We start from the raw sequence: 227,462 nt of genomic DNA, 5'->3' as shown, positions 1-227,462 counted from the left end.
GCCGTTGGTGATCTGGACTTTCCAGCCGGATTGGCCGTGGATGACCATGTGGTGGTAGCGGCAGAGTAGGCAGAGGTTGTTCAGGTCGGTGTCGCCGAGTTGTCCCCACGGGAGTATGTGGTGGGCTTCGCAGTGTTTGGGTCTTCGTCGGCAGCCGGGGAACGCGCATCCGTGGTCGCGCAGGTTCAAGGCCCGGCGTTGAGCGGGAGTGACGCTGCGGGCGGCGCGTCCGATGTCGAGGGGTTCGCTCTCGCTGCCGAGAAGCGCGGGGATGATTTTGGCGTCGCAGGCCAGCATCCGGGCGTGCCGGGCGGTGATCTGCGCGACCCCGTCGACGCAGGCCGCGCCGAGCCCGGAGGTCAGGGTTTCGAGCGGGATGGTGACGACGACGGTGGTGCGGTCTCCGGAGAGGGTGGGGGCTTTGTCGTTGGTCATCGCGTAGTGGATGGCGTCGAAGAGTGCGTCGCCGTTGCGTTCGCCTGGGGTGCGGGGGTCGCGGTTGCCGTTCTCGTCGACGGGTCTTCGTTGTCCCCAGGTTTCGAACAGGGCGTTGGCGCGGGCCCCGAATTCCGGGTCGAGGAGGCCGTTGAGCCGCCACCATCCATCGTCACGCTTCCGTAAATGCACCTCGCGCGACGGGGGTTTCAAATCTTCGTCCTTGGGTTCGTTCCCGTCAGGGTCGAGATGGGCCAAGAGGTCGGCGCCGACGTTGGTGATCTCCTGCGGTCCGGCGTGCCGGGCCAGGGTGACCAGGATCTGTTCGGCGCCGGTGCGGTCGTCGGCTGAGACCTCGGCCGGGATTTTCTTCAGCACCGCGAGGATCGGATCGAGGTGCTGATGTCCGAGGTCGCCTTCCGCGGCGGCGGCGCCGGCGATGGGGGCGAACGCCGGGGCGGGAGTGCCGTCGAGGTTGCGGCTCTCGTTCACAGCCAGAGCGCGGGTCACGGTGTCACGGGCCTCGTTCGGGCTGATCCGCGCGGTCTCGGCGAACCAACCGGCGGTCGAACCGTGCCCGAACAACTCCATCGGACCGCGGGATTCGATCTCGACCAGGAACTGCCCGACCTCCGCCAACGCCTGCCGCGCCACCGACAACCGCTCCACCACGCCATGCGCGAGCTCCCGTGCACCGGCACGCCACAACTCCTGCGGCGGTTCGAGGATACGTTGTCCGGACACCCCACGAGAATACCGCACATCGAACACATGTGCGAATATGAAATAGATTCTCGAAAATCGTTGTAATTTGTGAGAGATAATTGGCGCGGTCATTGCCGCTAGGGCGCTCAACCATCGAGACGCCCGTCGCCCCTGCGAGCGCTTCAGTGCAGCTCGCGGGCCGCGCCGCAAGATGTGGCCCCAGCGGCCATCGACGACGTTCACCTGGTCACCTGGCACCTGTTGCCACAATTAGAAGTCTCTCGCGGATATTGTCGAGGTCGGTGCCGCTGACACCGCCGGCGAGGAGATATCGCTCGACGTCAAAGCCCTCGAGAGTGCTCAGGATGGCCGCTCGGGTCGTGGTGCCGCGGTCGGTGAGGACGGACTGGATGATCGGTCCTTGGTCCTCGACGCCCATCATGGCGAAGAGGGGCTTCACGGCCTCGGTGGAGAGGTCGTAGTCCGTTGCGATGGCCTCCGGTCGGACGTCGGCCAGCGCCAGCAGCAGGAGGGCGATCAGGCCGGTACGGTCTCGGCCCGCGCCACAATGGAACAGGACACCGCCGGGGCCGCACCGCGCGAGCGCGGTGATGACGGCCGCGCACCGGCTGGCTTTCCGTTCGAGGAAGAGGCGGTAGTAGAGCGGGCTGCCGTTGAGTCGTTCCTTGTTGATGTGCTGCCAGAACTCGGTGTCCTCGATGTCGTCGAGGGGTACTTCGATGCGGTCGAAGCCGTTCGGTGTGGTCACACCTGCGGCGGCGAACTGCGCGGAGCCCGCCAGCGCTGTCGGGGACTTTGTCGTCGCCGGCCGGATCTCGTCGGCGTTGCGCAGATCGACGATGGTCCGGACACCGGATTGTCGTGCCTGTGACCAGCCTTTGTCGGTTACAAAACGAAGATCGGCCGCCCTGAAGAAGGCGCCGTAACGAGTCGCATGGCCCGACCTGGTCGGCAAGCCGCCGAGATCCCTGGTGTTGTAGAAGCCTTCCCAGGTCACTGCTCTGCTCGTGTTCATGGCTTGAGAGTGGATCACAATTCCCGCAACAGATACCGCTGAAGCTTCCCGCTCGCATTACGCGGCAATTCCTCGATGAACCGCACGCGCCGCGGATACTTGTACGGCGCCGCGGTCGCCTTAGCATGGTCTTGCAGGGCCCGGACCAGATCGACACCCGGCTCGATACCGGGCCGCGGGACGACGAACGCCGTGACGACCGAACCGCGATCCGGATCCGGTGTGCCGATCACGGCGCATTCGTCCACGTCCGGATGGGTCAGCAGGACCTCTTCGACCTCCGGGGCGGCGATGTTGTAGCCCGACGAGATGATCATGTCGTCGCTGCGCGCGACGAACCGGAAGTAACCCTCGGCGTCGCGCACGTAGGTGTCGCCGGTGAAGTTCCAGCCGTCGCGGACGTAGTCCCGCTGGCGCGGGTCTTCGAGGTAGCGGCAGCCGGTGGGGCCGCGCACCGCCAGGAATCCGGGCGTGCCGTCCGGTACGGGCGAACCGTCGATGTCGAGAACGGCCGCCTGGTAGCCGGGTACGACCTTGCCGGTTGCACCGGGACGCGCGTCGTCGTCGGCGGCGGAGATGAACACGTGCAGCATTTCCGTGCTGCCGAGCCCGTCGATGAGCGGCCGCCCGACGATCTCCCGGTACTGCTCGGCCACGGGAGCGGGAAGGGATTCGCCCGCGGAGACGGCTCGCCGCACTCCGGTCAGCAGCCGGCCGTCGCCGGCGTTCAGGATCGCGCGGTACGCGGTCGGAGCGGTGAAGAGGACCGTGACCCTCTTCTCGGCGACGATGGCGGCGAGTTCCGCCGGAGTGGCGCGTTCGACGAGTAACGTCGCCGCCCCGGCGCGCAAGGGAAAGACCAGCAGGCCGCCGAGACCGAAGGTGAACGCCAACGGTGGTGTGCCACAGAAGAGATCGTCGGACGTCGGGCGTACGACGTGCCGCGAGAACGTGTCGGCGATCGCGAGCAGATCGCGATGGAAATGCATCGTCGCCTTCGGGGAGCCCGTCGTGCCGGAGGTGAAGGCCAGCAGGGCGACGTCGTCGGCCGCGGTCGGGACGTCGGCGAACGTCGCCGGATGCGGTTCCGCGCGGGCGGCGAGTTCCGTTCCGTACGCCACGACGGGCAGGTCGGGCGGGAGTTCGTCCAAGAGGCGTTCGTCGCAGACGGCGAGCGCGGGCTTCGCGCGGGCGACGATCTTGTCGAGTTCGGTCCGCCGCAGCATCGGCATGGTCGTGACGGCCACCGCGCCCGCCTTGAGCACGGCGAGCCACACCGTCGCGAGCCACGGCGTGTTGGTACCCCGCAGCAGTACGCGATCCCCGGGGACCACACCGAATTCGGAGACCAGGACGTGGGCGACACGGTTGGCGCGGGCCAGGACTTCGCCGTACGTCCACGTTTCAGCGGGGGAGAGCAGACAGGGCCGGCCCGGGCCGAGCCGCGCGACGGTGTCGTCGAGCAGTGCGGTCGCGGCGTTCAGCCGGTCGGGATAACGGAGTTCCGGCAGGGCGAAGACGAACTCCGGCCACTGATCGGCGGGAGGCAGCCGGTCGCGGCAGAACGGGTCGACATGCGCGCTGGGAGAAAGCCTCATCGTCGCCGCTCCTCGGTCCGGCCGTGCCCCCTCCCGCGAAGGTAGCACTTGTTACGACCGTCGAGAAGACGCGATGAAGCTCAGTCCACGACGTCGGCCACGGCCCGCGCCAGGGTGGCCCGCACGGTCTCGGGGTCGTCGAGGTTTCCGCCGTGGAGCGCGCCGTCACGGAGGAGGACGAGGGTGCGGGCGGCGTGGTCGGGGTCGGCATGACCCGCGTCGCGCGCCAGGTCGCGAAGCACGCCGAAGAACCAGTTCCGGTGGTCGTCGATGACCTGCCGCACCTGGTGTGCCGGATCGGGGTATTCGGCGGCGGCGTTGAGGAACTGGCAACCGCGGAAGTCGTCGTCGAGCGTCCGGTCGCCGACGATGCCCAGTGCGGCGAGCAGTGCTTCGCGGGCGGGCTTCCCTCGCGTCGCCGCGCCGACACCCGTGCGGATCCGTTCGCTCGTGGTGCTCAGGTAGGCGGCGACGAGGTCGTCCTTGGTGGGGTAGTGGCGGTAGAACGTCGCCCTGGTCACGGCCGCTTCGGAGACCAGGCGCTCCACGCCGACGGCATGGATGCCCTCGGCGTAGAAGAGCCGCGAGGCTGTCTCGAGCAGCCGGATCTTCGGGTGTACGTCCCGGTCGACAGTCGGCATCTTTCAACTCTAGAGAAAGAACGGTCATTCCACCAGGTCGTCTTCGTCACGTTGCGGAAGGCATCCCGAGGCAGCATGGTTGAGGCAGAAAGACCGATCATTCTCCCTGGCTCTGAAGGAGCAGCAATGAGCAACCAGAAGCCCACCATCGTCCTGGTCCACGGTGCTTTCGCCGACTCGTCCAGCTGGAACGGCGTCGTCCCGAAGCTGCGTGAGCAGGGCTATCGCGTGCTGGCGGCGGCGAACCCGCTGCGCGGGATCGAGTCCGACGCGGCCTATGTCGCCGACGTCGTCAACGGTGTGGACGGCCCCGTGGTCCTGGCCGGGCACTCCTACGGCGGCGTGGTGATCAGCCGCGCGGCCACCACCGCGCCGAACGTCAAGGCGCTCGTCTACATCGCCGCCTTCCAGCCGGAGGCGGGGGAGAGCGTGTTCGAGCTGTCCGGCCGGTTCGAGGGCGGCAAGCTCGGCCCGGACACCACGAACGTCCTGGCCGCCCAGGGTGAGCTGTCGATCAAGCCCGAGAACTTCTCGGACGTGTTCGCGGCCGACGTCCCCGCGGAGACCGCCGACGTCATGGCGGTCACCCAGCGTCCGGTCACCGAGCGCGCGCTCGGCACCCCGTTCGACGGCGAGCCGGCGTGGAAGAACCTGCCGTCGTGGGCCCTGATCGCGGAGCAGGACCACGCGATCCCCGCCGCCGCGCAGGAGTTCATGTCCGACCGTGCCGGTTCGGAGGTCAGCAGGGTCGACGCTTCGCACGCCGTCTCGGTCTCGCGGCCGGACGTCGTCGCGGAGGTCATCCTCGCGGCGGCCGCCAAGGTCGCTTGACAGGTGAAACCCTCCCCGGAGAGACTGCAAAAGCGTTTTTGCAATCTCTCCGGGGAGAACCACGTGAAGGTCTTGGTGCTCGATTCGAGCCCGCGTCGTGAAGGCAACTCCTGGGCGCTGGCGCAGGCTTTGCGCAAAGGAGCGGAGGAAGCCGGGCATTCGGTCGACTTCGCCCGGCTCTCCGATTTCGTCGATTCGCCGCTGGGGGACTGCCGCGACTGCCGGTTGAGCGACCGGTCCTGCGGCATCGGGGACGGCTACGAGCGCCTGCTGTTCGATCGCGTGCTCCCGGCGGACGCGATCGTCTACGCGACCCCGCTGCACTGGTACGGCATGACCGGGCGGCTCAAATCCTTCTTCGACCGGCTTTTCTGTTACACCTCCGGCAGTTCGCCGCATACCGCCGACGTCGTGCCGGGGTTGATGGGCAAACGCGCCGCGGTGCTGATCTCCTGCGAGGAGAGCTACCGCGGCGCGACCCTCGGGCTGGAGGCCCAGTTCCAGGAACTCACCCGGTACCTGCGCCAGGATCTCGCCGGGATCGTGGTCGGTGTCGGCAACAGCCGGGGCGAGGTGGAGCGCGATCCCGCCCGGCCGTTGGCGGCGGCGGAGGACCTCGGCCGTAGGCTGGGCGACGCCCACGTCACCGACTATCGGCTGGACACCGACCGGCCGAACCGCGTCTGGGGACCGCCCGTGGAGGCCTGAGTGTCGCCGACCATCCGTGACGTCGCCGCCGCCGCGGGGGTCTCGATCACCACCGTGTCCCACGTGCTCAGCGGGCAGGGGCGGATCTCCGAGCAGACCCGGCAGCGCGTCGCGCGGGCGGCGGCCGACCTCGGCTACCAGGCGAGTGTGCACGCGCAGCAGCTGGTCACCCGGCGCAGCCGCACCCTGGCGATCCAGCTCGCGAACTCGGTCGACGCGAGCAGTGCCTGCGCGCTCGTGCCCAATTCGGATTACTTCCTCGAAGTGCTCAACGGGGCGGCCGAAGCCGCGTCGAAACGGTCGTACGGCTTGCTTTTGGCCCCGACGGACGCCGACCTCGACCGGCTGAACGCCTTCGCCGTCGACGGCGCGATCCTGGTGGACCCCCGTGGGGACGAGCCCTTCTTCGCGTCCGGCTGGTGCCGTGACCGGCCCCTGGTAACCGTCGGACGGCCGATGGCGGCGCCGTGCCCGGTGCCGGTCGTCGTCGACAACGACCTGGTCGCGGCCGCCCGGCTGATGCTGGATCACTTGGCGGACAACGGTTACGAGCGGCCGGCGATGATCACCACCGACACCCGCCGGTCTTACGCGGCGGATCTGGTGGCGGGCTACACCGGCTGGATGCGGGACCGGGAGCGCGAGCCGGTCGTGGTCGAAATCGACGAGCCGCCGACCACCGAAGGCACGGCGGAGGCGCTGGGCAGGTTGCTCGACCGGCGGATCTGCCCGGACGCCGTCTTCACGACGTCGGAGAACCTCGCCCTCGGAGTGCTGCACGAGGCCCGCCGCCGACGGCTCGCGGTCCCCGGCGAGCTCGGGATCTGCAGCGCGGTCGACAGCGGTTCGCTCCGGCTCGTTTCGCCACGGGTGACCGGGATGTTCGTGCATCCGCGCGAGGTGGGCGGCCGCGCGGCCACGGCGTTGATGGACCTCGTCGAGGGCGCGGCCCCGGACGGCGAGCCGCACCGGATCGAAGTTCCCGTGCGCCTGAACGCGCGGGAATCCACCACCCGCTAGCATGCATTTAGTCCTCTGAATGCGGTCCTTGCACGGGCAACTACCGCATTCAGAGGACTAAACGCATGCTCAGGAACTCCGGCACACCGCGACCGGCGCCTCCCCGCCGTCGTCCTCGGTGGTCGCGATGAAGCCGAACGTGGTCGTCCCGCCGGCGGGCAGTACCGCGTTCCAGTCCACTTCGGACACTCGCACGCGGTCGCCGTCCTGTGCCAGGGAACCGTTCCACAGATTGGCGATGCGCGTGCCGGGCGGCAGGGTCCAGCTGACCTCCCAGCCGGTGAGCCGGGTGTCCTGGGCGTTGCGCACCGACACGCGGATCTCCGAACCGCCGGGCCAGCGGTTGGCGATCTCGTAACGCGCTTCGCACACCGGTTTCGCGGCCGGCGGAGACGGCGCCGCCACTGGGGCGACGGCGTCGGGTGCGTCGCCGTCGAACAGCAGGATCCCCGCCAGGACACCACCCGCCACCACGACACCGCCCGCGACGGCGAGCGGCAAACGTGACCGGCGGGTGGGCGCGGGAAGCCGTTTGGTGCCTGCGAGGATCGCCGGACGGCCGTCGGCGACGGCGGTGAGCATCCGTTCGGCCTCGGCCATGTCCGGCCGCTCCGCGGGATCGCGCCGGAGCATGCGCAGCAGCACGTCCGTGAGCGGGCCGGTGGTACGCGGGGCGACGATCTCGCCGCGGGCGACCCGTTTGAGGAGCGCGATCTGGTTGGCGTCGGTGCCGAACGGCGGCGCGCCCTCCAGCACGGTGTAGAGCGTCGAGCCGAGTGAGAACACATCCGACGGATAGCCGGGCTCTTCACCGTCGGCGACTTCGGGGGAGAGGAACGCGGGAGTGCCGACGACGAGCCCGCCGCCGGTCATGGTCCCTTCGCCGGTGGCGTGGGACAGGCCGAAATCGGCGATCTTCGCCTGCCCGTCGCCGGTGATCAGGATGTTGTTGGGCGTGACGTCGCGGTGCAGGATCCCGTCCTCGTGCGCGGCGGCCAGCGCCGAGGCGATCCGCGCGCCGAGTTCCGCCACCCGGCCGGCGGGGAGCGGGCCGTCGTCCGCGAGGAGGTCCGTCAGCGGCCGCGACGGCAGATATTCCATGACCAGGAAGGGGGTTCCGTCCTGTTCGACGACGTCGTACACGGTGACGGCGTGCGGATGCTTGAGCCGCGCGGCGACCCTGGCCTCCCGCATCGCGCGCACGATCGACCGGAACGGCGCGCCGTCCGGCGAGGAGTCCGGCAGCATCTGCTTGAGCGCCACCGTGCGGTCGAGCCGCTCGTCCCGCGCCCGCCACACCACGCCCATCGAGCCCCGGCCGACCTCGCGTTCCAGCCGGTAACGTCCGGCAATGACGGCATCCCGGTTCACGGACGCAACTGTATCCGCTAGGGGAGCTGTGCCTCCTGGACCGGCGCCCCGGCCGCCGCGAGCCAGGCTTCGGCGAGCAGACGATGTCCCAGCGGGCTGGGGTGGACGCCGTCCGGGGCCAGCGTCGCCGCCCCGTGTTCGGCGGCCGCCCGCGGCATGAACAGGTCCGCGCGGATCAGCCGCGCGCCGAATTCGGTCGCCACGTCGATCGCGGTTTCGATGCGAGGCGCGAGATCGGCGACCCACTCCTGCTGTTCCGGCTCCACCGGCAGCAGGAACGGTGTGATCACGTACAACTCGGCCGGGAGGTGCTGCCGCGCGCCGGCCAGCAGCCGGGAGTAGGCGGCGCGGAACTTCTCGATCGGGCTCGGCAGGCCGCGGTCGAACGTCCGCCAGGTGTCGTTGATGCCGATCTTCACCGTCAGCACCGTGGGACGCGCGGCGAGGACGTCGGTGGTCCACCGGGCTTCGAGATCGTAGATCCGGTTGCCGTTGATCCCGCGGTTGAGTACTTCCGGCCCCTCGCCGAGGAGGTCCGCGATCTGCCGAACATAGCCCTTGCCGAGCGACGCCGGATCGGTGCGGTCGCGACTGGAATCGGTGATGGAGTCGCCGGCGAACAGCAGGCGGTCGGCCTCGGTGAACCTCACGCGCCCGCCTCGATCAGCTTCCGCAGCGAGTCGGCCTCGCCGGGGATCAGGTCCGGATCGTTGTCCGGGACGAATTCCAGCAGTGCGTCGAGCGGGCGCCCCGCCTTGGCGAGCAGGCCGAACGCCCGTGTCCAGAGCTCCGTCCGGAAGGTCAGCGGATGCCGCTCGTTGCTGGGCCACCACGAGAACACGTGCACCGCGCGGACCTGGTCGAGCACCAGTTCCAGCCCCGCCAGCGCCTGCTCGTCCGGCAGATCCTGCGGCGGTTGCCAGTAGGTGCCGAGATTGTCGCGGCCCACCTCTTCGAGCAGCCGCACGGTGGATTCGGCGGTGTCGGTCAGTGTCCCGCCGTGGAACTCCAGCGCGACTTCGAGACCGTGCTCGTTCGCGACGTCGGCGGCCTCGCGGAGACCGGCGACGATCTGCTCGCGCTCGTAGGAGTCGACGTCCTCGGAGCCCGCTTTCCCGGCCCACACCCGGATCCGCGAGGCACCGAGCCGGACCGCGGTGGCGGCGATCTCGCCGAACTTCCCGGCCTCCATCGGGGTCGCGCGGAAGTAGGAACCGTAGGAGTCGCAGGTCAGCCCGTGCCGTGCCATGGCCTCGAACGCGCGCTCGGCCGCCCAGTCGTCACCGGGGCGCACATGGACGTCGGCACCCCATTCGATCACCTGGAGCCCCGCCTTCTCGGCGCGACGGGCGACCTCGTCGGCGTCCAGCCGTCGCAGCGTCACCGAACACAGTCCCGGGCGGATCATTTTCCCTCCAACGGTTGAGTGCTTTCCCGCAGCACGACCTCGCCGGTGATCGGCTTGACGCGGGGACCGTCCGCGCGGTGGTCGAGGATGAAGTCGAGGGCCTGCTCGCCCATACGCTCGATCGGCACGCGCACAGTGGACAGCGACGGCCTTATGTCCCGCAACGTAATAATGTCGTCGAATCCGGCGATCGCGATCTGTGCGGGCACCTGCAGCCCGCGGTCGCGGCAGGCGGCCATCGCGCCGACGGCCATCACGTCGTTGACCGCGAACACGCAGCCGCGGAAGCCGTTCTCGATCGCCCGCACCATCGCCGCGTAGCCGCCGTCGCGGGTGAATTCCGCGCGCAGCACGTGGTTCTCGGGCAAGGGGACGCCCTGCCGGGCGAGGCCGTCACGGAAACCCAGCACCCGGTCCCGCGAGGTCAGCAGGCCGGACGGACCGGCGAGGACGAGGAAGTCGCGGTGCCCGAGCAGGGCGAGTCGTTCGGCCAGATCCGCCGCTCCCGCGCGATTCTCCAGCATGACGGTGTCGAAGGGGAGCTTCCGCTGCCCGATCACCACGACCTGGCCGTCGGCGGCCTCGAACGCCTTGAGCTCCTTGGTCAGATTCCGTTGCAGGGCACTGTCTTCGTTGCGCGACCCGGCGAGGATGACCGCCCGCGCCCGCTGCCCGCGCAGCGTCGTGACGTACTCGAGTTCCTTCTCCGGATGGTTCTCCGTGCTCGCGATGGTGACCGTCAGCCCGTGCCGGGCGGCCACGCGCATCACGCCGGACGCGATCGAGGAGAAGTACGGGTCGACGATGTCGTGCACCAGCAGTCCGACGACGTTACCGCGGCCGCGGGCCATCGCCTGCGCGGGCACGTTCGCCGTGTACTGCAGGCGTTCCGCGGCCCGCAGCACCGATTCGCGCAGGGTGCCGCTGACCTGTCTGGTCCCGCCGTTGAGCGCCCTCGACGCCGTCGCGAGCGACACTCCGGCCTCGCGGGCGACGTCGGCCAGGGTGGCCGAACCCGCGGCACGCTGCGCCATGGTTCCTCCTCGGTCGTGCGGTGGTGCGGTGGGGCTCACGCCGGCGTGGGCTGACGCCGGCGTGAGCCCGGCTCTGGTGGCGACCGCCTCGCTACGGGGCGCCGGGGCCGACGTCCGCGGTGGTGAGCGGCCGGTTGGCGATGGCGGCCGTCGAGTACTCGTCGGCGCCGACGTCACGCAGGCTGCCGCGGGCCTGACCGTCGATGTCCAGCGTGACCGGCGCGGTCGAGAGGGTCGCCGCGTCGATCGCCGGGCTGCCCGCGGCGAGCCGCGAGACGCCGTCGGTGCCCTGCACGAGCTTCGGGTCGACCCGGCGGAAGGTGCCGGCCGGGATGTTGCCGTCCCCGCCCGAACCCCACAGGATGTTGCCGGACCAGGTGAAGTTGCCCGTGGTGCTCATCGCGACCAGGTCGCCGTTGCCGCCGACGAAGAGGTTGTCGGAGATCGTGCAGTCGCGCGGTTCGATCGTCCGCTTGGTCTCGCCGGAAAGCGTGCTGCTGTTGTTCAGCAGCGTGTTGTGCGCGATGAGCACGCGGTCCGCCGCGTCGTTGCCGCGCCGCGATTCCTTGGACTCGCCCGGGAAGTGGTCCCGGACGGAGCCACTGCCGACGACCAGCGCGTTGCTGGACAGTCCGGCGATGTAGTTGTTGACGATCTTGTGGTCGTTGCCGTAGATCCGGATGCCTTCCTTGCCGCCGAGGATGAAGTTGGATTCGACGACGGTCTTGTTCCCGTGGCGCAGCACGATGCCACCCAGGCTGTTCCGGATGGTGTTGTTGCGGATGAAGTTGCCCGACGACTTGACCGAGATGGCCTCCGGGTCGCCGTTCGCGCGTTCGAACAGGTTGTACTCCACCGTGGCGCCGGCGGTGCTCAGCGCGCGCGGGCTGAGGCCGAGCCGGATCGGCTCGCCGCCGTTGTCGCCGGCGAAGGTGTGGTCGGAGAAGTAGTTCCGCAGGACGTGGACGCCCACCGCCATCTTGTCGTCGTCCGCGCCCTCGATGCAGAGCATGACGCCGAGCGTCGTCTTGTGGTGGAAGTGGTTGCGGTCGACCTTGCTGTAGTCGGCGCGGATCATCACCCAGTCCAGGCCCGTGATGTCGGCCAGCTGGAAGTCGTTGCGGGTCAGGCGGATCCGCGAACAGTTCGCCGGGACCTCCAGCGTGGTGCTCTGCCGGAAGTTGAACCCGCTGATCGTGACGCCGGTGGAGTCGTCGAAGACGAAGCTCTGCTCGCCGTTCAGCGTCACCCCGCCGCCGGTCTGGGCGACGATGGTGATCGGCTGGTCCTTGGTGCCGCGCCTGCCCTTGATGCTGATCGGCTGGCCGGTGGGCACGGTGTAGGTGCCGTTGTTCACGGTGATGACGGCACCGGGGCCCGCCTGGTTGATCGCCTTCTGCAGTTCGGTCAGCGAACTGACGTTCAGGGCGCACAGCCCCTTCGGTTTGGCCGACGCCGTGCCCGCGGTGACCCAGGGGACGGTGATCAGCGCGGCGCCGAGGGTGGCGCCGCTGAGGAACCTTCTGCGATCCATGATGCCTCCGTGCTCAATCGGTGGGGAGGGTTTCGGCGACGGGGCTTTCCGTGTTCAGGAACAGTTCGATCACCGGGACCGGGGTGTCCGGTTTCCGGATGGGGAGTTTCAGGGTGAGCGTGCCTTCCGGCTGCCCGCCCATCTGGGTGTTCTGCGCGGTCTGCCCGGGATCCGTGTGCACCTGCCGGATTTCCGAGGCGTCGTCGAGCAACTGGGCGTAACGCACCCGCCCGGCGAGCCCGGGCAGGTGGACGTGGTTCATCGGCCAGCTGAACAGGTGCAGGTACAGCCGGTCGCCGCGCTGGGTGTAGCGGCCGTCGGCGGGCGCGGTGAACTCCGAGGGGCCGCAGCCGCGGATGGAGCGTTCGTGCCGGTCCATCCAGCGGCCGATCTCGGCGAGCACCTCGTGCGCGCGGGGGTCGATCTCGCCCCGGCCGTTCGGCCCGACGTTGAGCAGCAGGTTGCCGTCCTTGGACACGCCGTCGACCAGCATCCGGATGAGCAGTTCGGGGCTCTTGTAGTCGAGGTTGTCGCGGTCGTAACCCCAGCTGCCGTTCAGCGTCTGGCACGCCTCCCACACCACGGGGACACCGTCGCGGGTCATCGGCCCGGACGGCTGGTACTGCTCCGGGGTGATGAAGTCGCCGGGGATCCCGGTGCGGTCGTTGACCAGGATGCCGGGCTGCAGTTCGCGGACCAGCGCGAGCAGGCCGGGGGAGTCCCAGTCGTCCGGTCCCTTGCCGCCCCACCATTCCTTGCGGCCCTTGTAGGAGAAGTCGAAGAACAGGTAGTCGATCGTGCCGAAGCGGGTGAGCAGTTCGCGTACCTGACCGTGGAGATAGAGCTGGTACTCGGCGATGTCGGCGTACTGGTGCGCCGCGATGTACTCCGCGTCGTCACGGCGGGGATGGGTGCCGTCGACGGGGAAAGCCGGGTGGTGCCAGTCGATCAGCGAGTGGTAGAAGCCGACCTTCAGGCCTTCCTCGCGGCACGCGTCGACGAACGGGCCGAGCAGATCCTTGCCGTACGGCGTGTTCGTCACCTTGAAGTCGGTGAGGTCGCTGTCCCACAGGCAGAAACCGTCGTGGTGCTTGGTGGTCAGCACGACGTAGGTCATGCCCGCGGCCTTCGCGGCCCGCGCCCAGGACCGCGGGTCGTACTTGTCCGGCTCGAAGTGGTCGAAGTAGACCCGGTACTGCTCGTCGGTCAGCTTCTCGTGGTTCTGCACCCATTCGTGCCGGGCGGCCAGCGAATACAGTCCCCAGTGGACGAACATCCCGAACCGGTCGTGGGTGAACCAGGCGGTGGAACTCACTTCAGGATCGCTCCTTGCAGATGGTGGGTCAGCCCTTGAGCGCGCCCGAGGCGAGGCCGCGGACGAACGAACGCTGGAAGAACAGGAACGCGGCGACCGACGGGAGCAGCGCCAGCAGCGATGCCGCCATGATCACGCCGGGGGTGACGGTCGGGTCGATCCGCAGTGTCCGCAGAGCCAGCGGAAGGGTGTAGGTCGAAGCGTCGGTCGACACCAGCAACGGCAGCAGGTACTGGTCCCAGATCATGGTGAAGCCGAAGACGCCGATCACGCCGAGCGCGGGCTTGCACATCGGAAGGATGATCTGCGCGAAGATCCGCAGATCACCGGCCCCGTCGATCCGCGCGGCCTCTTCGAGTTCGCGGGGGACGTCCTTCATGAACTCGGTCATCACCAGGATGGAGAACGCCCACGCGCCCAGCGGCACGATCATGCCGGCGAGGCTGCCGATCAGATTGAGGTGCACCACGGGCAGATCCGACAGGATCAGCGAGAGCGGGATCGCGAGGATCTCCTCCGGCAGCATCAGCGTCGCCAGGATCGCGACCAGCACGAAGGTCATGAACCGGAACTTCTTGCGCGCCAACGCGTAACCGGCCAGCACCGAGATGACGACCTGCAGCAGGAGGCCGAAGCCGACCACCAGGAACGAGTTGAGCAGGTACATCCCGACGCCCTGGTCGAACGCGATGCCGAAGTTCTCCAGCGTGGGGCTCGACGGGATGACACTCAGCGCCGTCGGGTCGGAGACGTCGTTGAACGCGCTGACCAGCAGCGCCAGCAGCGGCCCGGCGAACACCAGGAGCAGCAGGGCGTACAGGACGAACTTCAGGATCCGTCCGCCCGGCGATTTGACGGCGTCGAGGCCGAGCGCCGAATCGTTGGCCGCGGTCATGCGTCTCGCCTCCGTCGGAGCACCTGGACGAACAGGGTGAGCACGAGCGTCGCGAGGAACAGCAGGACCGCGCCCGCCGCACCGACGCCCAGCCGGTTCTGTTCCAGGCCGAGTTTGTAGATCAGGGTCATCGCCACCTCGGTCGAGCCGTTCGGCCCGCCGTTGGTCAGCAGGAACACCTCGGTGAACACCCGCAGGCCGCGGATCGCCGCGAGGACGAACAGGATCGAGAACACCGACCGCAGGCCCGGCAGCGTCACGTGGACGATCTTGCGCCAGCGCGAGGCACCGTCCACAGTGGCCGCTTCGTAGAGGCCGCGGTCGATACCCGCCAAACCGGCGAGGAAGATCATCATGTCGTACGGGGCGCCGCGCCAGATCCCGGTGATGATCACCGAGATCATCGACGAATCGGGATCGTTGATGAATCCCGACGGGCCCAGGCCGACCAGACCGAGGATGGAGTTCAGCATCCCGTCCTCGGTCGGGTGGTACATGATCCGCCAGAGCTCGGCGACCACCGCGATCGGCACGACCACCGGGAGGAAGGCCGCCGACCGCAGGAACTTCAGCCGTTTGCTCTGGCCCTCCATCAGCAGGGCGAGCGCGAGGCCGATGATCATCGACCCCGCGGTCTGCCCGACCGCGATCACGACGGTGTGCCAGATCGCGGAGTGGAACGCCTCGTCACCGAGGACGGTGCTGTAGTTCTGCCCGCCGACCCACTGGTTGCCCAGGTACGGCTGGACGTCCTGGAAGGACATCGTCACCGCGGTGATCATCGGGATGAACTTGAAGTACACGAACAGGATGAGGGCGGGCGCCAGGAACAGCCACGGCGTCCACCACTTCCCGTCGCGGTCGCTGCGCCTGCGGGCCTTCGGCGCGGGCGCCCGCTTCACGGCGGGACGGTCCGCGCCGACGGCCGCCGGCTTGGCGTGATCTACGGTCATGAGGCGCTGATCCCCTGTTGCTGCAAGGTCGCGGTGAGCTTGGTGTCGAGTTTGGACAGTTCCGCCTTGAGATCGAGCTTGCAGTCGGCGACGAGCGCGCTGATCGTGTCGGCGGTGTCCTGGCGGACCGGCGTCCAGTTCGGGATGGACGGCGCGTAGTGGCCGGACTTCGCGTAGATCTCGGCGTAGGTCTTCCACCGCGGGTCGGAGCGGACCTGGGTGATGTCGACGTTCTTGTTCACCGGGAGCTGCACGATGAAGGCCGATTCGCCTTCCATGCCGATCTTCTGGCCGTCGGCCGAGATGGCGAAGTCACCGAACGCGTCCTGGCCGGCCTGGTTCGGCGAACCGGCCATCATGAAGATCGACAGACCCTCGGCGAGGACGTCGGCGTTCTTGGCGCCCTTCGGCATCGGGACGACCTCGTACTTGTCCTTCCCGAGCGACTTGTCGAAGCGCGGCAACAGGTACGGGCCGACGACGTACATCCCGGCCTTGCCCGCTTCGAAGGTCTCGTTGGTCGCCGGGGTCGGCATGGTGACCGAACCGGGCTGGATCACGTTGTCCTTGCAGCCGAGGTCGCGGAACCACTGCACCGCGGCCACGGATTCGGGCGTGCTCATCGCCGGCTTGTACTTGCCACCACCGGTTTCGGTGATGAAGTCGCCGCCCGCGGCCCACAGGAAGTTCGAGAAGTACCAGGAGGCGTAACCCCGCTTGGTCGACAGCGTCGCGTTCAGGCCCGCGGTGTCGTTCTTCCCGTTGCCGTCGGGGTCGCCGGTGGTGAAGGCCTTGGCGAGGTCCGCCAGCTCGGCCCAGCTCTGCGGGACGCCCTTGCCGAGCTTCTCGCGCCAGTCCTTGCGGATCAGCAGCGCCGAAGCCTGCGCGCTGTAGGGGAGGCCGTACAGCTTGCCGTCTGGGGTCTGGTTGGACTTCAGCGCCTGCTCGGTGAGCTCCGACGCGTGCTTGATCTTGCCCTGTTCGATCTCACGCACGAGACCCTGGCTCTTGAGCGTGCCGACCTGGGTGACGTCGTTCATCACGATGTCCGGCAGGTCGCGCTGCGCGGCGCGCTGGGCGAGCTTCGTCTCGAAGTCGTCGAAGATCGCGGTGACCTGCACCTTGAATCCCGTGGCCTTCTCGAAGGCCTCGGCGAGCCGCTTGGTGGCCTGTTCACCGGGGCCGCCGGGGGTCGTCCGGGTCCACAGTTCCAACGGCGCCTTGGTGTCCTGCGCGACGTTCGTTCCGGCGGGGCCTGCCGAGCAGCCCGAAAGGACCAGCGCTGAGACAGTGAGTCCCACGCCGATCCACCGCGATTTCCGCATCGCTTCTCCTGTTCACTGTGGACCACGCTGTCTACCTCGGAGGGGACGGTAAGCGCTTTCCCGGTCTCCGGTCAATGGTCCGATCATTACGAATTTCAATCGCCCGTGTTTGCCTCTGCGCGGGACTCGCCGTGCGTGGACCGGCTCAGGCATCCGATGTATGGTCGCCGCCGGAGGTAGGGATGACCGAGCAGCAACACCGGCCGGCGGCACTTCTCGTGATGGAGGAACGCCGCCGCGGCGACGTATACCCCGAGGCCGTGCTGAAGGAGATCGAAACGCTGGTGGACCTGCGTGAGCCGCTCACCAGAGAGCGGCTGGCGGAGGACCCGTCGGCGCTGGAAGGCGTCGAGATCCTGCTGTCCGGCTGGGGCGCCCCGGTCCTGGACTCCGTCCTTTTGGGACACGCGCGGGACCTGCGGGCCGTGCTCGTCGCCGCCGGCTCGGTCCGGCCGCTGACCACGCCCGAGTTCTGGGCGCGCGAGCTGCCGATCGTGTCCGCCGCGGCCGCGAACGCCGTCCCGGTCGCCGAGTTCACGCTGGCCCAGGTCCTCTTAGGACTCAAGCAGGTGCACCGCATCTCCCGCGAGATCCGGGAGCGGCGCGCCTATCCGCCGGATCCGCGGGTCGCGGGCGCCTACCGGTCCCGCGTCGGCCTGCTCGGCCTCGGCGAGATCGGTGCTCTCGTCGCGTCGCATTTGCGCGGTTTCGACGTGGAAGTGCTCGCCAGCGACCCCGTCGTCGACCCGGCGACCGCCGAAGGCCTCGGCGTGCGGCTGGTGGGCCTGGAGGAACTGTTCGCCACGTGTCCCGTGGTGAGCCTGCACGCGCCGCTGCTCCCGGAGACCGAAGGGCTGGTCGACGGTGAGCTGGTGGCCAGGATGGGTATCGGCGCGACCCTGATCAACACCGCCCGCGGCGCCGTCGTCGACGAGCCGTCGGTCGTCCCGGTGCTTGCCGAGCGTCCCGATCTCACGGCGATCCTCGACGTCACCTGGCCCGAACCGCCGGAGCCGGACTCGCCGCTGTACACGTTGCCGAACGTGGTGCTCACCCCGCATCTGGCCGGCGCGCTGGGCGCCGAGCGTGCCCGGATGGGCGAACTCGTGGCCGGTGAGCTGCGGCGGTTCGTCCTCGGGGAGCCGCTGCGGCATGCCGTCGCGCCGGACCGGGCGCACCTGCGGGCCTGATGCTCGCCTTCCGGGAGACCGGCCCGTCCGGTGGGGTGCCCGTCGTCCTGCTGCACGCCCTGGGCAGCAAAGCGGGCACTTGGGACGATTTCGCCGGCCGCCTGGCTCGTCGTGTCCTGGCTGTCGACCTGCCGGGGCACGGCGACAGCGCCCACGTCGAGAACTACTCGCTCGACGCGATGGCCGACGGCGTCGCCGAGCTCCTCGGGGACGAAGCTGACCTGGTCGGCCATTCGATGGGCGGCCGGGTCGCCGTGCTGCTCGCCCAGAGGCTGCCCAGGCGAGTGCGGCGGCTGGTCGTCGAGGACACCCCGCCGCCTCCGCTCGAGGCTCTGGAGCCGTTGGCGCCCGCACAGGAGCCGTCCGAGCCGTTGTCGTTCGACTGGCGGCTGATCGATCCGATCATGGCCGAACTCCGCACGCCCGACCCCGCGTGGTGGGAGCGGCTCGGCGCGATCACGGCGCCGACTCTGCTGATCAGCGGTGGACCGTCCAGCCACGTCGGCCGTGAGCCGCTGGAACGGATGTGCGGGCTGATCCCGGACTGCCGCCTGGCGATCATCGAGGACGCGGGGCATCGGGTGCACGGCAGCAGGCCGGAGGAGTTCGCGGCGGTGGCGGGGGAGTTCCTCGGCCTGGGCTAGCGGTCCCGTTTTGTATAACGACCTATACCGCTTGCCGCACGGCCGCGAGGCCCTCCTGCAGATCCTTGACGAAGTACCCGGGAACCTCCAGTGACGGGAAATGCCCGCCGGCTTCGGGCGACCTCCAGCGGACGATCCGCCGGTACCGTTCCTGTGCCCAGGGGCGCGGGTACTTCTCGATGTCGCGGGGGTAGACGGTGATCGCCGCCGGGACGTCGACGCGGAGTTCGGGATCGAGCGAGTTGTGGCTTTCGTAGTAGATGCGGGCCGCTGACGCGCCGGTCCGGGTCAGCCAGTACAGGGTGACGTCGTCGAGGACGCGGTCCCGGGAGATCGTCTCGAACGGGCTGTCCTCGGTGTCCGACCATTCGGCGAACTTGTCGAGGATCCAGGCGAGCAGGCCCACCGGTGAATCGACGAGCGAGTAGCCGATGGTCTGCGGGCGGGTCGCCTGCTGCTTGGCGTAGGCGGCGCGGTGATGCCAGAAGTGGCGGGTTTCTTCGGTCCACTCGCGCTCGGCCGGGGTCAGCCCCTCCGTCGTCAGCCCGGGCGGTCCCTCCGCGAACGTCGTGTGGATGCCGAGAACGTGGTCCGGGAACCTGCCGCCGAGGACCGTGGTGATGTTGCCGCCCCAGTCGCCGCCGTGGGCCGCGAACCTGTCGTAGCCGAGCCTGCCCATCAGTTCGACCCAGGCGGCCGCGATCTTTTCGGTACCCCAGCCGGTGGTGGCCGGTTTGTCGCTGTAGCCGAAGCCCGGCAGCGACGGGACCACGACGTGGAACGCCGGTGCGTCCGGGTCCGCCGGGTCCGCCAGTTCGTCCACCACATCGACGAACTCGGCGATGCTGCCCGGCCAGCCGTGCGTCAGGACCAGGGGAGTGGCGTCCGCGCGGGTGGACCGGCGGTGCAGGAAGTGGATCCCCAGGCCGTCGATGGTCGTGCGGAACTGGCCGATCCGGTCGAGGCGCTTTTCGAACCAGCGCCAGTCGTACTCGGTGCGCCAGTAGTCCACGACCTCGATCAGATCGGCGAGCGGAACGCCCTGCCCCCAGCGGGGGACCGTCTCGGCTTCCGGTAGCCGCGCCTCGGCCAGTCGCGCACGCAGATCGTCGAGGTCGGCGTCGGTCGCGCGGGCTTCGAAGGCTTGCACTTCGCTGGTCATGGGACCTCCTCGTTGGAACCGGCTAAGACGGTTCTAACAGTTCGCCTCATCCGGACGCAACCGGCTAAGGTGGTTCCATGCGTTCCGGCTTCCCTGACTTCCGCCTCGGCAGCGTGCTGGCGACCAGCTTCACGGCGACTCTGACGGAGCGTCGTGGTGAGGCCGTGGAGCGCATTCCCACTCCGCAGCGGCTGATGGACTGGCTGGCCGTGAGCGGCCTGGCCGTGGAGTCCTGCTCCGCGGCCCAGCTCGACCTCGCCCGGGAGCTGAGGGAAGCGATTCACGCCGCCGCGACCGCGACCGCGACTCGGGAAGCCCTGCCCGCCGCCGCTGTCCAGGTCATCAACGACCGCAGTGTCCAGGGGCGGGCCGCGGCCGTCCTGACGCCCGACGGGGAACGGCGATGGCGGGTCGCGGACGTGGAGGACGCACTGAGTGTGATCGCCGCCGATGCGATCAGCATCATCTCGGGCGAACGGGACGGGAAGATGGCCTTGTGTGCGTCGCCGACTTGTCTGGCCGCGTTCTTCGACACCAGTCAGAGCCGCACGCGTCGGTGGTGCGACATGAACACGTGCGGGAATCGGCAGAAGAAGGCGCGGTTTCAGGCTAATCAGCGGAAGAAATCTGGGGGCTCTTGAGTGGGCCCTGGTTGCCGGAAAGCGGCGACGGATCCTGGCGATGTTCTCCAAGGGGTGGTCCGTGACACGGCCGGCCGGTGCTTTGCCGGAAAACGGCAACAGCTCGGCGGCGGTCGTGCATGGCCGGCCCCGCTCAGCCCGTCGCCGGAAAACGGCCACGGACTCATCGCATGACGCCAAGCCCGTAGCCGCAAACCGGCAACGCCTCACCAGTTCCGCACCCCAGGCGCGTACCCCACCGGCTTGTCCCCGACCTTCACCCCAGGCGACACCACCCAATTCTGGTACTCGGCCGTGAACATCCGATACACCGACTCCGGCGGAACGGCACTCGCCTCGTCGAGGAGCGCCCGCAGATCCGGCGGCAGTTCGAAGTCCAGCGCCGCCATGCTCTTGCCCAGCTGCTCCGCACTGCTCGCCCCGACGATCGCGGCCGCGACGCCCGGCTGGGTCGCGACCCAGTTGATCGCGACCTGCGCCATCGTGACACCGAGTTCGTCCGCGACCTTCTCCAGCGGCTTCAGCAACGCCCAGTCCCGGTCCGTCCACGACTTCCCGGCGTTTCCCGGATCGCTCAGCCTGCCTTCGCCGGAAGGCGTCTCGCCGGTCGGCCGGTACTTGCCGGTGAGGAATCCGCCCGCCAGCGGGCTCCACGCGGTGACGCCGAGTCCGAGATGCCGCCCCATCGGCACGTGTTCCGTCTCGATGGTCCGTTCCACGAGCGAGTAGGGCAGCTGGAGGTTGACGACCGGGGTCAGGGCGTTCGCTTCGGCGAAGCTCTGCGCTCGGGCGGCGTACCAAGCGGGCACGTCGGAAAGCCCGGCGTAGCGGATCTTTCCGGCGCGCACCAGGTCGTCGAAAGTGCGCATCACCTCTTCGACCGGAGTGACGCGGTCCCAGGTGTGCAGCAGGAACAGGTCGACGTGGTCGGTGCCCAGCCGTCGCAACGACGCTTCGAGTGCCCGGATCAGATGTTTGCGGCCGTTGCCGCCGGCGTTCGGGTCGCCGGGGTCGACACTGTTGGTGTACTTGGTGGTGAGCACGACCCGGTCGCGCACCTTCGCCTCGGCGATGAGGCGGCCGAGGATGGTCTCGCTTTCGCCCGCGGCGTAGAAATCCGCGGTGTCGACGAAGTTCCCGCCCGCGTCGAGATACCTGCGGAAGATCGGGCGGACCTCGTCCTCGGTTTTTCCGTATGCGGCATGGAAACCGCCGGTGCCGAAGTTCATCGTGCCGAGCGCGATCCGGCTGACGCGCAGTCCGGAGCGGCCGAGCAGGTAGTACTGATCCAGTGCCATGGGGAACTCCAGGATTTCAGAGGTGGGTGAAGACGGACATCAATGGTGTCCACTGTGGACGGGAACGACGAAGTTCACCGTCTTCTCGTCGAGGATCTTGTGCGTCGGATCGGCGAGACCGATCCACACCTTGTGCGGTCCCGCCGGCAGTGACTGGATGATCAGCGGTTCTCCGCTGCCGTCCGCCCAGTGCCAAGCGGCGTCGTCGACGGTCACGTGGATATGGCCGATCCGCGGCGAAACGTCCAGCGCGGCCGGGCCGTAGACCGGGACGATCCGGAGGTTTTCCGCCCGGTACCGCAGCACGACCAGCCCCATCGCCAGCTGTTCGGGCAAGGGCGCGTCCACGACCAGCGAAGGCGGCGGTTGCGACGGCAGCGGCACGACGGGAGCGGGCGACCAGCCGGCGGCCGCGCCAGGAGGTGCGGGTGGCGGCGGGGGAGCGCCGCATGCGGCGGTGAGCAGAACGGCGGCGGCGAGGGCGAGTTTCCCCAAGGCGGGCATGAACTCAAGCTAGGACCGGCCTGGGGGTCGCGGCGCCCGTCGGACGACGTCATCGGTGTACGTCACCCGTGACACTTTCCGGTGATCGGCAGGTGAACCGGCCGGATCCGGGGAATACGCGGGACATCGACCCGCCAGGGGAAGAAAAGGAGAGAACGATGAAGTCTCGAATCGCCGCTGTGGCGGCCGCGGTCACGTTCTCGGCCGCCGTCATCGCCTCGCCCGCCGCCGCGGACCCGGTGCCCGGCAGCCCGAACCAGTTCTACGCGTCGTGCGCGGTCGACCTGCTGGGCGTACCCGTGGGGTGCCTGGAAACCGACGAAGCGCATGCGACGCACATCTGCCAGTACGTGCTCACGACGTTCGGGCTCGGCCTGGACTGCATCCAGCGCTAGGTCCCGAGCCAGCCGGGATTGGCCGCGGCCCACTCGGGAAGGCGGTGCCGGATCGCGGCCAGCTCGGTGATCGCGTGCACCAGTCCACTTCGGACAGCCGGGACGTCGACCGGTGAACCGTCGCGCCACAGCAGGATATGCCGCGTCCTCAGCGGCACACCCCGCAGTGCCACCACCGGGCCGGGCATCGTGGCGCCGGAATCGAGGGATTGGGCGGGCGCCACCGCGCGGGGATCACGCCGGAGGGCCTGCCGCAGCACCGTCGGTTCCAGCTTCCGCACGGTGATCGCGCCGAGCCCGGCCCGGGCGCACTGATCGGTCAGGTGATCGTGGAACTCGTCGTCCCCGCCCGCCGCGGTGAGCCAGGCCGAGCCGTCGAGTTCCGCCAACGACACCTCGCCGCGGCCGGCGACGGGATGGTCCGGCGACACGATCAGGAACACCGGCTCCGTCCCGACGGGAAGCATGTGGACGCCTTCGGGCGGGACGATCTCTTGCCCGGGGTGGTCCACGTACAGCGCCAGTTCCACGGTGCCGTCGAGAAGGGCGGAGAACAACGCGGTCCGGCCGGTCATCGTGAGCAACTCGACCGGACGGCCGGGTGCGGCCGCGGCGACCACACCGCTCAACGTCTCGGCGAAGACCGTCGGGAGCGCGCCGATCCGGAGCAGCCCTTCCGACGGCGCGGTGTGGAACCGGCGGATCGCGAGTTCGAGGTCGTCCGCCGCGGCCAGCACGCGCCGCGCGTGGTTCAGCAGCACCTCGCCCAGCGCGGTGGGCCGCACGCCGTGCCGGTCGCGTTCGAACACCGTCCGTTCCAGCGCCCTCTCGACCCGGTGCAACTGCGCGCTCAGCGCGGGCTGGGAGAGCCCGAGCGCGGTCGCGGCCTTCGCGATGCTGCCCGCCGATGCGATCGCGTCGAGGAGGCGCAGATGCCGGACATCGACTTCCACCGGCCAGGTATGGCCGTCCCCGGGACCGATGAGGGGGCTGATCACAGGTCGTCCTCGCTGATGATCGTGCGGAGTTTGTGCAGGGCGCGATGCTGGTTGACCCGGACCAGACCGGGGCTCACCCGAAGCACCGCCCCCGTTTCGGGCGACGTCATCCCGACCGTGATCCGCAACCGGAGGATCTCCTGCTGGATACCGGGCAGGGTGCTCATCAGCCGCCTCAACCGGTCGTGGCCGTCGGCGGCGATGGCCAGCCGCTCGGGTTCGTCGGTCTCGGGTGTCGCGCGTTCGGGCGGATCGGGTGTGGGTTCCGATCGGTCCCGGGCGCGCCGCCGGAAGGCAGCGGCGACCTTCCGGGCGGCGATCCCGAGCACGGCGGCGAGGAAGGAGCCGCCGGTCGTCTTCGCGGTGGGCAGCGCGGTGAGCACGGCGAGGCAGGTCTCCTGCGCGACGTCCTCCGCGGCGATCTCCCGCGCGTCCGTTCCGTCCATCCTGCTCCGGCAGTAGTCCGCGACCACCGGCTGGACGATGCTCATGAGCTCGTTCGTCGCCGCGGGGTCACCGCGGCGGGCGCGGGGGACGAGGGATTCGAGATCCGCCGCCCGCGCGTCGTCGTCAAGGGGAGGAGCCGCCCCCGGCGAGGTCGGGTCGCCGGGGGCGGTCCAGGTCAGGCGAGTTCCCAAAGCGCGGGCACGTTCGGCGGTTCCCAGCCGGGCATGGAGGTGTGCGGCTGGATGACCCGGTAGTTGCTGCCGCCGTAGCTGGCGGTCGCGCCGGAGCCGTAGTACGTGTACGGCGCCCAGGTGCCGCCCGGCGGGTTCGACGTCGTCGGGCTGGTCGGGGTGGTGGGCGTGGTGGTGGTGCTGGACGGCGGGTTGCCGGTGACCATCAGCCGCAGGTTGTAGACGCTCAGGATCTCCGAGATCGGCTGGAAGTAGATGGTGCCGCCGGAGGTGCAGTTGCCGGAGCCACCGGAGGTGACGCCCTGCGCCTGGTCGCCGGTGATCCACGAACCGCCGGAGTCGCCGGGCTCGGCGCAGACGTTGGTCCGGGTCAGACCGGTGATGGTGCCCTCGGGGTAGGTGACCGAGGTGTTCTTCTGCAGGATGGTGCCGCAGTGCCAGCCCGTGGTGGAGCCGGAACGGCAGACGGAGGAGTTGACCGCGGCCTCGGTCGAACCCGCCACCGGCACGGTGCCCGGGTAGCGGTTCACCAGTGCGCGCGGGGTGTTGCCGGCGTCGGCGCGGACCCAGGCGTAGTCGTTGCCGGGGAAGCTGGAGCCGGCGACGGTCCCGCTCGGGTTCGAGGTGCGGGTGCCGGTGGTGCCACAGTGCCCGGCGGTGACGAAGCCGCCCTCGACCGGGAAGCCGATGGAGCAGCGGCCCGAGCCGAAGGTGTAGGCGTTGCCGCCGATGATGTCGATCAGTGCGCGCGGCTTCTCGGCGCTGGCCTCGATCCTGACCACATCGGACGGAACACCGGACTCGGCGGCCCACGACTTCGCGGCGGCCTCGCCACCGGCGTTGGCGAGTACGACGATCGAGTTGGTGGTGACGTCGGTGTACCAGCCGGGCACGGTCTTCGGTGCCTTGGTGGACTTCGCGTCCAGCCGCAGTTTCGCGGCGTCGAGGTCGGCGGCGCTGCGAGCGACCGTCTTCGGCGTCGCGCCCGCGGCGCGCACCAGGTCGGCCTGGGCGGCGTCGGTGACGGCCACGGTGAGCGTGGTCCCGGTGGAGTCCAGCCACGATCCGGCGTACGACGTGCCGAGCTGCTTCTTCAGCGTGTTGTCGGCGACCGCGGCACGCTGCTCGCTCGCGAGCCGGAGCTTGGCCTGCTCGGGGCTGATCTTCAGGTCGCGGGACATCGCGGCGAGCATTTCGGACTGGGCCTGGTCGCCGGCGGTGGCTTGTTGACCGGCGCTCGCGCTGGGGGTCAGGGCGATGGCGGTGACCAAGCCTGCCCCGGTTATGGCCGCGGCGGTCGCGGCTAAGATCTTTCTGTTCATTTCAACGCTTTCCTCGAAACGGGCGGGGGAGGGGGATTCGTCCCCGACCGTACGAGGCGTATCACTCGACTGGTACATACCATTTGGGTCATATCGCCCGGCCGTGACGTGGGGCGATATGGCGAGATTCCGTGCCGATCGGGCTGACGATTTCGTTGCGGTGCAACGGTTTCGCCGTCTTCGGAAGAAGTGGTGCACAGCCGCGGGCGATGCGCCGTCGCGGTGTCCACTGTCGTCAATACCGTACTTTTGAGGGGTAAGGCAAAGAGTTCTCACAGAGTGAGGAAGTGCCCGTCGTGCCGGAGGGGGCGCCGGCACGACGGGCACGGGTCTGGCGGACCTCAGCGGACGGCGCAGCGGTAGCTCGACGCCACCGCGGGATCACCGTGGCCGCGGTACCGCGAAACCTGCGGATACGGGCAGAGATCGCGGGTCTTGCCGCCGTTCGCCGCGGGCAGGGTCGCCGGTGCCTTGCCGTGTTCGACCCAGTCGACGAGCGCGCCCAGCGCGTTCGTCGGCGTGGCGCCCGCGCCGCCGCCGCAATGCGCCACACCCGGCGCGAGGAACAGCCGGTAGAAGTCGTTCACCCGCTTCGAACCGCCCAGTTCTCGCTCCACCTCGTGGCGGTACCGCAGCGTGCCACCCGGCGGGATGAGCTGGTCGTCGGTCCCGACGAAGGTGATCAGCTTGCCGCCGGCCCGGCGGAAGTCCGATAGATCCGGATCGGAGGTCCCGATGACGTCGTCGTATTCCCGCACCGACTGGCGGAACAGGTCGGCGAACTGGCGATAGGTGAGCTTCTCGGTGTCGAACCCGGGCTGCTTCTTGAGGAATGTCTGTACCCAGCCCACCGCGACCGGGAAGCCCGGAGCCGTCGTCACCGGGCCGAAATCGGCTCCCTTGGGCAGACCTGCCCAGAGCCGTCGTCCGTGCTCGTCGGTCGGCCCGGCCCAGATCTTGCGGACGACCTCGGCGTCCGCCGCGGTGACGGTGACCTCCTTGTCGCCGCAGAGCACCTTCGTGCCGATGAGGGATCGAGGATCGTAGCCGCATTCGTCCGGCCGGTCGACGATGCCGTTCGTGACGCCGTCCCGGCCGTCACAGGACTTGATCGCGGCCTGCTGGAAGGCGGTGAAGACGCAGGTCGCGGGGTAGGTCTTCTCCTGGTTCTGCACGACTCGCGGCCAGAGCGTCGCGACCGCGAACTCGGCCCAGTGCACGGCGGGCGCGTTGGCCAGGACACCGTCGAAGTCGCCCGGATACCGCTGCGCTTCGGAATAGCCCTGACGACCGCCGGTCGAGCAGCCGTTCCAGTACGAGTAGGCGACTTCCCGCTGGTAGAACTTCTGCGTCACGTCCTTCCCGACGAGGGCGGCTTCGTGCACGGACCGGGTCGCGAAGTTCGTCACCAGAGGCTTGTCGATCTCGCCGCGGGAGGTGAGCGCCCAGGACGTGTCGAGGAAGGTCAGGGGGACGCCGGCGTCCGTCGTCACGCCGCTGAAGCCGTCCTTGACCGCTTGGACGAGCGGGGCGCCGAAGTCACCGGCGGTGTACGCGCTGCCGCCGACCGCCTGAAGCCTGCCGGTCCACCCGGTCTGGGGCAGCGTGACGGCGACCTTGACGTGGTCACCCGCCGTGCCGTGGGTCAGGGTGACGGTGATTTCGCAGTACGCGGGCACATCGGTGATCGTGGCGGGCGCCGTGAACGGGGTCGGCGGGAACGTGACGGTCCCGCCGGGCTTCGGCACCGCCTGGACGGACTCGATCCGCGCCCCGTCCGGCGCCGCGACGGGAACCGCCGCGCACGACGTCGCCGCCGCCTGGGCGGGCGCCGTCTGGGTGACCGAGGTCAGCACCAGCGGCAGCAGGGCGGCCAGTGGTGCCGCCGCCAGGAACAACTTCTTGCGTCTCATCACTTTCCCGAAGCTAGGCCGATCGTGTTGACACGCCGTCTACATCCTGTGGACGCCGCCGGTCCTAACCGGACCGTTTGGGTATCGTCGGACGGGCGGCCGCCCATGGCCGACGGGAGGAATGCCGCACCATGCCGCTTTTCGGACGGGAAGCCGAGCTGAAGGACCTGACCGAACTCGTCGACGGTCCCGCCGCGGGCTGCGGCGGCGTGCTCATCCAGGGCGAACCGGGCGTCGGGAAGTCCGCTCTCGTCGCGGAGGCCGTGGCCACGGCGACGCTCGGGGGCCTGCGTGTTCTGCGCGCGACCGGCGTCGAGGCCGAACGGAACTTCGCGTACGCCGCGCTGCATCAGCTGCTCCATCCGGTCCGGGCGGGCGCCGACCTGCTGCCCGCGCCGCAGCGTTCCGCGCTGTGGGCGGCACTCGGGCTGGCCGAAGGGGCGGAGCCGAACGCGTACCTGGTCGGGCTCGCCGCGCTGACGCTGCTTTCGGAGGAGGCGGCGGCCAAACCGCTGCTGATCGTCGCCGAAGACGTCCACTGGATGGACCGCGAGAGCGCCGACGTGCTCGCGTTCGTGGCCAGGCGGATCGAGACGGAACCGATCGTCCTGATCGCGACCCTCCGGGACGGGGAGCCGTCGCCGCTGCGCGACGCGGGACTGTCCTCAATGGACTTGGCTCGCCTCCCCGAAGAGGTGGCGGCCGAACTGCTCGACTCCGTCGCTCCCGGGATCACCTCGCCGGTCCGCTCCCGGATCCTCGCCGAAGCCGACGGCAATCCGCTGGCCCTGACCGAGCTGCCGTCGGCCGTCACCGACACCTCGGATCCCGTGCTGCCCCTGACCGAGCGGCTCGAGCGCACGGCCGGGGGCCGGTTCACCGCCCTGCCGGAACCGGCCCGCACGACCTTGCTGGTCGCCGCGCTCAACGAAACCGGCTCGCTCACCGACACCCTCGCGGCGGCGTCGACGCTGCTGGGTGAGGACGTCGAACCGTCGGCGCTGGAAGCGGCCGCGGAAGCCCGGCTGATCGACCTCGAAGCCAGGACGGTGTCTTTCCGGCATCCGCTGATGCGTTCGGCCATTCCCGCTTCGGTGCCGGTCGAGGAACGGCGGCGCGCGCACTTGAGTCTCGCCGAGATCTTCCGCGGACAGCCGGATCGCGCCGCATGGCACCGGGCGGCGGCCGCGACCGGCGCCGACGAGAACGTGGCACGGGAACTGGAGAACGCCGCCGAGCGCGCGCGGCATCGCGGTGGTGTGACGGGCGCCGTCGCCGCGTTGGAGCAGGCGGCGTCGCTGAGCCTCGATCCGGAACGCCGGGCCGACCGGTTGCTGCGCGCGGCCGAACTGGCCGTCGAATCCGGCGGTCGGGAGACGGCGGAACGGCTCGTCCGGGACGCACGCGCGGGAGAGCTGACGGCACGGCAACGGGCGACGGCGAGCTGGCTGCTCAGCGGGTTCGAGGACGGCGCCCGCGAGGACCTCTCGCGGATCGCGGAGCTGGCGCGGCTGGCCGAGTCGGTCGCGGAGGACGGCCATCCGGATCCGGCGATGCGCGTGCTGTGGGGTGCCGCGATGCGGTGTTTCTGGACCGAACCCGGTGCGGACACGCGGCGGACGCTGCTGGCCGTCGCGGACCGTCTCCCGGTGGAGAACTCGGATCCGAGGCTGGTCGCCGTCGCCGCGTACGTGGCGCCGTTCGACCGGGCCGAAGCCGTGCTCGGCGAGCTGCGCGGACTCGCCGCCGCCACCGGTGCCGATCCCGAGGTCGACCGCTTTCTCGGCAGCGCGTCGTTGCAGGTCGGCGCGGTCGATCTGGCCGCGCGGTTCTCCGCGGCCGCGGCTCCGGGGCTGCGGGCACAAGGCAGGCTCGGGCTGCTGCCGCGTGCCTTGGCCGTCCAGGCGTGGAGCCTGGTCCGGCTCGGCGACCTCGCCGGGGCGGTGCCCGCCGCGGCGGAGGCGGCCAAATTCGCCAAGGAGACCGGGCAGCCGTTCATGTTCGGGTTCGCCACCGCGGTCCAGGCCGAGATCGCCGCGCTGCGGGGTGAGCACAAACAGGCCAAGACGCTGGCCGACGAGGCCGAACGGACCGCGCTCGCCGCCGGTGCCCGGCCGGTACTGGCGACCGTGCGACTCGCCAAAGGGATCGCCGCGTCGAGCGAAGGCCGCTTCGACGACGCGTTCGCCGACCTGCGGCGTCTCTTCGACCCCGCCGATCCCGCGTTCCAGCTGGCGCTGCGCGTCTATTTCGTCGCGGAACTCGCCGAGGTCGCGGTCCGGGCGGGGCAGGTCGAGACGCTGCGGGAGATCGTCGCGGAGATGGAGCGGCTCGCCGTGACGACTCCCGCGCCCGCTTTGCACATCGGCCTGCGGTACGCCCGCGCCGTGCTCGAACCGAGTGACGAACTGTTCGAGACCGCGCTGGGGGCGGAGCTCGACGGCTGGCCTGCCGAACGCGGGCGGCTGCATCTGGCGTACGGCGAATGGCTGCGGCGGCAACGGCGCGCGGTGGACTCGCGGGCGCATCTGCGCACCGCGCGGGAGACGTTCGACGCGCTCGGCATGACCGCGTGGGCCGAGCGGGCGCGTCGTGAACTGCGGAGCGCGGGGGAGTCGAGCCCCAACCGCGGCCCCGACGCGCGGGAGAAGCTGACCCCGCACGAGCTGAGCATCGTGCAACTGGCCGCCGAAGGCCTGACGAACCGGGAGATCGGGCAGCGGCTCTACCTGTCGCACCGGACGGTCGGCACGCATCTGCACCGGATCTTCCCGAAGCTGGGGGTGAGTTCGCGGGCGGAGCTCAAGGGCGTCGTGTCATGAAAGGGCCGTTCAGGACGAAAAACGTCCTGAACGGCCCTTTCATGACATCCGGGGACCGCGGCTCACGCGACGGTGGCGTCCAGCGTGACCTCGACGTTCCCGCGCGTCGCCTTGGAGTACGGGCACACCTGGTGCGCGCCCCGGACCAGTTCGTCGGCGGTGGCCTGGTCGATACCGGTGGCCTCCAGGTGCAGCGCGGCGCTCAGGTGGAACTCGCCCGCGTCGGTGTCGTGGTGCAGCGTCACCTCGGCGACGACCGCGAGGTCTTCCAGCTTCACCTTCTTGACGCCCGCGACACGGCGGACGGCGCCGACGAAGCAGGACGCCCAGCCCGCGGCGAACAGCTGCTCGGGGTTCGTGCCGTCGCCGGAGCCGCCGAAGGCCTTCGGGACGGCGAGGCCGACGTCGAGCACGCCGTCGTCGGAGGTCGCGCGGCCGCCGTTGCGGCCTTCCGCGGTCGAAGTGGCGACGGCGGTGTACGTGGTTTCAGACATGCCGCAACCGTAGGAATCCGGCCCTGACCTCGGCGACCGTCGGATGACGTCATTCCTGTACGTCATGGGTGGACGACGTACGCCGGTGACGTCGTCCGACGGTCGCCGCCGCGGTCGGGACCCGCCTACCTTTCCGCTCATGTCCCCTCTGCCGCAGGAAGTCCGGTACCGCTTCACCGTGCTCGGCCCGCCGGGATTCACCAGCGGCGGCACCCGGCTGGACCTCGGCTCGCCCCAGCAGCAGGCGGTGCTGACGCTGCTGCTGGCCAACGCGGGCAGTTTCGTCCGGACCGGTGAGCTGATCGACGGGCTCTGGGGCGAGCGGGCGCCCGCGACCGGCGAGGCCGTCATCCGGACCTACATCTCCCGGCTCCGGCGGCTGCTCTCCTTGCAGGGACTGGGTTCGGCGATCGTCTCGCGATCCGGCGGCTACCGGCTGGATCCGGATCGCTTCGAGGTGGACGCGGTCGAGTTCGCCGGGCTGATCGAGAGCGCGCGTCAGGCGCACACCGCGGAGACGGCGGCGAAACTGCTGGAACGGGCGCTCGGGCTGTGGACCGGAACGGCGCTGGCCGGTGTCCCCGGCGAAGCGGCGGAACACGAGCGTTCGCGCCTGGAACGGCTGAAGCTGACGGCCACTCAGGAGCTGCTTCGGCTGCGCCTCGAACTCGGGGAACACGACGAGGTGATGGCCGAAGTGCCCGCCCTGATCGAGCGCAATCGGCTCGAAGAACCGCTGTACGAGATCTATCTCCTGGCCCTCCACCGGGGCGGCCGCCGCGCCGAGGCGCTGGAGCTCTATCGGGCGGTCCATGACCTGTTCGACGCGGAACTCGGGGTCCGTCCGGGACCGAAACTCCGGGCACTGCACGAGAAAGTGCTTCGCGCGGAGGACGAGCAGACGCCCGCACTCCGTGAACCGGACCCGCTGTTCGTCGGACGTGCACGCGAACGCGCGGAATTCCGGCGGCTGCTCGCGAGAGGTGGGGTGCTGTTCCTCACCGGTGCCCCCGGAATCGGGAAATCGACCCTGCTTCGGAAGTTCGCCGAAGACGCGGCGGCCATGGGCAGACCCGTGCGGCTGTTCGACGGGCTCGACGATCCGGCGGCGGTCCTGCGACGCCTGCCCGGAGACGTCACGGTCGTGATCGCGGGCCGGACGGGCCCGGACGCCACCCTGCTGGTCGATCCGGCGTGGTCGGGACGGATCACGATCCGGCGGCTCGAACCCTTGAGCGACCACGAGCCCACGGCGCTGCTCGAAGCACGCGGCGTCGAGCCGGAGCTTCGTACGTCCATTGTGGACTTCGCCGCGGGCAACCCGTTCGCACTTTCTCTGGCCGCCGAAGTAAGCAGGTCACCCCGATCGGACGCGGCACGCTATGTGGTGGACACCGTGTACGCCCATCTGGCCGGTGATCCGCCGACGGAGGCGCATCGCTGGGCGTTGTACGTGTGCGCGCAAGCGGAGTACACCACCGAAGACCTCCTCCGGTCGGTGCTGCCGGGAGGACGGTCTTCGGAGCTGTTCGATTGGCTTCGCGACCACCCCTGCGTCGAGACCGCCACCCACGGCCTCGTCCTCGGCGGTGTGCTCCGCGAGGTGCTCGACAGGCACCTCCGGTGGCGTGACCCGGCCGGCCGCGCACGGATACGCGGCCGGATCAGCCGGGTCACGACCGGCCGGTGATCAGGTGAGCAGCCACACCGCCGTGTCCGTCGGGAGTTCTCCGTCGACCGGGCCACTGACCAGGAGCACGTCGCGATGCGGCGGCAGTGGCACGGGCTTGTCCGAGAAGTTCAGCACGAAGGTGAAGCCCGGCTCCCGGGTGAACGCGAGCACGCCGTCGCCCAGCTCCAGCCATTCCAGTCCACCGGGGCCGAGCGCGGGAAGTTCGTCCCGAAGACGCAGACCGGAGCGGTAGAGCCGGAGCATCGACGCCGGTTCGGCCGCCTGAGCCTCCGCCGTGCTGGAACGCCATTCCTCAGGCTGGGGCAGCCACGTCCCACCGCTGCCGAAACCGAACGGCGGCGCGTCACCGGACCAGGGGAGCGGGACGCGGCAACCGTCACGGCCGGGATCGGCGCCGTTCGTCCGGGCGAACACCGGATCCTGCCGGAGTTCGCCCGGAATGTCCTCGATCTCCCACAGGCCGAGCTCTTCCCCTTGGTAGACATAGAGACCACCGGGTAGCGCCATGGTCAGCAACGCCGCCGCCCGTGCCCGGCGGGCCCCGAGATCGCGGTCCACCGGGGTGCCGTGCAGCCGGTCCGCGAACGCGAAACCGGTGTCGCCCGCGCGGCCGTACCGGGTCACGTGCCGGGTGACGTCGTGGTTCGACAGCACCCACGCGGCCGGCGCGCCGACCTCCTCGTGCGCCGCCAGCGTCCGCCCGATGACATCCCTGAACCGGGCGAAATCCCAGGGGCACACCAGGAAATCGAAGTTGAACGCCGCGTGCAGTTCATCGCGGCGCAGATATCGCGCGGCCCGGGACATATCCGGCAGCCACATCTCGCCGACCAGGACCCGGTCACCCGGGTAGCTGTCGGCGATCTTGCGCCACGATCGGTAGATCTCGTGCAGCCCCTCCTGATCGGAGAACGGCGTCTCGTCGCCCGGGTCGACGTCGGGCAGCCGTGGGTCCTTCACCAGCCCGTCGGCGACGTCGATGCGGAACCCGTCGACCCCGCGGTCGAACCAGAACCGCAGCACGTCCTCGAAATCGGCGCGGATCTCCTGGTTGTCCCAGTTGAAATCGGGCTGGCGGGAGCTGTACAGATGCAGATACCACTCGCCGTCGGGGACCCGTGTCCAGGCGGAGCCGCCGAAGCGCGACTTCCAGTTGTTCGGCGGCTCCGAGCCGTCCGGTCCGCGGCCCGGCCGGAACCAGAACCGTTGCCGCTCCGGCGATCCCGGCTCGGCGGCGAGTGCTTCGGCGAACCAGCGGTGCTCGTCGGAACAGTGGTTCGGCACGATGTCGATGATCACGCGGATCCCCTTGGCGTGGGCCGCGGCGATGAGGTCCTCCGCTTCGGCGAGCGTGCCGAAAAGCGGGTCGATCTCCCGGAAGTCGGCGACGTCGTAGCCGCCGTCGTCCATCGGCGACGGATACCACGGGGTGAACCAGATCGCGTCGATCCCCAGTTCGGCCAGGTAGTCCAGCCGCGCGCGGACACCGGCGAGATCGCCGACGCCGTCACCGTTCCCGTCCGCGAAACTGCGGAGGTAGACCTGGTAGATCGCCGCGCTCCGCCACCATCCGGCGGACTGCCCTGATGCGGTCACGAAATACCCTCCCAATCGTTGGTGGAAACCCCGAATGCGGCGAGAGTCAGCCTTTGAGACTGCCGGCGGTGAGCCCGGCGAGGATATGCCGCTGGAACGCCAGGAACAGCGCCACCATCGGCAGGCTGGCCAGGACCATGCCCGCGACGAGCACGTTCAGCGGCATGTCGATGGCCACGCGCTGCAGCATCACCGACAGCGTCTGCTTTTCGGTGTCCGGGAACACCAGCAGTGGCCAGATGAAATCCTTCCACGCGGCCACCACCGCGAGGATCGAGACCACGGCCAGGATCGGCCGGGAGATCGGCAGGATGATGCGCCACAGGGTGCGCACCGGTCCGGCGCCGTCGAGGCGCGCGGCCTCGATCAGCTCGTCGGGGATCTGGTCGAAGAACCGTTTCAGCAGATAGATGTTGAACGCGTTCGCGGCGGCGGGCAGCCAGACCGCCGCCGGTGAGTTGATCAGGTTGAGGTCCAGCAGCGGCAGGTCGGTGATCGTCACGTAGGTCGGCACGAGCAGGGCCGCGGCGGGGAGCATCAACGTCGCGAGCATCAGCCCGAGCACGACGTTGCCGAATTTCGGCCGCAGTTTCGACAGCGCGAACGCCGCGGGGACGTCGATGGCCAGCTGGGCCAGCCAGGCGCCGCCGGCGACGATCACGGTGTTGAGGAAGTACTTGCCGAGGCTCAGCTGGTCCCACGCGTCGGCGAAGGTCTCCGGATGCCACTCGTTCGGGATGAACGTCGCCGGGGTCTGCGCCAGTTCCTGCGGTGACTTCATCGCGCCGGTCACCGCCCAGTACAGCGGGAACAGGAACGCGATGACGAACAGGAGCAGCGTGCAGGCGAAGATCACGGCGTACCCGATCTTGCCGCCGGGGCTGCGAAGCGTGCTGGGGGAGACGAGCGTCCTCATGACTCATCCGCCTTCCGGGTCAGGCGCACGTACAACGCGGAGAACACCCCGAGCGCGACGAACAACAGCAAACTCAACGCGCTGGCCGAGCCGAAGTCGTTGTAGACGAAGGCATAGCGGTACAACAGCAGGAGCACGGTGACGGTGGAGTCGTCCGGTCCGCCGCCGGTCATCACGTACGGCTCGGTGAACACCTGCATGGTCGCGACCACCTGCAGCAACAGGAGCACCAGCAAGACGAACCTCGTCTGTGGCAGGGTGACGTGGATCAGGCGTTTCCACAGGCCCGCGCCGTCCAGTTCCGCGGCTTCGTAGAGTTCGCCGGGGATGGTGCCGAGCGCGGCGAGATAGATCAGCGTGGTGCTGCCCATGTTCGCCCATGTCGACACGAACACCAGCGACAGCATCGACGTGTCGCTCGAGTCCAGCCATTGGCCGCCGGGCAGGCCGACGGCGCCGAGCGCGGAGTTGAACAGGCCGGCGCCCGGGTCGTAGAACCACTTCCACATCAGGGCGGTGACCACCGGCGGCAGCATCACCGGCAGGTAGACCGCGAGCCGGAAGAACGCCTTGGCGTGCCGCAGTTCGTTGAGCAGCACGGCGGTCAGGAACGGCACCACGAATCCGAAGACCAGCGCGAGCCCGGTGAACAACAGCGTGTTGCGCCAGGCGATGCCGAACAGCGGGTCTTCGAACAGGCGGGTGAAGTTGTCGAAGCCGACCCACGTCGGCGGGTTGACGAAGTCGACCTGCTGGAAGCTCAGCAGCACCCCGCGCACGATCGGATACCACGAGAACAGGGCGAACACCACGAGCGCGGCGCACAGCAGGCCGTACGCGGTGACGTTCTCCTTGAGCTTGCGGCGCATCCGGTTCCGGCGGCGTTCGGCCGCCGGGGCGACCGGCCGACCGGCCCGCGACGACGTTGTCGCGGGCCAGTCGAGGACGCTACTTGACCTGGGCGAGGACACTGTTGACCTTCGACTCCGCGGACGACAGCTGCTGAGCGACATCCGCGTTCCGATCGGTGAGCACCGCCTGCATCACGCTGTCGAGGATGGCGTAGACCTGCTGCGCGTTCGGTGGTTCGATACTGCCCTTGATCCGTGAACTCGCGTCCACATAGGACTGGTAGTTCTCGGCGGGAACATTGGCGTGCTTGGCCTTCACCGCGAGCTGCTGATCACGCACGGCGCCCTGCCAGACGTCCGGCGTCGGCTCGGCGGGCAGCCCGACCGGCTGCTTGCCGTCGACGTACTGCTGGACGTGCTTCTCGAACCGCTCCGGGTTGAGGTACTTCCAGCGGACCCATTCCAGGCCGGCCTTGATCTTCTCCGGCGAGGCCTTGGGGTTGATCATGTAGCCCTCGCCGCCGAGCAGCGTGCCCTGTCCGCCCGGCATGCCCGCGACGCCGTAGTCCTCGTACTTGCCGTTGAACTGCTTGACCAGCACCGGGACGTTGTCCGGGGCGGCCATGTACATGCCGAGCTGGCCGGCGCCCATCATGCGCTGGACGTCCTGCGCTTCGAGCAACTGCTTGCTGCCCATGGTGTCGTCTTCCCAGCGCATGGCGCGCAACTGGTTCAGGGCGGCCTTGGCCTTCTCGTTGTTGAAGGCGGCGACCCATTTGTCGCCGTCCTTGCGGGCGACCTCGCTGCCCATGGAGTAGAGCCAGCCGGTCAGATGCCAGCCGCCCTGGTTGTTCTTGCTGTAGTCGGCGTATCCGACGGTGCCGTTGCCCAGCGCGGCGATCTTCTTCGCGGCCGCGCGGACCTCGTCCCAGGTCTGCGGTGGTTTGTTCGGGTCGAGCCCGGCCTTCTGGAACAGCGGGCGGCTGTAGAGCAGGCCCATGCTGTAGTTCATCGTCGGGAGGCCGTAGAGCTTGCCGTCGGCATCCCGGAAGTTGTCCAATAATTCCGGTTTGATGTCGCCGAAGTTCTTCAGACCCTTGGCCGCTTCGGTGATGTCGGCCGCCTGGCGGCGCGCGATGATCTGCGCCGGGTCGGTGAAGTAGACGTAGTAGACGTCTTCGAGTTGCCCGCCGGCGAGTTTGGCGGAGAACGTCTTCGGGTCCATGAACCCTTCGTGCGGCTCGATGTCGATGTCCGGGTGGCTCGCCTCGAACTCCTTGACGTCGGCGTCGAACACGCCGCGTTCGAACGGCTGGCTGGTCGGGGGCTGCCCGGTCACGGTGATCTTGACCTTGCCCCCGGTGCTTTCCCCGGAGCCGGAACCGCAGGCGGCCGCCCCCAGGGTGAGTCCGCCCGCAAGGAGCAGGCAGAACATCCGGCGGCGCACGGCAGGGGACCAAGTGCTGCTCATCTTCAAGCCTCATCTCGGGATCGCGACGGCTGTCACGTGATTGCGGTCACTCTAAAGTGAAGCCCCGGATCAACGCAATAATTGGATGAGAACTTGCAACTTTGCGACAGACGCGGTCGCAGGGTGCCCCAAGTACATGAAGGCCCCCTTCACTGCGCTAGGCGCAAGGAAGGGGGCCTTCACGTACTTGGGGCGCGACGCCCCGCAGTTAGTCGGCTAAACGCGGCGCGCGGTGGAGCCCCGGACGACGAGTTCGGGCGCGAACAGCAGTTCCTCGGCCGCGACCTCTCCGCCGTTTATGCGTTTGACCAGCAGTTCCACCACGGCGCGGCCCATCGCCTCGATCGGCTGCCGGGTGGTGGTGAGCGGCGGATCGGTGCAGTTCATCAGGGCGGAATCGTCGTAGCCGACCACCGAGACGTCCTCGGGCACGGACAGTCCCTGCCGCCGGGCCGCGCGGATCGCGCCCAGTGCCAGGAGGTCGCTCGCGCACAGGACGGCGGTCGCGCCGCGCGGGTACAGCCGGGCCGCGGCCGCGTGCCCGCCTTCGATGGAGAACATGCCGTGTTCGACGAGTTCGTCCAGCACCGGGAGTCCGAGTTTCGCCGCGTAGGCGCGGAAGGCCTCGAGTTTGCGCTGGGACGGGACGTGGTCGTTCGGACCGAGGACGAGGCCGATCTTCTCGTGGCCGAGCGAGCTCAGATGCCCGACGACCTGTTCGACGGCGACCGCGTCGTCGCACGAGATCTGCGGCAGCCCGAGGTGGTCGACGGCGGCGTTGATCAGCACCGTCGGCAGGCGGCGCTCGGCGAGATGGTGGTAGTGGGAATGCACCGCGTCGGCCTGGGCGTAGAGCCCTCCGGCGAACACGACCCCGGACACCTGCTGCTGCAACAGCAGTTCGACGTACTCCGCTTCGGAGACGCCGCCCGCGGTTCGGGTGCACAGCACCGGGGTGAAACCCTGCTGGGCCAGCGCGTTGCCCATGATCTCGGCGAGCGCGGGGAAGATGGGGTTCTGCAGTTCGGGAAGGACCAGCCCGACCAGGCGGGCGCGATCCCCGCGCAGCTGGGTCGGCCGTTCGTAGCCCATCACGTCCAGTGCGGTGAGGACGGCGGCCCGGGTGCTCGCGGAGACCCCGGACCGGCCGTTGAGCACCCGGCTGACCGTGGCTTCACTGACCCCGACCTTGCGGGCGACTTCGGCAAGACGACGCGTCATGGCTGAAACATTACCGCAAGCGAGCGCAAGAACTAGACACTCTTGATCGGTGCGGTTGCCCGGAAGTCACGCGAGGAGGGAACGAGGGCGGCGGCCGCCGGAGCGGCGAAGCAGACGACCGCGCACGCCGCCAGCACCGGCGCCGCCCCGAACCGGTCGATCGCGGGCGCGATGAACGCGAGCCCGGCGGGCGCGAGGCCGTAGGAGAACAGGAAGTCCAAAGAGGACACCCGGGCGAGCTTCCCCGGTTCGACCTCCCGCTGGGTCGCGGTGAACCAGGGGACGTTGAACAGTTCGATGCCCAGACCCGCGACGGCGTAGGCGGCGACGACGAAGGCCGGATGCACCGGGAACAGCAGGCTCAGCGGCGCGAAACCGTAGCAGCCGAGCCCCGCCAGCGCCGTCCAGCCTTGCCGCTTCGGACGCCAGCGCGCGATGACGACGGCGCCCGCGAGCGCGCCCAGCGTGTACGCGGTGAGCCCGGCGGCCAGCACCGTTTCGCTGTCGTAGCGGTCACGGCTGACCAGCGGCAGCACCACACCCGTGGCGGAATAGCCGGTCGCGACGACGGCGGTCAGCGCGCCGAGCCCGGCCAGGAACCACGGATGGCGGCGGGCTTCACGGAGTCCGTCGGCGAACTCGCCGAAGAAGCGGGTCCCGGCGGCGGCCGGAGCGGGCGTGAACGTGCCGCGCGGCGGGATCAGTGCCGCGCCCAGCCACAGCACTCCGGTCCCGATCACCAGGGCCGAGGTCGAGGCGAACTGGGCGAGCAGGGCGGTGAGCCCCGGCGCGACCAAGGTCGTGACCCGGACGGCGAGGGTCATCGCGGCGTTGGCCTGCTGACGCCGGTCTTCGGCGATCACCTCGGCCGTCAGCGCCTGGAACGCCGGGCGGCACGCGCCCTGTCCGACGCCGACGACGGCCGCCGCGGTGGCCATCAGCAGAACCGACCGGCCCATCCCGGTGGCGATCAGCGGAGTGGCGAGACCGGCGATCAGACCCGCCCAGAGCGCGACCCCGCGACGGGAATGCCGGTCGGCCAAAACGCCCGCCACCGGGACCGCCACGAGGAATCCCGCCGTCCGCGCGGCGAGCACGATGCCGAGGTCCACAGCCGAAAGCGACCGTTCCAGCACCGCCAGTCCGAGGATGAACGGCAGGGCCCAGGTCGCCAGCCCGGAGGCGGTGTTCCCGGTCCAGAGCCGGAGGAACGACAGGCTGCGGAGCACCGGGCCGACGATATCAAGGAGAGACAACGGGCCTGTTCGCGCTCTACTCTGCCTCCCGTGCGCACGCCGACCCCGACCCGCGGCCCGGCCAGGCGCCTCCGCGGCGGGGCCGTGGGGGTCCTGACCGGCACTTTGGCGACCGGTGCCCACGTCGGGACCAGCGGCCGCGTCCCGGATCTCGGCGTCGTCGTGCTGCTCGTCGCCCTGCTGAGCTGGGTGGCGTACGCGTTCGCCGGACGTCGCCGCGGTCCGCTCGCGATCCTCGGCCTGGTGGCCGGCGGGCAGCTGGCGATGCACGCCTGCCTGACCTTCCTGACCTGGCAGTCGCACGCCCACCACGCCGAAGCCCCGGGCAACGGCCTGTCGATGGCGGCCGGGCACGCCGCCGCGACCCTCGTGGTCGCGATGGTGCTCGCGGGCGCCGAGCACGTCGTGTACGCGCTCACGACGCTCATCGCTTCGGTTCTTCCCCGGCGGTTGACCCCGCGGCCGGCGACGGCGCCGCTGCGGATCCACGTCCCGCTCGCGGTGGAGTTCCCCGCGACCGAGGCACTCCTGCGAGACGTGCTCTCGCGGCGCGGCCCGCCGGTGACGTCCGCCTGATCCCCGAAACCCTGCCGAGACCCGTGTCGCGGCAGGGATCAGCACGCACGCCGTGAGCATCCCGGCGCGCGGCGCAGGCGCACGCCTCCCCATCGACGCCTCAGGAGTTCCCCCATGGCAACGCGAATCGAATCGACCACGAGCCCGCCGCGCGCGACCGGCTGGCGCGGGCTGTTCCTCCGCTTCCACTTCTACGCCGGCGTTCTCGTCGGACCGTTCATCCTCATCGCCGCGCTCAGCGGCGTTCTCTACGCGGCGACGCCGCAAATGGAGTCCTGGATCTACTCCGACCAGCTCCGCGCTCCCGTCGGGCTGAGCCAGGTTTCGCTCGCCGACCAGGTCAAGGCGGCTCAGGCGGCCCACCCCGGCGGCGACCTGGTCGCCGTCCGGCCCGCTCCCGAGCCGGGCGACACGACTCGGGTCCTGTTCGCCGAGGAAGGGCTCGGCGAATCCGAACGGCGCGCGGTGTTCGTCGACCCGGCCACCGCGCAGGTGCGCGGGGACCTCGTCGCGTACGGCTCGAGCGGCGCCTTGCCGTTCCGGACCACGCTCGACCAGTTGCACCGCAACCTGCTGCTCGGCGAGCCGGGGCGGCTCTACAGCGAACTCGCCGCGTCCTGGCTGTGGGCGGTCGCGCTCGGCGGTCTCGTGCTGTGGATGAGCCGCCGCCGTGCCCGCCGGGCCGAGAAGGCGGAGTCCGCGCGCGGGAAGTCGGTGCGCCGTCACGGATCCGTCGGTCTGTGGGTGCTGCTCGGCGCGTTGTTCCTCTCCGCGACAGGGCTGACATGGTCGGCATACGCGGGGGAGAACGTCTCCGCGCTGCGTGAATCCCTCGGCTGGGAGACCCCGGCGTTGAAGGTGACCGGCGGCGACGAGCACGCCGGACACGCAGGTCACGGCGAAGCCCCCGCCGCACCGGCACCCGCGAAGCCCGAGAGCGTGGACGCGATGCTGGCCTCCGCCCGCGCCGCCGGGATCGACGCCGCCTCGGTGGAGATCGGGCTGCCTGCGAAACCCGGCGCTCCTTGGCAGGTGGCGGAAATCGAGCGCGGCTGGCCGACGCAGGTCGACGCCGTCGCGGTCGACGGGACCACCGGGCAGATCCTGGGCGAGGTGCGCTTCGCCGACTACCCGCTGATGGCGAAACTCGCCCGCTGGGGGATCGACGCGCATATGGGCGTGCTGTTCGGCTGGCCCAACCAGATCGTGCTGCTCCTGCTCGGCGCCGGCCTCGTCACGCTGGTCGTGCTCGGCTACCGGATGTGGTGGCAGCGCAGGCCGACCCGGGCCACCGGACTGACCTTCGGACGGCCCATCCCGCGTGGTCAATGGCGCAAGGCGCCGCCCTGGCTGCCGGTGGGTCTCCTCGTCCTGGCCGCCGCGATCGGCTGGTTCGTGCCGCTGCTCGGCATCAGCCTGCTCGCGTTCCTGGTGATAGACCTGCTGCTGGGCCTGCGATCCCGCGGCAAGTCCACACCGGACTCGACCGACGTCACGGTGTGAGTTCCGCGCTCGCCGCCCACAACCGGGCGGCGAGCGCGGTGTCGGCGAGCTTCCCGCGGACCGGCTCCCGCCTCGGCTCACCACGCAGGCCGAACACGCGGGGGCCGAACATCTCGCCGCCACGCACGGCGGGATCGAGTACCGCGCGTACCGCGGGCCAGGCACCGGCTTCCTTGCCCTGCAACAGAAGCGCGGCCGGGAACTTCCGCCCGTCGGCCTCGGGGTGCACCGGCCTCGGCGGCGTGAGGGAATCGAGCGCGCCGCCGGGATGGTCGACTACGCTCAGGACCGTGCTCCCGGCCGCGCGCAGCCGCCTGTCGAGCTCGAAGGCGAACAGCATCTGCGCCAGCTTCGAGCGCGCATAAGTGCGTTTGGGCTGGTAATCCCGCTTGCTCTGGAGGTCGTCCAGGTCGAGTTCCGCGGACTTGCCCACGAAGCTGCCCGTGGTGACGACGCGGCCGGCCTCCGCCGCTTCGAGCAGGGGCATCAACCGGTGTACCAGCACGAAATGCCCGAGATGGTTGGTGGCGAAGGTCAGTTCGAGGCCGTCGGACGTCTCCCGCCTCGGCTGGTTCTCCAGGAGCACGCCCGCGTTGCAGACGACGGCGTCGAGCCGGTCGATCCCCAGAGTGTCCACTGAGGACTTGAGGGACGAGAGGTCGGAGAGATCCAGACGCAGGTGCCCGAGACTCGCGTCCGGCACCAGGGAACGGATCGACGTCATCGCCGCTTCCGCCTTGGCGGTGTCGCGGCTGCCGAGGAGCACGGTGGCGCCGGTTCCGGCGAGCTGTTCGGCGACGAAATAGCCGATCCCCGCGTTGCCGCCGGTGACCAGGAAGGTCTTGCCGTCGGCACGCGGCAGGTGGTGGACGTCCCAGTGGCTCACGGCGCTCTCCTCAAAGTCGAAGTCACTCCGAACATACACTCGCTCCGAACTCGGAGTGACTTCGATGTATGGTGAGGGCATGGGAGTGACCGAGCCGGGCAGACGCGAACGCAAGAAGGCGGCGACACGCCAGGCCTTGTCGAGGGCCGCGCGAGACCTGTTCCTGGAACGGGGTTTCGACAACGTCACCGTCGCGGAGATCGCCGACGCCGCGGACACGGCGGTGTCCACGCTGTTCGCGCACTTCCCGGGCGGCAAGGAGGCGCTGGTCCTCGGCCACGGCCACGAACGAGAAGCGGCCTTGGCCGCCGCGGTGCGTGACCGGGCCGAGGGCACGTCGATCCTTCAGGCGCTACAGGACTTCCTCGCGACGCGTGGCCCGTTCGATCCGGATCCCGATCCACTGGCGCGGCGGGTGGCGGATCTGGTGGTGGCGACCCCGGCGTTGCGCGCCTACGCCAGGGCGCTGTGGACGGGCTGCGAGGACGCGCTCGCGAAGGTCATCGCCGAAGCGTCGGGGCAGGACGATTTCTCCGTGCGGCTGCTGGCGCGCTATGTCCTGGAGGTCCCGGACCTGGCCGGGGTCGAGGCGGATCCCGCCGCCGCGCTGGACGCCGCGTTCGTGTTCTTGCGGCGGGGCTGGCCGGGGTTCTGACCGTCCACGCCGAGCCGGTCGTCCTTCCCCGAGCCGATCGCGGCCCTGGCCGGTGTTGAATGAGGTGGTGACCAGCGATTTCGCCCCGCCCGCCGAGCTCGCCCGCCGCGTCGGCCGGATATGGCGGCGCAGCGGGGAATTGCCGCCCGCGTTGCCGCAGCCGTACGTGGACCTGCTGGTGTTCGCGGACGGTTCGCTGTGGTTGACCGGCCCGGAAACGGAGGCCAGGACCGGGAGCCTGGCCGAGCCATTGACGGGCGTGCGGTTACGGCCGGGCACATGTGCCTCGGTGCTGGGGATCGCCGCGGACGAGGTGCCCTTGGCCGGGATGCCGCTCCCCGGTTCCGGTCTCGAGGCCGCGTTCCGGGCCTTGCGGGCACCGGCCCGCCCGGCCGACCGGGCGGTCGCCCAGGTGCTGCAAGCCGTACACGAGAAGCCCGGGGCGCCGGTGTCCGACCACGCGGCCGCGGCCGGGCTGTCCGAGCGACAGCTGCGGCGGCGGTTTTCGGTGGCGGTGGGGCTGAGCCCCAAGACGTACGCGCGGGTGGTGCGGTTGCACCGGGCGATGGCGCTGGCGCGGTCGTCACCGGCGCCGGACTGGGCGGCTATCGCCGTCCGCAGCGGGTTCTACGACCAGCCGCACATGCTCGCGGAGTTCCGGCGAGCGGTCGGGGCGTCGTGTGTCCGTTTCTTCCAAGCGGCGCCGGCGGACGGATAGCACTCTCCGGGGTTATGTCCGTCGAGGAGATCTTCGCTTTCCACGCCCAAGAGGTGGGTCCGGTGCGGTACGCCGAGTCGTTCGGCGCCTGGGTGGTGACCCGGTATTCCGAAGTGGACAGAGTGCTCACCGACCACACGGTGTTCTCATCCGACGAGCTGCGCCACAGCACCGGGCCGGTCCCGCACGGCTCGAATCCGTTGCTGCGCGGTCTCCAGGCGATGGATCCGCCCCGCCATCACGCGCTGCGCCGGATCGTCAGCCAGGTCTTCACACCCCGGGCCGTGGCGTCACTGGAACCGGGGATCACGGCGCGGGTCGACGCGCTGCTCGCCTCGGCCGGGGCGGATTTCGACCTGGTCGGGGAGCTGGCCTATCCGTTGTCGGTGCACACGATCGCGGGCCTGCTCGGCGTGCGACCGTCACGGTGGCCGGATTTCGTCCGCTGGACCGAAGCGATCACGTCGTTCTTCGGCACCTTCACCGCGGACGAGTCGCGTCAGGCCGCCTTCTACGGGGCGATCTCCGAACTGGGCGACTACTTCCGCGAAGAGTTCGCGCGTCCGACCGGGATCATCGCGATCCTGCTGGCGTCGGATCTCACCGAGGACGAGCTGATCGATTTCTGTGCGTTGCTGCTGATCAACGGCCACGAAACGATCAAGACCCTGCTCGTGAACGCCGTTCTTTGCCTCGCGTCCCGGCCGAAGCCCGCCGACCTGCGGCCTGCCGTCGAGGAGGTCCTTCGCTACCTGCCGCCCACGGGTGGGACGGATCGGTTCGTCACCCGGCCGACCGTCCTCGGCGGCCGGGAACTCCGTCCGGGCCAGAGGGTCGTCGCGATGATCTCGGCGGCTAACCGCGATCCCGCGGTCTTCGCGGACCCGCACACGTTCGACCCGGGCCGGACGCCCAACCCCCACTTGTCCTTCGGCCACGGTGTCCACTTCTGCCTGGGTGCCCATCTCGCCAGGATGCAGGTCCGGATCGCCCTCGCGGCCCTGCTGGACCGTCCCTGGTCGATCACGGACCTGGACACCCGCCGCACCCCGGTCGGCATCGACGTCCTGGAGGTCTCTCTGGCGTCAGCGGCCGAGGCGGATCGCCGAGACGAGGAAGAAGATCCCGCCGAGCACGGCGTACCCGGCCAGGTTGACCAATGAGGCGTCCGGCTGCGCGGCTTGCAGGACGAAGGCGGTGCCGGCGAGGGTGGAGATGGCGCCGCTGGCGATCATCGCCCACTGGCCGCCCAGTTCGCGGCGGCCGAGGCCGACGGCGAGCTGGACGAGGCCCGACACGATCGCCCAGGCACCCCAGACGCGCAGCACCGCCGGGATGCCGGACGCGGCGGCGAACGCGAGGCCGATCCCGGCGAGCGCGCTGATCGCGATGTTCACGTACAGCCCTGGCGCGTCCTTCGACGAGCGAAGGTCGATGACGGCGGCGGCTACGTCGAACAGCGGGTACAGCACGAGCAGCGCGACACTGAGCGGGCCGAGCTTCGACGCGCTCGTGAACAGCAGGCCCGCCCACACGAGGGCGAAGCCGAAACGAACGAAGTACAAGCGCCGGAGGGCGGCGGTTTGGCTGCTCACGAGAGCTCCCTGAAATAGGTGAGGAGAACGTTCGGTCTACCTGGACTGTGTCAGTGGTGTGCGGTGCGGTCAAGACCGAACGTTCTATCCCGTAAGATGGCCGTAATGGTTAAAGGTCAAGCGTCCGAAGCGCGCACAAGGCTGCTCACCACGGCGACGAGGCTCTTCTACACGGAGGGCATCCACTCCGTGGGCATCGACCGGATCGTGGCCGAAGCGAAGGTGACCCGCGCGACCCTGTACCGGCATTTCCCGGGCAAGGACGATCTGATCGTCTACTACCTGCGGGAAGCCGACCAGGCGATCCGTGGGCAGATCGAGGCCATCGTCGCCCAGGGGGCTGCGGCGCCGGACACGCTGCGGGCGATCGCCGCCGACATCACGGAGGGCATCCGGTCACCCGGCTTCCGCGGCTGCGCCTTCCTCAACGCCGCGTCGGAGTATCCGGACCCGGCCCATCCCGTGCACAAGGCCGTCCTCGCCCACCGGCACTGGTTCGCGGGGGTGATCACCGGCGTGCTGGCCCACTTGGGAAGCGCGCGGGCCGAGGTCGCGGCCCGGCGCTTCGTCCTGCTGCGGGACGGCGCGATGGCCACCGGCTGCTTGACCGACCCCGGGCCGATCTGCGAAACCTTCCTCGAGGGAGTCGAAGACCTGCTGCGGCTTCATGTCACCTCGTGAGTGGCATCGACGGCGCGGGTGAGTGAAGGCTCAGCTCGGCGGCTGCTGCTCTGTCGGCGGCTGCTGTGCTTGAGGGTTGGGCTGCGGCTGCGGGGCATAACCCGGCTGCGCCACCGGGTAGCCCGGCTGGGGCGCCATCGGATAGTTGGCCGGCGGCGCGAAGCCCTGCTGCTGCCGGGAATGGCGGCCGCTCTTGACGACCGCGATCGCGACCAGCAGCCAGGAGAGCAGCGAGGCGGTGTCGAACACGATGGCGACCGCCAGGTAGATCGTGCGGATGCCGTTGACGGACAGGCCGCCGGACTCGACCCAGTCCGACACGCTCAACGACAGGAACTGCCACACGATGGCCAACACCGTCGTGACGAGCATGACCGCGAAAGCGGCCACCATCAGACCGGAGACTCCCCGGGCGCGTCCTTTGACGGAGACGATCAGGCCGAGTAGGCCGACCGCGAGTTGCAGTACCAGGGGGATGGTCTCGATACTCGCGAACGTAAAGGGTGACATGCCTGCCTTCCACAGCTCTCCGCCGGAGATCGGGACGTCCGGCCACGCCGGGGAGATCCTATGCGGTGGCAACGCCTCGTGTGGTCAGAATCCGATGGGCAGTCCCGCGTAGTTCTCCGCCAGCCCGGCGCGGCCCGCTTCGCTCCGTGCCAGCCACTGCAACTGCGAAAGCTGCAACTGCCCGTCGAACGGGTCGTCCGAACGGTGCAGCATCGTCGTCATCCACCACGAGAAATGCGTACACCGCCAGACGCGGCGCAACGCGGTGTCGGAGTAGGCGTCGGCGAGCGTGAAGTCCTTGTCCCGCACCAAAGCGGCCAGCGCGGGGGCGAGAAGGGCGACGTCGGCGACGGCGAGGTTGAGGCCCTTGGCGCCGGTCGGCGGCACGATGTGGGCGGCGTCGCCGGCGAGGAAGAGACGGCCGTGCCGCATCGGCTGCTGCACGAAACTCCGCATGGGCAGCACACTTTTGTCGGTGATCGGGCCCGGCGTGAGGCTCCAGCCGTGCTGTCCGTGGCCGAGCCGGGTGGCGAGCGCCGCCCAGATCCGCTCGTCGGACCAGTCGCCCATGTCGGTGCCGTTGGGCACCTGCAGGTACAGCCTGCTGACGGTGGCCGAGCGCATCGAGTGCATGGCGAAACCGTCGGGATGCCACGCGTAGATGAGCTCGTCGGTCGACGGTGCGACGTCGGCGAGGACGCCGAGCCACGAGTAGGGATAGGTGCGCTCCCAAGTCTGCTTCGCGGCGTCGGGGATCGCGGCGCGGCAAGGCCCGAACGAGCCGTCGCAGCCGACGACGACGTCGGCGTCGAGCCGCTGCTGTACGCCGTCCGCGTCGGTGAAGGTGACATACGGCCGGTCGGTTTCGATGTCGTGCACGGCGGTGCCGGTGACCTCGTAGTGGAGCTGTTGCCCGGCCGCCTCACGCGCCTTGCCGAGGTCCTTCGTCACCTCGGTCTGGCCGTACACGGTGACGCTTCGCCCGACCAGGTCCACGAAATCGAGATGGTGCCGTTCCTCCGGCCACTGCAGGTAGATCCCGCGGTGCTCGTCGCCCTCCCGGTCCAGCCGGTCGCCGAGACCGGTCTCGCGGAGGAGGTCCACAGTGGACTGTTCGAGGATGCCGGCCCGGATCCGCGCCTCGACGTACTCGCGCGAGCGGGTCTCCACGAGTACCGATTCGACCCCCGCCAGATCGAGCAGATGCGACAGGAGGAGTCCGGCCGGGCCGGCGCCGACGATGGCGACTGGGGTACGCATGACCGGAGTCTGGTCGCGTGGCGGCCGAAGTCCTAGCGTTCGCTTCCACTCAGTGAAACCCGCAGGCTCCGGCCGATCCCGGCGGCCGCGACCTGGAGGGCGGCGATCAGCCGTGCCCGGCCGCGGCTCAGATCCGGCACGACCAGGCCGAGCGCGGCGACGACCTCGCCACCGGAGGGCCGGATCGGGACGGCGACCGAGCAGGCGCCCCGGCTCATCTCCTCGACGGTTTGCGCGTAACCCTCCCGGCGGACGCGTCGCAACTGTTCGCGCAGGCGGCCGGGTTGAGTGACGGTGTACGGCGTGACGCGGGTCAGCGAGGCGAGCACCTGACGCTGGACGTCCTCCGGCGCCCAGGCCAGCAGGACCTTCCCGACCCCGGTGGCGTGCAAGGGGAGCCGTCCGCCGATCCGGCTGACGACCGGTACGGACGCGTTCCCGGACAACCGGTCGAGGTAGAGCACCTGGTCGCCGTCCCGCTCGCCGAGGTGCACGGTGGCACCGGTCGCGCCGTAGAGATCCTGGAGGAACGGAGCGGCGACCTGTCGCAGTTCGTACTGCACGGGCGCGAGCAGCCCGAGGTCCCACAGCCGCCTGCCGACGGCGTACCGATCTTCGCGTCGCTCCAGTGCGCCCAAGCCCACGAGGTCGCGCGCGAGCCGGTGCGCGGTGGGCAGCGGCAGACCGGCGCGGTTCGCGAGCTCGGTCAGCGACAGCTCGCGATGGTCGACGTCGAAGGCGCCGAGCAGCGCGAACGCCCGCGAGACGACACCGGCGCCGGGCGTGGACAGATTGCCGGGCATTCACTCATGTTCTCACTGAGTGGAAGTCAAGGCGAGGCCGAGCCACAGACCGGCGACGGCGAGCACGATGGACGCCGGAACGGTCAGCAGCCCGAGGTGCGTGAACTCGCCCAGATCGGGCCGGGTGTCGTGCCGGTGCAGGATCCTCCGCCACAACAACGTCGCCAGCGAGCCGACGTAGGTGAGGTTCGGGCCGAGGTTGACGCCGATCAGCACGGCCAGCACCACCGGTGTCCCGCCCGCGGTGGCCAGTGGCAGCAGCACGAGCACCGCGGGCAGGTTGTTGATCAGGTTAGCCAGTACGGCCGCCACCGCGGCCGCGCCGAGCAGGGCGAGGAACGAGGTCGACGTCGGCACCAGGTGGCCGAGTGCCTCGTCCAGTCCGTTGTCGACCACGGCGCGGACCACGATCGCCAAGGCCAGCACGAAAGCGACGAAGGGGATGCTCGCCGAGCGGACGATCGCGGCGGGGGAGGTCCGCCGCTGCGCGAGCGCGCGGCAGGCCAGGACGGCGGCTCCGGCGAACGCGGCCCACGCGGGGCTGACGTCCATCAGGGACGTGACCACGAAACCTGCCAGCGTCAGCCCGAGCACGACCAGGACGAACGTCGGGACCTTCCCGGCCGCGACCACTTTTCCGCCGCGGGGCCGGGCCGCCAGGTCTGCGGCGAAGAACCGGCGGAACACCAGGTACTCGGTGAGGACCGCCGCGAGCCAGGGCAAGGTCATCAGCGCGGTGAACCGCAGGAACGAGATCCCGGTCGCGGCGACGGCGAGCAGATTGGTCAGGTTGGACACCGGCAGCAGCAACGAGGCCGAGTTCGCCAGATGCGTGCAGGCGTAGGCGTGCGGTTTGGCCCGTGCGCCCATCCGCGCGGCGGTGGCGAACACGACGGGGGTCAGCAGGACGACGGTGGCGTCCAGGCTCAGCACCACGGTGACCGCCGCCGCGACCGCGAACACCGCGGGCAGCAGCCGTCGCGGTTTCCCCCGGCTGAACCGCGCCATGAGCGTTCCCGCCGCTTGGAACAGCCCTTCGTCGTCGCACAGTTTGGCCAGGACGAGCACCGCGGCGAGGAAGCCGACGACCGGCGCGAGCCTGGTGACCTCGTCGAGCGCGTCGGGGACCGAGATCGCGCCCGCCACCAGCACGATCCCGGCTGCGGGGACGGCGGCGACCGCCTCCGGGAGGCCGCGTGGCCGGATCACCGCGAAGGCCAGGACGATCAGCAGGAGCGCGATGGACAACACCTCGCCGGGAATGCCGGTCAGCGTGAACCTCCTCGGTGTCGAGCCGACCTCGGCAATCTAGGCTGGGACTGGTGGGCGAGACGAACTGGGCGGGTAATCGGACCTTCACCGCGGAGCGGATCGTTCGCCCGCGCGATCTCGACGAGGTTCGGGACACGGTCGCCCGGGCGGTCGCGGTCAAGGCTCTCGGCAGTCGGCACTGTTTCAACGACATCGCGGATTGTCCGGGCGGTGTCCTGCTCGACTTGTCCGCGCTCGGCACGGACGTCGTCCTGGACCCGGAATCGGCGACGGTCACGGTGCCCGCGGCGGCCCGCTACGGCGACGTCGCCGTCCAGGTGCACGCGGCCGGTTTCGCACTGGCGAACCTCGCTTCGCTGCCGCATTGCACCGTGGCGGGCACTGTCGCGACGGCGACCCACGGTTCCGGGCGGCGTAACCAGAGCCTGGCGTCCGCCGTGTCCGGGTTGGAGCTCGTCACCGCCGACGGCGAGGTGAAGACGTACTCCCGGCACGACGGGGTCGTGGTCGCGCTCGGCGCGCTGGGTGTGGTGACGCGGCTAACCCTCGACCTGGTGCCGTCCTTCGATCTCCGTCAGGACGTCTTCGACGGCCTGCCCTGGGAATCGGTGTACGAGCACTTCGACGAGATCCAGGATGCGGGTTACAGCGTCAGCCTGTTCACGAACTGGGCCCGCGACGAGGTCGACCAGGTCTGGGTCAAGGGACCCGGGCAGCCGGGCGCGGACTTCTTCGGGGCGAAGGCGGCGGACGGGCCGCGGCATCCGGCGCACGCGGCGGGCATCCCGGCGGACAACTGCACGCGGCAGCTCGGGGTACCGGGTCCGTGGCACGAACGGATCCCGCATTTCCGCCTGGATTTCACGCCCAGCATCGGGAACGAACTCCAGACCGAGTACTTCGTGCCCGTCCGGCACGCCGTCGCGGCGATGGAGGCGATGCGCGCCCTCGGCGACCGCCTGGCACCCGTGCTGCTCACCTCGGAGATCCGCACGGTCGCGGGAGACGAGCTGTGGCTCAGCCCGTTCCACGGCGGCGACCGGGTGGCGCTGCATTTCACCTGGCTGCCGGACGAGGACGCGGTCCGGGCGCTGTTGCCCGTCATGGAGGACCGGCTGGCGCCGTTCGACGTCCGGCCGCATTGGGGGAAGCTGTTCCACCGGGCGGCCGATTACCCGAAGCTGGGCGATTTCCGGGCGCTGGCCGGCGAACTGGACCCGGACGGCAAGTTCCGGAGCCCGTTCGTCCGGCGGCACGTGTTCGGGGAGGGCTAGTCCGACTGCGACCAGGCCGCGACGGGCAGCGCGAGATACACGCCGACGTCGTCGATGCCGGTCGCGGACTCGATGCTGGTGCGCAGCAGGTCCACCCGCTCCTGGCGGTTGTCCGCCCGGCTCGGGAACCACTTGGAGCGGACCTCGACGAGGAGGTCGAGTCCGAAGCGGTCGAACGGTCCCGGGGTGCGGAAGCGCAGTTCCACGTCGCCTGGCTGAAGGTCTCCGTCGTAGGGCTCCTCGGGGCATTCCACCGCGACGGACACGAGATGCGGCAGGACCGAGCCGAGTTCGCGCAGTTTGGCTTCGGGAAGGTGGGGCGCGTAGGTGATTTCCACGAGTGGCACGAACAACAGCCTAGGGCAGGCGAAACTGCTATCGTGGCGGTAGTTGCCTGCTCGCACGGGAAGATCCCCGGCTGCTGCACTGGGGTCGCACGTTTCTCCCGAGGAGCTTCCATGTCTCTTCCCCTCGCCCGTCGTATGGACGGCGTCACCAGTTCTCCCGTGCGCGACCTGCTCGCGCTCACCGCCCGTCCGGGCGTGATCTCGTTCGCCGGCGGCGTGCCCGCGCCGGAACTGTTCGATGTGGACGGCCTGCGTGCCGCCTTCGACCGGGCGCTCGCGGACGGGCCCGCCCAGCGCGCCCTGCAGTATTCGCCCACCGAAGGGAATCCGCGGCTGCGTGAGCTGCTCGCGGAGCGGCTGTCCGGTCGCGGAGTTCCGACCACTGTGGACGATCTCCTGATCACCACGGGTTCGCAGCAGGGCCTGCAACTGCTGAGCACCGCGTTGCTCGACCCCGGCGCCACCGTGCTGGTGGAAGAGCCGGTGTACCTCTCGGCGCTGCAATGCTTCCAGCTCGCCGAGGCGCGGATCGTGCCCGTCCCCGGTGACGAGGAAGGGATCGACCCGGTCGCGCTGGACGAGATCGCTGCCAGGGAACGGCCTTCGCTGCTGTATCTCGTCCCGACGTTCTCGAATCCGTCCGGGCGCACGGTCAGCCCCCAGCGGCGGCGTGCGCTCGCGGAAGTGATCGCGCGCCACGGGTTCTGGCTCGTCGAGGACGACCCGTATCACGAACTCCGGTATCGCGGCGAACGCGAGGAACCGCTGTCGGCCCGCCCGGAACTCGCCGGGCGCACGATCTACCTCGGCACCTTCTCGAAGGTGATCTCCCCGGGAATGCGTCTGGGCTGGTTCCGGGCACCGAGCGACCTCCTGCGACGCGTCACGATCCTCAAGCAGGCGACCGATCTGCACACGTCGACCATCGATCAGGCGGCCGCGGCCGAGTATCTGGCCGCCGCGGACCTCGACGCGCACGTGCGGCGGCTGTGCGCGACCTACCGCGTGCGCCGGGACGCCATGATGGCGGAACTGCCCGCGATCACCCCGCCCGGAACGACCTGGACCGACCCGGACGGCGGGATGTTCGTCTGGGTCACCCTTTCCCGTGGTGCGGACACGGACCGGCTGCTGCCCGAGGCGTTGCGTCACGACGTCGCTTACGTGCCGGGCTCGGCGTTCCAGGTGGGGGAGCCGGACCGGTCGGCGTTGCGGCTGTCGTTCGCCTCGCACGGGCCGGAGACGATCGCCGAAGGGTTGCGGCGGTTGGGCAAGGTCCTGTCGCCTTGATCGCCGGGTCCCGGTGGTCGTGAGTGGCGGTCCGGGTTCTACCGCGGATGGACGACACGCGTGATCAGCGGGACGACACGCGTGTCCAGAGGGACGACACGCCGTGTCGTCCAACCAGTCACGTGAGTCGTCCATCGGCTCACGCGTGTCGTCCAACCAGGCACGTGTAACCGCCAGTCCGCACAGGGGTGTCGTGCCCTAGTCGGCTTGCGGATCCCAGGTCAGCAGGCGGACCTTGCTGACGGTCTGGACGTGCTGCCGCATCGCGTTCGCGGCCGCCTTCGGGGCGCCTGCCCGGATCGCCTCGGCGATCTTGTGGTGCTGGCTCAGCGAACGCCATGGCCTGCCGGGCTGCCGCAGCGACTCGTTCCGGCTTTCCGCGATCTGCGTGTCGATCGAACGCATGAACTCGGCGAGGAGGGCGTTGTTCGCGGCCGCGGTGATCGCTTCGTGGAACCGGCGGTCGCCTTCGGCGCCGTGCCCGCCGTCCTCTATCTCGGACTTCATGAACTCCAGTGCCGCGTCGATGGCGGCGAGATCCTCGTCGGATCGCCGCAGCGCGGCCAGTTCCGCCAGCTTGGTCTCCATCGCTTCGCGGGCTTCGAGCACTTCCGGAAGCCGGCTGCGACGGGCGACGAGTTCGTCGACCGGTTCGACGTCGAGGTGATCGTTGCGCAGGTAGGTGCCCCCGCCGTGGCGTGACTCCAGCAGCCCCTGCACTTCGAGCACGACGATCGCCTGCTTGATCGACGCACGGCTGACCCCGAGCCGCTCGGCGAGGTCGCGTTCGCTGGGGAGCTTGTCTCCCGCGTGCAGGCCGGACTCTTCGACGTGCGCCTTGATCCGCTCGACGACCTGCTCGTAGAGCTTCGCCCGGTTCAACCGGCTCAACGCCTGCGGCACTCGGTCCCCTCCCTTGACTGGACAAGTGGCTCAGCCAATTTACCACTCATCCCTTGACAGGGTGAGCCACTCGCAGGGAAAGTGGCTCAGCCACTAGTCCACTCGGCCACTCGCCAGGGGGCTCCCGCCGTCAAGGAGGACGGTCATGTCCGCCCAGCTGATCTCGATCCTCGTCCTCGTGGTGATCTTCGCGCTCGCCACGACCCGCTCGATCAACATGGGAGCGCTGGCCTTCGCCGGCGCGTTCCTCGTCGGCACCCTCGCCGGTGGACTGGACACCGACGGCATCTTCGCCGGTTTCCCCGGCGACATCTTCGTGGTGCTGGTGGGGGTCACCTACCTGTTCGCCATCGCCAGGGCCAACGGCACCACCGACTGGCTGGTGGCCGCGGCGGTCCAGCTGGTCGGCGGGCGGATCGCGCTCATCCCGTGGGTGATGTTCGTGGTCACCGGCGCGCTGACCGCGATCGGCGCGGTGAGCCCGGCAGCGTGCGCGATCGTCGCGCCGATCGCACTCGGTTTCGCCGCCCGCTACAAGATCAGCCCGCTGCTCATGGGCGCGATGGTGGTGCACGGCGCGCAGGGCGGCGGATTCTCGCCGATCAGCGTCTACGGCTCGATCGTCAACGGGATCGTCGAACGCAACCACCTCGCCGGCAGCCCCGTGGTCCTGTTCTTCGCGAGCCTGGGCATGAACCTCGCCATCGCGGGCGTCCTCTTCGTCGTCCTCGGCGGGACCAAACTGCGGCGCCGCCAGCTCGTCCCGGCGGGCGCGGGCGGAGCCGGGACCGACGAGGAGCCGCTGCCGCACGAACAGCGCATTCCCTTGGACGGCCCCAAGATCGTGACGCTGACCGGGTTGATCGCGCTCGTGGTCGGCACCCTGGTGTTCGATCTCGACCCCGGGCTGACCGCCATCACCGTCGCCGTCCTGCTCAGCGTCGCGTGGCCCAAGACCAGCCGTTCCGCGGTCTCGGAGATCACCTGGCCGACCGTGCTGCTGATCTGCGGAGTGCTGACCTACGTGGCGGTGCTGAAAGAGATCGGCACCATCGACTACGTCGGCAACGCGGTCACCACCGTGGGGATCCCGCTGCTCGCGGCGCTCCTGCTGTGCTACATCGGCGGTGTCGTCTCGGCCTTCGCGTCTTCGGTCGGGTTGATGGGCGCGCTGATCCCGCTCGCCGTCCCGTTCCTGGCGCAGGGCACGATCGGGCCGGTCGGCATGATCGCCGCCCTCGCGGTCTCGGCGACGATGGTGGACGTCAGTCCCTTCTCCACCAACGGCGCGCTCGTCCTCGCCAACGCGAAGGACGTCGACCGCGACAAGTTCTTCAAACAACTTCTGGTCTACGGGGCGCTCGTGGTGGCCGTCGTGCCGCTGATCGCCTGGCTCGTGTTCGTCGTGCCCAACTGGGGCTGAGGAGGAGATCCATGCTGTCCGGACTGACCGCCGGGAACGACCGCGTCGCCCTGCGCTTCGGTGACGAATCCCTGACCTACGGCGAACTCGCGTCCGTCGCGGGTCCGATCGCCGCCGGGCTCGCCGGTCGCACGCGGGTCGCGGTGTGGGCGACACCGACGCTGCGGACCTGTGTCGCGATCGTCGCCGCGCTGACCGCCGGAGTCCCGGTGGTGCCGATCAACCCGAAGGCCGGATCACGCGAACTGGCGCACATCATCGCCGACAGCGCGCCGGATCTCGTGCTGGCCGAGCCGGATGTCGCGCTGCCGCCGGAACTCGGGGCGCTGCAACGTGTTCCGGTCGAGCTTAACGTCGCGGGCACGCCGTGGCGAGGCGACGAACCGGATCCGGAGGCTCCGGCCTTCGTCATCTACACGTCGGGCACCACCGGCCCACCGAAGGGCGTCCTGCTCCCGCGTCGCGCGGTGGCGTCGAATCTCGACGCGCTCGCCGAGATCTGGGACTGGACCGAAGCCGACGTCCTCGTGCACGCCCTCCCGCTCTTCCACGTGCACGGCCTGATCCTGGGCGTGGTCGGCCCGCTGCGGCGGGGCGGCTCGCTGCACCACCTCGGGCGGTTCTCGAGCGAAGCCGCCGCGAAGGAACTCGCCGGGCAAGGCACGATGCTCTTCGGTGTCCCGACGATGTATCACCGGCTGGCGGCCGACTGCGAGGCCGATCCCGCGCTGGCCGCCGGGGTGGGCTCGGCGCGGCTGCTCGTGTCGGGTTCGGCGGCCCTGCCCGCGACCGACCACGAGCGGATCACCGCCGCGACCGGGCAGCGCGTCGTCGAACGCTATGGCATGACCGAGACACTGATGAACTGCGGTGTCCGCGCCACGGGGGACCGGCGGCCCGGTGCGGTCGGCCCGCCGGTTCCCGGTGTCGAACTGAGGTTGGTCGACGACGCCGGTGAACCGCTCGACGGTGACACTGTCGGCGAGATCGAGGTCCGCGGCCCGAACCTGTTCCTCGGCTACCTGAACCGGCCGGACGCCACGGAAGCCGCGCTGCACGACGGCTGGTTCAAAACCGGCGACATGGCGATCCGCGATCCGGACGGCTACGTGCGCATCGTCGGCCGCCGCGCCACCGACCTGATCAAGAGCGGCGGCTACAAGATCGGCGCGGGCGAGATCGAGAACGCGCTCCTGGAACATCCGGGAGTCGCCGAAGCGGCCGTCACCGGGGAGCCGGACGACGACCTCGGCGAGCGCATCGTGGCCTGGATCGTCCCCGCCGCGGACAAACCGACGTCTGCCGAACTCGCCGACCACGTCGCGGGACTGCTGTCGCCGCACAAACGGCCGCGGGTGGTGCGTTACCTGGAAGCGTTGCCCCGCAACGAGATGGGCAAGGTCCTCAAGCGGGCGCTCCATGACTGACCCGCTGGGCTGGGACGGTTACGCCGATTCCCTGGCGCGTGCCAGAGAACGCACGGGCACGGACGAGTCGGTCGTCTGGGAGCGCGCGAAGTTCGGCGGCCACGAGGCCGTGACGATCCGCTTCGAGTTCGGCTTCCTCGGCGGCTCGGTGGGCACCGGGACCGGCGCGCTGCTCGAAGAAGCGCTCGATCAGGCCTGCGCACACCGGCTGCCCGTCGTTTCGCTGCTGTCCACAGGCGGCACGCGGATGCAGGAAGGCGTTCCCGCGCTCCGGCAACTGCAACGGATCGTCCGCGGTCTGGCGCGGTTGCGGCAAGAAGGCCTGCCGCACATCACTGTCGCGCGACATCCCACCACCGGCGGCGTGTGGGCGTCTCTCGGCGCCGACGCCGATGTCGTGCTCGCCGTGCCCGGCGCCCAGGTGGGCTTCGCCGGACGCCGGGTCCGGCCGACGCGGTATGCCGACGATCCCGCTTATACGGCGGAAAGCCAGTACGCGGCCGGCCATGTCGACGAACTGGTGGCTGAGGACGCGATCGCCGAGCGGCTGGAGGTCTGGCTCGGTCTGCTGACCGGTGGTGCCCGCAACCGTCCGGCTGATCTGCCCCGCGCGCTCGGCGCCCTGGATCCCGCGCCGGACGGCTGGCACGCCGTCCAGCGCGCCCGGTCGGCGGACCGGCCCCGCGCGGCCGCTTACCTCGACGATTACTTCGACACCCGCGTCACCCTCCGGGGCGGCATCGACGACGGCGCCGTGTGCGGAATCGGCAGTCGGGGCGGACGGGCGATTGCCTTCGCAGCGCAGACCGGGACGGCGACCACCCCCGGCGGTTTCCGGTCGGCGACCCGGCTGATCCGCCTCGCCGACCGGCTGAGGCTGCCGGTGCTGACGCTCGTCGACACCCCGGGCGCCGCCGCCGATCCGGCCGCGGAGACCGGCGGCGCCGGGAACGCGATCGCCGAGCTGTTCGGCACGATCGCGGCGGCCCAGATGCCGATCACCACCCTGGTGATCGGTGAGGGAGGGTCGGGCGGCGCGCTCGCCTTCTGTTCGGCGGGCCGGCTCTGGCTCACCCCGGACGCCTGTTTCTCCGTCATCGCCCCGGAACTGGCGGCCGGGATCCTCAAGCGGGGCCACGAAGACGTCCCCGCCCTCGCCGACGCGCTGAAGCCACGCCCCGAAGATCTGCTCGCCCTCGGTGCCATCGACGGCATCGCGGGATCGGAACCGGTCACCTTTACGAGATAAGGGGTTCGACATGTTCAAGCGGATATCCGCCGCGGTGCTCGCCGCGGCCTCGGTCGCCCTTCTGGCCACCCCGCCCGCGCAGGCGGACGCGCCTGCCCGCTACGTCGCCATGGGCAGCTCCTTCGCGGCGGGGCCGGGAATCCCGCCGCAGCAACCAGGAACCCCGGCGGCGTGCGGACGTTCGACGAAGAACTACGCGAGTCTCGTCGCCGGGCGACGCGGTCTGGCCCTCACCGATGTCACCTGCAGCGGCGCGACGACGGCGAACATCCTCACCGCCGGGCAGGCCGGGCAGCCGCCGCAGATCGAGGCCGTCACCCGGGACACCCGGCTCGTGACGATCACCATCGGCGGCAACGACGTCGGCTACGTCGGGAGCCTGTTCACCTACGGCTGCCAGAACACCGGCGGCGCGAACTGCGGCCAGGTCGACCGGAACGCCGTCCGCACGGCGCTCACCACGGTGCACGAGAAGATCGGCGCCGTCGTCGCGGCGGTCCATCGGCGCGCGCCGCGGGCACGGGTGCTGGTCGTCGACTACCTGACGATCGTTCCGGGCGACAGGCCGGCGTGCGACGGCGTTCCGCTGACGCCGGAGCAGCTCGCCTTCGAACGCGAGGTCGCGGACCGGCTGGCGGCGGCGACCCGGCGGGCGGCGCGCGACGAGCGGGCATCCCTGATCCCGGCGGCCGCGGCCAGCGCAGAGCATGACGCCTGCGCCGCCGTTCCGTGGATGGAGCGCTACACGACCGCGCCGGGCCGTGTGCCGTACCACCCGAACGAGGCAGGGATGGCGGCCGTCGCGGACCTGATCACGGCGCGGCTGCGCTAGTGGCCGCACTGGCGGCAGCGGGGACGGGTCCGGCGACCGTAGCCGAGGGCGGCGAATCCGAGGGCTGCGCCCCACAGCCAGTACACGGGCACGGACACCCAATAGAACGCGTCCGGCAGTCCCTTGCCGAAGCCGAGGTCGTTCGCGCCGCTCAGCAGGATTCCGACCATGTTGGCGAGGATCATCCCGAAGTACACGATCATCGCGATCGAGATGCCGGCGGCCGGGCCCAGCACCAGCCAGCGCGGCACCCGACGACCGGCGAGGCCCGGCACCCAGCGGGGAAAGATCCTGCCCCAGTCGTGGACCAGCGCCCACGGCAGCAACGTGCCCGAGAGAACGAACCCGATTTCGAACAACACCAGAGAGACGCCGACTCCCAGTCCTCCGCTGTCGAACCCCACCACGAGTTGAGCGACGATCCGTACGGCGCAGCCCGCGGTGGCGAGATAGGCCGCCACACTCGCCCACGCCGGTGTGCGCTCCATCCGGGGAGTCGCGCCGAGGCGCCCGCAGGCCCCGCAAGCGCCGCGCAGCCGCCTCGTGTGTGTCACGGCCACCATGGCCATCAGTGCTGCTCCGACCAGACATGCGGTGCGGCTGAGGAAGCCGAGTGGAAAGAACTGCACGCCGATACCGGGCAGTAGTCCGCCCACCACGTCCAGCAGGAAAAGAGCGGCGGCCACGACCAGAATCCCGCTCACCGCCCAGGACGCGATCACCAGGACCCGCTGCACAGCGGCCCGCTGCCCACCTCGCCCCAGGGCGAAGGTGATCGCCACCCCGGCGAGGCAGAGCACGATCGCCTTCCAGCCGGAGAACGCGATCAGGTCGACGCCCACCGGCGACATCCGGGGTGGACTGGCGACGAACGTCCAGTACGCCTGGAGCGCGCTGTACAGCAAGGACCATGCCAGCAGGGCACGCGGCGTCCATGAACTCCAGGTAGTCGGCTTCTTCGCGGCGGCGGGCGGGGCATGCTCTTCGTCATGCCGGGAGGGCCTTTTCGGGACGGTGCGGATCATGCCCTCAAGCCTCGCCGGATGATCGTCGGCCGGGCTCCCTCCGAGGTCCTGGCTCGGCCCCTCGGGGGAGGGAAACTGTCCGAGATCGATCATCTAGCCGCGCGGAAGGTGCGGCGGTAGCTGTCCGGCGGCACACCGACCGTCCGGTTGAAATGCCGCCGCAACGTGGCGGCGGTGCCCATCCCGGTGGCCTCCGCGATCAGGTCGACGCTGTCGTCGGTCCGCTCCAAAAGTTCCTGCGCGCGGCGGATGCGCTGAGTCAGCAGCCAGCGCAGCGGCGTCGTCCCGGTCGCCGACCGGAAATGCCGGGCCAGGTTGCGGGAACTCATGTTGGCCTGCCGGGCGAGGTCCTCGACGGTCAACGGAAGGTCCAGCCGTTCGGTGATCCAGGGGAGCAGCCCGCCGAGCGGATGGTCGTCCTGGTCGGGCACCGGGGTGGTGACGAACTGGGCCTGCCCGCCCGCGCGGTGCGGCGGGACGACCAGACGGCGGGCGACGGTGTTCGCGACCGCCGAACCGTGGTCGCGCCGGACCAGGTGCAGGCACAGGTCCATCGCGGCGGCCTTGCCCGCCGAGGTCAGCACGCTGCCGTTGTCGACGTAGAGGACGTCGGGATCGACCTCGACCGAGGGATACCGGGCGGCGAGGACGTCGGTGTGCGCCCAATGCGTGGTCGCGCGGCGGCCGTCGAGCAGGCCGGCGGCCGCCAGGACGAACGCGCCCGTGCAGAGGGAGGCGACCCGCGCGCCCGCTTCGTGGGCGGCGCGGACGGCCTCGACCAGGTCCGCGGGCGGATCGACGTCGATGTCGGCCCAGCCGGGGACGATGACGGTGCCGGCGCGGGCGAGGCGATCGAGCCCGTGATCCGGTTCGAGCAGGAAACGCCCGATCTGCACCGGCTCCGAGCCGTAGACCCCGAATTCGTACAGACCCGTGTCGAAGACCTCGTGGGCGATGGACAGCTCGAACTGCAGCATGCCGTCCGTGGCGGCGAGGGCGACCGTGTTCATGTCCGAAAGTGTACGCATGATGGCGTTCCGGACACTGTCGATCGGCGGGCTCCGCCGACAGGATGGTCCACAGTGGATCGACCGAGGGCAGGAGAAACCATGGGTACGTACGACGTCGCGGTGTTCGGGGCCTACGGGCACACCGGGCGGTTCGTGGTGGCGGAATTGCGCGAGCGCGGCTTCGGTGTGCTCGCGGTCGGGCGCGACGAGGCCAAACTGCGCGGCCTGCCTTGGTCCGACGTCGAGATCCGCCAGGCCTCGGTCGAGGACCCGGCTTCGCTCGACCGCGCGTTCGCGGGCGCGGACGCGGTGATCAACGCGGCCGGGCCGTTCGCCGACACCGCCGCACCGGTGATCGAAGCGGCGCTGCGGGCCGGCGTCCCGTACCTGGACGTGGCCGCGGAACTCGAAGCGAACATGGACACCTTCGCGGACTTCGGTGAGCGTGCCGGGGGAGCGACGGTGGTCCCGGCGATGGCGTTCTTCGGCGGGCTCGGCGATCTGATGGTCACCGCCGCGATGGGTGAGTGGACTTCCGCGGACGAAGCACATGTCGCGTACGCGCTGAGCAGCTGGCATCCGACGGAGGGGACCCGCGCGGCGGGCAAGGTCTCGCGGGAACGGCGTGACGGCAAGCTGATCCGGTTCTCCGGCGGCCGCATCGAACGCCGCGAGGACGCGCTGCCGGAGCTGGACTGGGACTTCCCCGCGCCGTTCGGGACCCGTGCCGTGCTCGGCGAATTCACGATGGCCGACGTCGTCACCGTCCCGAGTCATCTCGACATCCCCGAGGTGACCACGTACATGACCGTGAACGCGGCCCGCGAGGTGGTGGCGCCCCAGACGCCGACACGCGCCGCGGATGGCCCGTCCGCTGAGGAGTTCGTGGTCGACGTCGTCGTGCGATCCGGCGGCGAGGAACGGCGGATCGCCGCGCGGGGCCAGGACATCTACGCGATCACGGCACCGCTGGTGGTGGAGGCCGCGCAGCGGGTGCTCGACGGGCGGGTCAAGGCGACCGGGGTCGTGTCGGCGGGCGAGATCTTCGACGCGCCGGACTTCCTGGCGGCGCTGGCGCCACGGATCACCGTCACCGGCTGACACCGGCCTGCCAGCCCGGATGCGGCAACCGCGCGGGCGGAGCCTCGCCGGGCCGGTACTCGAAATGCCACCATTCGTTGTCGTAGATCCGGTAGAGGGCGAAGCGGGCGCCGTGGTCTTCCAGCCACTGCGCGCCCTCGCGCGGCCGGACGTCCAGTGCGGTGCCGCGGACGTGCGCGGAATCCTTCGGTGGCAGGACGCGCTTTCGCCCGGCCTCGGCGAGGAACAGCCGATGCTGCTCGGCGGCGTCGCGATGTCCCGAGGTGACGCCGAGGAGCGTGCGATGACGCCAGAACGCCTCGGTCCTGGCGTCGGTGAACGCGGCGAGCGTTCCGGGGGTGAGCCCGGCGAGGTTCTCGGCGGGGAAGCGCAGTGACAGCGCCCATCCGCAGGCGAGACGGCGGGCCTGGCCGGGGGAGGCCAGCCACGCGGGGATCAGCAGCAGTACCGCGAGGACGCGGGTGATCGCCGCGAGCACGAGTTCTTTCATGCCGTCAACGGTCGCCGCCGCCTGTCCGAACCCGATCGCGGCGACGTGCGCGGACGCCGACGGAAATGTCACCGTTCCGCACGGATCACGTCGTGACGTGACGATGACATTCCGTGGACGTTCCGCGGAAACGGGACGGGCATCATGGCGTGTCATGGACGAGCGGATTCCGTCCGGCGCTGCGATAGTCGTCGGCATGCCCAGGGTGCTGCTCATCGAGGACGACCAAGCCGTGCGTGACGGGCTCAGCATGGCGCTGGGCGGCCGCGGCCACGCGGTCGACGCGGTGGCCACCGGCGAGGAGGGCCTCGCCCGGCTCGCGTCACGGCCGCCGGACATCGTCGTGCTGGACCTCATGCTGCCCGGACTCGACGGCTTCGAGGTCTGCCGCCGCATCCGCGCGGCGGGGGATCTGCCGATCATCATGCTCACCGCGCGCAACGAGGACATCGACGTGGTGGCCGGGCTCGCCGCCGGCGCGGACGACTACGTGGTCAAACCCGCCAGGGCCCAGGTGCTGGAGGCCAGGATCCGCGCGGTGCTGCGCCGCACCGGGCAACCGGCGCCCGCGGTGCCCGCGCCCGTCGAGATCGAGCGTCACGGCGCTCTCGGCATCGACCGTGCCGGGCTGACGGTGACCAAGGCGGACAAGCCGCTCGCCCTCGCCCCGACCGAACTGCGGCTGCTGCTCGAACTCACCCAGGTCCCCGGCCGGGTGCTCAGCCGCCAGTACCTGCTGGAAAGCGTGTGGGAGCACGGCTATTTCGGCGATTCCCGGGTCGTCGACGCCTGCGTGCAGCGGCTGCGCGCGAAGATCGAGGACGACTCGTCCGCGCCGGTGTACGTGCAGACGGTCCGCGGGTTCGGCTACCGGTTCGGGCCGCTGTGAAGCTTGGGGGTCTGCGCACCCGGCTGCTCCTGGCGTTCAGCCTGCTGGTCGTGATCACCGCGGCGACGGTCGCCGGAGGCGGCTACGTCCAGTCCCGGACCTTGATCCTCCAGCAGGCTCAGGACGCCACCGCCCGCGTGCTGGTCGACAAGGCCACCGCGCTGTTCCCGCTCGGCCCGCTGCCGCCGGGGGACGGGACGCTGAGCCGGATCAGCGGCGAACTGTCCGATCGTCAGCTGAGCTCCCTGGTCCTGTTCGAGGACAGGGCGAGCGGGAACCAGCAGATGCGGTCGCTGATCTCGCCGGAGCTTCGCGAGCGGGTCCGGGCCGGAAACGTCGCCTGGCAACGGGTCGACGCCGGCGGCACGCCGATGCTGGTGGTGGGCACGAGGTTCACGGTGCTGCTTCCCGGTGGGCAGCAACGGGATTCGGGTATCGAGGCCTACATCGCGCGCAGCATGGTGCCGGAGGCGACGAGTATCGACGAACTCGCCACCCGGGCCTGGCTGATCGGCGGGCTGGCGCTCGTGTTCGCCGTCGGGCTGGCGCTGCTGGCCGCCCGCGGGGTCCTGCGGCCGGTGCGGGAACTGGGTGAGGCGGCCAAGCGGCTGGGCGAGGGCGACCTGCGGGCCCGGGTCGGCGTTCGCGGCTCGGACGAACTGGCCGGGGTGGCGCGGACGTTCAACGAGACGGCCGAATCGCTGGAACGCCACGTCGGTGAGCTGGAACGGATGGAAGCGGACGCGCGGCGGTTCGTCGCCGACGTCTCGCACGAACTGCGCACCCCGCTGGCCGCGATGACCGCGGTCGCGGACGTGCTGGAGCAGGAGGCGTCGAGTCTGCCGGGGGACGCCGGGCGCGCGGCGAAGATGAGCATCGAGGAGACGCACAACCTGACCCGGCTGGTGAACGACCTCATCGAGGTCTCCCGCTTCGACGCCGGGGCCGCCGCGCTGGCACTGGAGGAGGTCGACGTCGCCGAGGTGATCACGGCGAGCCTGCGCATCCGGGGCTGGACGGGCGAGGTGGAGGGAGAGCTGCCCTCCGGGATCTTCGCCGAGTGGGATCCCCGGCGGGTGGACGTCATCGTGGCGAATCTGGTCGGGAACGCGTTGCGGCACGGGGAAAAGCCGGTCTCGCTTCGGCTTTCCGAAGCGGGGGAGCAGATCACGCTGGAGGTCTCGGATCGCGGTCCCGGGCTGGCGCCCGAGGTGCTGCCGCACGTGTTCGACCGGTTCTACAAGGCGGATTCGGCGAGGGCGCGGTCCGGCGGCAGCGGACTCGGGCTGGCGATCGCCTGGGAGAACGCCCGTCTGCACGGCGGGATGTTGAGCGCGGCCAACGGTGCCGACGGCGGCGCGGTGTTCACCCTGCGCTTGCCCCGGCGGGGAGGGACGGCATGAGGAAGACCTGGCTCGCGGCGCTTCTGCTCGTCACGGTGGTCGCGGGCTGCGGCGTCCGGCCCAGCGCCGTGATCGCCGGCGCGCCCGCACCGGTGGGGCCGGCCAACGCCGCGGTGCTCTACTTCCTGTCCGGTGGCCAACCGACCCGGGTGCTGCGCCCGCTCGCCGAGGAGTTGCCCCCGGCGAGCCCCGTCGACCTGCTCGCCGCCGGACCGGACGAGAGCGAGCGGGAACGGCAGTACACCACGGAAGTCCCGGCCGGCACGGCGGTGCTGGACCAGACACCCGCGCCGAACGGGGTCACGGTGACGCTGTCGGTCGGCGTCGCCGGCTTGTCGTCGAAGGCGGTCGATCAGATCGTGTGCACCGCCAGGGATTCCTTCGGGGGAAGCGCGCAGATCACGTTGCAGGGTGGGGGATCCGTACGTGGTCCGCTGTCTTGTCCCTTGCCTGGCTAGGGGTCGTGTTCGTCGGCGGTGGGCTGAAGGCTCCCTTCGCCGCGTCTGATGCGACGAAAGGAGCCTTCGGCTCAATGAGGGGCACGGCCAGGCCGGTGATTTGGGCGCCCCTGAGGACACGCGAGGTCCGGCGGCCGCGAGGGTGGTGAAGGCCTCCTTCCCTACCTTCAGGGTAGTGAAGGAGGCCTTCACGGAACGCGGCCACGCACACACGGACCGCGCGCACGACGGCAATTTTGCCGTCCAGGGCTGGAGAAGGAGTGGCCCGAATCACCGGTGTCGGTCCCTCGCTTTGTCCGGTTCGGCCCGCTAGCTTAGGCAAGGCTAAGCAAACGGGACGTGGGGTGGTTGTGGCGTGGAAGGGATCGAGGGCAAGGTCGCGCTCGTCACCGGAGGCGCGCGCGGGATCGGGGCGGCCGTCGTGGACGGGCTCGCCGAGGCCGGCGCGATCGTGGCGGCGGTGGACCTGGCCGAAAGCGCTTCCCGGGACGGGGTGACCTCGTTCGTCGCGGACGTCGGGGATCCCGCCGCCGTCGCGCGGGTGGTCGGCGAGGTCGAAAACGAACTCGGGCCGATCGGGATCGGGGCGTCCGTCGCGGGTGTGCTGAAGCCCGGGTCCGTCTGCGACACGAGCGACGAGGACTGGGCGGCGACCTTCGCGGTCAACTCCACCGGAGTCTTCACCGTGCTCCGCGAGATTTCCCGCCGGATGTTGCCCCGTCGGAGCGGTGTGCTGGTGACGGTCGGGTCGAACGCGGCGGGAGTCCCACGCAGCGGGATGGCCGCGTACGCCGCTTCGAAGGCCGCGGCAACCATGCTGACCCGCTGCCTCGGGCTCGAACTCGCCGGTTCCGGCATCCGCTGCAACATCGTCTCGCCCGGCTCGACCGACACCGAGATGCAACGTCTACTGTGGACGGACGAAAGCGGCGCGGACCGTGTCATCGCGGGAAATCCGGAGCAATACCGGGTCGGCATACCGCTGGGCCGGATGGCGGAACCCGCCGATATCGCCGACGCCGTCCTGTTTTTGGCCTCCGATCGTGCGCGGCACATCACGATGCAGAACCTCTATGTCGACGGCGGCGCGACGCTCCGCGCGTGATCTCGATGACGCAACGAAGACTTTTCGGGTCCGTACGATTAGGTTAGGCTAACCGAAAAGTCGGCGCTTTTGTACTGGGTTGTCACGGGCGCCTGTTCGGTCAGTAGCATTCGCGAAAGGGAATCCAGTCGTGTCCTCACCTGCACCGGCCCGACCAAGGCCGGTCCACCAGGCGGCCGATCTGCTGGCGGCGTACCTGCCCGGATCGTTCTACTACTCGTCCGCTCGAGGATCGCTGCTCGCCGACGGCGTGTACGCGCCGGTCCACGCGGCGCCCGGCAAGCGTGCCCGCGCGGCCGCCGAAGTCCTCGACGCCGCTCTCGTGGCGGGAGTGACCGAACCCGTCGTCGCCGGAGCGATCGGATTCCGGCCCGACGCGCCGAGCAGCCTGGTGGTGCCCGCCCTGGTACGCAAGGCAGGACCACCGAAGGCGAGTGGTCCGGTCGCCCCGCTGGGCGGGAGCTGGACGGTGTCGCCGCGGCCCGCGCCGGAGGTCTACACCACCGCCGTGGCGAGGGCGCTGGACGAGATCCGCGACGGCGACCTCCGCAAGATCGTGCTGGCCCGCTGCCTCGACGTCACCGGTGGCGACCCCGTCGCCGTGCCGCGGCTGCTGGCGCGCCTCGTCCACGCGGACCCGGCCGCGCACGCCTTCGCCGTCGACGTCAGCGCGCCGGGGGATCCCGCGCCGCGCACCCTGATCGGCGCGAGCCCGGAGCTCCTGGTCTCCCGCCGCGGTCGCGTCGTCACGGCCAACCCGCTGGCGGGATCGCGGCCGCGGGTGGCCGACGACGCCGAGAACTCCCGGCGCGTCAAGGATCTGCTGGCGTCCGAAAAGGACCGTGACGAACACGCGCACGTCGCCGCCCAGGTGGCCGAAGTCCTGGGCAGGTTCTGTGCCGACCTCGACGTCCCCGCCGAACCCGAAGTGATCGGCACGCCCACGATGTGGCACCTCTCGACCAAGATCAGCGGACGCCTCGCCGACGCGAGCGACGCCGGTTCGTCCGCGCTCGGACTGGCCGAGGCACTGCATCCGACACCGGCGGTCTGCGGCGTTCCGACCGCGCTCGCCCGCGACACCATCGCCGCGCTCGAACCCGAGGATCGCGGCTATTACGCGGGTCTCGTCGGCTGGACCGACCAGGACGGTGACGGCGAATGGGTCGTCACCATCCGCTGCGCCGAAGTCCGGGACCGGACCGTCCGGTTGTTCGCCGGTGCGGGAGTGGTGGCGGGTTCCGATCCGGCGGCCGAGCTCGCCGAGACCGGCGCGAAATTCGGCACCATGCTGCGGGCCCTCGGGCTGGAGGGAGTGGAATGACCGCCGACCACGTGCCCTGGCCGCCGGAAACCGCGGCGCGCTACCGGGCTTCGGGCTACTGGCGCGGCCAGACCTTCGGCAAGCTGCTGACCAGCCTCGCCGAGGCCTACGCCGAACGTCTCGCCGTGATCGGCGAGAACGCCCGCTGGACGTTCGCCGAACTCGACGAGCGCGCGCACCGGCTCGCCGCCGGATTCGCCGGCGCCGGGATCCAGGCCGGTGACCGGGTCGTCGTGCAACTGCCGAACGTGCCGGAGTTCGCGTCCGTCGTGTTCGGACTGTGGCGGGCGGGTGCGCTGCCGGTGTTCGCGCTGCCCGCGCACCGCGCGAGCGAACTACGGCATTTCGCCGAGCAGAGCGAGGCCGCGGCGATCCTCACCGTCGGCGAACACGAACGGTTCGACCACGCGGCCATGGCCCGCGCGGTCGCCGCCGAGATCCCCTCGGTGCGTAACGTCTTCGTCGTCGGCACGGAGGAATTCGCCGTCCTCGAAGCGGCGACTCCGCGCGCCCTGCCGGATCCCGATCCCGCCGGAGTCGCGTTCCTCCAGTTGTCGGGTGGAAGCACCGGATTGCCCAAGCTGATCCCGCGCACGCACGACGACTATCTGTACAGCGTCCGGGAAAGCGCCCGGATCTGCGGCCTGCGCCCGGAAAGCGTGTACCTGGCCGCGTTGCCGGTCGCGCACAACTTCCCGCTCAGTTCGCCCGGTCTGCTCGGGGCGCTGCACGCGGGCGCGGCGACGGTGTTCGCGCCGCGTCCGGACGCCGACACCGCGTTCCGGCTCATCGAAGCCGAAGGCGTGACGATCACCGGGCTCGTGCCGCCGCTGGCCGCCGCGTGGGCGCAGGCGGCCGCGCGGACCACCCGCGATCTGTCCTCTTTGGACGTCCTGCTGGTCGGCGGCGCGAAATGCGCCCGTGAACTGGCCGAGAGGATCGGGCCCGCGCTGGGGTGCCGTCTGCAGCAGGTGTTCGGCATGGCCGAGGGGCTGGTCTGCTACACCCGGCTCGACGACCCCGACGAGTACGTCCTGGCGACACAGGGAAGGCCGATCTCGCCGGACGACGAGATCCGCGTGGTGAACCCGGACGATCCACTGTCCACTTCGGACGATGTGGTCGCGCCGGGGGAGATCGGTGCCCTGCTGACCCGGGGGCCGTACACGATCCGCGGCTACTACCGCGCCGAGGAGCACAACAAGACCGCGTTCACCGAGGACGGTTTCTACCGCACCGGTGACCTCGTGCGGCGGCATCCGTCGGGACATCTGGAAGTGGTCGGCCGGGCCAAGGAACAGATCAACCGCGGTGGCGAGAAGGTGGCCGCGGAAGAGGTCGAGAACCACCTGATGGCCCACCCCGGCGTGCTCGACGCCGCGGTCGTCGCGGTGCCGGACCCGTACCTGGGCGAGCGCACCTGTGCCTACGTCGTCCCTGCGGCCGGCGCCGAGCCCGCCGCGGCGGAGCTGCGCCGGTTCGTCCGCGAGCGCGGGGTCGCGGCGTTCAAGGTGCCCGATCTGGTCCAGGTGGTGCCGGAGTTCCCGGTGACCGGCGTCGGCAAGACCAGCAAACGCGAGCTGCGGGCGGCGCTGGCCGCCCTGGCGAAGGAGAAGTGAACGTGTCACTGCCCAAGATCGAGCCCTACGCCCTCCCGACGGAGGCCGAGCTGCCCGCCGGACGGGTCGGCTGGAAACCCGACGCCGCCCGTGCCGCGCTGCTGGTCCACGACGCGCAGCGGTACTTCCTCGCGCCGTACGCGGGATCCCCGGTCCCGGAGATGATCGCGAACATCGCCGCGCTGGCCGACGCCGCCCGCGCCGCGGGGGTCCCGGTGTTCTACACCGCGCAGCCCGGCCACCAGGCCGCCGAGGACCGCGGCCTGCTGACCGAGTTCTGGGGTGACGGCATCGGCGCGGTCATCGACGACGATCCGGCCGCGGCCGACGTGGTGGCCGAGCTCGCCCCGCAGCCGGGGGACAAGGTCCTGACGAAGTGGCGCTACAGCGCGTTCCAGCGCAGCACGTTCACCGAGCAGCTCGCCGAAGCGGGCCGCGACCAGTTGCTGATCACCGGCGTCTACGCGCATATCGGCTGCCAGGCCACCGCCGTCGAGGCGTTCATGCGCGACATCCAGCCGTTCCTGGTCGGCGACGCGGTCGCGGACTTCTCCCGCGAACGCCACGACCAGGCCTGCGAGTACGTCGCCCAGCGCTGCGGCGCACTGACCACCACGGCCGCCGCGCTCGCCGCGCTGGCCCCCATCCACGCGGGAGCACAGGGATGAGCTTGACCGTCCAGAAGATCCACGCCGACGTCGCCGAGCTGCTCGGCTGCGACCCGGCCGAGCTGGAGCCGGAGACCGACCTCACCGATCTCGGCCTCGACTCGATGCGGATCATGGGCCTGGTCGAGCAGTGGCGCGCCGAGGGCGCCGACACGCTCGAATTCGCCGACCTCGCCGAGCAGCCGACCCTCGGCCACTGGACGCGGGTGCTCACCGGGAGCGCGACGTGAGCCGCGCCGACCATCGCCACCGGCACCTGGAGCGCATCGCCGAGGTCCGTGCGGGACGGCACGCGGAGAAGGTGCCGTATCCGATCCGGATCCGGCGGGCGGAGGTCGTGCGTACCGAGATGATCGGTTCCGGGCTGCTTCGGGTCACGCTCGGCGGGCCGGGAACGGCGGGTTTCGAGGCGCATTCGCCCGACGAACACGTGAAGATCCTCTTCCCCGAACTGGACCCCGAGCCGCGGCTCCCGGTGCAGGACGGCGACATGCTGCGCTGGCCGAAGCCGTCGCCGACGTCGCGCGAGTACACGGTCCGCCGGTACGACTCCGTCTCCGGGGAACTCGACCTCGACGTCGCGCTGCACGAAGGCGGGCTCGGCTCCGGTTGGGCCGAGAAGGTCACGCCCGGCACGCCGGTGCACGTCGCCGGTCCGCCCGGCGGGCTGATCGTGCCGCACACCTACGACCGCTACCTGCTCGCCGGTGACGTCACCGCGTTGCCCGCGATCGCGCGCTGGCTCGAAGAACTGCCGCGTACCGCCGCGGGCTGGGCGTTCATCGAGGTCACCGACGCGAGCGAGGAGATCGAGCTCTCCGCGCCCGAAGACGTCGAGGTGCACTGGCTGCATCGAGGCGACGTGGCGCCCGGCGCGTCCGACGTTCTCGCCCGTGCGGTCCAGACGATCGAGGTCCCCGCCGGGGAACGGCTCTACGCCTGGGTCGCCGGTGAAGCGGGGCAGATCAAACCGCTGCGCCGCTGGCTCAAGAACGACCTCGGGCTCGGCAAGGACGACCACGACGTGACCGGCTACTGGAAACGCGGCGTCGCGGACTTCGACGACGAGCACGACCACTGATCCCCACCAAGAAACCGAGGAAATCCATGCGCACCACTAGAACCCGACGCCTCGCCGGAGCGATCGCGCTCGCTTTGACGGTCGTGACCGCGGCCACCGCCTGCGGCGCGGGCGAAGACGGCAAGGCCGCCGACGGCGGTCAGACCCGGGTGTTCGCCGCCGACAACGGCCAGATCACCATCCCGGTCTCGCCGAAGCGGGTCATCGCCACCGGCTACGCCGTGCCCGCCCTGCTCGAAGCGGGCGCGCCGCTGGTCGGGGTGTCCAGCTGGAAGCGCGGGATCCCGCTGTTCAACGAGCAGGAGCGCAAGAAGTACGACGAGCTGGCGAAGGTCGCGGGCGAGTCGGCGTCGGAGACGAACTACGAGGCGATCGCGCAGGCCGATCCGGATCTCATCGTGATCGGCGTGCCGAAGCCGGTGCTCGCCGACATCGACATCAAGCGGCTCGAAGCGATCGCGCCGGTCGTGGCGATCGGCCCGTCGGTTCCGTCGATGTGGCGTGAGCTGTCGCGCAAGCAGGCCGACGCCGCCGGTGCGGCCGCCGGGTTCGACGCGCTGAAGACCGCGTACGACACCAAGGCCAAGGCGCTGGCCGAGAAGTACAAGGCCGTGGTGCCGCAGCTGAAGCTGGGCCACGTCGGTGCCTACGGCGAGGTCGCCAAGGGCAACTTCCAGCGTGAGTTCAACGGTTCCTGGGGCACCAACATCGCGCAGGACATCGGTGCCACGTACTACGGCCAGGTCAAGGTCAAGGGCGGCGGCTCGAAGGACGTCAGCGAGTACCCGTCGATCGAGGAACTGCCGACCGCGTTCGCCCAGGCCGACGCGATCACCTACTCGGTCGCCGCCGACGGCTCCGTGCCCGCGCCGGTCAAGTACGTCCTCGACTCGCCGCTGTGGAAGGAGCTCCCCGCGGTGAAGGCGGGCAAGGTCTACCCGTTCCGCTTCACCGAGGCCGCCACCTACCGGGCCGCGACGTCCACTTTGGACGCCGTCGACCAGGCGTTCGCGCCGCTGCTGAAGAAGTGACCACCACCGGGCGGTCCGCGCTGCTCGGCGCCGCACTGCTCGGGCTCGTCGTGGTCGCCGTGCTGAGCGTCGGCATCGGCGCGCACGCCATCGCCCCCGGCGAGGTCGTGCGCGCCCTGCTGGGCGAGGGGAATCCGAGTGACCGGGCGGTGGTCCTGGACATCCGGATGCCGAGGGCGGTGCTGGCGATCGGGGTCGGCGCGGCGCTCGCCGTCGGCGGCGTGCTCGTGCAAGCCTTGTCGCGCAACGCTTTGGCCGAACCCGGCGTGCTCGGCGTGACCGCCGGGGCCGGGTTCGCCATCGCGGTGGGGTCTTCGTTCGGTCTGGCCGCGTCGGCGCCCGCCGAACTGGGGCTCGCTGTCTTGGGCGCGGTCGGCGCGTCGGCGCTGGTGTACGCGGTCGGCAGCAAGTCGCCGTTGCGGCTCGTGCTCGCCGGGACAGCGCTGAGCGCCGTGCTGCTGGGGCTCACCCTCGGTCTCCGGCTGCTGTTCCCGGACACCTTCGACGTCTACCGGTTCTGGTCGGTGGGTTCGCTGGCCGGTCGCGAACAGGCGCCGACCACGGTCCCGCTGATCGTCATCGGCCTGTCCCTGCTGGGCGCGTTCGCGGTGAGCCGTCAGCTGAACGCCATCGCGCTCGGCGAGACGGTCGCGCATACGCTCGGCGCGAACGTCGCGCGCGTCCGGACGGTCACCCTCCTGCTGATCACGCTGATGGCGGGCGCGGCGACCGCGCTGGCCGGGCCGATCCTGTTCGTCGGGCTGATCGTGCCGCATCTGGCGCGGCGGGTGGCCGGCGCGTCGATCCCGTGGCTGATCGCGTTCGCCGCGCTGCTCGGCCCGGTCCTGATGCTGGCCGCGGACGTCGGCTCCCGGGTCCTGTTGCCGACCGGTGAGGTGCCGGTGGCGATCGTGACCGCGTTCCTCGGCGGCCCGGTGCTGATCTGGGCCGTCCGCAAATACGGGGCGGCGCCGCTGTGAGCACACTCGTCCTGCGGCGCGGGCGGTTCTCCGCCCGGATGGAACGCCGCACCCTCGTCTTCCTCGTGGCGATGCTGGTGGTCATCGCCGGCCTGACGCTGCTCGGGCTCTGCTACGGCGCGGCGTGGGCGAGCCCCGCCCGCGTATTCGCCGCGCTCACCGGATCCGGTGGCGGGCCGGGCGTGGTCATCCGCGAATGGCGGCTGCCCCGGGTACTGGCCGGGCTGGTGTTCGGTGCCGCGCTCGGCCTGGCGGGCGCGATCTTCCAGAACGTCACCCGCAACCCGCTCGGCAGCCCGGACGTGATCGGTCTCGACGCCGGCGCGTACACCGGCGCGCTGTTCGCGATCACCGTGCTCTCGGGGACGTCCACGCAGCTGACCATCGGTTCGGTGCTCGGCGGCGTGATCACGGCGGCCATCGTCTACGCGTTGTCGCTCGGTGGCGGGTTGTCCGGGCTGCGGTTGATCGTCATCGGGATCGCGATCAACGCGATGCTGACCGCGTTCAACTCGTGGATCGTGCTGCGCGCGGAACTCGAGATCGCGATCGCGGCCGTCGGCTGGAACGCCGGTTCCCTCAACGGGGTCGGCTGGGACGACGTCGCCATCCCGTTCGGAGTGCTCGCGGTGCTGTTCGTCGTGCTGTTCACCAGGGCACCCGCGCTGCACCAGGCCGCGCTCGGCGGTGCGCTGGCGGTCACCACCGGGGTCCGCTGGGACCGGCTGCGGCTGGTCCTGGTGCTGATCGGGGTCGGCTGCACGGCCACGGTGACCGCCGTGGCGGGCCCGATCGCGTTCATCGCGCTGGCCGCACCGCAGATCGGACGGCGGCTGGCCCGCACGCCCGGTATCGCCCTGCTGCCCGCCGCCCTCACCGGCGCCGTGCTGCTCACCAGTGCCGACCTGGCCGCTCAGATGTTGCTCGCGCCGGAATCGCTGCCGGTCGGTGTGGTCAGCACCGTGATCGGCGGCGGCTACCTGATCTGGCTGCTCACCAAGGAGGTTCGGCGCACATGACTGCCCGCTTGACCGCTCGGGACCTGACCCTGCGCTACGGCGACCGGGTCGTGTCGACCCGGCTGAGCCTCGACGTGCCCGACCGCGCGTTCACCGCCGTCGTCGGACCGAACGCGTGCGGCAAGTCCACCTTGCTGCGCGCGTTCGTCCGGCTGCTGCGTCCGTCGGACGGCGAGGTCCTTCTCGACGGCAAGGACGTGGGTTCCTTCCCCGGCAAGGGTTTGGCGCGGGAGCTCGGGTTCCTGCCGCAGGATCCGGTCGCGCCGGAGGACGTCCGCGTCCGGCAGCTGATCGCGCGTGGCCGGTTCCCGCACCAGTCGTTGTTCGCCACCTGGTCCGAAGAGGACGAACGCGCGGTGCTCGACGCGATGACCGCGGCCGGGGTGGCGGGACTGGCCGACCGGCCGGTGCAGGAGCTCTCGGGCGGGCAGCGTCAGCGCGTGTGGGTGGCGTTGGTGCTGGCGCAGAAGACGCCGTACCTGCTGCTCGACGAACCGACGTCCTTTTTGGACATCGCGCACCAGTACCAGTTGCTGAGCCTGCTGGCGCGCCTGCGCGACGAGGGTCGCACGGTGATCGCCGTCCTGCACGACATCAACCAGGCCTGCCGGTACGCCGATCACCTCGTCGCCCTGCGGGACGGCCGGATCGTCGCCGAGGGCGCGCCGTCCGACATCATGGACGCGGAGCTGATGAAGGAGGTCTTCGATCTCCCCAGCGTGGTCGTGCCCGACCCGGTGACCGGAACCCCGATGGTGGTGCCTTCATGCTGAACCTCACCGGCGCCCAACTGGGCATCTGGACCGCGCAGCGCCTCGAACCCGACTCGCCCTATTACGTCGTCGGTGACGTCATCGAGATCGTCGGCGACAAGGCGGTCGACGTCGTCGCGCTGACCGAAGCGATCCGGGCGAGCGCCGAAGAGGCGGACAGTCTGCGGCTGCGGGTCTTCGAGACGCCGGACGGTCCGCGCCAGCTCGTGTCGGAAGACGCGCTGCCGGTGCCGGAGGTCGTCGATCTGCGCGGTGAGGCCGATCCGGTCGCCGCCGCGCACGAGCGCGTGGACGCCGAACGCCGCCGCGTCGCCGAAGCCTGCCGCGGGATGGTGGACCGGCCCCTGTTCGCCCATCTCGTACTGCGGCTGTCCGACTCGCACGTGTGGTTCACCCAGCTCGGGCACCACCTGGTGTTCGACGGCTACACCGCGGCGATGCTCGCGCGCCGGACGGCGGCCCGCTACACCGCTTCGGTGCAGGGCAAGGACATCCCGGCTTCGACGTTCGCCCGGTTCGCCGACCTCGTCGAGGCCGATCGCGCTTACCGCGAGAGCGAACGGTTCGCCCAGGATCGCGAGTACTGGCGTGAGCGATTCACGCCGTTGCCGGATCTCGACGACGCCGGCAGCGCGTCCGGCCCGCCCGAGCATACGGTCACCGCCCGATCGGTCCTGCCCGCTTCCGACCTGGCCCGGCTTCGTGACCTGGGCAAACGCGCCGGGACGACGTGGGGTGACGCGCTGATCGCCTGCTACGCCGCGTTTCTGCACCGCGTGCTCGGCTGGACCGACGTCGTGTTCGCGATGCCGTTGATGTGCCGCGAGGGCGCGGCGCTGCGGACCCCGGCGATGGCGGTCAACGTGCTGCCGTTGCGGGTCACGGTGCTCCCCGGGGACTCGGCGACCGAGCTGACCGCGCGGGTCGCGGGCGCGCTGAAGGAGATGCGCACGCATCAGCGGTATCGCGGGGAAGACCTGCCGCAGGATCTCGCGGTGCCCGGCGCCGGAGCGCTGCTGCACGGCCGCGGCATCAACCTCAAGGCGTTCGACCTGAAGCTCGACTTCGCGGGCTCGCACGGCACGATGCGCAACGTCGCGGGCGGGCCGCCGGAGGACATGGGGCTGTCGGTGCTGCCGACCTCGGACGGTGGGCTGCTGCTCGGGTTCGAGGTCGACGCGCGGACACACGACCAGGCCGCCGTCGATGCCAAGCTGACCGCGTTGCGCTGCCTGATCACCGCGCTGACCGAGCCGGACGGCCCGGCGGTCGCGGGTGCGGACCTGGTCCCGGCGGGGGAGCGGGACATGCTGCTGAAGGCGTGGTCGACACCAGCTCCCGAGGGTGAAATCCTTGGCGTACCTGAACTTCTCGACCGGCTGGAGCACGAACACACCGCACTGGTCTTCGGTGACGAACGGCTGACCGCGGGCGAACTCGTCACGCGGGTCCACCGCCTCGCCCGGGCGTTGCGGGCTCGCGGCGTCGGGGCGGACGACGTCGTCGCGCTGGCCCTGCCGCGGTCGGCGGACCTCGTCGTCGCCCTGCTGGCGGTGCTCGACGCAGGGGCCGCCTTCCTGCCGCTGGATCTGGCGCATCCCGTCGAACGCCTGCGGGAACTCGCCGCCGAAGCCGGTGCGGTGCTCACGGTTGCCCACGACCCGGGAATCGTGCCGGGGCCGCATCTCCTGCTCGGCGAAACCGATCTGTCCACTCTGGACTCTTCGCCGCTGGGGATTCCGCGCCATCCGGAGCATCTCGCGTACGTCATCTTCACCTCCGGCTCGACCGGACGGCCCAAGGGCGTCCTCGGCCGGGTCGGCGGGCTCGCGACGCTGCTGCGCCACCACCGCGCGACCACGGTCGCCGAGACCGAACGCGCCGCGGGCAGGCGGCTGCGCGTCGCGCACACCTATTCGTTCGCCTTCGACTCGGCGCTCGACCAGTTGATGTGGCTGCTGTTCGGGCACGAACTCCACGTCTACGGCACCGATGTCGCGCGGGACGCCGACGAACTGCTGGCCGCGTTCGCCCGCGACCGGATCGACGTCGTCGACACCACGCCGTCGATGGCCGCGCCGCTGGTCGACGCCGGGCTGCTCGACGGCCCCGACGCGCCCGCGCTGCTCGTCCTCGGCGGCGAGGCGACTCCGCCCGCGCTGTGGCGGCGCGTCGCCGATTCCGGTGTCCGCGCCCGCAACATGTACGGCCCGACCGAGGCCACTGTGGACGGTGCCGGATCCTGGCTGGACGACGGGGAACCGACCATCGGCACCGCGGTTCCGGGCACGGCGGTCCGGGTGCTCGACGCCGCGTTGCGGCCCGCGCCCGCCGGGACGCCGGGAGAGCTGTACCTGGCGGGACCGCATCTGGCGCGTGGCTATCTCGGACGTCCCGGCGCGACCGCCGAACGATTCGTCGCCGATCCGTTCGGGGCGCCCGGCGACCGGATGTACCGCACCGGGGACCTCGTCCGCTGGGTGCCCGGCCGTGGCCTGGAGTATCTGGGTCGCCGCGACGGCCAGGTGAAGGTGCGCGGCCATCGCGTCGAACTCGGTGAGGTCGAGGCCGCGCTGACTGCTGTTCCGGGCGTGCGCGCGGCCGCCGCAGCAGTGCGCGGGCCCAGGCTCACCGGTTACGTCGTCGGCGATGTCGTGCCGGACGAGGTCCGCGCGGAACTCGCCAAGCGGGTGCCGGAACACCTCGTGCCCGCCGCGGTCGTCGTGCTCGACGCGCTTCCGTTGACCCCCAACGGGAAGATCGATCGTCCGGCGCTGCCCGCCCCGCGCGCGGCGGCCGGACGCGTCGCGGCCACCGACCGCGAACGGCTGCTGTGCGCCACCATCGCCGAGGTGATCGGTGTCGACGAGGTCGCCGTCGACGACGACTTCTTCGCGCTGGGCGGCGACAGCATCACCGCGATCAGCGTCAGCAGCAGGCTGCGTGCCCACGGTCTCGATCTGCGTCCGCGTGATCTGCTGGCCCGTCGCAGCTTCGAGGCGCTGGCGGCGGCGAGCGCGGAGATCGGCGCCCCGGCCGCCCCGCCGGACGAGCCGGTCGGCGTGGTGCCCGCGCCACCGATCGTCCGCGCGCTGCTCGATCCGCATCCGGACGTCACGACCATCGCCGGCTACACCCAATGGACCGCCGTCCGGCTCGACGAGGACCTTCCGCCCGGCCTCCTGACCGAGGGCGTGCAGACGCTCCTGGACCACCACGACGTCCTCCGTCTGCATTTAGAGGACGAAATGCGGGTCCGGGAACGCGGGGCGGCGAGGGCGTCGGACGTGGTCATCGAGACGACCGGCGACCCGGCCGAGGTCGCGGCGCGACTCGCGGAGTCCCTGGACCTCCGGGCCGGGGTGCTCAAGGTGGCGTTGCTGCCGGATCACCTCGTCATCGTGCTGCATCACCTGGCGGTCGACGGGGTCTCGTGGCGGATCCTGCTGCCGGATCTGCGTGCGGCCTGTGCCGGTGAACCGCTCGAACCGGTGGGGACGTCATGGCGGCGGCACGCGCTTCTCCTTGCCGAGCAAGGTACTTCCGGGGCCCGGCGGGGCGAACTCGACCATTGGCGTGGCGCGCTCGACGGTCCGCGTCTCGGCCACCGTCCGCTCGACCGCGGTGTCGACACCGTCGCGACCGCGCGGCGGTCGGTCACCCTCGCCACCCCGGAGCAGACCGAAGCGGTGCTCACCGCGCTGCCCGCGGCCTATCGTGCCGGGCCGGACGACGTCCTGCTCGCCGCGCTCGTCCTCGCCCTGAGGTCGTGGCGCGGTGCCCCGGTCGAGGCCGAAACCGTGTCGCTCGAAGGACACGGCCGTGACCATGACGGCCTGGATCTTTCGCGCACCGTCGGCTGGTTCACCGCCGAGTACCCCTTGCGTGTTCCCGCCGGCGTGGCGTCGGCCGGAGAGCTGCTGCGGGCCGCCAAAGAGGCCAAACGCGCGGTTCCCGACAACGGTGTCGGCTTCGGGGTCCTGCGGTACCTCGACCCGCTCACCCGGGACGAACTCGCCGCCGTCCCGCCGCCGGACGTCGTCCTGAACTACCTCGGCCGGTTCGCGGCCCTGCCCGGTACCGGCTGGCGTCTGCCGGAGGAAGACCCGTTCGCGGTCACCGAACCGGACGCCAAGTCGCTGGAACAGGTGCTGGCCCTGAACTGCTTCGTCCGCGAGGACGGCCGTCCGCAACTAGCCGTCGAATGGACCGCGGCCGGTGCCGTCCTGTCCCAGGAAAGTGTTGCCGCGCTTCAAGAATCGTGGTCACTCGCCCTGGACGCGATGGCCGGGCACGCGGCCCGGATCGGTCCGGGCGGCGGTGGGCTGACCCCGTCGGATCTCCCGCTGGTCGGCCTCGACCAGGCAGACATCGACGCGCTCGAACGCCTCGGCCGGGTCGAGGACGTCCTGCCCGCGACCCCGCTGCAGACCGGGCTCTCGTTCCACACCCTGGCGCGCGGCACCGAAGACACCGACGTCTACGCGGTCCAGGCCGTCACCCTGCTCAGCGGCGCGCTCGACGCGGACCGCATGCGCGAGGCCGCGGCGGAAGTGCTGCGGCGGCATCCCGCGCTGCGCGTCAACCTGCACACCACCGACGCGGGCGAGGTCGTCCAGGTGGTACCCGCCGACATCACGCTGGACTGGCGATTCGCGCACGTCTCGCCGGACCGGGTCGACGCCGAATGCCGCACCGAACTCGCCCGTCCCTTCGACCCGGCGACCCCGCCGCTGATCCGGTTCCTGCTGCTGACGCTCGGCCCGGACGAGCACCGCCTGGTGCTCACCAATCACCACGCGCTGCTCGACGGCTGGTCGATGCCGCTGGTCGGCCGCACCCTCCTGGCCACCTACGCCGAACTCGGCGGCGGCCCGGCGGCCCCGGTCGCACCTCCGCTCTCGGAGTACCATCGGGTGCTCGGCGAACGCGACCCGGACGCCGCGCTGGCGGCGTGGCGTGAGGCACTGTCCGGATTGGACGAAGGAACGCGGCTCGCCCCGGCGAGCGTCGAGTCCACTGTGGAGCGTCCGGAACGCGTCACCGTACAGCTGGGCGGCGAGTTCAGCGAGCGGCTGCGCGCCTTCGCCCGCGAACGCGGCATCACCCCGACGACGGTGTTCCAGACCGCGTGGGGAGCGTTGCTCGCCAGGCTGACCGGCCGTCGCGACGTGGTGTTCGGCTGCCCGGTCTCCGGCCGCCCGGCCGACGTCCCCGGTGTCGAGCGCATGATCGGCCAGCTGGGCAGCACGATCCCGGTGCGCGTGCGGTTCGACGCCGCCGACACCGCGGCCACCGTGCTGGAACGCGTGCACACCGAAAGCGTCCGGCTCACCGATCACCATCACGCCGGACTCCCGGACATCCAGCGCGCGGCGGGCGTCGGCGACCTCTTCGACACGATGCTGGTGATGGAGAACTTCCCGCTCTCCAGCCGAGCCCGCACCACGCTGGCGCCCGGTCTCGACCTCGTCGGCGTCGACATCACCGACGCGACGCATTACCCGCTCACGGTGATCGTGCTGCCCGGCGACGAGTTCACCGTCGGCCTCGGCTACCAGCCTCAGGCGTTCACCCGCGAGGAGGCCGAGTCCTACGGCCGCTGGCTGCGGGCGATGCTGCACGAGATCGTCGCCGACCCGGCGCGACCGGTCTCCCGGCTGAGGGCGCTCGGCGCCGAGGAAGAACGCGCGATGCTGCGGCTCGGCGAAGGGCCGGAACCGAAGCGTGAACGCGGCGGCATGCTGGAGGAGTTCGGCCGCTGGGTCTGGGAGACGCCAGACGCCGAAGCCGTCGTGTGCCGCGACCGGAGCCTGACCTACGCCGAACTGGACCGCCGTGCCAACCGGCTCGCGAACACCCTGATCGACGCCGGAGTGAAACCGCAGGACCCGGTCGCGGTCCTGTTGCGCCGAGACGTCGACCTCGTGGTCGCGCTGTTCGGCGTGATCAAGGCCGGTGCGGTGCACGTGCCGATGGACCCGGACTACCCGGCCGACCGGCTGGCCTACATGCTGGGCGACATCCGGCCCGCCGCCGTTGTGTCCACTTCGGACGTCGAGGGCCTTCCGGTGATCGACCCGGCCGAGCTGTCCACTGAGGACTCGGATCCGGCCGTGCCCTCATGCGCGGACGCGATCGCCTACGTCATCTACACCTCGGGCACCACCGGTAAGCCCAAGGGGGTGGCGGTGCCGCATCGCGGCGTGCCGAGCCTGATCGCGTTGCAGGAGGACATCGTCGGGATCGGGACCGCCGAGCGGTACCTGCATTTCGCCTCGACGAGTTTCGACGTCGCGTTCTGGCAGTTCATGCTGCCGTTGCTGTCCGGCGGCACGTCGGTGATCGCGCCGGAGGAGGTGCGGGTCTCCGGCGACGACCTCCTTGCCTACGCCGCCGAGCACCGTGTCACCGGACTCAATCTGCTGCCGTCGTTCCTCTCCGCGATGCCCGACGACGCGACCGTCGACCCGGACGTGTTCTTCGTCGTCGGTGCCGAACGGCTCGACCCGGAACTGGCACGGCGCTGGGGGAACCGGCGGGCGCTGTTCAACGCCTACGGGCCGACCGAGGTCACCATCAACTCGGTCACCTGGCACTACGACCCGGCCGACCCCGGCCCGCTGCCGATCGGCCGTCCGGACCCGGAGGTCCGCGCGTACGTGCTGGACGGTGGTCTGCTCCCGGTCGGCACGAACGTCACCGGTGAGCTGTACCTGGCGGGGCCGAAGCTCGCGCAGGGTTACGTCGGCCGGGCCGCGCTGACCGCCGAACGGTTCGTCGCCGACCCGTTCGGGCCGCCGGGGGAGCGGATGTACCGCACCGGCGATCTGGTCCGCTGGCGCCCGGACGGGCAGATCGTCTTCCTCGGCCGTGCCGACCACCAGGTCAAACTGCGCGGGTTCCGGATCGAACTCGGCGAGATCGAGACCGCGCTGACCGCGCACGACGACGTACGCGCCGCCGCGGTGATCGTCCGCGAGGACCGGCTGGTCGCCTACGTCGTCCCCGTGGACGGCGCCGAACCTGATCCCGCCGCACTGCGCGAATACCTCGCCGCTGAGCTGCCCGCGTACATGGTGCCGACCGCGTTCGTGCCGCTGGACCGGCTCCCGCTCGGCCCGAGCGGCAAACTGGATCGGGCCGCGCTGCCCGCGCCGGAAGCCCGCTCCGACGGCGGCCGGGAACCCGCGACCCCGGCGGAAGCCGTGCTGTTGCGGGTGGTCCGCGAGCTTCTCGGCTCCGACGTCGGCCTCGACGATGGGTTCCTCGACGCGGGCGGCGACAGCATCGCCTCGCTGCGGGTGGTCTCCCGCGCCCGCCGTGAAGGGCTGCACCTGACCGCGCGCGACGTCCTCGAAGGGGGCACGGTCGCCGGGATCGCCGCGCGCTGCGGAGAACCCGAACGGGCCGAGGAAGCCCCCGCGGTCGGTGACGCCCCGCTCACGCCGATCATGCGGGATCTGTTGCGACGCGCGGGAAAGGCGGCCGACGGGTTCTGCCAGTGGGTTGAGATCTGCGTGCCGTCGGCGGACGACGTCACTCGCTGGACCGCGGTGCTCGACGCCGTTCTCGCTCGCCACGACGTCCTGCGCGCGCATCTGGTCGAGGACGCGCTTCGGGTTCCGGACGTCGGTGCCGTGACCGGTGCGGACGTACTCACCGCTGTTCGCGTCTCCGATGATCCTCGCGCGGCGCTGGACGCCCAGGTCGAGCAGATCGTCGCGCGGATGGACCCGCGCACCGGACCGCTGGTGCGGGCGGTGCTGGCGGACGCCGGAGACCGGCCCGGCCGGTTGCTGCTGGTGGCGCACCACCTGGTCGCCGACGCGGTGACCTGGCGGGTCCTGCTCGACGACGTCGAACAGGCCTTCCACGGCAACACCCTGCAGCGGCGCGGCCAGTCGTTCCTGGGCTGGGCACGGTCGCTGCGCGCGGCCGCCCCGCATCGAGAGGACGAAATGCGGTATTGGCAGGGGGTTGCCGCCGCGCCGGTGAGCACGCTCGGCCGGACCAGGCTCGACCCGGTGCGCGACACCGTGGCGACCGCGCGGCACCACCGGATCGACGTCGGCGAGAGCACGACCCACGCCGTGCTCACCGTGCTGCCGACGGCCTACCGCACCGGACCGGACACCGTGCTGCTGACCGCGCTCGCCCGTGCCGTCGCCGCCTGGCGGGGGACCGGTGCCGATCTGCTCGTCGCCGTCGAAAGCCACGGACGTCCGGGACACACCCCGGATTTCGCGGGCACGGTCGACCTGGCGCAGACCGCCGGCTGGTTCACCGCCGTGCATCCGGCGCGGATCGCACCGCCGTCCGGACCGGTGCCGGACGCGCTGCGCGCGGTGCGTGATCACCTGCGCGCGGCGGGGGACGGGCTCGGCCACGGGATTCTCGAGGTCGACGGTCCGCGGCCGGAGGTGGCCTGGAACTACCTCGGCCGCTTCCCCGCACCGCCGAGCGAGGAGACCTTGTGGCAGCGCCCGCCGGACGCGGATCCGCTCGGTTCGGGTGGCGGCGCGGAGATGCCGCTGCCGTACGCGCTGACGGTCAACGCGATGGTCCCCGACGGCGGCACGCTCGGCGTCCGCTTCACGTGGCCGTCCGCGCTGTTCACCGAAGACGAGATCGTCGTGCTGGGCGAGCATTTCCGGCGGGAGCTGGACGCTCTCGCCGCCGACGTCCCGGGGCCCGGCGAGATCATGCCGCTGACCCCGTTGCAGGAGGTGATCCTGCGCGAATCCCGGGCCGCGGAGGAGGATCCGTATCGGGTGCAGGCGGCGTTCACGCTGTCCGGCGACCTGGATGTCGACGCGCTGCGGTCGGCGGCGGACGCGCTGGTGCGACGGCAGCCGAACCTGGGCGCGGTGTTCCCGCCGTCGCACGAGGTCCAGGTGATCCCGGCCGAACCACGGGCCGGTTTCCGCGTGCGCGAAGTGTCCGAAGTGGACGCGGCGTTGGACGAGGAGCTCGCGGAACCGTTCGATTTGGCGCGCGGCCCGTTGTGGCGGCTCACCGTCCTGAGGCACGGCATGCAGACGCTCGTGCTGACCAGTCACCATCTGCTGTCCGACGGCTGGTCCGCACCGCGCATCCTTGGCGAACTGTTCGCGCTGTACGCGGGGAAGCCGTTGCCGGATCCGGTGCCGCCGTCTCGGTACACGCGCCTGCTCGCCGCGGCCGATCACTCGGCCGACGTCCGGGCCTGGCGTAAGGAACTCGACGGCCTGCCGGAAGGCGACCACCTGCCGCGTACCGATGGTTCCGCCGATCCTGCTCTGTTCACTGTGGACCGTCGGCTGGTCGCGGAACTGACCGAACTGGGCGCGGCACGAGGGCTCACCGTCAACACCCTGTTGCAGGGTGCGTGGGCGGCCGTGCTCGCGACCCACGCCGGACGTCCCAACGTCAGCTTCGGGGTGATGACCTCGAACCGGACATCCGATGTGGACGGTGTCGAAGACATCATCGGTCCGCTGGCGAACAGTGTCCCGGTCCGGGCCCGGTTCACCGGAACCGTCGCCGAGGCACTCGCCGATCTGCAGGCACGGCAGCAGGCGATGGCCGCGCACCACCGGATGGGCCTGCCGGAACTCGCGTCGCTGGCCGGGCGCGAGCGGCTGTTCGACAGCCTGCTCGTCTTCGAGAACTACCCGGTGGACCCGGCGAAGCTGCGCGAACCCGCGCCCGGCCTGACCGTCACCGGGACGAGGTTCCGCGAACGCACGCATCACCCGGTGAGCGTCACGGTCGTTCCCGGCGAGCAGGGCTGGGAAGGCGTTCTGTACGCGAAGGAGGCCGACGCCCGGTCGCTCGCCGACGACCTGGTCGGGTATCTCCGGAAGCTGCCGTCCTGGCTCGACGGCGACGCCGCCGGCTACGTGGGGGAGCGGTGACCGCGCGCCCGATCGACGCCGCACTGTGGCGCACGGCGGCCGTGCTGGTGCTCGGCACCTTCATGGCCACTTTGGACAGTACGATCGTCTCGGTCGGCGTCGACACCCTCGCCGACGAGTTCGGTGCGCCGGTCACCGGCGTCCACTGGGTGACGACGGCGTATCTGCTGGCCGTGGTCACCGCCGTGCCGGCGTCCGGCTGGCTCGCCGACCGGTTCGGCGGCCGTCGCGTCTGGCTCACCGCCGTCGTCGTGTTCCTGCTGGCGTCCCTGCTGTGCGCGCTGGCGACGACACTGCCCGCGCTCATCGCGTTCCGTGTCCTGCAAGGACTCGCGGGCGGTCTGCTCCCGCCGACCGGCCAGGCGCTGCTGGCGCGGGCCGCCGGACGGGACCGCATCGGCCGCGTGATCGCCGTCGTCGGGCTCGTGCCGCTCTTGTCGCCGGTGCTCGGCCCGCTGGCGAGCGGCACCATCCTCGCGGTCGCCGACTGGCCGTGGCTGTTCTACGTCAACCTCCCGATCGGCGTGGTCGCGGTGTTCCTGGCCCGGCGCTGGGTCCCCGAGAGCGAACCCGGGGGCAAGGGCGAGCGTTTCGACTTCCGGGGTGCGCTGCTGCTCTCGCCGGGGCTGGCCGTCCTGGTCTTCGGGCTCACCTGGTTCGACCAGGGGACACCGGTGGTCGCCGGGATCGCCGTCGTGCTCGGTGTCGTGATGCTGGCGGCGTTCGTGATGCACGGTCTGCGGGCCGAAGCGCCTCTGCTGGATCCGCGGTTGTTCACGAAGCCGCCGTTCGGGGTGGCCGCGCTGGCGCTGGTGCTGCTCGGCGCGTCGGTGTTCGGCACGATGTTCCTGCTCCCGCTCTATCTCCAGCGCGGTCCCGGACTGTCCACTTGGGACACCGGCCTGCTGCTGGTGCCCCAGGGCATCGGCGCGGCGGCCGGTTCGCTACTGGTGAACCGGCTCGTCGACCGGATCGCGCCGCGCACCTTGGTGCTCAGCGGGATCGGGCTGGTCGCTCTCGGCACCGCCCCGTTCACCCAGCTCGGCCCGGATGTCCCGGACTGGGTGATCGTGGTTTCCCTGCTGCTGCGCGGTTTCGGCGCGGCGCTGATCGGCGCGCCGGTGATGACGATCGTCTACCGCCGGGTCGAACCCGCCCGGCTGCCCCGCGCGGCCGGGGCGCTGAATCTGCTCAACACGCTCGGCGGTTCGATCGGCACCGCGGTGCTGGCCGTGGTGCTGCAGGCCCGGCTCGCCGCGCGCGGCCCGGATGTCGCCGCCGCCTTCGCCGACGCGTTCTGGTGTGTTCTCGGCCTCGCCGTCGTGGCGGTGGCCGGTGCGACGCGGCTGCCCCGGGCCGGGGAAGCCGCCCCCGACAAGGAGAAAGGTCATGCGGATGCTTGACCAGCTGCCCAGCCCGGCCGAGGTGGCCACGAGCGGCTTCGTGCCGGAGGAGATCATCCGGCACCGCGAAACCGTCGCCGACGTCCTCGCGCGGCGCGACTCGCGGCTGCTCGTCGTCGTGGGCCCGTGTTCGGTGCACGACACCGACGGCGCGCTCGAGTACGCGCACCGGCTCGCGGAGGCGTCGCGCCGGTTCGCCGACGACCTCGTCGTGGTCCTGCGCGCCTACCTGGAGAAACCGCGGACGATCGCGGGCTGGACCGGCCTGGTGCCCGACCCCACCCTCGACGGCAAGGGCGATCTCGCGTCCGGGGTCCGGATCGGACGGCGGTTCCTGGACGACGCCGCCGCGACCGGGCTGCCGCTGGCGTACGAGTTCGTCGATCCGTTCCTGGCGCCGTACTTCGCGGACACCGTCAGCTGGGGCGCGATCGGCGCGCGGACGGTCGCCAGCCAGCCGCACCGGCAGCTGGCGTCGTGGCTGCCGATGCCGGTGGGCATGAAGAACTGCGTGTCCGGGCGGCTGGACACCGCCGTGGCCGCGGTCCGGTCGGCCGCGCTGCCCCACGTCTTCCCGGGCGCAGCCGCCGACGGACGGCCGCGGATCCAGCGCAGCGCCGGAAACCCCGACGCGCACCTCGTCCTGCGCGGCGGCCCGAAACCCAATCACCACGCGCACGCGGTCGCGGACGCCCTCGACGCGCTGACCGCAGCCGGCCTTCCGCACCGGCTCGTCGTCGACGCCTCGCACGGCAACAGCGGCAAGGACCACAACCGGCAGCCCGTCGTCGTCGCCGACCTGGCGGACCAGATCTCGGCGGGCAACGACGCCCTGGCCGGCGTGATGATCGAGTCGTACCTCTCCGACGGCAGGCAGGACGTCGGCTCCGCACGCCCCCGGCCCGACCTGAGCATCACGGACGCCTGCCTGGGCTGGGACCGCACGGTTCCGCTTCTGGAGTCCCTCGCCTGCGCGAACGCCGTACGACGCCTGAGCGGCCCCGTCGGCTCGCCCCGCGCCTAGCCGTATCACGCGTGATTGAAGGCGTAACTCTCGTGATTGGAGCCGTTACGCCTTCAATCACGAGAGTTACGCCTTCAAGCACGCGAGTTACGGCAAGGGGGACGGGTCAAAGCGCTTCGAGGGTCGCCTTCATCGCCGGAACCAGGTCGTCGCCCATCTTCTCGAATTGCCGTTTGAGAAAGGGGTCCGCGAGTTTCGCCAGGCCGTGGAACTCGATGGTGGCGTGGTAGCTGACGGTCGTCGTGCCGTCCGCTTCGGAGATCGTCAGGTCGTCGGTGGACGTCGCGGTCTTGTTGCTGCCGACGAAGACGATCCGGTCCGGCTCCAGCCGGTCGAGCCGATAGGTCAGCTCCGTCTTCTTGCCGCGGAACTCGGACACGTTGTGCCACCGCGAGCCGACGGCGATCGGGCCGGTGTCGGTGCGGGTGCAGGACACGGTGCCGGGATCCCACGACTCGGCGTGCGCGAAGTCCCGCAGGTAGCCGACGACGGTCTGGGCGGGGGTGCGGACGGTGATCGTCCGGTGCACGTGGACCATCACGACAACGCTACGCAGGAGAACCGGCTCCCGCAGCCTCAGCGAAACGCGTGAAGGCCTCCTTCCCTCGGCTCAGTCGAGGGAAGGAGGCCTTCACGCGCGTTCGGGGCTACTTCTTCCAGATGATCGGGTCGTCCTTGTACCCGTCGCCGTCGTTGAACTCGGCGCCACCGACCTCGCCACCGTCCCGGATGGCCTGGAGCTCACAGGTCTCGTAGGTCGCGCCGACGGTCTTGAAGTCCTTCTTCGCCGACTCGGACTGGCAGGCGGTGGTCTCGCCGGTGATGATCACGCCGGTGCCCTTGTTGTCCGGACCGACCGCGCGCATCCGCACCGTGCTGTAGGTGAGGTCCGTGCCGCCGACGTTCTCCACCGTCATCCGGATGTACACCGGCGTCATGCCCTTGGCCTTCTCGCCGTAGGAGGCGAGGTCTTCCTTCGGGCCGAGTTCGATCGCCTTGACGGTGATCGCGATCGTGCCGCTCTTGTCGTTGCCGTACTTGAACGGGACGACGGCGCGTTCGCCGACCTTGAGCGCCGTGCCGGGGGCGGTGGCGTCCGCGTTCGAGACCGGGACGGTGCCGCTGGTCGCGGGCGAGGACGCGGGTGCCGACGTCGGCGCGGGCGACGGGGCGGGGGCCGGGCTGGCGCCCTTTTCCTCACCGCCACAGGCGGAAAGCAGCAGCGCAGCGGCGCAGCCGGCGGCGGACAGAGCGATACGGTCGAACTTCATGGATCTCCTCGGACTCCCCGCCGAACCCTGCTCCGGCGTTCTCGCCACGCACCGTAGTTGATGAGGGAGTACATCGGTGTGGTCCATTCGCACCAGAGCAGGTCACGAATCGGTTACGCTTATCGGCCTAATGGGTGTGCTTTCACTTCTTCCAGGTGATGGGGTCGTCCTGGTAGTCGCCTTCCCGGAAGATCACGCCGCCGACCTCGCCGCCGTCCTTGACGCCTTCGGTCTTGCAGGTCTCGTAGGTCGCGCCGGCGGTGGTGAAGGCCTCGGGCGCCTCCTCGCCTTTGCAGGCCGCGGTGCTGTTGGCCAGGATCACCTTGGTGCTCTTGCCGCTCGGGTCCACCGCGCGCACCGATACCGACGTGCCGGAGAGGTCCGTGCCGCCGACGTTCTCGATCACCATCCGGACGTAGACCGGGAGCATGCCTTCGCCCTTGTTCTTGAACTCGGCGAGGTCTTCCTTCGGGCCGAGGTCGACCGACTTCACGGTGATCGCGATCGTGCCGGACTTGTCCGCGTCCTTGAACGGGACGACGGCGCGTTCGCCGACCTTCAGCGTGCTGCCGGGCGCCAGGGTGCCGTCGGCCCGGACGGTCTTGTCGCCCTTCTCTTCCCCGCCGCAGGCGGAAAGCAGGAGTGCCGCGGCGCAGCAGGTGGCGATCAGGGCGGACTTCATGGATCTCCTCGGACTCGTTGCTCGTCACGCAACGTAGTCGCTGGAGGAGGGGGTGCGAGTGGTCCGTTCGCACCACAACCGGTCACAGATCGCTTACGCCGATCAGCCCGTCTTGGATCGCCCGCGCGACGAGCGCGGCCTTCGTCGGGGCCTCCCTGCCCATCTGGGCGTACTTGACCCGGATCCGCTCGAGATGCGAGTTGACCGTGTTCGGCGAGATCCCCAGCCGGTGCGCCACGAAGTCCTTCGACTCGGACTGGAACCACTCGATGAGCACCTCGGTCTCGCGCGCGGAGAGGGCGGGCCGCCGTTCCGAGCGGTCCCCGGCCATCGCACCCGCCATCGACGGCGGCGTGTACGACCGGTCGGCCGCCGCGGTGCGCACGGCTTCGAGGAGATGTTCCGCGCCCTCGGCCTTGGTGAGATAGCTGAGCGCGCCGAGTTCGAGGCACTGCAGCACGGTCTCGTCGTCGGCCCGCATCGAGTAGACGACGACGCGACGGCCCGCTTCGGTGAGCCGCCGCAGATCGCCCATCACCGGGGTGGTGCTGTTGAGGTGCAGGTCGAGGATGACGACGTCGGCCTGTGCGCCCTCGCCGATCCACGCGGCCCGCACGTCCTCGCCCTCGGCCACGACGGTCACCGGCGGGGTGCCGCAGGACAGCCAGTGCACGACCCCGGCCCGTACGGCCGGATGATCGTCGACGACCACCGCGGTCAGTTCGGTCGCGAACGCCATTTCGCCTCCATCCACGATCGTTCTCCCAGTGCGTGCCATTCGACGTCGACGGCGCCCGATCCGTTCTCCGTCACCCCCGGTTCACCGTCCGTGATCGCCGCGACACGGATCTCGTCGTCGGCGCGCAGGACGCTGACCCTGGCGTGCGACCGGGCCGCGACCAGCGCGGTCATCAGCGGACCGGTCAGTTCGCGGCGGACGGCGGTCGGGACCGGGGCCGGTTCGCCGCTGACCGCCAGTGTCACCGTCAGTCCCCGCCGCTCGGCGAGATCGACGCAGGCCGAGACCTCGTGCAGCAGCGGGTCGGGGACGTCGTCGTTCTCCGCGAACAACCGCCGCAACTGCGTGGCCGCGAGTGCGCACCGCCGCCGGACCTCGTCGTCACGCGGGTCGAGGGTGCGGTCGGCCAGCCCGGCCAGCAGCGGCAAGGTGGCCCCGAGCTGTCCGGCGAACCGGTTCCGCTGGTCGGCCTCCCGCTCCTCGGCGAGCGCCTTGCGGTGGGCCTGGCGGTCCCGTTCGGCGGAGGCCTCCGCGGCTTCACCCGCCCGCCGGTTGACCACTCTGATCAGCGCCAGCGTCGCGGCCTGGAAGGTGAGCACGCTGAGCGCGACGATCACCACGCTGCCGATCTCGCCGCGGTCGGTGAGCTCCACGCCGAACTGCCGGACGACGGCGAGCGTCATCTGGAGGACGAGCGCGGCCATCGCGATCGCGGGGCGGTCCATCAGCAGCACCAGCAGATGCCAGCCCGCGAGACCGGATGCCCAGTTCTCGTCGCCGAAAAGCCGCTCCGGGGGCAGCGTCCAGACCGCGACCGTCGACGCGGCGAGCACCACCACCGCCCCCGTGAACGCGACCGGCCAGGGGACCGGCTTCCAGCGCAGCACCCACCACGCCGCCACGACGAGCACACCGGCGAGTGCCGCGTAGGCGATCCGGCCGGGGGTGTCGGTCAGCCGGGCCAGGCTCAGCCCGACCTGGATCGCCGCCGTCGCGAGCAAGACCGCGATCCGGCAGCCGCCGAGGACGCGGTCCGCGGTCTCATTCATGCGGCCACACCAGTTCCACCGTGGTCCCCGCGCCGGGCGCGGAGGTCACCTCGGCCCGGCCGCCCGCCGCGGCCATGCGTTCGACGAGCGATTCACGGACACCTCGCCGCTGCGCCGGGGTCTTCGCCGGATCGAAACCGCGGCCTTCGTCCCGGACGGTCACGCGCACGCCGTCTTCGACCGTCAGCCTCGCCTCGCGGACACCCGCGTGCCGGTCGACGTTCACCAGTGCCTCGCGTACGGCGCGGACCAGCGCGAGCGCCGCCGACGCCGGGATCGGCGCGACCGGCGACCAGTGCGTCTCGACCTTCACCGGGCTTTGCGCGAGCACGCCGCGCAACGACGTTTCGAGATCGACCACGCTGCCGGGACCGGATTCGCCGGTGAGGATCGCGAGATCGCGGCGGGCGTAGCCGGCGACCTCGGCCGGGTCCGTCGTTTCCCCGCGCTGGGCGACGGTGAGAAAGGTGGCCGCGGCCGTGTCGTGCAGCACGGCCAGATACTCACGTTCCTGCAGACGTCTTTCCACGGCAAGGGATTCCTCGCGCGTCAGCCGGGCCCGGCGCTCGCGGAGGTGGTCGATCCGGCGCGTGGTCCGCGACAGCAGGAGGAAGGCGCCGCGGGCGAGGGTGGCTTCGATGAGCACTCGCAGGACCACCGAGAAGCCGTCCTCGAAGCCGAGCGGCACCACTTCGATCGCCAGCAGGCAGGCGATGGCGGGCACGGTGATCTTCGGCGGCCATTCCCATTGGAGGGTGATGGCGGTGAGGGTGAGCACGTTGAGGGCCCACTGGTTCAGCTCGCCCGCTTCGGGCGCGGTCAGGAACTGGGTGCCGCAGATCGCCCCGGCGCGTACCAAGGTCAGCGCGAACGCCAGCGGCCTGCCCCGGCCCGTCTTCCCCACGACGTACTCGGCCACGGCGGTGACCAAGGCCAGCGCGAGCAGACCGAAGGCCAGTGGGAGCGCGCCCGACGGCGTGGCGAGGACGCCGAAAACGCTGATCACGAGCAGTCCGGCGCCCCTGGCCGGACCGGCGAACCGGCCGACCACCCGCGAGAACTCCGCTTCGACGGAGGTCTCACGATCGGACGGCACGGCAGCAGTCAAACAGATGCCTCGAGCGTGCGCAGGTCCAGTACCCGCCAGGTGAGCGCCTCGTTCCCGCCCACCGACCACCACACGTACGGCCCCCGCGCCAGCACGGTGCCGAACTCCGCCGCCAGGTCGGCCATCCGGCCCGTGGCGGTGTCGTAGAGGGCGAGCACACCGCGGTCGTCATCGACCACGATCGCGTACCGGTCGAGCACGACGACGTCGCCGAACGCGGGCCGGATCCCCTTCCCGCCGACCCGTCTCCGGTCGGAGCCGTCGGGTTTCATCAGGTCGAACCGCGCCGTCCCGCTCTGGCGCAGCACCTGGACCCGGCACCAGGACGGCGTGCAGTCGACCAGCTCGACGTTCTGCCCGCCGACCCGCGAGACCCGGCCGTCGCGCAGGTCCACCAGCTCCGACGGTCCCGCCTGCTCGACGGCGGCCGACGTCGCGAACGGCCAGGCGGTGAGCGCGAAGTCGCCGGGCAGCGGGGTGGTGGTCACCGGGCCGCCGGACAACGCGACCGTCCGCACTTCGGTGGCGTCGCCCCGCACGGCGGCCCAGGACGCTCGGCCTTCATGCACGACGAGGTCGTACTGGGAGTCCAGGAGGACGACCCGCCCGGTGTCGGCGGTGACCAACACGGGGCTTTCCCCGCGTGGCCCGGAACGCCACAACGCGCCCGTCCCGGTGATGTCGGACAGTTCCAGCCACACCAGCGAGTCCGGCGAAGTGGCGAGAACGAAGCGGGGCGAGCCCGCCAATGGGACTTCGCGGAGCACCCGTTCTCCCAGCGTCAGCCTGAGCGAATCGCTCGCCCGGGTGATACCTGCGGAGGTCCCGGAATCCAGGTACGCCAAGGGTGTGTAGGGCGAACCGGTGACCGTGTTCGCGGTGATCCGCGCGCCCGGCCACACATCGGTGACCGACGCGGAGACCGGAGCCTTGACCGCCGGGACCGGCGCGGGCAGGACCACGACCACGACGGCCGCGACCGCCGCGAGCGCCAGGCCGATCGGGGTGCAGTCACGGAGGATCACCGCACCACCGCGGGGGAGGAGGCGTTCGCACGGAGGAGCGTGGGCGCGCCGGTGCCGTCGGCGGGGACGGAGTAGATCGCCTTGTCCCGGCCGTAGGCGACGGTCCGGTCGTCCAGCCACTGCGCCTGGTCGTCCAGATGCGCCGGATCGGCGAGCGGGACGTCACGGCCGTCGGCGAGGGACAGCACGTGCAGCCGCCAGCGGTCGCCGTCACGGAACTTGTAGGCGACGCGCGTGCCGTCCGGCGAGAGGGAGGGGCATTCGACGTTCTGCCGCACCGTGGTCAGCGTGCGGCCGCGGAGGTCGCCGCGGACCAACCAGGTGCCGCCCGCGGACCGGGCGGTGGCGTAGAAGGTCAGATCGTCGCGGGCGAAGGTCACGCCCCAGTAGTTCAGATCCTTGGCGGGGTAAGGCTTTCCGTCGACGGTGAGCGCGAAGTCCTCCAGTGAGCCGTAATGGTTCCCGGTGTCCAGGTCGTAGATCCCGGCGGTGGTGGAGAACGTGCCCACCCCGCCCAGATACGAGTCCCCGGCGCGGAACACCGTCCAGCCCACCAGCCGCCCGGACGGCGACACCCTGACCCGCGACGGCGTTCCCCATTCGGAGATCTGTCGCGGCTCGGCCCCCGGTTTCGTGACGACCAGTTCGGCCTGGTCGGGTACCGCCGTCGCGCGCAGGCATGCCAGGGTGCCCGCGGCGACGTCCACGCGCTGGCAGGACGGGCCGACGCGCTCGTCCTGCCGGACGCGGCCCGACTCGTCGACGTACAGCAGCCCGCCCCGCGCGAGGTCCAGCCGCTGTTCCGCCACTGCGTCGCCGGTGCGCAGCCCGACGAACACCGCCCCGGCCACCACCGTGACCACGAGCGCCGCGACGCCCACCCAGATCCGCCTCATGCCACCCTCGATCCGGCCAGTACCGACACCAGCAGCGCCACGGCGAACACCGCGAACGCGGGGGCCGGCGCCATCCCCGCCGCGAGCGCGCCGAACAGCACCGCGCCGGCGGCCCTGGCCAGCGCCTGTCCGGTTTGGACGAACGCGAGACCGGTGGCCCGCAACGACTCCGGCACCTGCGGCGCCGCGTATGCCATCAGCACGCCGTCGGTGCACGCGTAGAACACGCCGTGTGCCGCCAGGACGACCACCGCGACGAGCCAGCCGGTCGCCGAAGCGGCCAGGACGGCATACGCGGCGAGCAACACGACGTGCCCGGCGAGGAACACCTTCCACCTGCCGAGCCGGTCCGCGAGCCGCCCGATCGGCGATGCCAGCGCCATGAACGTCAGCGCCGTCGCCAGCGGCAGCAGGGGCAGTGCCCCGGGCGGCAGCCCCGCGGACCGCTGCACGCCGACGAACAGGAACATGTCGCCGACCGTGCACACACCGAGAAGCGCCGCGGCCAGACAGGTGCCGCGGAGCCCTGGCCCGCGCAGCAAGGCGAATCCGGCGCGCAACCGGACCCGCGACCGCTCGACGGCCCCGGCGGGGGCGCGGACGAACACCGCCAGCACGATCACCGCGATCACGGCGAAACAGAAGCTCACCCCGAACACCGCCGGGTAGTCGCCGGCGAGCACGGTCAGCAGGCCGAAGGCGGCGAGCGGCCCGAGCAGCGCGCCGGCGGTGTCCATGGCGCGATGGACCCCGAACGCGCGGCCCAGGCCGTCGGCCGGGGTGGCGAGGGTGATCATCGCGTCCCGCGGCGCGGTGCGGATACCCTTGCCCGCCCGGTCCGCGCCGATCACCAGTCCGATCGCGCCGAGCGACGACCCGGCGGCCGGGAAGGCGAGTTTGGTCGCCGCCGAGAGGCCGTAACCCACCAGGGCCACGGCCTTCGGACGGCCGAGACGGTCGGCGAGATAGCCGCCCGCCAGCCGCAGCAACGCCGTCGCCCCCGTGTACAGCCCGTCGATCGCGCCCAGCTGCAGGAACCCGACGCCGAGGCCGTACACGAGGTAGAGCGGGAGGACGGCGGTGACCATCTCGGCGGACAGGTCGGTGATCAGGCTGACCACGCCCAGCCCGATGACCGTGCCCGGGACCGCGTGCTTCGAACGGCTCGCGGGCCGGGCGGGGGCGGCGGAGCGGATGGAGGAGACGTACATGGCGGCCTTCCCGGCGCTGCTGTCGTGAGTGGCTGGAGGTAAGCACACCCTTGATCTGTCCTAAAAGGACACTTTCCGAGATCAAAGCGTCCGATTCAAGCACTTTGCGCAGTGTTGGCCGGGGGTCGTGAGTGGCGATTGTCGTTCTAACCCTCTTTATCACTCACGACCCCGGGCCGAAGGCTCCCTTGGCCGCGTCGGACGAGGCGAAGGGAGCTTTCACCCCGGCTGAGGCCTCGCTCACGAACACGCACGACTCGCCTTCGGCACGGCCTTACGGCGCGAGTTGCAGTCGCAAGGCGCTACGCGGTGACGCGGATGTCGTCGACCGCGGACTCCCACAGCGACGCGGTGCTCGCGTCGGCCGCTTCGACCAGCAGGCGCACGCTACGGCCGGCGAACGACGACAAGTCCGCCGTCGCGTTCTGCCAGACCCCGGCCACCTCGGTCGCGGACCCGGTCTTCTCGAACACCGTCGTCGGCGTGGTCCCGTCGAAGACGCGGATCCGCAGGTAGTCCGCCGACGTCGCGTTGTCGCCGTGTGCGAAGGTGTAGGAGAAGGTCAGTTTCCCGCCCGCGGGCACCGTGAACGCCGGTGAGGCCATCGACGACGCCCCGCCGTCGAGGTCGTTGACCCCGTACTCCGACCCGGCCAGCCGCCCGGTGACCAGGCAGTTCACGCCGCTGGTGGTGTCGCCGCGCTGCTTGATCTGGTTGCTGTAGGTCGAGGTGGTCTGTTCGGGATCGCCTCGTTCCCACTTGCCCGCCGTCGCGGTGTCGGAGCCGGCCGCGTTGAGCCGCCAGCCCTTGTCCGTCTCGAAGTCGTCGGCGAACGCCTCGCCGCCCGCCGCGCCGACACTCACCGTGACCTTCGCAGTCTGCGTCGTGGAGCCCGAAGTCCCGGTGACCGTGGCGGCGGCGGATCCGGACGCCGTGTCCGAAGCGGTCAAGGTCAGCGTCGCGGTCGCCGTGCCGTTCGCGGGCGGGGTGACCGACGAGGGAGAGATCGTCCCGGTCACGCCCGAGGGCAGGCCGGAGACCGAAAGCGCGGTCGCCGCGGTGAACCCGCCGGTGCTGCCGACGTTCACCGTCACCGACGCCGTCCCGCCCGGTTTCACCGACACCGACGACGGCGTGGTGCCCACGGAGAAGGCGGGGGAGGAGACGGCCTTCTTGCATTTGCCGGTCGCGGTGTCGGTGAAGGTGCGGCCCGACACCGGCACGAAGTCGCTGCGGTAGTCGGTCGCGGTCAGCGTCAGCTTCCCGACGCCGAAGGTGTTGGTGTTACCCGCCTCCTGCACGGCGGCCGAGGACTGGTCGAAGTTGTAGTAACCCCGGCCACCGGTTCCGATCAGCAGTTCGCGGACGCCGTTCGCGTCGTCGCGGGTGCCGTCCGGCCGGGACGGTGCGTAACGCTGGTAATTGTGGTCGTGCCCGACGACGATGAGATCCGCCTTCGCGTTGTAGAGCGCCTGGAAGAACGGCGTGACCGACGAGTCGTCGCCGTGGGTGCCGCGGCTGAAGCGCGGGTGGTGGAAGAACGCGGCCGTGCACGGTTTGGTGCTCGCCGCGAGGTCGTTCTTCAGCCAGGTCTCCTGCGCCGAACCGGTGCTTCGGGTGATGTTGGAGTTGAGCGCCACGAAATGCCAGTCGCCGACGTCGAAGCTGTAGTAGCCCTTGCCGCGTTCACCGGCTCGCGCGCCGAAGTAATCGAAGTACCCGGAGGCGCCGGACGTGTTGTATTCGTGGTTGCCCGGCGTCGGATAGGTGATCGCTTTGAACTGCCCGTAGTAAGGGTCGTAGTTGTTCTTGTATTCCGACAGCGTGCCCGAACTGTAGGCGTTGTCCCCCGCCAGGATCAGCGCCTGCGGGTTCATGTTCTTGATCAGCGGCGCGGTCTGGTTGCACGAAGACCCGCAGACGTCGCCGACCGCGGCCACTGTGGTCGTCGCGGCGGCGAGCGGCCGGTCGCCCGCCTGATAGGCGTCGATGGCGAAGCGGCTGGCGGGGTCGGACAGTGCCGCCGACACCCGCACACAGTCGCCTTCGAACGCGCGGGTGTGGAACGCCTTGCCCGGCCAGTGTCGCGAAGTGAGCGTGTACGAGCCCGCACTGCTGCCGGTCAGGGTCACGGAGTCGTTGCCGCGTAACGAAAGCTCCGTGAACCGGACGCGTAGCCAGTGCGCGCCGGGCGCGCAGACGGACCGGTCGGCCGAAGTGGACGTGCCGCCGCCGGACACCGACGCGGGGCCGCCGGTCACGCCCGCTTCGGTCAGTTGTGGAACCTGATCGGCCACTTCGGGCACGGCGGGCGGAGCGGCCCCGCCTGCCTGGGGATGCGCGGCGACCAGGAAGGCCCCGGCCGCCAGCGTGGAGGTCGCGACGGCGAGCGTGCGACGGCGCCATCGTTTCGTGGTTGAGCGCATGCGAGATCATCCTCTTCGGTCATCGGCGGGAGGACGTGCGAGTCGTCGGGGATTCGGGGGATTCTTCCGACGATTCCGACCCTAATCGCGGCCAGGGGAGCGTCAACGAAAAGTCGTGGCGAGGCTGGATAACTCTGAACGGCGCCCGTTCACCCGACGAAAGTCGGGCGTTTCGGACGGTACGCTGCGCCTTCATGACGAGTCTCGCTCCGGCGGAATTCGGTGCCGCACTGCGCGCCGCGATCGAACGCAGCGGGCTGAGTCTCAGTGAGATCAGCCGCCGGTTGCGCGATCACGAGACGCCGGTCAGCGTCAGCGCGCTGAGCTATTGGCAGAATGGCGAGAATCGGCCGGAACGGGCGAGTTCCCTCGCCGCGGTGACCGCACTGGAGGTCATTCTCGGTCAGTCGCCGGAAACGCTGACCGGATTGCTCGGCCCGCGCCGCCCTCGTGGGCGCTGGACCGTCCGCACCGGACACGCCCTGAGCTACGACCAGGTGTGGCGGCGACCGGAGGAGGTGGTGCGCGCACTGTCCAAAATGGACGTGACACCGGACGAGCTCGACACTCCGCACCGGCTTTCCCAGTACCTCACCTACCGCGTCGACGGCGACGGCAACCAGGAATCGGTCCGGGTCCGGCGGCTGATCCGAGCCGATCGGGACGGCACGTCGCGGTTCGTCTTCGTGAACCGGTGTACCAGCATCACCCAGCCGCCGTCCGTGCTGTTCACCGACGGCTGCCGCCCGGCGCGGTTCCGCGCGGACGTCCCGTCGTCCACCTGCGTGTTCGAGTTCGCCCTCGACCGGACCTTGGCGGCAGGCGAGCTCGCCGTCGTCGAGTTCGGCGTGCGCTATCCGCCGGGCCAGGGCAAACGGCACGTGCAGGTCGCGCTCTACCGGCCGGCGCGGGACGTCGCGGTGCAGGTCAGCTTCGATCCCGGCCGGTTGCCGCGGCGCTGCGCCGGTTTCTTCCGGCCGCGCGGTGTCCTGCCACCCGAGGAACGGTCCGAGGCGACGTTCGACCGGGACACCAGCACCTTCCAGTTCATCACCCTCGATCCGCAGCCCGGCCAGTACGGCATCCAGTGGAGCTGGACCTGACTATTCGTAAGGCCGTTCGGGCGCGGGGACCGGTGTGGCGCTTTCGACCTTCAGGAACGGGATGCGTTCCCCGTTGACCTCGTCCACCACGGACCCCGGCCGGAACGTGCCGGTGACCTCGATCCAGGTGTCGGGTTCGCTCGGGACGCGACCGTCCAGCACGACCTTGACCGGCCGCCCGTCGGCGGCACAGCAGGTCAGGATCATCCGGACGAGCAGTGACACGCCGTCCGCGCCGGTGGCGGTGAAACCGGTGAGCACGACCCGCCTCGTGCCGAGGGAACGGCCCTCGTCGAACACCGCGCGCGACGCGTAGTCCAGGACGGTCACCTTCACCGGGTCGCCGTCGGGCAAGGGCGGGTACTCGTCGGAGCGTGTCAGCGCCATGCCCGCGTTGCCCGCCGCGTAACTGCCGAGCGGCTGCGGGGCGACCAGGAGCAGGGCGAGCACCGGAAGCGGGAGCAGCCACCCCACTTTCGGGTGACGATGGCGGTTCGTGGCCGCGAGCACCAGGACCAGGAGGCCCGACGCGAGCAGGAACGGCCAGAGCCCTTCCTTGACATAGCGGAGGTACTGGCCGGTCAGGCAGACCTTGAGCACCGCCGCGCCCAGCAGGAGCAGCACGACGGTCGCGGCGGTCCGGTTCACCAGAGCACCGTCCCGGTCACGGCCGCGCAGGCGAGCGCGACCACGAACGTGGCCGGCGCGAACCGCGCGGCGAACCGCCTGCCGAAGGTGCCGGCCTGCATGGCGAAGAGTTTCAGGTCGACCATCGGCCCGACCACCAGGAACGCCAGGCGGGCGGTGAGGGAGAACTGGGTCAGCGAGGCGGCGACGAAGGCGTCCGCCTCACTGCAGATCGACAACAGGACCGCCAGCAGCGACAGCGCGAGGACACCGAGCACCGGGTCGTCCGCGACGGCCTGGAGCCAGCGTCCCGGGATCAGGACGTTGAGCGTCGCGGCGGCCATGGCCCCGACGACCAGGAAGCCGCCCGCGTGCACCAGGTCGTGGCCCGCGGCGCCGGCGAACGCCCGCCAGCGCGTGTCACCGTGGGCGTGTTCGGGCAGTTTGATCCACTCCGTCCGGCCGAGGCCGAGCCACAGCCAGCCCATCACGACCGAAGCGGCGAGCCCGGCCGCCGCCCTGGCGAAGACCATCGACGGCCGATCCGGGAACGCGATCGCCGTCGCGGCCAGTACGACCGGGTTGAGGGCGGGGGCGGCGAGCAGGAACGCGAGCGCCGCGGCCGGGGTGACCCCTTTGCGCACCAGGGCGCCGGCGACCGGGACCGAACCGCATTCGCAGCCCGGCAGCACCATTCCGGTCGCCGCGGCGGCCGGTACCGCGAGGGCCGGATGTTTCGGCAGGGCTTTCGCGAAGAATTCCCGCGGCACGAAGACCGCGATGGCGGCGGAAAGGGTCACGCCGAAGACGAGGAAGGGAACGGCCTGGAGCACGATCGAAACGAAGACCGTCGTCCAGGTCTGCACGATCGGCGTCCCGAGGACGTCGCCGAGCAGACCCCGCGCGAGCAGAATCAGCACGAGAAAGCCCGCGAGCACTTCCACCGAACCGATACGCGAGCGCACTCCGGTGTCCGTCATGTGGCGAACCTCCCATCGTCGGTCAGAACTTTAGGGATTTCGCGGTCCACCTGGAATTTCGTTCTCTGGACAACACTGGACGGCCACGAATGGGCCGGGTCACCCGCCTCGCCCGGTCGGGGGTATTTCCGGATTCCGATTGTGTTCACCCGGCCGGTGGGCACAAGAATCGCCGCATGCGTGCAAGGCGATTCGCCTCTCTTTCCGCCGGTGCCGCCGCAGCGGTGTGCGTGGCGGCTCTCGTGGTCACCGGCGGTGCGGCCGCCGCCCCTTTGCCGGGCGGACTGGGTCCGTGTGTCGGTCCGGCCTGCCCGGGCAAATACCCGCCGGTGAACAACAAGGACTACGCGGGCCGGGACAATGGCATCAACGTCTATGTCGGCGGCGAATTCCAGGTACGGGAAGCGGCGGCCGAAGCCGAAGGACGGGTCGTCGTCCTCGGCGATTTCGACATGGCGAAACGTGCGGGCGCGTCGTCCGTCTACAACGTCGGCATCGCCGGTGTCGGATCACGTGTTCCGCCGCCCGACGGCGCCGACTTCCTGACCACCGGCGGGAACGTCAGCGTCGCGGCCGACCAGCGGCTGCTCGCCGACGGCGGGGTCGTCCGGCACGCGGGAACCGTCACCGGGACGGTGACCGGGAAACTCGAGAAGGATCCCGACGCGGCGAAGCCTTATTTGAGCCTGCGCGAGGATCTGCGAGTGGCGAGCAAGTGCTACGCGCGGGACGGCGCCACACCGCGGCCGGCCACCGGCACGGCGGTCAACCAGGGCTACCGCACGTTGTTCACCGGGGACGGTAAGTCCGCGCTGCAAGTGTTCAATGTGGACTTCGACCTGACCGGCGCCACCGGCGGCATGCAGGGAATCGAGTTCGAGGGCATCCCGGCGGGGGCGACGATCCTGGTCAACATGGTGGGAGCGGCCCGCACGATCAACACCTACACCGGTGACCTGAACGATCAGGACCCGCTCAACAAACTGCGCGAACGGCTGCTGTGGAACTTCCCGGACGCCACCCAGGTGAAGATCGCCGGTGGCGCCCAGTTCCAGGGAAGTGTGCTGATCGGCGAACCCGGGAGCACCGCGACCGTCACCGCGTCCGGGATGAACGGCCGGTTCTTCACCACGGGCTCGCTGGTGCACAGCTCCGAAGCGACCGGTGGCGGCGGGCAGGAGTTCCACGCCTACCCGTTCGACGGTGATCTGCCGGAATGCGGCAGCACGCCGACCACAACGCCCAGCAGCTCGTCCTCGTCGTCGTCGTCTTCGTCGAGCTCGGCCACGACGAGCAGCAGCTCCACGTCGACGAGCCCGACCTCGACGACCACGACCACGACCAGTCCGACCTCGACGTCCAGCTCGCCGACCTCGACCACGTCCACCTCGACGTCCAGCTCCTCGACGTCGGCCACGTCCACTTCGACCACGCCGACGTCGACCACCTCGTCGAGTCAGACGAGCAGCACGTCGACCAGCCCGACGTCGAGCAGCTCTTCGTCCAGCGCGACTTCATCGAGCCCGACGTCGAGTGCCACTTCGAGTAGCAGCGCCACCACGTCGTCCAGTGCCACTTCGAGTAGCACTTCGCCGACCACCAGCAGCAGCTCCTCGAGCACGACCCCGGTACCCGGGGTGACCACCTCCACGACACCGGGGCAGCCGGGAGCGACCACGCCGGGCGGCGGACCGTCCGACAGCGGCCCGCTGGCCTCGACCGGCAGCGAGGTCCGAGGCCTGCTGGTGTCCGGCCTGTTCCTGCTTCTGGCCGGTGGCGCGCTGGTGGCGCTCACGATCCGGTCGAGGCGCCGCGAGTCCTGAGGGCGGTGTCGATGACGTCGCGGCGGTCCACCAGCAGGGCCTCCGCGGCGGTCCGGCCGGTCGCGGCGAGGTAGGCGTCGACGAGCCGGTTGCCGACCGCGTACCCGGCGCCGGTCGGCAGGCCGACGGGAGTGCCGCCGTAGCGGGCGGCCGTCTCGTCGCCGTGCACCCAGACCACGAAGTTCTGCATACCGGTGATCTCCAGCCCGGAGACGACCTTCTCGAACACCGCGTCGTCCCGCAGATGCGGCACGCCGATGCGCGCGTAACCGAGTTCGTCGCCGTACAACTGGCGGGCGAACGCGTCGGCCAGGCCCTCGGACACGATCTGCTCGCCGACCGTGACGGTCGCCGGATCCCAGATCACCCCACCGGGGCTGTAGCGCAGGTTGTGGTTGAGCTCGTGGACGGCGGTGGCCTCCAGCCTCGCCAGATTCTCCGGATACGGCCAGAAGTTGAGGTAGATGTAGCCGGACACGCTGCCGTTGGCCGACATCCCCAGGTTCGGACCCATGAAGTGCCGGTCGCCCGGATCACCCAGCACCGTGAGCACGGTGATGTCCGGGATCGCCAGTCCGGGCGTCGCGGCGAGCTGCGCGGTGACGGCGTCGTCGAGGGCTCGCTGGATGCGGTTCCAGGCGTCCGCTTCGTGCAGGGCTTCGAGAGCCTCCAGACAGCGGTCCTCATCGCGGTCGAGCGGGAATCCGGAGCTCATCGCGTGCATCGCCACGAGGTCGACGTCGCCGGGGAAGTAGTGGTACATCCCGGCGGCAGGCTCGACCATCGCCTTGAGCAGCGCCGCGCGGTCCGCCCGGGGCGCGCGCAGGATCTCGCGCATGGCGGGGTAGGTGTCGAGAACGGTGATCGTCATGGGAGCGACGGTAAAGGCTCCAGTGGGTGGAGACTCAAGCTTCGGCCAGGAATTCCGCCACCGCCTTCCGCCCGGCCACCCCTACTCCCGGTTCTGGATGGAATGCGCCGCTCCTTCGACTGAGGAACAGCAGCACCCCCTTGGCCGCGTTCGCGTTGTTCGCGGTGGCGACCTGGAACCGCGCGTCGTGCGCGCAAGGCCGCGCGTCTTCCCGCCGCGGCCCGGCAGCCGAGACGGCGGCGGGTCCGGCGAGCACCCGCGGTCAAAGTGACGATCGCGGCGAGGACGAGCGTTTCGATCGCATGGACCGATTCTGACCAGGGTTGACAGGGCGGCGCCCGGGTTTCGTCGACGTCGCCCCGTTCGGCGGACCGCCGGCCCGGTACGGAGCCGGACCGGCGGTAACCCGCGGTTTCTATCGCAGAGCGAGGCCGTCCGTGATGGCTTTGACACCGCTCAAACCGGGGACCTCCACCGGTACCGTCGTGTAATACGGATAGCTCATGACAGCGGCGCCCAGCCCGAAGCTGTCGTTGCTGCCCCAGCCCAGGACGGTCCCGTCCGCGCGGACCGCGTAACCGCCTCCGCCGAACCGCCCGACCGCCTTGGCATCCGCCACGCCACGGACCTGTACGGGGACTGTGGACAGGCAGCCCGGGCCACAGTCCGAGCCGTTGCCCAGTCCGCCGCTCCTGTTGTCACCCCACGAGAAGACCGTGCCGTCGGATTTCAGGGCGAAGGCGCGCGCCCAGCTACCCGTCACCGAGGTGACCCCGGTCAAGCCGGAAACCTGGACCGGGACCCGGGAAAAGCAAGCCGACGGTGTCGTGCACGTGACTCCGTTGCCCAACTGGCCCTGGGAGTTGTCACCCCAAGCCGCGACCGTGCCGTCCGTTCTGATCGCGTAGCCGTTGTCGCCGCTCGCAGCACCTAGGGTCTTGATCCCGGTGAGCCCGGAGACGCGCACCGGAGTCGAGGAGCTCGAGACCGTGGAGCCGTTCCCCAGCTCACCGCGGGTGTTGCCGCCCCACGACCACACCGTGCCGTCGGCTTTGAGTGCGTATCCGGCTTCCCTGGACGCCGAGATGGCGGTGACCCCGGTCAGCCCGGAGACCTGCACCGGCGTGACGACGTTCTGGCCCCACTGCCACACGGTGCCGTCGGACTTCAGCGCGTAGCCCTTGGTGTCACCGCTAGCGATGGCTTTGACGGAGGTGAGCCCCACGACGGGGACCGGGGACTCCGAGGTGGTGGCGCCGCCCGCCCACCAGCCGTTGCCGAGCCGTCCGGCCGAGGTGGCGCCCCAGGCTTTGACGGTACCGTCGGCACGCAACGCGTATCCGCTGTCGGACCAGCCGGCGAGTTCGACGACGTCACTCAGGCCGCTGAACGGTTTCATCGCCATCGGGAGCACGTCGCCCTGCTCCCAGGAGTAGGGCCCCCACGTCGTCACACAATTCACCAGGCAGTCGGCGGGAGGCAGCGTGAAGTAGCCCGACAGATCGGCCGTCACGTCGATGGAACCGGCGCGGTTGTGGACGTAGGTCGTGCGGACGACGTCACCGGCGGTGGCGGGAGACCCGAAGATGGATCCGACGAGCGGGGCGACCGCCACCGAGATGGTCTGCCCCGGAACCACGTGCACACTGGGCGGCGGTTCACTGCTCGATCGATTCTCCCAGGCGGTGATGGCGGTGTTCGCCGTCGCCGAGTACCCGGTCAGGTTGAGCGCCAACGCGAGCGCGTTGGACGGAATCGACCGTTGCAGCCGGTAGGACAGGTCGCTCTTCGGGCCGATCTTCCGGGCCTGACCGTCGAAGACGCCGAGACCGGTGCGGCTGTCGAGGACTCGTTCCGGGGCCACCGGGGTGAAGAGCGCTCCGTAGTCGGTGGCGTAGAACCCGATCACGTTGGCTTCCACCTGTACCGTGCCGGCCAGGTTGTACAGGTCGATCGAGCGGTTGGCGCCGATCTTGACCGTGATCAGATTCGAGCCCTGACCGCCCGGGTACGCGGCGACGCTCGCCATGGTCGGACGTGGCGTGGCAGCGGGAGAAGCGGTGACGTAGGTGGCGACGGTGGGCTGGCTCAGCGTCAAGCTGAAAGTGACCGCGGTGGCCGTGGCCGGGACCTCGCCGGTGAGGGCCAGCCGGGTCGTGGCGTTGGGGCCGATCGAGGCGATCGGCAGTCGCGCGGCGCTGACCGGGGTGTACCGCGAACCCGGCGCGGTCGTGTAGTACCCCATGATGCTCACGACCAGGTGGGTCGACCCGGACTCGTTGTAGAAGTCGAGTGCCCGGTCGGCGCCGACCTGCACGGTGACCTGATTGGACCGTCGTTTACCGTTCTGCACCACCAGGTTCGGCAGGTTCGGCCGCGCGGTGCCATGCGGGAAGACGGTCACCGCGGTGTCCGCGGTCGGGCCTTCCGCCCAGACGTTCACCACGACCGCGGTGGTGCCTTCGGGCGCCAGGCCCGCCGCGCTGCCGGTGACCGTGGTGCGGGCGCCGACCGGTCCGACCGGGATCCCGACGCCTCGGACGGTGTCCAGGAACCGGGTCGGCTGAACGGCCGTGAAGCTCGACGCCGGTGAGGTGAGGGCCGAGACGGGTGCGGCCTCGGCGGCGAAGCCCGTCACGACCGATGAAAGCGTGAGGATCCCTGCGGCCAAAGCCGCCACTCGGGATCTGAAAGTCGACAGTGGACGTGAAGCGTCCAGCGCAGTACTCATGTTTCCCCCAGAGAAAGCCCAAAACGGGCTCTGGGAATCTACCTTCACCCGGCTGAGCTCCGGTAGCGGCCGTTCGGGCGAGTACCGCGACCCTGAGGCCGGACCAGGGGAAAGCCCGGATGTCCCCACCGCCGCCCGCTTCTAACGTCGTGATCATGATCCGACGGATGCTCCTGACGGTGCTCGCCGGTGCGGCGGTCCTGCTCGTGCCCTGGACCGTCTACCTCGCGCACACCCTGCCCGACCGGTACGACACCGGGCAGTGGCGTGCGGCTTGGGTCGGGTTCGACGTCGCGCTCCTGCTCTGCTTCGCGGCGGGAGCGTGGCTGGGGATGCGCCGGCGGCGGGCTGCTGTGCCGCTGCTGTCGGCGACGGCCGCGATGTTGTGCTGTGACGCGTGGTTCGACGTCATGCTCGGCTGGACGTCGTCCGAGCGATGGACCAGCGTCGCGCTCGCCGTCTTCGTCGAGATCCCGGTCGCCGTGGTCCTGGCCTTCGCCGCGCGCCGGCTGCTGGGTGACGCGCTGCCGAAGCGATCGGTGAACCTGAACGACATCGCGATGCGCGAGGACCCGCGCTACCACCTGGTGACGCGCGCGCTTCCCGCCGCCGAGGAGGACGTCGCGCGCCGGACCGGGCTGGCACGCGCCGAAGTCGCTGAATGTCTGAAAACATTGCAGGACAACGGTTTCGTGCGCCGTGACCGGAAAGGGAACTGGCTCTCTATCCCGCACGACCTGCGCGAGCCGAAGCCGGACGACTACGACGGTGAGGATCGCGAGCGGGTCACCGCGTTCCTCGACGCCAAGTACGCGAACGAGGTCGCTTTGCTGTCCTGGGCGGCGGAGCACCGCGACGAGTTCGGTCCGTGGGCGACGGCGCAGCGGACTTCGGCACGGCTCACCGAGGCGGAATTCCGGGAACTGGACGCGGAGTACCGCGAGCTGATCACGCGGTACTGCCATCGCCGACGGCGCCCGGCGGACGACGAGCAGGAGCTTTCCGTGCGGTTCTACGCCTTCCCGCCACCGGAGGCGGTCCCGGGTTAGGGATGCCGCCAGGCCAGGAAGGTCTCCAAAGTGGTCAGCCGGTGCTCGCGCACGGCCAGTTCGATCTCCCCGGCCGGAGCGTTCCGGTCGAACAGGTCGAGGATGTTCTGGTGCTCCTGCACGGATTCGTGCGCGCGGCCGGGGACGAAGCTGAACGTCGAGGTGCGCAGCCCCGCCAGCCGGTTCCAGCCGCGGTTGACCAGATCGAGCACCTGCGGATTGGGGCAGGTGCCGAACAGGACACGGTGGAAGTCGCGGTTCAGCGCGGTGAACCGCGACGGCTCGAAGTTGTCGAGACACGCCGTCAGTTCCGCGTTGAGTCCCTTGGCCTGGTCGAGCGCCTCAGCGGGGAGGGACGGCGCCGCCAGCGCGGCGGCGTACCCCTCGACCAGCGCGAGCGTCTGCATGGTGTGCTGGTAGTCGCTCTCGTCGGCCATCGCGACCTGCGCGCCGATGTTGTGCTCGTAGGTCACCAGCCCCTCGGCCTCCAGCCGCCGCACCGCCTCGCGCACGGGCACGGTGCTGACCCCGAGCTCCTGCGCGATTTGCCCGAACACGAGGCGGTAGCCGGGGGAGAAGGTGCCGTCGTCGATCCTCGCCTTGATCCAGTGATAGGCGATCTGCGACTTGCTCATCGCGGTCGAGTTCACCGCGTCGCCCGCGGTCACGAGTAGTGCAGCCAGACTGATTTGATCTCGGTGTACGCGTCGATCGCCCACGGCCCCATCTCGCGGCCCCAGCCCGACGCCTTGTACCCGCCCCACGGCGCGGCCATGTCCGGGATCGGCGGCATGTTGACGAACACCGCGCCCGCGCGGATGCCGTTCGCGAACCGCTGCGCGACGCCGAGATCGCGAGTCCACACCGTGGCCGCGAGCCCGTATTCGGTGTCGTTCGCCCGTGCCAGCAACTCGTCCGGATCGTCGTAGGCGGTCACGGCGAGGACCGGGCCGAAGATCTCCTCGCGCATGATCGTCATGTCGTCGGCCACGCCGGCGAACAGCGTCGGGGTGTAGAAGTAGCCGTCGCGGTCGACGGGCTTGCCGCCGGTGACCAGCTCCGCGCCCTGCTCGCTGCCGGTGGAGACGAGGAAGTCGACGTGCTCGCGATGCTTGGCGGACACGAGGGGCCCGAGCTGCGTCGACTCGTCCAGCCCCGGACCGAGCTTGAGACCTTCGAGCCCGGCGGCCAGTTTCGCGACGAATTCCTGTTCACGCTTGCGGTCCACGAAGAACCGGGTGTACGCGGCACAGACCTGGCCGCTGTTCAACGTCGCACCCGCGAGGTTGCCGGCGACGGCGGCGTCGATGTCGGCGTCGCCCGAGATGATGCTGGGCGCCTTGCCGCCGAGTTCGAGGGTGAGCCGCTTGAGGTTCGACTCCGCGCTGGCCGCCGTGATCAGCTTCCCGACCGCGGTCGACCCGGTGTAGGACAGGTGGTCGACGTCGTCGTGCCTGCTCAGGAGCGCGCCCACCGCGCCGTCGCCGGTGACCAAGTTGACCACGCCCGGCGGGAACCCGGCCTCGTGCACGAGCTCGACCAGCCGGATGCTGGTCAGCGGCGTGACCTCGCTGGGCTTGATCACCACGGTGTTGCCGGTGGCCAGTGCGGGCGCGAGCTTCCACACGAGGATCATCAGCGGGAAGTTCCACGGCGTGATCAGCGCGTTCACCCCGACCGGCTCGCGGCGGGTGTAGTGCAGCGTGTCCGGGAAGGACACCGGGTTCGTGGTGCCCTGGATCTTCGTGACCCAGCCCGCGAAGTACCGCAGGTGCTCGGCCGCGCCGGTGACGCTGACCTGGCGGGAGATCCCGATCGGCTGGCCCTGGTCGCGGGTTTCGAGCGCGGCCAGCTCCTCGTGGTGCTCGTCGACCAGCGACGCCAGCTTGAACAGCAGCGCGGCCCGCTGGACCGGCAGCAGTCCCGCCCAGGCGGGGTCGTTCAGCGCCTTCCGTGCGGCACCGACGGCGGCGTCGACGTCGGCGGCCGACGCGGTGCCGACCTCCTCGATCACCTGGCCGGTGGCCGGATCGTACGTCGGCAGGGACCCGCCTCCCGCGGCGGTCCACTGTCCGTCGATGAACAGGCGTGTGGCCATGGCTAGCTCCTCCTCGACCGGTGTGTGATCGAGTATCGGGCGCCGCGGCGTCTCCGGTCTTGCCCGCCAGGGCACGCCGATTGTCGGCCAGCGAACCGAATCCGCCGGACGTCCGCGTGCCTTGCGAGGGTGGGGACATGGACGTCATCGTGGTGGGAGCGGGTTCGGCCGGTTCGGTGGTCGCCAGGAGACTGGCCGACTCCGGGGTGTGGGTCACCCTGCTCGAAGCGGGCGGGCCGGACACGAATCCGGCCATTCACGACCCTTCGCGGGCCGGTGAGCTGTGGCACGGCCCGGAGGATTGGGACTACTACACCGTGCCGCAGCCGCACGCGGCGAACCGGCGGCTGCATCTGCCGCGCGGCAAGGTGCTCGGCGGGTCGCATTCGCTCAACGCGATGATCTGGGTGCGCGGCGCCCCGGCCGACTACGACGGCTGGGGCGTGCCCGGCTGGCGCTGGGACGACGTACGCCCGGTGTTCGAACGGATCGAGAAGGATCTGCTCGACGTCGTGCCGAACGAGCCGCTGCATCCGATCCAGCAGTCCATTGTGGACGCGGCGATGGAGATCGGGCTGCCGTTCAACCCGGACTACAACGGCGACGAACTCGACGGCGTGTCCGTGCAGCAGGTCACCACCCGCGACGGCAAACGCCTCAACACCTGGCTCGCCTACGGGCAGCCCGCCGCCGAACGGATGACCGTCCACACGGGAGCGCTCGTCCACCGCTTGCTCTTCGAGGGCGACAAGGTGACCGGCGTACTGGCCGAGGTCGATGGCGAACTGCGCAAGGTCTTCGCCGACGAGGTCGTGCTCGCCGCCGGCGCGCTGGCGTCACCGGCGATCCTGCTGCGCAGCGGCGTCGGCCCGGTCGACGAACTGGAGATACACGGTATCGACGTCGTCGCCGAGCTGCCGGGCGTCGGGAAGAACCTGCACGACCACTTGCTCTCGCCGGTCATCTTCGCGACCGATCGCCGTCCGGTCGACCCACCCGCGCCCGGCCGTTCGGTCACGCAGACGCATCTGTTCTGGCGCAGCCGTCCCGGCCTGCCGGTGCCCGACACCCAGCCGATCCACTTCAGCGTGCCGATGTACGAGGAGTGGATGACCGGTCCGGAGACCGGGTTCTCGCTGATGGCGGGCATGGTCACGCCGCGCAGCCGGGGCAGTCTGCGGCTTTCGGGACCGGACCCGGACGACATGCCACTGATCGATCTCGCCGCGCTGGAGGATCCGGCCGACTTCGAGAGCTTGGTCGCGTCGGTCGAGCAGTGCCGGGAGATCGGCCGCGCGTCCGCTCTGGCGGAGGAATGGGGCGCCCGCGAGCTGTACCCGGGACCGGAGGCCGATGTCCGCGAATACGTCCGCCGGACCGCGATCACCTACCACCACCAGGTCGGGACCTGCCGGATGGGCACCGACGCGGACTCCGTCGTCGACCCGGAGCTCGCCGTCCACGGGCTGAGCGGGCTCCGGATCGCCGACGCGTCGGTGCTGCCGCGGGTGACCACGGGCAACACCAACGCGCCGGCGGTACTGGTCGGCGAACAGGCCGCCAGGTTCATGCTCGGCCGATAGTGCGGCGCAGCCAGGAGGCCCGGGCGGCGAGCGCGGCCCGGGTCACCTCGCTGTCCGGGGCGATCCGGTCGAAACCGTGGTACGCGCCCGCCCAGACGTGCAGTTCGGTGGGCACACCGGCCCGCCAGAGCCGCCGCGCGTAGTCGACGTCCTCGTCACGGAAGATCTCGGCCGCGCCGACCTCGATGAAGGCGGGCGGAAGTCCGGTGAGGTCTTCCGCGGTCGCGGGGACCGCGTACGGCGATGTCTGTCCATTGAGGAGCGAACGCCAGCCGAACTCGTTGGCCTCACGTCCCCAAACACCGCGTTCCGCGAATTCCACTGTGGACGCCGAGTCGTTGCGGCTGTCGATCATCGGGCACAGCAGGAGCTGCCCGGCCAGCGCCGGTCCGCCGCGATCCCTGGCCAGCAGGGCGATCCCGGCGCTGAGGCCGCCTCCCGCGCTGCCACCGCCGACGATCAGCCGTCCGGGATCGAAACCGAGTTCGGCCGCGTGCTCGACCATCCAGGTCAGGCCCGCGTAGCAGTCTTCGATCGGCGCCGGATGCGGATGCTCGGGGGCGAGCCGGTAGTCCACGGTCACCGCGACGAAGCCGAATTCCTCGACCAGCGCGACCATCCGGGGCAGGTCGGCGAACCGGTCGTCCAGCACCATTCCGCCGCCGTGGATGTTGTAGAACCCCGGCGCGTCGCGGGCATCCTGCGGCTTGACGACGGTGACGATGACGTCGGTGCCGGGCACCTGGTGGTCTTCCCAGACGAGATCCCGGTCGCCGATCGCCTCGGCGCAGGTCAGGTTGCCCTCGGCCATCGCCTGGCGGATGCTCGCCAGCGAATCCGCGCTCAGCGGCGGCCCGGTGGGCAGACCTTCGAGGGCTCCGGCGAGTTCGGGATCGAAGGCCGTCACGGTCCCTCCGGATCGACGACGCCGCGGTCGGCCCAGTACGGCTCGACCAGTTCACGGAGCCGCTCCGCGCCCACGCGGTCGACGAGGTCGACGGCGCCGAGGTTGTCCTTGAGCTGCTCGGTGCTCGTCGCGCCGAAGAGGGTGGTCGTGTTGGCCGGATGGGTGAGGGTGAAGGCGAGACACAGCTGTGCCGGTGTCGCGTCCAGGTCGGCCGCGATCTTCGCCAGCGCCGGGGCGGAGGCGGCGATGCGTTCGCGGATGTCGCCGGGGTCGCGGCCCACCTGACGCGCGCCGCTGTTCTTGCCCAGCAGGACCCCGCCCTCGAAGATGTCCGAAGACTGGAGTGTGACGCCGAGTTCGCCGAAGACCTTCGCGAACGGTTCACCGTCCGGAATGGACCGTCGCGCGACGCTGTACTTCAGCTGTGCGATGGCGGGTCCGGGTACGTTCTCGGCCGCGGCGAAATCGTGCAAGGCCCGGATCGTGGTGGCGGACCAGTTGTTGACGCCCCAGTGCCGGATGAGCCCGGCCTCGCGGAGCTCGTTCAGATCCAGCACGAGCTGGTGCAGGTCCGTGTCGTCGCGCCGGAGATCGCCCAGTACCACGAGATCCGCGTGCTCGACACCCGCGCGGAACAACGCGTTGTCCAGCTGATCGCGGAGGTTGTGCTCGGGATATCCCTCCAACCAGAGCTTGGCCGAAAGCAGGTAGTCCTCGCGGCGGAGGCCCGCGGCGCGGACCATCGCGGAGAACAGCACGTCGGTGAAGACCGGTGTGGCGCCGGGGAATCCGTAGACACCGACGTCGAAGAGCGTGATGCCGGAATCGACCGCCGTGCGGACGAGGTCGACCGCCTCGCGGAAGTCCATCCGGTCGTAGGTGTGCCAGGAGCCGAGCGAGAGGACGCCGGTGAGCGGACCGTCGCGGCCGATGCGCCGCTGGGGGATGGCCATTGGTTCTCCTAGGGGAGGCGGGGATCGATGACGGCTTTGAGTTCGCCGAGCCGCGACATCGACTCGACACGTCGGGAGGCTTCGGAAAGACCGACCGGTTCGCTGAACAATTGGTCCCACGGCAGCCGATCGGCGAAGGTGCGGAAGAAGTCCACCGAGCGGTGGTAGTCGGCGATGTCGCCGTTGAGCGAACCGACGACCGTGAGTTCCTTGCCCATCACCGTGCCGAGCGCCACGGGGGAGGGCACGGGGCCGGTGGAGCCGACGATCGCTATCGTGCCGCGCTGGGCGGCGAAGGCGACGGCCTCCTCGCCGATGGTCGGCCCGCCCGCGAAGTCGAAGACGTGATCGGCACCCCGGCCGTCGGTGAGTTCCTTGACCCGTTCGATGCGGTCTTCGACGGTGCCGTCGACCGGGATCGTCGCCGTCGCCCCGAACCGCTCGGCGGTCTTCAGCCGGTCGCCGGGCCCGCCGATGGTGATCACGTCACCCGCGCCGGAGATCCGCGCGACCGCGGTGGCGAACACGCCCAGCGCGCCCGCACCCTGGACCACGACCGTCGCACCGGGGCGGATCCCGCCGGCGCGGGAGACGGCGCGCAGCACGGTTTTGCCCGCGCAGCCCGACATCGACGCCCAGGTGTCCTTGACGTCGCCGGGAAGCAGGAGTTTGGCCGCACCGGGAGTCACGTAGCAGTGCCGCACGAGTCCGCCAGTGGCGTACGGGAAGACGTCGGAACGCTGGAGGAATCCGTAGCCGCGCTTCTCGCAGGCGACCGGTTCGCGCAAGATCGTGCAGCCGTAACACTTTCCGCAGGTCGACTCGGACCAGCCGATACGGTCGCCCTCGGCGATCTCGCGGCCGAGGGTGTCGGTGGTGCCCGGTCCGACGGCCACCACCTCGCCGACCATTTCGTGTCCCAGCACCATCGGGAGCATGCCGGGGAAGGTCATCTGGCCGGACCAGAGGTGCACGTCGGTGCCGCACAACGTGGTGCAGGTGATCCGGACCAGCGCGGCGCCCGGTTCCGGCTCCTCGGGCAGCGGTAGTTCCCGCAAGGTGAGCGCGGAGCCGTGTTCGGTGAGCACCGCCGCTTCGGTTCTGTTGACCATCTTTTTAGTCTACAGTCGTAGGAGAAAAAGTCCAGATCCTGGAGGAAACCATGCCGTCGCAACGTATTCGTCCCGCTTCGCTCGTGGTTCGCGGCGGTCCTGTGCTCACCTTCGACCCGGCGGGCACCGTCGTGCGGGCGATGGCCGTGCGAGGAGACCGGGTCGTCGCCCTCGGTGACGTCGCGCTGGACCACATCGGCCCGGACACCGAGGTGATCGACCTCGCGGGGAGAACCGTTCTGCCCGGGATCAACGATGCGCACCTGCACGCGACCTGGCTCGGCGCGCGCTGGCCGGACACCCTGATCGGCGGCGCCGGATTCACCGGGGGAGAAGAGAAAACGGTGCGGACCGCGGCCGAACGGCGGGCCGCCATCCTGCGCGCGGGTGAGCTGTGCGCGTCGCTGGGCATCACGAGCTACACCGAACCCGGTCTGGGCCCGGGCGAGACGGGCTGTTTCGGCGCCGAAGTGCTGGAGGAGTACGCGGCGCTGGCCGAGGAGGGCCTGCTGCGCGCGAGGGTTACGGCGCTGCGCTTGTTCGGCCTGCTCGACGGCGCCAGCTCGCTGGACGACTTCGAGCGAGGGCTGGCGACCCCGTCGCCGGCCGCGGATCCGTTGTGGCTCACCGTGCCCGGGGTGAAGATCTTCGCCGACGGCATCCCGCCGATGCGCTCCGCGTGGACACATCATTGCTACGCCGACGGTTCGCACGGCGCGCTCCTCGTCGAGGGCGACGACGATCCGGGCCGCGCGGGCAATCTGGCCGCGATGATCCGGCTCGCCCATGACGCCGGGATGACGGTCGCCGTGCACGCCACGGGGGATCGCAGCATCGAAGCCTCGCTCGGATCGCTTCGCCGCGGCGATCATCTGGTGCACGGCGATCTGGTGACCCCGGATCAGCTGGTGCGGATGGCTTCGGCGGGGGTGGGCCTGACCACGCAGCCCGCGATCGCGGTGGCGATGCGGGGAATGCTGACGGACGCGCTCGGTGCCGAGGTCGGCGCCCGCGCCTGGCCGCTGGCGGAAATGCTCGCGTCGGGTGTTCCGCTGACCTTGAGCAGTGACGCGCCCGTGGTGACCCCCGACTGGCGGGTGCACATCGCGGCGGCTGCCAGGATGCTGGCCGCGTCCGAAGTGGACGCCGGGCTGATGACCCGGTTGCTGCGCTGCTACACGGTCGCGGCCGCCGAGCAGGACGGCGCAGCGGACTGGAAGGGATCGCTGACCGTCGGCCGTGTCGCGGACTTCTGCGTGCTGGCGGCGAATCCGCTCGAGATCGCGTTCGCGGACCTGCCGGACGTCGGTGTGGAACTCACCGTGTCCGGCGGCCGCGTCGTGTACTCAGGTGAGCAGTTGCCCGCCGTCGATCTGGAGGCTCACCCCGGTGAGATGGCCGGCGTCGGCGGAGGCGAGGAACAGGACTGACGGCACCACGTCGGCGACGGAAGCGATGGTTCCCAAGGGAATCCTCGCTTCCCACGCCGCGCGGGCGGCGGTGTCGGCGGCGAATCCGGCGGTCATCGGCGTGAGCACCGGTCCGGGTGCGACGGCGTTGACCCGGATGCCGTGCGGCGCCAGTTCGAGCGCGGCCGAGCGGGTGAGCGCCTCGACGGCGGCCTTGGTGGCCTCGTAGTGGCCGAGCCCCGGGGTCGGCTGCCGGGCGCCGATGGAGGTGATGTTGACGATGGTGCCGCGGGTGCCCGTCTCGACCATTTGCGCCCCGACCGCGCGGGTCATCAGGAAGGTGCCGCGGAAGTTCACCCGCATGCACAGATCGAAGACGCCGATGTCCAGTCCCACCAACGGTCCGCCGCCACCGGCGAGACCGGCGTTGTTGACCAGGACCTCGACCGGGCCGAAGCGATCGGTGACGAGCGCCAGCGCCGCGTCGACCGATCCGGGGTCGGAGATGTCGAGTTCGACGTGCTCCGCGCCGAGTTCGGCGGCGAGGTCGTGGGCCGCCCGGGTGTCGACGTCGGCGATGACCACGCGGTCGCCCGCGGACTGGAAGGCTTCGGCGACTCCGCGGCCGATGCCACTGGCACCGCCGGTCACCACTACGAGTCTCTTGTTCATTCTACGATCGTAGACTAAAACTTGTTTCCGTTGCCAGCGAAAGGAAAACTCGTGGACGAGAAGCGGAACGGACTGGGCTTCACCACTTCGGCGCTGAGCCTGGGATCCTGGAACACGTGGGACCGCATGGATTTCGACGACGCGGTGCGCCTGATCCGGCTTGCCGTCGATTCCGGGGTCACGCTGTTCGACGTGGCCCACTACGACATGGGGCCGCACGCCGAACAGTCGCGCACGGATCTCCTGTTCGGCGAGGCGGTCCGCGCCGCCGGAATCAAGCGTGACGAGTACCAGCTGTGCGGCAAACTCTGGCTCTGGGACTACCCGAACACCGGATTCGCCGAGCAGTTCGCCACTTCGTTCGACCGCGTCGGTGTCGAGCGTGCGGAAGCCGTCGTGGTCGGTGACTACTTCGAGCGGCCGGACATTCCACGCATCGTCACCGAGGTGGCCGAACAGATCCGCCTGGGCCGCTTCGACGTCTGGGGCGTGAACAACTGGCGCGCCGCGGACCTCGACCTGGCGCTGGAATTCGCCGCGGCAGAAGGGCTTCCGGCGCCTCGTTTCGCTCAGCTGAAGTACAGCATCGCGCGTCGGTCGATGGCCGAAGGTTCCTTCTACGGTAAGCATTTCGAGGCCGGCCGGTTGACCTTGCAGGCGTCGGACGTGTTCGAGGGCGGGGTGCTGCTCGGGAAGACCCCGTCACGGAAGATCGGGGCGGATCCGGGCGAGATCCGAGAGTCGATCCGCGCCGCCGCCGCGCGTGTCGCCGCCGTCGCCGGGTACTTCGGGGTGAGTTCGTCGCAGCTGGCTGTCGCGTTCTGTCTCGCGTACGAGCCGGTCGTGAACGTGTTGTTCGGGGTGAGCCGGATGGCTCAGCTGGAGGACAACCTGGGTGCTGTCGCGTTGGCCGCTTCTCGTGGTGCGGAGGTGCGGGCGGCTCTGGAGGATCTTTGGCTGGACCGCTCGGTCGCCGCGGATGGGACGTTCTGATCCCCGGTGGCGTGTCGCGAGCCGGGCGCGAACGCTATGAAAGGTCCTTTCCTTGCAAAATTTGCAAGGAAAGGACCTTTCATAGCGTTGGTCGTGTCTCGGGAAGCGTCGCGAGGGGAGATGTTGCGAAAGCCACTTTCGCAACCTTCAACGTTGCGAAAGTGGCTTTCGTAACCGACGGGGCGGCCCGCACCACGCTCCAGATGTCATGAAAGGGTCGTTCAGGACGAAAGATGTCCTGAACGACCCTTTCATGACACAAGCGCAATCCTCAGCCGAGAAAATCGAGCACGGCCGCCTTGAACTCAGCGCTCCGCAGAGCCCCACCATGATCCCCAGGCACCCGCACGAGATCCGCGCCCGGCACCAGCTCCACCAGCGTCTCGATACCCTGGCTCACCGGATCCTCCACTCCCGCCACGAACCGGGTGGGCACGGCCACCGCACCGAGAACCGGCGCGAAAGGCTCGGCGCGCAGATCCTCGATGCACCGCGCGAGCGCGGTGGGATTCCGCCCAGGCGCGGTGATCATATGCGCGATCATCCCGGTTAGCGGATCCGATGGAGCCTTACCGCCACCGGCGAAGGCCAGCGCGGCCGCCACATCGACGGCGCCGAATGGTTCGAACGGGCTCACCCCCGCTAGCACGAGCCGCCGCACCGGAGCCTGCGCGGGCAGCTCCCAGGCCAGCCGCGCGCCCAGCGAGTACCCGACGACGTCCACTTCGGACAGATCGGTGACGAGCCGCGACAGTTCCGCGGTGATCGCGACGGCACCGAGCGAACCCGCGGGGGCCGGGCTGGAGCCGTGCGCGGGAAGGTCCGGTATCACCACCTCCCGGCCCGCGGCGGTGAGCGCGGCGGGCCATCCGGTGGTGATCCAGTCGGTGTGCCCGTCGGAGGCGAATCCGTGCACCAGGAGCACCGGCGGTCCCGAGACGGTTTCGGGGGCGAATCGGCGCACGGCCAGGGAAGTAGTGGCAGACAACGGGATCCTTTCTCAGCTGCCGGAGGGGCGGCGGGTGCGCAGGCGCTGCATCTCGCTCAGCGTCCGCGCGCGGGCGTCGACGGCGATCCGCAGCGACGATCCGATGAGGTTCAGCAGGAAGACGCACACCATGATCGTCACGCCGGGCACGATCACCAGCCACGGCGCCTGCACCAGGTACGAGCGGCCTTCGGCGATCATGTTGCCCCAGGTCGGGGTCGGGGGAGCGATGCCGAGGCCGAGGAAGCTCATCGCCCCGTCGACCAGCATCGCCGCGGCGGACAGGATCACCACCTGCACCAGCGCGAGCGGCAGCACGTTCGGGAACACGTGCACGACGAGGATCTTCCACCGGCTCATCCCCGAAACCCGCGCCGCGCCGATGTAGGCACGGCCGGCGATGCCGAGCACGCGGCTGCGGATCACGCGGGCGGTGAACGGCGTGAAGATCACCGTCAGCGCGATCAGTTCGGTCCAGATGCTCGCACCGAGCGAGATCGCCAGTGCCATCGCGAGGATGATCGCCGGGAACGACATCCAGGCGTCCATCACCCGCATCAGCACCGCGTCGGCCGCCCGGAAGAACCCGCTGATCAGCCCGATCACCAGGCCGGTGAAGGCCGCGCACAGGGTGATCAGAGCGGACAGCCCGAGCGACGCCCGCCCACCGGAGACCAGGCGGGCGAGCACGTCGCGGCCGAACGAGTCCGTGCCGAGGGGATGCGCGGCCGACGGTGGCAGCAGCCGGTTCACCGGGTCGGTCGCGCTGACGCTCGGCAGGAAGAACGGCAGCACGATCACGGCCAGGACGATCACCGCCAGCAACGCGGTGGTGATCACCAGCATCCGGTTGCGCCGGAACACCTTGGCCGCGCGGCCGGACGACGGCTTCTCGCGCACCGGCGACGTCTTTTCCACTAGAGCGACGCTCACGAGACACGCACCTTCGGGTCGAGCAGCGCGTACGACAGGTCCACCAGCAGGTTGACCAGTACGAACAGCACCGCGACGAACAGCGTCACACCCTGGATCAGCGGGAAGTCGCGGGTGGACACCGCGCCCATCAGCAGATGGCCGAGCCCCGGCACGACGAAGATGGACTCGATGATCACGATGCCGCCGACCAGCATGGCGAAATTGCTGCCCAGCTGGGTGATCAGCGGCATCAGCGCGTTCGGCAGGACGTGTTTGGTCATCACCTGCCGCTCCGACAGCCCCTTGACCCGCGCGGTGCGCAGATACGCCAGCGGCAGCTCGCCGAGCAGGCTTTCCCGCAGGGTGAGCACGAACAACGCGGTCTGCCCGATGACCAGCACGGTCAGCGGCAGCACCAGTGCGGGCACCGCCGTCGCCGGATCGGTGAACAGGTTCTCGTAGCCGCTGGAGGGGAACCAGCGCAGGGTCACCGAGAAGACGAGCACGAGCATCAGCGAGATCCAGAAGTCCGGCATCGCCATGCCGAGCGCGGACAGCCGGTCCAGCGCCCGCGCCACCGGGTTGCGCGGCGACACCGCCTGCCACGAGGTGATCGCGACCGAGAGGAAGAAGCTGATCACCGTCGAGAGCACGGCCAGCGTGAGCGTCGGCAGGATGTGGTCGGCGACCACGCCGAGCACCGGGGCGTGATAGGTGATCGACGTGCCGAAGTCGCCGTGCAGCACGTTCCCGGCCCACGTGAGGTACTGCTCCCACAAGGGCCCGTTCAGTCCCATGCTCTCCCGCAGGGCGTCCACATCGGACGGTCGCGCGGTCGGGCCGAGGATGGCCTGTGCCGGATCACCGGGGATCAGCCGGATGACGAAGAACATCATCGTCCCGACGATCACCAGGATGATCACCAGATCGCGCAGCCTGCGCAGCAGCAGACCGGTCATGACGCCAGCCAGGTGTTCCAGAAGACGCGGTAGAAGTCGCCGTAGCCCTTGAGCTTGGGGGAGTAGGCCGCGTACAGCCTGGACTGGCTCAGGGTGATCACCGAAAGCTGCTTCCAGGTGAACGCCTGCAGCTTGTCCACCACCGCCTTCGCCTGCTCAGGGGTGGTCGAGGCGTTGAACTCCGCCATGAGCCCGTCCAGCTCGGGCGAGGTCGAACCGTTCAGCGTGCCCAGGGTCAGCGCCGGCATCTGCGCGGGCGAGGTCAGCGCCGAGTCGAAGAACAGCGTGGTGATGTCCCAGCCGCCCGGCTCCTTGGTCAGCGTGCCGAGCATGGTGGCGAAATCGAAGGTGTCGATCTTGGTGTTGATGCCGATCTTCGACAGGCTGTCCTGGATCAGCACGGCCCACTTGCCGAACTCCGGGTACGAGTTCGTGGTGACGATGCGGATCGTCGCGCCGGCGGTGATGCCCGCCGCGGCCAGCAGTTGCTTGGCCTTCTCCGGGTCGTGCGCCTTGTAGACCTCTTCGCCCGCGGTGGAATAGAACTGCTTGTTGTCCGGCGAGGCGAAGGCGCCGGTTTCGACGGTGAGGTCCTTGCTGCCGCCGGTGGCCGCGTTGATCGCGGGCTTGTCCAGCAGCAGGTTCAGCGCCTCGCGGGCACGGGGGTCGGCGAACTTCGAACCGGTGTTGAAGTTCGGGATCACCACGTTGTCGTTGCCGCCGGGCAGGTTGTGCACGACCACGGCCGGGTTGTTGCGCAGCGGCTCGTACTGGTCGTTCGTGGGCATGATGTGGTCCCACTGGCCGGTCTGCAGGCCGTTGATCAGCGCGTCCTGGTCGGAGACGACCTTGTAGGTCACCGTGTCCAGGTACGCGTGCTTGGCGCCCGCCTGCCCGCCCCAGTCCTCTTCGGACCGGGACTTGTAGCCGGTGTATCGCTCCAGCACCAGTTCACGGCCGATGTCCCAGCTCTTCAGCTTGTACGGGCCGGTCCCGATCGCCTTGTCCTGGGCGAACCCGGTCGGCGCGACACCGGTGAGGTTCTTCGCCTCGTAGATCTCCGTGCCCGCGCCGGCGAGTTCGTTGATCAGCGGGTACCGCGGCTGCTTGAGCTTGATGGTCACCGTCGCCGGGTCGGTCGGTGTGATCGCCTCGATGTCCGGCGTGACCAGCTGACCGGTGCGGTGCACCTGCTGCCACCGCTTCAGGCTCGCCACGACGTCCTCGGACGTCAGGGGGTTGCCGTCGTGGAAGGTGACGCCCTGGCGCAGTTTGAAGGTGTAGGTGAGCCTGTCCGGGCTGGTGGTGTAGTCCTCGACCAGCATGGGCCGCGAGGTGAAGTTCCGGTCCACCTCGAACAGCTTCTCGTACATCATGTTGCCGATATGCGCGGTCACCTGGCCGGGGTTCGCGACCATGTCGAGCGACTGCGGATCGGTGGGCACGGCCACGTTGAGGTTGCCGCCGGGCTTCGGGGGTCCGTCGGCGGCGCCACCGCCCGCCTGCCCTCCCATGCACGAGCCGATCAGCAGGACGGTCGCCAGGCCGAGGGCGGCCGAGGTCAGGGTTCGTCTCATGGGTTCCGCACTCCAGTGTGGGGGTGGGCGGGCAGTTCGGGATTCGCCGCGAGGAGACGGCGGGTGTACTCGTGCCGGGCGTGGAGCCGGATCTCGTCCGGTTCGCCGATTTCGATCAGTTCGCCCCGGTACATCACGCCGACCCGGTCGGCGACCGACAGCACCAGGCTGAGGTTGTGCGTGATGAACAGGAAGCTGAGCGCGCGGGTGCGCCGCAGGTCCAGCAACAGGTTCATCACCTGGCCCTGCACCGAGACGTCGAGCGCGGAGGTGGGCTCGTCGGCGACGATGAGGTCGGGTTCGGCCGCGATCGCGCGGGCGATCGAGACGCGCTGCCGTTGTCCGCCGGAGAGCTGTGATGGCAGCTTCTTCGCGGTGTCGGAGGGAAGCCCGACCTCGTCGATCAGTTCGGTGACGCGGCGGTCGAGTTCCGCGCCGCGGAGGCCGGTGAGCTCCCGCAGCGGCTCGGCGATGATCCTGGCGGCGGTGTGCCGGGGATCGAGCGAGCTCTGCGGATCCTGGAAGATGAGCTGCGCGCGACGGCGGAACGCGCGCTCGTCGCCGTCGAGCCCGGACGGCGTGCACCGGTGCTCACCGAAGGCGATGGTGCCCTCGGTCGGGGCTTCCAGCGCGCTCACCAGACGGCCGAGCGTGGTCTTGCCCGAACCGGATTCCCCGACCAGGCCGAAGAACTCGCCCGGCGCGATCTCCAGCGAGACGTCCTTGACCGCGTGCACCTCTGGCTCGCGGCTCAGCGAGAACCGGCCGCGCCGTCCGTACACTTTGGACACCGATTCGATGACGAGCGCGGTGCCCTCGTCCGTCTCCCTGGCCTGCGGGCGGCTCAAGGACCTGGTCTCGGTCGCGACCGCCGACTCGCCGTTCATCGCGGCTTCGAGCAGTGCCTCGGAGATGGTGGGGAAGCCGTCGCGTCTGCTCACCCCGAGCTGCGGGACGCAGTCGAGCAACGCCTTGGTGTAGGGATGCTTCGGCGAGTGCAGAATGTCCTCTGTGGACCCGAGCTCGACCAGTTCGCCCCGGTACATCACCGCGATCCGGTCCGCGACCTGCGCGGCCACGCCCATGTCGTGCGTGATGAAGACGCACGCAGTGCCGTGGTCGCGGCGCACGCGGTCGAACAGGGTGAGGATCTCCGCCTGCGTGGTCACGTCCAGCGCCGTGGTCGGCTCGTCGGCGATCAGCAGGCTCGGGTCGGCCATCAGGGCCAGCGCGATCATCACGCGCTGCTGCATCCCGCCGGACATCTGGTGCGGGTACAGGGAAAGCACGCGGTCGGTGTCGGTGAGGCCGACCTCCTTCAAGAGGCCTCGGGCCTTCGCCTCGGCCTCGCGGTGCAACGGCGTTCCCTTGCGCGCGGCCTGACGTGGCAGCGAACCGGGCTTCCGGTAGGCCTCGATCAGCTGTTTGCCGACCCGTTGACTGGGGTTGAGTGAATCCAGCGCCTCCTGGAAGATCATGCCGATCCGCGGGCCGCGGTACGCGCGCATCTCGTCGGCGGACAGCCGCGTGAGATCGACGCCGTCGACGCTGATCTCGCCGCGGGTGAACACCGGCGCGACGAACTCCAGCAACCGGATGATCGACAAGGCCGTCACCGTTTTACCGCTGCCGGATTCGCCGACCACGCAGAGTGTCCGGCCTTGGTCGAGGTCGAACGAAAGTTCGCGGACCAGTTCGCGTTCGGTTTCGTCGGCGATCACACCGACGGTGAGTTCTCGTAATTCGAGCAGGGTCATGAATCCCCTTTCCCGAGCCCGCCCGGAGCGGACCGCACTGCCGGGGAACGGACCTCCGGCGGGGGTAGTTCTACGCATGTTGACACTGGGGGAGTGCGCTGTCAATGGGTATATTCTACGAATGTAGGAAGTTGATATCCGGCAGGTTTTTCCTGGTGGTGGGCGAAAACTTGCACTGGATTCTTTTGTCTACGTCTGTAGACTCTCGGCGGAAACGAGCTAAGGAGGGCACCCGTGAGCGGGTCGACCAAGACTGCCGGTCCCGAGCGGATCGTGGACATCGCCGTGGGCTACATGGCGGCCAAGCAACTCTTCGCGGCGAGCCGGATCGGCCTGTTCACCGCGCTCGCCGGCGGGCCCTTGACCGCCGCGGAACTGGCGGAGAAGACCGGCAAACCGGAGAAGATCACCCGCATCCTCGGTGACGCCATGTCATCACTCGGTCTGCTGTCCCGTGTGGACGGACGCTACGCGCCGGCCGCCGACGCCGCGGAGTACCTCGGTGGCGGGGACCTCGATCTGGCGCCGTTCCTCACGTTCCTGGACTCGATCAGCTACCCGCATTGGCTGCAGTTCGGCCACACGGCCGACAGCGGCGAGCCGGGCAAGCTGGAGATGGACGACGCGCGCTGGGGCACGTTCATGGCCGGGGTCATGACGTACAACGCCCTGCACGCCAAGATGCTGGCCGGCGCGTACGATTTCGGCTCCCATCGAAAGGCGCTGGACCTCGGTGGTCTGTCGAGCGCGTTCGCCGTCGAAGCCATGAAGACCAACGGCGAGCTGCACACGACGTTCGTCTTCGATCCGGGCTTCACCGAGTCGGTCGCCACCGCGGCGGCCGAGGCGGGTCTCGCGGATCGCGCGACCGTCATCGGGGCGGAGACGCCCACCGCGCGTCCCGAGGGCGAGTTCGACCTGGTGATGGTCAACCACGTCGTCCACCGTTTCGACGCCGGGCAGAACGCCGGGATCCTGCGCAACGCCCGTGCCGCCGCCGCGCCGGGGGCGACGTTGCTGCTGCTCGACTTCTTCCTCGACGACGACGCCGTCCAGCGGCCGATCGACGCGCTGCACGCGGGGGAGTACCTGGTGATCGACGGGACGGTCGTCTACCCGGAGGCCGAAGTCCGTGGCTGGCTGGACGAGGCCGGCTGGCGGGTCACCGACCGGCTCGCGCTGCCGGGCAGCCCGCGGGTGCTCGTCGCGGAAGCGGTGTGACCGTGACCCTCGATCCCGCGGTCAAGGAACTGCTGGCCCGTAGCGCTCCCTCGGAGGCTCCGGCTGGGCCGCTCACGGCTCCCGAGTTGCGCGCCGCGTTCGCCGCTTCGTGGCGACGTCCCGATTCGGTCGAAGAAGTCGCTTCGGTGAGCGACCACGTCCTGCCTTCCGGTGTGCGGGTGCGGATCTATCTGCCGGAGGCCACGGCGCCGGTGCCCGCGTTCGTCTGGATCCACGGCGGCGGGTGGACGATCGGGTCGATCGACGAGAACGAGGTCGCGTCGCGGGCGGTGTGCAACGCGGCCGGGGTCGCCGTCGTCGCGGTCGACTACCGGCTCGCGCCCGAGCATCCGTACCCGGCGGCCCCGGACGACTGCTACGCCGTCGTCGAGTGGCTCGCCGCGGGCGGTGCCGGTCCTTCGGTGGACGGGGCGCGGATCGCCATCGGCGGCGAAAGCGCGGGCGGCAACCTGTCGACGGTGGTGTCGATGATGTCCCGCGACCGGGGCGGGCCGGCGTTGGCCGCGCAGGTGCTGATCTGCCCGGTCTTCGGGCATCCGGACGACGGGTTCCGGTCCTATGTGGACTTCGCCGAGGGTTTCGGCATGACCGCGGGGGCGATGCGGTTCTTCTTCGAGCAGTACGTGTCGGATCCGGCGCAGCTGAACGATCCGTACCTGCTGCCGTTGCGCGCTGAAGACCTGACCCGGCTCCCGCCGGCGCTGGTGCTCACGGCGGAGTACGACGTCCTGCGGGACGAAGGGGAGGAGTTCGCGCGGCGCCTGACCGATGCGGGGACCCAGGTGGAGATGACGCGGTATTCGGGCCAGATCCACGGCTTCTACGGTCTCTACACGGATCTTCCCGCGTCGCCGCGCTCGCACCGGCACGTGGCGAGCTTCCTGACCCGGACCTTCGACCCCCGCGTTTAGTCCTCTGAATGCGCCTGTTCGCCCTACGTACTACCGCATTCAGAGGACTAAATGCGGTAGTGCGTAGGGTCAGGGGCGGGTCAGGCGCGCGAAGAACGACTCCAGGTGCTGCCGCTGCAGAGCGATCGTCGAGAACTCCCCGGCGACCAGGCTCATCACGTTCGCCCCGGCGTTGATCAGCACGACCTCGTCGACGAGCTGCTCGTCGGGCGTCTCGGTGACGATGTCGCCGTCCTCCCGGCCCTCGGTGAGATACCGGTGCAGCAGGCCCCGCCACGAGCGGATGTGCTCGAGGTACTTGTCCTGCAGTTTCGGGTTGGTCAGCGACAGCTGCCAGAAGGTGAGCAGGACGCGCCCCGCGGCGATGCGGTCCTCGTCGATGGGCATCGACGAGACGCACAGCTCGCGGAGCGCGGTCAGCCCGCGCAGCTCGTCCAGCTCCACGTACTCGCGCATCATGCCGAGAGCGCGTTCGTACGTGGCCTGGATGATGTCTTCCTTGCTCGGGAAGTACAGCTTGAGCGCGCCGTTGGCGAAGCCGGCGGCCGCCGCGATCTCGCGCATGGTGGCGGCCTCGATCCCGCCCTGGGTGATCAAATCCCAGGTGACGTCGACGATATGGCTGCGCCGCTCGTCGTGGTCGATGATCTTCGGCATCGGCAGACCTCCCGCACTGGTTCTTCTACCAGTGTAGGAGATCAGGCCTCGTGATACACGCGGTGCCCGGCGAACCACGTTTGCGTCACCTTTGTCTTGACGAGCGCCGACGGATCGGTCTTGAACGGATCGCGGTCCAGTACGACGAAATCCGCCGACTTCCCGGGGGCCAGCGAGCCGGTGACGTCGCCCAGCCCCATCGCCCGGGCGGCGGCCAGGGTGAAGACCTCGATCGCCTCGGTGAGGGTGATCGCCTGCTCGGGCCACAGCGCGCCGGGGAACACGCCGGTCGGATCCTGGCGCGTGACCAGGCCGTGGATGCCTTCCCACGCGTTCGGCGACTCGCTGACCGGCCAGTCCGAACCGCCCGCCACCAGCGCGCCCTCGTCCAGCAAGGACCGGTTCGGCTGCATCCGCCCGGCACGCTCGCCGGGCAACACCTCGGCGATCGCCGCCGGGATGACGCCGGGGACCCACAGGAACGGCGAGATGTCCGCGGCGACGCCCAGCGCGGCGAAGCGCGGGAGATCGTCGGGGTGGACGAACTGGCCGTGCGCGACCTGGAACCGCGCGTCGGTGAAACCCTCGGCACGCACCTTCTCGACGGCGTCGAGCGTCGCGCGCACCGACGCGTCCCCGGTGCAGTGCACCTTCGCCGACAGCCCCGCCGCGGCCGCCGTACGCAGCCAGCCCACGAGTTCGTCACCCGGCATGGTGGTGGCGCCGTGGTGGCAGGCTCCGTGCGCGGCGTCCGGCAGGTACGGCTCCAGGAAGGCCGCGGTCCGCGTCGGCGGGACCCCGTCGAGGAAGATCTTCACGAAGTCCGGCCGGTGGTGCTCGCTCCGGTACTGCCCGGCGACCTCCAGCAGCGGTGCCCCGATCGGGTCGAAACCGAAGATCGGGTCGTTGATCAGCAGTGACGAGACGACCCACGCGTGCAGTTCGCCCGCGTCGTCGAGCGACTTCAGCGCCCGCAGGATGTCCGCGGAGACGCCGGCATCCTGGAACGCGGTGACCCCGTACGAATGCAGGGTGCCGATCCCGTGCCGCGAGGCCGCCACATGCTGCTCGGCGGTGAGCGTCCGAGTCTCGCTGAGCGCTCGCTCGACGGCGACACCCGCCGCTTCGAGCAGGACACCGACGGGTTCACCCGTCGCGGGATCACGGACGATCTCCCCACCCGCCGGGTCGGGTGTCGACGCGGTGACCCCTGCGAGTTCCAAGGCCCGGCTGCTCACCCAGCGGTTGTGCCTGCTGTCGTCCGAAAGCATGACCGGACGCCCGCCGGCGGCCTCGTCGAGCGCGTGGCGGGCCGAAGTCCGCGACAGCGTGCCGACCAGGGTGGACGCCCAGGCGCCGCCGACCACCCACTCGTCCGGTCCGAGCCCGGCGGCCCGCGACCGGACGGCGGCGAGGATGTCGTCCAGGCCCGCGTCGAGGCCGAAGTTCAGCTCGAACAGCGCCGCGCGCCCGGCCAGGGCGTGATGGTTGTGCACGTCGACCAGGCCGGGCATCACGAACGCGCCGCCGAGGTCGACGACCTCGGTGCTCGGCCCGCGTTCGATGTCCTCCAGCGACAGCACCTTGCCGTCCTTGATCGCCAGTGACGACGCCCAGGGGCGATGACCGTCCACTGTGTACACCGTGGCGTTGGTGAGGACGATGTCGGCGGTCAAGGCTCAGCTCCCGGCCGGGTCGTACGCCTCGGGGTGCACGGTCGTGCTGAGCAGCTTGCCGTGCGCGCCGAAGGTGAAGTGGGTGGGAGTGCTCCCGCTGGCGTCCAGTCCGAAAAGGACACCGTGCGAGCGCAGCCGCTTCGCGTCCCGGTGGTCGGCGACGGTCACCGACGCGCACGGGATCACCTTCTCCCGCCAGGCGAACACGTAGATGCCCGGCCGCAGTTCGTAGACCGAGTTCTCGTCGGTGTCCGCGAGCCCGCGCTCCGGCCCGGCCAGACACTGCCACGTGTACCAGTGCGGGCTGAGGTACACGTGCTCGTAGGCGTGCTCTGTGCTGTACACCCACAGCACCCGGCGTCCGACCAGCGACGTGGTCGGGGCGAGCGGCTCCCCGGCGGGCTCGATGCCACCGATCGTGGCCGCCACGAAGGACTGCGTGACGCGCGGCGAGGTGTCGCCGATCTTGCTCAGTACCAGCAGCGCCCGGCCGCGGCGCAGGTCGAGCAGCAGGGTGAACGCCTCCTCCTGCCGTGCCTGCGGGTGGAACTGGACGTAGTACAGGTCGTCGTCGACCAGGAACGTCTCGCAGCGGTCGGTGCCCTTGCCGTGGTAGGCCCAGTCGATCCGGGTGCCGGAGAAGGCGGCGGTGAACGTGGTGCCGTCTTCGCAGGCGAGTTCGAACGAGCGGCCGTGCAGGTCGCCGACCGTGGGCGCCTTGTTCGCGTCGAAGCCGGGGGCGAGTCCGTCCAGCGGCAGCCAGGTGGACGTGTCGGACAGGGTCAGTTCGGGCATCGAAGAAGTCCTAGTGCTCGTGGGCGGAACAGTGATCGTCGGAAGCGCCGGAAGGCAGGTCGAGGGCCGGGTTTCGGTCCAGGAAGCCGTAGGGGCGCAAGGAGAAACCGGAGTAGTCGACCGGCATGACCGGCCAGTCCTCCGGACGTGGGATGTGGGTCGGGCCGAACACGTGCCACAGCACGAGATCGGTGTCGGTGAGGTCGCGGTCGGCGGCGGTCCAGGCGGGCAGCCCCGCGCCACCCGGATGTGCGTTCGGGCGGTCGCCCGCGGGGAAACGTTCGTCGGCGCGGTACGGCGTCGCCCACAGGTGACGGGTGGCGAACGTCGCCCGCTGGTGGACGGTCGACTCCGGCTGCGCCATCAAGGTCGCGGACGGCCGCGGCACGAGCTGGTACGCCGTGGGGGAGCCGAGGCGGTTGGTCCGCTCCGAGCTGCGGATCTCCCACACGCGCGCCTTGGCCGGATCCGCGAACCGCTGCGCCTCCTGTTCGGTCCGCAGCGGGGTTTCCTTCCAGGTGAACGCGTTCCCGTACGGGTTCTGTTCGCCCATGGGGACGCGTTCGACGTCGACCTCGACGAGCGAATTGCGTTCGCCGTCGATCGCCACGTCGAGCCGTGCGCAGAACAGGTGCTGGTGCACCGGCGCGAACAGGCCGGGCGCGATTTCGTTGGCGTGCGGGTGATCCGTGCCCGGATGCGCGGCGCCGGCGAACACGATGCCGGTGGCCTTCGCCTCCAGTTCCACGGTGCCGTCGAGGTAGAGGTACCAGAAGAAGCCGTAGTCGTAGTTGCCGATGGTGGAGATCGACGAGATCACCAGCCGCCGCGAGCGGCGGACCTCGGCGCGGCCGTCGAGATCCGTGTGTTTCCACAGGATCCCGTAGTCCTCCTCGTGCATGCAGATCGCGCGCGGGATCTCGACCGGGTGGCCGTGGTCGTCGGCGACGAACGCGGGGAAGTAGTGGATGACGCCGAGGCAGTCGCAGCCCAGCCGCAGGTCGTTGCCGTTCTTGCCGAGCAGGTACTCGCCGGCGTCGAAGTAGCTGATCCAGAACCGGCCGGGCGCGGTGTCGCCGTAGGGCACCACCATCTCCGGTACCGACGCGCGGTGCAGCACCGACCGGCCCTGGAAGCCGATTTCGTGCAGTGTCAAGCCTTCGCGGGCGTTGAAGCCGACGCGGAGTTTCCAGCCCTCCCAGGTGACCTCGTTGCCGTCGACGGTGAAGCTCGGACCCTCCGGCTGGGTGATCTCGATCGGCTTGAGCGTGGTCCTGGCCGGGACGTCGCCATAGCGGCCGTGCTCCGGCGGTACGGGCACGTCGCCCTCGTCCTCGACGCGGATGACGCGCTGCTCGGTCAGGTTGATGTGGACGATCAGACCTTCCACCGGATGCGCCCACGGGCTGTCGGACGCGTCGTCACGCAGGAAGGTCAGCGAGCGGATGACCCGGCCGGTCTCGTCCGGCCTGCCGAAGAACCCGGGCGCCAGTGGGGCGCAGAAGGCGTGTTCGATCCGGTCGGCGAGCCCGCGCCGTTCCATGGCGGCCTGCCATTCCGGCGACGCCTTGGTGATCGACGCGGCGAGGTCGTACTCCTCGAACAGGTACGCCGGCTGGCCGGGACCGCAGTCCTCGGTGGAGACCACTTCGCGTTTCGCCAGCGAGACGACCACGTCGCGGGCCTCGCCGGTCGCGGTGTCCAGCAGCGTGTACCGGACGCGGCGATCGGGGGCGGCGTCGCCCTTCTCCGGCTCCACCGGCAGCACGGCCGGGAACCGGGTGGTGGCGGTGAGCAGGCCTTCGGCGGTCAGGATCGCTCGGCCTGCGGTGAGTTCGTCGGCGGTCAGCGGGTCGAGTGGATGCGGCCTGGTCATGTTTCGCAGTCTTGCCGGTCCGGCTCCGGCTGAAAAGGCCGTCATGCGGCTGCCGACAAGAAGGATGCACTGACGGCCAAGCTCCGTGAAAGGTCCGGACCGGAGGATGACGGCATGGGACTGGATCTCGCGGGCAAGGCCGTGCTGGTGACCGGCGCGGCATCCGGTATCGGCCTTGCCTGCGTCCAGGCATTCCTCGCCGAAGGCGCGCGGGTCGGCGCCCTCGACCGGGCACCCGTACCCACCCTGGCCGACGGTCTCCTCGCGCTCGAGGCCGACGTGACCGACGAGCCGTCGGTGGCCGCCGCGATCGACACCGTGGCGAGCCGCTTCGGCGGGCTCGACGTCGTCGTCGGCTGTGCCGGGATCTCCGGTCCGGTGGGGACGCCGGTCACGGAGACCACCGCGGCGGACTTCGCCGCGCTCTTGGCCGTCAACGTCACCGGCCAGTTCCTGCTGGTCAAACACGCCGCGCCCCGGCTCACCGCGTCGGGTGGCTCGGTCGTGCTGCTGGCCAGCGACTCGGCGTTCACCAGCGCGCCCGGCATGGTCCCGTACTGCGCGTCGAAAGGGGCCGTGGTCGCGATGACCAGGGCTCTCGCGGTCGATCTCCCCGGTGTCCGGGTGAACTGCGTGTGCCCGTCGGTGGTCGACACCCCGATGGCGCGCGGCGATCTCGGCGAGGTGCTCGACGATCCCGCGTTCCCGGTGCAGGCTCCGGAAGAAGTCGCCTGGCAGGTGCTCCATCTCGCGTCCGCGCGTTCGCGGGCGGTCAACGGCCAGGCCGTGCTCGCCGACTTCGGCGTCTCGGCCCGCTCCGGTTTTCCCGCTTAGAAAGGACTCCGCAAGTGAAGAAGGTTGTCGCGATCACGGGTGGCGGTACCGGAATCGGCGCCGCTGTCGCCCGCCGGTACGCCGACGAGGGCGCCCAGGTGGTGGTGCTCGGACGGCGGCTCGAACCGTTGGAGAAGGTGGCGGCGGAAACCGGCGCGCACGTCATCTCGTGCGACGCCAGCGATCGCGAAGCCGCCGAGAACGCCGTGGCGGAGATCGTCGGCAAGTTCGGCAGGCTGGACGTCGTGGTGGCCAACGCCGGCGGGCACGGGCTGTCCTCGGTGGTCGACACCGGTGACGAGGAATGGGAACTGGCGCTGCGCTCGAACCTGTCGAGTGCCTTCGTGTTCTGCCGGGCCACGCTGCCGTCGCTGATCGAAACCGGCGGCCAGGTCGTCGTCGTGTCGTCGCTGGCCGGGCTGTTCGCCGGGCCGAACGTCGCCGGCTACACCGTCGCGAAACACGCGCTGATCGGGCTGACGCGCTCGATCGCGCGCGACTACGGGCCGAAGGGCGTCCGCGCGAACGCCGTCTGCCCCGGCTGGGTGCGCACGCCGATGGCGGACGGCGAGATGGACCAGTTCGCGGAGGCCGCGGGCTTCGACGGCGGCCACGCCGAGGGCTACCGGCGCGTCACCGCCGAGGTCCCACTGCGCCGTCCGGCCGAACCGGAGGAGATCGCGTCGATCGTGCGGTTCCTGGGGTCTTCGGAGTCGTCGTACATCACCGGTGCGGTGATCGTGGCGGACGGCGGCGCGCATGCGGTGGATCTGCCGACGCTGGCTTTCGAACGGGCGGGGATGGGTTCTTAGCGGGGTTTTGCCGTGAAGTCCGTGAAGGCCTCCTTCAGTACCTTGAGGGTAGGGAAGGAGGCCTTCACGGACTTCGGGAGGGTGATCGCCCGGTACCGGGTGTCATGAAAGGGGCGTTCAGGACGAAATGTGTCCTGAACGCCCCTTTCATGACATCCGGGCGGCCGCGAACGGTCAGGATTCCCCGAGGTAGGCCGCGTGCAGGGTGCCGGGCGAGTCCAACAGTCCCTGAGCCGAACCCGCATACGTGACCCGCCCCGAAGACACCACCAGCGCGTCGCTCGCCACCCCGAGCGCCAGATGCGTGAACTGCTCGACCAGCAGGATCGCCGCGCCCTCCTCGGCGAACCGGGTCACCATCGGCAGCAGCCGGGTGAAGACCACGGGCGCGAGGCCCAGCGACATCTCGTCGATCAGCAGGAACGACGGTCGCGCGGCGAACGCGCGGGCCAGCACCACCATCTGCTGTTCGCCGCCGCTGAGCAGCGCGGCAGGCGAGTCGCGGCGTTTCTCCAGTTCGGGGAACGCCTCGATCAGTTCGTCCGCCCGCGCGCGGGTGCGCGCGGTCAGCATCAGGTTCTCCAGCACGGTCAGGCCGCCGAACACCGCGCGACCCTGCTCGATATGCGCCAGACCCCGCCGCGCGCGGGCCACCCGCGACTGTTTCGTGATCTCGTCCGATCCGATGTGGACGGTTCCCGACGCGGCGGGTACCACGCCGGAGACGGCCTCCAGCAGGCTGGTCTTCCCGGCACCGTTGGGGCCGACGAGCGCGGTGATCCGGCCCGGCTCCAGGGTCAGGTCGACGTCGCGGATCACCGGCCCCGCACCGCGGGTGACCGTCAGCCCCGCTATCCGCAAAGCGTTCACAGCATCTCCGTTTCACCCATGTACGCCTTGAGCACGGCGGGATCGGCGAGCACTTCGGCCTGCGGGCCGGAGGCCAGCACCCGGCCGAAGTCGAGGACGGTGATCGTGTCGCAGACCGAGCGCACCAGGTCCAGATCGTGTTCGATGAGCAGGACCGAAACCCCGAACCGCGCGGGAACCTGCCGCAGCCGTTCCCCGAACGCGACGTGCTCCTCGTGCGGAAGGCCCGCGGCGGGCTCGTCGAGCAGCAGGACACGCGGCCGGGCCAGCAGATGCCCGACGACCTCGACCAGCCTGCGCGCGCCGACGTCCACTTGCGACAGTGGGGTGCGGGCGGCGGGGCAGCCGAAGAAGTCCAGCGCGTCACCGATCTCGTCGGCGGTGAGCCGTCGCCTGGCGAGGAACTTCAGGTACGCCCCGACCGTCAGCCCCGGCGGGACGCGGTCCTGCTGGAACGTCCGGCGCAGCCCGGCGCGGGCCCGGTTCGACGGCGATCCGGTCAGCGGGCGGCCACCGAGTTCGACGGCGCCCTCGGCGTTCGGCAGGAATCCGCTGATCGCGTCGACCAGTGTCGACTTGCCCGCGCCGTTCGGCCCGATGACGCCGAGCACGCCGTGCTCCGGCACCGAGATGTCCACTGAGGACAGTGCGGCGACGTGCCCGAAGTTCACGCTGAGGCCGCGGACGGTCAGCACCGGCGGGCCGGGGGAGACCGGTTCGACGTCGCCCGCGCCGGCGACGAGATCGAGTTTCGCCGGTTCCTTCTTGGACCTTCGGTACCAGACCTGCCGCACCGTGGTGCCCAGGTTCCCGCCACTGGCCAGCGCCTGGACCCCGAGCACGCCGAACACCACGAAACCCCAGTCCTGCGGGATTCCCCAGCGTTTGAGCAGTTCCGGCACCCCGACCCACAGGATCGCGCCGAATACGGCCATGTCGATCAGATGCGCGCCCGACATGATCGCCAGCACGTACAGCGCCAGCGATTGGATCGCGGTGAAACTGGCCGGGAAGGCGATGCCGACCTGTCCGGTGAGCAGGCCGCCGCTGATCCCGCCGAGGGTGGCGCTCACGGCGAACGCGGTCAGCTTCGACGTCCGCACGCTCGTGCCGGCGGCCGCCGTGCCGCGTTCGGAGAACGCCACCGCCTGCCAGGCGCTGCCCCAGCGCCCGCGGCGCAGGAAGTACACGGCGAGGCAGCACAGCACCAGCACCACGACGGCGAGCTGGAAGTACGACCGGTCGTCGGAGAAGGCTTCTGGTCGTTCGACCGAGATCCCGGCGGACACACCGGGGAACTGCAGCTGGACGAGCGCGAGGTCCGCCGCCGCGGCGAGCCCCAGCGTGACGACGGCGAGGTTGATCCCGCGCAGCCGCAACGCCGGGAGCCCGACGAGCACCCCGACCGCCCCGGCGGCGAGACCGCCCAGCACCAGCCAGGTGAGGAATCCGCCGGGCGCCTGCGCTTCGTTCAGTGCCGACACCGTCCAGGCGCCGACGGCGCCGAAGGTCAGCTGGCACAGGGAGATCATGCCCGCGCTGCCGGTCACCACGCCCAGCCCGAGCAACGAGATCCCGGCGACGACGGCGCTCATGCCGAGGTAGACGAAGTACCCGTCGAGCCCGACGCTCAGGCCGTACCCGACCGCGATCGCCACGATGGCGACCACGAACGGGATCCCGCGTTCAGCGAGCCGCATCCCACACCTCCTTGCGCTGCGACCACAGCAGCAGCGCGACGATCACTGCGAACGGCAGGAAGTACCGCACCACCGAAAGGCCGTCGACCTGCGCGGCCGCGCCCTGGATCAGGCCGAGGCCGAGGCCGCCCGCGACGGCGAGGTCGAGACGGCGGAATCCGCCGAGCAAGGCCGCCGCGGCCGCGGGGACCACCAGCATCGCCAGCGACGTCGCGTCGTTGGACTGCGACGGCGCCACGATCGAGATGACCAGCGTGCTGACCACCCCGGTGACCGCCCAGACCGCGACGCTGAGCCGTTTCGCCGGGATGCCCAGCAGTTCCGCCGTCGTCGGGCGTTCCGACAGCGCCCTGAGCTGGACGCCCGCCGGCGTCCGGCTCAGCACGATCCGGCTGGCCACCGCCACCAGGACCGCCAGCGCGACGGTGACCACGGTGACCTGGCTGATCACCACGCCGCCGACGGTGACCGCCGGACCGTCCAGGATCGGGTGGAACGGCTGCGGTTTGTTGCCGAACAGGATGAACGACAACGAGATCAGCAGGAGCAGCACCGCGACGGTGACCGCCGAGCGGGTGCCGGTGTCCGCCTCGGCGAGCCAGGTGGACACGATCCAGCCCAGCAGCGCGCTGAGCAGCCCGCCGAGCACGATCCCCGCGACGGTGGCGAGCCATATCGGCAGGCCGAGATCGACGGACAGGAACACCGCCACGTAGCAACCGAACATCCCGGTGGCCGACTGGGCGAAGTTCACCACCCGCACCAGGCGCGACATCAGCGTCAGGCACACCGCCAACACCGCGTACAGTCCGCCGGCGGCCAGGCCTGCCAGCGCTCCCTGCAGCATCGAATCCTCCCGTTACTTCTTCGGAATCCGCAGCCAGTCGTTCGCGACGAGCTCCCATTTGTTGGTGCCGGACGCGAGTTTGATCGGCCAGCCCGCGGTGTTGTCGTGATGCGTCTGGCCGGGGCCGAAGACGTACGGCGTGCCGACCATCGGATCGGTGACCGGTTTCATCTCGCGCAGGGCCTTGGTCACCGATTCACGGGTGATGTCGCCCTGGATGCCGCGAACGACGTCGAGGAAGTACTTCGCCGCCAGATAACCGCCCTGGCTGAACGAGGTCAGCGGGATGTTGTTCTTGGTCATCAGCTCGCGCCAGTCCTTGTTCTGCGGGCTGGTCGCGTCGGTGAACGGGTAGAACTCGGCGGGCACGTACACCCCGGCTCCGGCGTTGGTGATGGCCTTGGCGTAGTTCTCGCTGTAGACGCTGGTGAGCAGCAGCCACGTGACGTCGTTCCAGCCCTGCGCCGCGGCGGCCTTCAGCTGCCCGATGGAATCCGGTTCGACCGGGTTCACCGTGATCGCCTTGCAGCCCGCGTTGCGCGCCTTGACGATGTAGGAGGTGTAGTCGGAACCGCCGTAGGGCACGGTCGCGTCGAGGTACTTGAGCTTCTTGCCGGTGATGGCCGACCATTCGTCGATCGCCGCCTGGTACGACGGCAGCGTGTTGCCCGCGATCTCCAGCAGCGCGCAGATGTCGTTCAGCTTCAGCGTTTCCGAGCCGTAGAGCAGGGTCAGCGTCATGTCGTGGTACGGACCGACGTTGACCGGGGCGATGTTCGGGCTGGAGAAACACGCCGGGTCCACGCCGATGCCCTGCATGGACAGGATCTTCTGCTGCTCGTAGTACTTGTTGTTGATCTCGCACTCGATGAGGCTGGACGAGCCGACGAGCGCCACCGCCTCGTCGCGCCCGACGACCTCGCGGGCCGCGGCCGCCGCGGCCGCCGGGTCGCCCTTGTCGTCGAGGGCCTTGTACTGGATCTGCCTGCCGTTCACGCCGCCGCTCGCGTTGGCCGCGTCGAAGACCGCCTTGGCCGCTTGCGAGGCCTCGGGGAACGTCGCCGCGCCGCTCAGCGCGTTGACCGAACCGACCACGATCGGCCCGCTCGCACCGCTGTCGGATCCGGCGCACCCGGCCGTCGCGAGCAGGACGGCCGAGGCGAGGGCGACGAGGCGCCGCGCGGGTTTCACCGGTTCTCCATGGCTTCGACCACGGGCACCGAGTCGACGATCTGCTCGAACGAGGTGACCTTGCCGCCGTCGAACCGCCACACGTGCGCGACGCGGGCGGTGAACGAGCGGCCGGTCTCGCGGTGCTTGGCCTGGTAGGTCCCGAGGCCGATCACCGTGTCCCCGGCGTCGAGAAGGTCGCCGAGGGTGAAGGTGTAGCCGTCCCAGTCCTTCGCGATGGCGCCGAAGACGTTGTCCCGCACCTCTTCCGGGCCGGTGTACGTGCCGGCGTAAGGGAAACCGGCCGCCTCCGTCCAGGTGGTCTCCGGGCCGAGCGGGGCCAGCATGCCCGCCAGATCGCCCCGGTCGCTCGCGGCGTAGTGCGCGGCGATGATGTCTAGATTGGACACTGAGACTCCTTAAACCGGTTGCGCGTCGGGATAGGCGACGGCGCCGAGTGGGTAGATGTGCCCGCCCGCGCGGGAGTGTTCCGACCGGCCGTCGCCGGTCAGGCCGAGGAAGACGCCGGTGGTCTTCAGCGCGTAGCCGAGGTCGTGCAACCACACGCTGGCCACGGCGATGCGGAATTCGCGGAAGCAGAACAGGTAGAGCCCGTCCTGGAACTTCCACACCGTCGACAGGTCCATGTCCCCGTGGCCGCGCTGCACGCCTTCGAGGCATTGCCAGGCATAGCGTTGCGAGGACACGTACACGTGCTCGTACAGGTGTTCCGGGCTGTAGCGGTAGACGTTGCGCTTGCCGATCAGGTCGCGCGACGGGCCGGGAACCTCGCCGGACGGCGTGCCCGCGTCGGTCGTGCCGGACCAGAACGTCTGGGAGACACGGGGAACGCCCTCGACATCCTCGGCACCGATGACCGAGCGCACGGCGAGCGCGCGATGCGTCGTGGTGGAGAAGACGACGGTGAGCGCTTCCCCTTCGACGCTGGTGTGTGGGAGATTGACGAAGAAGACGTCTTCCCGGACGGCGACCGCGTCGTACGGATCCTTGATGCCGTTGCAGGTGACGGTTTCAGCGTCTTCGAACCGCAGCGCGAGCGTCTTCCCGTCGTCGAGCGTGACGGTGAGCTCGCGTCCCGACAGGTCCGCGTTCGGCAGGCGGTAGGTGGCTATTCCGGCGGCGAACTCGTCATAGGTACGCCACTGTTCCTCGGGTGCTTCGGGCATGCGGTCATCGTCGAGGCGACCGCCCGGGAAGGGCCAGCTGTCACGCGCTGGGCGGCAACAACCGATCGCTCACGGTCAAGCCGCGTCGCAGTTCACTCGGCGAGCAGCCGAATTCCGTCTTGAACACCCGGCTGAAATGCGGCGCGTCGACGAAACCCCACTTCGCCGCGATGGCCGCGACGGGCCGCGAAGTGTGCACGGGGTCGAGCAATTCGCGGCGGCAGTGTTCGAGGCGGCGGGTGCGGATCCAGCCCGAGACGGTGGTGCCCTGCTCGTGGAAGAGGCCGTGCAGATGCCGGGTGGAGATGTAGTGCTCGGCGGCGATCTGCGCCGGACCCAGGTCGGTGGAGGAGAGGTTCGCGTCGATGTAGGCGAGGACCCGGCGCATCAGTTCGTGATGCGGCCCGGCGCTCGTCCGGGCGAGGTCGAGCTCGCTGGCGAACAGGGTGGCGAGCAGATCGACCGCGGTATGCGCGAGCCGGACGCCCGCCGGCCCGCCGAGCTGGTCGAGATTGCTGCCGAGCTGCGCGAGGAAGGGCACCACCACGTTGCCCATGCCGCGTTTGCCCGACATCGGCACCGCCGTCAGCTGGCCGACCAGGTCGCGGGGGAGATCGATGAGCCGCTGCGGGAACATCACCACGAGCGTGCGGAAATCCTCTTCGAACGCGAGGGTGTACGGCCGGTGCGTGTCGTACAACGCCACGTCGCCGGGACGCAGCATCGCCTCGCGGTTGTCCTGCACGAGCAGGCCGGTGCCGGACAGGATCAGGCTCAGTTTGTAGTAGTGCCTGTCCGCCCTCGCGATGAGCTCGGGGGTCCGCTCGACCACGTGCGCCGACGCGGTCACCTCGGTCAGCTGCACGTCGTCGGCTCCGCACGAACGGATGCGGCCGCGGAAGTGGTCGCGGTGCTCGCTCGTCACGTGCAGCGGCACGAAGGATTGTGACACCACCGTGCGGAAATCGGTGAAATCTCGCGCGACCGTGGTGGTGGTCGGGTCGGCGGTGGCGGTGGTCACGGGGGTCACCTCGCAGCATCGGGGGGTGAATTTCATATACGATAAGCGATACGATGCTGCCGGGCAATGATCGCGGCGAGGTCAGTCGGCGAGGCGGAACAGGAGGGTTCCCGGGTCCACGTCGACGGGTACCACCGTGCCCGTTTCGTAGCGGCCGACGTCCTCGGTGAGCACACGCGCACTGAACGGAGCCACGCCGGGACCGGTCACGACGAGGTCGACGTCGTCCGCGGGCGTGCTCACCTCGCCGACCCAGATCCGCTTGCTGGAAACGACTTCGGCGGTCGCGCGGACACCTTTCCGGTCCAGTCCGCGATGGGCCTCCCTGGCCTTGGCGTTCTGCCAGAGGTGCGAGCCGACGGTGCCCGCCCCGCCGAGGGTGAACACGGCGCCCATGGCGACGACGACCAGGCCGTCGTCGTCGCCGGGATCGAAGCGGGTGCTGATCCAGAGCAGGGCCGGGCCGATCAGGACCAGCACCGTCATGAAGAAGCCCAGGAGGCAGCCGATCACCGTGAAGGTGGGAAGCTCCGGGGCTTCCGTGCCTTCGCGGTCCGTCTTCACCGGCGTGAGGTTACTGGCCGGTTTCCGGTGCCGGTTCGGTAAAAATGCCCGCTTGCCCGGTCGTGAGCCGTCCGGCGAGCGAGGCGACCAATTCGTAGGAGCGACGTCGGTCGACGTGGTGGTAGAGCGGCGTGGTCACCATGATCTCGCCGGAGCTCGTCTCGTCGAGGATCCGCTGGAGTTTCGGGGCGAGCGTGTCCGGGCTGCCGCTGAGCACGGCATCGGAGCGCTTCGCGATTTCGGCGCGATCATCGGCGGTGTAAGGGAAAGCCGCCGCCTCTTCGGGGCTGGGCAACCGGATGCGGGTGCCGCGGATCCGGCTGAGCACCTTCAGTCTGGTCGAACCCGCGAGCCATTCGGCGCGCTCGTCGTCCTCGGCCGCGATGACGGAGACACTGACCAGATCGGCCTTGATCGGCGCGTCGGGAGCCAGGTGATGCGCGAAGGCGTACTTGAGCCCGCGTTCGGCGGCGAGGGCCGCGCTTTCGGGGGACCGGCCGAGCAGCCAGAGCGCCGGGACATTGCCGCCGAGCACGGGGATCGCCTTCACGTCCGCGTCTTCGGGCGGGTGGAGGTAATGCTGGAGTTCCGTGAGTTGCTCACCGAAATCTGTCGTCCTTTGTGGACGAACCGCGGCGGAGGCCGCCTTCGAACCGCCTGGCGCGCGGCCGAGGCCGAGGTCGATGCGGCCCGGATGCAGGGCGGCCAGCGTCCCGAACTGTTCCGCGACGACGAGCGGCGGGTGATTCGGCAGCAGGACCCCGCCCGCGCCGATCCTCAGGCGCGTCGTGGCGTTCGCGAGGTGGGCGATGAGGACCGCGGGCGCGGAGCTGGCGACGCCGCGCATGCCGTGATGCTCGGGGACCCAGTAACGGTGGTAGCCGAGGTCTTCGGCGAGCCGCGCGAGGTCGACGGTGTTGAGCAGGGCTTCGCGCGGTGTCGAGCCCTCGACGATGGGGGAGGTGTCCAGGACCGAGAGGGCTACGGAAGACATTCGGGCGCCTCTCGTGAGTGGTAAAGACGGTTCTAACCGTCTTTACCACTCACGAGGTTACGTGAACGAAGCCGGATCTCGCGTGTTCAGGGGCGGAACACACGAGTGCGGCGTCCAGTCACGCGAGTTCCGTGCCTGATCACGCGAGTCACGCCTTGGCTCACGTCGCGCCTTCACGGACCGGCGACCAGCTTGGGAAACCCCCGAGTCAGATGAGCGCGGCCGGAAGCGTTTCGAAGCCGCGCAGGATCCGGGTCTCCCGCCGCCGGCCGCCACTCAGCAGCCGCAGGTCGGGAAAGCGCTCGAAGATCGACCGCAGCCCGATCTCGCCTTCCATGCGCGCCAGCGAGGCGCCGAGGCAGTAATGCCGCCCGGCGCCGAACGACACGTGGTCACGCGCGTTCGCCCGGGCGACGTCGAAGGCGGCCGGGTCGTCGAAGATCTCCGGGTCCCGGTTGGCGCCCGCGAGCACGGTGCTGACGATCGCCCCGCGGGCGATGGGGGTCCCGCCGATCTCGGTGTCCTTCGCGGCCAGCCTGCCGGTGAGCAGGACCGGCGGGTCGTAGCGGAGGACCTCGTCGACGGCGTTGCTCCACAGGTCCGGATCCGCCCGCAGCTTCGCGAGTTCGTCCGGGTGCCGGGTGAGCAGCGCGATGCCGTTGCCGAGGAGGTTGACGGTCGTTTCGAAGCCGGCCGCCAGCACCAGCCCCGCGGTGGCCTTGAGTTCCCGCTCGGTCAGGCCCACGCCGTCCTCGCGTGCGGCGATCAGCTTGCTGAGCAGATTGTCGCCGGGATTCGCCCGCAGCTTCTCCAGATGCACGGTGAGCCACGAGTCGAATTCCGCCAGCGTCGCTTCCACCGTCCGGAACGTCCGCCATGGCAGGCCGAGGTCGAGGCTCGGCGCCGCGGCTCCGCCCAGCGCGAGCACCTTGTCGCGCTCCTCCGGCGGCACGCCGAGGATCTGGCTGATCACGGTCACCGGCAGGAGCCCGCAGTACTGCTCGATGAGATCGACCGGGCTCGTCGGGTCGAGGCCGTCGAGCAGTTCGTCGGTGATCGCCTGCGTGCGCTCGCGCAGTTGCTCCACCGCGCGGGCGGTGAAGACACGGGTGACCAGTTTCCGGTAGCGCGTGTGGTCGGGCGGTTCGCTGGCGAGCAGCGACGGCGGCTCGATCGGATGGATCAGACCGGACGACGACCAGGCGACGAGCCGGTTGAGCAGCGGGTTGTCCGGGACGAACCGCACGGTCTTGAACGCGTCGCTGCCCAGGACCTCCTTGCACGCCGAATGCCGGGTGGTGACATGCCCGACCCGGGTGGTGGCGATGGCGCCGTGCGAGCGGATCTCGTCGAACAGGCCGGTCAGATCCGCTCCGCCGCTCGCCTCGACGGACAGCCTGCCTTGGAGGTCGCCCCGGCGCGCCGCGGCCCGCAGGGCGACCCGGGGGATGGCGTGGCCGATGCTCCAGCGGGTGACCGGTTTGGCGATCGCCTCCGCCTTGTGCCGGAAGGTCCGGGCGGGAGCGGTCTTGAGTGCGAACATCAGGACTCCGTCCGTGCGGGTTCCCTTCGAAGGTAGCGGAACGACGTGTCAGTAGCGAGCGACCGCGATATCTGCGGACCCGCTTCCCGCTCGGTAATGTTCTGCACTTCGGGCGGGCCGGGGAGTGCTTGTGGGCGGCTACGGGTTCGACATCGCGCTGGTCGCGGTGCTGGTGGTGCTCAACGCGGTGTTCGCGGGCAGCGAGATGGCGCTGATCTCGTTGCGCGAAGGGCAACTGCGGGCGTTGGAACGCGACGGCCGCGCGGCCGCCCGCACGCTGGTGCGGCTGGCGCGAGACCCGAATCGCTTCCTGGCGACGATCCAGATCGGCATCACGCTCGCCGGGTTCCTGGCCTCGGCCACGGCGGCGGTGTCCCTCGCCCAGCCTCTGGTGCCACTGCTGGGTTTCCTCGGCAACGCCGCCGGCGCGGTGGCCGTCGCGCTGGTGACGATGGTCCTCACGTTCCTGACCCTGGTGCTCGGCGAACTGGCCCCGAAACGGCTGGCCATGCAGAACGCGCTGCGGTGGGCGTTGCTGGTGGCGCGGCCGCTGAACCTGCTGTCGGCGATCTCGCGGCCCGTGGTGTGGGCGCTGAGCGTGTCGACGAACTTCGTCGTGCGGGCGCTGGGCGGCCGCGCGGAAGCCGATCCGGACCAGATGTCGCCCGAAGAGCTCCGGGAGCTGGTGTCCGCGCAGCGCGGCCTGAACGCCGAACAGCGCATGATCATCAACGGCGCCTTGGAGATCCACGAACGGCGGCTGCGGGAAGTGCTCGTGCCCCGCCGGGCGGTGCTGACCCTGGCCGCCGAGCAGGATCTGCTTTCGGCACGCAGGCAGCTGGCCGAATCGGGCCATTCCCGGGCGCCGGTCGCCCGCGGCGGCCATCTGGACGACGTCGTCGGTGTCGTGCGGTTGCGCGACCTGCTCGGCGACCACGAAGACCTCGCCGAAGTCGTCCGGCCGGCGGTGGTGTTCCCCGATTCGTTGCGGGTGTCGGACGCGATCCGGAGTTTCAAGGCCGAACGGGAGCAGATGGCGCTGGTGGTCGACGAGCACGGCGCCGTCGCGGGCATGGTCACGCTGGAAGATCTGCTGGAGGAGATCGTCGGCGAGATCTACGACGAGACCGACCGCGACGTGCTGGCCGTGCGCGACGGCAAGGACGGTTCCCTGGTCCTGCCCGGCACCTTCCCGGTGCACGACCTCGTCGACGTCGGGGTCGAACTGCGCGACGCGCCGCCGGGGGAGTACGCGACCATCGCCGGGCTGATCCTCGTGATCCTCGGCCGGATCCCGGAGAAGCCGGGCGACCGTGTGGTGGTCTCCGGCTGGACGGCCGAGGTGCTCGGCGTGGAGCATCACGCGATCACGCGGGTGGCGCTGCACCGCGGGCCGGCCACGGAGCGATGAGTTGCGCCGGGCGCGCGGGGTTGGCAGCGTGCCCGGTGTCCCGCCACGAAGGAAGGTGCCCCCGATGCCGCAAGACCAGCCGGATTTGAAACCTCGTTCGCGCGACGTGACCGACGGCCTGGAGCGCGCGGCGGCCCGCGGGATGCTCCGCGCGGTCGGGATGGGCGACGACGACTTCGCCAAACCGCAGATCGGGGTGGCGTCCTCGTGGAACGAGATCACCCCGTGCAACCTGTCGCTCGACCGGCTGGCCAAGGCGGTCAAGAACGGCGTGCACGCGGCGGGCGGCTACCCGCTGGAGTTCGGCACGATCTCGGTGTCCGACGGTATTTCCATGGGACACGAGGGAATGCACTTCTCGCTGGTGTCCCGGGAGGTGATCGCCGACTCCGTCGAGACGGTGATGATGGCCGAACGGCTGGACGGCTCCGTGCTGCTGGCCGGCTGTGACAAGTCCTTGCCGGGCATGCTCATGGCCGCGGCCCGGCTCGACCTCGCCTCCGTCTTCCTTTACGCGGGCTCGATCATGCCCGGCCAGGTCGACGGACAGGACGTCACGATCATCGACGCGTTCGAAGCCGTCGGCGCGTGCCTGGCGGGAAAGATCAGCCGCGCCGAAGTGGACAAGATCGAGCGCGCGATCTGCCCCGGCGAAGGGGCCTGCGGCGGCATGTACACCGCCAACACGATGGCGTCCGTCGCCGAAGCCCTCGGCATGTCGCTGCCCGGATCGGCCGCCCCGCCCGCGGTCGACCGGCGTCGTGACGGTTTCGCGCACCGTTCGGGGGAAGCCGTCGTCGGCATGCTCCGCCAGGGCATCACCGCGCGGCAGATCATGACCATGGAAGCGTTCGAGAACGCCATCGCCGTCGTGATGGCGCTGGGCGGTTCGACCAACGCCGTCCTGCACCTGCTCGCGATCGCGCGCGAGGCGGAGGTCGATCTGCGCATCGACGACTTCAACCGGATCGGCGACAAGGTCCCGCACCTCGGCGACCTCAAACCGTTCGGGAAGTACGTGATGAACGACGTCGACAAGGTCGGCGGCATCCCCGTGGTGATGAAGGCGCTGCTCGACGCCGGGCTCATGCACGGCGACGTGCTCACCGTGACCGGGAAGACGATGGCCGAGAACCTCGAAGGCATCGCGCCCGCCGGGATCGACGGCGAGATCATCCGCCCGCTCGACCGCCCGATCCACAAGACCGGCGGCCTGACCATCCTCAAAGGCTCGCTGGCACCCGAAGGCGCGGTCGTGAAGTCGGCGGGCTTCGACGAATCGACGTTCACCGGTACCGCTCGGGTCTTCGACGGCGAGCGGGCCGCTCTCGACGCGCTCGCCGAGGGCCGGATCGTCGCCGGGGACGTCGTCGTCATCCGCTACGAAGGCCCCAAGGGCGGGCCGGGGATGCGGGAGATGCTCGCCATCACCGGCGCGATCAAGGGCGCCGGACTCGGCAAGGACGTCCTGCTCATCACCGACGGCCGGTTCAGCGGCGGCACGACGGGGCTCTGCGTCGGCCACATCGCCCCGGAAGCCGTCGACGCCGGGCCGATCGCCTTCGTGCGCGACGGGGACCCGATCACGCTCGACGTCGCGAACCGGACGCTGGAAGTCGAGATCGACGACATCGAGGCACGCAAGGCGGGCTGGACTCCCAAGGCGCCCGCGTACACGCGCGGGGTGCTCGGCAAGTACGCCAAGGTCGTGCGGAGCGCGGCGCATGGAGCCGTGTGCGAGTAGAGCGGCCGGAGTACATGAAGGCCCCCTTCCTTGCGCCTAGGTACAGGAAGGGGGCCTTCATGTACTTCGAGGCCTTCACGAACGGGTGATGCGTAGGCCCGCTGGACCCGAGTACGTAATTCACCCGATGTGCCGCGCTACTCCGGAGTAGCAGACTCGGCGGCCCGACGATTCCCGCTGCTCCGGAGGTCGACGATGACCGCGTCCTACGCCCCAGCCCGCTCCGCCGCCCTCGTGATCGCCCGCGTGGTCGTGGACGGGATCCGGCATTCGCTGCCCGAGCACGCGCCGCTGTTCGACGCGCGTGCCACGGAGTTCGTCGCCTCGGTACTCGAGCGCGACGGGATGAATCTCGGCATCGCGGCGGGCGCGGACGCCTTCCGTCAGGTCGGGGTCGCCGAGTACGCGGCGGGCAAGGAGCTGGACCGGCTCTCCCGGGCCTACCACTCGGCGGGCCGCGGCGCGCTTCCCGCGCTGGCGTCGTTGTCGCGGCAGCCCGGGGCCGGGTCCGGCCTGATGGACGCCGGGGTGGAGGCGCTGCTCCGCTGCTCCGACGTCCTGATCCGGCTGTCCACCGCGGCCTACCGCGCCGCGCGCACGCCCTCGGTCGCCGAGCTGCGCCGTGACCTGCTGAAAGAGATCTTGAGCGGCCGTCCGCCCGCGAAATGGGCGGGCCTCGCGGCCGAGGCGGGCTGGGTGCCGCCCGCGCGGGTGGTGGCCGTCGCCGCCGAGCCCGGCGCCGTCCGCGCCTCGTTCGGTCCGGAGGTGCTGGCCGACCTGGCCGGCGAGTACCCGCTCCTGCTCGTGCCCGACGACGTCGAGATCGGCGGTGTCCTGGCGGGGACGCGGGCGGCGGTCGGGCCCGCGGTGGCGCCCGCCGACGCCGCGGTGTCCCTGCGGTGGGCGCGCCGGACGCTCGAACTGGTCCGCCGTGAGGTGATCGAGGACGGCCCGCTCGTGCGCTGGTCGGATCATCTCACCACGCACTGGCTGTTCGCGGACGAGGTGCTCACCACCGCGCTGGTGACCCGCAGCCTGGCGCCGATCGCCGACCTGCCTGCCAACGAGCGCACCAAACTCGCCGAAACCCTCGACGCCATGCTCTCCGCCCGCGGCGGGGCGCCCGAGATCGCGAACAACCTCGGCGTGCACCCGCAGACGGTCCGGAACCGCATGCGCCGCCTGCGGGTCCTGTTCGGTGCCCGGCTCGACGACCCGCAGTCCCGTCTGGACCTGCGGATCGCCCTGCGCGCGGACCTGCTCACGACCGAACCGGCCCGGCAGCCCGCCCCGATGAAGGTGGCGTGAGCGTCAGGCGGGATCCGCGGCCCGGGTCACCCAGGTGGCGACCTGGACGCGGTTCGAGTAGCCGAGTTTGGTGAGGATGTGGTCGATATGGGTGTCCACCGTGCGACGGGCGATGCCGAGCCGGTCGGCGATCTCCTGGTTCGTCAGGCCCTCGGCGATCACGTGCGCGATCTCGGTCTCCCGTTTGGTGAGCACCTGCGCGGTCTGTTTCCGCGGGCCGGGGGTGCGTTCTTCGAGGGCGTACGCGATGGCGTCGCGGGTGGGCATCGCGGCGCCGTCGGCGAATTCCTTGACCGCGACCTCCCAGCCCAGCGCGGTCGTCACGGTGTCGGTGTCGGCGAGCAGCGGTTCGGTGAACGCCTCGTATCGCGTCGGCCACGCGCCGACCGTGCGCCAGACGTTCATCGAGGCGCCCTGCAGGATCGCCGCCCGGTTGGGGCGTTTGGTCCGGGCCGCGCAGCCCGCCATGACGGTGAGCGTGAACCCGACGACGACGCGGTCGTCCACCCGCTCGTGCAGGCGCAGGATCTGCTCGCAGCAGCGTTCGGCGACGGCGATGTCCCCTTGCAGGTATTCGGCGGCGGCACGCGACCACAGTGCCCAACCACGCCAGAAGACCTCACCGCGCCGCTCGCAGCGTTCGACGGCTTCCGCGAGCACCGCCCGGCCCCGGTCGATGTCGCCGTTCAGCCAGACGGCGAGTCCGTGGTTGTAACTCGCCCAGAGGTCCCCGCCCTCGTCGCCGTGCGCGCGGAACAGGTCGATGGCCGTGCCGAACAGGCGTGACGCCTCGGCCATGTCGTTGCCGATCAGCGCGGCGTAGGCGCGGACGTGGAGCACGTACGCGGCGGCGAGTTCGTCGCCGCTCGCCTCGGCTTCGGCGGCCGCCCGCTCCAGCATGCACCGATGGGCGGACATGTCGCCCTGCACCACCGCCAGGAAACCGGAGAGCCACAGCCCGTGCGCCCGCTCCGGAACGCCCGGTGCCGCGGCCTCGTCGAGGCGCCGGACCCACATCCGGCCTTCGGTGTTGAGCCCGCGGACGATCCAGAACTCCTTGACGTCGCGCAGCATCCGCAGCCCGACGACCGCGTCCTCGGGGGTGCCCGTGCAGTAGTCGAGGGCGACGCGCAGGTTCGCGTGTTCGCGCCGCAGCCGTCCGATCCAGCCGAGCTGATCGGTCTCGAGCCATTCGGTGGCGTAGCGGCCGGCGAGTTCGGCGAACCAGTCCCGGTGCCGTTTCCGGAACTCCGCCGTCCCGCCCGTCTCGCTGAGCCGGTCGACGCCGTACTCGCGCACCGATTCCAGCATGCGGTACCGCACCCCGCCGGGGTATTCCTCGCGCAGCAGGATGGACTTGTCGAGCAGCCCGTCGACGACTTCGAGGACGTGGTCGCGCGGCAGTTCGCCACCGCTGCAGACCTGCTCGGCGGCGTCGAGGTCGAAACTGCCGGAGAACACCGACGCGCGGGCCCACAGCAGCCGTTCGGGCCCGGTGCACAGGTCGTGGCTCCAGTCGATCAGGGCCCGCATGGTCTCGTGCCGCTCCGGCCGTCCCCGCCGGTCCTTCGTCAGCACCGAGAACTGCCGGTCGAGGCGGTCGGCCAGCTGGCGCACGGACAACGCCCGCGCGCGGACGGCCGCCAGTTCGATGGCGAGCGGCAGCCCGTCGAGCCTGCGGCACAGCCGGATGAGCGGCTCGATGTCCTCCTCGGTGAGCCGGAACGACGGCGCGACCGCGGTCGCGCGATCGACGAACAGGCGCACGGAATCGTCGTTCATCACGCGCTCGAAGGAGTCGCCCTGTTCCGGGATCGCCAGCGGCGGCACCGGCAGGACACGTTCGCCCGCCACGCCGAGCGACTGCCTGCTCGTGGCCAGCACGGTCACCTGGGGACAGGCCCTGACCACGGTGTCGGCGAACCAGGCGCAGCTGTCTACCAGATGCTCGCAGTTGTCGAGCACGAGCAGCAGCCGGCTCGCCTGCAGGGCTTCGACGACGACGTCGATGGCCGGTTTCGCCGAGCGGTCGCCGAAGCCGAGCACGTTCGCGACCGTCGGCACCAGCAGCGCGGGTTCCCGCAGTTCGGCCAGCGAGACGAACGCGACCTCGTCGGCGGTGGCCTCCCGGTGGGCCGCCGCGATGCGCCAGGCCAGCCTGGTCTTGCCCACCCCGCCCGGCCCCGTCAGCGTGACCAGCGACGATGCCTCCAGCAGGCGCCTCGCCTCGCCGGTCTCGGCGTCCCGGCCCACGTAGCTGGTCACTTCGGTGGGATCGGCCGACCACCCCGCAAGCGAGCCAACTCCGTCCGCCATGCACTCTCCCGCGATCGACCAGCCCCGCGTTCCGTCCGATGTAGACGGAAAACGCCCGGCTGGGGATACTAGCGGAACGGCGTCGGCCTAGCGGTCCGCTCGCTTGGCGCGATCATGCGCCCAGCCCGCCAGCACCGTTCCGGTGGCCGCGAGCAGCAGGAACACGATCAACCTGCCGCCCCACTCACCGGGTACCCAGTCGAACGCGCCCCACAACTGGGTCGAGGAATGATCGAAAAGGCTGCGGATGGCGGCCTGCGCGAAGACGGCGACGGCCACCATCCCGAAGATCTGCAGCCCCAGATAGCCGCCCTTGGTCATGCTTCCCACCTCCTGGTTCCACGGTCGGACCCCAGCATCGCCCGCGCGGAACCCGGCGCGCATCGGCGGCGCGTCGCACGTCGTGTCCGACCAAAGTCGATCCCCGTCGCGACCGAGGTCGGGGCCGGAATCGTCCCGTGTCCGGCTGCGCCGCCGCGGGCCGGTCGACCATGATGGGCCGGTGATCACCGACGCCGGCGCCCAGCCGCCCCTCCGGCCGTGGGGAGAGGCCTGGCGTCTGCTCGCCGCGGCGGCGCTGGGTGTGCTGCTCTGGGTCATCACGGCGGCGCAACTGCCGGTGGGCGCGTCGGGGCCGCGGGTCGAGTGGATGATCACCGGCGATCCGCTGATCGCGCTCGTCTGCCTGATCGCGTTGCTGTGGCGCCGCCGTTTCCCGGTGGTGATCGCCATCGCGGTCATCCTCGCTTCGACGGCGTCGGTGCTGGCCAGTGGCGCGTCGCTGCTGGCGCTCTGTTCGCTGGCCACCCGGCGGCGACCGGCCGAAACGGCGGTCGCGGCGGTGTTGTCCGTGGTCACCGCGGTCCTGGTCGTCGACCTGTACCCGGCGCGCGAGACGCCGGGGCCGCTGTGGCTGCTGATCAGCCTCCCGACCTTGCTGGTGGGCATCGTGGTGGCCGTGGGTGCCGCGATCGGGGCGCGCCGGGAGGAGGTGCGCTCCCTGCGGGAACGGGTCGAGAGCGCGGAACGGGAGCAGGCCGCGCGGGCGGCCGAGGCCCGGATCGTGGAACGCCACCGGATCGCCCGCGAGATGCACGACGTCCTCGCGCACCGCGTCTCGCTGGTCGCGATGCAGGCCGGGGTGCTGGGGCACCGCCCGGATCTGCCCGCCGAGCAGGTCGCGGAACTGGCGCGCGGCATCGCCGACGGCTCCCATCAGGCGCTGGAGGAACTGCGGGACGTCCTCGGCGTGCTGCGGGCGGACCCGGACGAACTGGAACCGCCGCAACCCTCGCTCGCCGACCTTCCCTCGCTCGTCGCGGACGCGCGGGCGCTGGGGCTGGCCGTCACGATGCGGCTCGCGACCGAGGGCGAGCCGCCCGACGCGATCGCGAGGACCGTCTACCGGATCGTGCAGGAAGGGCTGACCAACGCGGGCAAACACGCGCCCGGCGCCGACGTGGTCGTCACCGTCGAAGGAAGGCCGGGCGACGGGCTGCGCGCGACGATCCGGGATTCCGGTGCGGCGCGGGCGATCGCGGGTCCGCCCGCGTCGGGATTCGGCCTGCTGGGCCTCGCCGAACGGGTCGGGCTGGCAGGCGGCGAACTGGACCACCACGCGGAACCCGGCGGCGGATTCGTGCTCGCCGCGCGGTTGCCGTGGCCGGTCCGCGAAGGGAGCGAATGAATGGACGACGAGCGGGTGCGGGTCGTACTGGTCGACGACGAGCATCTGGTGCGGATGGCGCTGCGGCTCATCGTCGACGGCGAACCGGACCTCGTCGTGGTCGGTGAGGCGGCCGACGGCGACGCCGCGGTCGGCGTGGTGGGGGAGCAGCGGCCCGACGTCGTCCTGATGGACGTCCGGATGCCCGGCCGCGACGGGCTGAGCGCGACCGAGGAGATCCTCGGCCTCCCGGAGCCGCCGCGGGTGCTGGTGCTCACCACGTTCGACTCGGACGAGATGGTGCTGGGCGCGCTGCGCGTCGGCGCGCTCGGATTCCTGCTCAAGGACACCCCGCCGCCGCGGATCCTCGCGGCGATCCGCACGGTCGCGACCGGCGAACCCGCGCTCTCACCCGCCGCCACGGCCCGGCTGATCACCGCGGCCACCGGACCGCATTCGTCCGACGCGCGCCGGGCGTCGCGGGAAACCGCCCGCGGGCTGCTGGCCACGCTGACCGATCGCGAACGCGAGACGGCGGGCGCCATCGCCGAGGGGCTGTCCAACACCGACGTCGCGCGAAAGCTGGACATCACCGTCGCGACGGTGAAGGCGCACACGAGCAGCATGCTCGCCAAGCTCGGCGTCGAAAACCGGGTCCAGATCGCCCTGCTGGTCCGCGACGCCGAAGAGTGAGAAATTCTTTTCGCCACGATGTCGAATCCGTCGTTCCCCGGTCGACGCAGTGTCGAAAGCACTTCCGAACCACCAAGGAGAAACCAGATGCGCACCCTGATCGCCACCGCGTTCGTCTCGCTCGACGGCGTCGTCGAAGGGCCCGGCGGAGAGCCCGGCTACCGCAACTCCGGCTGGACCTTCAACGGCATCGAGTTCGACGAAGCGGCCTACGAGCTCAAGGGGCGTGAGCAGGGCGAGGCCACGGCGATGATGATGGGCCGGGTCAGCTACCAGGCGTTTTCGCCGGTGTGGCCCGGTATGACCGAGGAATTCGCCGAGTACAACGCGATGCCGAAGTACGTCGTGTCGACCACGCTGCGGGACGAGGACCTCGTCGACAACTGGGGCGAGACCACGATCCTGCGCTCGCTCGACGACGTCGCGAAGCTCAAGGAGACCGAGGGCGGGCCGATCATCGTCCACGGCAGCGCGGAACTCGACCGGAACCTCGCCGACGCCGGCCTGATCGACCGCTACCACCTGCTGCTGTTCCCGGTCCTGCTCGGCGCGGGCAAGAAGCTGTTCAGCGACACCGACAAGGACAAGCAGAACCTCAAGCTCGTCGAGAGCGAGTCCTACGGCAACGGGATCCAGAAGCTGGTCTACGACGTCATCCGGTGATCGGACCCCGGCCGGGATCACGTCATTCGCGTGATTGGACACGTGACTCGCGTGATTGGACACGTACCGGCTCCAATCACGCGAGATCCGTCTCCAGTCACGCGAGTCCCGTGTCCGAGCACGCCCAGAGGAGGCCGAAGCTCGTCAGAGGGCGGGGCAGGGCCAGGCGAGCCGGACGATGGTCCCGGTGGGCGTGCTCGTCACCGAGGCCTCCGGCGCGAAGGCGCGGATGATCGGCAGGCCGCGTCCGCCGTCCGGGCGGCGGCCGTCGCGCCAGCGGCCCTCGTCGGCGACGCTGATCTTGAGCCGGCCGTCGTCGTGGGCGGCGGTCACCGTCATGACGTTGCCTTCGGTGCCGTCCGGGTAGGCGTGCTTGACGACGTTCGTCATCGCTTCGTAGGCGGTGAGCTTGAGATCCTCGGCCAGTTCCCGGGGAAGCCCCCGGTCGAGGGCCCATTTCGCCAGGACGTCCCGCAACGCGGCGGCCTGGGCGGGGACGGCGGCGACCTCGAGGACCAGCTCGTCGGTGTGCTTGCGCACCGGCTCGTCGATCGGCATCACGAAGCTTCTCCTCGTCGTCCGCCGCGGTCCACGACCGCCGGATCCATCGACAAGGCTAAGGCACCGCCCGGATCGGGACACGTGAGCCGCGCGAGCGGGGGCCGTCATCCGATATGTTCGGGGCAGTCGGGTACCGATCGTGAGGGGTGGATGACGGTGACGAGCGGAGACGGCGAACACCGGGAGGTTCCGTTTTCGGTGTCCGTCGCCAGGCCCGATGGCGCCGAGGTCGTCATCGCGGTGGCGGGAGAGATCGATCTGACGACCTCCGAAGACCTCAAGGAGACCTTCGAGGAAGCGCTGGAGCCCGTGCCGGGCAAGCTGGTCGTCGACCTCGAAGGCGTGGAGTTCTGCGATTCCACCGGCTTGGCGACCCTGGTCGGGATCAACGAGCGGTGCAGCACCCAGGGTGTGGTGCTGAGTTTCCTTCCGTCGCCCACGATCCGGCGGCTGGCTTCGAAGACGGGGCTGACCACGCTCCTGCCGCTCGCCTGATCCTCACTGGTTCGGTACCTCGAGGATCGCGTGGTCGAGGCGCCGGTACACGGGGATCTGGGTCTCCGTGCCGAAGAGCTGGAGCAGACGCAGCACCGGCCGGGAATCGGCGACGACGCTGGTCGTACGGCGTTCGGTGCGGGCCCGGGCCGCGGCGGATTCGATGACCCGTAACCCGGCGACGCCGAGGAAGCCGACCTCGCTGAGATCGAGCACGGTCGCGGCGGGCAGATGGCCACGCAGGGCCTGTTCCAGCCGTCCCGCGGTGGCGAGGTCGATCTCGCCCGCCGCGGCGACGACCAGCAGGTCTTCGTTCCATCGGATCCGCTGGACCCGCAACAGGTTCTCGGCGGACGGGCGCGGTCGCGGGATGGCGGGATGGTGCACGGTGCGGAAGGCGGGGCCGTCGCGGCTGCTCCGTGTGAAAGGAATACGTTCGGTCATGATGGTGTCTCCCGGATAGCCGGGGACGAGACGGACAACGGGTAGCCTGCACAGCTGTTGCGCAAGTGAACTCGCCGCCGCGTCGCCCTGTGAAGGTGCTGGGCCGCGGACATGCGGGGTCGTTCGCGCGGGCTGGTGGACTCAACCTCACGTACTGCTCACCGTACGCCGCTCACCTCTCCTGGCAAGGCCGCGTGCGGTGAACGGTGGGTGACCTGGTCACTCGCGTAGCGCCTTTTCCCAGGCGAGGCCCCATTTCTCCAGTGGGTGCAACGCGTCGAGAAGCTGTTCCCCCAATGGTGTCAGCCGGTAACCCTCGCCGCCGGTCTCGACGATGCGGGCTTCGGTGAGCTCGCCCAGCCTGGTGGCGAGCACGCTCGACGACATGTGCTCGCAACGCCGCCGGAGTTCCCGGAAGCCGACGTCGCCCTCGCGTAGTTCCCAGATCACCCGGAGGGTCCATCGCCGCCCCAGCAGATCGAGTGCGGCCATGAGCGGCCGGCCGGTTTCGGAGCCGCGGACCGGCCGCCCGGGCCGCGGGATCGGATGGTCGGGCATGGCACCCCCTTGTGCTTCGACTTTCGAAGCAGCATAGTGGTTCTGAAATCGAAGCACCGGAGGTGGTCATGGCCCGGATAGCGCCACTCGCCCCGCCCTACGAGGCGGACGTCGAACAAGCCCTGCGCAAATGGATGCCGCCCGGCGTGACGGAGGAGCCGCTCGCGCTGTTCCGCTTGCTGCAGCGCCATCCGGAGCTGGCGTCGCGGATGCGCGCCCTGGGAGCCGGTCTGCTCGCGCACGGCGAATTACCCGCGCTGGACCGGGAAATCGTCATCGCGCGGGTAACCGCCCGCTGCGGATGCCGCTACGAATGGGGTGTCCACGCCGCGGTTTTCGCACCGATGGTCGGCTTGACGCCGGAACAGCTGGAAGCCACCGTGTCCGGCGACTCCGGGCATCCCGCCTGGCCGGAGCGGCACCGCGCCCTGATCGCCGCCGTCGACGAACTCCACGACACGGCAACGGTTTCCGACGCCGTCTGGGCCGCGCTCGCCGAGCATTACCCGGCCGCGCAGCTCCTGGAGTTCCTCGTGCTGGCGGGCTGGTACCGGACCATCGCGTACGTCGCGGGCGGGGTCGGCCTCGACGAGGAGCCGTGGGCCGCGCCATATCCCGGTGGTCAGGGGTGATGCGAGTCGAATTCCCTTGTGTCGTCCCGTTCTCGTTTCGGTGCCTTCCAGGCGGCGAGGACGCACAGGAGCGCCGCCACGAAGCCGACCGCGGTGAGTGTCCCGGCCCAGACGGCGCCGGTGCTGGCGAGAAGGTAGAGCTGGACCACGGCGGTGCACGTGTAGACGACCGCCAGTCCCAGCCACAGCCGTTGCGTCATCATCTCCCGTCTCCGTTCGCCCGGTACGGGAGGTCAATCGCGGCGAGGCGGGATCGGGTTACAGGCTGTTCGAAACCGGTTGTTTCACACCGGTCCGGTCATGAACCGGCCGCCCGGAAGAAGTCCACCAGCCCGTCCCACGACTGGGAATCCCGCCGCCGCTCCCACCACGTCCGGAACGGCGTCGACGCCATCGCGTGCCGCGTGTACGACGTCATCACCGCGCGGTAGACGTTCTCCGCCTGATCCCACGTCAACCGTTCCTTGCGCCACGCCAGCACGAGCCGCATCCGCATCGGGTCGCCCTTCAACGGCCGGACGACCATGCCGGGAAGTTCGGGCGCGGTGGGTTCCACGAGCTGCACCGCCTGCCCGGCGGCGATCAGATGGCGTCCGCCGCCGTTCGGGCATTCGAAGCGGATCCGCGGCGTGAACCCCGCGCGATGCGTCGCCGCGCGCAACGACGTCAGCGAGCCGTCCTCGGGACCGGGCGGCCCGATCCACGCCTCGTCCGCGAGGTCGGCCAGGTCGACCTCGAAACCGCCGGCGAGCCGGTGCCGTGCCGGAATGCCGACGAAGACGGGCAGCCACGAGAACAGCACCCGGTGCCCGAGATGCTTCGCCAGCGGCACTTCCTGGTCGTCGGACATGGCGATGACGGCGATGTCCAGTGTCGCCCGGGCGAGTGCCTGCGCCAGCACCGAACTGGAGGGTTCCACGTGGACGGTGACGTCCAGCCCCGGCAGCGCGTCGTCCAGCCGCTCGACGAAGGTGGGCAGACAGTCCATTTGGGACGATCCGAGTCGCACCGGGCCGTCGCCGAGCGCGCCGAGGAGATCGCTCTCGAACCGGTCGAACTCCACGAGCAGGGTCAGCGCGCGGCGCAACGTCTGCTCGCCGACCGGGGTCGGGGTCACGCCGGTGTGGCTGCGGACGAACAACGGCGCGCCGATCTGCCGTTCGAGCCGCTGGAGCAGCGAGGTCAGCGAGGGCTGGGACATGCCCAGTGCGGCGGCCGCCTGCGAGAGGCTGCCCGCTTCGGCGATGGCGCAGATCGCCCGCAGGTGCCGGATCTCCAGGGCCATAGGCGGAGTCTATCGCCGCCGGTCATTACGGCCGGGTCCGTCGCGGTGCGAAGGTGCGGCCAGGACCATGACTACCTGAAAGGGGTGCCGATGACCGGCGACCGAACCCGGCCGGATCTGCGCGCGCTGCTGGCCGCCAAAGGGTTCCGGAACTGGATCAGCGACGGCTGGGAGCCCGCGGACGACGTGGTGGAGGTGCCGCCGGGTACCGCGGAGGCGGCCGCCGCCCACCGTGGCAGGCTGTCGGCGGAACTGCCCGGTCAGCGCATCGCGCTCGCGGCGGGCCGGGCCGTGGTGCGGTCCAACGACACCTTCCACGGCTTCCGTGCCGACAGCGATTTCGTGTGGCTCACCGGATGCCAGCGTGAGGGCGCGATCCTGGTTATGACCCCGGCGGGGGACAGCCACCACGCCACGTTGTACGTCCCGCGGCCCGCCGAGGCGCACGAGCCGGACTTCGTCGGTGACGCCGACACCAGTCCGCTGTGGGTCGGCTCCGCCGCCGGACCGGCCGCGTACGGGGACGCGCTCGGCATCGAATGCCGCCCGCTGGAGGATCTCCCGCACGGTTTGCGCGGGCGGAACCCGAGTTTCCTGGTCGGTGCCGGGGTCGATCCCGCGCTCGACGCGTATCGCTTCGGCCACAGCGAGCGGCTCCGGACGGTCCTCGCCGAATTGCGCCGGATCAAGGACGACTGGGAGATCGGCCAGCTGCGTGACGCCGTCGACGCGACCGCCCTCGGCTTCGCGGACGTGCTGGCCGCGCTGCCGGAGGCGGTCCGCGGCGGCGGGGAACGCTGGCTGCAGGGCACCTTCGACCGCCGTGCGCGCACCGAAGGCACCGGCCCCGGCTACACGTCCATCGTGGCAGCCGGGCCGCACGCCCCGATCCTGCACTGGACGCGCTGCGACGGGAAGGTGACCGAGGACAGCCTGCTGCTGCTCGACGCCGGCGTCGAGGTGGATTCCCTGTACACGGCCGACATCACCCGGACCTTCCCGGTCGGCGGGGAGTTCACGAAGGCCCAGCGCGACGTCTACGACCTGGTGCACAAGGCGCACGTCGCGGCGCTGGGCGAGGTCCGTCCCGGTCAGGACTACGGCGCGTTCCAGGCGACGGCGCTGCGCGTACTCGCGGAGGGTTTGCACGATTGGGGACTCCTCCCGGTGTCGGTGGACGAAGCGCTGTCGCCGGACGGGCAGCAGCACCGGCGGTACATCGTCTGCGGTACCGGCCATTTCCTCGGGCTGGACGTCCACGACTGCGCCGCCGCGCATCCCTCGACGTACCGCGAGGGCACGCTCGCCGAGGGGATGGCGCTGGCGGTCGAGCCGGGTCTGTACTTCCACGCCGGTGACCGCACCGTGCCGCCCGAACTGCGCGGCCTCGGCGTCCGCATCGAGGACGACGTCGTGGTCACCGGAGCGGGATACGACCTGCTCTCCGACGGTTTCCCTTCGACCGCCGACGAGATCACCGCCTGGGTCCAGGGAGCCAGGGGCTGAAGGACGCTTTCCCCGCATCCGACGCGGTGAAGGGGACTTTCCCCGCATGCCATGCGGGGAAAGTCCCCTTCGGCCCCCGTCAGTACGAGATGGTGTGGCCGGCGAGGATCCGCTCGGCGGCACCGGTCGTGGACAGGCCCGCGGCCGGCCGGTCCTCGGTGAAGTACTCGCGGAAGTCCTGGCTGAAGTCGCGCGTCATCAACGCGATCGTCCGGTTCCAGTTCCCGCCGTCCGGTCCGTCCGCCGCCCACAGGTCGAGCAGCGACGAGCCGACGCGCCCCTGCACGGTGTCGCCGTCGTCCCAGCCGGGGGTCGAGGCGTCGTTCTCGAAGCTGTACGAGCTGCCGTTGTCGTAGACGTAGCGGTAGTCGCCGAGGGCGTAGGCGGCGACGGCGTCGGCGAAGCCTTCGGTCCACGCGCACGATTCCGAGCTGTGCTTCTCGATGTAGTGCGGGTTGCAGCCGGTGACGACGGGGAAGTCGCGGCCGTAGAGCTGCCACTGCAGCCAGTGCCCGGCCTCGTGGAGGATGAGGTGCTTCGAGTCGGGCATGGTGTTGCCGAGGAAGACGTAGTTCGTGTTCGGGTAGTCCCAGTAGCCGCCGTCGGCGACCTTCGGATCCCAGACGAAGGTGATCTGGTCGCAGCGTCCGTCGGACTGCCGGGCCGTCCAGCACGAGGACGACGGGTTGGCGCGCTTCCAGTACAAGACGTTGAGCGTGTCCACGACCTTCCACGCGCGCTGGAGCGTCGAGGGCACCTTCACCGTGCCGAGGTCCTGGGTGCCGGAGACGTTCGTGCGGCGCGCCGAGTCGAACGTGTAGTCGGTGGTGTTGTTCGCGGCCTTGACGACCCGCCACATCGCCGTGCTGCTCGACCGGAAGCGCACGTACGCCTCGGCCAGGGACGCCGTGTGACAGGCGGTGAAGCGGCCGTCGGAGGCGCCGGTGATCCCGGCGGCGAGCCGGGTCGCCGTACCGGAACCGGTGCGGCCCCACAGTTCCCAGTTCGCGTTGCGGGCGACCTGGGTGCGCAGCGGCTTGCTGGTCCCGGCCTCCGCGTCCAGATGGTCGAAGACGAGCGTGCCGGTGAGACAGGCGTTCGCGGCGGCAGTCGCCGGCGGCGCGACGGCGGCCGCGGTCAGCCCGAGGGTGGTGATGAGCACCGCGCCGAACGCCCGAAGTCGTCGGCCTGCGGATCTGCGGATCAGCTGCACGGGAATCTCCTCGCTGGCAGGAACGACGGTGCGCCCGTGACCCTGTGTCGACGGTGACACACCGGTTGGTGAAGGAGTTTCATCGCGGCCCGCGCCGCCCACCATCGCGCCACCCCATCGGCCGCGGCTATGCCCTCCCCGTCGCGGGGCGTGTCATGATGTCCGCGAACTCGATCGGCAAAGCGAACGAGCTCGTACGGTTTGACGAACGACAGGGGAGAAGCGGTGGAGGACGAGACGCCCTCGATCCGGGACATGCTGGCGGTCAACCTGCGCGCGGCCAGGGCGGCGAGGGGGATTTCGCTGTCGGAGCTCGCCCGGCGGTCGGGAATCGGCAAGGCGACGCTGTCCCAGCTGGAGTCCGGCGGCGGCAATCCGACCATCGAGACCGTGTTCAGCCTGTCCAGGGTGCTGGAGGTGGCGATCTCCGACCTGCTCGACCATCGGGCGGGCGGCGCGCTCACCGTGGTGCGCGGCGCCGACGTCGAGGTGCTCAGCGGCGAGGGAGTGGATCTCCGGCCGCTGCGGCGGATCGAGACCGGTGACGGCGTCTTCGAGGTGTACGACCAGGTGGTGCGCGGGGACGCGCCGCAACGTTCGCAGGGGCACGTCGGGGTCGAGCACACCATCGTGCAGACCGGTTCGCTGCTGGTCGAGGTCGCGGGCCGCAGCGTCGAGGTCGGCCCGGGGGATTACGTCGCCTTCGACGCCCGCGAGCCGCATTGCTACACCGCTTCGGCGGGGCCGGTGCACTCGGTCCTGCTGCTGCAGTACCGCGCCGACGAACGGCTCGACGGCAGGCCGCATCCGGTGCTGAAGGGCTGACCGCGCCCGAGGTATTGACACCTGTCCTGGGTGGAACCTACTCTCCGATCGTTCGCTTTACCGAACGCTGGAGGGTCGATGAACCGAACGCGTGTGGTCGTCCTCGGCGCGGGCATCGTCGGCGCCGCGTGTGCCCGTGAGCTGACCCTGGCCGGGTTCGACGTCGTGGTCGTGGATCGTGGCCGTGCCGCCGGAGGGACCACGTCGCACGGCGAGGGCAACATCCTGGTCTCCGACAAGGGACCTGGCGCGGAACTCGAACTCGCGAAGCTTTCGGCCGCGTTGTGGCCCCGGGTGGTCGCCGAGATCGCCGACGAGGACGCGCGCGCCGCTTCGTCGATCGAGTACGACCCCAAGGGCGGCATCGTCGTCGCCACCACGGACGACGGCGCCGTCGCGCTCGCCGCGTTCGCCACCTCACAAACCGGGGTCCGCGCGGAACCGTTGTCCCACAAGGAACTTGCCGAGGCTGAACCCGCGCTGACCCGCGAGGTGACCGCCGCGTTCCACTACCCGGAGGACGCGCAGGTCCAGCCCGCGGGCGCGGCGCTGGCACTGCTGGGCTCCGCGCTGCGCCATGGCGCACGGCTGCGCTCCGACACCGAGGTCGTCGGCGCGACCGTCCACAACGGACGGATCACCGGTGTCCGTGTGCCCGGCGAGGTCATCGAGGCCGACGTCGTCGTGAACGCCGCGGGCCCGTGGGCCGGCCAGGTGTCGGCACGCCTCGGCGCCCCGATCGCCGTCCGCCCCCGTCGCGGTGAGGTACTGGTGACCACGCCGATGCCGGGTGTGGTGCGGCACAAGGTCTACGACGCCGATTACGTCGGGGCGGTCGGCGCCGACTCTGGCGAGTTGCAGACGTCCGCCGTCGTCGAGTCGACCTGGGGCGGCACCGTGCTGATCGGTTCTTCACGCCGCCGGGTGGAGTTCGACGGCGCGATCCGCCCGGACGTGCTGAGCGCCATCGCGGTCAAGGCGCTGCGGCTGTTCCCGTCGCTCGCCGACGCCGCGATCATGCGCGCGTACGGTGGATTCCGGCCGTACGTCGACGATCACCTCCCGGTGCTCGGCGAGGATCCGCGGCTCGGGAACCTCTGGCACGCCACCGGGCACGAGGGCGCCGGGATCGGGCTGAGCGTCGGCACCGCGCGGTTGCTGCGCGAACTGCTCACCGGGACCGAGCCCGCGATGCCGGTCGGCGAGTTCACCGTTGACCGTTCCGCGGTACTGGCGGAGGTGGCGGCATGAGCGGATGGCTGCTGCCGCGCGATCGCGATCCGGTGGGCCGCACCGACCGGCCGATCCGGATCACCGTCGACGGCGAACCCGTGACCGGGATCGAGGGCCAGAGCGTGGCGGGGATGCTGCTCGCCGCGGGACGGACCTCCTGGCGGACCACGCGTTCCGGGGCTCCGCGCGGGGTGTTCTGCGGGATCGGCGCGTGTTTCGACTGCCTGCTCACGGTGAACGACGTGCCCGACGTCCGCGCGTGCCGCCGTCCGGCCGCCGACGGCGACGAAGTCCGCACCCAGTCACGGGAGGAAACCGCGTGAACGTGGTGATCGTCGGCGCCGGGCCCGCCGGGCTCGCGGCGGCCGAGCACGCGCTGCGGGCCGGTGCCCGGGTCACGGTGCTGGATCAGGCGGAGACCCCCGGCGGCCAGTACCACCGGATGCTTCCCGAGGTCTATGCGGCGAAGCGTCCGGACCGGATTCAGCACGGCCGGGCGGAATTCGACCGGCGCCGCCGGGTACTCACGCATCCGCGATGCCGGTGGTTGCCCGGCTCCACCGTCTGGGCGTTCGACCGGTCGGAGAGGCGGCTGCACGTCCTGCGGGGGCCGTCCGACGGCTCCGGACGGGAGCGGCTGACCCTCGTCCCCGACGCGCTGATCCTGGCGACCGGCGCGCACGACCGCACCCTGCCGTTTCCCGGCTGGGAACTGCCCGGCGTGTACACCGCGGGCGCGGCCCAGGCGCTGGCGAAAGGGGAGCGGGTCGCGATCGGCGGACGGGTGCTCGTCGCCGGTGCCGGGCCGTTCCTGTTGCCGGTCGCGGAATCCTTGCTGGGCGTCGGGGTCGAAGTGGTCGCGGTACTGGAGGCGAACCCGGCCTCGACCGTCCGAAAAGGATGGTCGTCCCGGCCGTGGCGCTTGGCCGCGCACGCCGGGAAGGCGGGCGAACTGGTGCGTTACGCCGCGACACTGGCCAGGCACCGGGTCCCGTACCTGACGGGCCGGACGGTGATCGAGGCGCGTGGCGCGGACCGCGTCCGCGAGGTCGTGACCGCGAAAGTGCGCGCGGACTGGTCCGTCGTGCCCGGTACCGAACGCGTCTACGAGGTCGACGCGGTCTGCGTGGGTCACGGTTTCAGCCCGCAGCCGGAACTGGCCGTCGCCGCGGGCTGTGCCCTGGACGACGGGTTCGTCCGGGTCGACGCCGCGCAACAGACCACAGTGGACGGTGTGTTCGCCGCGGGCGAGATCACCGGTATCGGCGGTGCGATCACCGCCGCTGCGGAAGGCGCGGTCGCCGGCTGCGCCGCCGCCGGAGGAACGCCGGACGCGGCACTGCTCCGTGCCCGCGATCGGGCCCGCGCCTTCGCCGAACGTCTCGCCGCCGCCCACCCGATCGGCCCGGCCTGGCGAAGCTGGCTGCACGAAGACACGATCGTCTGCCGTTGCGAGGAAACCACGTACGGCGAACTGACGCGTGCGACCGAGGACGAGTCCTGTCCCGGATCGCACGCACTGAAACTCGGCACACGGGCCGGCCTCGGCCCGTGCCAGGGCCGGATCTGCGGCCCGACCGTAGCCGAACTGTGCGGTGGCACCGAACGGCACCACCGCCCGATCGTCCAGCCGATCCGGCTGGGCGAACTCGCCGCCCGAACCGAAGGAGAACCTGAATGAGCACCCCCGACCTCGGTGGCGTCGTCGTCGCGACCGCCCTCCCGTACCGGGACGACGCGTCGGCGCCCGCCGGGCTGGCCGTGGATTACGACGCCTACGCCGCGCACTGCCGGTGGCTGGTCGACAACGGCTGCCGGGGCGTCGGCCCGAACGGCTCCCTCGGCGAGTACTCGTCGCTGACCGACGAGGAACGCCGCCGCGTCGCCCGCACCGCGATCGAAACCGTGGGCGACGACGGGATCGTCGTCGTCGGCGTGCACGGCCCGGGATCGCACCAGGCCAAGTACTGGGCCGAAGTCGCGGCCGAGGACGGCGCCGACGGCCTGCTGTGCCTGCCGCCCACGATGTACCGGGCGAACCGCGGCGAAGTGCTCGCGCATTTCGAGGCGGTGGCGTCGGTCGGCCTGCCGGTGATGGTCTACAACAACCCCATCGACACGAAGGTCGACCTCACGCCCGCGCTGCTCGCGGAGATCGCGCAGATCGACAACGTGGTCGCGGTCAAGGAGTTCTCCGGTGACGTCCGCCGGGTGCTGGAGATCCGCGAGCAGGCACCGGGCCTCAACGTGATCAGCGGTGCCGACGACGTCGTGCTGGAGAGCCTGCTGATGGGCGCGACGGGCTGGTTCGCCGGGTTCCCCAACGTGTTCCCCGCCGAGTCGGTGCGCCTGTTCGACCTGGCACGGTCCGGCAAGCTCGACGAGGCCAGGGCGCTCTACGAGCCGCTGGTGGCCGCGTTCCGCTGGGATTCACGCACCGAGTTCGTCCAGGCGATCAAACTCGGGATGGACCTCGTCGGCCGGTACGGCGGGCCGTGCCGTCCGCCGCGGGGCGCGCTGACCGAGGAACACCGCGAGCAGGTCACCGCCGACATGCGCCGCGCGCTCGCCTCGCTGGGGGTGGCGTAGGTGCGGTCGATCCGGTCGATCACCGCCGTCGACTCGCATACCGAGGGCATGCCGACCCGGGTGGTGACCGGCGGGGTCGGCGTCATCCCCGGCGACACGATGGCCGAACGCCGCCGGTACTTCATGGCCCACCTGGACCATCTGCGGCAGTTCCTGATGAACGAGCCGCGCGGTCATTCGGCGATGAGCGGCGCGATCCTGCAGCCGCCGACCAGGCCGGACGCCGACTGGGGTGTGGTGTACATCGAGGTGTCCGGCTGCCTGCCGATGTGCGGGCACGGCACCATCGGCGTCGCGACCGTGCTGGTGGAGACCGGCATGGTCGAGGTGACCGAACCGAAGACCATGGTCCGGCTGGACACCCCGGCCGGGCTCGTGCACGCCGAGGTCGAGGTCCAGGACGGCCGCGCGGTCCGCGTCAAACTGCGCAATGTCGCGTCGTTCCTCGCCGAGCGGGACGCCGTCGTCGACGTGCCGGGGCTGGGCGAAGTGCGTTACGACCTGGCCTACGGCGGCAACTTCTACGCCATTTTGGAACTGTCCCAAGTGGACATTCCGTTCGACAGGGCGGAGAAGGACCGGATCCTCGCCGCGGGGCTGGACATCATGGCGGCCATCAACGACCAGCGGCCGCCGGAACATCCGGCCGATCCGCTGATCGGCGGCTGCAAACACGTCCAGTTCCTCGCCCCGGGCTCGGACGCCAAGGCGTCACAGAACGCGATGGCGATCCATCCCGGCTGGTTCGACCGATCACCCTGCGGCACCGGCACGTCGGCCAGGATGGCGCAGCTCCACGCCCGAGGCGAACTCCCGTTGCACACGCCGTTCGAGAACAGTTCGTTCATCGGCACCACGTTCACCGGTGAGCTGGTCGCCGAGACCACCGTCGGCGGCGTCCCCGCGGTGGTGCCGGAGTTCTCCGGCCGGGCCTGGATCACCGGCAACGCCACCTATCTGCTGGACCCGGACGACCCGTTCCCCGCGGGGTTCGTCCTCTAACCCCTGTCTCTCGAAGCGCGCTTTCGGATTTCCACAGCCGGGCCGCGGCATGGCGGAGCTACTCGCTCAGCGGTGTCAGCGGCCCGCCTCCGCAAAACCGAGGCCTCCGGCCGAAAAGAAACGCGCGCGCGTGTCCTCGCCTGACCTGCCCACTCCAGTTCGGGAGACACGCTCTAATCCCCATACCCATCGCCGACCCGGGCCGCCACGCGCGGTCCGGAAGGGATTTGTCATGCCCGAATCAACGACGATCCGGCCTCAGCCCAAGCTTTTCTCGCGCTCCGGGCTCTTCCGGCGCAAGTCCTTCGAAGGTCCCGACGAGGCCGGTCCCGGCGGTCTGCCCCGCACGATGGGCCTCTGGCAGCTGGTCTCGCTCAGCCTCGGCGGCCTGGTCGGCGCCGGGGTCTTCTCGCTGGCGGGCGTGGTCGCGAACCAGCAGGCCGGACCCGGCGTGATGATCTCGTTCCTGATCGCGATCATCGCCAGCTCGGCGGCCGCCCTGTGTTACGCGGAGTTCGCCGGGCTCATCCCGCGTGCCGGATCCGCGTACACCTACTCGTACGCGGCGCTGGGGGAGATCGCGGGCTGGCTGATCGGCTGGGATCTGCTGCTGGAGTACACCGCGATCGTCGCGGTGGTGGCGATCGCGGTGTCCGGCTACCTGTCCTACGTCGTGGAGCAGGTCGGCCTCGACCTCCCGTCGTGGATGCTCGGGGCACCGGGAACCGGGCCAGGGCACCGCGTCGACCTGTTCGCCGCGCTGCTGTGCCTGCTGCTGGCGTTCGTCCTTTCCCGTGGCAGCAAGCAATCCGCCCGGTTCGAGACGGCGCTGGTGGTGATCAAGCTGGCGATCGTGGCGCTGGTCGTGGTCGCCGGCGCGTTCCACATCTCGGCGGGGAACTTCAGCCCGTTCCTGCCCTACGGCATCGGCGGCGCGGTCGCGGGCGCGGCGACGACGTTCTTCGCGGTGTACGGCTACGACGCGATGACGGCCGCCGCGGAGGAGAGCGTCGAGGCGAAACGGTTGCTGCCCAAGGCGATCATCGTGTCGCTCGCCATCGCGGCGGTGATCTACCTGCTGGTGTCCATCGTGCTGGTCGGAATGCAACGCTACGACCAGATCGACGTGCACAGCCCGTTTTCGAGCGCGCTGGCCGCGGTCGGGCTGGCCGGGCTGGGCACGGTCGTCGCGGTCGGCGGCATCCTCGGGATCACCACGTCGGCGTTCGCGAACATGCTGGCGGTGTCGCGGATCTGGTTCGCGATGAGCCGGGACGGCCTGCTGCCGCGGTACTTCGCCCGCACCCACCCCCGGCGCAGGGTGCCGACGCGGGTGATCTGGCCGGTCGGGATCGGCTCGGCGGTCATCGCGGGCTTCCTGCCGATCAAGGAGGCCGCGGATCTGACGAATATCGGGATCCTGGCCGCGTTCATCGTCGTGTCGATCGCGGTGGTGGTGCTGCGGCGCACCCGGCCGGATCTGCCGCGGTCGTTCCGCACGCCGTGGGTCCCGTTCGTGCCGCTGGTCGGGGTGGCGTTCGCGGTCTGGCTGATCGCGAACCTGGACGCGCTGACCTGGCTGCGGTTCGCGGCCTGGATGGTGCTCGGGCTGGTGGTGTACGCGCTGTTCGGATTCCGGAACTCGGCGGAGAACCCGGAAAGGAAGGAACCATGAAGGAAATCGAGCGGGCGGCGGAGATCGCCGCCGCATGGGCCGCGGTGCCGCCGACGACGCGGGCGGAGGTGATCACCGGTGTCGCCGACGCGCTGGACGCGGCGGGGCCGTCCCTGATCGAGATCGCCGACGCGGAAACCAGGCTGGGAACCGCACGGCTGACCGGCGAACTGGCCAGGACGACGTTCCAGCTGCGGCTGCTCGCGGCCGGGAGCGGCGCGTACTACGACGTCCGGATCGACCGCGCCGACCCGTCGTGGCCACCCGGACCGCGTCCGGAGCTGCGTCGCTATCGGACCGCGGTGGGGCCGGTGCTGGTGTTCGCCGCGAGCAACTTCCCGTTCGCGTTCAGCGTGGCGGGTGGGGACACGGCGTCGGCGTGGGTGGCCGGGTGCCCGGTGGTGGTCAAGGCGCATCCCGGACATCCGGAGTTGTCCCGGCGCACGGCGGCGATCATCGAAGAGGCTCTCGGCCCCTGGGGTGACATCTTCGGCCTCGTCGAAGGGGAATCCGCCGGCGTGGAGGCGCTGCGTCACCCGGCGATCGCGGCCGCCGCCTTCACCGGATCGGTGGCGGGCGGCCTCGCCCTGGCGCGGATCGCGGCCGAACGGCCGGTTCCGATCCCGTTCCACGGCGAGCTTGGCAGCGTGAACCCGGTGGTCGTCCTGCCGGGCGCCGCGCGCTCTGAGGAACTGGCAGCGGGCTACGCAGGCTCGCTGACACTGGGCAACGGGCAGTTCTGCACGAATCCGGGTCTGGTGTTCGCGCCGTCGGAGAGCCCGTTCGTGGACCGCGTCGCCGAACGGTTGCGCGGGATCCCGGCCGCGCCGTTCCTGAACGACCGGATCGCGTCCGGCTTCGACGCGGGCGCTGAGCGGCTGACCGGGATCCCGGGGATGCGCGAGGTCGTCGCCGGTCCTGGAGCCCGGCTGCTCGAGATCGACCTAACCGACTTCGTACCTGAGGCGGCCGAAGAGTGCTTCGGTCCGCTGGGCGTCGTCGTGCGGTACTCACGGCTTTTCGACGTCCTGCCGGTGCTGTCGGCGTTGCCCGGTCAGCTGACGACGACGGTGCACGCGCTGCCCGAGGAGTCCTCCGAAGTCGAAGCGCTGCGGCCGGTGCTGGCCGACCGCAGCGGGCGGATCCTGTGGGGCGGCTGGCCGACCGGGGTCGCGGTGACCGCCGCGATGCAGCACGGCGGACCGTTCCCGGCGACGACGTCACCGGCGTCGACCTCGGTCGGGACGGCGGCGGTGGAACGCTTCCTGCGTCCGGTGTCCTATCAGGACTGGCCTTCGCACCTGCTGCCGGAACCGCTGCGGGACGACAACCCTTGGGGCGTTCCGCAACACTTCTCGTGACGGCGTTTCGTCCTCTGCTCGCGGTCCTTGCACGCGCAACTACCGCAAGCAGAGGACGAAACGCGTCAGGGGGAGACGATCGTCCCGCCCTGCACGATGTACCGGAACTTCTCCGGCTCCGCCAGCACGCCGACGTCCTCCAGCGGATCCCGGTCGACGACCACCAGATCCGCGTGCGCGCCCGGCGCGAGCGTGCCGATCTCGCCTGTCAGGTTCAGCAGATCCGCCGCCGTCGACGTCGCGGAGCGGATCACCTCCAACGCGGACTGGACCTCGCCGCGCAACCGGAACTCGTGGTTCTGGTGACGGTGCATCCCGCCGAGGAGATCACTGCCGTACACCAGTTTCACCCCGCCGCGCGCGGCCCGCTCCAAAGCGGCCATACCCGCGCCGAGCACCTCGTCGACCTTGCGCCAGCTGGATTCCGGCAGCCCGTGCTCGCGCCCTTCCTCCTTCAGCGCCCAGTACGTCACCAGGGTCGGGACGAGGTACGCGTCGTGCCGGAGGAACAGCTCGACACTCAGGTCGTCGATCAGGTTGCCGTGCTCGATCGACCGGACACCCAGTTCCAGCGCGCGGTTCACCGCGCGGGCGGTGTACGCGTGCGCGGCGACGTAGCGGTTGGCCGCTTCCGCCTCCTCGACGATGGCGCGCAGTTCCTCGCCGGAGTACTGCGTCGAGTCGATCCGGTCGGTGGGGGAGGCGACGCCGCCGGAGGCCATCACCTTGATGTGGTGCGCTCCCTTGCGCAGTTCGTCGCGCGCCGCCGCGCGGACCGCGTCGACCCCGTCGGCGACCCGGCCGAGACCGGCGCAGCACGGGTGGTCTTCGCTGGTGTTGGCGCCCCGCGTCCGGCTGTCGCCGTGCCCGCCGGTCTGGCTCAGCGCGCGGCCGCAGAACAGCAGCCGCGGGCCGCGGAACAATCCTTCGGCCTGCGCGTCCGAGAGACCGTAGTCGGCGCCGGAAGCGTCACGGACCGTCGTGAAGCCCCGGTCCAGCATGCGGCTCATGGTGCGGGCGCTGTGCGCGGTCACGTACGCCGGTGACGACGCGGGCAGCGACCCGAGATCCGCGGTGGACGCGGTGACGTGCACATGGGCGTCGACGAGCCCCGGCAGCACGAACGCTCCGTGCAGATCCTCGGTCCGCGCGTCGCCCGCGGTGAGACCGGTGCCGATCTCGACGATCCGGCCGTCGGCGCACCGGAGGTCGCCCTCGGTGTACTCGCCGGTGATCGGGTCGAGCAGGCGGGCGTCGCGCAGCAGCAGCGATCCGTTCATCGGGTCTCCTCCAGGAGTTCGCGCAGGGCCGGGACCGCCAACGGTGCCAGAGATCGCGCCACCGCGACGGAATCGTCGTCGTAGTGGCCTTCCCCGTCGAGGAGGTTGAGGACGCCGAGGGTGCGGCCGTCGTCCACCACCGGCACGTTGATCACCGCGCCGCAGCCGAGGCTGTCGATGAGTTCGTGGTCGGCGAAGATCTCCCGCACCGCCGCGCTGTCCGGCCCGAAGTACGGCTCCTGGCCCGTGATGCACCGGTCCAGCCACCCGGCGGCGACCTCGACGGTCTTCTCGCCGCCGACCGGGTATTCGACGGGGTGGCTGCTGTGCACTCGCCGCAGCGCCCGCCGTTCGGGCACCCAGGCCAGCACGGTGAACAGCCGTACGCCGATCGTGGCTCGGGTCTTGCCCTCCACAGTGGACAGTGACACGGTCACTTCGTCATCTCCTTGGCGGTTTTCACGGGCGCGCCGTGTTCGGTCAGTTCTTCCAGGGAACGGCCGGCGGTGGACAGGCCGAACACGACGACACACACCACCCCGGCCGCGAGGACAGCGGTGGTGAGGCCGAAGACCCCCGCGAAGCCGAGGCTCGCGGCGGACAGGCCGATGATCGTCGGGGCCAGGATGCTGCCGACCCGGCCGAACGCACTGGACAGCCCGGTCCCGCTGGCGCGGATCCAGGTCGGGAACACCTCGGGGGTGTAGGAGTACACGCCGGCGTACGTGCCGTTGAGGAAGAACGACAGCACCGCCCCGGCGAGGGTGATCGACCACGGCGCGTCCATCTGGCTCAGCCAGAACGCGCTCACCGCCGAACCCGCGAGGTACAACGCGATGGTGTGCTTGCGGTCGAGGCGTTCCGACAGCCACGCGGCGGAGAAGTACCCGGGGATCTGCGCCAGGTAGATGATGATCGAGAACTCGAAGCTCTTGGTCACCGTGATGCCGCGCTCGACGAGCAGCGTCGGGATCCAGGAGAAGAAGCCGTAGTAGGAGAACGTGATCACGAACCAGACGGTCCAGATCACCGCGGTGCGGCGGGCCATCGCCGGGCTCCACAGGAACTTCAACGCGCTGAGGAGATTGACCTTGGGGGTCTCCGTCGCGGGCTGGGCATCTGCCTTGGCGACGGCCGGAAGTGCTTGCCCTGTCGCCTTTTCGACGTCCCGTTCGAGTTTCGAGACGATCTTTTCGGCCTCGGCATGACGTCCGTTCGCGACCAGGAACCTCGGTGATTCCGGGAGCGAGCGGCGCCACCACAGCAGCATGACGATCGGCAGCGCGGTGATCAGCTGCGCGACCCGCCAGCCTTCCGGCACGGTCGGGACGACGAACCGCCCGATCAGCGCGGCCATGACGAATCCGAACGAGAAGAACCCGGCCAGCGCGCCGACGAACCAGCCGCGTCGTTTGGCGGGGACGAATTCCGACAGGAACGGCGCGATGATCGCGCTTTCGGCGCCCGCGCCCGCTCCGGCCAGCACCCGCGCGCCCAGGAAGACCTCGTAGTTGGGGGAGAAGGCCGCGACCACGGAGAACACCGCGTAGAAGGCGAGCGCGTACATCATGACCTTCTTGCGGCCGATGCGGTCGCCCAGCAGGCCGGCGGCGATCGCGCCGAAGAGGAAGCCGAACGGCGTCGCCGAACCGATCAGCCCGAGCTGGCCGTTGTCCAGGCCCCAGGCGGCTTTCGCGCTCGGCAGGAGGAAGGCGACGACGGCGGAGTCCATACCGTCGAAGGTGTAACCGAGTCCGCCGATGAGCAGGAGTTTGTAGTGGGGACGGCTCAGCGGGAGCCGGTCCAGTCGTGCCAGAAGCGTCATGGGGAACGCCTTCCGTGGTTCGGGCGACTAGGAGAGACGAGAGTGCGGACAACGTATACTGCGTTTCGTCAAAACTGCAATGGTTGTTGCAAGTGGTTCGACGGGCACGATGCGTTACCGTGGCGCGGTCGAGGGAGGGCGTGCGTGACAGAGACGGGAACCGACGACGGTTTCGAGGCGTGGCTTCGGGATCGGACACCGGAACGAGGCCTGCGGCCGAAGTCGGCCGCGGTGCTCGAAGTGCTGGTCTCGCAACCGCGCCGGGCGTCGTTCGGCTCGACCGCGGAGCTCGCCCAGCTCGCCGGGGTCAACGTCGCCACCGTCACCCGGACGGCGCAGGCGCTTGGGTTCGCCGGCTGGCCGGCGCTGCAACAGGAGTTGCGGGCGCGGTACATGTCGTCGCTGAGCGCGCCGCAGGTGGCCGAAGAACACCGGGATGTCGACTCGCCGGGTTCGGCTTCGTTGCGCCGGGACCTCGACAGCCTCGCCCTGCTCAACCGGCGGTTCGCCGAGGACGAGATCCGCCAGGTCGCCGAAGCCGTCGCGGGAGCGCGCCGGACGGTCGTCATCGCCGACGGCAGTTACGCCGCCGTCGGGATCGCGTTCGCGCACAACGCCCGGCTCGCCGGGTACGACGTCCACGCGATCACCGCGGGCGACGCCGAACTCGCCAACGCCACGGCGAAGCTCTCGTCCGAAGACGTGCTCATCGCGATCAGTTTCTGGCGCCTGTACGAAAGCACCGTGCTCGCCGCGAACGAAGCGAAGGCCAGGGGAGCGCGCGCGTTCGCCATCACCGACGCGGCGAGTCCCGCGCTGGCGGGCGCCGTCGAGCAGGTGCTGATGGTGCCGGCCGAGGGCGTGACCTTCTTCCCGTCGCTGACCGCGGGGATGAGCCTGGTGCAGGCGATCGTCGCGCAGCTCGCCGCCGTCGACCCGGTCCGCACCGGGGAGTCGATCGAGGCGGCCGAGGCCATGTGGTCGCGGTTCGACCTGCTGCACCGCCGCCCGGGATCGGCCGATCGGACAGTGCCGAAAAGGCCGACCGGTGGAGGCGTCTCCGCCGGATGACCGATCCGCCGCCCCCTGCCGGGAGGCGATCCTGGTTCCAGGCCGCCGGATCGGGCGGCACGGGATCGAGGAGGCCGAAATGACGATCATCGCGACTTTGGGTGCCTACGCCGGGCTCGGGCTTCTGGCGCTGATGGCGGCGACGCCGCTGCTGGTCGAACTCGACCAGCGGTTCCCGGTCGCCCGCCGGGCGAAGGCGGCCGAACGGGAACGCCGCATGCCCGCTGGACTCGCGTCGGCGTGACGCAGAGCACAGATTCGCTCCCGGACTACCTCACGTGAGTGATTCGCACTCCGCCAATTCGTAACTTTGTGTCGCGCTATGGAACGCTCTGTGACGTGACCGTGGATTTCTGCACCAATGCCCAGCCTTCCGACACCTTCGCGGAGTTCCGGAGGAACGTCGACGAACTGACCCAGGCCTTCATCGACGCCTGCCGTCAGGGCCGTACGCCGGGCGATGCTTCCCTTGACCTGCTGCAGCGGGTCCATCGCGAAGACCGCAACTGGGTCGTCGTCCACCTGACCTTCGCCATCGCGGCGCTCGCGCATCAGCGCACGCTGGCGCCGGCCGACACCGTCACCCGGCCAGGTGGCGTGACGGGTGCGCCGGAGCGCGCGTTGTTAGCTTCCGCGAGTGACTGATCCGACCATCTCCGCGGTCATCGCGGTGTTCGCGGGTTTCGTGCTCGCGGGCTTCCTGGCCGTCCCGTACATCGCCGCGAGTTACCGGCGCCGCGGCGAACTCGGGCTCTGGCGGGTTCTGCTGGTGTTCGGGTTCCTGGTCTACGCCATGTCGCTGTGGACGTACACGTTGCTCCCCATCCCGGAGACGACGACGGCGTGGTGCGCCGAACACGCGTCCAGCCATCTGCAATTGCGCCCGTTCCAGTTCGTCGCCGACATCCGCCGTGAACAGACCGGCGCGGGGCTGCGGGCGTTCCTGCGCAATCCGGCCGTCCGGCAGGCGGTGTTCAACGTCGCCTTGTTCGTGCCGCTGGGGATGTTCGTGCGGCACCTCTTCCGGCGGGGTTTCCTCACCACCGTCGCCATCGGCTTCGCGGTCTCGCTGTTCATCGAATGCACCCAGCTGACCGGCGTCTGGTTCCTGTTCGAGTGCCCGTACCGGCTGGCCGACGTCGACGACCTGCTGACCAACACCCTCGGCGCCGCCGTCGGGTTCGGGCTCGCCCCGTTGCTGCGGCTGCTGCCGGGGAACGAACCGTCGGCGCCGCCCGGGACACCGCGGCCGGTCACAGCGCGCCGCCGCTTGCTCGGGATGGCCGTCGACGTCGTGTCCGTCATCCTGCTCGGCACGACGGTCGGGATCGTGACGACCCTGCTCGTGGGTGAACCGAACACCGTGGTCACCGCGCTGATCGGCACCTTCCTGCCCGCGCTGCTCCTGCTGTTCGTCATCCCGGTGGTGGGAAACGGCGCCAGCTTCGGGCAGCGCGTCGTGTTGCTGCGCCCCGCCGGTCCGGACGGCGGAAAACCCGCCCTGTGGCGGATGATCGTGCGATTCCTGACCGGGTCCGGCGGCTATTTCACGCTGCTCACCCTGGCTTCGGTGGTCAATGGAGGCTTCGAGCCGCTCGCGAATCTGCTGTTCTTCGCCAGCGGCATCCTCGCTATCCGGCCCGAAGGCCACCAAGGACTCTCCGGGCTGATCGCCGGCCTGCGCATGGCCGACGTGCGGGCCCTCGACGACCCGGAGGTGCCGAGTCTCGTGAGTGGTAAGGACGGTTAGAACCGTCCTTGCCACGCACGAGACTCACCACCCGATCGGGTCGACCCTGCCGTTCCCGCGAGTCATTCCGCCTGGCAGGAGGCGCGGGCCGGAACACTCGCCCGGTGGACGTGGAGTCGATGGACGACGTGGCCGACTGTCTGCTGTCGGTGGCCTGGAACATCTTCCCGTTGATGGGGAAACCACCCGCGAGCCCGGGGAACCGGACGGAGGAGATCCGGACCCTGCTCGTCGACGCCTGCCACGACGCCGGGATGCGCGCCCGCGAACGGGCCGCGTCGCACGGAGCGGGAACCGAAGAGGAACGCCGTCCCTTCCTGCGTCTCGCGGAGATCGGGACGGACGCGAACCTGTTCCTGGGCATGGTTTCCGGCACGCTGGTCGCCGATCCCGAGCGCATCCGCCGCCGCTGGGCCGAGATCGAGACGCTCGTCCTCGAAGCGGGGGAGCTCGCCGCGCTGATCGAGGGGCGACCGGAGGACCGGCCGCCCCTCACCGCGGGAGATCAGTCCTTTTCCAGCGTCAGGTCGTAGCGGTCGAGCACCTCCTTGACGGGCTGGAAGAAGGTGGTGCCGCCTTCACTGCAGTTACCGGAGCCGCCCGAGGTCATGCCTTGCGCCTGCACCAGTTTCGTGCCGGAGCCCGACGAAGGACGGCTGACGAACGAGCCACCGGAGTCACCGGGCTCGGCGCAGGCGTCGGTCTGGGTGAGGCCTCGCACGATGTTCCCGTTGCCGTAGTTCACCGTCTGGTCCAGGGCTTCGACGCGTCCGCAGTGCCAGTGGGTGGTGATCCCGGACCGGCAGATCCGGCCGCCGACGCCGACCACGTCGGCCCCCTCGATCCGCACGTCGGAACCGTCCTCGTAGCGGTCGACCCGGGGCGGGGTCGAGACGTCGGAATGCGTCACCTTGACCGTCCCGTAGTCGTTCCCGGGGAAGGACGATTTCGCGACCTTGCCGATCGTGCCGCCGACACCGCGCACGGTGCCGCCGAGTTCGGTGCAGTGGCCCGCGGTGATCACGTAATGGTCGTCATCGTCGTAGGCGTTGAACCCGACCGAGCAGGCGCCACCGCTGAAGTACAGACCCTGGCCGCCGACCACGCTCCACAACGGCCGTGGCGCGCTCTTCACGTGGTCCACCCGCACCGGTACGCCGGCGGAGGCGGCCCACGCCCGGCCCGCGGGATCACCGCCCACCACGCTCACCACGACCTCGTTCGCCGGTACGTCGACGTACCAGCCGGCGACCGAATCGGGCAGGCCCGTGGTTCTGTTGTCCAATGTGGACTGAATTCGCTTCAGTTCGGCGGCGCTGTGCTTGACCACCTTCGGATTCGCGCCCGCGGCGCGGATCCTGGCCGACTGGCGCGCGTCGGTGGTGCCGACGACGAGTTCGCCGGTCGTGGTGTCCAGCCAGGTGCCGGCGAACGCGGCGCCGAGTGAGGTGCCGAGTTTCTGTTGCGCGGCGGCCAAAGTGGCCGGTCCGGCCGCTTCGTTCAGCACCGATGTCGCCGCCGAAGCCGGGGCCGCGAAGGCGGTGACTGCCGCCGCGGCGCCGATCAGGACGGTCAGGGTGCGCAGGGGGCGTCGGATCACGAAAACCTCCAGGAAATTCAGTGCGGGAAACCCTCCTCATTCGACGTTACGACAGCGGGACGTCGCGCGAATGCCGCCATTTGAGTAGCGCTGTGAATTCGCCTTTCCGGCTCAGTGAAATGGTCATCCCTCACTCGTGTGAGTGGAAACTGCACGATTTGCCGTCCCCGATTCCCTGACCGGCGAACGACTGACAGCGACGTGCGTACGTCCATTCGGGAAAGCGGCGGTCAAGGCCGGAAAACGGGGATCACCTGATGGTGTCCGCGCTGAACCCGTTCGTCCGCATCGGTGACGAACGCGTTTCTTTCACCAGCAGGAAACAAGGCCCGCCGTGAACATCATGCCGACGGTGAGCACGGGCGGGGCGAACAAGGCCAGTGTTCCGCCCGCGACGGCCCGCACCCGTTCCGGAAAGCGCGACGGCCCGCTCGGGTGCCGCGCCAGCCAGCGCAGCCGGAGCGCGGTGTCACCGTCGGCGGCCTGGATGGACAACAGCGCCGAGCGAACGGTGTCCGGTCCGTGCCCGGCCGCGGCCGCCCGGTCGGCCGCCAGTTCGACCAGCAGCCGGACCGCGCCGGGGAGTTCTCGCATGAGCGGCACGAAACGCAACGTGCGGCCGAGCGTTTCGGCGCAGCCGGCCAGGAAATGATGCCTGCCGCGCAGATGGGCGCGTTCGTGGGCCAGCACCGCGGCCAGTTCGCGGGACGACAGCCTTCCGGCCAGGCCCTGGCTGGCGACGATCAGGCCGTCGCGGCCGCCGAGGCTGTAGGCGATCGGACGATCGTCGGGCAGCCACAGGGTCGGCCCCGGTCGCGCGCCGGACAGCCGGAGCACGTCGAGATGGCGCCGGTGCAGCAGCGAGCTGCGTTTCCGCCGCCGCGCGGTGGACAACGCGAGCCGGGCCGCCGCGATCGCGAGCGCGATGGCGGCGAAGGTCCCGGCGACCGGATCGAGGCCCGGAAGGCCGCTGTGGCCGACGGCCGCCCAGCATTCGTGGAGGATCCGGGTGATGGCCCCCGCGGGACCGTGGTCCGGCAGGACGAGGAGCAGGACGGCGCCGAGCGTGCCGGCGAGGACGCCCGCCGCGGTCAGCAGCCACCACGCGAGCGCGGTGCCGGGGCTGATCCCGCCGGCGGTCAGCCTGCCCAGCAGCCGGGGTGAGAACCAGCCGGTCACCACCACGCCGAACAGGAGCACCGCCGCCAGGATCATCGCTTGCCGGGCTTCCGTCGCAAGGCCCGCCGCAGGATGTCCGACTCCTCTTCGGTGACCGAGCGCGCGAAATGCAGCAGCACGGATTCCCGGTCTTCCGAAGCGTCGAGGAGTTCGCGGAGGCTTTGTGCGGTGGCCTCCTCACGGGTCGCCACGGCGCGGTAGCGATACGCGCGATTCTCCATTTCGCGTTCGACCCATTCCTTGCGGTGCAGGTTGTCCAGCACGGTCATCACCGTGGTGTAGGCGAGATCGCGATCCCGGTTGATCGCCTCGAGGACCTGGCGCACCCGCAAGGGTTCCGCCGCGTCCCAGAGCACGTCCATCACCGACGCTTCGAGCTCGCCCAGCCGTTGCATGACACCTCCGCCGGGAAGGATACTGTGCCGCCCCCGCTCAGCCGACGACGCGCCGCGCGCCCATCAGGTGCCCGTCGCCCTTGACCGAACGGACGTCGACGAGCTGGCCCTCGGTCGGCGCGTCGACCATCTTGCCGCTGCCGACGTACATGCCGACGTGGTGGATGGCCCCGGGATTGCCGGTTCCGTCGTCGTAGAAGACGAGGTCGCCGGGCACGAGCGCGTCCAGCGGGACGGCCTTCCCCACGGTGTACTGCTGACGGCTGGTGCGCGGGAGCGAGATGCCGGCCTGCTTGTACGCCCACGACGTCAGGCCGGAGCAGTCGAATTCGCTCGGCCCGGTGGCGCCCCATTCGTATTGCGAGCCCCGTTTGGACAGTGCCGCCTGCAGCGCGTCGTTCGCGGCACCGGGCGGGCCGAGATAGGAGCCCTTGTCCTGGACCTTGCCGAGTTTCGCCTTGTCCGCGGCCGGCAGTTCGCCGAGTGCCTGGCGCACCTTGGCGATCTGGTCGTCGAGGTCCTTCTTGCGGGTGCGGACCTGCTCCAGTGCCACCGTCGCGTCGTTCGCCGCGAGCTGGGCCGTTTCCCGCGCGTCCGTCGCCGTGGCGCGTGCCGTCTGGGCCTTCCCGAGCGCGTCACGCAGGCCGTTCAACGCCTTGGCCTTCTCGTCGGCCAGGACCGACAGCGCCGAAGAGCGGTCGAGGAACTCCTGTCTGCTGCCGCTGTCGAGCAGCAGGACGGCGTTGCCGAGCCGCTCGCCGCTCATCGCGGACCGCGCGATCGCCTCGACCTGGGGCCGGAACCGATCGATCGCCGACTGGGCCAGCGTGAGGTCTCCGTCGGCCCGGCCGAGGGCCGCCGTCGCCTGGTCGCGCTCGGTCTCGCGGGTCTTCAGCCGGTCCTGGGATTCCTGCAGGTCCTCGTCGGCCTTGGCCGCCTGGGCGCCGAGTTCCTGATAGCGCCGCATCGGATCCTGGCCGTCCGGCGCCGGTTGCGCGCTCGCGGGGAGCGCGCCGAAGCCGAGGAGCATGAGGGCGGCGGTGGCGGCGAGAGGATGCCGCGGCGAGCGCCTAGAGGGGGTCACGGGTGCCGAATCTCCTGTCGCGCAGGTTCAACTATCGCGCTTAGTAGTACGGGGACGGTTGTGAGCGCGCGGTGAAGTCCTACTAAGACACCTAGTACTAAGAAGCGTGGGAGATTTGCTACGGTGGGAACCGTGAGTGTCTCTCCGGCTACTCTTCGTCGACTCGTGGTGGCCTTGCTGCTGCTGGTCGTGGCGGGTTCGGGAATCGTCGGCTGCCTCGACGGGCACGTCGAGGCAGCCGCCACGTCGGCTTCGCATGACTGCCCGCCTCGTGAGGGACACGCGCACGCCCGCTCGCTCACCACCCTCGCCGTGCGCAGCGAGGAGTCTCCCTCGGCGCCGGATCTTTCGTCCTCGACGGTGGGCGTGGTTTCGCCTGCGGAGCAAGAGAAGACACGTCTGCTTTCCGCCGGGCGGAGGGGATACCGGACACTCGTCGAGTTGTGTGTTTCGCGGACCTGATGGACGTCGCGCCGTCCTGCTCCCGTCCGTACCGCACAGAAAGACGAATCCTCGATGAACGCTGTCCTGCCCCCGCGCGCGGCGCTTGCCGTCGGCAACACGCCCGTGCTCTGGATCGACGAACGACTCACCGGCTCCGGTAAGGGTTTCTGGGCCAAACTGGAGGGCTTCAACCCCGGCGGCATGAAGGACCGCCCCGCGTTGCACATGGTGGCGGCGGCCAAGGCCCGCGGCGACCTGGCCGACGGTGCGACGATCGTCGAGTCGACCAGCGGGACCCTCGGGCTCGGGCTCGCGCTGGCCGGGATCGTCCACGGGCATCCGGTCACCCTCGTCACCGATCCCGGGATGGAACCGATCGTGCGGCGGATGCTCACCGCGCACGGCACCCGCGTCGACCTCGTCACCGAACCCCATCCGGTGGGCGGCTGGCAGCAGGCACGCCGCGACCGGGTCCAGCGGGTGCTGGCGGAACAGCCCGGCTCCTGGTGTCCCGACCAGTACCACAACCCGGACAACGTCGACGCGTACGCGGGCCTTGCCGAGGAACTGGCCGCGCAGCTGGGCCGGATCGACGTGCTGGTGTGCTCGGTCGGCACCGGCGGGCATTCGGCCGGGACCTTCCGCGCCCTGCGGCGGTATTCCCCGCAGCTGCGCCTGATCGGCGTGGACACCGTCGGCTCGACGATCTTCGGGCAGCCCGCCACGTCACGGCTGATGCGCGGGCTCGGGTCGAGCATCCATCCGCGCAACGTCGACTACGACGCGTTCGAGGAGGTCCACTGGGTCGCCCCGGCCGAAGCGGTGTGGACGTGCCGCCGTCTCGCCGCGGCGCAGTACGCGACCGGCGGCTGGAGCGTCGGCGCGGTCGCCCTCGTGGCCGCCTGGCTGGCCCGCACACACGATCCGGACGTGCGGATCGCCGCGATCTTCCCGGACGGCCCCCAGCGTTACTTCGACACCGTCTACAACGACGAGTACTGCGCGGGACACGGGCTGCTCGATGTCGCCCCGGCGAGGGAACCGGACGTCATCGGCCACCCCGGCGAACGCGTGGTGGAACGCTGGACCCGGTGCCGCACGATCGTGGATCCCGCGCTGTGACGGGGTTCGCCGAGCGGTTCCGGTCGTTCGACCGGCCCAGCAAGGTACTGATGGTCAACCAGTTCACCATCAACGTCGGGTTCTACATGCTGATGCCGTACCTGGCGGGCTACCTCGCGGGCCCGCTGGGGCTGGCGGGCTGGGCCGTCGGCCTGGTGCTGGGCATCCGCAACTTCTCGCAGCAGGGCATGTTCCTGGTCGGGGGCACGCTGGCCGACCGGTTCGGCTACAAACCGCTCATCGTCGCCGGATGCGTGCTGAGGACGGCGGGGTTCGCGTTGTTGAGCGTGACATCGTCGTTGCCGTCGCTGATCGTCGCGTCCGCGGCCACCGGATTCGCCGGGGCGCTGTTCAACCCGGCGGTCCGCGCCTATCTGGCCGCGGACGCGGGGGAGCGGCGGCTCGAGGCCTTCTCGGTGTTCAACGTCTTCTACCAGGGCGGGATCCTCGCCGGGCCGGTGGTCGGGCTCGCGCTGACCGCCGTCGACTTCCGGCTGACCTGCCTGGTCGCCGCCGCGGTCTTCGGCGTCCTGACCGTGGTGCAGATACGGGCGCTGCCCGCGCACGAGACCGAACGCGACCGCTCGTCGGTCTGGTCGGACTGGCGGGTCGTCGTGGCGAATCGCTCCTTCCTGCTGTTCGCGCTGGTCATGATCGGCTCGTACGTGCTGTCCTTCCAGACCTATCTGGCGCTTCCGATGGAGGCCCGCCGGATCACCGGATCGGAGACGTCGGCGACCGTGCTCATCGCCGGGCTGTTCGTGATCTCCGGCGGGCTCGCGATCGCCGGGCAGCTCAAGCTCACGGCCTGGGCCAAGGACCGGTGGCCGCCCGGCACCTGCCTGGCGGTGGGCATGACGTTCATGGCCGCGGCCTTCGTCGCGCCGCTGACCGTCGCCAGGGCGGGCCCGGTCGTCGCGGGAGCCGGGTTGCTCGTCTCCGCGGCCCTGCTGGCGGTGGGGACGGTCGTCGTCTTCCCGTTCGAAATGGACACCGTCGTGCGGCTTTCCGGCGATCGGCTCGTCGCCACGCATTACGGCTTCTACAACACGATCGTCGGCGTGGGCATCCTCCTCGGCAACCTGTTCACCGGCACCGTCTTCGACCTCGCGCGCCGGGCGGGTTTCCCGGAGTTCCCCTGGCTCGCCCTGACGGTGATCGGTGCCGTCTGCGCCTTCGGGTTGCGTGGTCTCGACCGGAGCCGGCTTCAGACAAGCGTCGTCCAGTAACTCCAGAAGGCCTGAAGGACCGCGACGGTGACGGCGGCGTACCAGACCACGAGCACCACGCTGTGGTACCGGAGCGCCGCCTTCACCTCCGGTCCTTTGTGGAGGTTGTGCAGGGTCGTGTACCAGAACACCGCGATGGTGACCGCCCACACGACCATGCAGTAGGGGCACAACGCGCCGATGACGTACAGACTCTGGATCATCAGCCAGTGCACGAACACGACACCGAGCGCCGAACCGATCTGGAGGCCCAGCCAGTACCACCGCGGGAGCCGCGCCCCGCCGAGCAGGGCGACCCCGGTCGTGACGACCACGCCGAATCCGGCGATCCCCAGCAACGGGTTCGGGAAGCCGAACAGTTCCGCCTGCGGTGTCTTCATGATCGAGCCGCAGCTGAGGACCGGGTTGACACTGCAGGTCGGGATGTAGGAGAAATCCTTGAGCAGCCGGAACTTCTCGATGGTGAGGACGAACGACGCCAGCAGGCCGATCGCGCCGCCGACGACCAGCGCCCATGGCGTCACGCGGACGGCGAACGGCTTCACTTGGCCAGTTCCCGGTCGATGGCCGCCTTGAGGCCCTGATAGGACGGTGACCCCGAGAACTTCACGCCGTTGACGAAGAACGTCGGTGTGCCCTCGACGCCGATGTTCGCGCCGTCGGTCCGGTCGGCCAGCACCCGGCCGAGGGTGACCTGGTCGTCCAGCGCGGTCTCGAAGGCTTTGAGGTCGAGGCCCAGCTGCCGGGCGAAGCCGAGGAAGGTTTCGCGATGGGAGACCTGCTGGTCGCCCCACTCCGGCTGCTTCTCGAACATCAGGCGGTACATCGGTTCGAGCTTGCCCTGTTTGCCCGCCGCTTCCACCGCCCGGGCGGCGAGCTCGGCGTTCCGGTGACTGGGGATGGGGAAATAGCGCATGACGAAGGTGACCCGGTCGCCGTACTCGGCTCGGAGCCGCTCGACGCCTGGGAAGGCGGCGCCGCACGCCTCGCATTCGAGGTCGAGGAACTCCACGACGGTCACCTTGCTGCCCGGCGGGTCGGAGAGCCGGTGGCTGTCGGGCCGGACGAGGATCGACGCGGGTACCGCAGGAGGCGCGTCCGCCTGCGCGGCCGGGGTGTCCTCACCGAGATCGGTGAAGACGAGCAACGCGGCCACGACCGCGATCACGACGGCCACGACCGTCAGGGAAACCTTGGTGTTCTTGGTCATTCTGTTGTGTCCTTGGCTGGGTTCCGGCAACTGAAAACGGCAGGGGGCGACGCCGGATCAGGTACGGGAAACGCAGAGCAGGACGAGGGGCGGAGTGCTCGAAGAAAACCTCGCCGGTGAGGTCGGCGGTACTTCCGCCTCACGGCGTCGATGCTGCCGGACGACGAGGAAGAGCACGGCGAGCAGCGCCACGCCGATCCCCGTCAGGTCGTCGAGGTGGTTGTCCGGAACGGGCTGCTCCACCGGGCTGAGCAGGGACGTCGCCGGATCGCATTCGCCAGCCGGACCGGTGACGTGGGTCGCTTCGGCGGCGAAGAGGGGAGCGCAGGGTGAACCGGCCGCCGCGGCGCCGTCACTGCACAGCGCGCCCTGCAGAAGGGCGACGGCGGTGAGCACGGCCAGCACGGCGAAAAGCCGCGCGGTCATCCTCACTGTCCTTCTGCCGGTCACGCGGACAGGGTAAAGGTGACCTTGTAAAGCCGACGCGAACTCGGACAAAACGGCCTACAGTGGTCGGCGATCCCGAGTGGAAGGACGACGTGCTGTGCCGAGGTTCAAGGATGTCTACGCTGTTCTGCCGGTCTCTGACCATGCCGCCGCGGTCGCCTGGTACGAGCGGTGGATCGGGCGGCGACCCGACACCGAACCCATGGAAGGCGTCGCGGAATGGCTGATCGCCGGGAGCGCGGGCATCCAGGTCGCCCACGACCCGGAACCCGCGGGCAAGAGCACCGTGGTCATCGGCGTCGAAGACATCGACGAGACCGTCGGCGACCTCGCGGAGCGCGGCGTGGAATGCGGTCCGGTCCAGGACTTCGGCTTCGTCAAATTGACGGAGATCGTGGATCCGGCGGGCAACAAGGTCACCTTCGTCTGGGAGAACCCGTCGCCTCGGTGATGAGGTCAATTCTTTCCGGAAGATGACGGCATCGCGCTCGCCGTTGCCCGTCGCGGGTGGCCGATGGTCCGATTCCCTCCGTCATCGACACTGGAGGGAATTCCATGAAGCATTCGAGGCGCAAGGCTTTCGCGCTGGCACTGCTCGTTCCGCTCGCCACGCTCGTCGCGGTGCCCAGCGCGGAGGCGGCGACCGAACGCACGATCAAGGTCGTCACCTACAACGTGGGCGACGCGGGCGGGCTCAAGGCCGACCTCGTCCGTCTCATCGAGACCGAACGTCCCGCCGTCCTGGGACTGCAGGAGGTCGCCGATCGCGAGGACGTCGTGCGGGAGGCCGCGGCGGCGACGGGCTATGTCGCCATCTACGAGACGGATCGGCGCGCGATCAAGCACAACGCCATCCTGGTGCGCGGAAACATGACCATCACCGGCCATGGCGCGGGCGAGATCTCACCCGCGTCCAAAGTGGACCCCTCCACGCCCGGTACCGGCCCCGCCGAGCCGGGTGACTGCGGCTGCTGGGTGCCGCCCAAGTACGTCAACTGGGTGCGGGTCGGAGGCGCGGGCTTCGAGTGGGTCGTCGGCGTGGTGCACCTGACCCCGTCCGCGCAACGGTTCGAGCTCAACCGCGAACTGCACAACCTGCAGGTCCGCAACACCGCGGACTGGTTCTCCTCGCGAGCGGCCGAGCCGATCGTCATGGGGGACTTCAACGCCGAGCCGGGTTCGGAGCTGATGGCCGGGCTGCGGCGCGTGGCCGACTCCTACAGCGCGCCGAGCCACGACGGCAGGTCCATCGACCACGTGTGGGCGAAGAAGGACTCGACCGGGTCCGCTGTGGACGCCCTCGGCGGCTACGGGAGCGACCACCGGCCGGTGCGCGCCCGCGTGACGGTGACCCGATGATGCGGCGCGCCCTGATCGCCGTCCTGTGCGGCGTCAGCCTCCTGACGTCCGGGCCGAGCGCGACCGCCGAAACCGGGCCCCGCGACGAGTCGCTGGACTTCCGGTTCCCGGCGGCGGATCTGATGCGGATTCCGGAGACGAACACCTACGTCGCGGTCGGCGCGAGCGTCCCCGGCAAGAAGCTTCCGTACACGAAGGTCGAGTTCAGCGGCGGAACCTTCCAGCGCCGAGGCGCCGTCGACGGCGATGCCTGGGACGGCGTCACGTTCCCCGCGGGCTATTGGGCGAGACCGGACTCTCCACTGTGGACACCGGCGCTGTTCGCGCATCAGGAGGACGGCCGCGTCGTCTACTACGTCTTCTACAGCGCGGCACTGCCCGGTTCCGAGCCCGCCGGACAGGCCAAACACTGTATCGGCTACGCGACCTCGTTGCGGGCCACGGGTGGGTTCGTCGCCAACGCGGATCCGCTGTTCTGCCCGGATCGCGGGTGGGCGATCGACGCCAACGTGAGCAGGGGACAGGGCGAGGTCTGGCTGACCCTGCGCAACGGCGCCTGGACACAAGACCGGGTCACCGCCCTCGGTGCAGCCAAACTGGAGTTCGACCGGTCCCGCCACGTGCGGCGGATAGCGGAAGCCGACGCGAAGAAGCTCATCGACAACGCGAACCTCGAGTGGACGCACCACAACAGCCCGTCCGACGACGTCCTCACGATCGAGAATCCCAACGCCGTCCGCATCGACGGGGACTGGTACCTGTTCTACTCGGGGAACAACTGGTACGCGAACCGGTACTCCACCGGCGTCGCCTACTGCGGAACCGCGCTGACGGACAACCGGTGCACCCCGATGGCCGAGCAGCGCGCGTACTTCTCCTACGAGCCCGACCCGGACGGCGAACCGCGGTTCCGGCCGGGACTGCCGGAGAAGTTCCGCAAGAAGAACCTGCCCGGCAACAAACGAGGTCCAGGCGCGTTCAACGCCTTCCAAGCGCCTGACGGATCGTGGTGGGCCTCGTGGAACTACATCACCGACGCGAGCCCGTTGCCGCAGGAGGATCCTTCTCCGGAACGGCGGAGCCGGATCGGTCGATTGACGAAAACCGGCAGCGGGGCCACGGCCGAGTTCAGCGTGAGCTGGTGAGTCCCTGAGGAAGCGGGCCTCCGTGGCCGCGGAGACCCGCTTCGTCGCTCAGTCGCGGGCGGCCTCCTGCAGCCGCTCGATGGTTTCGTCGATCCAGGCGACCCAGGTCTGAGCCATCATCTCGCCGGCCCGGCGGACCGAGTCCCAGACGAGCGGGTCGAGTTCGTTGCCGCCGGGGAGGGCGGTGGCCGCGGCGATCTGCTCCGGCATTTCGACGGCGAGCCGCTCGTGGTCCTTCACGTGGAGGTCGCGCATGACCCGGAGCTGGGTCACGGTGTCTTCCGGCGAACGGGAGCCGGCGAAGAAGAAGCGGACCATGAAGGGCACGCGGACGGGGTCGAGTTCGGTGACCAGCTCGTTCTGCCAGGAATCGAACGCCGCCCGCCCGGCGTCGGTGATCGTGTACACGCGGCGGTCCGGCCTGCTCTGCTGTGGCTCCACTTCGGACACGACCAGGCCGTTGTCCTCGAGCTGGCCCAGCGTGCGGTAGATCTGGCTGAGCTGGGCGGGCCAGACGAAGTGGATGCTGGAGCGGATCGCGGTGGCCAGGTCGTAGCCGGTCATCGGTTGCCGGAGCAGGAAGCCCAGCAGGGCGAATCTGAGCATCGGGCTCCTCTCGGCGGGAAACCCGGAGGATAGCAATCGGTCAGATCCGCTCGGCGTGCCGTGCGAACCAGGCGGAGAGGAGTTCGGTGACGCGCCGGGGCTGTTCGCGATGCGGCCAATGCCTGGTGTCGAGCCAGTGCAGCTCGGCCTGCTCGCACCGCGCCGCACTGGGTTCGGCGAGATGTTCGCCGAGCGCGCCGTCACGGCGGCCCCAGATGATCTGCGTCGGCACGCGCACCGTCACGGGATCCGCGGCGCGAAGCGACGTCAGCATCGACCGGAACATCGCGCGGTACCAGAAGAGCGGGCGTTGGATCGTGCCGGGATGGCGCCAGACGGCGCGGTGCCGGTCGAGGTCGGCGTCGTCGAGGTGGGCGCCGTGTTCGAGCATCGCCGCCAGCATCGCGCCGTTGCGGGCGCCGAGGATCGCCTCGGCGAGTCCGGGGATTTGGAACGCCACCATGTACCAGCTCCGCAGCAGCTGGGAAGGCTTGCGTCGCAACGAATCGGCGAACACCCGCGGGTGCGGGCAGTTGACGATGGTCAGCGATCGGACCAGATCCGGTCGTTCGCTCGCCACCGCCCAGGCGACGGCTCCGCCCCAGTCGTGCCCGACCAGATGTACCGGCGCCGCGTCTTGCCGCTCGATGAGCAGGACGATGTCCTCGGCCAGTTTGGGCATCGCGTAGTCGGCGACGGTGGCGGGCTTGGACGACAGGCCGTAGCCGCGCTGGTCCGGCGCGAGTACCCGGTACCCCTGCTCGGCGAGCGCGGTCATCTGCGGCTCGAAGGTGAACCACAGATCGGGCCAGCCGTGGAGGAACAGCGCGGCAGGGCCGTCTTCGGGGCCGTCGGTCTCGACGTGCAGCAAGACGTCGTCGACGTCGACGAACTGCGGACGGAACATTGGTGGGCTCCTCGTCGGACGGGTTCAACCGGCGCCGAGGACGGCGGCGACGGTCGCGGACAGGGGACCGGGATCGCGGTCGCGCAACGGCCTCAGCACCCGCCGGACGATCCGCGGGGAGCCGAGCGACGACAACGGCCGGTGGAGGTTGAGCACGTCGTTGAAGGCCGCCGCCACTTCGGGATCCAGCGCCGCCGCTCGTTCGAGGCGGTTGCGATAGCCCTCGCCGAACCTGGCCGTCCAGGGTGACCGGACTCCTTCGGTGCGGCATCCGTAGCGGATGTCCTCTCCGAGCGCGAGGCGCCAGGCTTCGGCGGAGGTGGCGGCGATGGCCCGTGCCGCCCGCCTTTCCAGCCCCCCGTCGTCCCCGGCGGCGAGCGCCCGGCCGAGCGCGGCCGCGGACAGCGCCGCCACGCTCATTCCCTGGCCGTAGATGGGATTGGCCGCGCTGGCGGCGTCGCCGAGCGCGATGACGCCACCGGGCAGTTCGCGAGCCCGGGCGTAGTGGCGGCGGGTGTTGCTGCGGACGCGGAAGGCCCGGATCGGGCCTGCCGGTGCCGACCGGCGAAGTGCCTCGGCCACCACGGGCGCGGTGAAGCGATCGGCGAAGTCCCGCAACCCGGCGAGATCCGACGGTACGGGTTCGTCGCGGGCGATCGAGCCGAACGAGATGTGCAGCAGGCCGTGCTCGATACGCAGGACGACACCGCCGACGGAGGAGCCGGATTCGGCCTGGCCCCCGAGGATGGCCAGCCATTCGGGATCGAAGGACGGATCGGGTTCGGTGACGACGCTGACGTAGCGGACGTCGGAGTGGACGATCGATTCCGGTGCGGGCCGGTATCCGATCCGTTCGAGCCACTCCGGCAGCGGTGAGCCGCGGCCCGAGGCGTCGACGACCAGGTCGGCGCCGAGCTCCTCGTCGGGCGTCCGGACGCCGGTGACCCGTCGGCGGGTCCGGTCGGCCGTCAGCCCGGTGGCGGGTGTCCGGTCCAGGATCGTCACGTTCGCCAACGCCCGGACGTGGTCGCGGATCGCGTGCTCGATCAGGATCCGGCTCGCGCCGAAGCCCCCGCTCCACCAGGCCGGTATCCGGATGGTCGTCCCGCCGCGGACGAGGAAGAGCGAACGGTCGCCCATCGCGGGGTCGCCGGACCCCGGAGTGAGCGCGCCACGGGCGGCCAGCTCCGCGGACAGACCGGGGAACAGTCCCACCAGTACGCGGCGGCCGGAGCCCAGCAGGCCGTGCGCGTGATGCGACTGCGGGACGAAACGCCGATGCTCCGGCCGGTCCGGGAGTTCGTCCCGCTCGACCACGACCACCTCGGCGTAGTGCTCGGACAGGACCCGTGCGGCCACGAGACCGGCGACCCCCGCCCCGAGCACCAGCGCACAATCCCGCCGAAGATATGACATGAGTCATATATAACTTGTGGAATAGCAGAGGTCAATGGCCGACCACGCCGGGCCGGCGGTGAAGGCGGCGATCAGGGTGCGGGAGGCGGCGGTAGCGTCACGTGGGGATCGAGTTCGACACCGCCCATGCGGAGCGTGTCGTCGAGCAGGCGCCAAATCCAGCGAGTCAGCTGCGCGGCCAGCTCGGCTCTCGTTACGTCGTGGGGGTTTTCGAGCCATTGCGCGGCGCAGGAGTCGACGAGGCCGACCACGCCGAACGCGACGGTTTCGGCGATCCGCGGGTCCATTTCGACCGTCTTCAGGTAGTGCTCGAACAAGTGGGTGAGCTGTCGCGCGAGGACGGTCCTGACGTCGGCGACCGCGTCCCGTCCGCCGTGGGACCGCGAGTTCAGATAGCGGTAGAGGTTGCCGTTCTCGGCGAGCCAGCCGGTATGCGCGTCGACCGCCAGCGTGATCATCCGCATCGCGCTTCCCCGTTGTTCCCACAGCGGTCGCAGCGCGGCGGCGAGCCGTCGCGCTGCTTCGTCCGCGATGGCCCGCTGCAGGTCCGTCGCGCCGTCGAAATGCTTGTACAACAGTGGCCGGGCGATACCGGCTTCGACGGCGATGTGCGCGGTCGAGGCTTGAGGTCCGTGCTCGGCGATCGCGCGAAGGGCCGCCTCGACGAACTCGCGACGGCGCCGCTCACGTTGTCCTGCCCAGCGGGTCGCGCGGCCATCGCCGGGGCGTGTGGTCGCTGAGGAGGAGGACATCCCGCGAAGCATACCGTCACGGGTAAGGGTTACGTCGTTGTATCTGTTACTTTGTGTGCCACTCCGTGGCGAAGGGTGCACGCGAACTCGCGCCGTGGGCAGTGTGTGCGGCAAATCCCTTGCCGGCCAACCGGAATCTGGAGAATGCGATGTGGGATGCCGTGGACGACTCTCCGCCGGACGCGCTGCTGCTCGGCAGGCTCCGGGACGGCGATCTCGGTGCGGGCGACCTGCTGTTCCGGCGGCATTCCGGCCCGCTGCGGCGGATCGCCGCGTGCTGGGTCCGCCAGCCCGCCGAACAGGACGATCTCGTGGCCGAAGCGTTCGCGCGTGTGCTGGCCGCGGTCCGCGACGGCGGCGGACCGCGCGACGAGTTGCGGCCGTATCTGGTCGTCACGATGCGCAACCTCGCCGCCCGGTGGAACCGTCACCGTCTGCGGGTCCAGCCCCACGCGGTGGTCCCGGCGACGGAGGCGGCCGAAGGAGCCGACGGGCCGGCCCTGCGAGCGTCGACCGATCAGCTGCTCCGGTCGGCTTTTCGCACGTTGCCCGTGCGGTGGCGCGCCGTGCTGTGGAGCACCGTCGCCGAAGGACACACCCCGGCCGAGCTGGCGCCGGTCCTGGGCGTGTCGCCGAACGGCGTCGCCGCGCTGGCCCACCGCGCCCGCGTAGGTCTGCGAGAGGCATATCTCCAGGCGCAGACGCCCAAGGTGCCGATGGTGCGCGAGGTGATCGGAAGGTGCTCCGGCCCGGGCGTCCGTCGCCCGATCGCCGCGGCCCGGGTGGACGACGAACGAGCGCGGCGCACCACAGTGGACAGAGACAAAGAATGTCGTGGCACTCCACAGCATTCCGGCGAGACTTCCGGATAGGTCTTCGGGCAGACTGGATTCCGGATCCGAAAGGAGCTCGTCCTTGCGCACTGCCCGGCCATCGGCACGCCTGCCGTCCGGGCTCGGTTTCGCCGAGGGCGACTGGCTTCACGCCTGCCGGGTGGCGGCCGGCCTGCTCGTCCCGGGATTGGCACTGCTCTTCGCCGGGCGGCCGGAGCTGATCATCTTCGCCGCCTTCGGTTCGTTCACCGGGATGTACGGGCGGGCCGAATGCCGGGGGCCGCGCCTTCGTCATCAGGCGCAAGGGGGAGCGATCCTGCTGACCGGCGTCGCGTTCGGGACACTCCTCTCCGCCTGCCACGCCCGGCCGTGGGTCCTGGTGGTCACCGAGTCGGCGTTCGCGTTCGCGGGCGCGCTGGTGGCGAACCGGCTCGACCTCGTCCCTCGGGGACCGTTCTTCGGGATCTTCGCGCTGGGCGCCGTCGCCCTCGTCCCCGCCGACCCGACGGGAGTGGCGATCTGTGCCGGGACGGCCGTGTTCTGTGTCCTCATCGGACTGACCGGTCCCACGAGACCTGTTGGGCAGGCGGTTCCGCCGCCGGGAGTGACGTGTGGTCCGGAGGACTGCGCACGAGGGCGCCGAAGGTCGTGTGCTCTGGTCCACGCCGCCCGTTACGTGCTGGCGATCTCGGCGGCGGGCTTCTGCGGCCTGCTGCTGGGCGTCGAGCACGCGAACTGGGCGATGGCCTCCGCGGCGGTGCCGCTGGCCGCCGTCGATGTGCGCAACCGGCTCCATCCCGGAGTACGCAGTGTCGTCCACCGCAGCGTCCACCGGGTCCTGGGCACGTTCGCCGGACTCGGCGTCACCGCCCTGCTGCTCCTTCCCGATCTCGGCGGGACGCTGCTGGCCTTGTCGGTGATCGTGCTCCTGTTCCCGACCGAACTGTTCATGTCCCGTCATTACGGACTGGCGCTCGGCTTCTTCACGCCGCTGATCATGGTGATGACGGAACTGGCCGCTCCGGCCGAACCGCTGACGCTCCTCACCGACCGGGTGCTCGACACCCTGATCGGGGTCGTCGCCGGAATCGCGGCGGCGGTCTTCGTCCGCGGCCCGTGCGCTAGGCCGACCGTTCGACCGTGACCTTGAGATGCTTCATGATCGGCTGATCGCTCTGGGTGCTGTAGTCGCCGATGGCGCACAGGACGTTCATTTCCGGCATGTAACCCGCCGCGCAGCCGCGGGGGATGTCGTACGGGATCACCTTGTAGCGCTGGAGACTCCGCGTGGTGCCGTCCTTGGCGATGCTGGTGATGTCGGCCTCGTCGAACTCCGCGAGGCCGCGCTCGCGCATGTCCTCGGCGTTCATGAAGATCAGCGTGCGCAGGTTCTTGACCCCGCGATAGCGGTCGTTGTCCGAGTAGATCGTGGTGTTCCACTGGTCGTGGGAGCGCATGGTGCCCAGCGCGAGCGTGCCGGGTGCCGGGATGACGTCCGGCAGCGCGGCGGTGGAGAACTCCGCGCGTCCGGAAGCGGTGTGGAACACCAGTTCCCTGGCGGGCTGGCGGATGCGGAACCCCAGTGGCTGCCGGACCCGCCGGTTGAAATCCTCGAAGCCGTCGAGGACCTGCGACATCGTGTCGCGGATCCGGTCGTAGTCCTCGACGTAGGCTTCCCACGGCGTCGCGCTGTCCGGCAGTGCCGCGCGGGCCATCCCGGCGATGATCGCCGGTTCCGAGAGCAGGTGTGCGGAAGCGGGCCGCTTCATGCCGGTCGACAGGTGGACCATGCTCATCGCGTCCTCGACCGAGGTGGCCTGCACACCGGCCCGCTGTTCGTCCTTCTCGGTGCGGCCCAGGCACGGCAGGATCAGCGCCTGCTCGCCGTGGACCAGATGGCTCCGGTTGAGTTTCGTGCTGACCTGCACCGTCAGCGCGCAGTTGCGCAGCGCGGCCGACGTGTAGGGAGTGTCCGGCGCGGCCAGGACGAAATTGCCGCCCATACCGACGAAAACGGTCACGTCGCCGCGGTGCATCGCTTCGATGGTGCCGACCGTGTCGAGACCGTGGTGCCGGGGCGGGGTGATGCCGCAGACCTCGCCGAGCCGGTCGAGGAAGGCGGCGTCCGGGCGGTGATCGATACCGCAGGTGCGGTTCCCCTGGACGTTGCTGTGCCCTCGGACCGGCGACGGCCCGGCACCCTCGCGGCCCAGGTTTCCCCGCAGCAGCAACAGGTTGACGATCTCGCGGACGGTGTCGACGCCGTGCTCGTGCTGGGTGACGCCCAGGCACCAGCTGGCGATGCTGCGGTCGGCGTCGCGGTAGATCCGGGCCGCGGCGCGGATGTCGGCGACGGAGACGCCCGACTGGTGCTCGATCTCCTCCCACGAGGTCGCCTCGCAGAGGGCGCGGTACTCCTCGAAACCGGTGGTGTGGCGTTCGATGAAGGTCAGGTCGAGGGCGCCCGGATCCGTGGTGGCCTGCTCCAGCGCGGCCTTCGCCATCCCGCGGATCAGCGCCATGTCGCCGCCGATACGCGGTTGCAGGTTCAGCGTTCCCGTGCGCGTGGCACGGAACGTCGCCATCCTGGCGAAATCGTGGGGGATGATGGTCCGCGTCGCGGCGGCCTCGATCAGCGGGTTGACGTGGACGATCCGCGCGCCCCGGCGGTAGGCCTCCGCGAGTGCGGTGAGCATCCTGGGCGCGTTGGAGGCGGCGTTGACGCCGAGGATGAACAGGGCGTCGGCGTGTTCCCAGTCCTTGAGGTCGACGGTGCCCTTCCCGGTGCCCAACGCGGCCTGGAGGGCGCGGCCGCTCGCCTCGTGGCACATGTTGGAGCAGTCCGGGAGGTTGTTCGTCCCCAGTTCGCGGGCCATGAGCTGGTATAGGAAGGTCGCTTCGTTCCCGAGCCTTCCCGAGGTGTAATACGCCGCCTGATCGGGACTGTCGAGGCCTCGCAGCGTATCGCCCACGAGAGCGAAGGCCTCGGGCCAGGAAATCGGGACGTATCGGTCGGTGGCCGCGTCGTACCGCATCGGCTCGGTCAGCCGACCCTGGCTCTCCAGTTCGGTATCGCTCCATCCCGACAATTCGCTCACCGTATGGGCGGCGAAGAATTCCCGGCCGACCCTTTTCCTGGTCATTTCCCAGGTGACGTGTTTGATTCCGTTTTCACAGATGTCCAGATGCAGGCCCTTGGTGTCGTCGGGCCACGCGCAGCCGGGACAGTCGAAACCGCCGTTCTCGTGATTCATCTTCAGAATCGCGCGGGGGCCCGCCATGAGCTCGCCTTCGCGGATCAGGAACCCGGTGACACTCTTCGCCGCTCCCCACCCGGCAGCCGGATGGTGGTAGGGCTTGAACTCCGGAGGCCGTTCCTGATCGCTCATCGTCCACACTCCTGTTCCGCACCGTTTTCCGGATCATCCGACCATGGACCGCGCCCCGGTGGAAGGGCAGGGTCTCCGGTGTTGATGAAAACACACAATCGTGTGGGTTTTCCGCATCGGCGGCGGAAGTAACAGGGTTCGGGACCGTGCGGTGTGGCCCGCGACAAAGTTCTTTGTGGGACGCCACATACGCCCAGGAAAGAAATCGGGACACGAGCCGTTCGCCTTGACGCGGTGCACGCCCCTTCCGTAGACCGATCGGCGAATCGTCGATTCAGGGGAGTGCGTTATGGCGAAAGCAGGGTGCGCCGTGGACGGGGCGCCACGTAGCATCCTTGAAATGCGCGGCGTGGACGACCTTCACCACTCCGGCCGACCGCCGTCGAAGGCGGTGGCCGGGTGAAGGACGCCGCCCTCGCCGAGCTCGTGGCCTGGGTCGAGCCCAGGCTGCCCCGGCTGATCGACGACGTGTACGCCGCCACCTGCGACCGCATCGCGCTGTACCGGGACGAGAAGATGGTGCCGCGCGAAGACCTGCATCGCTCCATCGCGGTCAACATGCGCTTCATGGTGAACGCGCTCGCCGGAACCGAGACCCACGACGATCTGGCCGCCCCCCACGAGACGGGCAGCCGGCGCGCGCACCAGGGCGCTCCGCTGCCGGAGGTGCTGCAGGTCTACCGGATCGGCTGCTCGATGCTCTGGGACCTGCTGGTGAACCACGCCCGGCTCCATGCCAAGCCGGGTGCGATGGACGCGCTCGTCGACGTCGCGAGCCTGCTCTGGCAGGTCACCGACGAACACGCGATGCTCCTCACCGAGGCGTACCGGGCGGCGAGCGCGGAACTGCTGGTCGCCCAGCAGCGGCGGCGCTCCGCACTGGCCGAGGCCTTGTTCACCGGTCAGCGCGTTTTCGACGCCGGGCCGTGGGAAGCGGGGAAACTGCTCGGCCTGTCCCTCGACGGGAAGCTGGCGGTGGTGGCGGCGGAGACCCGCGGTCTGGCCGAGGAAAGCCTGGTCGGGATCGAAAAGCGCCTGAGCCGCCTCGGGATCGTCTCGGCCTGGCAGCTCACCCCCACCTTGCAGGCCGGGGTGGTGTCGCTGCGCGACGAACAGCGCGAACCCATGCTGGCCGCCCTGCGCGAAGTCACGGTGACCAGGGCGGGGGTGAGCCCGCTCTACCGGTCGCTCGTCGACACCCCGCGTGCCCTCCACCTGGCGCGGACCGCGCTCGCCGGGATCCCGCCGGGCAAACCGGACGTCCGCGCGTTCAACCCCAGCCCGCTGGCCGCGTTCCTCGCCTACGACCCGGACGAGGGCGGGCGGCTGGCGGAGGAGGTCCTCGGCGCGATCCTCGATCAGCCCGCCGAGGAACGAGACCTCCTCCTGGAAACCCTGCACGCTTATCTGTCCCACGGCGGATCCACCGAACGTGCCGCGCAGAGCCTGCATTGCCACGCCAACACCGTCCGGTACCGGCTGCGCCGGATCCGCGAACTCACCGGCCGGTCGATGACCGATCCGCGCGCGATCGCCGAATTGGTGACCGCGGCACAGGCCTTGAGCCTCAATCCCGCGCGACGGACCCGTGGGGCGTCGCCGGCGCCTGAGCGGTCCGGTAGCGAATAAAACACTTCGAACATCGGAACGACGACGAACGAACCGCGGTCGAGCACGGCCGAAATCAGGGGACGAAGATCGGAGGAATCGGTGCCGGAGCCGCAGAACGTGCTCGCCCCGTTGACCGAAAGCGCCTTGTTCCTCACCCTCACCATCCGTCCGGGAGGGGAGGCGGCCACTCGTGAGCTGTTGCCGGAGCTCGCCGGGATGATCCGGTCGGTCGGTTTTCCGCTTCCCGGCGAGGCGCTGACGTGCGTCGTGGGAATCGGCTCGGAAGCGTGGGACCGGCTGTTCACCGGTCCGCGGCCGGAGCGGCTGCACCCGTTCCGCGAAGTGACAGGCCCGCGGCACCGCGCACCGGCCACCCCTGGCGATCTGTTCCTGCATTTGCGCGCGAAACGCCTCTATCCCTGTTTCGAACTCGCGCGCCGCGTGGTCGGCGGTCTCGGCGACGCCGTCTCGGTCGCCGACGAGGTGGCGGGATTCCGCTACTTCGACCGGCGGGACCTGCTCGGGTTCGTCGACGGTACGGAGAACCCCACCGGCGACATCGCGGACGCAGCGGTCCTCGTCCGCGACGATCCCGGATTCGAGGGCGGCTCGTACCTGGTGGCGCAGAAGTACGTGCACGACCTGGACCGGTGGAGCGCGATGCCGGTCGAGGAACGGGAACTGGCCGTCGGCCGCCGGATGCTCGACGACATCGAGCTGCCCGACGCGGTGAAACCGGCCGACTCGCACGTCGCACTGACCACGATCGAAGACGGCGACGGCACGGAACGGAAGATCCTCCGTGACAACATGCCGTTCGGATCGATCGCCCACGGCGAGTACGGCACGTATTTCGCCGGCTACACCGCCGATCCCGGCGTGATCGAAGAGATGTTGAGCCGCATGATCCTCGGCGACCCGCCGGGTCGTCCGGATCGCATCCTCGAGGTGTCGACTGCGAAGACCGGTGGACTCTTCTTCGTCCCCACCCTCGATTTCCTGGCGGATCCGCCGCCTTGCCCAGCGAACGACGGTGGCACGAGCCCTGACTGACTCAGTCGAGTCCCAGCGCCGGTAGCTCGGTGCGCGCGGTGATGCCGAGCTTGGGAAACGCCTTGTACAAGTGGTATCCCACCGTCCGGGCGCTGAGGAACAGCTGCGCCGCGATGTCGCGATTGGACAGTCCGCGCGCCGCGAGCCGGACGATCTTCCGTTCCTGCGGGGTGAGTGCCGCGAGCACGCCCGCCGCGGGTTCCGCCACGACCTCACCGGTCGCGTCGAGTTCGGCGCGGGCTCGTTCGGCCCAGGGGACGGCGTCGAGCCGCCGGAAGGTCTCGAACGCCTCACGCAGGTGAGTCCGCGCGGCGGACTTGCGACGCATGCGGCGAAGCCATTCCCCGTACAGCAGGGCGGTTCGCGCGCGTTCGAACGGCCGGTCGCCGGGGTGGCCGCGCAAGGCCTCCTCGTACAGTTCCGCCGCGGCGGAATCGGGCGCGAGCAGGGCACGGCACCGGAGCACGTGGGCGGAGATCCACGGCTGGTCCGCGCGCGCCGCCCAGTCCACGAGCCGCTCGACCGGTTCGGCGGCCAGATCCGGTTTGCCGAGGCGGGCCGCGGCTTCGACCAGGTCCGGGACACCGCGCAGACCGGGCAGCTGGTGGCGCATCGGGCCGGTGCGCAGGGCGGTGAGCCGGGTGAGCGCGGATTCCCAGCGGGCGAGCCCGAGATCGAGCAGCGCCAACGCCCAGTGCGCCCACGACAGGCCCGGTGCCGGCGTCCCGGGCTCCGGCACGGCGAGGGCTTCGTCGGCGTAGGCGTGGCAGCGGTCCTCGTCGCCGGCCGCCGCGGCCAGGTAGGCCAGCACGCCGTTGGCCTCGGCGATCCATTGCCGATGGCCGAGTTCCCGCGCCAGCTGCAGCGCTTCGGCCGCCTGGTCGCCTGCCTCGGCATGACGGCCGAAGAAGACCGACGCCCGCGCCGCGCAGAGCAGCACCGGCGGGGTGCGTCCGAGCTGTCCGTTCTTCCGGCACTGGGCGAGCAGTTCGCCGGCGACCTGATGCGCTTCGGCGTCGTGGCCCGCCGATTGCAGGCTGGTGGCACCGACCAGAATCGTGTCGTGCGGGCCGCCGAAGCCGGTGCGGCGCGCGTCGGCGATCCGCTCGGCGAGCGGACGCCGTACCGGGAGGCCGATCGCGGCGCGGGCGACTTCGGACAGCAGCCCGGCGACGTGGGCGATCGGTTCGGGGGCGGCGGGCGCCGCCGCGTCCAGCAGTCCGACGGTGTCCGCGATCTCGCGTTCGCCGAGGTACCAGGCCGCGTGTACCGCGTCGAGCAGCAGATGGACGGCGGTTTCCGGTTCGGCGGCCGGGGCGGCTTCGGTGAGCAGGCGCCGCGCGGTGGTGAGGGCGCCACGATGGAACGCCGCGGTCGCGCGGACCCGGTCGGCGCGGACGGTCAAGGCGGGATCGGCGGAGACCAGCGCACCGGCGAGTGTCTCCATGCGGTCGAGATCGCCTTCTTCGGCCGCGGCTTCGGCGGCGAGGACCAGCCGTCGCGCGGAGCCCGGACCGGGCCCCGTCAGTTCCGCGGCGCGTTGGTACGCCGCGGAAGCGGCCGCGTAACCGCTGCGGGCGGCGGCACGCAGGGCGGTGCTCTCCAGTTCCCCGGCCACCTGCTCGTCGGGGCCGTCGGCGACGACCGCGTGGTGCCAGGCGCGACGGTCGGCCTCGGCGGGCTGGTCGAGCGCTTCCGCCAGCGCCGTGTGCACGACGAAACGCAGGCTCACCGGTGCGGCTTGGTAGACCGCGGACCGGACGAGCGGATGACGGAAGCGGACACCGCGGTTGTCGACCTGGAGCAGTCCCGCGGTCTCGGCGGGCACGAGATCCGCGGGCCCGCAGCCGAGAGCGGTCGCGGCGCGCAGTACGACGCCGCGATCGCCGGTGTCCTCGGCGGCGGCGACGAGCAGCAGCCGCCGGGTCGGTTCCGGCAGCAGCCGGACCTGGTCGAGGAACGCCGCTTGGACGGTGTCCGGGAGCGGCAGGGCTTCCCCGGCGGCGGGACGGCCGGCGGCGAAGGCGGCGGGGAGTTCGAGAAGGGCGAGCGGATTGCCTTGCGCTTCGGCCAGCACCCGATACCGGTCAGCGGGGGACAGCGGCGTGGCGTGATCGGCCAGTAGCTCGGCGGCGGCGGGCGCGGTGAGCCCGGCCAGCGGCAACGTGGCCACACCGGGCGCGAGAAAGCCGTCACGGGCGGCGATGATCAGCGCGATGCCTTCGGCGTCCAGCCGCCGGGCGGCGAACAACAGCGCTTCGGCCGAGGCGCGGTCCAGCCACTGCGCGTCGTCGACCAGGCACAGCACCGATCCGCCCTCGGCGAACTCGGCGAGGAGCGAGAGCACGGCGAGTCCGACGAGCATCCGGTCGCCCGGTTCGGCCGCCGCGAGACCGAACGCCCCGCGCAGGGCCCGTGCCTGCGGCGCCGGGAGCACGTCGGCCCGGTCGAGCGCGGCGCGCAGTACGAGATGCAGGCCGGCGAACGGGAGATGGGCTTCGGACTCGATCCCGGTTCCACGGAGGATCCGCAGGTCCCCGGCTTGCGCGGCGGCGTACTCCAGCAGCGCGGTCTTGCCGATACCGGGTTCGCCGGTGAGGAGCAGGCTGCCGCTGCGCCCGGCCCGGCAGTCCGCCACCAGCCGGTCGACGACCGATGTCTCGTCCTCCCGTCCGCGCAACACGTCGCGACAGTACTTAATGCGCGAGGGAAACCGCCGCGAGACTGCCGGGTTGTGACAGATTCCGCAGGCTCGGCGAAGCCATAGCGTCCTCGGTGAAGGAGGTGGCCATGTCCGGCATGGATGAGCTGGCCCGGCGATATCTGGCGAGCTGGAACGAAACCGACCCGGTCCGGCGGCGCGCGCTCGTGGCCGAACTGTGGACGCTCGACGCCCGCTACGTCGACCCGATAGTGGTCGCGGAAGGCGACGCGGCCATCGACGAGGCGATGGCGACCGCGCAACGACGGTTCCCCGGTCTGCGTTACCGGGCGGGGGGCCCCGTCGACGCCCACCACGACGTGGCGCGGCTGACCTGGGAGCTCGGCCCGGCCGGTGGTCCGGCCGTGATCATCGGCAGCACCGTGCTGGTCGCCGGGCGGTCCCGGCTGAGCCGCGGCTACGGCTTCCTCGACCCTGTCCCCACACCTGGAGCCGACAAGTGAACCCTGATCCGACGACGCTTCACCCGCTGCCCGCGCACGAGCGGGTGATCTTCCTGAAACCGCTGATCCGCTCGCCGAAGATCGTGGTCGGCGACTACACCTATTTCGACGATCCGGACGGCGCGACGGAGTTCGAGCGGCGCAACGTCCTCTACGGATACGGGCCGGAACGGCTGGTCATCGGCAAGTACTGCGCGCTCGCCAGCGGCACCCGGTTCCTGATGGCCGGTGCCGACCACCCGACGCTGGGGCCGTCCACCTTCCCGTTCACCATGTTCGGCGGCGACTGGACGGAGAAGACGCTCGACCTCGTCACCGGCATGCCGAGCCGGGGCGACACGGTGGTCGGCAACGATGTCTGGATCGGCCACCAGGTCACCGTCATGCCGGGGGTGACCATCGGCGACGGGGCGATCGTGGCGGCGGGCGCGGTGGTGACCGCGGACGTGCCGCCGTACACGATCGTCGGCGGGAATCCGGCCCGGCCGATCCGGCAGCGGTTCGGTGACGCCGAGGTTTCCGCGCTGCGCCGCGCGGCCTGGTGGAACTGGCCGGTGGACCTGGTCACCGAGCACGTCCGGACGATCATGGCCGGCGAGCCGTCCGAGGTTCTCCGTATCGCCGCCGAGCACGGATTGGCGGGTGCCGAATGAGCCGCATCGGCATCGAAGAATTCCCCGTCCCCGGCGAAGGTCCGTACGCGATCGCCCTCGGACCGGACGACGCCCTCTGGTACACCTTGGTCCGAAGTGGACACATCGGGCGGCTGGTTCCGGGAGGATCGCCGGAGAACTGGCCGCTCGCGCCGGACAGCGGCCCGACCGTGATCGCGGCGGGCCCGGACGGCGCGTTGTGGTTCACCGAGTATCAGGCGCACCGAATCGGGCGTATCACCACGGCCGGTGTGATCAGCGAGTTTCCCTTGCCCACGCCGGAATGCGGCCCCTACGGACTCGCCGCCGGCCCCGACGGGGCGATGTGGTTCACCGAGGTCGCCGCCGACCGGATCGGCCGGATCACGGTGTCGGGCGACGTCACGGAGTTCGCGCTGCCGGGCACCGGAACGTTCCCGTCGGCGATCGTCGCGGGACCGGACGGCGCGCTGTGGTTCACGATGAACCAGGCCGACGCCATCGGCAGGATCACCACCGGAGGCGAGATCACCGTGCACCGGCTGCCGACCCAGGCCGCCGGGCCGGTCGGAATCGCCGCCGGTCCCGACGGGGCATTGTGGTTCACCGAGATCACCGCCGGGCAGATCGGCCGGATCACCGTCCACGGGGAGGTGACCGAATTCCCGCTGCCCGACCGTTCCGCGCGGCCGCACGCCATCGCCCGCGGCGACAACGCGTTGTGGTTCACCGAATGGGGCGGCAACCGGGTCGGCTCGATCACCCCGGACGGTGTCATCGAGACACACGACCTGCCCACGCCGGGTTCCGAACCGCACGGCCTCGCGTTCGGCCCGGACCGAGCACTGTGGACGGCGCTGGAACTAGGGGCACTTGCCCGAATCGACAATGGAGGAGAGGTTCGATGAGCACCACGATCGACGCGGAGTTCGAGATCGACAGCTGGGACGAGAAGCCCTACGCCGAGCCGTCGGAGGGCCCGAAGCTGACCCGGATCGTGATCCGCAAGACCTACCGCGGAGCGCTGGCCGGAACCGGGGTCGCCGAGGTGCTCACCGCTCAGGGAGAAGGCGGTGCCGGGTACGTCGCGTCCGAACGCATCGAGGGAACACTCGACGGCAGGCCGGGGTCGTTCGTGATCCAGCACGGCGGACTGGCGGACGGGGACGAACAGAGCACTTTCGGCGCGGTGGTCCCGAAATCCGGCACGGGGGAGCTGGCCGGGTTGTCCGGGCGGGCGGTTGAGGCGCGGCACGGGGTGCTGACGCTGGAGTTCTCGTTCGGTGCCGAGGTTCGGGCGGAGGACGTCTGACGGTACTGCGACGCCGTCTTGGGCGGGCCGCTGAAGTGGAGGAGCCGGCCGTCGTCGACAGCGGAGGCGACGGCCGGCCAACTCGGCGCCATCCCTTGCATTCCTCCCGGATCGAGCACGAATCTCGAGGCGTTCCAGATGACGTAAACTGGGCCGCTGTGCCCAGCAAAAGACCCTCGGCCGGCCTCTTCATAGTGGCCGGTGCCCTCGTACTGGCCGCGTGCGACGGCTCTGCCGCGCCGGATACCCGACAGGACGCTGTCGGCCTCGACAACGCCTCCGAGTCGGAGACTCCGGCAGCCGAAGCCGCCACTTTGTCCAACGGCTTGAAGGTCAGGATCATCTCCGCGAAGTCCGAGACCACGGATTCGGACGCGTACAACTCCGGCCCAACCGAACAGGTCGTGGTGACGATAGCCACCGAGATCGCGAATACCGGCAACGCGACGTTCGTCTTCCCGACAACGAAGGGCACTGTCCGTGCGGAGTTGCTCTACGGCAGCAACCACGCCAAGGCGACGAACTCGGCCACTCAAAAGGGCAGCCCCACCGACCTGCCGCAGCAGCTCGTCGCGGGCGGATCGGCGACGGTGACGTCGACCTTCACGATGCGCTCCGGGGGAGCGGACAACATCGTCTTCCGGTTCAACCCTGACAGCACCACCACAAACGACATCACCTTCACGAACGTCCAGACCTTGTACAAGTAACGCCCGCCCGCGTTTTTCGGGCGAGGGGAACATTTGTCCAAGACCGAAGGCCGGCGGTCCGGGCATCGTCCCGGACATGAGTGAGTACGACGTCAAGCAGTCGCACGGGATGCACGTGGTCCATGAGGGGCCGCGGCAGGCCCCACCGCTGTTGCTCGTCCACGGCTCGGGAGCGTCGGGCGCCTGCTGGGGCCCGATGATCCCGATGCTCGGCAGGCACCATCACGTCATTCGAGTCGACCTTCCGGGTTGCGGCCAGTCTCCGCCCGCGCCGTCGTACGACGTGCCGGCGCAGGCGGGCCGTGTGGCGGCGATACTCGATGACCTCGGCCTCGGTCAGGTCGCCGCGGTCGGGCATTCCAGCGGCGGCTACGTCGTCACGGCGCTCGCCGAACAACGCCCCGACCTGGTGGAGTCGCTCGCGCTGATCAGCACCGGCCCGAGTCCCGGCGCGCTGCTTCCGCAGCCGGTCATCCTCAGGGCCCTGCTGGCCCCACCGCTCGGCGGGCTGCTGTGGGCGAGGCGTTCGACCGCGATGATCCGCAGCGGGATCAGGGCGACGGCCGCTCGCCCGGTGGACGTCCCGGACGACCTGATCGCCGACCTCCAGGGCATCACGTACCGCACGATGAGGGCTGTGCTCAGCCGGAACAGCGCATACCTCGCCGAACGAAGCATGCCTGAGCGCCTTACCGCCCTCGACACCCCGGTGCTGGCGATCTTCGGCACCGCCGACCCCCGCTGGGATCCGTCGTCGGCGCACCAGTACGACGCGGTGCCGACCGCGCGGGTCGAGCTGCTGCCCGGCGTCGGGCACCTGCCTGTGCTCGAAGCACCGGAGGAGACCAGCAGGCTGCTGCTGGACTTCACGGCCGAGGTCAGCCGTCACCCGTGATCTCCGAAGCCTAATCTGGTCGCATGCCGTCAATCGGGGCACCACTCGACTGGTCGGAGGTGGACGTCGCCGTTCCACGCCGGTCGGATCGGCCGCCGGGGATCAGCATGGCCGGATTCCGGCAACGCGTCCCCGGCGCCACCGACATCGCCATGGTCGCGCATCCGTCCGTCAGCCTGCTCGTCGACCTGACCGACGGAGCGGGTCTCGTCTACGACACCGATGGCCGGCGCGAGCGCGGCACTGTCGTGATCGGGCTCCTCCCCGGCGAGCTCCGGGTCGGTGGCTCGGGCCCGGCGATCGAGTGTCTCCAGATCCGGCTGTCGCCGCCGGTGGCGGCCAAGGTGCTCGGCGCGTCGGCCGAGTTCAGCGGAACGGTGGTATCGCTGGAGGATGTCTGGGGCCGCGACGCCGAGCGCGTCGAGGACAGGTTGCGCGCCGCCGCGACGTGGGACGAGCGGTTCGCGATCGCGTCGAGAATCCTCGGCCGACGACTGGACTCCCACCGGACGGTCGATCCGGAGGTCGCCTACACCTGGCGGCGGATGCACACCAGCCGAGGACGGATACGGGTCGACGGCCTGGCCGACGAGGTCGGCTGGAGCCGCAAGCGCCTGTGGTCGCGCTTTGGGGCCCAGCTCGGCACCACACCGAAACGCGCCGCCCGGCTGGTGCGTTTCGACCACGCCGCCCATCTGCTCGCGGCCGGTCACGCGCCCGCCGGCGTTGCCGCCGACAGTGGCTACGTCGACCAGTCCCACCTCCACCGTGAGGTCAAGGCGATCACCGGAGGCCCGCCCGCCGCCGTGGCCGCCGCACCATGGCTCGCGATCGACGATGTCGCGTGGCCGGCTTCTCCGTGAGGTGCAGACCCGGACATGTTCGACGACCGCCGCTTGGCTTGTTGTCAGGCAGGGTCCGCCACGCGGCTGGCACGCCGTGAGAACGATCTTCCGCTCTTCGGGTGATCGTTTCCCTTTGCCGCTGACGAAACCTGCCCTCGGAGTGGGTGAATGGCGTTCTGGCGAAACAAAATCTGGGGAGGGAAACCATGCGATGGAAGACATCGCTGATCATTTTCGTCATGGTCCTCACGGCCTCGTTCGCCGCCGCGGCACCGGCTTCGGCGGATCCGATCACCGCGGAATCCACGGCGGACTGCGAGCGCGGGGCGAACGGTTTCGTGGACATACCCGACGGTCTCACCGGCGAACCGGTCCGCGTCATGGTGGTGGGCGGCTTCATGACCGTGACCCTGTACAAGGGCTATGTCCAAGGGCTGCGCGGGTGGGCGCACGCGCGTGGCGCCACACAGGCGGGCGACCTGGTCTGGATGGACTGGACGCGGGACGGCGGCCATAGCTGGATCCAGTGCGGGCCGTTCGTGATCCCGCATTCGCAGGCCACCAAGACCAGCGCGGCGCAGCGGACGAACCCTTCGCCGACCTGGCAGTTCCGGGCCTGTGGCATGTTGCGTGACCAACCGCGGACCACCAAGTGCACCGAACCTTGGTGGTGAGGGTTCACCGCGGCCGTGGTCTCAATCCGCGCGGGGCAGCCGGACCTCGACCGTCCAGCCGCCCTCCGCGGCGGGGCCCGCCTGCGCCGACCCACCCAGCGCGGTGGCCCGCTCCCGCATCCCGACCAGCCCCATCCCGCCGCCACTGTCCGTTTTCGTCCGCTCCCCGGCGGGACCGTTCGTGACGACGAGCGTGACCGTTTCCGGTGAGAACCCGAGTCGCACCGCGCGTGCGGCGCCAGGGGCGTATTTGGCCGCGTTCGTCAGGGCCTCCTGTGCGGCGCGGACGAGGGTGTGCGCGACACCGCCGGCGAGCGGGCCCGCGGTGCCTGTCACCTCGAAGGACGCTGCCTCGCTCGCGCACAACGCGGCCAGGGTCTTTTCCAGCGGCAAGGCGTCCTCTCGCAGTTCGTGCACCGCCTGCCGCATCCGCCCGATGCCGTCGACCGCCAGCGACCGCGCACGGCGCACGGCGGCGCCGGCTTCCGCGTCCCTGCCTTTCGTACCGAGGGCGTCGGCCATGTCGAGCTGCAGGGCGATCCCGGTCAGCGAATGCCCGAGAACGTCGTGCAGTTCCCGCGCGATCCGCGTCCGCTCCAGCAGCGCGGCCTCCCGCGACTCGGACGCGGCCGCGCGCCGGGCTTCGGCGGCGGCGCGTTCGGCGTTGAAGAGCGCGTCGCGCCGGTCCCGGCGCGCGATGCCGAGCAGCACCGGCAGGCCCACCGAAAGCGCGAGCCACCACGGCCACACGTCCGCGTTCGGCGTCACCGCGCCGACCACCGCGACCGCCACCGCGCAGCAGACGGCGTCGAGGACGGCCACCACGACCGCCAGGGTGCGCGAGGCGAGTTTGATCCCGGCGACCGCGGCGGCGAGATAGGCGAACATCGGCGCGAAGGTGTTCGGAGCCAGTGGCAGGAGCACCGCCGCGGACACGGCGTATCCGCCGGCGAGTAGAAGCCGCGCCCGCTGCGGGATCCGGTCCCACGGCAGGAACGACGCCAGGGCGAAGAGCGTGACGAGGACGAAGAGCGCGGTGGTCAGGGGCCGGACGTGCACCTGCTGGGTGAAGATCCCGGCCCCGGTCACGACGATCGCCGCCGTGATCAGGGCGGGCCGGACCAGCCTGTCGGCGACCCATTCGCGGCGGAGCACCGTCGCGTTTCCGGTCATCGGAGCTCCTGAGGGTGGAGAGGGTTCTCCACCCGAAGATACGGCTGCGGCCGCACGACGGCGCGCGCTCGCCGCCCTAGCGTCGGAGTGTCTTCGAAAACCTGCCCGAGGGGGAAACGATGAGCACTCCTGTCGAGATCGTCCTGATCGTCGCCGCGGTCGGATACGTCCTGATCCGCCGCCTGGCCGGGGACGTCGCCGAAGCCAAGCGAATGCTGTTGCTGCCCGCGATCCTCGCGGTGATCGGCCTGTCCGAAGTGGACGAAAGCGTGCAGTCCGCGACCGCGGTGGCGTTCCTGATGGGCACGCTCGCGGTGAGTGTCCTGTTCGGAGTCCTGCGGGGCGCGAGCATCCGGATCTATCAGCAGGACGGCGTCGCGCACATGCGCTACACGTGGCTCACGATCGCGCTGTGGATCCTGAACGTGGCCGCGAAGGTCGGCGCGAACCTGCTGCTCGGCCTGATCACCGGAGTCGCCTCCGGCGGGAACAGTGTCATGCTGACCATCGGAGTCGGAATGCTCGTCGAGGGAGTCGTCGTGCTCGCCAGGGCGGTGCGCACCGGCAGCCGTATCGTCTGGAAGAAGGGTGCGGACGGCAAGGCGCACACCACCTCGCCGTTCCTCGACGATTTGCAGACCAGGATGACCCGCCGCTGACCGGAGGTACCCAGGTGACCGTGTCGCTCATCGTCGTCGACGATCAGGCGTCCGTGCGGGAGGCCCTCGCGGTGATGCTCGACATCGCCGACGGCATCACCGTCGTCGCGACGGCGACCAACGGCGAGGAAGCCGTCGCCGCGGTCTCCCGGCATGCGCCGGACGTCGTGCTGATGGACCTCCACATGCCGGTGATCGACGGCGTCGAAGCGACCGGCCGGATCAAGACAGCCGCACCCGGGGTGCAAGTGGTGGTCCTGACCAGCCTCGACGACGACGAGTCGATCCTCGCCGCGCTCGAAGCCGGCGCGAGTGGCTACCTGACGAAGGAAGCCGACCGGGCGAAGATCGAGCAGGCCGTGCGCACCGCCGCCGACGGCCAGGTCGTCGTCGCCCCGGAGGTCCAGCGGAGGCTCCTCGCCCTCGCGTCGCGCCGGTCGCGCGCGGGGGAGGAGGGGGACCGGTTCGGGTTCACCTCGCGGGAGAAGGAGATCCTCGGCCTGATCGGCGAAGGCCTGAGGAACCCGGAGATCGCCGAGCGGCTGGTGATCAGCGAAGCCACCGTGAAGACCCACATCAACAATCTGTTCGCGAAGGCGGGCTTCCATTCCCGCGCCGAAGCGGTCCGGTACGCGCTGAGCACACCGGCTCCTGCGCCCTACCGCTTCACCTGATCGCGTTTCATCAGGTTTTCGACATCGTCCAGCGGACGGTTCCGGTCCTTCCTGCCCGACCAAGTCGGGCGACGGATGTGGTCAAAAGGGATTCACCTGCACGTCGGCTTGCTGCACAGTGTGCGTCGTGACTTCTGCGAACGACGACCGGACTCTGCTCATCGTCGGCTCCTACACCGCCGCGAGCAACGGCCGCGGCGAAGGCATCGGCACGTTCCGGCGCGACGCGCGGACCGGGGAACTCACCCCGGTGGGCTCGCTCGCCCTGGATTCGCCGAGCTGGCTGACCCCGCATCCCACACTTCCGGTGCTCTACGCGGTGAACGAGACGGCCGAGGGTGCGATCACCGCCGTGGCGGTCGCCGAAGACGGGACCCTCTCGGTCTTGAACTCGCTGCCGACCGGCGGGGCGGATCCGTGCCATCTGTCGGTCACTCCGGACGGCAGGTTCCTGCTGTGCGCCAACTACAGCGGTGGCAGCCTGGCGGCGTTCGCGCTGGGCCCGGACGGGGTGCCGACCGTGCGGACGGCGCTGGTCCAGCACGAAGGCAACGGCCCGAACGCCGAACGGCAGGAAGCCGCGCACGTCCACATGGCCGTCGTCGACGAGACGGGCACGCTGGTCAGCGCGGTCGACCTGGGCACCGACGAGATCCGCAGCTATCGCCTCGGCGAGGAAGGCGAGCTGATCCCCGTGTCGGTGTCGACGCTGCCTGCCGGAACCGGACCGCGGCAACTGGTCCGGCGTCCCGGCACGAGCCGCGCGTATATCGTCGGCGAACTGGCCGCGTCGCTTGTGACGGTGCGCGAAGAGCCGCCGGGTACGTTCGCCGTCGAGAACTCCGTTCCGGCGACGCTCGAACCGGGCGGCGAGAACCTCCCGGCGCAGCTCGTCCTGCGCGGCGACCGGCTGTTCCTGTCGAACCGGGGGCCCGAGAAGATCACGGAATTCACTTTCGACGGCGTGGCTGTGGCCGACCACGGCACCGGCGAATGGCCACGGCACTTCTCCATCGTCGGCGAGCACGTTTATGTCGCCGCGCAGAGCAGTGACGCGATCCAGGCCTATGAACGCGAGAGCTGGCGTCTGATCGGCACTTATCCGGTCGGGAGCCCGGCCTTCGTCGGCCTTTGGCCGCATTGATTCGTTCAGCCCGCTGAACGGGCGGGCCTTCTTTCTTTTCGAGGCGAATAAAGGTCTTGACGCAACTGGTTCAGACCACGACACTGAACGCACGCCGCCGGTGACCTGGCTCACACCCGCCCGAGGAGAACCATGTCCCTACCGAGGAAACTGCTCGCCCTGGCCACGCTCGTCCCGTTGACGCTAGGCCTTTTCAGCGCTCCCACCCAGGCCGCGCCCGCCGCTTTCACCCATCCCGGCGTGCTGGTCAGCCGCCCGCAACTGGACTTCGTCCGCGCCAAGGTCCAGGCCGGCGCGCAACCGTGGAAACAGGCTTACGACGCGATGATGTCGAGTTCGTACGCCTCGTTGTCCCGGTCACCGAAACCACGGGCCATCGTCGAATGCGGTTCCTATTCGAATCCGAACATCGGCTGTACCGATGAACGGCAAGACGCGATCGCAGCGTATTCCCTTTCGCTGGCGTGGTACATCACGCGCGACGCGAAATACGCGACCAAGGCGATCGAGATCATGGACGCTTGGTCCGCGGTACTGAAGGATCACACGAACAGCAACGCTCCCCTGCAGTCGGCCTGGTCGGCCTCCTCCTGGCCGCGCGCCGCGGAGATCATCAAGCACACCTACACGAGCTGGCCGAACTCCGGCCGCTTCGGCGCGATGCTCCGGAACGTGTACCTGCCCGAGGTGATCAACGGCAGCCACAGCAACGGGAACTGGGAACTCAGCATGACCGAGGCCGCGATCGGCATCGCCGTGTTCCTCGACGACAAGACGGCCTACGACAAGGCCGTCGCGAAGTTCCGCACCCGCGTCCCCGCTTACCTCTACCTGACCAGCGACGGCGCGCTCCCGAAGACCGCGCCCGGCAGCGGGCTGGACACGCGCGACAAGATCGTGAAGTACTGGCAAGGCCAGACGACGTTCGTCAACGGCCTCTCCCAGGAGACGTGCCGGGACTTCACGCACACCGGCTACGGCCTCGCCGCCATCGCGGACTTCGCCGAGACCACCCGCATCCAGGGCCAGGACCTCTACCCGGAGATCGCCGACCGGCTCCGCGAAGGCCTCGGCTTCCACGCGAAGTACCAGATGGGCGCCGCGGTCCCGTCGTGGCTGTGCGGCGGCAGCCTGAAGCTCGGCCTCGGCCCGATCACCGAAGTCGGGTACAACCACCTCCACACCCGCCTCGGGCACACCATGAGCAACACGGAGGCCCTTACCCTGCGCCAACGCCCGGCGGGCACCAACAACCTGTTCGTCGCCTGGCAGACCCTCACTCACGCCGGCAACCCTCAGTGACCCCGTGGGGGCCGCCCGAATGCGGCAGGGCGGCCCTCACGGACCGTTTTCCCAGCTCAGACACACAGTGACCCCTGGTTGCAAGCCCCGGTTCGGGACCCGCTAAAGTACTCACATCGCACTCCACGGAGCGCGGGTCCGGGCTGTGGCGCAGTTTGGTAGCGCACTTGACTGGGGGTCAAGGGGTCGCAGGTTCGAATCCTGTCAGCCCGACGTGGCGGAGCTTGTTGGAACCGGTGACACCTGGGACCGGCAAGCTCCCCAAGTCTTCAGAGGGGCCGACGCGTGCAGCGTCGGCCCCTCTCTTACGTTGACGGCCGGTGCACGTGCCCGAGCGGCCACCGTCGCGGGCGGGGCGCTTGATCAGATGCTCACCGGCGTGGGCACGGTGGATCTCGTGGATGGTCTCGAACGGCTCTGCGCGGTCAACGTCGGTGACGGTCGTGGCGTCGTCCACGCTGTCGACGTAGAGCCGCGAGTACAGCGTCACTAGCAGTAGGGACCGGGTGTGGTCGTCTCCCCGGTCGTAGAAGTCGCGGGGGCGTTCCAGCAGTTCTAGCCCGAGGGCGAGCACGTCGCGCCCGGTGGTGTTTTGGGCGGTGGTGTCCAGCTCGGCTAGCTGCCGCTCTAGTGCGGTTTTCTCGTCGTGCAACTTCTGGATACGGGCGGCGGTCTTGTCCTTGACACTTTCCCACGCTGGGTCTTCGGCCATGTCCATGTACCGCTCTTGCCTGCGGTCCACGTCGGCAAGAGCGCGCGTGATCGTCTCGCGGGCATCTTCGGCGGTGCTGGCCGCGTCCATGATCTCTCGATCAGCGCGGGCGACGAGTTCCTGTCGCGTCTGCTCGGGGATCATCTCCCCGGCAAGGAAGCCGCTTACGGCGGCTTCGAGCCCGGCCGCGCCGCCTGTGCGCAGGTACGGCAGATCACAGGTTTTCTTCATACGCCCCATGCAAAAGTAGTACTGGTACGCGCCGCCGTTGCCCTTGCAGTGAGCCAAGATGAGCCGACGCTGACAGCGACCGCACCACAGCACCCCTTTGAGCGGGTGGCTGTGCACCATCCGCCGAACTCCGGCGTGCGGGGAGGCGTCGAAGACTTGCTGTGAACGCTTCCAAACTTCCTCTGTGATCAGGGGCTCATGTCGGCCGCGATACTCGACGCCGTCGTAGGTGACGTACCCGAGGTAGTAGCGGTCGGTCAGGATTTTAAGAATCGTGTTGAGCGAGACAGGGCCGGGTGGGTGCTTGCGGGTGCCTCGGGTGCGTAGGCCGCGTTCGGTGACGGTCTCGCGGATGTGGGCGGCACTGTAGCGGCCGGTGCCCCACATGGCGTGAATGTCCTTAATGTACTGGGCGCGGTCGGGATCGGGCTGTACGGTGTTGACCATGTGACCGTCGAACCGTAGGCGGGTGTTCTCGTAGCCGATGGGCGCGAACCCGACCGTGCCGCCGTTTTTGGCTTTATTGCCCATCTTTACGGCGATGTCATCACCGGAAGTGTCCGAAGACAGCTGATTGGTCAGCGCAAGGAATCCCCTCAACGATCGGTCACTAGTAGTGTCGTTATCCCCTAGCCCTTCGGTTGCTGACACCACAACCACGTCGTACTGACTCAAAATCAGCTCGATAATGGCATCTTCGATCCGGTCACGAGCGGTACGGGACAGCTTGTAGACGATGACGTAGCCGACGTCTTTCTTTTCGATGATGCGGCGGATCAGTTTCCGGAACTCGGGTCGCTGATGGATCGAACGCGCGGACGCTCCAAGCTCGCAATACTCGCCAAGTACCGACAGCTCTCGGCGCTTGGCGTAGTCAAAGCAGAGCCCGCGCTGTGTCGGGATCGAGTTCCCTTCAGGGTCGAAGTCGGTTTCGACTTGGGAGCGGTCCGAGACTCGCAGGTACAGCACTGCCGTTTTCCGTTTCTGGACAGTGCGGGACTTCTTACGGCTTCGCCGCTTCTTCGACAGCGCGACCAGGTTGTCGTAGAGGTCGAGCAGTTCGGCGTCATCCATGATCGCCACCTCCTTGCAGCCGCTGCCATAGGCGGCGGTAGGGCTCCAGCAGTCCTACGGCGGTCGGGTAGTCGAAGGCGAGCGCGTCGCCGAGCGCGCACAGCAAGACCGGACCGGGAAGGGCGAGCGTCCCGGCTTCAATGCGGGTGATGGTGCTCAGGGATACGCCCATCTGCGCGGCTAGCTTCTTCGCGCTCAGGCCGCGTTCTATGCGGACGTCGGCGACGTAGCCGCCGAAGGTGTGCGGCGGTGGTTCGGTGGTTGCCATCGCGTGTGCTCACTTCCTCTCGTGCTGCTGTCTGTTCATGATCCCCGATAGGGTTGCATCGATGCAACCCTATCGGGGATCGACACGGGCTCTCCCTCGGGTTGCGGCCTTGAGAGCGGATACCGGGTTGTTCAGACTCACGGCCGCTAGCCGCTATCCCCCAGGTCAGCGGCCATAATGGCCGCTAGCGCGGGTGCTAGGTCTAGCGGTCGGCCGTGCTAGCCGCTCCCGCCCTTCTGGGCGTCCAGAGCGGCGCGAACGTCCGCGAGCTGGAAGCCCCTGCGGTTGGCTCCTTCACAGCTCACCGGGTCGGTTCCCCAGACCTGGCGAGACCGAACGCCGTACGGCCGTAGCGCTGCTGAGAGCTGAGCGGGACCCCATCCGGTGTACGCGTCGGGCCGGAGCTCCGCCAAGGCTCCGGTCAGAGTTTCCGACCATGCGCGCGCTTCACCTCGGAACGCCGTGAGCAGATCCGGCAGCAGAGACGAACCGGGGCGCTCGTGCTCGGCCGGGGTCGGGTCCTCGTCGGCGGCGTATCCGCTCAGGCGTCCAGCCGTTTCCCGTAGGGCTCGGGCTCGGGCGGTGATGGCGTCAGCCTGCGCCCTTGTCACATAGGACACGTGCACGGTTCGGGTGTCGTCGTCTTCACCGACCAACAGACCAATACCGAGATCTCGACGACTAAACAGCGTTGCCCGGTTACCGTTGCGGTAGGCCGACGTCCCTAGGATCACGTCGTTTTCCACCTGCCCCAACACTTTGAGCGCGAACCTGATGATTGCGTTCGAGCTGATGTCAGTGGGGATGCTCTTGCTTGTTGGGCGCTGAGTGGCGAGTAGCAGCATGATTCCCACGGCAGGCCCCCGCCGTACGAGGTCTTCACAGATCGACGCGAATTCCGCGCCATGTTCGGGGTGCTCGAACCACCTTTGACATTCGTCGACACCGATCACCACCGGATGAAGACCGAGCCTAGAATTTCCCGCGAGCGCTGGTGTGATCTTGTTTTCGGGGGCGAGATCACGCGGAAGCCCGCGAATCACTTTCGCGCGGCGGACCAGATCCCGCGACAACGCGCGCATATCGTCGAGAGCGTAAGCGATGTCGTCGTCATCGTCTCCGGCTCGGTAGCGGTGCGCCACCGCCCGCAGCGCGTCCAAATCACCGGTGCCTTTGAGGTCGTACACGTGCAGCTGTGCACGGACATCCAACGCGGCAACCAGGAGCAGCAGCCGAAGCGCCACCGTTTTCCCGATCCGTGGCAGGGCTCCGATGATCACCGATGCAAACATGAGCGTGACATGTACCCATCGGCCGCGCGGATCGGTGCCGAACGGCTGAGCTGCGAACAGATCCACCACGCCCGATTTAGCCAAGGGCCACACCGGTTTACGCGTGGTGGCCATGTCCTGATCAGCGACCCACAACACCAGGCGTCCGGGATGGATTCCGGGGGCGGCTTCGGGCCAGACACACCCGAGCGGACGGGAAAGAGCGCTCGCGAGTTTCGCGCGGCGTTCGATCACATCAGCGGCCGTGATCCCCGGTGGAAGATCGATGTCAGCGCGCCATCCGAGACCGTCACGGGTAATCGGCGCGGGAAACCCGATCGCCGCAGCGTCTTTCATGCCGCCGATGCCGAGCGAGAGCAACGCCCTCGTTACCGCGTCACTGGTGAGCCGCACGTAACGCGTTTCCACGGTGGCGCTACCGACAATCGGGGCGTCAGCCGGAGAACCAACCCAGCCCAAGGCGCCCACGAGAGAAGCAACCACGGCGTACTGTGTCCACACTGGACACTGTGCGAGCAGCACCGCGAAACCCGTACCGGCGACAAGCAGCAGGCCGAGCGCGAGCAGCACGCGAAGCCGTACGCGGCGATCATGGTCGCGCATGATTTTCAGGTATTGCTCGGTTTCTGCCGCCTCTAGCGCGGATCGGCGAAGGCTCCGCGATTCGGTGTGCAAGATCCAGCGCGAAGCCGCGAGGGTGACACGGCTGAGCCCGCGCGGGGATCGTCCAGCCAGGCGGACCACGTACAGCGGGACCCGCGTGAGGTGAAAAAGCGTGATGTGCCAATAGAAACCGAGCCGAGAGGCCACGGCGGCGCGAGCCGTGGCATAGCTGTGCAGCCAGGGTGCGATGATCGGCCGACGCTGCCCCCTGCGGTGGCGACCAGGCCCAGTCTCGGTGTCGTTGTCCGGGTCGACGGGGACAGGCAGGGTTTCGGTGTTCTGCTCGTCAGGATCACGGGACGGTTCACCCATCATTGTGGGTGGTGTAAGGGTAGGGGGCATCACAAAAGCCTTTCAAGGTAGGAAAATTTAGAGAGGGTGCCCCGGCCGCTCAGCCAGGGGAGCCCGGGGCACCGCTGGCGCGTGGCGTTGCTAGCTGCTTCGGTCAGGACCGGAACCCGGGCGGGGCTCGGGGGTCGGGTTTTCCTGACTGCGCATGAACAGAAGCAGCACCTGAACCAGTTGTGTCACGCTGATGTTCTTACGCCGCACCGCACGAACGGTGATGCGGCGAGGCTTGCGGCTCATCCGCGATCACTTCCTGGCTGATCCGGGCGGTACTGGGTGAACCACCACGGCGGCTTGGTTTCGTCGACCGGGGTTACGGTGCTGACAGTTCCACGTTTGGCCGTAAGGTTTTTCGCGAACACCAGCAGTACGTACGCCAGTTCGTTGTAGTTGACGTTCGAGTTTTTCCTTACGTGCAGCTGAATCGTGAGCTTCCGCGCGGGTTCTGAGGTCATCGCTTTGCCGCCTTCCCTAGAACTGAACCATGAGGGTTCGGGCTTCGTGGCGGGCATGGTTGGCGATGGCGCGCAGTTGCGTGTACTGGTCGTGGTCGCTCAGACCGGCGAGCAGATCGAACACTTCCCCCTTGTACGCAAGGAAATTAGCGCGCACCCGGGGTGAGGCGTCGACCTGTGGCAGCTCCGAGAGGAACGCGTGCACGGCGTCGACCATGAGCCGCAATGACTGGGACATAAAGGGTTCCTTCCACTATGGACAGCTAGCGGGGTTGCTGTTGCCGCCCGTGTCTTCAGTGGACAGGAAAGCGGGAGTGTTTCGTAATCGCCTAAAGTGCGACGGTTGCCTAAGTTGCTTGCATACTATGGTTCGGCCGGTCGCCCATCTGGTGGATCTCAGGCGGGACTAGGGGCGGGTGCTGCGGCGGCGCCGTTCGGTTTCGGCATCGATAGCTTGTTGCGCTTCCTCGATAAGGACGGCGAGAGCGGCAAGGCGAGCGTTGACGGTATGAATCGCTCTAACGCCGGGAGCGGGATGCGTTGCCAGTACAAAGGTTCCGCGACCCGACGCGCTCGCTACGTAGCCTTCGTCACGAAGGATCTTGACCGCTTGCTGCACGGTCGCGACCGCGCAACCGTAGACGTGGGCTAGGCGGCTGATCGAAGGGATGGTTTTACCCGGTGCTAGCGCACCGGTGGTGATCTGTGCTCGAAGGTCGGCAGCAATGCGTTTGTAGGTCGGCGTCGTCGGATCGTGCCCGGCTGGCAGTGTTGCACTCACCCGCATCCCTTCTCGTGTCAGGCCGTTGTAACCGGGTGGTGCTAGTGAGCGGTGCCTTCAATGTCCTTAAGGGACTTCTCCAACACCGTGAGCTGAAGCCGGGCGGTATCGATCCTGCTTCGAGCCTGAGCGATGAGCCCTACCTCATCGGGATCACGTGGGGCAGGTACTCGCGGCGGCTGGTCGTCACTATCGGTAGACACAGAAGGCTCTCTTTCCGTTGTGCGGCAACAACAAAGCTGATGACGTCAAAGGGCAACGGCTCGCGCCGACCGACTAGCCTTATCGATAGATGCACGTTCAACTAACGGATACGGGGTATGTCACCCGTTCGTGTTATGAGCGTGTTCACAAACCCCCACCAGCGCCCATAAATCCGGTGACCGGGCTCACATGTCGCGACACTTTGGCGGGGGTTGCCGTCGTGGTCGACGGGCTGCCGTTGCTGCGGCATGGCTGGTCACCTCCCAAGCGCTCGGGGCATGTCTAGACCTGTATGGCCTCCCTCTAGTGTTGCCGCCTCGATAATCCAGCCGCCACTGCCGTTAATCGCGACAAGCCCAAAGAAGCAAGAACGACCTCGACAAGCGCAGCCAATCTCACGCCGTGGTGATCATCAAGGCGGGCTCAGCCTCCCCGGTTGGCCCAGCGCGTCCCCCGGTTGAGCGCCCCGGCGTCGACGTCCCGTAGTCGTGATTAATCACGAACACGAACGCCCCGCGCCGGCTCGACAGTGATCGACATCAGAGCCGTTCGACCGGCTCCGTAGCCGGTGTCCAACCTCCGGCCGGGCCGCTTGCGGTCTCTGCTCCGACAGAGTGGACGTAAACCCGGCAAATGGTCACCGACGGTCACCGTAGCGGGTATGAAAAGAGCCCCGGAACCGTTGCGGGCTCCGGGGCCTCTCCGGATTGGCGGCTAGCTCGGGCGGCTGTTCGCGGCCCTGATCGCGTGGGCCAGCTCCACCGCACCCTTGTGGCGAGGCAGCCGGACCGCTTCGCCGCGCACGGTCTCCAGGTGATCAGCGACCCGGCCCGAACGGATCGAGGCGGCCAGCTCCAGCGCCCGCGTGCCAGCGGTCACCGCTTCGTCAGGATGTCCTGCCCGGAAGTACGCCGTCGACAGGTGCGCGATTGAGACAGCGCGGCGTTTGATCCGTACCGCGTCGCTCGTGCCCTGGTAGACCGTCAGCGCATCGATGGCTGTTGCGGCATGCGCCCGGTCATGCCGCGCTAGCTCGGTCAGGACTCGTCCGCTGTCGGAGGTGAGCACGTCGAGCCCGAACCCGTGCGGCTCCGGTAACGTTCCCGCGGGATCCGTCGGCGAGGACTCGAGAACCGTCCGCGCCGTGGTCAACGCATCGAGAGCGGGCCGGGACTGCCCGGTTTCCGCGTGCGCGCGGGCCGTGGTTGCGGCCGTGAGCGCTTGAAGCTCGGCAATCCCGGAACGGTCCGCCGCGAGCTGCCCAAGCTGCAAGACTTTGAGCGCTTCGGCCTGGTCCCCCTGCCGCAGGTAGACCCGGCTGATTTGCTCGATCGCGATCGCCGAGCGCATCGGGTCGTCAATCTCAGAGGCGGCCGCCATGGACAGCCCGAGATACCGCAACGCATCCCCCGGCAGCCCCATGTCATGCGAGGACCAGCCGACCAGGCCGTAGAGGTCGGCAACGGTGGCGTACAGCTCGCGGCCCGTGGCGTCGCTGTAAGAGCTACGTAGAAGCTGCCGCGCCCACCCCAGTTGAGCTAGCGCCCCTTCCCGGACCGCGCCGCCCCCAAGGCGCTTTTCTTGCACCCACAGAACCCGGGTCAGCTCGCGAAGCTGCGTGACTTCGGTGGCCCCAATCCGGGCCGGGGTCGGCGTTGCGCTTGCCGGGGCGGACAAGATCGCCAGATCAGCACCGGTGAGGCCGACGCCCACAGCGACCTTCGCCAGCACTCCAAGGAACTCTCTACGGTCAGGCATGGAATCAGTCACCTCCCGCGCGGCCAGAGGGACAGCGGTCAGAGCCGCGCCAGTCCCTACAGTGTCAGGGCTGTACGCCATACCCAGCAAACCGCGCGGAATCTGCAACCCGTCCGCGATCCTCGCCAGCACGTCATAGGCCATGACCTGCCGCCCGTGGCAGATCTCCGACACCTCCGACTGTGCCTGTCCGGTGAGTGCCGAGATCCGCCGCTGTGAGATGCCATGCCGCCTGAGCAGTACAAACACCGCGCCAACGTCACGTTCTCGAAGGGCTTCGCGCATCAACGGGTCATCCCACACCCCTGCCGGGATCGGTCCCGAACCAGAGCCCGCCGTGTTCATCCCGCCCCCGAATACAGCCGATAAGCCTTAACGAACAACCCAGGGTAGCCGCGTCGAGACGCGATGTGTAGCAGGTGGGCGCGCGGTGATCGGCGAAGGTGATCGGTCGAGCCGATCAGTCATTGCACCGTTCGAGTGGTTCGGCCGGGCTGATCACACCCGGCGCGGTCGCCGTTCAGGGCCGTTCTCGCCTTCGTCGGCCGGTGGCGCGGGCAGCTCGCGCACCAGCTCCGCAAGATCGATCTCCAGACCATCCGCCAGGCGGAGCAGGTTACGCAGCGAAGGGTTACGTAGACCCCGCTCGACCTGCCCGAGGTAGGACCAGTGGACCCCGGTTCGCCCGTCGAGTTGCTCCTGCGACAGCTTCAATTCTTGACGGCGGGCACGGATGCGCGCGCCGAGGATCGCGGCAGCTTCGAAGATCGGTTCGGGCACGGCTTAGAGCCCATCGGCTTAGACGATCACAGACCAGAGGCAATCCACTTCAAGCTAGACAGCACCAAGCTCATAAGCTGTAGTGTGCGTCCTGCCGCGTCTCGCCGTACAGAGGTGGGGCGCATGGTTCAGGGAGGAGGCGCGCATGTCGGGTAGCGGTGGCACCACGGCCAACACCTACGGCAACGGCGGCACCAAGAAGTAACCGACTTTCACGCCTGCACCACAAAGCGCCCCCGAATCTGGGATATTCGGGGGCGCTTTCCCATAACCCATAATAGTGCCGATTCACAACGCGTACGATGCGTAATCGTGAGCACGCGCCGCGTTTCCCTCTATCAGAGAATCTACCGATTACGCATAGCCTTAGGTGCCGTCCTTCTTCTGGCTATTGGGCTTGTCTGGTTCCTGCTCACCACGGGCGACAAATCCAAAGACCTGGCGTTATTAGTCGCGGGCACCGGCGGGCTCGGTCTGATCATCGAAGGAATTAACCGTGTTTTGGCCGGGCTGCTGATTGGCGAATCCATTGTCGAAAATCTGGCCGCTGACAACCCGCGAATACTCGAACACCTGTCACCAGAAACCCGCGAGCGCGCCGCAATCAACATCATTGCTAGCGACGTGGGCGACCGGGACCGGGCACGCGATGCATACGAACTGGCGACCGCGCTAGCTTCGTTGCCGGGTGCGCGTTACGACGAAACCGTCACCATCAGCCTCAACCCGCGAGAGGCAGCAAGCGGGGATACACAGTATCTTTTTGCTGTGGTCCGATGCGAGCATCGGACCACACTTCCCCTAGGGGAAGTCACCTTCTTAGCCACCCGCGACCCGTTCCGATATCGCGACGCGCTGAGTGATCCCTTTACGGCTGACCCGTGGTTGTTCGACGATCCAGCGCTAGACATTCCCGATGACGCGTACCAACTCCTGTCCTACGCCATCGACGGAGAACCTCAGGCAATCAGAACCGATCGAGACGACGACACGATTTACTACCGGGTCAATCGGCGAAAGCCGAAGCGCGCTAGGAAAAATACACCCTGCATGGTCAGTTATGAGTACCGCGCGATTGTCCCTGTTGGCGCTCACCATTTGTGGTACGACATCACCCGGCCCACCCGGGATCTCACGATCACTATCAACCAGCAATATCGCCCCATACAAAGACTGACACCGCGAGCGAACTTTATAGGCGCGCAACCATCCATCACTTCCACGACGACGGACAGCGCCACGCCTGCGACAATAACCGCTCACGGCTGGGTGTATCTAGGATCAAGCGTCAACCTTGTTTGGACACTTGAATAAACGATGCTAGGGCCTAGTGCTCTCGCCGCGCTAACCGCTGCCATGTCTTGTTTTCCCGCTTTTGCTTTAGGTCGCTGAGCGATCGCCAAAGCTTGTCGACGAGTTCGTTGGTTTCAGCCTCATCAAGCGTGACGCTTATACCATCGTCAATCTTATCGACTGAACAGATCGCAATCTCAATGTTGAGGTCTTCCGTTACTCGTGTTTGCAGTATTAGCGGTGCTTCAAGGTCGTATCCTGCGCTGACGCGTGCGCGTCTGTCTTTCTCTTGTGGCATCGCGTCCTCACAGTTGGGCGAGAAAGTTGGACAGTATTTGAGTAAGTTCCTTTGCGCGTCTTGCCGAAGCTCTGGCGTTCGCGGCCTGTTCCGCGTCTAGTCGGGCAACAATCCGGTAAACCCGCGCACTTGCCTTTGAATGCTCCACAAGCTTCTCTAACGGTGCACCGTCCTTTGGGTATAGCTGAGAAATTAGGCAGTCAGCCGCTTCGAGCGAAGTAACGTCATCGCACCATCTCTTGCTCACTGCTCTGCCCTCAATGCATGAAGAAGTCCGCTCTGCTGACCTCGGCCCACGATGCGTGCGCAACTGACAGACTCAGCTAGGGTCAGCAGCAAGTTTTCAGCCTCTACAGAACTCAGCGAAAACCCGAATATGTGGCGCTCGCTTGAGTTCTCGACGTGGAAAAGTATTGTGCCGTTCTCAGTGACATCGAAAAGGTACGAACTCTTCGAAGTCACAAAAAACCACGGGTCTAGATTGTCTGACGACATACAACAACCCCGAATCTTCGTATTTCTGCCTGTTGTTAAACCTCCGAGCAGTCCTAATATTAAGTCTTCATATTAAGGTTGCCAATAATCCGATTGGGCGCTGCCGATCGTCGTTTTTTTGACGGTAAGGTTTCACTCGATCGGTGCTCGACACCGGGAAGGGGATTGAACTTCGTGGCTAGCTCGGTTGCTCTTCGGCGATTAGGAAGAGAACTTAGGGGATTTCGAGAAAGAACAGGCCGCACGCAGGCGGACGTGGGTGCAGCTATCGGACGAAACCAGGCCACTCTAGCCAATTGGGAAGTGGGCAAAACGCGGTTAAGCTCGCCCGACTTAGTAGCGCTCTCACTAGAACTAAAGCTCGAAGCTTCCGAAATAGACTTACTCAAAAGGTTGCACGAGGAGTCAGTTAAAACTAACGACTGGTCAGGATTCAACCTGAGCGAGTCAGTTCGCCCGTTTGTCACAATGGAGGCTGAAGCGTCGGAGATTTCCACATTTCAGCAAGTTCTAGTGCCGGGACTACTCCAAACCGAGGCTTACATACGCGCTCTACTCGTCGCAGTCATTGAGAACGCCAGTAGCGCCGAGATTGACTCGTTAGTCAGATTGCGCATGAAGCGACAACAAAAGCTTGAAGACCCCCGGTTCCATCTACATGCGATAATTAGCGAACTTGCCCTTATGGCACAAGTTGGGGAACCCGACGAATTCACATATCAACTTGAAACACTCACCAATCATGCGCAGCGCGCAAACGTAACAGTACAAATCGTGCCAGCATCCAAATCGGCACACCCAGGGACTCAAGGCAGCTTCTCGATTCTTAGATTTGAGGAAACCGCGCCCCTTGCCTACTTTGACACCCCGCTAGACGGCAACGTAGTTACCAACCATCGATCGACTGAGTTTCTTGCGGCCACCTTTGAGCGACTATGCGAATTTGCACTAAGTCCCGAAAAGTCGGTGCCGGTTCTCCGTAAAGCTTTGCAGGGTAGGAAAAAAGGAAGATCTCAATGAACCCTGACGCGCTCGACTGGCGAAAAAGTAGCCGAAGTGCCCCAAAGGGTGATTGCGTGCAAGTTGCCCGGCAAGATCTAGGGCACTTCCTCATCGGCGACACCAAGAATCCCGGTGTACATATTCGTGTGACAAGCAACAAATTTTTCATGCTGCTTGCGGTCGTGAAGGCTGGTCGCCTCGATCTGGCCTGACCCCTCGTGATCGGCTCGGCCAAATCACCTGCTATCGGCTCGGCCGAACGCTAAGCCAAACCCCCGCGCTGGCTTCCCGCCTGGTGCCGCCTCCGGCGATTGTGAATCTTGCCGAGAGTGGTGCGCGACGTCCCGTCCTCGGCGCTGGGTGGTCGAGAGCCACCAGCGGACCGGCCAGGAGAACGCTAGGCCGCCCGACGGCGAGTTGCTTCCGCTCGATCACGGAAGTGCGACGACCTTAGGCAGGCACTACCCGTTCCGGACCCGCGCGGCTCGATCACCTCTTCAGAACCGGACCTGGAAGGGGCAATAGGGGTGGACGCCGGGCGTTTACTGCTTGCGGCGACTCTCATCCTGGCTCCGCCATTGGCGTGGACTGTCGGAGTCATCATCTACAACCAGCGTAGGCGGGCCAGGCTTCGCGCTGGTCGTCCCACTGTCGCCGAGATCATCAGTCGAGAAGCCCACAGCTCAGACGATGCGGCCAACCTCTACAAGCTCGACCCCGGGCCGCGTGTCCCCCACGGTTGGCACTGGCCTACCCGAGACCCCGATACACGGCGTCGTGGGTGATCGGCCGAGCCGATCACCGGCTGATCGGTCAAGCCGAACCGGTCGGGCTGCTTCCCGGCGATGCCGCACCGCTTGCATGATCGATCTTCGCGGGCCGGTTGCCTTCTACCCACAGAGAGCGCTCGAAACGGTGAGCGTTCGCTGTGGGTGGTTCCGTCCTGCGCTTGAACGCGTCGACACGACCCGGGTAGCCGGTCCCGTGCCGACGTGGACAGCGGCAACCGGTTTTGTGGGTTGCCGCTGTGTTTCCTGGTGTCACAACACGAAAGGAACGAGCACATGAACGAGTTGCCCCGCGCAGACGACCTGGTACTGGGTGTCGAACCCCTCAGCGGCGTCGTCCGCGCACGGTTCGACATGCCCGACCCGACCGGCACCGGGGCCGGTGACGACGGGGAAAACGCGGACAAGCTCAACCACCCCGTGTACTGATCACCCCGTATTACCGCCGTTCACAACGCCGCGACGTGAGTTGACAATGTAGAGCCGTTTCACGAAAAAGGGAGTCGTGTGGTTATGGATCATCGCCTAGTGACCGACCTTCAGCGGGCGCTCACCTGGTCAGGACCCGAAGCCCTCGGGACGGGGTTCGCTCGCGGAACACTGCCCGGCCTCGAAGTGTGTTCCCGGCTGCTCACCCCGTCGAAACTCCTTGATGTGATCATGCGGCGCGCGTTGTCGTTTCCTCAGTTGCGGCTTGTGGACGCCGGGCAGGACGTGCACCCCGGCCGCTATCTCAAAGGGCTTGCTGATCGCCGGGGCGCGAGTGTGAGCGTTCCGGACATGCGCAAACTCGGGCGGCTCTTGCGGTCGGGGTGCACCCTGGTCTTGGACACGGTGGATTTCTTCGACCCTGCAATGGAAACCGCCTGTCGTGCGCTGCAGTGGTGGTCGCGGGAACTCGTGCAAGTGAACGCCTACCTGACCACGCAGCAGGCGGCCGGGTTCGATCTCCATTGGGATGATCACGATGTGATCATCATTCAGCTTGCCGGGTGCAAATCGTGGGAAGTCCGTGGCCTGTCAAGGAATGCGCCGATGTTCCGTGATGCCGAACTCAACACCGAAGCACCCGAACAGGTCGTGTGGTCGGGCACTATGCAGCCGGGCGACGTCATCCACATTCCGCGCGGCTACTGGCACGCGGCAACCCGGACCGACCGTGACGCCGACGACCCCGAGAATTTCAGCCTGCACGCCACGTTCGGTTTCGTGAAACGGACCCCGGTGAACTGGCTTGCGTGGCTGTCGGATCGCAGCCGCGAGCGGGAGGTGTTCCGAGTCGATCTGGACCGGTGGGGAACGACAGAAAACGAAGCCGCGCAAGACAAAAACCTGATAGCCGAGGCCGCGCGGCTGCTCGCGGACCATCCGCCATCGGAGTACCTGAACGCCCGCGCCCGCGAGATCGACCCCGGCCGCCAAGTGTCGACCTTCGGTATTTTCGGGCCGCCCGAGGCCGCGGTGTGTCTCGCGCCATTCCCGCCCGAGATCATCGACCACGGCGACACCATCGAAGTTCTGAGCACAGGCAAGCGGATTACTCTTTCCCCGGCCGCTCTCCCGGCGGCGCGGGCGTTGCTCTCGGGGAATCCGGTCCACCTGGACCACGCCGGGCAAGCGCTCGGGGTCGACGTGCGCCGCATCGCCGAAGTGTTGATCGAAGAAGAGATTTGCGGCGAGTACACCCCTGAACTAGCTACCGGCTACACGGGGATGGTTCCCGACGCCCTCTAAACCTCCCCGATCCCTGACATGACAGCGGGGCCGCCCTAGGCCGCGAGAAACGGCATAAGGTGGCCCCGCTGTTTGTCTTGTCGAGGAAAGACTTTCAGCGCAGCGAGTCGAGCAATCCCGGCGCGGCTTTGCGAACACCAGCGGTAAAGGGCATCTCCACGCCGCGTTTTTTCCACTGCCGTACCACATTCGCGCAGAACATCAACCGGGACAGGACCCCGGAGCGGCTCGCGAGGTCGTCTGCGAACTCGGTTTCGATCCGGGCGGCTACCTCAGGCACGCCGAGCGAGAACCCCCACAAGGTAGCCGCGTCATAGCCTCGAGGAGCCCGCCCCCACGACTCCCAATCCAGCACCACACAGCCGGGCGCGGTCAGGTTCCCCCAGTGACAATCCCCGTGGGCGGTGGTCCACTCCGGCACCGTGAGATCCACCCCGGCTACCTCGTCGGGAAACACCTCAGTGATTCGGCCGACCAGGTGCCCCCCATCCATCGCTCTCCGGGTCGTGTCAGCAGCAGCCAGCGCGGCCAGAGACGCCCGCAACGTCTCCCACCAGGACGCCGACAAGGTCGGGGCTTCGGCGATGCTGCCGGGGCCGCTCACCGCGTGATCGGTGACCAGCTCAAACTCATCCGCTCGCCAGATCACCCCGCGCCGCTCGTCAGGCCAGCGCAGCGACCGAAACAACGCGGGCATAGACACCCCCGTGAGGGCCGACGCGGCTTCGGGGCCGGTCCACGCGTCCGACATCACGCCAGGCCGCCGGAACTGGAACCGTACCCACCGGCCGCCATCGCTGACCATGCCAATGGTGTCGCCCTTGTTCCCGTGTCGGGCCGTCCCCGGATCGAGGGCAACCCCGAACGCGGTTTCGACAGTGGCGCGCACGTCGTCGAGCTGATCGGGAGCAAGATCTACCGGTAGCGTGCTGGTCATCCGGTCGCGTGTCCTCACGTCGTCGGGCCTGTGGCTAGCTGACGAGTCTACCGAGCGCCCGCCTTCGCCGCTCTCGCTTGTTCGGCGGGCACTCGCGAACTGGTGGCCGTTGCCGGATACTTCCGAGGTGAGTGCAAGCACGCGGAACGCGAACACCCCGGACGAGGTGCGCCTCCTGGCGCGCGAAGTCCGCGACAAACTTGTTGCGGTCGTCATCGACGCGAATGCCTACGGTGCAATCGGCCCTGACCTGGAAAGGTTAGGGAGCCTTGCTAGCGCCCTCGCCAAGATTGACCTACAAACCTGGTTGCCCGAGCCCGTAGTGTGGGAATGGGCCGAGCATTTAGCTAGCGAGTGGGTGGCCGCCCGAAATGAGGCAAAGAAGCGGTTAAGTCATTTATCGCGCGCTGGCCTGTCGGCGATGGCAATCCAGCCGGAGTACAAAGACCGGCAGGCCGTCATCGATGAATTCATCGCGGCGCTGAGTCGCACCCCTCACGTGAGAATCATCAACCTCAGCGGCGCTAGCGCCGTGGAAGGTCTCAAAGACCAGATCTTGCAGCGGCCACCCGCAAAGACCAAGAGCGACCCAAAAGTCAAAACCGGCGGCAGCGACTCGGCTTGGCTCCGTGACGTGATTAAAGAAGCCGGATCGCCAAATCACCTAATGTTCCTCAGTTCAGACGCGGACATCAAACAAGCTTGGAATACATGGGGACACGGGGAACCCTTAATGCACACCCCGACAACGATCCGCGCCGCACTGTTCGAGGACGAACCAGCGAGTCTAGGTGACCAATGGCTTGTGGCGCGCTACCTCTCGGGCCGCCTCCCGCTCGATCTCGACGACCAAACCCAAAAAGAGCCAGGCGGCCACCTGGTCAGCACGACGCCGGGACTGCTCGACACCTTAGACCTGGACTGGGAAGAACATGGTCTGACAGGCGGCAGGCTGACAAGGCTTACCGCCTTGGCTGGACTCGGGAACGTCCTTCAGGAAGCCGCAGAGCGATACGACCCGGGAAACATTCCAAAATCTCGGAAACTGCGAGCAACAGTCTTCTTTATCGCTGACGCTGAAACTACCGACGTGTTCCAATTTGGGGAAGACGAACCGGTCACCGAATCCACGGCAAGCCATACTGGACTGCTGACGAGAACGACGCTTGTTTTCGAGGTTCAAGACGGAAAAATCATCAGTGTTCACCCCGACTCGGAAACGGCGACATTCACAGCATCTCAGTACGGGGACAACTGGGATGCGATGGAGGACGTCAACGACGCCTTAACCAGCGTTCCAGGCATAAACCTTCCCCATGATTGGGGAGCCTGGAAACGCAACGGTGAAGACACGATCACCGTTGACGGGATCAACCATCCACCAATCGAAATTCAGTGGCAGTACAACGACTACGGCGGATTTACGATGCTGATCGGAGACGAAGAAGCCGAGGTTACCTGTCAATACGACGACGAGGCATGGGTGGGCGGCAAAGAAGGATTCTATATGGAGCCGCCTTACGCAGTCACGGTTGAGACACCCCACCTGATGGGGTACGGGGCATGGGTTCTTTCAGCTTGGGTGTTTAAGCGACTCCTCAGTGGCGACAGGTAGCGCGACGTCAGCAGCCCAGCTTTTCTGAAGCGTCGACTGGGGCGCTCTCCATTGGAGAGCGCCCCGGCACGGTCTAGGTTTGAGGCTTGCGGCTGGACCGATCGCGTACCGCTCGGGCGTCGCCACCGGCTACCGCTCCCGCTTGACTCCTCGCTCCCTCAGCAACCGCTTAACGCTGCTCAGGCTCACCCCGAAGCCCTCCGCAACCGCTTGAGCTGTCGACCCCTGCCGGTACTGGCTGACCATCGCGTCTAGCTGTCCAGCGTCGAACCGGTCTCGCAGATGCCGCGACCGCGTAGAACATGACACACTTTCATGTTTAACAGGTTTCAGCGAGCAGCTAGCCATGTGTGAGACCACCCGCCGAAGACGTAACAGCAGGTCAGAGCGGTTCAAACAAGCTCGCGCCACGTCGACCGGAAGACGAAAGGCCCGTGAGCAGCATAACCGCTGCTCACGGGCCTTCTTCGTGCGTCGGCATTGCCAACGGGTAGGTTCCCTCGGGGACCGTCTGGAGACCTGCCTGACTAACTGCCTGACTACGGTTCCCGGACTCGGCGGCCGACGATGTCGTCCATCGCCGTCGCGGCCTCCACCATCACCGGCCGAATCAGGTGCCGGTAGACCCGTTCGGTGACCGCGGTCCCGCTGTGCCCGCATAGGCGCGCGATGTCCTCGATCGGCACCTTCGCGTCCGAGAGCAGCGACACGAAGCTGTGCCGCATCTCCCAGGGCGGTCCAGTCCCCTGGCTCCAGCCCTGCCGCCTTGACTACCCGCCGAAACATGCGCAGCACGTTATGGCGGTCCAGCTGCGTACCCGCCTCGGACGCGAACACGAGACCGAGATCGGCCCATCCATTCCCCTTCCCCGCTCGCTGCCTCACCTCGGCTCGTGCCCTCACACTGTGCTGGCGTACGCGATGCAGTCGCAGCGCGACGACGCACCGAAGTGGCAGCGCCAGGGTTCGTCGTGACTTTCTCGTCTTCGTGTCACCACCCGCTCGCACCGAACGCCACACGCTGATCGAACGAAGCACAGGAGATGTCGCGGCAGCATTTCCATTGAGGTCGACGTGGTCCCACGTCAGCGCCCGCAGCTCTTCTGTCCTCGCACCAATCAGCAGCGACAGCACGATGTAGGCGTGGAGGGAGGAATTCTCGGCCGCTTTCAGTACCGCTTCTGCCTGTTCCAGGGTCAGCGACTTCGACGGCCGGCCTTCCTGTCCAGCTGGAATCTCGCACAGCATCACCACATTGCGCTTCACCTTGTCTCGCGCTTGAGCGCGCTTGACCGATCGATTTAGCACCGAATGCAGTAGACGCACGGTGCGCGTACTCACGTTCGTTGCGAGATCGGCCAGCCACTCGTCAACATCTTCGGCCGACAGCTCCCGAAGCTTGCGCTTGCCGAGGTACGGAATGATATGGATGGCGGCGAGATTCCTGTAGTTCTTCACAGTCTCGGGATCTCGGCCAGCCAAGCCGAAGGCCAGCCAGTTGGTAACAGCCTCTCCGACCGTGTACCTCGCAACCCCTGTCGGCAGGCCGTCGTCCAGGTCGCGAATCAGCTCCTTGAGCTTGTCCTTGGCGTCAGTCTTGGACTTTGCGCTCGCAGTCTTCACCAGGCGTTTCCCGGCCAGCAGTTTTCGTTATGGTTCGAGGGGTGCTGGCTCGGGGGAACACCGCGCGAGGACGGCACAGAAAAAAGGCGGCACGCTGGATAGTGCCGGAAGAAATGGCGCAACTCAACATTCACCCATCTATGCGCCTGCGGATCGACCACGCCCTGGACCAGTCGCGCACCTCGCCATACCTAGGATGAAGCCGCCGCAATTCGCAATTCGGCGCGTTTAACGGCTCGCTTGAGAATTGGGGCCGCTTTAACCCAGGTTCGATGCACAGGGTCATCCTCTGGGTAACGCTGAAGAATTTCGGAAATCCGCTCATCGTAGGAAAATCGCTCGCCGCTCGGGCCGGTTGTAAGGTCGGCAAGCACTAGAGCGTCCAACGCCGGGCTGTCGGCGAACGGGAACTCTCCCAATTCCCTGGACATGCCTCGTTCCTCAGCCTCGAACCGTGTGCCAGAATGGTGCGCGACAAGATTGACTATCGACTCAGGCCAGTCCTGCGCCCGCAAGAATCGCGCGCCGTCAAGAGGATGGAACCGCGTGTGACCGATTTGGGCGGAATAGCCGATGTCGTGCAGCCAAGCCGCTGCCACAAGTGTCTCCACCTCGCCTTCGGAGACAGCAGCAGCCACTTCGCGAGCCCTCGCGGCGACAGCTTGAACGTGAGACCACCGCCGCCCAAGCGGGGTAACGAGCTGGTCGGCGAGCATCTCAGCACGGTCAACGATCGTCGTGGGACCGCACACTACTGGTCACGTGAAGTTCTCTCCCCATGCACGTCGCCTGCGACGGCTGGTGAACAACGCCCCGCCAGAAGGCGGCTTACTCGGACGACCGCTCTCGATCGAGCAAGGAATGATCACCTATCAAGGCAGTTTCCGGCGGCCGGGGAAGTGCAACAATGACCAGTGCAAGCCGAATCGCCCGTCGCCCATCAAATTCGGAGACGAAGGTAAACTCAGCTGGGATTGAGAGGTCACTCTCCTCGCTCTCCGAAATAAATTGACCGTGTGCGCGCAAGCAACTGGCCGCCTTTTCTATTATTGCTGTAATGTCCACGCGGTCTCTAATTATTAATACGATCGCAATTCGCGTATCGCGCCACACTGTATAACCTAACAGTTGATCTATGGCCTCCTTGAACCTGGTCTCACCGCTCCATATCTTGCATTCTGCGATGAATGCATTTCGATCACGCCACCTGAGTAAGATATCCGTTTTACCCTTGCCTACAAATGTCTCACCGGTCACAGTGCCGCGATAGTTAGCATTCAAGATGAACAGCAGGTGATCGCGAATCCCCTCTTCGTCCTCACCTATAAGTCTATTCGCAGTCTTTGGCAGTCGCTCTAGCTGTAGTGACCATGGACGTTGTTGACGGTTGAGCGGCGTGTTGGGTTGATCATGACGAAGACCTCCGTGTGTGGTGCTGGTGTCTGACGCCATCACCGATCACAACGGAGGTCTTCGTGTTCCACCG

Annotated in this window: 214 protein-coding genes, 1 tRNA gene and 1 pseudogene (1 of these 216 running past the window's edge); 99 read left to right on the top strand and 117 right to left on the bottom strand. The window is 69.4% G+C overall.

Annotated elements, in window-relative coordinates; genetic code table 11:
* The 4 genes from DMC64_RS35625 to DMC64_RS35610 form a co-directional block, all read right to left on the bottom strand.
* A protein-coding gene (locus DMC64_RS35625) for an HNH endonuclease signature motif containing protein (RefSeq protein WP_125737177.1) crosses the window boundary here: on the bottom strand, positions 1-1,179 show its 5' portion. The gene continues 66 nt to the left of window position 1, outside the view; the window shows 1,179 of its 1,245 coding nt (coding positions 1-1,179); it begins with the start codon at positions 1,177-1,179; the stop codon falls past the left edge of the window.
* A 208-nt stretch (positions 1,180-1,387) separates the two neighbouring features.
* Positions 1,388-2,158 carry a tyrosine-protein phosphatase gene (locus DMC64_RS35620; protein WP_199755197.1) on the bottom strand — a complete coding sequence of 257 codons (771 nt, stop codon included), beginning with the start codon at positions 2,156-2,158 and terminating at the stop codon, positions 1,388-1,390.
* Between the two features lie 32 nt (positions 2,159-2,190).
* Entirely contained in the window at positions 2,191-3,774 is a 1,584-nt protein-coding gene (locus tag DMC64_RS35615; protein WP_125737073.1) for an AMP-binding protein, read from the bottom strand.
* An 80-nt stretch (positions 3,775-3,854) separates the two neighbouring features.
* Entirely contained in the window at positions 3,855-4,415 is a 561-nt protein-coding gene (locus DMC64_RS35610) for a TetR/AcrR family transcriptional regulator (protein WP_125737072.1), read from the bottom strand.
* Between the two features lie 126 nt (positions 4,416-4,541).
* Here DMC64_RS35610 and DMC64_RS35605 point away from each other — a divergent pair, with 126 nt between their 5' ends.
* The 3 genes from DMC64_RS35605 to DMC64_RS35595 all read left to right on the top strand — a co-directional run bounded on the left by DMC64_RS35605 (position 4,542) and on the right by DMC64_RS35595 (position 6,974).
* Positions 4,542-5,246 carry an alpha/beta fold hydrolase gene (locus tag DMC64_RS35605; protein ID WP_125737071.1) on the top strand — a complete coding sequence of 235 codons (705 nt, stop codon included), beginning with the start codon at positions 4,542-4,544 and terminating at the stop codon, positions 5,244-5,246.
* 63 nt (positions 5,247-5,309) lie between these two features.
* On the top strand, positions 5,310-5,954 hold the full coding sequence (locus tag DMC64_RS35600) for a flavodoxin family protein (RefSeq protein WP_125737070.1): 645 nt from the start codon (positions 5,310-5,312) through the stop codon (positions 5,952-5,954).
* Complete coding sequence (locus DMC64_RS35595) at positions 5,955-6,974, top strand: LacI family DNA-binding transcriptional regulator (RefSeq protein ID WP_125737069.1); 1,020 nt, start codon at positions 5,955-5,957, stop codon at positions 6,972-6,974.
* Between the two features lie 69 nt (positions 6,975-7,043).
* On the opposite strand, the gene DMC64_RS35590 is transcribed toward DMC64_RS35595, so the two are convergent.
* The 9 genes from DMC64_RS35590 to DMC64_RS35550 all read right to left on the bottom strand — a co-directional run bounded on the left by DMC64_RS35590 (position 7,044) and on the right by DMC64_RS35550 (position 16,809).
* Positions 7,044-8,345, bottom strand: a complete 1,302-nt coding sequence (locus tag DMC64_RS35590) for a protein kinase (protein WP_125737068.1) — start codon at positions 8,343-8,345, stop codon at positions 7,044-7,046.
* A 17-nt stretch (positions 8,346-8,362) separates the two neighbouring features.
* The gene (locus DMC64_RS35585; protein WP_125737067.1) at positions 8,363-8,995 is read right to left on the bottom strand and encodes a GDSL-type esterase/lipase family protein; all 633 of its coding nucleotides are present in this window, start codon (positions 8,993-8,995) and stop codon (positions 8,363-8,365) included.
* Positions 8,992-9,753 (bottom strand): sugar phosphate isomerase/epimerase, encoded by a 762-nt coding sequence (locus DMC64_RS35580; protein ID WP_199755196.1) that lies wholly within the window; start codon positions 9,751-9,753, stop codon positions 8,992-8,994. The genes DMC64_RS35585 and DMC64_RS35580 overlap by 4 nt, the downstream gene beginning before the upstream one ends.
* Positions 9,750-10,787: a LacI family DNA-binding transcriptional regulator gene (locus DMC64_RS35575; protein WP_037336796.1), complete on the bottom strand. Its 1,038-nt coding sequence runs from the start codon at positions 10,785-10,787 to the stop codon at positions 9,750-9,752. The genes DMC64_RS35580 and DMC64_RS35575 overlap by 4 nt, the downstream gene beginning before the upstream one ends.
* A gap of 91 nt (positions 10,788-10,878) precedes the next feature.
* The gene (locus tag DMC64_RS35570) at positions 10,879-12,321 is read right to left on the bottom strand and encodes a polysaccharide lyase 6 family protein (RefSeq protein ID WP_125737066.1); all 1,443 of its coding nucleotides are present in this window, start codon (positions 12,319-12,321) and stop codon (positions 10,879-10,881) included.
* 13 nt (positions 12,322-12,334) lie between these two features.
* Positions 12,335-13,636, bottom strand: a complete 1,302-nt coding sequence (locus DMC64_RS35565; RefSeq protein ID WP_125737065.1) for an alpha-L-fucosidase — start codon at positions 13,634-13,636, stop codon at positions 12,335-12,337.
* Positions 13,637-13,664: 28 nt separating this feature from the next.
* The gene (locus tag DMC64_RS35560; RefSeq protein ID WP_037336802.1) at positions 13,665-14,531 is read right to left on the bottom strand and encodes a carbohydrate ABC transporter permease; all 867 of its coding nucleotides are present in this window, start codon (positions 14,529-14,531) and stop codon (positions 13,665-13,667) included.
* On the bottom strand, positions 14,528-15,484 hold the full coding sequence (locus DMC64_RS35555; RefSeq protein ID WP_125737064.1) for a carbohydrate ABC transporter permease: 957 nt from the start codon (positions 15,482-15,484) through the stop codon (positions 14,528-14,530). Before DMC64_RS35555 ends, DMC64_RS35560 begins: the two co-directional genes overlap by 4 nt.
* Positions 15,481-16,809 carry a sugar ABC transporter substrate-binding protein gene (locus DMC64_RS35550; protein ID WP_125737063.1) on the bottom strand — a complete coding sequence of 443 codons (1,329 nt, stop codon included), beginning with the start codon at positions 16,807-16,809 and terminating at the stop codon, positions 15,481-15,483. Before DMC64_RS35550 ends, DMC64_RS35555 begins: the two co-directional genes overlap by 4 nt.
* Positions 16,810-16,991: 182 nt before the next feature.
* Between DMC64_RS35550 and DMC64_RS35545 the strand changes: the two genes are divergently transcribed.
* Together DMC64_RS35545 and DMC64_RS35540 are read left to right on the top strand one after the other, a co-directional pair.
* Complete coding sequence (locus tag DMC64_RS35545; protein WP_125737062.1) at positions 16,992-17,999, top strand: hydroxyacid dehydrogenase; 1,008 nt, start codon at positions 16,992-16,994, stop codon at positions 17,997-17,999.
* The gene (locus DMC64_RS35540) at positions 17,999-18,643 is read left to right on the top strand and encodes an alpha/beta fold hydrolase (protein WP_125737061.1); all 645 of its coding nucleotides are present in this window, start codon (positions 17,999-18,001) and stop codon (positions 18,641-18,643) included. The genes DMC64_RS35545 and DMC64_RS35540 overlap by 1 nt, the downstream gene beginning before the upstream one ends.
* A 22-nt stretch (positions 18,644-18,665) precedes the next feature.
* Here the strand turns inward: DMC64_RS35540 and DMC64_RS35535 are convergent, their stop codons facing one another.
* Positions 18,666-19,805 carry an epoxide hydrolase family protein gene (locus tag DMC64_RS35535; protein WP_125737060.1) on the bottom strand — a complete coding sequence of 380 codons (1,140 nt, stop codon included), beginning with the start codon at positions 19,803-19,805 and terminating at the stop codon, positions 18,666-18,668.
* A gap of 77 nt (positions 19,806-19,882) precedes the next feature.
* Between DMC64_RS35535 and DMC64_RS35530 the strand changes: the two genes are divergently transcribed.
* Positions 19,883-20,446 (top strand): ABATE domain-containing protein, encoded by a 564-nt coding sequence (locus DMC64_RS35530; RefSeq protein WP_125737059.1) that lies wholly within the window; start codon positions 19,883-19,885, stop codon positions 20,444-20,446.
* A gap of 206 nt (positions 20,447-20,652) precedes the next feature.
* Here DMC64_RS35530 and DMC64_RS35525 read toward each other — a convergent pair whose 3' ends face one another.
* Together DMC64_RS35525 and DMC64_RS35520 are read right to left on the bottom strand one after the other, a co-directional pair.
* Positions 20,653-21,744 carry an aldo/keto reductase gene (locus DMC64_RS35525; protein ID WP_125737058.1) on the bottom strand — a complete coding sequence of 364 codons (1,092 nt, stop codon included), beginning with the start codon at positions 21,742-21,744 and terminating at the stop codon, positions 20,653-20,655.
* A 39-nt stretch (positions 21,745-21,783) separates the two neighbouring features.
* On the bottom strand, positions 21,784-22,248 hold the full coding sequence (locus DMC64_RS35520) for a DUF6130 family protein (protein ID WP_233629921.1): 465 nt from the start codon (positions 22,246-22,248) through the stop codon (positions 21,784-21,786).
* Between the two features lie 158 nt (positions 22,249-22,406).
* Here DMC64_RS35520 and DMC64_RS35515 point away from each other — a divergent pair, with 158 nt between their 5' ends.
* Complete coding sequence (locus tag DMC64_RS35515) at positions 22,407-22,643, top strand: hypothetical protein (protein WP_037336818.1); 237 nt, start codon at positions 22,407-22,409, stop codon at positions 22,641-22,643.
* Here DMC64_RS35515 and DMC64_RS35510 read toward each other — a convergent pair.
* From DMC64_RS35510 to DMC64_RS35495, 4 genes are all read right to left on the bottom strand, one after another.
* Positions 22,640-23,641, bottom strand: a complete 1,002-nt coding sequence (locus DMC64_RS35510; RefSeq protein ID WP_125737057.1) for a LysR family transcriptional regulator — start codon at positions 23,639-23,641, stop codon at positions 22,640-22,642. The two genes, DMC64_RS35515 and DMC64_RS35510, sit on opposite strands and share 4 nt — an antisense overlap.
* Positions 23,638-24,279, bottom strand: a complete 642-nt coding sequence (locus DMC64_RS35505; RefSeq protein ID WP_233629920.1) for a sigma-70 family RNA polymerase sigma factor — start codon at positions 24,277-24,279, stop codon at positions 23,638-23,640. Before DMC64_RS35505 ends, DMC64_RS35510 begins: the two co-directional genes overlap by 4 nt.
* A complete protein-coding gene (locus tag DMC64_RS35500; protein WP_125737056.1) occupies positions 24,264-25,601 on the bottom strand; it encodes an alpha-lytic protease prodomain-containing protein in 1,338 nt (445 codons plus the stop codon). Before DMC64_RS35500 ends, DMC64_RS35505 begins: the two co-directional genes overlap by 16 nt.
* 341 nt (positions 25,602-25,942) lie before the next feature.
* Positions 25,943-27,514 carry a tannase/feruloyl esterase family alpha/beta hydrolase gene (locus DMC64_RS35495; RefSeq protein ID WP_125737055.1) on the bottom strand — a complete coding sequence of 524 codons (1,572 nt, stop codon included), beginning with the start codon at positions 27,512-27,514 and terminating at the stop codon, positions 25,943-25,945.
* Positions 27,515-27,645: 131 nt separating this feature from the next.
* Between DMC64_RS35495 and DMC64_RS35490 the strand changes: the two genes are divergently transcribed.
* Positions 27,646-30,336, top strand: coding sequence for a LuxR family transcriptional regulator (locus DMC64_RS35490; RefSeq protein ID WP_125737054.1), 2,691 nt, complete (start codon positions 27,646-27,648; stop codon positions 30,334-30,336).
* A gap of 62 nt (positions 30,337-30,398) precedes the next feature.
* On the opposite strand, the gene DMC64_RS35485 is transcribed toward DMC64_RS35490, so the two are convergent.
* A complete protein-coding gene (locus DMC64_RS35485) occupies positions 30,399-30,830 on the bottom strand; it encodes an organic hydroperoxide resistance protein (protein ID WP_125737053.1) in 432 nt (143 codons plus the stop codon).
* Positions 30,831-30,969: 139 nt separating this feature from the next.
* Between DMC64_RS35485 and DMC64_RS35480 the strand changes: the two genes are divergently transcribed.
* On the top strand, positions 30,970-32,520 hold the full coding sequence (locus tag DMC64_RS35480; RefSeq protein ID WP_125737052.1) for a BTAD domain-containing putative transcriptional regulator: 1,551 nt from the start codon (positions 30,970-30,972) through the stop codon (positions 32,518-32,520).
* On the opposite strand, the gene DMC64_RS35475 is transcribed toward DMC64_RS35480, so the two are convergent.
* The 6 genes from DMC64_RS35475 to DMC64_RS35450 all read right to left on the bottom strand — a co-directional run bounded on the left by DMC64_RS35475 (position 32,521) and on the right by DMC64_RS35450 (position 39,807).
* Positions 32,521-34,119, bottom strand: coding sequence for an alpha-amylase family glycosyl hydrolase (locus DMC64_RS35475; RefSeq protein WP_125737051.1), 1,599 nt, complete (start codon positions 34,117-34,119; stop codon positions 32,521-32,523).
* A 46-nt stretch (positions 34,120-34,165) separates the two neighbouring features.
* On the bottom strand, positions 34,166-35,035 hold the full coding sequence (locus DMC64_RS35470; RefSeq protein WP_037336837.1) for a carbohydrate ABC transporter permease: 870 nt from the start codon (positions 35,033-35,035) through the stop codon (positions 34,166-34,168).
* Positions 35,032-36,006: a carbohydrate ABC transporter permease gene (locus tag DMC64_RS35465; RefSeq protein WP_125737050.1), complete on the bottom strand. Its 975-nt coding sequence runs from the start codon at positions 36,004-36,006 to the stop codon at positions 35,032-35,034. Before DMC64_RS35465 ends, DMC64_RS35470 begins: the two co-directional genes overlap by 4 nt.
* Complete coding sequence (locus tag DMC64_RS35460; RefSeq protein ID WP_125737049.1) at positions 35,984-37,357, bottom strand: ABC transporter substrate-binding protein; 1,374 nt, start codon at positions 37,355-37,357, stop codon at positions 35,984-35,986. The genes DMC64_RS35465 and DMC64_RS35460 overlap by 23 nt, the downstream gene beginning before the upstream one ends.
* Positions 37,358-37,573: 216 nt before the next feature.
* Positions 37,574-38,578, bottom strand: a complete 1,005-nt coding sequence (locus DMC64_RS35455) for a LacI family DNA-binding transcriptional regulator (protein WP_125737048.1) — start codon at positions 38,576-38,578, stop codon at positions 37,574-37,576.
* 32 nt (positions 38,579-38,610) lie between these two features.
* Complete coding sequence (locus DMC64_RS35450; protein WP_125737047.1) at positions 38,611-39,807, bottom strand: MFS transporter; 1,197 nt, start codon at positions 39,805-39,807, stop codon at positions 38,611-38,613.
* A 57-nt stretch (positions 39,808-39,864) separates the two neighbouring features.
* Between DMC64_RS35450 and DMC64_RS35445 the strand changes: the two genes are divergently transcribed.
* Positions 39,865-40,410 (top strand): hypothetical protein, encoded by a 546-nt coding sequence (locus DMC64_RS35445; protein WP_233629919.1) that lies wholly within the window; start codon positions 39,865-39,867, stop codon positions 40,408-40,410.
* A gap of 114 nt (positions 40,411-40,524) precedes the next feature.
* Positions 40,525-41,913 carry a PepSY domain-containing protein gene (locus DMC64_RS35440; protein ID WP_125737046.1) on the top strand — a complete coding sequence of 463 codons (1,389 nt, stop codon included), beginning with the start codon at positions 40,525-40,527 and terminating at the stop codon, positions 41,911-41,913.
* Here the strand turns inward: DMC64_RS35440 and DMC64_RS35435 are convergent.
* Positions 41,903-42,799 carry an SDR family NAD(P)-dependent oxidoreductase gene (locus DMC64_RS35435; RefSeq protein ID WP_199755195.1) on the bottom strand — a complete coding sequence of 299 codons (897 nt, stop codon included), beginning with the start codon at positions 42,797-42,799 and terminating at the stop codon, positions 41,903-41,905. The two genes, DMC64_RS35440 and DMC64_RS35435, sit on opposite strands and share 11 nt — an antisense overlap.
* A gap of 79 nt (positions 42,800-42,878) precedes the next feature.
* Between DMC64_RS35435 and DMC64_RS35430 the strand changes: the two genes are divergently transcribed.
* From DMC64_RS35430 to DMC64_RS35420, 3 genes are all read left to right on the top strand, one after another.
* Positions 42,879-43,454, top strand: a complete 576-nt coding sequence (locus DMC64_RS35430) for a TetR/AcrR family transcriptional regulator (RefSeq protein WP_125737044.1) — start codon at positions 42,879-42,881, stop codon at positions 43,452-43,454.
* Between the two features lie 67 nt (positions 43,455-43,521).
* Positions 43,522-44,172: an AraC family transcriptional regulator gene (locus DMC64_RS35425; RefSeq protein WP_158634286.1), complete on the top strand. Its 651-nt coding sequence runs from the start codon at positions 43,522-43,524 to the stop codon at positions 44,170-44,172.
* 14 nt (positions 44,173-44,186) lie between these two features.
* Positions 44,187-45,335, top strand: coding sequence for a cytochrome P450 (locus DMC64_RS35420; RefSeq protein ID WP_125737042.1), 1,149 nt, complete (start codon positions 44,187-44,189; stop codon positions 45,333-45,335).
* On the opposite strand, the gene DMC64_RS35415 is transcribed toward DMC64_RS35420, so the two are convergent.
* Positions 45,258-45,767, bottom strand: coding sequence for a hypothetical protein (locus DMC64_RS35415; RefSeq protein WP_125737041.1), 510 nt, complete (start codon positions 45,765-45,767; stop codon positions 45,258-45,260). The genes DMC64_RS35420 and DMC64_RS35415 overlap by 78 nt on opposite strands.
* Before the next feature lie 105 nt (positions 45,768-45,872).
* On the opposite strand from DMC64_RS35415, the gene DMC64_RS35410 reads away from it, so the two are divergent.
* Positions 45,873-46,448: a TetR/AcrR family transcriptional regulator gene (locus DMC64_RS35410; RefSeq protein WP_125737040.1), complete on the top strand. Its 576-nt coding sequence runs from the start codon at positions 45,873-45,875 to the stop codon at positions 46,446-46,448.
* A gap of 30 nt (positions 46,449-46,478) precedes the next feature.
* Here DMC64_RS35410 and DMC64_RS35405 read toward each other — a convergent pair whose 3' ends face one another.
* From DMC64_RS35405 to DMC64_RS35390, 4 genes are all read right to left on the bottom strand, one after another.
* On the bottom strand, positions 46,479-46,958 hold the full coding sequence (locus DMC64_RS35405) for a hypothetical protein (RefSeq protein ID WP_125737039.1): 480 nt from the start codon (positions 46,956-46,958) through the stop codon (positions 46,479-46,481).
* An 84-nt stretch (positions 46,959-47,042) separates the two neighbouring features.
* Positions 47,043-48,218 (bottom strand): 4-hydroxybenzoate 3-monooxygenase, encoded by a 1,176-nt coding sequence (locus DMC64_RS35400; protein WP_125737038.1) that lies wholly within the window; start codon positions 48,216-48,218, stop codon positions 47,043-47,045.
* A 32-nt stretch (positions 48,219-48,250) separates the two neighbouring features.
* Positions 48,251-49,021, bottom strand: a complete 771-nt coding sequence (locus tag DMC64_RS35395) for an IclR family transcriptional regulator (protein WP_125737037.1) — start codon at positions 49,019-49,021, stop codon at positions 48,251-48,253.
* 12 nt (positions 49,022-49,033) lie between these two features.
* A complete protein-coding gene (locus DMC64_RS35390; protein ID WP_125737036.1) occupies positions 49,034-50,272 on the bottom strand; it encodes an ArsB/NhaD family transporter in 1,239 nt (412 codons plus the stop codon).
* Positions 50,273-50,343: 71 nt separating this feature from the next.
* Between DMC64_RS35390 and DMC64_RS35385 the strand changes: the two genes are divergently transcribed.
* Positions 50,344-51,567 (top strand): FAD-binding protein, encoded by a 1,224-nt coding sequence (locus DMC64_RS35385; RefSeq protein WP_125737035.1) that lies wholly within the window; start codon positions 50,344-50,346, stop codon positions 51,565-51,567.
* Here DMC64_RS35385 and DMC64_RS35380 read toward each other — a convergent pair.
* Positions 51,564-51,914, bottom strand: coding sequence for a hypothetical protein (locus DMC64_RS35380; RefSeq protein ID WP_073844509.1), 351 nt, complete (start codon positions 51,912-51,914; stop codon positions 51,564-51,566). The genes DMC64_RS35385 and DMC64_RS35380 overlap by 4 nt on opposite strands.
* A 111-nt stretch (positions 51,915-52,025) precedes the next feature.
* Here DMC64_RS35380 and DMC64_RS35375 point away from each other — a divergent pair, with 111 nt between their 5' ends.
* Positions 52,026-53,204, top strand: a complete 1,179-nt coding sequence (locus tag DMC64_RS35375) for a PLP-dependent aminotransferase family protein (RefSeq protein WP_233629918.1) — start codon at positions 52,026-52,028, stop codon at positions 53,202-53,204.
* A 198-nt stretch (positions 53,205-53,402) separates the two neighbouring features.
* Here DMC64_RS35375 and DMC64_RS35370 read toward each other — a convergent pair whose 3' ends face one another.
* Entirely contained in the window at positions 53,403-54,107 is a 705-nt protein-coding gene (locus DMC64_RS35370; RefSeq protein WP_125737034.1) for a FadR/GntR family transcriptional regulator, read from the bottom strand.
* Positions 54,108-54,252: 145 nt separating this feature from the next.
* Between DMC64_RS35370 and DMC64_RS35365 the strand changes: the two genes are divergently transcribed.
* From DMC64_RS35365 to DMC64_RS35350, 4 genes are read left to right on the top strand one after another with little or no spacing between them, the layout of a single operon-like run.
* Positions 54,253-55,530, top strand: coding sequence for an SLC13 family permease (locus DMC64_RS35365; protein WP_125737033.1), 1,278 nt, complete (start codon positions 54,253-54,255; stop codon positions 55,528-55,530).
* A gap of 11 nt (positions 55,531-55,541) precedes the next feature.
* Positions 55,542-56,957, top strand: a complete 1,416-nt coding sequence (locus tag DMC64_RS35360) for an acyl-CoA synthetase (protein ID WP_125737032.1) — start codon at positions 55,542-55,544, stop codon at positions 56,955-56,957.
* A complete protein-coding gene (locus tag DMC64_RS35355) occupies positions 56,950-58,206 on the top strand; it encodes a carboxyl transferase domain-containing protein (protein ID WP_125737031.1) in 1,257 nt (418 codons plus the stop codon). The genes DMC64_RS35360 and DMC64_RS35355 overlap by 8 nt, the downstream gene beginning before the upstream one ends.
* A 10-nt stretch (positions 58,207-58,216) precedes the next feature.
* Positions 58,217-59,038 (top strand): SGNH/GDSL hydrolase family protein, encoded by an 822-nt coding sequence (locus DMC64_RS35350; RefSeq protein WP_125737030.1) that lies wholly within the window; start codon positions 58,217-58,219, stop codon positions 59,036-59,038.
* On the opposite strand, the gene DMC64_RS35345 is transcribed toward DMC64_RS35350, so the two are convergent.
* Positions 59,035-60,063 (bottom strand): hypothetical protein, encoded by a 1,029-nt coding sequence (locus tag DMC64_RS35345; protein WP_125737029.1) that lies wholly within the window; start codon positions 60,061-60,063, stop codon positions 59,035-59,037. The two genes, DMC64_RS35350 and DMC64_RS35345, sit on opposite strands and share 4 nt — an antisense overlap.
* Before the next feature lie 89 nt (positions 60,064-60,152).
* Positions 60,153-61,073 carry a helix-turn-helix domain-containing protein gene (locus tag DMC64_RS35340; RefSeq protein ID WP_199755194.1) on the bottom strand — a complete coding sequence of 307 codons (921 nt, stop codon included), beginning with the start codon at positions 61,071-61,073 and terminating at the stop codon, positions 60,153-60,155.
* Positions 61,074-61,172: 99 nt separating this feature from the next.
* On the opposite strand from DMC64_RS35340, the gene DMC64_RS35335 reads away from it, so the two are divergent.
* Positions 61,173-62,174 carry a trans-acting enoyl reductase family protein gene (locus DMC64_RS35335; protein WP_125737028.1) on the top strand — a complete coding sequence of 334 codons (1,002 nt, stop codon included), beginning with the start codon at positions 61,173-61,175 and terminating at the stop codon, positions 62,172-62,174.
* Here DMC64_RS35335 and DMC64_RS35330 read toward each other — a convergent pair.
* Positions 62,164-62,664, bottom strand: coding sequence for a D-alanyl-D-alanine carboxypeptidase (locus DMC64_RS35330; RefSeq protein WP_037339819.1), 501 nt, complete (start codon positions 62,662-62,664; stop codon positions 62,164-62,166). The two genes, DMC64_RS35335 and DMC64_RS35330, sit on opposite strands and share 11 nt — an antisense overlap.
* A 154-nt stretch (positions 62,665-62,818) precedes the next feature.
* Between DMC64_RS35330 and DMC64_RS35325 the strand changes: the two genes are divergently transcribed.
* From DMC64_RS35325 to DMC64_RS35250, 16 genes are all read left to right on the top strand, one after another.
* Positions 62,819-63,553: a response regulator transcription factor gene (locus DMC64_RS35325; protein WP_125737027.1), complete on the top strand. Its 735-nt coding sequence runs from the start codon at positions 62,819-62,821 to the stop codon at positions 63,551-63,553.
* Complete coding sequence (locus DMC64_RS35320) at positions 63,550-64,956, top strand: ATP-binding protein (protein ID WP_125737026.1); 1,407 nt, start codon at positions 63,550-63,552, stop codon at positions 64,954-64,956. The genes DMC64_RS35325 and DMC64_RS35320 overlap by 4 nt, the downstream gene beginning before the upstream one ends.
* Positions 64,953-65,414, top strand: a complete 462-nt coding sequence (locus DMC64_RS35315; RefSeq protein WP_125737025.1) for a GerMN domain-containing protein — start codon at positions 64,953-64,955, stop codon at positions 65,412-65,414. Before DMC64_RS35320 ends, DMC64_RS35315 begins: the two co-directional genes overlap by 4 nt.
* A 355-nt stretch (positions 65,415-65,769) precedes the next feature.
* A complete protein-coding gene (gene dhbA, locus DMC64_RS35310; protein WP_125737024.1) occupies positions 65,770-66,519 on the top strand; it encodes a 2,3-dihydro-2,3-dihydroxybenzoate dehydrogenase in 750 nt (249 codons plus the stop codon).
* Positions 66,520-66,649: 130 nt separating this feature from the next.
* Positions 66,650-67,843, top strand: a complete 1,194-nt coding sequence (locus DMC64_RS35305; RefSeq protein WP_125737023.1) for an isochorismate synthase — start codon at positions 66,650-66,652, stop codon at positions 67,841-67,843.
* Entirely contained in the window at positions 67,840-69,462 is a 1,623-nt protein-coding gene (locus tag DMC64_RS35300; protein ID WP_125737022.1) for a (2,3-dihydroxybenzoyl)adenylate synthase, read from the top strand. Before DMC64_RS35305 ends, DMC64_RS35300 begins: the two co-directional genes overlap by 4 nt.
* Positions 69,459-70,130 (top strand): isochorismatase family protein, encoded by a 672-nt coding sequence (locus DMC64_RS35295; RefSeq protein WP_125737021.1) that lies wholly within the window; start codon positions 69,459-69,461, stop codon positions 70,128-70,130. Before DMC64_RS35300 ends, DMC64_RS35295 begins: the two co-directional genes overlap by 4 nt.
* The gene (locus tag DMC64_RS35290; RefSeq protein WP_125737020.1) at positions 70,127-70,360 is read left to right on the top strand and encodes a phosphopantetheine-binding protein; all 234 of its coding nucleotides are present in this window, start codon (positions 70,127-70,129) and stop codon (positions 70,358-70,360) included. The genes DMC64_RS35295 and DMC64_RS35290 overlap by 4 nt, the downstream gene beginning before the upstream one ends.
* Positions 70,357-71,211 carry a siderophore-interacting protein gene (locus DMC64_RS35285; protein ID WP_125737019.1) on the top strand — a complete coding sequence of 285 codons (855 nt, stop codon included), beginning with the start codon at positions 70,357-70,359 and terminating at the stop codon, positions 71,209-71,211. Before DMC64_RS35290 ends, DMC64_RS35285 begins: the two co-directional genes overlap by 4 nt.
* Before the next feature lie 26 nt (positions 71,212-71,237).
* Positions 71,238-72,242 (top strand): ABC transporter substrate-binding protein, encoded by a 1,005-nt coding sequence (locus DMC64_RS35280; protein WP_125737018.1) that lies wholly within the window; start codon positions 71,238-71,240, stop codon positions 72,240-72,242.
* Positions 72,239-73,222: an iron ABC transporter permease gene (locus DMC64_RS35275; RefSeq protein WP_038514450.1), complete on the top strand. Its 984-nt coding sequence runs from the start codon at positions 72,239-72,241 to the stop codon at positions 73,220-73,222. Before DMC64_RS35280 ends, DMC64_RS35275 begins: the two co-directional genes overlap by 4 nt.
* Before the next feature lie 38 nt (positions 73,223-73,260).
* On the top strand, positions 73,261-74,241 hold the full coding sequence (locus DMC64_RS35270; protein WP_125737173.1) for an iron chelate uptake ABC transporter family permease subunit: 981 nt from the start codon (positions 73,261-73,263) through the stop codon (positions 74,239-74,241).
* Positions 74,238-75,014 (top strand): ABC transporter ATP-binding protein, encoded by a 777-nt coding sequence (locus DMC64_RS35265; RefSeq protein ID WP_125737017.1) that lies wholly within the window; start codon positions 74,238-74,240, stop codon positions 75,012-75,014. Before DMC64_RS35270 ends, DMC64_RS35265 begins: the two co-directional genes overlap by 4 nt.
* The gene (locus DMC64_RS35260) at positions 75,008-84,913 is read left to right on the top strand and encodes a non-ribosomal peptide synthetase (protein WP_125737016.1); all 9,906 of its coding nucleotides are present in this window, start codon (positions 75,008-75,010) and stop codon (positions 84,911-84,913) included. Before DMC64_RS35265 ends, DMC64_RS35260 begins: the two co-directional genes overlap by 7 nt.
* Positions 84,910-86,316, top strand: a complete 1,407-nt coding sequence (locus DMC64_RS35255; RefSeq protein ID WP_125737015.1) for a DHA2 family efflux MFS transporter permease subunit — start codon at positions 84,910-84,912, stop codon at positions 86,314-86,316. Before DMC64_RS35260 ends, DMC64_RS35255 begins: the two co-directional genes overlap by 4 nt.
* Complete coding sequence (locus DMC64_RS35250; protein WP_125737014.1) at positions 86,303-87,340, top strand: 3-deoxy-7-phosphoheptulonate synthase; 1,038 nt, start codon at positions 86,303-86,305, stop codon at positions 87,338-87,340. The genes DMC64_RS35255 and DMC64_RS35250 overlap by 14 nt, the downstream gene beginning before the upstream one ends.
* Positions 87,341-87,446: 106 nt before the next feature.
* Here the strand turns inward: DMC64_RS35250 and DMC64_RS35245 are convergent, their stop codons facing one another.
* The 10 genes from DMC64_RS35245 to DMC64_RS35200 all read right to left on the bottom strand — a co-directional run bounded on the left by DMC64_RS35245 (position 87,447) and on the right by DMC64_RS35200 (position 97,747).
* A complete protein-coding gene (locus tag DMC64_RS35245) occupies positions 87,447-87,878 on the bottom strand; it encodes an SRPBCC family protein (RefSeq protein WP_125737013.1) in 432 nt (143 codons plus the stop codon).
* A 109-nt stretch (positions 87,879-87,987) separates the two neighbouring features.
* Positions 87,988-88,611 (bottom strand): hypothetical protein, encoded by a 624-nt coding sequence (locus tag DMC64_RS35240; protein WP_125737012.1) that lies wholly within the window; start codon positions 88,609-88,611, stop codon positions 87,988-87,990.
* 142 nt (positions 88,612-88,753) lie between these two features.
* Positions 88,754-89,293 carry a hypothetical protein gene (locus DMC64_RS35235; RefSeq protein ID WP_125737011.1) on the bottom strand — a complete coding sequence of 180 codons (540 nt, stop codon included), beginning with the start codon at positions 89,291-89,293 and terminating at the stop codon, positions 88,754-88,756.
* An 82-nt stretch (positions 89,294-89,375) separates the two neighbouring features.
* Positions 89,376-90,032, bottom strand: a complete 657-nt coding sequence (locus DMC64_RS35230) for a response regulator transcription factor (protein ID WP_037336921.1) — start codon at positions 90,030-90,032, stop codon at positions 89,376-89,378.
* Positions 90,011-91,081 (bottom strand): histidine kinase, encoded by a 1,071-nt coding sequence (locus tag DMC64_RS35225; RefSeq protein ID WP_125737010.1) that lies wholly within the window; start codon positions 91,079-91,081, stop codon positions 90,011-90,013. The genes DMC64_RS35230 and DMC64_RS35225 overlap by 22 nt, the downstream gene beginning before the upstream one ends.
* Positions 91,074-92,177, bottom strand: a complete 1,104-nt coding sequence (locus DMC64_RS35220; protein ID WP_125737009.1) for a sensor histidine kinase — start codon at positions 92,175-92,177, stop codon at positions 91,074-91,076. Before DMC64_RS35220 ends, DMC64_RS35225 begins: the two co-directional genes overlap by 8 nt.
* Before the next feature lie 8 nt (positions 92,178-92,185).
* Positions 92,186-93,214 (bottom strand): hypothetical protein, encoded by a 1,029-nt coding sequence (locus tag DMC64_RS35215; RefSeq protein ID WP_125737008.1) that lies wholly within the window; start codon positions 93,212-93,214, stop codon positions 92,186-92,188.
* The gene (locus DMC64_RS35210; protein ID WP_125737007.1) at positions 93,211-94,110 is read right to left on the bottom strand and encodes a hypothetical protein; all 900 of its coding nucleotides are present in this window, start codon (positions 94,108-94,110) and stop codon (positions 93,211-93,213) included. The genes DMC64_RS35215 and DMC64_RS35210 overlap by 4 nt, the downstream gene beginning before the upstream one ends.
* On the bottom strand, positions 94,107-95,321 hold the full coding sequence (locus tag DMC64_RS35205) for an MFS transporter (RefSeq protein WP_125737006.1): 1,215 nt from the start codon (positions 95,319-95,321) through the stop codon (positions 94,107-94,109). Before DMC64_RS35205 ends, DMC64_RS35210 begins: the two co-directional genes overlap by 4 nt.
* Before the next feature lie 302 nt (positions 95,322-95,623).
* A complete protein-coding gene (locus DMC64_RS35200) occupies positions 95,624-97,747 on the bottom strand; it encodes a metallophosphoesterase (protein ID WP_125737005.1) in 2,124 nt (707 codons plus the stop codon).
* A 194-nt stretch (positions 97,748-97,941) separates the two neighbouring features.
* Between DMC64_RS35200 and DMC64_RS35195 the strand changes: the two genes are divergently transcribed.
* Positions 97,942-98,850 (top strand): helix-turn-helix transcriptional regulator, encoded by a 909-nt coding sequence (locus tag DMC64_RS35195; RefSeq protein ID WP_038514413.1) that lies wholly within the window; start codon positions 97,942-97,944, stop codon positions 98,848-98,850.
* Here DMC64_RS35195 and DMC64_RS35190 read toward each other — a convergent pair whose 3' ends face one another.
* Positions 98,851-99,498 (bottom strand): TIGR03943 family protein, encoded by a 648-nt coding sequence (locus DMC64_RS35190; protein WP_125737004.1) that lies wholly within the window; start codon positions 99,496-99,498, stop codon positions 98,851-98,853.
* Positions 99,495-100,457, bottom strand: coding sequence for a permease (locus DMC64_RS35185; protein ID WP_125737003.1), 963 nt, complete (start codon positions 100,455-100,457; stop codon positions 99,495-99,497). The genes DMC64_RS35190 and DMC64_RS35185 overlap by 4 nt, the downstream gene beginning before the upstream one ends.
* A gap of 176 nt (positions 100,458-100,633) precedes the next feature.
* Between DMC64_RS35185 and DMC64_RS35180 the strand changes: the two genes are divergently transcribed.
* Positions 100,634-102,280, top strand: coding sequence for a choice-of-anchor A family protein (locus DMC64_RS35180; RefSeq protein WP_233629917.1), 1,647 nt, complete (start codon positions 100,634-100,636; stop codon positions 102,278-102,280).
* Here DMC64_RS35180 and DMC64_RS35175 read toward each other — a convergent pair.
* From DMC64_RS35175 to DMC64_RS35165, 3 genes are all read right to left on the bottom strand, one after another.
* The gene (locus DMC64_RS35175) at positions 102,249-103,151 is read right to left on the bottom strand and encodes a DUF2268 domain-containing protein (protein WP_125737002.1); all 903 of its coding nucleotides are present in this window, start codon (positions 103,149-103,151) and stop codon (positions 102,249-102,251) included. The genes DMC64_RS35180 and DMC64_RS35175 overlap by 32 nt on opposite strands.
* 34 nt (positions 103,152-103,185) lie before the next feature.
* A complete protein-coding gene (locus DMC64_RS35170; RefSeq protein ID WP_125737001.1) occupies positions 103,186-103,407 on the bottom strand; it encodes a hypothetical protein in 222 nt (73 codons plus the stop codon).
* Between the two features lie 159 nt (positions 103,408-103,566).
* On the bottom strand, positions 103,567-105,789 hold the full coding sequence (locus DMC64_RS35165) for a hypothetical protein (RefSeq protein ID WP_158634285.1): 2,223 nt from the start codon (positions 105,787-105,789) through the stop codon (positions 103,567-103,569).
* Positions 105,790-106,037: 248 nt separating this feature from the next.
* Between DMC64_RS35165 and DMC64_RS35160 the strand changes: the two genes are divergently transcribed.
* Complete coding sequence (locus tag DMC64_RS35160) at positions 106,038-106,931, top strand: helix-turn-helix domain-containing protein (RefSeq protein WP_125736999.1); 894 nt, start codon at positions 106,038-106,040, stop codon at positions 106,929-106,931.
* Here the strand turns inward: DMC64_RS35160 and DMC64_RS35155 are convergent.
* Together DMC64_RS35155 and DMC64_RS35150 are read right to left on the bottom strand one after the other, a co-directional pair.
* Positions 106,928-107,599, bottom strand: coding sequence for a GntR family transcriptional regulator (locus DMC64_RS35155; RefSeq protein ID WP_125736998.1), 672 nt, complete (start codon positions 107,597-107,599; stop codon positions 106,928-106,930). The two genes, DMC64_RS35160 and DMC64_RS35155, sit on opposite strands and share 4 nt — an antisense overlap.
* A complete protein-coding gene (locus DMC64_RS35150) occupies positions 107,596-109,029 on the bottom strand; it encodes an aldehyde dehydrogenase (RefSeq protein ID WP_038514403.1) in 1,434 nt (477 codons plus the stop codon). Before DMC64_RS35150 ends, DMC64_RS35155 begins: the two co-directional genes overlap by 4 nt.
* Before the next feature lie 137 nt (positions 109,030-109,166).
* Here DMC64_RS35150 and DMC64_RS35145 point away from each other — a divergent pair, with 137 nt between their 5' ends.
* Positions 109,167-110,612: a GMC family oxidoreductase gene (locus tag DMC64_RS35145; RefSeq protein ID WP_125736997.1), complete on the top strand. Its 1,446-nt coding sequence runs from the start codon at positions 109,167-109,169 to the stop codon at positions 110,610-110,612.
* On the opposite strand, the gene DMC64_RS35140 is transcribed toward DMC64_RS35145, so the two are convergent.
* Genes DMC64_RS35140 through DMC64_RS35130 form a run of 3 tightly spaced genes read right to left on the bottom strand, consistent with a single transcriptional unit; the run spans position 110,596 to position 113,584 of the window.
* Complete coding sequence (locus DMC64_RS35140) at positions 110,596-111,519, bottom strand: alpha/beta hydrolase (RefSeq protein ID WP_125736996.1); 924 nt, start codon at positions 111,517-111,519, stop codon at positions 110,596-110,598. The two genes, DMC64_RS35145 and DMC64_RS35140, sit on opposite strands and share 17 nt — an antisense overlap.
* The gene (locus DMC64_RS35135) at positions 111,516-112,472 is read right to left on the bottom strand and encodes an aldo/keto reductase (RefSeq protein WP_125736995.1); all 957 of its coding nucleotides are present in this window, start codon (positions 112,470-112,472) and stop codon (positions 111,516-111,518) included. The genes DMC64_RS35140 and DMC64_RS35135 overlap by 4 nt, the downstream gene beginning before the upstream one ends.
* 8 nt (positions 112,473-112,480) lie before the next feature.
* Positions 112,481-113,584: a zinc-binding dehydrogenase gene (locus DMC64_RS35130; protein ID WP_125736994.1), complete on the bottom strand. Its 1,104-nt coding sequence runs from the start codon at positions 113,582-113,584 to the stop codon at positions 112,481-112,483.
* 50 nt (positions 113,585-113,634) lie between these two features.
* Between DMC64_RS35130 and DMC64_RS35125 the strand changes: the two genes are divergently transcribed.
* Positions 113,635-115,014 carry an amidohydrolase gene (locus tag DMC64_RS35125; protein WP_199755192.1) on the top strand — a complete coding sequence of 460 codons (1,380 nt, stop codon included), beginning with the start codon at positions 113,635-113,637 and terminating at the stop codon, positions 115,012-115,014.
* Here DMC64_RS35125 and DMC64_RS35120 read toward each other — a convergent pair.
* Positions 114,931-115,647: an SDR family NAD(P)-dependent oxidoreductase gene (locus DMC64_RS35120; RefSeq protein WP_125737170.1), complete on the bottom strand. Its 717-nt coding sequence runs from the start codon at positions 115,645-115,647 to the stop codon at positions 114,931-114,933. The genes DMC64_RS35125 and DMC64_RS35120 overlap by 84 nt on opposite strands.
* Before the next feature lie 69 nt (positions 115,648-115,716).
* On the opposite strand from DMC64_RS35120, the gene DMC64_RS35115 reads away from it, so the two are divergent.
* The gene (locus DMC64_RS35115) at positions 115,717-116,658 is read left to right on the top strand and encodes an aldo/keto reductase (protein WP_125736993.1); all 942 of its coding nucleotides are present in this window, start codon (positions 115,717-115,719) and stop codon (positions 116,656-116,658) included.
* A 271-nt stretch (positions 116,659-116,929) separates the two neighbouring features.
* Here the strand turns inward: DMC64_RS35115 and DMC64_RS35110 are convergent, their stop codons facing one another.
* The 5 genes from DMC64_RS35110 to DMC64_RS35090 form a co-directional block, all read right to left on the bottom strand.
* The gene (locus tag DMC64_RS35110) at positions 116,930-117,583 is read right to left on the bottom strand and encodes an alpha/beta fold hydrolase (protein ID WP_125737169.1); all 654 of its coding nucleotides are present in this window, start codon (positions 117,581-117,583) and stop codon (positions 116,930-116,932) included.
* A gap of 75 nt (positions 117,584-117,658) precedes the next feature.
* Complete coding sequence (locus DMC64_RS35105; RefSeq protein WP_125736992.1) at positions 117,659-118,579, bottom strand: ABC transporter permease; 921 nt, start codon at positions 118,577-118,579, stop codon at positions 117,659-117,661.
* A complete protein-coding gene (locus DMC64_RS35100; protein WP_007029119.1) occupies positions 118,576-119,520 on the bottom strand; it encodes an ABC transporter permease in 945 nt (314 codons plus the stop codon). Before DMC64_RS35100 ends, DMC64_RS35105 begins: the two co-directional genes overlap by 4 nt.
* On the bottom strand, positions 119,517-121,097 hold the full coding sequence (locus DMC64_RS35095; protein ID WP_125736991.1) for an ABC transporter substrate-binding protein: 1,581 nt from the start codon (positions 121,095-121,097) through the stop codon (positions 119,517-119,519). Before DMC64_RS35095 ends, DMC64_RS35100 begins: the two co-directional genes overlap by 4 nt.
* Positions 121,094-122,854 carry an ABC transporter ATP-binding protein gene (locus DMC64_RS35090; protein WP_125736990.1) on the bottom strand — a complete coding sequence of 587 codons (1,761 nt, stop codon included), beginning with the start codon at positions 122,852-122,854 and terminating at the stop codon, positions 121,094-121,096. The genes DMC64_RS35095 and DMC64_RS35090 overlap by 4 nt, the downstream gene beginning before the upstream one ends.
* Positions 122,855-123,088: 234 nt before the next feature.
* Here DMC64_RS35090 and DMC64_RS35085 point away from each other — a divergent pair, with 234 nt between their 5' ends.
* Positions 123,089-124,075 (top strand): methyltransferase dimerization domain-containing protein, encoded by a 987-nt coding sequence (locus DMC64_RS35085; RefSeq protein ID WP_125736989.1) that lies wholly within the window; start codon positions 123,089-123,091, stop codon positions 124,073-124,075.
* Positions 124,072-125,007, top strand: coding sequence for an alpha/beta hydrolase (locus DMC64_RS35080; RefSeq protein WP_125736988.1), 936 nt, complete (start codon positions 124,072-124,074; stop codon positions 125,005-125,007). Before DMC64_RS35085 ends, DMC64_RS35080 begins: the two co-directional genes overlap by 4 nt.
* A gap of 69 nt (positions 125,008-125,076) precedes the next feature.
* Here the strand turns inward: DMC64_RS35080 and DMC64_RS35075 are convergent, their stop codons facing one another.
* The 4 genes from DMC64_RS35075 to DMC64_RS35060 are packed head-to-tail and all read right to left on the bottom strand — an operon-like array spanning position 125,077 to position 130,011.
* A complete protein-coding gene (locus tag DMC64_RS35075; protein ID WP_016333932.1) occupies positions 125,077-125,664 on the bottom strand; it encodes a TetR/AcrR family transcriptional regulator in 588 nt (195 codons plus the stop codon).
* A 41-nt stretch (positions 125,665-125,705) separates the two neighbouring features.
* Positions 125,706-127,340 carry an amidohydrolase gene (locus tag DMC64_RS35070; RefSeq protein ID WP_125736987.1) on the bottom strand — a complete coding sequence of 545 codons (1,635 nt, stop codon included), beginning with the start codon at positions 127,338-127,340 and terminating at the stop codon, positions 125,706-125,708.
* A 3-nt stretch (positions 127,341-127,343) separates the two neighbouring features.
* Positions 127,344-128,135 carry a molybdenum cofactor biosynthesis F family protein gene (locus DMC64_RS35065; protein WP_037336994.1) on the bottom strand — a complete coding sequence of 264 codons (792 nt, stop codon included), beginning with the start codon at positions 128,133-128,135 and terminating at the stop codon, positions 127,344-127,346.
* 10 nt (positions 128,136-128,145) lie between these two features.
* Positions 128,146-130,011, bottom strand: coding sequence for a primary-amine oxidase (locus tag DMC64_RS35060; RefSeq protein WP_125736986.1), 1,866 nt, complete (start codon positions 130,009-130,011; stop codon positions 128,146-128,148).
* Positions 130,012-130,125: 114 nt separating this feature from the next.
* Here DMC64_RS35060 and DMC64_RS35055 point away from each other — a divergent pair, with 114 nt between their 5' ends.
* Both DMC64_RS35055 and DMC64_RS35050 read left to right on the top strand, forming a co-directional pair.
* Positions 130,126-130,845 carry an SDR family NAD(P)-dependent oxidoreductase gene (locus DMC64_RS35055; protein ID WP_125736985.1) on the top strand — a complete coding sequence of 240 codons (720 nt, stop codon included), beginning with the start codon at positions 130,126-130,128 and terminating at the stop codon, positions 130,843-130,845.
* Positions 130,846-130,859: 14 nt separating this feature from the next.
* Positions 130,860-131,657, top strand: coding sequence for an SDR family NAD(P)-dependent oxidoreductase (locus DMC64_RS35050; RefSeq protein WP_037337000.1), 798 nt, complete (start codon positions 130,860-130,862; stop codon positions 131,655-131,657).
* A 174-nt stretch (positions 131,658-131,831) separates the two neighbouring features.
* On the opposite strand, the gene DMC64_RS35045 is transcribed toward DMC64_RS35050, so the two are convergent.
* The 10 genes from DMC64_RS35045 to DMC64_RS35000 all read right to left on the bottom strand — a co-directional run bounded on the left by DMC64_RS35045 (position 131,832) and on the right by DMC64_RS35000 (position 141,553).
* Positions 131,832-132,527: an ABC transporter ATP-binding protein gene (locus DMC64_RS35045; RefSeq protein WP_073842639.1), complete on the bottom strand. Its 696-nt coding sequence runs from the start codon at positions 132,525-132,527 to the stop codon at positions 131,832-131,834.
* Positions 132,524-134,227 carry an ATP-binding cassette domain-containing protein gene (locus DMC64_RS35040; RefSeq protein WP_125736984.1) on the bottom strand — a complete coding sequence of 568 codons (1,704 nt, stop codon included), beginning with the start codon at positions 134,225-134,227 and terminating at the stop codon, positions 132,524-132,526. The genes DMC64_RS35045 and DMC64_RS35040 overlap by 4 nt, the downstream gene beginning before the upstream one ends.
* A complete protein-coding gene (locus DMC64_RS35035; RefSeq protein ID WP_125736983.1) occupies positions 134,214-135,074 on the bottom strand; it encodes a branched-chain amino acid ABC transporter permease in 861 nt (286 codons plus the stop codon). Before DMC64_RS35035 ends, DMC64_RS35040 begins: the two co-directional genes overlap by 14 nt.
* Positions 135,075-135,086: 12 nt before the next feature.
* On the bottom strand, positions 135,087-136,265 hold the full coding sequence (locus DMC64_RS35030; protein WP_125736982.1) for an ABC transporter substrate-binding protein: 1,179 nt from the start codon (positions 136,263-136,265) through the stop codon (positions 135,087-135,089).
* Positions 136,262-136,654 (bottom strand): nuclear transport factor 2 family protein, encoded by a 393-nt coding sequence (locus DMC64_RS35025; protein ID WP_037337010.1) that lies wholly within the window; start codon positions 136,652-136,654, stop codon positions 136,262-136,264. The genes DMC64_RS35030 and DMC64_RS35025 overlap by 4 nt, the downstream gene beginning before the upstream one ends.
* A gap of 9 nt (positions 136,655-136,663) precedes the next feature.
* Positions 136,664-137,431 (bottom strand): MoaF C-terminal domain-containing protein, encoded by a 768-nt coding sequence (locus DMC64_RS35020; RefSeq protein WP_037337013.1) that lies wholly within the window; start codon positions 137,429-137,431, stop codon positions 136,664-136,666.
* Positions 137,432-137,471: 40 nt separating this feature from the next.
* Entirely contained in the window at positions 137,472-138,452 is a 981-nt protein-coding gene (locus tag DMC64_RS35015; protein ID WP_037337016.1) for a helix-turn-helix domain-containing protein, read from the bottom strand.
* An 81-nt stretch (positions 138,453-138,533) separates the two neighbouring features.
* The gene (locus tag DMC64_RS35010) at positions 138,534-139,016 is read right to left on the bottom strand and encodes a hypothetical protein (protein WP_125736981.1); all 483 of its coding nucleotides are present in this window, start codon (positions 139,014-139,016) and stop codon (positions 138,534-138,536) included.
* 10 nt (positions 139,017-139,026) lie between these two features.
* Complete coding sequence (locus DMC64_RS35005; RefSeq protein ID WP_125736980.1) at positions 139,027-140,010, bottom strand: LLM class flavin-dependent oxidoreductase; 984 nt, start codon at positions 140,008-140,010, stop codon at positions 139,027-139,029.
* 208 nt (positions 140,011-140,218) lie between these two features.
* The gene (locus DMC64_RS35000) at positions 140,219-141,553 is read right to left on the bottom strand and encodes a cytochrome P450 (RefSeq protein ID WP_125736979.1); all 1,335 of its coding nucleotides are present in this window, start codon (positions 141,551-141,553) and stop codon (positions 140,219-140,221) included.
* A 130-nt stretch (positions 141,554-141,683) separates the two neighbouring features.
* Between DMC64_RS35000 and DMC64_RS34995 the strand changes: the two genes are divergently transcribed.
* The 3 genes from DMC64_RS34995 (at position 141,684) to DMC64_RS34985 (ending at position 146,016) form a co-directional block, all read left to right on the top strand.
* Positions 141,684-142,964: a hemolysin family protein gene (locus tag DMC64_RS34995; protein WP_125736978.1), complete on the top strand. Its 1,281-nt coding sequence runs from the start codon at positions 141,684-141,686 to the stop codon at positions 142,962-142,964.
* A gap of 64 nt (positions 142,965-143,028) precedes the next feature.
* A complete protein-coding gene (gene ilvD / locus DMC64_RS34990; protein ID WP_125736977.1) occupies positions 143,029-144,708 on the top strand; it encodes a dihydroxy-acid dehydratase in 1,680 nt (559 codons plus the stop codon).
* 195 nt (positions 144,709-144,903) lie between these two features.
* Positions 144,904-146,016: a helix-turn-helix domain-containing protein gene (locus DMC64_RS34985; RefSeq protein ID WP_125736976.1), complete on the top strand. Its 1,113-nt coding sequence runs from the start codon at positions 144,904-144,906 to the stop codon at positions 146,014-146,016.
* Between the two features lie 3 nt (positions 146,017-146,019).
* Here DMC64_RS34985 and DMC64_RS34980 read toward each other — a convergent pair whose 3' ends face one another.
* Together DMC64_RS34980 and DMC64_RS34975 are read right to left on the bottom strand one after the other, a co-directional pair.
* Entirely contained in the window at positions 146,020-148,332 is a 2,313-nt protein-coding gene (locus DMC64_RS34980; protein WP_125736975.1) for a LuxR C-terminal-related transcriptional regulator, read from the bottom strand.
* An 87-nt stretch (positions 148,333-148,419) separates the two neighbouring features.
* Positions 148,420-148,653, bottom strand: coding sequence for a hypothetical protein (locus tag DMC64_RS34975; RefSeq protein ID WP_125736974.1), 234 nt, complete (start codon positions 148,651-148,653; stop codon positions 148,420-148,422).
* A 181-nt stretch (positions 148,654-148,834) separates the two neighbouring features.
* Here DMC64_RS34975 and DMC64_RS34970 point away from each other — a divergent pair, with 181 nt between their 5' ends.
* The 3 genes from DMC64_RS34970 to DMC64_RS34960 all read left to right on the top strand — a co-directional run bounded on the left by DMC64_RS34970 (position 148,835) and on the right by DMC64_RS34960 (position 151,354).
* Complete coding sequence (locus DMC64_RS34970) at positions 148,835-150,019, top strand: sensor histidine kinase (RefSeq protein WP_125736973.1); 1,185 nt, start codon at positions 148,835-148,837, stop codon at positions 150,017-150,019.
* Positions 150,020-150,691, top strand: a complete 672-nt coding sequence (locus DMC64_RS34965) for a response regulator transcription factor (protein WP_125736972.1) — start codon at positions 150,020-150,022, stop codon at positions 150,689-150,691.
* An 87-nt stretch (positions 150,692-150,778) separates the two neighbouring features.
* On the top strand, positions 150,779-151,354 hold the full coding sequence (locus DMC64_RS34960; protein ID WP_038514304.1) for a dihydrofolate reductase family protein: 576 nt from the start codon (positions 150,779-150,781) through the stop codon (positions 151,352-151,354).
* A gap of 144 nt (positions 151,355-151,498) precedes the next feature.
* Here the strand turns inward: DMC64_RS34960 and DMC64_RS34955 are convergent, their stop codons facing one another.
* Positions 151,499-151,912, bottom strand: coding sequence for an ATP-binding protein (locus DMC64_RS34955; protein WP_125736971.1), 414 nt, complete (start codon positions 151,910-151,912; stop codon positions 151,499-151,501).
* A 153-nt stretch (positions 151,913-152,065) separates the two neighbouring features.
* On the opposite strand from DMC64_RS34955, the gene DMC64_RS34950 reads away from it, so the two are divergent.
* Positions 152,066-152,410 carry an STAS domain-containing protein gene (locus tag DMC64_RS34950; RefSeq protein WP_125736970.1) on the top strand — a complete coding sequence of 115 codons (345 nt, stop codon included), beginning with the start codon at positions 152,066-152,068 and terminating at the stop codon, positions 152,408-152,410.
* Positions 152,411-152,413: 3 nt separating this feature from the next.
* Here DMC64_RS34950 and DMC64_RS34945 read toward each other — a convergent pair whose 3' ends face one another.
* Together DMC64_RS34945 and DMC64_RS34940 are read right to left on the bottom strand one after the other, a co-directional pair.
* Positions 152,414-152,854, bottom strand: coding sequence for an STAS domain-containing protein (locus DMC64_RS34945; protein ID WP_125736969.1), 441 nt, complete (start codon positions 152,852-152,854; stop codon positions 152,414-152,416).
* 219 nt (positions 152,855-153,073) lie between these two features.
* Complete coding sequence (locus tag DMC64_RS34940) at positions 153,074-153,412, bottom strand: helix-turn-helix domain-containing protein (RefSeq protein WP_125736968.1); 339 nt, start codon at positions 153,410-153,412, stop codon at positions 153,074-153,076.
* Positions 153,413-153,480: 68 nt separating this feature from the next.
* Here DMC64_RS34940 and DMC64_RS34935 point away from each other — a divergent pair, with 68 nt between their 5' ends.
* Entirely contained in the window at positions 153,481-154,044 is a 564-nt protein-coding gene (locus DMC64_RS34935; RefSeq protein WP_125736967.1) for a carboxymuconolactone decarboxylase family protein, read from the top strand.
* Here DMC64_RS34935 and DMC64_RS34930 read toward each other — a convergent pair.
* Both DMC64_RS34930 and DMC64_RS34925 read right to left on the bottom strand, forming a co-directional pair.
* Positions 154,035-154,247, bottom strand: a complete 213-nt coding sequence (locus tag DMC64_RS34930; RefSeq protein WP_125736966.1) for a hypothetical protein — start codon at positions 154,245-154,247, stop codon at positions 154,035-154,037. The genes DMC64_RS34935 and DMC64_RS34930 overlap by 10 nt on opposite strands.
* A 95-nt stretch (positions 154,248-154,342) precedes the next feature.
* Positions 154,343-155,329, bottom strand: a complete 987-nt coding sequence (locus DMC64_RS34925) for a LysR family transcriptional regulator (RefSeq protein ID WP_125736965.1) — start codon at positions 155,327-155,329, stop codon at positions 154,343-154,345.
* Between the two features lie 90 nt (positions 155,330-155,419).
* On the opposite strand from DMC64_RS34925, the gene DMC64_RS34920 reads away from it, so the two are divergent.
* Positions 155,420-156,835, top strand: a complete 1,416-nt coding sequence (locus DMC64_RS34920) for an aminopeptidase P family protein (protein ID WP_125736964.1) — start codon at positions 155,420-155,422, stop codon at positions 156,833-156,835.
* Positions 156,836-156,914: 79 nt separating this feature from the next.
* Here the strand turns inward: DMC64_RS34920 and DMC64_RS34915 are convergent, their stop codons facing one another.
* On the bottom strand, positions 156,915-158,048 hold the full coding sequence (locus DMC64_RS34915) for a metalloprotease (RefSeq protein ID WP_125736963.1): 1,134 nt from the start codon (positions 158,046-158,048) through the stop codon (positions 156,915-156,917).
* 225 nt (positions 158,049-158,273) lie between these two features.
* On the opposite strand from DMC64_RS34915, the gene DMC64_RS34910 reads away from it, so the two are divergent.
* From DMC64_RS34910 to DMC64_RS34875, 8 genes are all read left to right on the top strand, one after another.
* A complete protein-coding gene (locus tag DMC64_RS34910; RefSeq protein ID WP_037337072.1) occupies positions 158,274-158,873 on the top strand; it encodes a helix-turn-helix transcriptional regulator in 600 nt (199 codons plus the stop codon).
* 78 nt (positions 158,874-158,951) lie between these two features.
* Complete coding sequence (locus tag DMC64_RS34905) at positions 158,952-160,124, top strand: FAD-binding oxidoreductase (protein WP_125736962.1); 1,173 nt, start codon at positions 158,952-158,954, stop codon at positions 160,122-160,124.
* Positions 160,121-160,429 (top strand): (2Fe-2S)-binding protein, encoded by a 309-nt coding sequence (locus DMC64_RS34900; RefSeq protein WP_051972534.1) that lies wholly within the window; start codon positions 160,121-160,123, stop codon positions 160,427-160,429. The genes DMC64_RS34905 and DMC64_RS34900 overlap by 4 nt, the downstream gene beginning before the upstream one ends.
* Positions 160,426-161,787, top strand: a complete 1,362-nt coding sequence (locus DMC64_RS34895; RefSeq protein WP_125736961.1) for an NAD(P)/FAD-dependent oxidoreductase — start codon at positions 160,426-160,428, stop codon at positions 161,785-161,787. The genes DMC64_RS34900 and DMC64_RS34895 overlap by 4 nt, the downstream gene beginning before the upstream one ends.
* Positions 161,784-162,695 (top strand): dihydrodipicolinate synthase family protein, encoded by a 912-nt coding sequence (locus DMC64_RS34890; protein ID WP_125736960.1) that lies wholly within the window; start codon positions 161,784-161,786, stop codon positions 162,693-162,695. The genes DMC64_RS34895 and DMC64_RS34890 overlap by 4 nt, the downstream gene beginning before the upstream one ends.
* Positions 162,696-163,697 carry a proline racemase family protein gene (locus DMC64_RS34885; protein ID WP_125736959.1) on the top strand — a complete coding sequence of 334 codons (1,002 nt, stop codon included), beginning with the start codon at positions 162,696-162,698 and terminating at the stop codon, positions 163,695-163,697.
* A gap of 232 nt (positions 163,698-163,929) precedes the next feature.
* Complete coding sequence (locus tag DMC64_RS34880) at positions 163,930-165,372, top strand: amino acid permease (RefSeq protein ID WP_073842679.1); 1,443 nt, start codon at positions 163,930-163,932, stop codon at positions 165,370-165,372.
* Positions 165,369-166,733 carry an aldehyde dehydrogenase (NADP(+)) gene (locus DMC64_RS34875; RefSeq protein ID WP_125736958.1) on the top strand — a complete coding sequence of 455 codons (1,365 nt, stop codon included), beginning with the start codon at positions 165,369-165,371 and terminating at the stop codon, positions 166,731-166,733. Before DMC64_RS34880 ends, DMC64_RS34875 begins: the two co-directional genes overlap by 4 nt.
* A 65-nt stretch (positions 166,734-166,798) precedes the next feature.
* On the opposite strand, the gene DMC64_RS34870 is transcribed toward DMC64_RS34875, so the two are convergent.
* From DMC64_RS34870 to DMC64_RS34860, 3 genes are read right to left on the bottom strand one after another with little or no spacing between them, the layout of a single operon-like run.
* Positions 166,799-168,013 (bottom strand): amidohydrolase family protein, encoded by a 1,215-nt coding sequence (locus DMC64_RS34870; RefSeq protein ID WP_125736957.1) that lies wholly within the window; start codon positions 168,011-168,013, stop codon positions 166,799-166,801.
* Positions 168,010-168,450, bottom strand: coding sequence for a GAF domain-containing protein (locus DMC64_RS34865; protein ID WP_125736956.1), 441 nt, complete (start codon positions 168,448-168,450; stop codon positions 168,010-168,012). The genes DMC64_RS34870 and DMC64_RS34865 overlap by 4 nt, the downstream gene beginning before the upstream one ends.
* Positions 168,447-169,838 carry an MFS transporter gene (locus DMC64_RS34860; RefSeq protein ID WP_125736955.1) on the bottom strand — a complete coding sequence of 464 codons (1,392 nt, stop codon included), beginning with the start codon at positions 169,836-169,838 and terminating at the stop codon, positions 168,447-168,449. The genes DMC64_RS34865 and DMC64_RS34860 overlap by 4 nt, the downstream gene beginning before the upstream one ends.
* A gap of 144 nt (positions 169,839-169,982) precedes the next feature.
* Between DMC64_RS34860 and DMC64_RS34855 the strand changes: the two genes are divergently transcribed.
* The 5 genes from DMC64_RS34855 (at position 169,983) to DMC64_RS34840 (ending at position 173,192) form a co-directional block, all read left to right on the top strand.
* Complete coding sequence (locus tag DMC64_RS34855; protein WP_037337104.1) at positions 169,983-170,909, top strand: MurR/RpiR family transcriptional regulator; 927 nt, start codon at positions 169,983-169,985, stop codon at positions 170,907-170,909.
* 79 nt (positions 170,910-170,988) lie between these two features.
* The gene (locus DMC64_RS42795) at positions 170,989-171,153 is read left to right on the top strand and encodes a hypothetical protein (RefSeq protein ID WP_158634284.1); all 165 of its coding nucleotides are present in this window, start codon (positions 170,989-170,991) and stop codon (positions 171,151-171,153) included.
* Between the two features lie 95 nt (positions 171,154-171,248).
* Positions 171,249-171,554: a hypothetical protein gene (locus DMC64_RS34850; RefSeq protein WP_125736954.1), complete on the top strand. Its 306-nt coding sequence runs from the start codon at positions 171,249-171,251 to the stop codon at positions 171,552-171,554.
* Positions 171,547-172,659 carry a VanZ family protein gene (locus tag DMC64_RS34845; RefSeq protein ID WP_125736953.1) on the top strand — a complete coding sequence of 371 codons (1,113 nt, stop codon included), beginning with the start codon at positions 171,547-171,549 and terminating at the stop codon, positions 172,657-172,659. Before DMC64_RS34850 ends, DMC64_RS34845 begins: the two co-directional genes overlap by 8 nt.
* 104 nt (positions 172,660-172,763) lie before the next feature.
* Positions 172,764-173,192: a hypothetical protein gene (locus DMC64_RS34840; RefSeq protein WP_125736952.1), complete on the top strand. Its 429-nt coding sequence runs from the start codon at positions 172,764-172,766 to the stop codon at positions 173,190-173,192.
* Here the strand turns inward: DMC64_RS34840 and DMC64_RS34835 are convergent.
* The 4 genes from DMC64_RS34835 to DMC64_RS34820 form a co-directional block, all read right to left on the bottom strand.
* Positions 173,165-174,259: a S1 family peptidase gene (locus DMC64_RS34835; RefSeq protein ID WP_125736951.1), complete on the bottom strand. Its 1,095-nt coding sequence runs from the start codon at positions 174,257-174,259 to the stop codon at positions 173,165-173,167. The genes DMC64_RS34840 and DMC64_RS34835 overlap by 28 nt on opposite strands.
* A gap of 309 nt (positions 174,260-174,568) precedes the next feature.
* The gene (locus tag DMC64_RS34830) at positions 174,569-175,474 is read right to left on the bottom strand and encodes a M56 family metallopeptidase (protein WP_125736950.1); all 906 of its coding nucleotides are present in this window, start codon (positions 175,472-175,474) and stop codon (positions 174,569-174,571) included.
* Positions 175,471-175,833 (bottom strand): BlaI/MecI/CopY family transcriptional regulator, encoded by a 363-nt coding sequence (locus DMC64_RS34825; RefSeq protein ID WP_034306262.1) that lies wholly within the window; start codon positions 175,831-175,833, stop codon positions 175,471-175,473. Before DMC64_RS34825 ends, DMC64_RS34830 begins: the two co-directional genes overlap by 4 nt.
* Positions 175,834-175,870: 37 nt before the next feature.
* Positions 175,871-176,917 (bottom strand): C40 family peptidase, encoded by a 1,047-nt coding sequence (locus DMC64_RS34820; RefSeq protein ID WP_125736949.1) that lies wholly within the window; start codon positions 176,915-176,917, stop codon positions 175,871-175,873.
* Between the two features lie 165 nt (positions 176,918-177,082).
* Here DMC64_RS34820 and DMC64_RS34815 point away from each other — a divergent pair, with 165 nt between their 5' ends.
* From DMC64_RS34815 to DMC64_RS34805, 3 genes are read left to right on the top strand one after another with little or no spacing between them, the layout of a single operon-like run.
* Positions 177,083-177,379, top strand: coding sequence for a hypothetical protein (locus DMC64_RS34815; RefSeq protein WP_199755190.1), 297 nt, complete (start codon positions 177,083-177,085; stop codon positions 177,377-177,379).
* 54 nt (positions 177,380-177,433) lie between these two features.
* Positions 177,434-178,483 carry a PLP-dependent cysteine synthase family protein gene (locus tag DMC64_RS34810; RefSeq protein WP_125736948.1) on the top strand — a complete coding sequence of 350 codons (1,050 nt, stop codon included), beginning with the start codon at positions 177,434-177,436 and terminating at the stop codon, positions 178,481-178,483.
* Positions 178,480-179,712 (top strand): MFS transporter, encoded by a 1,233-nt coding sequence (locus tag DMC64_RS34805; protein ID WP_199755189.1) that lies wholly within the window; start codon positions 178,480-178,482, stop codon positions 179,710-179,712. The genes DMC64_RS34810 and DMC64_RS34805 overlap by 4 nt, the downstream gene beginning before the upstream one ends.
* On the opposite strand, the gene DMC64_RS34800 is transcribed toward DMC64_RS34805, so the two are convergent.
* Genes DMC64_RS34800 through DMC64_RS34790 form a run of 3 tightly spaced genes read right to left on the bottom strand, consistent with a single transcriptional unit; the run spans position 179,691 to position 181,348 of the window.
* Positions 179,691-180,257, bottom strand: a complete 567-nt coding sequence (locus DMC64_RS34800) for a vitamin K epoxide reductase family protein (protein ID WP_125736947.1) — start codon at positions 180,255-180,257, stop codon at positions 179,691-179,693. The genes DMC64_RS34805 and DMC64_RS34800 overlap by 22 nt on opposite strands.
* Positions 180,254-180,922, bottom strand: a complete 669-nt coding sequence (locus DMC64_RS34795; protein WP_125736946.1) for a thioredoxin domain-containing protein — start codon at positions 180,920-180,922, stop codon at positions 180,254-180,256. The genes DMC64_RS34800 and DMC64_RS34795 overlap by 4 nt, the downstream gene beginning before the upstream one ends.
* A 57-nt stretch (positions 180,923-180,979) precedes the next feature.
* Complete coding sequence (locus DMC64_RS34790; protein WP_125736945.1) at positions 180,980-181,348, bottom strand: hypothetical protein; 369 nt, start codon at positions 181,346-181,348, stop codon at positions 180,980-180,982.
* A gap of 118 nt (positions 181,349-181,466) precedes the next feature.
* Here DMC64_RS34790 and DMC64_RS34785 point away from each other — a divergent pair, with 118 nt between their 5' ends.
* From DMC64_RS34785 to DMC64_RS34775, 3 genes are all read left to right on the top strand, one after another.
* Positions 181,467-181,820, top strand: a complete 354-nt coding sequence (locus DMC64_RS34785; RefSeq protein ID WP_125736944.1) for a VOC family protein — start codon at positions 181,467-181,469, stop codon at positions 181,818-181,820.
* A gap of 104 nt (positions 181,821-181,924) precedes the next feature.
* Complete coding sequence (locus tag DMC64_RS34780) at positions 181,925-182,728, top strand: endonuclease/exonuclease/phosphatase family protein (RefSeq protein ID WP_125736943.1); 804 nt, start codon at positions 181,925-181,927, stop codon at positions 182,726-182,728.
* Positions 182,725-183,873, top strand: a complete 1,149-nt coding sequence (locus DMC64_RS34775) for a family 43 glycosylhydrolase (protein ID WP_125736942.1) — start codon at positions 182,725-182,727, stop codon at positions 183,871-183,873. The genes DMC64_RS34780 and DMC64_RS34775 overlap by 4 nt, the downstream gene beginning before the upstream one ends.
* 48 nt (positions 183,874-183,921) lie before the next feature.
* Here DMC64_RS34775 and DMC64_RS34770 read toward each other — a convergent pair whose 3' ends face one another.
* The 4 genes from DMC64_RS34770 to DMC64_RS34755 form a co-directional block, all read right to left on the bottom strand.
* Complete coding sequence (locus tag DMC64_RS34770) at positions 183,922-184,479, bottom strand: PadR family transcriptional regulator (protein WP_125736941.1); 558 nt, start codon at positions 184,477-184,479, stop codon at positions 183,922-183,924.
* 40 nt (positions 184,480-184,519) lie between these two features.
* Positions 184,520-185,386, bottom strand: a complete 867-nt coding sequence (locus DMC64_RS34765) for an alpha/beta fold hydrolase (protein ID WP_125736940.1) — start codon at positions 185,384-185,386, stop codon at positions 184,520-184,522.
* A 24-nt stretch (positions 185,387-185,410) separates the two neighbouring features.
* Entirely contained in the window at positions 185,411-186,802 is a 1,392-nt protein-coding gene (locus DMC64_RS34760; RefSeq protein WP_125736939.1) for an FAD-dependent monooxygenase, read from the bottom strand.
* Positions 186,803-186,873: 71 nt separating this feature from the next.
* Complete coding sequence (locus tag DMC64_RS34755; RefSeq protein ID WP_233629916.1) at positions 186,874-187,554, bottom strand: TetR/AcrR family transcriptional regulator; 681 nt, start codon at positions 187,552-187,554, stop codon at positions 186,874-186,876.
* Positions 187,555-187,703: 149 nt separating this feature from the next.
* Between DMC64_RS34755 and DMC64_RS34750 the strand changes: the two genes are divergently transcribed.
* Complete coding sequence (locus tag DMC64_RS34750) at positions 187,704-188,426, top strand: RNA polymerase sigma factor (protein WP_125736937.1); 723 nt, start codon at positions 187,704-187,706, stop codon at positions 188,424-188,426.
* Between the two features lie 43 nt (positions 188,427-188,469).
* Positions 188,470-189,531 carry an FUSC family protein gene (locus DMC64_RS34745; protein WP_233629915.1) on the top strand — a complete coding sequence of 354 codons (1,062 nt, stop codon included), beginning with the start codon at positions 188,470-188,472 and terminating at the stop codon, positions 189,529-189,531.
* Here DMC64_RS34745 and DMC64_RS34740 read toward each other — a convergent pair.
* A complete protein-coding gene (locus DMC64_RS34740; RefSeq protein ID WP_125736936.1) occupies positions 189,509-191,776 on the bottom strand; it encodes an FdhF/YdeP family oxidoreductase in 2,268 nt (755 codons plus the stop codon). The genes DMC64_RS34745 and DMC64_RS34740 overlap by 23 nt on opposite strands.
* A 399-nt stretch (positions 191,777-192,175) precedes the next feature.
* Between DMC64_RS34740 and DMC64_RS34735 the strand changes: the two genes are divergently transcribed.
* Complete coding sequence (locus tag DMC64_RS34735; RefSeq protein ID WP_125736935.1) at positions 192,176-193,405, top strand: CdaR family transcriptional regulator; 1,230 nt, start codon at positions 192,176-192,178, stop codon at positions 193,403-193,405.
* 81 nt (positions 193,406-193,486) lie between these two features.
* On the top strand, positions 193,487-194,440 hold the full coding sequence (locus DMC64_RS34730; protein WP_125736934.1) for a Dyp-type peroxidase: 954 nt from the start codon (positions 193,487-193,489) through the stop codon (positions 194,438-194,440).
* Position 194,441: 1 nt separating this feature from the next.
* Here DMC64_RS34730 and DMC64_RS34725 read toward each other — a convergent pair whose 3' ends face one another.
* The gene (locus DMC64_RS34725) at positions 194,442-197,123 is read right to left on the bottom strand and encodes a helix-turn-helix transcriptional regulator (RefSeq protein WP_125736933.1); all 2,682 of its coding nucleotides are present in this window, start codon (positions 197,121-197,123) and stop codon (positions 194,442-194,444) included.
* Positions 197,124-197,230: 107 nt separating this feature from the next.
* On the opposite strand from DMC64_RS34725, the gene DMC64_RS34720 reads away from it, so the two are divergent.
* The 8 genes from DMC64_RS34720 to DMC64_RS34685 all read left to right on the top strand — a co-directional run bounded on the left by DMC64_RS34720 (position 197,231) and on the right by DMC64_RS34685 (position 202,673).
* A complete protein-coding gene (locus tag DMC64_RS34720) occupies positions 197,231-197,605 on the top strand; it encodes a nuclear transport factor 2 family protein (protein WP_125736932.1) in 375 nt (124 codons plus the stop codon).
* Positions 197,602-198,258 carry a CatB-related O-acetyltransferase gene (locus DMC64_RS34715; RefSeq protein WP_125736931.1) on the top strand — a complete coding sequence of 219 codons (657 nt, stop codon included), beginning with the start codon at positions 197,602-197,604 and terminating at the stop codon, positions 198,256-198,258. Before DMC64_RS34720 ends, DMC64_RS34715 begins: the two co-directional genes overlap by 4 nt.
* Positions 198,255-199,145 (top strand): virginiamycin B lyase, encoded by an 891-nt coding sequence (locus DMC64_RS34710; protein ID WP_125736930.1) that lies wholly within the window; start codon positions 198,255-198,257, stop codon positions 199,143-199,145. Before DMC64_RS34715 ends, DMC64_RS34710 begins: the two co-directional genes overlap by 4 nt.
* Complete coding sequence (locus DMC64_RS34705; RefSeq protein ID WP_125736929.1) at positions 199,142-199,549, top strand: DUF3224 domain-containing protein; 408 nt, start codon at positions 199,142-199,144, stop codon at positions 199,547-199,549. The genes DMC64_RS34710 and DMC64_RS34705 overlap by 4 nt, the downstream gene beginning before the upstream one ends.
* Positions 199,550-199,707: 158 nt before the next feature.
* Entirely contained in the window at positions 199,708-200,259 is a 552-nt protein-coding gene (locus DMC64_RS34700) for a hypothetical protein (protein ID WP_125736928.1), read from the top strand.
* A 76-nt stretch (positions 200,260-200,335) separates the two neighbouring features.
* The gene (locus tag DMC64_RS34695) at positions 200,336-201,154 is read left to right on the top strand and encodes an alpha/beta fold hydrolase (protein ID WP_199755188.1); all 819 of its coding nucleotides are present in this window, start codon (positions 200,336-200,338) and stop codon (positions 201,152-201,154) included.
* 23 nt (positions 201,155-201,177) lie between these two features.
* Positions 201,178-202,017, top strand: a complete 840-nt coding sequence (locus DMC64_RS34690) for an AraC family transcriptional regulator (protein WP_233629914.1) — start codon at positions 201,178-201,180, stop codon at positions 202,015-202,017.
* 188 nt (positions 202,018-202,205) lie between these two features.
* Positions 202,206-202,673 carry a hypothetical protein gene (locus tag DMC64_RS34685; RefSeq protein ID WP_125736927.1) on the top strand — a complete coding sequence of 156 codons (468 nt, stop codon included), beginning with the start codon at positions 202,206-202,208 and terminating at the stop codon, positions 202,671-202,673.
* 21 nt (positions 202,674-202,694) lie between these two features.
* Here DMC64_RS34685 and DMC64_RS34680 read toward each other — a convergent pair whose 3' ends face one another.
* Complete coding sequence (locus DMC64_RS34680) at positions 202,695-203,846, bottom strand: sensor histidine kinase (protein WP_125736926.1); 1,152 nt, start codon at positions 203,844-203,846, stop codon at positions 202,695-202,697.
* A 119-nt stretch (positions 203,847-203,965) separates the two neighbouring features.
* Here DMC64_RS34680 and DMC64_RS34675 point away from each other — a divergent pair, with 119 nt between their 5' ends.
* From DMC64_RS34675 to DMC64_RS34655, 5 genes are all read left to right on the top strand, one after another.
* Positions 203,966-204,505 (top strand): DUF1453 domain-containing protein, encoded by a 540-nt coding sequence (locus tag DMC64_RS34675; RefSeq protein ID WP_125736925.1) that lies wholly within the window; start codon positions 203,966-203,968, stop codon positions 204,503-204,505.
* Positions 204,506-204,519: 14 nt separating this feature from the next.
* Positions 204,520-205,179, top strand: coding sequence for a response regulator transcription factor (locus tag DMC64_RS34670; RefSeq protein WP_125736924.1), 660 nt, complete (start codon positions 204,520-204,522; stop codon positions 205,177-205,179).
* Positions 205,180-205,306: 127 nt separating this feature from the next.
* Positions 205,307-206,323, top strand: coding sequence for a lactonase family protein (locus DMC64_RS34665; protein ID WP_125736923.1), 1,017 nt, complete (start codon positions 205,307-205,309; stop codon positions 206,321-206,323).
* Between the two features lie 132 nt (positions 206,324-206,455).
* The gene (locus DMC64_RS34660; protein ID WP_125736922.1) at positions 206,456-207,625 is read left to right on the top strand and encodes an alginate lyase family protein; all 1,170 of its coding nucleotides are present in this window, start codon (positions 206,456-206,458) and stop codon (positions 207,623-207,625) included.
* Positions 207,626-207,764: 139 nt separating this feature from the next.
* A tRNA-Pro gene (locus DMC64_RS34655) sits at positions 207,765-207,838 on the top strand.
* Here DMC64_RS34655 and DMC64_RS34650 read toward each other — a convergent pair.
* The 8 genes from DMC64_RS34650 to DMC64_RS34615 form a co-directional block, all read right to left on the bottom strand.
* The gene (locus DMC64_RS34650; RefSeq protein WP_125736921.1) at positions 207,804-209,642 is read right to left on the bottom strand and encodes a recombinase family protein; all 1,839 of its coding nucleotides are present in this window, start codon (positions 209,640-209,642) and stop codon (positions 207,804-207,806) included. The two genes, DMC64_RS34655 and DMC64_RS34650, sit on opposite strands and share 35 nt — an antisense overlap.
* Positions 209,635-209,910 carry a helix-turn-helix domain-containing protein gene (locus DMC64_RS34645; RefSeq protein ID WP_125736920.1) on the bottom strand — a complete coding sequence of 92 codons (276 nt, stop codon included), beginning with the start codon at positions 209,908-209,910 and terminating at the stop codon, positions 209,635-209,637. The genes DMC64_RS34650 and DMC64_RS34645 overlap by 8 nt, the downstream gene beginning before the upstream one ends.
* Positions 209,911-210,128: 218 nt before the next feature.
* Positions 210,129-212,180: a cell division protein FtsK gene (locus DMC64_RS34640; RefSeq protein WP_125736919.1), complete on the bottom strand. Its 2,052-nt coding sequence runs from the start codon at positions 212,178-212,180 to the stop codon at positions 210,129-210,131.
* A gap of 269 nt (positions 212,181-212,449) precedes the next feature.
* Positions 212,450-212,668, bottom strand: coding sequence for a hypothetical protein (locus DMC64_RS34635; RefSeq protein WP_125736918.1), 219 nt, complete (start codon positions 212,666-212,668; stop codon positions 212,450-212,452).
* A 16-nt stretch (positions 212,669-212,684) separates the two neighbouring features.
* Positions 212,685-212,906: a hypothetical protein gene (locus DMC64_RS34630; protein ID WP_125736917.1), complete on the bottom strand. Its 222-nt coding sequence runs from the start codon at positions 212,904-212,906 to the stop codon at positions 212,685-212,687.
* 168 nt (positions 212,907-213,074) lie between these two features.
* Complete coding sequence (locus DMC64_RS34625) at positions 213,075-213,449, bottom strand: winged helix-turn-helix domain-containing protein (protein ID WP_158634283.1); 375 nt, start codon at positions 213,447-213,449, stop codon at positions 213,075-213,077.
* A gap of 918 nt (positions 213,450-214,367) precedes the next feature.
* The gene (locus tag DMC64_RS34620) at positions 214,368-215,699 is read right to left on the bottom strand and encodes a helix-turn-helix transcriptional regulator (protein ID WP_125736915.1); all 1,332 of its coding nucleotides are present in this window, start codon (positions 215,697-215,699) and stop codon (positions 214,368-214,370) included.
* A gap of 210 nt (positions 215,700-215,909) precedes the next feature.
* Entirely contained in the window at positions 215,910-216,191 is a 282-nt protein-coding gene (locus DMC64_RS34615; RefSeq protein ID WP_125736914.1) for a helix-turn-helix domain-containing protein, read from the bottom strand.
* Between the two features lie 312 nt (positions 216,192-216,503).
* Between DMC64_RS34615 and DMC64_RS34610 the strand changes: the two genes are divergently transcribed.
* Positions 216,504-217,505, top strand: coding sequence for a hypothetical protein (locus DMC64_RS34610; protein ID WP_125736913.1), 1,002 nt, complete (start codon positions 216,504-216,506; stop codon positions 217,503-217,505).
* Between the two features lie 13 nt (positions 217,506-217,518).
* Here the strand turns inward: DMC64_RS34610 and DMC64_RS42790 are convergent, their stop codons facing one another.
* Positions 217,519-217,782, bottom strand: a complete 264-nt coding sequence (locus DMC64_RS42790; RefSeq protein WP_158634282.1) for a hypothetical protein — start codon at positions 217,780-217,782, stop codon at positions 217,519-217,521.
* Positions 217,783-217,789: 7 nt separating this feature from the next.
* Complete coding sequence (locus DMC64_RS43695) at positions 217,790-218,029, bottom strand: AMED_5909 family protein (protein ID WP_370325375.1); 240 nt, start codon at positions 218,027-218,029, stop codon at positions 217,790-217,792.
* A 422-nt stretch (positions 218,030-218,451) separates the two neighbouring features.
* Between DMC64_RS43695 and DMC64_RS34605 the strand changes: the two genes are divergently transcribed.
* From DMC64_RS34605 to DMC64_RS34595, 4 genes are all read left to right on the top strand, one after another.
* Positions 218,452-219,297 (top strand): helix-turn-helix transcriptional regulator, encoded by an 846-nt coding sequence (locus DMC64_RS34605; RefSeq protein ID WP_255432860.1) that lies wholly within the window; start codon positions 218,452-218,454, stop codon positions 219,295-219,297.
* Complete coding sequence (locus DMC64_RS34600; protein ID WP_125736911.1) at positions 219,294-219,491, top strand: DUF397 domain-containing protein; 198 nt, start codon at positions 219,294-219,296, stop codon at positions 219,489-219,491. The genes DMC64_RS34605 and DMC64_RS34600 overlap by 4 nt, the downstream gene beginning before the upstream one ends.
* A gap of 852 nt (positions 219,492-220,343) precedes the next feature.
* Positions 220,344-220,496 carry a hypothetical protein gene (locus tag DMC64_RS42785; RefSeq protein WP_158634280.1) on the top strand — a complete coding sequence of 51 codons (153 nt, stop codon included), beginning with the start codon at positions 220,344-220,346 and terminating at the stop codon, positions 220,494-220,496.
* Positions 220,497-220,595: 99 nt separating this feature from the next.
* The gene (locus DMC64_RS34595; protein WP_233629912.1) at positions 220,596-221,801 is read left to right on the top strand and encodes a cupin domain-containing protein; all 1,206 of its coding nucleotides are present in this window, start codon (positions 220,596-220,598) and stop codon (positions 221,799-221,801) included.
* Between the two features lie 94 nt (positions 221,802-221,895).
* On the opposite strand, the gene DMC64_RS34590 is transcribed toward DMC64_RS34595, so the two are convergent.
* Positions 221,896-222,738: a phosphotransferase gene (locus DMC64_RS34590; RefSeq protein WP_233629911.1), complete on the bottom strand. Its 843-nt coding sequence runs from the start codon at positions 222,736-222,738 to the stop codon at positions 221,896-221,898.
* Positions 222,739-222,865: 127 nt separating this feature from the next.
* On the opposite strand from DMC64_RS34590, the gene DMC64_RS34585 reads away from it, so the two are divergent.
* Positions 222,866-224,353, top strand: a complete 1,488-nt coding sequence (locus tag DMC64_RS34585) for a hypothetical protein (protein WP_125736909.1) — start codon at positions 222,866-222,868, stop codon at positions 224,351-224,353.
* Positions 224,354-224,892: 539 nt separating this feature from the next.
* On the opposite strand, the gene DMC64_RS43385 is transcribed toward DMC64_RS34585, so the two are convergent.
* From DMC64_RS43385 to DMC64_RS34570, 3 genes and pseudogenes are all read right to left on the bottom strand, one after another.
* Entirely contained in the window at positions 224,893-225,078 is a 186-nt protein-coding gene (locus tag DMC64_RS43385; RefSeq protein ID WP_233629935.1) for a hypothetical protein, read from the bottom strand.
* A 79-nt stretch (positions 225,079-225,157) separates the two neighbouring features.
* Positions 225,158-225,811, bottom strand: a pseudogene (locus DMC64_RS43380) (site-specific integrase); the annotation flags it as partial.
* A 356-nt stretch (positions 225,812-226,167) separates the two neighbouring features.
* On the bottom strand, positions 226,168-226,692 hold the full coding sequence (locus DMC64_RS34570; RefSeq protein WP_125736908.1) for an HD domain-containing protein: 525 nt from the start codon (positions 226,690-226,692) through the stop codon (positions 226,168-226,170).
* Positions 226,693-227,462: the final 770 nt, after the last annotated feature.

Source organism: Amycolatopsis sp. WAC 04197, assembly GCF_003947475.1.
Taxonomy (GTDB): Bacteria; Actinomycetota; Actinomycetes; order Mycobacteriales; family Pseudonocardiaceae; genus Amycolatopsis; species Amycolatopsis japonica.
Note: the sequence above shows the minus strand (reverse complement) of the source record. Positions and strands in the feature narration are given on the sequence as shown.

Bases quoted from the DNA above. Each gene is read 5' to 3' on its own strand.
- DMC64_RS35160 (WP_125736999.1), top strand. From the start codon at position 106,038: ATGATCCGACGGATGCTCCTGACGGTGCTCGCCGGTGCGGCGGTCCTG.
- DMC64_RS34780 (WP_125736943.1), top strand. From the start codon at position 181,925: ATGAAGCATTCGAGGCGCAAGGCTTTCGCGCTGGCACTGCTCGTTCCG.
- DMC64_RS35175 (WP_125737002.1), bottom strand. From the start codon at position 103,151: ATGACGATCACCGTTCTCGACACCTACCCCGCCATGCGCGAGATCCTG.
- DMC64_RS34640 (WP_125736919.1), bottom strand. From the start codon at position 212,180: ATGATGGGTGAACCGTCCCGTGATCCTGACGAGCAGAACACCGAAACC.
- DMC64_RS34600 (WP_125736911.1), top strand. From the start codon at position 219,294: ATGAACCCTGACGCGCTCGACTGGCGAAAAAGTAGCCGAAGTGCCCCA.
- DMC64_RS35225 (WP_125737010.1), bottom strand. From the start codon at position 91,081: ATGAATGAGACCGCGGACCGCGTCCTCGGCGGCTGCCGGATCGCGGTC.
- DMC64_RS35260 (WP_125737016.1), top strand. From the start codon at position 75,008: ATGCTGAACCTCACCGGCGCCCAACTGGGCATCTGGACCGCGCAGCGC.
- DMC64_RS35400 (WP_125737038.1), bottom strand. From the start codon at position 48,218: ATGCGTACCCCAGTCGCCATCGTCGGCGCCGGCCCGGCCGGACTCCTC.
- DMC64_RS34945 (WP_125736969.1), bottom strand. From the start codon at position 152,854: ATGACCGAACGTATTCCTTTCACACGGAGCAGCCGCGACGGCCCCGCC.
- DMC64_RS35610 (WP_125737072.1), bottom strand. From the start codon at position 4,415: ATGCCGACTGTCGACCGGGACGTACACCCGAAGATCCGGCTGCTCGAG.
- DMC64_RS34650 (WP_125736921.1), bottom strand. From the start codon at position 209,642: ATGGATGACGCCGAACTGCTCGACCTCTACGACAACCTGGTCGCGCTG.
- DMC64_RS34685 (WP_125736927.1), top strand. From the start codon at position 202,206: ATGCGATGGAAGACATCGCTGATCATTTTCGTCATGGTCCTCACGGCC.
- DMC64_RS34760 (WP_125736939.1), bottom strand. From the start codon at position 186,802: ATGTCATATCTTCGGCGGGATTGTGCGCTGGTGCTCGGGGCGGGGGTC.
- DMC64_RS35205 (WP_125737006.1), bottom strand. From the start codon at position 95,321: ATGTACGTCTCCTCCATCCGCTCCGCCGCCCCCGCCCGGCCCGCGAGC.
- DMC64_RS35530 (WP_125737059.1), top strand. From the start codon at position 19,883: ATGCGTTCCGGCTTCCCTGACTTCCGCCTCGGCAGCGTGCTGGCGACC.
- DMC64_RS35570 (WP_125737066.1), bottom strand. From the start codon at position 12,321: ATGGATCGCAGAAGGTTCCTCAGCGGCGCCACCCTCGGCGCCGCGCTG.
- DMC64_RS35395 (WP_125737037.1), bottom strand. From the start codon at position 49,021: ATGCCCGGCAATCTGTCCACGCCCGGCGCCGGTGTCGTCTCGCGGGCG.
- DMC64_RS35090 (WP_125736990.1), bottom strand. From the start codon at position 122,854: ATGACCCTGCTCGAATTACGAGAACTCACCGTCGGTGTGATCGCCGAC.
- DMC64_RS35245 (WP_125737013.1), bottom strand. From the start codon at position 87,878: ATGGTCCACGTGCACCGGACGATCACCGTCCGCACCCCCGCCCAGACC.
- DMC64_RS34750 (WP_125736937.1), top strand. From the start codon at position 187,704: ATGTGGGATGCCGTGGACGACTCTCCGCCGGACGCGCTGCTGCTCGGC.
- DMC64_RS35490 (WP_125737054.1), top strand. From the start codon at position 27,646: ATGCCGCTTTTCGGACGGGAAGCCGAGCTGAAGGACCTGACCGAACTC.
- DMC64_RS35575 (WP_037336796.1), bottom strand. From the start codon at position 10,787: ATGGCGCAGCGTGCCGCGGGTTCGGCCACCCTGGCCGACGTCGCCCGC.
- DMC64_RS35315 (WP_125737025.1), top strand. From the start codon at position 64,953: ATGAGGAAGACCTGGCTCGCGGCGCTTCTGCTCGTCACGGTGGTCGCG.
- DMC64_RS35300 (WP_125737022.1), top strand. From the start codon at position 67,840: ATGACCGCCGACCACGTGCCCTGGCCGCCGGAAACCGCGGCGCGCTAC.
- DMC64_RS34920 (WP_125736964.1), top strand. From the start codon at position 155,420: ATGACCGGCGACCGAACCCGGCCGGATCTGCGCGCGCTGCTGGCCGCC.
- DMC64_RS34770 (WP_125736941.1), bottom strand. From the start codon at position 184,479: ATGCTCAGATTCGCCCTGCTGGGCTTCCTGCTCCGGCAACCGATGACC.
- DMC64_RS34930 (WP_125736966.1), bottom strand. From the start codon at position 154,247: ATGATGACGCAACGGCTGTGGCTGGGACTGGCGGTCGTCTACACGTGC.
- DMC64_RS35100 (WP_007029119.1), bottom strand. From the start codon at position 119,520: ATGACCGGTCTGCTGCTGCGCAGGCTGCGCGATCTGGTGATCATCCTG.
- DMC64_RS35555 (WP_125737064.1), bottom strand. From the start codon at position 15,484: ATGACCGTAGATCACGCCAAGCCGGCGGCCGTCGGCGCGGACCGTCCC.
- DMC64_RS34695 (WP_199755188.1), top strand. From the start codon at position 200,336: ATGAGTGAGTACGACGTCAAGCAGTCGCACGGGATGCACGTGGTCCAT.
- DMC64_RS34860 (WP_125736955.1), bottom strand. From the start codon at position 169,838: ATGACGCTTCTGGCACGACTGGACCGGCTCCCGCTGAGCCGTCCCCAC.
- DMC64_RS35180 (WP_233629917.1), top strand. From the start codon at position 100,634: ATGCGTGCAAGGCGATTCGCCTCTCTTTCCGCCGGTGCCGCCGCAGCG.
- DMC64_RS34935 (WP_125736967.1), top strand. From the start codon at position 153,481: ATGGCCCGGATAGCGCCACTCGCCCCGCCCTACGAGGCGGACGTCGAA.
- DMC64_RS35350 (WP_125737030.1), top strand. From the start codon at position 58,217: ATGTTCAAGCGGATATCCGCCGCGGTGCTCGCCGCGGCCTCGGTCGCC.
- DMC64_RS34690 (WP_233629914.1), top strand. From the start codon at position 201,178: ATGCCGTCAATCGGGGCACCACTCGACTGGTCGGAGGTGGACGTCGCC.
- DMC64_RS35345 (WP_125737029.1), bottom strand. From the start codon at position 60,063: ATGATCCGCACCGTCCCGAAAAGGCCCTCCCGGCATGACGAAGAGCAT.
- DMC64_RS35125 (WP_199755192.1), top strand. From the start codon at position 113,635: ATGCCGTCGCAACGTATTCGTCCCGCTTCGCTCGTGGTTCGCGGCGGT.
- DMC64_RS35150 (WP_038514403.1), bottom strand. From the start codon at position 109,029: ATGGCCACACGCCTGTTCATCGACGGACAGTGGACCGCCGCGGGAGGC.
- DMC64_RS34880 (WP_073842679.1), top strand. From the start codon at position 163,930: ATGCCCGAATCAACGACGATCCGGCCTCAGCCCAAGCTTTTCTCGCGC.
- DMC64_RS34765 (WP_125736940.1), bottom strand. From the start codon at position 185,386: ATGTTCCGTCCGCAGTTCGTCGACGTCGACGACGTCTTGCTGCACGTC.
- DMC64_RS34775 (WP_125736942.1), top strand. From the start codon at position 182,725: ATGATGCGGCGCGCCCTGATCGCCGTCCTGTGCGGCGTCAGCCTCCTG.
- DMC64_RS35200 (WP_125737005.1), bottom strand. From the start codon at position 97,747: ATGCGCTCAACCACGAAACGATGGCGCCGTCGCACGCTCGCCGTCGCG.
- DMC64_RS35480 (WP_125737052.1), top strand. From the start codon at position 30,970: ATGTCCCCTCTGCCGCAGGAAGTCCGGTACCGCTTCACCGTGCTCGGC.
- DMC64_RS35605 (WP_125737071.1), top strand. From the start codon at position 4,542: ATGAGCAACCAGAAGCCCACCATCGTCCTGGTCCACGGTGCTTTCGCC.
- DMC64_RS35500 (WP_125737056.1), bottom strand. From the start codon at position 25,601: ATGAACAGAAAGATCTTAGCCGCGACCGCCGCGGCCATAACCGGGGCA.
- ilvD (WP_125736977.1), top strand. From the start codon at position 143,029: ATGCCGCAAGACCAGCCGGATTTGAAACCTCGTTCGCGCGACGTGACC.
- DMC64_RS34755 (WP_233629916.1), bottom strand. From the start codon at position 187,554: ATGTCCTCCTCCTCAGCGACCACACGCCCCGGCGATGGCCGCGCGACC.
- DMC64_RS34710 (WP_125736930.1), top strand. From the start codon at position 198,255: ATGAGCCGCATCGGCATCGAAGAATTCCCCGTCCCCGGCGAAGGTCCG.
- DMC64_RS34630 (WP_125736917.1), bottom strand. From the start codon at position 212,906: ATGTCCCAGTCATTGCGGCTCATGGTCGACGCCGTGCACGCGTTCCTC.
- DMC64_RS35340 (WP_199755194.1), bottom strand. From the start codon at position 61,073: ATGAACACGGTCGCCCTCGCCGCCACGGACGGCATGCTGCAGTTCGAG.
- DMC64_RS35060 (WP_125736986.1), bottom strand. From the start codon at position 130,011: ATGACCAGGCCGCATCCACTCGACCCGCTGACCGCCGACGAACTCACC.
- DMC64_RS35615 (WP_125737073.1), bottom strand. From the start codon at position 3,774: ATGAGGCTTTCTCCCAGCGCGCATGTCGACCCGTTCTGCCGCGACCGG.
- DMC64_RS35330 (WP_037339819.1), bottom strand. From the start codon at position 62,664: ATGAAAGAACTCGTGCTCGCGGCGATCACCCGCGTCCTCGCGGTACTG.
- DMC64_RS35145 (WP_125736997.1), top strand. From the start codon at position 109,167: ATGGACGTCATCGTGGTGGGAGCGGGTTCGGCCGGTTCGGTGGTCGCC.
- DMC64_RS35130 (WP_125736994.1), bottom strand. From the start codon at position 113,584: ATGGTCAACAGAACCGAAGCGGCGGTGCTCACCGAACACGGCTCCGCG.
- DMC64_RS35000 (WP_125736979.1), bottom strand. From the start codon at position 141,553: ATGTTCGCACTCAAGACCGCTCCCGCCCGGACCTTCCGGCACAAGGCG.
- DMC64_RS42795 (WP_158634284.1), top strand. From the start codon at position 170,989: ATGACGATCATCGCGACTTTGGGTGCCTACGCCGGGCTCGGGCTTCTG.
- DMC64_RS34635 (WP_125736918.1), bottom strand. From the start codon at position 212,668: ATGACCTCAGAACCCGCGCGGAAGCTCACGATTCAGCTGCACGTAAGG.
- DMC64_RS34675 (WP_125736925.1), top strand. From the start codon at position 203,966: ATGAGCACTCCTGTCGAGATCGTCCTGATCGTCGCCGCGGTCGGATAC.
- DMC64_RS35485 (WP_125737053.1), bottom strand. From the start codon at position 30,830: ATGTCTGAAACCACGTACACCGCCGTCGCCACTTCGACCGCGGAAGGC.
- DMC64_RS35540 (WP_125737061.1), top strand. From the start codon at position 17,999: ATGCTCGCCTTCCGGGAGACCGGCCCGTCCGGTGGGGTGCCCGTCGTC.
- DMC64_RS34590 (WP_233629911.1), bottom strand. From the start codon at position 222,738: ATGACCAGCACGCTACCGGTAGATCTTGCTCCCGATCAGCTCGACGAC.
- DMC64_RS35525 (WP_125737058.1), bottom strand. From the start codon at position 21,744: ATGGCACTGGATCAGTACTACCTGCTCGGCCGCTCCGGACTGCGCGTC.
- DMC64_RS35005 (WP_125736980.1), bottom strand. From the start codon at position 140,010: ATGTCTTCCGTAGCCCTCTCGGTCCTGGACACCTCCCCCATCGTCGAG.
- DMC64_RS35040 (WP_125736984.1), bottom strand. From the start codon at position 134,227: ATGCGGCTCGCTGAACGCGGGATCCCGTTCGTGGTCGCCATCGTGGCG.
- DMC64_RS34875 (WP_125736958.1), top strand. From the start codon at position 165,369: ATGAAGGAAATCGAGCGGGCGGCGGAGATCGCCGCCGCATGGGCCGCG.
- DMC64_RS34830 (WP_125736950.1), bottom strand. From the start codon at position 175,474: ATGATCCTGGCGGCGGTGCTCCTGTTCGGCGTGGTGGTGACCGGCTGG.
- DMC64_RS35355 (WP_125737031.1), top strand. From the start codon at position 56,950: ATGACTGACCCGCTGGGCTGGGACGGTTACGCCGATTCCCTGGCGCGT.
- DMC64_RS34960 (WP_038514304.1), top strand. From the start codon at position 150,779: ATGCGCACCCTGATCGCCACCGCGTTCGTCTCGCTCGACGGCGTCGTC.
- DMC64_RS35410 (WP_125737040.1), top strand. From the start codon at position 45,873: ATGGTTAAAGGTCAAGCGTCCGAAGCGCGCACAAGGCTGCTCACCACG.
- DMC64_RS34980 (WP_125736975.1), bottom strand. From the start codon at position 148,332: ATGGCGGACGGAGTTGGCTCGCTTGCGGGGTGGTCGGCCGATCCCACC.
- DMC64_RS34795 (WP_125736946.1), bottom strand. From the start codon at position 180,922: ATGACCAAGAACACCAAGGTTTCCCTGACGGTCGTGGCCGTCGTGATC.
- DMC64_RS34905 (WP_125736962.1), top strand. From the start codon at position 158,952: ATGAACCGAACGCGTGTGGTCGTCCTCGGCGCGGGCATCGTCGGCGCC.
- DMC64_RS34955 (WP_125736971.1), bottom strand. From the start codon at position 151,912: ATGCCGATCGACGAGCCGGTGCGCAAGCACACCGACGAGCTGGTCCTC.
- DMC64_RS35405 (WP_125737039.1), bottom strand. From the start codon at position 46,958: ATGTCACCCTTTACGTTCGCGAGTATCGAGACCATCCCCCTGGTACTG.
- DMC64_RS35035 (WP_125736983.1), bottom strand. From the start codon at position 135,074: ATGCTGCAGGGAGCGCTGGCAGGCCTGGCCGCCGGCGGACTGTACGCG.
- DMC64_RS35515 (WP_037336818.1), top strand. From the start codon at position 22,407: ATGAAGTCTCGAATCGCCGCTGTGGCGGCCGCGGTCACGTTCTCGGCC.
- DMC64_RS35185 (WP_125737003.1), bottom strand. From the start codon at position 100,457: ATGACGGACACCGGAGTGCGCTCGCGTATCGGTTCGGTGGAAGTGCTC.
- DMC64_RS34660 (WP_125736922.1), top strand. From the start codon at position 206,456: ATGTCCCTACCGAGGAAACTGCTCGCCCTGGCCACGCTCGTCCCGTTG.
- DMC64_RS34950 (WP_125736970.1), top strand. From the start codon at position 152,066: ATGACGGTGACGAGCGGAGACGGCGAACACCGGGAGGTTCCGTTTTCG.
- DMC64_RS34705 (WP_125736929.1), top strand. From the start codon at position 199,142: ATGAGCACCACGATCGACGCGGAGTTCGAGATCGACAGCTGGGACGAG.
- DMC64_RS34870 (WP_125736957.1), bottom strand. From the start codon at position 168,013: ATGAACGGATCGCTGCTGCTGCGCGACGCCCGCCTGCTCGACCCGATC.
- DMC64_RS34825 (WP_034306262.1), bottom strand. From the start codon at position 175,833: ATGCAACGGCTGGGCGAGCTCGAAGCGTCGGTGATGGACGTGCTCTGG.
- DMC64_RS35235 (WP_125737011.1), bottom strand. From the start codon at position 89,293: ATGAAGTCCGCCCTGATCGCCACCTGCTGCGCCGCGGCACTCCTGCTT.
- DMC64_RS34890 (WP_125736960.1), top strand. From the start codon at position 161,784: ATGAGCACCCCCGACCTCGGTGGCGTCGTCGTCGCGACCGCCCTCCCG.
- DMC64_RS43385 (WP_233629935.1), bottom strand. From the start codon at position 225,078: ATGCGGCACAGCTTCGTGTCGCTGCTCTCGGACGCGAAGGTGCCGATC.
- DMC64_RS34680 (WP_125736926.1), bottom strand. From the start codon at position 203,846: ATGACCGGAAACGCGACGGTGCTCCGCCGCGAATGGGTCGCCGACAGG.
- DMC64_RS42790 (WP_158634282.1), bottom strand. From the start codon at position 217,782: ATGCCACAAGAGAAAGACAGACGCGCACGCGTCAGCGCAGGATACGAC.
- DMC64_RS42785 (WP_158634280.1), top strand. From the start codon at position 220,344: ATGAACGAGTTGCCCCGCGCAGACGACCTGGTACTGGGTGTCGAACCC.
- DMC64_RS35210 (WP_125737007.1), bottom strand. From the start codon at position 94,110: ATGAGGCGGATCTGGGTGGGCGTCGCGGCGCTCGTGGTCACGGTGGTG.
- DMC64_RS35280 (WP_125737018.1), top strand. From the start codon at position 71,238: ATGCGCACCACTAGAACCCGACGCCTCGCCGGAGCGATCGCGCTCGCT.
- DMC64_RS35460 (WP_125737049.1), bottom strand. From the start codon at position 37,357: ATGAGCAGCACTTGGTCCCCTGCCGTGCGCCGCCGGATGTTCTGCCTG.
- DMC64_RS35055 (WP_125736985.1), top strand. From the start codon at position 130,126: ATGGGACTGGATCTCGCGGGCAAGGCCGTGCTGGTGACCGGCGCGGCA.
- DMC64_RS35420 (WP_125737042.1), top strand. From the start codon at position 44,187: ATGTCCGTCGAGGAGATCTTCGCTTTCCACGCCCAAGAGGTGGGTCCG.
- DMC64_RS34740 (WP_125736936.1), bottom strand. From the start codon at position 191,776: ATGAGCGATCAGGAACGGCCTCCGGAGTTCAAGCCCTACCACCATCCG.
- DMC64_RS34940 (WP_125736968.1), bottom strand. From the start codon at position 153,412: ATGCCCGACCATCCGATCCCGCGGCCCGGGCGGCCGGTCCGCGGCTCC.
- DMC64_RS35240 (WP_125737012.1), bottom strand. From the start codon at position 88,611: ATGAAGTTCGACCGTATCGCTCTGTCCGCCGCCGGCTGCGCCGCTGCG.
- DMC64_RS35065 (WP_037336994.1), bottom strand. From the start codon at position 128,135: ATGCCCGAACTGACCCTGTCCGACACGTCCACCTGGCTGCCGCTGGAC.
- DMC64_RS35360 (WP_125737032.1), top strand. From the start codon at position 55,542: ATGCTGTCCGGACTGACCGCCGGGAACGACCGCGTCGCCCTGCGCTTC.
- DMC64_RS35075 (WP_016333932.1), bottom strand. From the start codon at position 125,664: ATGCCGAAGATCATCGACCACGACGAGCGGCGCAGCCATATCGTCGAC.
- DMC64_RS34900 (WP_051972534.1), top strand. From the start codon at position 160,121: ATGAGCGGATGGCTGCTGCCGCGCGATCGCGATCCGGTGGGCCGCACC.
- DMC64_RS35560 (WP_037336802.1), bottom strand. From the start codon at position 14,531: ATGACCGCGGCCAACGATTCGGCGCTCGGCCTCGACGCCGTCAAATCG.
- DMC64_RS34985 (WP_125736976.1), top strand. From the start codon at position 144,904: ATGACCGCGTCCTACGCCCCAGCCCGCTCCGCCGCCCTCGTGATCGCC.
- DMC64_RS35250 (WP_125737014.1), top strand. From the start codon at position 86,303: ATGCGGATGCTTGACCAGCTGCCCAGCCCGGCCGAGGTGGCCACGAGC.
- DMC64_RS34975 (WP_125736974.1), bottom strand. From the start codon at position 148,653: ATGACCAAGGGCGGCTATCTGGGGCTGCAGATCTTCGGGATGGTGGCC.
- DMC64_RS35470 (WP_037336837.1), bottom strand. From the start codon at position 35,035: ATGAGGACGCTCGTCTCCCCCAGCACGCTTCGCAGCCCCGGCGGCAAG.
- DMC64_RS35495 (WP_125737055.1), bottom strand. From the start codon at position 27,514: ATGAGACGCAAGAAGTTGTTCCTGGCGGCGGCACCACTGGCCGCCCTG.
- DMC64_RS34925 (WP_125736965.1), bottom strand. From the start codon at position 155,329: ATGGCCCTGGAGATCCGGCACCTGCGGGCGATCTGCGCCATCGCCGAA.
- DMC64_RS35265 (WP_125737017.1), top strand. From the start codon at position 74,238: ATGACTGCCCGCTTGACCGCTCGGGACCTGACCCTGCGCTACGGCGAC.
- DMC64_RS35440 (WP_125737046.1), top strand. From the start codon at position 40,525: ATGGCAACGCGAATCGAATCGACCACGAGCCCGCCGCGCGCGACCGGC.
- DMC64_RS35230 (WP_037336921.1), bottom strand. From the start codon at position 90,032: ATGGCGTTCGCGACCGAACTGACCGCGGTGGTCGTCGACGATCATCCG.
- DMC64_RS35325 (WP_125737027.1), top strand. From the start codon at position 62,819: ATGGACGAGCGGATTCCGTCCGGCGCTGCGATAGTCGTCGGCATGCCC.
- DMC64_RS35550 (WP_125737063.1), bottom strand. From the start codon at position 16,809: ATGCGGAAATCGCGGTGGATCGGCGTGGGACTCACTGTCTCAGCGCTG.
- DMC64_RS35135 (WP_125736995.1), bottom strand. From the start codon at position 112,472: ATGGCCATCCCCCAGCGGCGCATCGGCCGCGACGGTCCGCTCACCGGC.
- DMC64_RS34570 (WP_125736908.1), bottom strand. From the start codon at position 226,692: ATGCTCGCCGACCAGCTCGTTACCCCGCTTGGGCGGCGGTGGTCTCAC.
- DMC64_RS35290 (WP_125737020.1), top strand. From the start codon at position 70,127: ATGAGCTTGACCGTCCAGAAGATCCACGCCGACGTCGCCGAGCTGCTC.
- DMC64_RS35520 (WP_233629921.1), bottom strand. From the start codon at position 22,248: ATGCCCGCCTTGGGGAAACTCGCCCTCGCCGCCGCCGTTCTGCTCACC.
- DMC64_RS35270 (WP_125737173.1), top strand. From the start codon at position 73,261: ATGGAACGCCGCACCCTCGTCTTCCTCGTGGCGATGCTGGTGGTCATC.
- DMC64_RS35195 (WP_038514413.1), top strand. From the start codon at position 97,942: ATGACGAGTCTCGCTCCGGCGGAATTCGGTGCCGCACTGCGCGCCGCG.
- DMC64_RS35335 (WP_125737028.1), top strand. From the start codon at position 61,173: ATGGGTACGTACGACGTCGCGGTGTTCGGGGCCTACGGGCACACCGGG.
- DMC64_RS35375 (WP_233629918.1), top strand. From the start codon at position 52,026: ATGTCTCTTCCCCTCGCCCGTCGTATGGACGGCGTCACCAGTTCTCCC.
- DMC64_RS35430 (WP_125737044.1), top strand. From the start codon at position 42,879: ATGGGAGTGACCGAGCCGGGCAGACGCGAACGCAAGAAGGCGGCGACA.
- DMC64_RS35580 (WP_199755196.1), bottom strand. From the start codon at position 9,753: ATGATCCGCCCGGGACTGTGTTCGGTGACGCTGCGACGGCTGGACGCC.
- DMC64_RS35095 (WP_125736991.1), bottom strand. From the start codon at position 121,097: ATGAGACGAACCCTGACCTCGGCCGCCCTCGGCCTGGCGACCGTCCTG.
- DMC64_RS34790 (WP_125736945.1), bottom strand. From the start codon at position 181,348: ATGACCGCGCGGCTTTTCGCCGTGCTGGCCGTGCTCACCGCCGTCGCC.
- DMC64_RS34720 (WP_125736932.1), top strand. From the start codon at position 197,231: ATGTCCGGCATGGATGAGCTGGCCCGGCGATATCTGGCGAGCTGGAAC.
- DMC64_RS35020 (WP_037337013.1), bottom strand. From the start codon at position 137,431: ATGCCCGAAGCACCCGAGGAACAGTGGCGTACCTATGACGAGTTCGCC.
- DMC64_RS35545 (WP_125737062.1), top strand. From the start codon at position 16,992: ATGACCGAGCAGCAACACCGGCCGGCGGCACTTCTCGTGATGGAGGAA.
- DMC64_RS34810 (WP_125736948.1), top strand. From the start codon at position 177,434: ATGAACGCTGTCCTGCCCCCGCGCGCGGCGCTTGCCGTCGGCAACACG.
- DMC64_RS34965 (WP_125736972.1), top strand. From the start codon at position 150,020: ATGGACGACGAGCGGGTGCGGGTCGTACTGGTCGACGACGAGCATCTG.
- DMC64_RS35365 (WP_125737033.1), top strand. From the start codon at position 54,253: ATGTCCGCCCAGCTGATCTCGATCCTCGTCCTCGTGGTGATCTTCGCG.
- DMC64_RS35455 (WP_125737048.1), bottom strand. From the start codon at position 38,578: ATGACGCGTCGTCTTGCCGAAGTCGCCCGCAAGGTCGGGGTCAGTGAA.
- DMC64_RS34645 (WP_125736920.1), bottom strand. From the start codon at position 209,910: ATGGCAACCACCGAACCACCGCCGCACACCTTCGGCGGCTACGTCGCC.
- DMC64_RS35535 (WP_125737060.1), bottom strand. From the start codon at position 19,805: ATGACCAGCGAAGTGCAAGCCTTCGAAGCCCGCGCGACCGACGCCGAC.